Here is a 223,845-nt window from a genome sequence, read left to right as displayed (position 1 = left end):
CCATTGATGATGTCCAGCAGGTCATCATCGGTCAGGATGGGGGAATGGCGCAGCACCGGCCCGCAGACCGACAATTCCAGGTCACGGGCCAGTTGCTGGATGATATGGGCCGGGGCACCGGCCTGATCCTTCAGTGCTTCCGCCACAACGCGGCGGACGGCAACCGCCTGATCGCGCGCCAATGTCTCCACAATATCCAGGGTCATGCGCTCGATCTGCCCCACCCGGTCAGCAGTCAGGGTCGGGACCAGGGCCGCAATCTTGGCCGCCAGCCCGCTGCGCACCTGTTCATCCGGGTCGCGGGACAGGATCAGGTCGGCATGGCGCGGGGTGGCATTGTTGCGGGCAATTTCCCGCCGCACCTCGGCACTGGCATCATTGGCCAGGAAGAACAGGATTTCCGGCTGGGTGTCGGTGCGGCTGGCCACGGTCCGGCGGTCGCCCGGATCGGTACTGGCGGCCAGACGCTTTGCTTCCTCGTAATCCAATATCGTCGTCTGTCGGTTCGTCATGACCTTCCGGCCTTACCCTTCCACTCCTGGGCGGTCATCAAAAGCGGGCGCCAGGGCCCGATGGCCCTTGCCCATGCGCTTGGCGCCATACATGCCCTGATCGCCACGATCCACCAGCCCCTGGGCGATCTCTCCCGACCCGCCGCGATAGACAGCGACACCGATTGAGACGCCCAGCGGTTTGTCCGGGCCAGCCGACAGCGGGCGCAGCATTTCCGCCGCTTCCCGCAGCAGCCGGTCGGCCACGGCCATGGCCTGCTGCTCGTCCACCCGGTCGATCCAGAGCGCGAATTCATCCCCGCCCAGCCGGCCGGGCAGATCGGCAGGACGCGCCAGCCGCGCCAGCAAATCACCCACGGCGCGCAACACATCGTCGCCCGCACCATGTCCCAGCTTGTCATTCACGGCCTTGAAATTGTCGAGGTCGAAATAAAGCAGGGCCGACCCGCCGCCCCTCTGCTTCTCCAGCCGCTGTTCCAGCATCTCCATGAAGGTGCGGCGGTTGAACAGGCCGGTGAGGCCATCGCGCTCCGACAGGGTTTTCAGCCGTTCCTGGTAACGGGCCTGGGCCACCGCCACCCCCACCTGATCGGCGATGGCCTGCAGCATGGACCAATCATCCTCCACCCAGGGCTGGGCACGGTCACGCCAGGCCAGGACCACACCATTCACCTCATGCCGGAACAGGGTGCGGCGGGCCAGCAGGCAATAATCCGCCATCTCCGTCGTCAAGGGCCCGGCTGAACCGGCAGCCGCTTCCAGGAAGGCGGGAAGATGCGCGATGATATCCGGCGGCATTTTCCCTTGGCCCGCCGCTTCGGCAAAGGCATCGCCGGCACAGGCGAACAGGCGGGACCCCGCGGCACCAATGGCATTCACCGCTACACCGGCGGCAATCTCCAGCGTTTTGCCGGGATCAACATCATCGCGGGTGGAGGAGACGATATAGCCCAGATATTTTTCCCGCAGGCGAACCTGGGCCAGTTCCATGCCCTTGATCCGCGCTTCGGTGATATCCCGGCAGGCACCACGCGCGCCGATCCATTCCCCTTCTGGCCCCAGCAGCGGCACCGCGGAAGAGATCAGGCAGGCGCCCTGCCCGTCACGGGCCCGCAGCCACACTTCCGTGCGTTCAATCGGCACACCTGTATCGAAGGGCAGCGGCTGGTCGACAAAATCATCCAGCACAAATTCCGACGGGTGGCGGCCCACCAGTTCCTCGGCGCGATAACCGATGGCGCCGGCGGCGGAGACAAAGACGAAGCGCCCGTCCGGTCCCACTTCCCAGGCGAAGTCAGAGGAAATATCGACCAGATCTTTGTAACGCTGCCGCGATTCCGTCAATGCGTGGCGCAGGCGCCGTTCCAGCGTCACATCACGGCCCAGGCACAGGACCAGGGCACCTGGCAGCAAAGCGGCGGTAAATTCCACCACCCCAGGCCCATGGCCAGTTTCAACCGGTACCGACCGCGTTGCCTCCCCACTAGACCCGCCAGCCGCCACCCAACGGGTCAAATCCACCATCCAGCCATCATGCAGGCCGGCCAGTGTCTGGGCAGCCGCATTGGCAGCCAGCACCTGACCTTCAGCGGTCAGGCACAGGGCCGGACCGGGCCAGCCATCCAGCAACGACGGCAAAGAGCCAGTCGCAGCGGCAGGATCAGGCACCGTATCAAGGGAAACAGGCACGGTTAATGGGTTCTCCCAATGGGCTTCGCGCCCTAAAGTCGTAACGCAGTCCCGGCTTGCGGTCTACCGGGCTTGCGGTGCGGCACGTTCCATCACATCTTGGCAGCCATGACCAAGATTGATCCTTCCGCCGCCCCGGCCCCCCGTGCGCCCGCTGCCGTGTCCCCGACCCTGCCGGCGCCTGACCATTTTGCCCATATCGATACCTGGATCTTCGATCTGGACAACACGCTCTATCCGGCAAGCTGCAACCTGTTTGCCCAGGTGGATGTGCGCATCACCGATTTCATCGCCAATACGCTGGGGATGGATAAGGAGACAGCGCGCACCAAGCAGAAGGATTATTACCTGCGCTACGGCACCTCGCTGCGCGGGATGATGATCGACCATGGCATGGACCCGGCGGAATTCCTGGACTATGTCCATGATATCGACGTATCGCCGGTTCAGCCCAGCCAGGCGCTGGCCAACGCGATTGGCGCCCTGCCGGGACGCAAGCTGATTTATACCAACGGCTCCGTCCGCCACGCGGAAAATGTGATGACCCGGCTGGGCGTGGCCACGCATTTCCAGGGTATCTTCGATATTGTCGCCGCCGATTATGTGCCCAAACCCGACCCCCGCCCCTATACGGAGATGGTCGCCCGGTTTGGCGTGGACGCGCCCCGCGCGGTGTTTGTGGAAGATCTGCATCGCAATCTGGCCCCTGCCGCCGCCATGGGCATGACCACGGTCTGGATCCGGGGGGAAAGCGAATTTTCCCATCCTGAACATCTGGGCACGCCGCAGCCGGTGCCGCACAATCCCGGCCCCCATGTCCATCATGTGATCGACGATCTGGAGCGCTGGCTGGTGGACCTGTCCGGCCGGCTGTAACCGGTCGGGCCGGCCCCCCCACCCTCATCCGGCGAACCGGGACAGGAGCAGCCGCGCCTCCGGCGTCAGGGCATAGAAGGCGACCCCCATCCGGTCGCCCCGCCGCCAGGCGACAATGCCCTCGCCTTCCACCTTCAGCCCGTCCATCACCAGGGCAAAGCCGAACCGGTCCTGCGGCGCCAGCAGTCCCCGGTACCCGATAACGCACATACCCGTTGCGCCAATGTCCGCCAGGGCCATGGCCTGCCCATTCAGCATGACCGTCAGGCCGGTGGCGGATTGACGCGCCGCCCGTCGCCGGTCCCGGCCAAACAGCCGGGCCAGCCAGGAAGGCCGGGATGCGGGCGGCACCACATCAGGGGGTGGGGGATTGACCGTCATCACCATGACCGGGCTTGTCTCACTGTCTCACCTGCCAGACTCTCATATACCGGGGTCCTGGCAAACCGACACCGACGCCACATATCCATAAGGGGTAGTCGGCGACCGGGGCATGGCCATGCGGCGGCTTGCACGTTTGACTTAAGGGGCCCCCTTTGCCCACACTGGCACCTGCCCGATGGATAGTGTGAGCCCGGACCCCGCCATGCCTGATGCCCTGCCCCCAACCGATCTTGCCGACCGGCTGCGCCGGGGGGACCGCCGGGCGCTGGCGCAGGCCATCACTCTGGTGGAAAGCACGCGGCCCGACCATCGCGCCCAGGCCGCCGATTTGCTGGCAGCATTGCTGCCCCATACGGGGAGAGCCGTGCGGATCGGCATTTCCGGCGTGCCCGGCGTGGGTAAATCCACCTTCATTGAGGCGTTCGGCCTGCATGTGATCGGCCAGGGCCATAAGGTGGCCGTGCTGGCCATCGACCCGACCAGCCAGCGCACCGGCGGGTCCATCCTGGGCGACAAGACGCGGATGGAGCTGTTGTCGCGCAACCCGCTGGCCTTCATCCGGCCCTCACCGGCGGGTGGCACCCTGGGCGGCGTCGCCCGCCGCACGCGGGAAGCGATGCTGCTGGTGGAGGCCGCCGGTTTTGATGTGGTGATCGTTGAGACGGTGGGGGTGGGCCAGTCGGAAACGGCAGTAGCCGATATGGTGGACCTGTTCCTGCTGCTGCTGCCGCCCGCCGGCGGGGATGAACTGCAGGGCATCAAGAAGGGCATTGTGGAACTGGCCGACCTGATCGTGGTCAACAAGGCCGATGGCGATCTGGCCGCCGCCGCCCGCCATGCGGAGGCGGAATATCGCCATGCCCTGTCCATGCTGCGCCCCACCAACCCGTCCTGGCGTGTGCCGGTCCTGTCCTGTTCCGCCCTGTTGCAACAGGGCATCGACCGGATATGGCAGATGATCGGCACCTATCGCGACACGCTGGGGGCCAATGGCGACATCACCCGCCGCCGGGCCGATCAGGCCCGTGCCTGGATGTGGAGCGAGATCCAGGACAATCTGCTGGACGCTTTCCGCCGCGACCCCGCCGTGCGGGCGGAGTTGCCAGGGCTGGAAAAGGCCGCCGCAGCCGGCACCACCACACCGGGCGCCGCAGCCCGGCGCCTGCTGGACCTGTTCCGTCCGTGAACGGCCAAACGGTTTTCCAACCGCGGGCCATGGATGCGCCCAAGCCGCCTACGCAGCCGGTGCAATCCATGCTAAAGCCCGGTCATGAATGAAGATGATCTGCTTGCCCGCCTGCTCTATCGCGACGGGCTGATGTTGGTGCTGGACAAGCCGGCCGGCATTGCCGTGCATGCCGGGCCGGGCGATGGCGACAATCTGGAACGCCATTTCGATGCGCTGCGCTTCGGCTTTCCCAATCCGCCATCCCTGGCCCACCGGCTGGACCGGGACACGGCTGGCTGTCTGGTGCTGGGCCGCCACCCCAAGGCGCTGCGCAAACTGGGTATCCTGTTCCAGGAAGGGCGAGTGGCCAAGACCTACTGGGCCGTGGTTGCCGGCCAGCCCGCCGATAATAGCGGCAAGATCGACCTGCCCTTGACCAAGATCAGCGATGCCAAGCGCGGCTGGCGCATGGTGGGCGACCGGGAGGGGGGCCAAGCGTCGGTCACCATATGGCGGGTGCGCGGGCGGGGGGATTTGCCGGGCATCGGCCCCATTGCCTGGCTGGAACTGAACCCCAAGACCGGGCGCACCCATCAGATCCGGGTCCATTGCCAGTCACTGGGCTGCCCGGTGCTGGGCGACCCGATCTATGCCGGCCGGCGGGACGGAGAACCGCTGCACCTGCTGTCGCGCGCCATCACCGTGCCCATCCAGGCCACCAAGGACCCGGTGACGGTAACGGCCCCGGTGCCGCCCCATATGCGCGCCGCCCTGCTGGCCTGCGGCTGGGCGGGGGAAGATCCGGCAACGCTGAACCCGCCGCCGCCCCCGCCCCGGCAAGCAGCACCGGAAGGCGATATCAATCCCGCAGCAGCGGCACCGTCACCAGCCCCCGGCGCACGATCACCCCATCCGGCTGCGCCTTCTGCCAAGCCTGGAAAGCCAGGAAATGGGGCGAGGCGTGGTGCTGGGCGAAAGCCGCCGCGTCGGTGAATTCTTCCCATACATAGAAGATGGCGGGGCCGTCCGGCTGTTCCTCCGTCAGGGACCGGGCAAGGCCGAAAGCGAAATTGCCCGGTTCCTGCCGGCTGGCCAGGACATTGGCGCCCATCGCCTCCAGAAACCCATCCAGATGGGTGCGGACGATTTCCAGGCGGATCAGGCGGCCTTCACGTTCCATTTCTCAAAACCCTTTGCTTGATGAGTGCTCAATCCTGCACCGGCACACCATCTACGGCCAGCTTGCCGACGGCGATGGACCCGTCACCGGCAAAGCGCACCTCCACATCCAGTTTGGACAGGCCCTGGCGCAGCTTTTCTTCCAGGTCCGCGGCGCGGGATTGCGGCACATAGACACGCAGCGTCTGCCGTGGATTGGCCAACGGATAGGAGCATTGCCCGATATCGACCGGCTGGCAGGACGGTAGCGGTGCAAAACCCGGCCGGTCCGATGGCTCGGCGGACGGGGTGACGCAGACGCAATCCGGTACATCACCCAAGGCGGCCAGCGGTTCCGCAAGCCCGCCAATATCCAGCCGCACCTGCAGGTAATGACCGCGCAGCAGGTCGCGCGGGTCAAAGCCGACAACACCGATGCGCAAGGCCGGCTGTTCGGCCCGTTGCGTCCGGATGGACAGGGCCCAGCCGGCCAGCACCAGGGTGGGCACCAGCAGCAAGGCCAGCAGCAGCAGGGAGAAACGGTCGGGCTTGGTCATGGCTTCTCCTCCGCCGGGGCGGCCAGCCGATCCCCCCATTCCATCACCCGCCGCGCGCCCAGCGCCAGCCCCAGCAGCACCAGACCGCCGATGATCAGCCCGAAGCCGGTGGCCAGCAGCCCGCCCGTGGCATCCAGATAGACCACGAAAACCCGCAGCGCGATCAAGGCCACCGCCAGCTTGAACAGGCCGGGCCGATGCGCCACCAGCGCCATCTTGGCAATAGCGATCCAGTAGAGGCAGAACAGGATGCCGGTGATGATGGCCGCCGCCGTCCCTTCCAGCATGAAGGGCAGCACGGCCAGCCCTGGCGACAAAGCCAGCAGCAGGCCCACGCCCCGGCGCAGCCCCACCCGGTCCGCCGGGACCAGGGCATGGGCGGCGGCAATGGCAACAAAGCCGATCCCTGCCGCGATTGAGGCATCGGTCACCGCTTCCGGCGGGGGCGTTTCCTGCAAAAGCGGGCGCAGCACCAGAAGCACGAAGCTGGTTGTCGCCACCAGCGTGCCGGCAGATGCGCGACCGACATGGCGGGTCCAGCCCGGATCAACCGGCGGCGGCAATGCCCGCAAGGCATAAAGGGCGGCAAAGCACAGCATGATCGCCGATCCGGACAGCCGCCATTCATGCAGGCTCAGCCAATGGTCGGACAGGACCGAGCCCAGCCAGCAGCCCAGGCCCAGCAGCCAGAGCCAGCGATGCAGCGGTGCACGCACCACCAGAATGGTGAAGGGCGTGACCAGCAGCAGCCAGAAGCCCAGCAGGCCGGACAGGTCGCCCTGAAGCTGAAAGCTCTGCCCGATATGGGCGATCAACGCCAGGGTGGAGAGGGAAAGCAGCAGCAGCGCCCCTTCCAGCCGGAAGCGGGGCATGCCTTCCCCCTGCCCCCGATACCAGACCCAGGCAGCCACCCCCAAAGCCAGGTTCAATGCCACATGCAGGCCCAGACGCAGCGCGATGGGGATGGCATCCCAGTTGGCGGCGACAATGGCGATGATGCCCAGCGCCACCGCGAAAAAGCCCAGGATGGCCAGCGCCGCCGGCAGGCGCGGCCGGTGGCGCGCGGCTTCAAATGCGGCGATGCGGGACGCCGTATCCGCCCCGATCAGCCCTGCCGCCTGCCAGTCGGCCAGCCGCACCGCCAAGCCGGAAGGCAGCGATCCGGCATCGATCTCCCCGACCCCAGGGACATCCGGGGCTGTTGCCGCCGTCGGATCCATCGCCTTGCGCCATCGCATCAATTCAAGCCCCGTCCTCCGTTTCCCACCCCACCCTAGTGCCAGGGTAACGCGTGCCGCAAGGGGCCGGGCGGACGATGCCCTTTGCCATAGACTTACTGTATCGGATCGGGCAGGCGCGGCAGCAGCACCAGCAGCAGGCAGGCCAACACCTGACAGGCCAGTGCCCCCAGGGCCAGGGCCGGTAAGCCCAGTTCCAGGAAAGGCGCCAGGAAGGCTGTGGTACAGGCGGCAAACAGGGTGATGGCCAGGATCACCAGGGCCGACGCCCGGTCATCATCCCCCCGCCCTGCCGCCACGGCGCGCATGAAGCCCGGCGGCCCGCGCAGGCCCAGCCCGATATTCATCGGTGCCAGCGCCAGGATCAGAATCTTCGGATTTGCGCCACCCGCCAGCGCATAAGCCGTCAGCAGCAATGCCGCCAGCAGCGCCAGCCCGGTGCCAAAGCTGATCATCCGCTCCACCCCGAACCGGCCGCACAGCAGGCCGGAAAGATTGGCGCAGATCATGAACAGGCCCACGCCCACCATCTGCATCAGGATGAAATCGCCCAGCGTGCCACCCAGACTGTTCACGATCACCACCGGCGCACCGAAGATGAAAACCAGCAGCCCGCCAAGCACCAGCGCCTGGGTCAGCCCATAGCGCAGGAAAACCGGATCGGTCAGCAGCAGGCGGTAACTGCCCATCCCGCGCGGGGCCGACCCCGGCGGCAACAGGTTACGGCCCAGCGTCAGGCTGATGGCCGTGATCAGGGCCAGGGCGGCACTGGCCAGGAAAGGGGCCTGCCAGCCACCCCAGGCCAGCAGGGCAGCCCCCGCCAGCGGTGCCGCCCCCGGCCCAATCGCCTCGATACTGCCCAGGATGCCGATGGCGCGGATGGCGCCTTTCTCATCAAACATGCGCCGGATCATACCGGGCGCGAAGACGCCGGGCGCACAGCCGATCAATCCCTGTGCAAACCGCAGCGCGATCAGCACATCCATATTCTGGGTCCAGGTACAGGCCAGCGACAGCAGCATATAGGCAGCGATGGAGCCAATCAGCAGCAGGCGCCGCTCCACCATCGTTCCCAGCCAGCCGAACAGCAGCAGCCCCAGCGACACGCCGCCAATATAGGCGGCGATGATAAGCTGGGCCTTGGCCGTGCCGCCATCGGGCCAGGTAGCCATGGCCGGAAGGGCGGGCAGCACCAGATCAATCCCGGCGATCCCCAGTAAAGTGCCCATCACCAACAGGCCACACACGATGATACGAGACTGCATAATAACACCTGGACAGCAATATATCCGATAGCGGATGAATTTTGCTGCGGACCATGCCAGGGCGGGCACGGGCGGTCAAGTCTGGTACCCACCTCTCAACCGTTCAGTCGAACCGCCATTCCCCATTGCCCGACCGGCAGGCAATGCGGGTCCGGTTAATATCGCCGCTGACCAGTTCAGTCATATAGCAGCCATCCCGACCGGTGATCGGCCCCAGATTGGTGATAAAGCCGCTATGCCCGTCCTGCTCCCACGCCAGGGCCTGCATGGGCAGGCCGATGCTGCGGTTCAGCGCCGCTTCCAGACCAATGGTGGCAGCCGGGGCCGGTGCGGGTTCAACCGGTGCCGCGGCAGGGGGCGGGGTCGTGGGAAGGGGGGCCGGGACCGGTGTGGGCTGGCGCTTCAAACGGGTGATCAGCGCATCCACATCATCCGGCTTCTGCAGATCGGGCATGGCGATGCCTTGGCCTCGGGCAAAGCTGGCAACCGCGTCCCGCGTTTTTGGTCCCACCCGCCCGTCGGCCCCGCCTGTGTAAAGCTGCAGGCGCGACAGTTCCGTCTGAACGGCCCGTATCTGCGCCATGGTCGCGCGGGGCTCAGCCGCCGGCTTGGTGCTGGGAATGGGGGTATCCGCCACAGAAGGTGTGAAATTGCGGGCGAACTGGTCATGGCTATGGATGGCTGTGACCGGCAACAGCGCCAGCCCGGCAACCATTGTCAGCAGGGCCCACAGCCGGTTGGCCGGCAGCAGGGGACGGCCCCGCCGCCGCGCCCGGCGGCGTACGGCCACGCGCGCCAGAAGGAAGGCCAGCCCCCACAGGATGATGGCCGTGATCATTGCCGGCTGTGCCGTCCAGCCCGCCAGCAGACCATCCCGCAGCAGGAAAATGGCGGCCCCCGCCCCCACCCCCATCAAGGCACAGAAAAACAGCCCCAGCGTCCAGGCCCAGGATAAGGACAGGGGCTTGACGCCCGTGAAACCGGGGAAGCCCACCGGCGGTGGTGCCTGACGCTTGGGTTGCCGGGGTTGCCGGGGCGGCGGCGGCAGGTTGACCGGCATGGCCACCTGCGCCGGGGCGGGTGGCGGCGACGGGGGCGGCCCCAGCCTTTTTTCCAGCGCGCACTGCCCGCACTCATCCCCCAGCCGCCAATGGTCGCGGTTATGGCGGCAGGCGCGCTTCGTGCTCATCAACTCTTTCAGGACGTCCGACCATTCCCGCGCCGAGGGCAGCGCCCCGTAATCACCGGAGAAGGTCCGGTCAAACAGGTTGCGCAAACGGGGATCGAACCATTCATGCAGGCTGTTGGCGCGCGGCCGCACCCTTGGATTGGGCTTCACGCCATAGGCATAGACTTCCTTGTACCGGCGGGCCAGCAGCGGCAACTCGGTTGGGAAGTCCCGGAACCCATCTTCCGGCACGCCCTGCAAGGGGTGCATTTCGTTCAGGAACAGGAAGATCAGGATGCCCAGCGACCAGAGATCCTGTTCCCGGCCATGCGCATTCATCCAATCCAGATCAATGCCGCCATCGGCGCGCAATCCTTGGGGATGGGCGAATTCCGGCGTGGCCAGGGCGGCCGGATAGCGCTTGCCGCCCGCCCCTTCAATGCTGAACCCGTCGCAATCCAGCAGAGCCAGGAAGCCGGTGCGGGATTTCGGCGTCAGATAGGCCAGGATATTCTGCGGCTTCAGGTCGATGATATTGTGCCCCACGCTGTGGAGCGATTCCATCAGGATGGCCAGATTGGTCGCCGCCGTCAGCCGGAACAGCAGTGAATCCGGGATATTATGCTGGCGCCGCAGCTTAGGATTCAGCACGCGCGGCATGGCACGGGCCGCCTTCATGTCGATCACCGGCATGACGAAGCCGCGGAAAGTACCGCTGGCGTCGGTCACCACCTCCTTCGGCCAGGCCATCTGCACCGTCTTGCCATCCGGCGCCATCACCTTGTCCGGCGGGCGGGCCACCATGGCCTTCACCTTGTCCGCGTGATCGCGGGCATGGTCGCCATTGGTGTCGCGGCGATAGATCTTCACGCATAGATCGGGTTTGCCCGGCAGGGGATAAACAATGCCGGCGCCGCCCTCCCCCAGCGGCTTCTGCTGGCTAAGGTCGATCTGACGGGTGGAGGTACGGAATTTCATTATCGTCACAGGGCGGGCCGTCAGGCCAGCGCTGCCCAAAGAATGGTCTTGTCATCGGTGCTGATGCGCCGCGCGTCGGGGCTGTCCAGCGTGCCGGCCAGGGCTTCCGCCCCTTCTGCCACCGGATGGCTGGACAGGAACCCATCCACCGGCCGCATGAAGGCCGGCTCCAACCCCACACCCTTCTTAGCCGCGGCGAACGGCATCGGCCCATCCGTCATCAGGATGATGCGGGCAAAGGGGCCGAACGGGGTAAGGCGCAGCGTTTCCCGCCAGAAGGGCAAGGTGACGAAATAGGTGCTGTTCGCCTCTTCCCCATTTACCGGCACGCTATGGCCCACCGGCACCAGTGCGGCATCAGCCGCATGCGCCATGCCATCGCCGATATGGATGAACAGCCCGCCGGCCGGGCCCGCCACCACTGCCACCAGCGTGGCATGGAAATCGGCAATGTCGCCATTGTCGGACAGGGTGGCCAGGCCGGCGCGCAGATCCTCGATCACCCGTTCCACCGCCGGGCGCCAGGCCTCCACCCCATCTGCCGCCGGGTCCAGGGTCAGGGCGGACAGGCCCGCCACCATCCGGTCCGCCGTAATGCGGGAACCTTCCGCCGCGCGGGCGGCGGAACCGGCCCCATCGCTGACCACGGCAACCAGCCGGTCATCCCTGATGGAAAAGGCAAAGGCATCCTGGCAGGGCGTATCATCCAGCCGGTGGCTGGGCCCCTGGACCGCCGCCGCAACCAGATTCCAGCGCCCCTGGCTGATCCCATCCCAACGCAGCGTATCCATTGCCGTCACCCGGGTCAGGTGGCCACCGTCAGCCAGTTGGCGGGACTGGGCAGGGCCACCTGCTGGCCCGGCTGGCTGCGCGAGGTGGCGGCCAGCGACGCCGCCAGCCACAGGAACATTTCCTTGAATTTCAGGCTATCCGACGACAGGACCGGCCGGTCCGGACCACAGAAGGCACGCAGGGCATCCACCCGCGCATTGGCCCCCACGGCCACGGCAAACAGGACAAAACGCTTATCCTCCTGCGCCTGCCGGCAGCGGGCGGCAACATCGCGCCACACATCCTCGTCCGTCGGCGACCCGTCGGAAAAGACGAACAGCCAGGGCCGGGTATAGGGGATGCCGTTGCGCTTATAGACTTCCTTCTGCGCCTGGATTTCGCCCATCGCCATATCGATGGCCTTGCCCATGGGCGTGCTGCCATTGGCTTCCACATGGGGCGCGCGGAAATCAATGGCATCGGTCCAGTCGCCCAGTGCCGTCGCTTCGTCGTGCCCGCCCATGCGGATCATCTTCACCTGAACGCGGACGGAGGCTTCGTCATCCTCCTTCAACGCCCGCTCGAACGCCTGCAGCGCCTCATTCAGATGGAAGATGGCATTGCCCTCCTCCATCGACGTGGAACCGTCGACAACGATCACGCACGGCGTGCGCTGGGAAGAATTATCGCGATAGACCGCATCAATGATCTTCATGGCCGGGACGCTTGCTGGTTGATTTACCTCTTACTCATAGAACACGGATCGCCCATCGGAGGTATAGAAAAATCAACCCTGGAAAACGATGAACGCTGCCCCCGGATCGGCAGACCGAAGTAATCTATATAGTATCGACACGATATGATAAGAGAGAGGGGGTCGAAGGGGGGATTTACGAGCAGCGCTTTTCAAAGCGCCTGGCTCATCTCAAGAAGCAGGTCAATCTGCTGACTTAACGATTGAGAGTGGCGGACCCGAATGGATTCGAACCATCGGCCTCTGCCTTCGGAGGGCAGCGCTCTATCCAGCTGAGCTACGGGTCCATGCCGGCCATCGGCCCAGGCTTCCTGGGCGGGCGGCGCGGACCATAGCGCAACAATCCCGCCCTTGCAAACACCTTTGTTAGCCCAACATCACACGAAGCGCCTGACGGGACAGATCCTTCAATGCTTCGCGCATCCGCTGGATTTCGTCCGCCGCTGCCTCGTAATCCGCAATCAGGCCGCCGACCAGCGTCGCCGGGTCTTCGGCTTCCTCCGGATAGCGGTCACGGGCGCGGGCGGCGCGGCGGCGCAGCCGTTCGACAATATCTTCTTCAGCGTCCATTGCCGCCTGTTCCTTTCCTAGAAGGGCCATCACACCCCCTCAATGGGGCTTGATGCCGGTAGGCTGTTCCACACTGTTCAACGCATCCGCCAGCCGGTGGGTCGCACTGCCGCGCCGGGCCGGCTGCTGCTGGCGGCTGGGGTCGGGTGCCCAGCCGGCCAGGAAGATGATCTCGAACGTTGCCGGCACCGATCCATCGGCTTCCTGGAACAGCTCGATATAGCGCTCTGCCGCCCGCGCCATCAGGGCGCTGGAGGTTGGCCGGCGCAGGCGCGACAGGGCGGCGTTGGTCTCCCCCATCCCGCGCAGGTCAGCCAGCAGGCGGAACGGATTGGGGTAAGAGACGGTCAGCGTATCCATGTCCGCCACCGGCAGGGCAAAACCCGCCCGCTGCAGAAGGCCGGCGGCATCGCGCAGGCCCGCCATGGGGCTGATGCGCGGGCTGACGCCGCCCATCATCTCCATCTCCGCTTCCATCAGGGCGCGGCGCAGCTCAAACAGCGTGTCGCCGCCGAAGATCGCCGCCAGGAACAACCCATCAGGCCGCAGGGCCTGGCGGGCCTGGATCAAGGCGCCGGGCAGGTCATTCACCCAATGCAGCGACAGGTTGGACACGATCAGGTCGAAACTGCCGGGCGCGAAGGGCAAGGCCTCCTCATCCGCCGCCAAAGCCGGGTTGCCGGTGGTGCCGGCAGCCATGCGGGCCATGGCGGGCGACAGATCGGCATGGGTCAGATGGCGGATGCCGCTACGCCCGCCCAGCGCCGCCGCCATTTCCCCGCCATGGCTGCCCAGGTCCAGGACATGGGGAAAGTCCCGCCGGATCAGGTCCAGCCGTTCCGCCAGTCGGTCCGCCACTTCCCGGAACAGGAAATCATGGTCGGCGATGCGGGCACCGGCGCGGTCGCGATGGCGTCGCACCAGCCGGCGGTCGAAAAGGGTCATGATGTCGGCGTCGCTCATGCCCCTGCCATATCGCGCGGGGCAGCGGCTGGCAACAGCGGGCAGGCAAAAAGCCGGGGGAGATGGAAAAATATCATCACCATGCTACCTTGGCGCGATGGAAGCAGGTGATGATACAGCCACTTGGCAACGCGCAAGGCAGGTTGGCCGGGGCCTGCGGGCCTGGATGGCGGCCGCCCTGGATCTGGTGATGCCGCCGCGCTGCATGGCCTGCGGGGTGGAGGTGGACCGCACCGGCGCCCTGTGCGCCGCCTGCTGGCAACGGATCAGCTTCATCGCGGCACCCCATTGTGCCTGCTGCGGCCTGCCCTTTGATTATGATTCCGGCGGGAAGGATGCCCTGTGCGGGGCCTGCATCGCCAAACCGCCCCGGTTTGACCGCTGCCGCAGCGTCTTTGCCTATGATGAGGCGACGCGCCCCCTGATCCTGGGGTTCAAGCATGGCGACCGGACGGAGAATGCCCCCGGTCTGGCGCAATGGCTGGCCCGGGCCGGGGGGGAATTGCTGCGGGATGTTGATCTGATTGTGCCAGTGCCGCTGCATCGCTGGCGGCTGTTCCGCCGCCGCTTCAACCAATCGGCCCTGCTGGCGGCCCATCTGGGCCGGCTGAGTGGCCGGGTGGTGGCGCCCGACCTGCTGGTGCGCCGGCGGGCCACAGCGCGCCAAGGCGGCCTGACGCGCAAGGGCCGGGCCCGCAATGTGGCCGGCGCCTTCACACCCCACCCGGCCCATGCCGGACAGATCAAGGGCGCGCGCATCCTGCTGATCGACGATGTATTCACCACCGGGGCCACGGTGGGGGAATGCGCCCGGGTATTGCGCCGGGCCGGCGCCGTGCGGGTGGATGTGCTGACCCTGGCGCGGGTGGTGAAGCCGGTCGCCATGCAGGCGGTGGAAGCAGAAAGCGCCCCCTGACCGCGAAAAGGTGATCTGCGCACCGCCGGGCTTTGCCTTGGCCGCCGCGACCGTCATATTAAGATCATCTGCCAAGGACAGGGATACGCCCGATGCCGACGATCGAGATCTATACCAATCCCTGGTGCGGTTATTGCGCCCGCGCCAAGAAGCTGCTGGATGCCAAGGGCGTCCGCTATGAAGAGATCGATATCGAGGCCCAGCCCCGCCGCCGCCCCGAAATGGTGGACCGCGCCGGGGGCCGCACCTCTGTGCCGCAGCTTTTCATCGACGGGCAGCATATTGGCGGCTGTGACGATACCTATGCGCTGGAAAAGGCGGGCAAGCTGGACCCGCTGCTGGGCCTGGCCGGCTGATCATGGATAAGGCCACGCTGCGCGCCGCCCTGGTCCAGGTCAATGCCGGGCCGGAGATCCTTCCCAACCTGGAAACTGCCGGAAGGCTGGTCCGCGATGCGGTGGCCGATGGGGCCCAGCTTGTCTGCCTGCCGGAGAATGTCTCCCTGATGGCGCAGGGGCGGGACAAAATCCTGGCCCGCGTGAAGCCGGAGGAGAGCCATCCCGGCGTGCCCTTCTTCCGCGATCTGGCGCGCGACACCGGGGCCTGGATCATGACCGGCACGCTGGGATGCCTGCTGGAGGATGGCAGGGTGGCCAACCGCGCCTTCGTCATCGCCCCCACGGGCGATATCGTGGCGCGCTATGACAAGATCCACATGTTCGATGTGGATCTGGCCGGCGGCGAAAGCTATCGCGAGAGCGCCACTTACCGTCCGGGTGAACGCGCCGTCGTCGCGCCCACGCCCTGGGGCGGGCTGGGCCTGTCCATCTGCTATGATGTGCGCTTTGCCTATCTCTATCGCGCACTGGCCAAGGCCGGGGCCAGCCTGATCACCGTGCCTGCCGCCTTCACCGTGCCCACGGGCAAGGCGCATTGGCATGTGCTGCTGCGCGCCCGTGCCATTGAGACCGGCTGTTTCGTCCTGGCCCCGGCCCAGACCGGGCTGCATGATGGCAATCGTGGCACCTATGGTCACAGCCTGATCATCAGCCCGTGGGGCGAAGTGCTGGCCGATGCCGGCGAGGGTGTGGGCCATATCATCGCCGATCTGGACCTGTCCAAAGTGGCGGAGGCGCGGCGCATGGTGCCGTCGCTGGGCCATGACCGCACGTTTGATGGGCCCTGACCCCTTACCATGGCGCAACGCTGGAAAATCACCGTCGAGTTTGACGGCCGCCCGTTCTTTGGCTGGCAGCGGCAGGACCATGGCGCCTCCGTCCAGGGTTGTCTGGAAGAAGCGGTGCGCCGCTTCGCGCAGGAGAATGTCACCGTCCATGCCGCCGGCCGGACCGATAGCGGCGTGCATGCCCTGGCCATGGTTGCCAGCTTCGACCTGGAAAAACCAGCCACGGCGGAAAAAGTCCGCGAGGCGCTGAATTTCCACCTGAAGCCCAACCCCATCGCCGTGGTGAAGGCCGAAGCGATGGAGGGAGATTTCCACGCCCGCTTCTCCTGCATTGGCCGGTCCTATCTCTACCGGATCATCAACCGCCGGGCGCCGCTGGCGCTGGATGCCGGCCGGGCGTGGCTTGTGATGCATCCGCTGGATGCGGGCGCGATGCACGAGGCCGCGCAAAGGCTGATCGGCCAGCATGATTTCACCAGCTTCCGCGCCTCGCTCTGCCAAGCACAAAGCCCGGTAAAGACCTTGAGCGAACTATCCGTGACGCGGGTGGGGGAAGAGGTGCGGATCATTGCCCGCGCCCGGTCCTTCCTGCATCATCAGGTGCGCAACATGGTGGGCACGATCAAGATGGTGGGCGAAGGGCGCTGGACCGCCGATGACGTCACCGCCGCCCTGGAAGCCCGCAACCGCTCCGCTGCCGGCCAGACGGCCCCTGCCGACGGGCTTTACTTCACCCATGCCTTCTATCCGGGCGAGGAGTGGGTTTAGCGGGGCACCGCTTTATCTCACTCCCAGCAAGAACAACTCACCGCACCGCCCTATTACGTAATCGCGTCCAACTGGTCGTCGGAGAGATAGCCCGGCACGATGGTGACGGGGATGCGTAGGTCGCCCGCCATCTGACCGACCACATAAGAGATCAGTGGCCCCGGCCCGCCCCTTCCCGTGCCCGCCGCCAGCACCAGGATGGAGATGCTCGGCTCCTCACGGATCAGTTTCAGTAACTGGTCGCTGGGCTGGCCATGGCGGATATAGAGGGTGGGGACGGTGCCGGAAATATCCACCACCTCCTTCGCCAGCCGCTGGAGCAGTTGCTCCGCCTCTTCCCGCTGTTCCTGTTCCATCAGGCCCTGGATGGCACCCCATTGCTGCAGCTCTCCCGGCTCGATCACGTTCAGCAGGGCGACACGGCCACCGGAATTGCGGGCACGGCGGGCGGCATAATGCAGCGCCACCGTCATTTCCTCCGTCTCATCCACCACGACCAGGAAGATGCGCGTTTTATTCTCACTCATGGGAACCCCCGACGGGCCTGCGGCTTGGGTAGGATCAAAAATCAGGATTTACGGAAGATGATGCCGGCCAGCCAGCCTAAAGATACCGCCAGCAAAATGCCCAACACGGCATAGAAAACGGATTGGCGCTGCGCAAATTCCGCCACGCTGGCGGAAAAGCCGATCTTGGACACCAGCAGCGGCGTGGTCTGGGCGCTGACCACATCGCCATCGCGGATCAGGAAGACCGAGGCGGTATAAGTCCCGGTCGGCACATTGGCCGGGAAATAGATGCGGGTGCGGAACAGGCGCTGCCCCAGGAAGGACACCTCGCCCACTTCCGTCGTGTAAAGCCCCATGCGCTGCTTGTTGCGGATCAGGGCCGCCCGGTATTCAGCCAGCTTTTCCGCCTTGTCGATCTTTTTCACCGGTGCCAGACGGATATAATCCAGCCCGATCTCATGCCGTTGCAACACGGCAGGTGGCACCACCCCATCCAGCGTGTTGGACAGGGCGACGGTGTAAAAGGCGGGCACGCGGGCAAATTCGATCTCGTCCGTGTTGATCCAGATGCCGGCCACGCGGTCCTTGTGCCGCACCGTCACCTCACCTTCCGGCCCCTGGACGACGACCGCGACATCCCCTTCCCCATCCACGGCCCCGAACAGCACCACATCGGTGCCGGTAAAACCGGTGGTGATGGCGATCAGGTGGCTGGACAGGTCCGCCACCAGCGACTGGGCCCAGGCGTCCGGCCGCGTTGCCACCATCAGGATAAACCCGGCCAGCAACCCGGCCGGCAGGATCAGCAGACGCCTTACCCCCCTCATGATCCCCCCGGCAGGGTGATGGAGAAAAGATCCTCCGGCCGCAGGACCAGATCAACCGCCAGCTTGGCTGCCACGGCCAGCACCACCAGGGCCAGCAGGGCGCGGGCCTGTTCACCGCGCAATTTTGCCCCGATGCGGGTGCCGAACTGGGCGCCGATCACGCCGCCGACCAGCAGCAGCAGGGCCAGCATGATATCCACCGTCTGGTTGCCCACCGCCTGCAGGAAGGCGGCGATCCCGGTGGTGAAAACGATCTGGAACAGCGAGGTGCCGGCCACCAGGGCCGTGGGCATGCCCAGAATATAGATCATGGCCGGCACCAGCAGGAAACCGCCGCCAATCCCCATGATGGCCACCAGCAGGCCGCAGACAAAACCGATCAGCGCCGGCAGCAGGGCCGAGATGTAAAGCCGGGAGCGCGGGAAGCGCATCTTGAACGGCAGGCCATGCAGCCAGGTATGGTGATGCAGCTTGGACCGTGTGGCGACACTGCCCCGGCCGCGGATGATGGCGCCCACACTCTCCCACAGCATCAGGCTGCTGACCGTGCCCAGAAACAGGACATAGGAGAGGGAAATCACCAGATCAATATGGCCCAGCGCCTGCAGCAGGCCGAAAATCCACACGCCCAGCGCCGTGCCCACAGTACCGCCGCTGAGCATGACCAAGCCCAGCTTCACATCCACATTATTGCGGCGCCAATGGGCCAGAACGCCGGAAACGGAGGCACCCACAAGCTGGTTGGCCTGGGTGCCCACGGCCACGGCCGGCGGCACGCCAATGAAGATCAGCAGCGGCGTCATCAGAAAGCCGCCACCAACGCCGAACAGGCCGGAGAGAAAGCCGACACCACCGCCAAGAAGCAGGATCAGCAGGGCATTGACCGAGATTTCCGCAATCGGAAGGTAAATCTGCATGATCCCGTGGGGCCGGTTCCGGGCAGGTATTCAAGCCATAAGCTTACGCCCCCTGCCCCCGCAACCCAAGCCCTAAAGCAGGGCTAGGCCAATGGTCGGTGGGTCAAGCCATGGCAAGGCTGGTGGCGACGCGGGCCAGCAACAGGCGGGCCGCCTGTTCCAGCTTTTCCGGCCCCATGCCGGTGCGATGGCCTTGATCTTCGGGCTTCAACCCGTCGGGGAAAGGCGGCACATGGATGAAGCCGGCGGGCACATCCGGACGCCAGTGGCGCATGCCGAAGAACAGATGGTTGCAGATATAGCCGCCGGCATCGCGGCTGAATTTCACCGGCACGCCTTCTGCCATCAGATCATCGGCGATGGCGTCCAATGGCAGCGACGACCAGTATCCCATGGGGCCGGCCGGGTCGATGGGGCTGTTGCGGCGAACCATTCCATCATTATCCGGGGCCGTCGCATCATCCAGGTTCAGCGCCAGCCGTTCCGGCCGGATGGCGTCGGTATCATAGGCCAGCCCGAACATCACCACCGCATCGGGCTGGCTGGCCGCAACCGCCGCCTGCAGCGCCGGCACGGCACCGGTGAAGGTGACCGGCAGTTCCACCCCCCGGATACGGGCACCCCTGATCACCACCCCATCCAGCCGGCCCGCCAGCCAGGCGGTTGGGTTGACGGCATGGCCGAGGAACGGGGCGAAACCGGTGATCAGGATGGTGGGCATGGGCGTTGGCTCCAGACATACGGAATTACACGACGCTATCCTTCCCCTGTCTGGGTCGCAACGCTGTAGGCAGACATCACGCTGAATCAACATATATCAACATCAATTTAATGGGGTAAATTATTAAAGAAATACAATATAAATTTAATAGGAAGGGTAAGATGCGTTTCTCTTCACGCGCACTCTGTGCAGGAACCATACTGGGAATGACGAGTTGCACCAGCATGATTCCCCCACCAATCCCACCCAGCCGCGATGCCAGCGTTGGACAAGGGGGATCCCTATACAAGGCTTTGCTGCTGGTTAGAGAAGCAAAAAAAAATATTTATGAAGAACTGGAGAAGCGAAACACGATGGGGAATGAGGCAAGCGTCGTGACTTTTCTTGCAATGGCCGGGGCGGCGGGAGCGACAGCCTATGGAGCAAACACTGAATTGATCCTAGGATTGGCAGGAACAGGCGGGCTAGCTTATTCCGCAGGCAACCTGCTGACCCCATCGCAAGTAATGGCCGTGTACCGCAGCGGTTATAGCGCCCTGCAGTGTCTGGAACTTCCCACTGTGGGATATGCCACGGCATTGTCACAATTGGCGGAAAGCCGCCGGACTTTGAACAATTATCTTATAGACCATCAAAAGGCGATGGCTGCCCTAGAAAGCATCTCATTAGATAAAAGCTCACTCCATTGGGACACCAAGGCGGAGGCGCTGAGCAAAGGGTGGGCAGAGATTGTGCCGAGCCAACAGGCAATAACCCAGGCAGACGTGGCTGCCAGCAACGAAGCGATTCTGGCAGAAACCATCATCGCAACCGCAACGCAGATCGTTAATGATGTCAACAACATGGCTGCTGCTGCGACACCGACATTACAGATGGTAATGACGGCCGCCCAATCTACTTTCCCCGACCCTCAAGGCCCAAGATCACTGTATACCGAAAGCACCATTAATCCCAATGACCGTCAGAAAGAGGAGCCAAATCCCGATTTAAAAACAAAACTTGCTACCGTGCTTATAAGCACGGCCGATATCCAGGGTGCGCGGACTATGGTTGAGCAGAAATTGGTCGATCTGGCAAAAGTCGAGCTAAAAAAAATCGATGGCTGCAACGTAAGCTTGGCAGAAGTGAAGCCATTGTCGATTTTGCCAGACACAATACCACCGATCAGCAGCGGTACGCATGTACGTCTGCGAGTTTCAGGTGGTCAAGAGTCCTACTCCGCGAAATGGATTGGTACCGCTCCGGCCTCGGTATCGCTGGATGTTGTTGGCGCAGATATTCTTCTTCTTGGCAGAACCGGCATAGTAGCGGGTGAAGCTGTCCTGTTGATTGATGATACCTTGGCAGCCACCGAGCCCCTGAAACTGACAGTCACGATGAAATGACCCCCACGGCCCGAAAGAGCCGCAGGGGACAGGCAGTGCGATCAGAACCGCACCAGCCCCACGATATCCTTCACCTCATTCACCGTCTTCTCGGCAATCGCGCCGGCCCGCTCCGCACCCTTTTGCAGGATGCGGTCCAGTTCGGCGCGGTCGCCCAGCAGGCGGTTCATCTCGCCGGCGATGGGGGACAGTTTGGCGACGGCCAGATCGGCCAGGGCGCCTTTGAAGGCGCTGAACTGCTGGCCGCCATACTCGGCCAACACCTGCGCCTTGGTCTGGTCGGACAGGGCGCCATAGATGGTCACCAGATTGGCGGCCTCCGCCCGGCCCTCCAGCCCTTCCACCACCGACGGCAGCGGTTCCGGGTCGGTCTTGGCCTTGCGGATTTTGAGCGCGATGGTGTCGGCATCGTCGGTCAGGTTGATGCGGCTATATTCGCTCTCATCCGACTTGGACATTTTCTTGGTGCCGTCGCGCAGGCTCATCACGCGGGTGGCTTCACCCAGGATCTGCGGTTCCGGCAGGGGGAAATAATCCTCGCGCTTGTAATAGCGGTTGAAGGCCCCGGCAATGTCGCGCGCCAGTTCCAGATGCTGCTTCTGATCCTCGCCCACCGGCACATGCGTGGCCTTGTAGAGCAGGATGTCAGCGGCCATCAGCACCGGATAGGCATAGAGGCCCAGAACGGCATTGTCCTTCTGCTTGCCGGCCTTTTCCTTGAACTGGGTCATGCGGTTCAACCAGCCCAGCGGCGTATGGCAGGCCAGAATCCAGTTCAGCTCGGCATGGCCGGAAACGGCCGACTGGTTGAACAGGATGTTCTTTTCTGGATCGATGCCGGCCGCGATATAGGCCGCCGCCACTTCGCGGATGTTGGAACGCAGCACGTCGGGATCATGGTCGATCGTGATGGCGTGCAGGTCCACAACGCAGAAAATGGCCTCATAATCGTGCTGCAGGCGCACCCAATTGCGCAAAGCCCCCAGATAATTGCCGAGGTGCAGTTGGCGGGTGGGCTGCATGCCCGAGAAAATGCGGTTCATGGGTCTGGTTCCCGAAGGATGTTTCGCTGGTGGAGGGCGAGGGCGCCGGCCCCCCTATGGGGCCGGTCGGTGTCAGATATCGCGCGGCCGATGCCGGCCGGTCAAGCGGCCGACCCCTTCTTCCGCCGCAACAGACCCTTGATTTCGCCGGCCTTGGCCGCCCCCAGCAACAGGCACAGCACGCCATAGGAGATAATCGCCGTCAGGATCAGCACGCCCAGCGCCAGCGCCTGGACCAGATTGCCGCCCTGGTACAGCCAGGGGGTCAGTTCCCGGCAGAGCGCCCAGGTAATGCCGCCCATGGCAAAGGCCGCCAGTATTGTGCGCCACAGCCGGGACCAGAGCCGCGCATCCAGCCGCAGCAGCCCCCGCCGCCACAGGCCCAGCGCCAGCAACCCGACATTCAGCCACGCCGTCAAACCAGGGGCCAGCGCCAGCCCGACATGGCCCAGCGGGCCGATCAGGGCCAGCGACACGCCCACATTGCCCAGCAGCACGACGATGGCGATCTTGACCGGGCCCTTCGTGTCCTGGCGGGCGAAATAGGCGGTGGACAGGATTTTCGCGGCAATAAAGGCGGGAATGCCAATGGCATAGGCCTGCAGCGCCGCCGCCGTGGCCTCTGCTGCCGCCGTGCCGAAGGCGCCGCCGACAAACAGCACATGCACCAGGGCCTGGGGAATGGCGATCAAAGCCAGGGTCGCCGGCAGGCCCAGCAATGCTGCAAATTCGAGCCCGCGCGACAGGCTGGTGCGGGCGCCATCATGATCATCCGCCGCGATCTGGCGTGACAGCAGGGGCAGCAGGGCGGTGCCCACCGCCACCCCCACCACCGACATGGGCAACTGGTTCAACCGGTCGGCATATTGCAGATAAGAGACGGCACCCGTGGGCAGCCATGTCGCCAGATTGGTGCCGATCAGCAGGTTGAACTGATAGACGCCGGCCCCCAGGATGCCCGGTGCCAGCAGGGCGAACAGCTTTTTCACCCGGGGCGTCAGGCGAGGCCGGCGCAGCCGCAGCACCATGCCGGCCCGGCGACAGGCCAGCACCATCCAGAGCAGTTGTGCGATGCCGGCCACCGGCACGCCCCAGGCCAGCACCCAATGGACCGGCAAGCCCAGCGGCTGGGAGGCCAGCAAGCCCGTAATCTGCACAATGTTCAGCAGCACCGGTGCGGCGGCAAAGGGACCATAGCGGCCCAGCGCATTCAGGATCGACCCCAGCAGCGCGGTCAGGGAGATCAGCGCCAGATAGGGGAACATGACCCGCGACATGGCCACCGCCAGCATGAACTGGTCGGGATCATCCTTGAAGCCGGTGGCGAGGATGGAGACGACCAGCGGCATGGCCAGCCCCATCAGGATGCAGAAGCCCAGCAGCACCGTCACCATCATGGACAGTGCCTCTTCCGCCAGTCCCTTGGCACTGTCCTGCCCTTCCTTCTGCAGCGTGCCGCTGAACAGGGGCAGGAAGGCCGCCGTGAAGGCCCCTTCCGCAAACAGGGAACGGAACAGGTTGGGCAGTCGGAAAGCGACGAAGAAGGCATCGGCCGCCGGCCCCGCCCCCAGGAAGCGCGCCATCAGCATGTCGCGCACGAAACCCAGGATGCGGGAAACCATGGTGATGCCGCCAACCGTGGCGATGGCGCGGGCGAAGCTCATGATAGAGGGGAACCGGTACTGTCATCGGGCGGCACAGCAATAGCCTGCCCGGCGCAGCACTTCAGCAAAATCCCGCACCGGGGGGATGGTTTGCCGCAAGAACGATAGGACCGGCGCTATCTGCGCACCGGCACAACCCCACCCTTGGCCGGGGCTGGCGGCGCCACCGCAGGGCCAGATGGCGCTGGCTGGGCAATCGGCGGCGTTTGTGGTTGCGGCGTTACCGGCTGCGCCACAGCCGGGACGATGGCATCAGCCGCCAGTTCCGCCAGGCAGCGATAGCTGGCATCGGTCATGTGCAGCCCATCGGAAGACAGAAGGGCGGCATTGGTCATGGCGCCGGATTTCACCCAATGGGCCATGGCGTCATGGCGCAGCAGCACGGGCACCCGCTCATCCCGGCCGATGGCGCGCACCTCTTCCACATAACGGGCATAGAGGGAGCCGGGTGTGTCATGGGGCAGATATTGCGGCTCGATGAACATCACATCGGCACCGCTTTCCCGGATAAGGTCCAACCCCTGTTCGGTCAAAGCCTCGAACTGGTCCAGGTCAATCTTGCGTAAGGCATCATTGGTGCCGGTCTGCCAGATCACCAGATCGGGATCGGCCTGGATCACATCCTTGTCCAGCCGCACCATCATCTGGCGCACCGTATCGCCGCCGATCCCCCGGTTGATCACGCGCAACGGCACGCCGGGCAGCCTTTGCTGCAGGATCGCTTCCAACTGGGCCGGATAGGCATTTTCCCGCGTCGTGGCCCCCACGCCCTGGGTGCTGCTGGACCCGAACGCGACAATGGTCACCGGCCCCCCGCGGGACAGGGCGGCATGCAGGCGCCCCATATCGCCCTTGATCATGAAACTGCCCGGCATGGCACAGCGGGGGCTGGCAGCCTGGGCTGTTAAGGGCAATGACAGCAACAGGGCGGCGATGATCGGTCCAAAGAAGCGACGCATGTCGGCAGGGGCTCCCCTCGCAACGGCGGCAAACCACGGCCAGTTGGTGATGAAGCGCTGACGATAACAGGGGTTTATGAATGAATTCAGACCCCCGTCCCCATCCGGATGGGAAATCCCCCTTTTATGCCGCCTTGCGCCGGCCAGGCTTTGCCGTCTTTTCCGGTTCCCCCTCCGGGTCGGCCAGGGCCGTCAGCAGGGCGCTGCGGATATCGGCCAGCTTGCGTTCATGCGTGACCTTCAGGCCAAACACATCCTTCACATAGAACACGTCGATGGCGACATTGCCGTAGGTGGCGATCTTGGCCGAAGCGATCTGCAGGTTCGCCTGGGTCAGCGCACGGGTCAGGTGGAACAGCAGACCGGGCCGGTCCCGGCCATTCACCTCGATCACCGTATGGTTGCCGGTGATGGTATTGTCCACCAGCACGCGCGGCGCCACCTTGAAGGCGCGGGTCCGCGCCGTCTGCGGCGGGCGGCGCTTTGCCAACTCATCCACCAGCCGCAATTCACCGGCCAGCACCTTGTCCACCATCACCGACAGGCGGGCCAGCTTGTCGCCGCTGTCAAACGGGCCGCCGCCCGCCGCCTGAACGCTGAACACGTCCAGCGCCATGCCATTGGTCATGGTGAAGATGCGGGCATCGACAATATCAGCCCCCGCCAGCGCCAGCGCACCGGCAAGCCTGGAGAACAGGCCCGGATGGTCGGCGGTATAGACCGTCACTTCCGTCACTGCCCGTCCCCGGTCGATGCGGGTATCCAGGGTCAGCGGCGCGCGGGACCGTTCCGCCTCCCGGATCAGGCGGGCATGGTGGGCCAGCGTCTGCGCCGTGAAGCCCAGCCAATAGGCGGGATAGGCCCGGCCCAGATGGGCATCCACTTCCGCCGCCGGCCAGTCGATCAATTCCGCCCGCAACCCTTCCTGCGCCAGGGTCACACGGCTGTCCCGCCCATCCGGCAGCACGGTGCCGGACATCAGCTCTTCCGACCGGCGGTAAAGCTGGCGCAGCAGCGTGGCCTTCCAATTGTTCCAGCGGCCGGGACCAACGGCGCGGATATCCGCCACCGTCAGGCACAGCAGCAGCTTCAACCGTTCCGGGCTTTGCACCAGATCGACGAATTTACGGATCGTGCCTTCATCATCCAGGTCACGCTTCAGCGCCGTGGCCGACATGGCCAGATGCCAGCGCACCAGCCAGACGACGGTTTCGGTCTCTTCCTCCGTCATGCCCAGGCGGGGGCAGAGCTTTTCCGCCACCTTGGCCCCCAGGATGGAATGGTCGCCCCCTCTGCCCTTGGCGATATCATGCACCAGCATGGCGACATAAAGGGCGCGCCGGGAGTTGACGGTGTGGATCACCTCTGATGCCAGCGGCACCTCATCCTTCAACTGCCCGGTTTCGATCTGGTGCAGGATGCCGACAGCGAACAGCGTATGCTCATCCACCGTGAAGTGATGATACATGTCGAACTGCATCATCCCGATGATGCGGCCGAAATCCGGGACGAAACGGCCTAGGACGCCCGCCTCGCTCATCCGGCGCAGCGCCACTTCCGGGTCCTTTCGGGAAGACAGGATTTCCAGGAACAGGCGGTTGGCTTCCGCATCATCGCGCAACTTTGACCCGATGACCGACAGGGCACGGGTAATGGCCCGCAGCGCATTGGGATGGATATCCAGATCCTGCTGCTGCGCCACGCGGAACAGCCGGATCATGTCACGCGGATTGTCCCGGAAATGCCGGTCCACCTTCACATTCAGGCGGCCATTATCCAGGGTGAACCCGTCCACATCCTGCTTCGCGAAGGCCCGGCGCAGGAAGGCAAAGCGCGGGGCGCGGCGGTTTTCCTGTTCCAGATTGGCGCAAAAGATGCGGGTCAGGTCGCCCACATCCTTGGCGGTCAGGAAGTAATGCTTCATGAACCGTTCGACGACGCTGGTGCCGGCATGTTCGGTATAATCGAACCGCTTCGCCACCTCCGCCTGCATGTCGAAGGTCAGCCGGTCTTCCTGGCGGCCCACTAGGTAATGAAGCTGGCAGCGCGCCGCCCAGAGGAAACTTTCCGCCTTGGCAAAGCGCTGCGCCTCTTCCGCCGTCAGCACGCCTTTGTCGACCAGGGCCGACACCTCGTCCACCTGATAGGCATATTTGGCGATCCAGAACAGGGTCTGCAGGTCGCGCAGGCCGCCCTTGCCCTCCTTGATATTGGGTTCCAGCATATAGCGGCTGTTGCCCACCTTGCGGTGCCGTTCCTTCCGCTCGGCCATCTTGGCCTCGATGAAGGCGGTCACGCTGCCCGGCGCGTCCATCACCTCCCGCGTGAAACGCTGGCGCAGTTCCGCGAACAGGACATTTTCGCCCCACAGGAAGCGGGATTCCAGCAGGCTGGTGCGGATGGTCATGTCTTCCAGCGACAGGCGGATACATTCATCCACCGACCGCACGGCATGGCCCACCTTCCAGCCCAGATCCCACAGCAGGTAGAGCATATATTCCACCACCTGCTCCACGCGCGGCGTGCGCTTGTAGGGCAGCAGGAACAGCAGATCCACGTCGGAGAACGGTGCCATCTCGCCCCGGCCATAACCGCCAATGGCGACGATGGCCAAACGCTCGGCCTTGGTCAGTTCCGCCGTGGGGTAGATATGGTCCAGGGTGAAATCGGCCAGCGACTGCACGATGGCGTCCGTCAGCCGTGCCGTCTGATGCACGCATTCATCACCGCGATGGCGTGCTTCGAACCGGGAACGGATGGCGGCGCGCCCCTCCTCCAGCACCGTTTTCAGCAGCGCCAGGGCCGGCGCGCGCAAACGGTCGGTATTGCCTTCATGCCCCTCCACCAGGGCATTGAAGCGCCGCACGATGGCGGCCCGGGTCGGGATCGGCGGATGCTTGGCGCCATCGCCCCGCCGGGGCGACGCGGCCACCGGCACGGACGGAGCGGAAGAAGCGGCGGCGGTCGCCTGGGGGGGAATATTGTCGGTGCGGTCGATATCGGCGGGCATGCTGCTGGTTCCGGGTTTGGCCCTGCGGCCTATCATGCCACGAAACAGATCGCCAGGCTTCGACCTTCCACGCACCATCCTGTCTTTCCTCTGCTTCTATCCCGAATAACCGCTATGCCTCACGCGGATTTGCTGAAATGGCCGGGTATCTGCCGCAGCAGGCGCCGGGCATTGGCGTTTGTCGCCTTGTGATAGGGGGCCAGCCCCAGACCGGCTAGGCGTGTTGCCTCCAGCACCATCTGGGCACAGGCAATTTCCGCAATATTGAGGCTGGTTTCCGCCAGATCGCCGGTGGCACGCCCCACCCGCAGCGGGTCCGGTATCCCCCACAGGGCCAGGAGAAACTGTTCCGCTGCCACCATCTGATGGCTGGCCCATTCCAGCCAGGCATCGCCGATGGCACGCGTACCGCCAGCCACAGCCAGCCCGGCCTGGGTCGCCGCCGTCACCTTCTCCGATACCATGCGGACAAATTCCGGGTCGCGCAGCACTGCAGGGTCGAAGGTTGTGCCGGCCAGCCGGGCCAGTCGCAGGGCAATGGTCTGCTGCGCCGCCCACAGGGTTTCCCCCAGGACGATGGCGGTGGCCGCCATTTCGGCCGCCACCTCGACATTGCGGGAAAGTCCCGGGCGGGAAAGTGCCGGGTTGGTCTTCCGCTGTGCCATGGCCGCCCCCTTATCTGTGATGGATGACCGTCAGCCATCCTTATCCGCAGGGTAAGCCTGTTTTGTTGCAGTGCAAGATATCCTTCGCACTCGCAGCGCAAATATCAGGGATGCGTGGCCGGGGCGGCTGCTTCCGCCGGGGTCTGGGCCCGGACGGACAGGGCATGGACACGCTCGGCCAGTTCAGCGGCAAGCGCGTCATAGACCAGACGTTGACGTGCTACCCGGCCCAGACCCTGGAACCGGTCCGATACGATGGTGACATCAAAATGGGTCTCCCCGCCGGGATGGTCCGCCCCTGCATGGCCGGCATGCTGGTGAGAGACATCCTTGATGCTAAGCGCCTGCGGGGCTAGAGCCTGAGTCAGTTTGCTTTCGATACGGGTCGCATAGACCGTCATTACCGTTGTCCTTCACGCTGGCAGGCGGGCGCACCGCCCACCGTCTGGTGAGAAGAGGTAGAGGAACAGCATGCCGGATGAAAGGCCCCTCGGGTCGGATCAGCCCGCCACGGCGGGGCGTGCCCCTGTCTCCCGACCGGTGAATCCGGCCCTGGCCGCAATGCTGCTGGGTCTGGTCATTCTGCTCTGGGGCGTGAACTGGCCGGTGATGAAAATGGTGGTCGGGCAGATGCCGCCCATGACCTTCGTCGCCTCACGCCTGGGCCTGGGCGCCGTGACCCTGGTGGTGGCCGCTGCCCTGGCCGGCCAGTTGCGCGTGCCTGACCGGCATGACCTGCCGGTGATCCTGTCCATCGGCCTGTTGCAAATGACCGGTTTCATGACCCTGGTGACGCTGGCCTTGCAGCATGTCCCCGCTGGCCGCGCCGGCATCCTGGCCTATACGACACCGCTCTGGGTGGTGCCCCTGGCCCTGATCTTCCTGAAAGAGAAATTGTCGGGGCTGAAGATCGCGGGGCTGCTGCTGGGATTGGCCGGGGTTGGCGTGCTGTTCAACCCGGCCGGGTTTGACTGGTCCGATCCATCGGTGCGCTGGGGCAATGGCATGCTGATGGCCGGTGCCGCCCTCTGGGCCGTCAATATCGTGCAGGTGCGGGGCCATCGCTGGGCGGGCACCCCCCTGTCGCTGGCCCCCTGGCAGATGGGGATGGCGGCATTGCTGACCGGGCTTTATGCCGCCCTGACGGAAGATCAGGGGCAAATCCAATGGTCGGGCCAGCTTGTCACCCTCCTGATTTATAACGGCCCCCTGGCGACAGCCTTCTGCTTCTGGGCCGTGGTAACCGTGAACCGCGCTTTGCCCGCCATCACCATGTCGCTGGCAATATTGGGGGTGCCCGTCGTGGGGCTGGTATCGGCAGCGCTGTGGCTGCGGGAACCGCTGACCCCCACCAATGTCATCGGGCTTGGCCTGATTGCCACGGGCCTGCTGGCCGTGGCCCTGGCCGATCGGCGCTGAAACCGCCTGCCCGCGATATTTAATCATGTAAGTGACCGAATAAGTATTATAAAAAGCCCCCGCCGCACCGGCTGAGGAAGCGGCATCAGGGAAGAAATGTTCGGAAGGAACGCGACCGTGCCAGGCCCCGTCAACGCGCCCGCCCCCGCATCACAGCCGCAAGGCGGTGCTGGCGGCTCCTATCGCTCCGCCCTCACGCTGCTGGCCAGCCTCTTTTTCATGTGGGGCTTCATCACCGTCATCAACAACACGCTGCTGCCGCATCTGCGCAGCGTGTTTGATCTGAACTATACGGAAACAACGCTGATCGAATCCGTCTGGTTCATCGCCTATTTCTTCGCCTCCATCCCGTCGGCCAAGCTGATTGAACGGGTGGGCTATCAGCGGGCGATGGTGATTGGCCTGATCATCATGGCCGTTGGCGCCCTTGGCATGATCCCGGCTGCCCGCCTGCCCTCTTATACGGTGACGCTGGTGGCGCTGTTCATCATCGCCTCGGGCATCACCTTATTGCAGGTGGCCGCCAACCCCTATGTCGCCGTGATCGGTCCGCCGGAAAGCGCCTCTTCCCGCCTTAATCTGGTTCAGGCCTTCAATTCCGCCGGCACGACCCTGGCGCCCCTGTTCGGCGGCTATCTGATCCTGGGCCGCTCCACCGGCGGCACGGCGGAAGCCGGCGTGGTGTTGACCGAAGCCGAGCGTCTGGCCGATGCCCAGTCGGTGCAGTTGCCCTATCTGATCGTGGCCGCTGTGCTGATCCTGCTGGCCATCGTCATTGCCCGCTATCCGCTGCCGGCCATGGGCGGCGCCACCCGCCGCGCCGCCGCGCAGGAACGCGCCGGCATGTCGCTGTGGAAGCACCGCAATCTGGTGTTCGGCATCCCGGCCATCTTCATCTACCTGATCGCTGAGATCGGGGTGGCGAACCTGTTCATCAATTTCGTCTCCCAGCCCGATATCGGCAACCTGACCCACCAGCAGGCATCCAACTATCTGTTCCTGCTGTGGGGCGGGATGATGGTTGGTCGTTTCCTGGGCAGCTTCCTGATGCAGTCGATCCGGGCAGAAACGGTGCTGGCCGCCTTCTCCATCGGTGCCTTCATCGTCATGATCGTCACCGTCTTTGCCGAAGGGCAGACGGCCATGTGGGCGCTGATCCTGGTCGGGCTGTTCCATTCCATCATGTTCCCGACCATCTTCACCCTGGGCATCAAGGGCCTGGGCCCCTTGACCGAGGAAGGGTCGGGCCTGCTGATCATGGCCATCGCCGGCGGCTCGCTGGTGGTGGTGCATGGCTGGCTGGCCGATATCTATGGCCTGCAGACCTCCTTCCTGCTGACGGCGGCCTGTGAGCTTTACATCCTGTTCTACGCCCTGTGGGGCGCCAAGACCGGCCCGGAGGCCGTGACCGACAAGCGCTGATCTTCAGGTCAGGCACATGAAGGTTCAGGGCGCCGGCCGGGCAATGGCCGGCGCCCTTTTTCATCGAACGGGCTAGGGATCAAGCCCCCGATCCCTGCATATCCGGCAGGGCCGCCGCCTGATCCGGCCCGCATCGGCGTTCTTGTCATGCCGGGGCCGGGCACCCATACTCCCCCCTGCCATGCAGAAGAACCGGCCCAACCTCTCTTTCGATTTCCGGGAAAAGCCCCGCGCAGAGACGCGCGCGTGCGGGTATCCCGGCTGCACGGGTCATGGCGAATATCGCGCGCCCAAGGGGCGCGACAAATTGAATGAATATTGGTGGTTCTGCCTGGATCACGTCCGGGAATATAACAAGTCCTGGGATTTCTACGCCGGCATGACCGAGGCTCAGATCGAACGCCATCTGCGCCAGGATGCAACCTGGCAGCGCCCGACCTGGCCGATGGGGGATTGGCGCACGCGCGAACGCCGCGTCCGCGACAAGGTGTTCAATGGCGGCTTCGCCTTTGGCGCGGACTGGACCGGCGAAGAGGGGGCGGAGAAGTCCCAAACCCGCGCCCAGCGCCCCCGTACCCCGGAAGAAGAGGCGCTGACCGTGCTGGACCTGCCCTTTGATGCGGATTTTGCCACCATCAAAATCCGTTACCGCACCTTGGCCAAGACGCACCATCCCGATGCCAATGGCGGCAGCAAGGAGGCGGAAGAAAAGTTGAAAACGATCAATCAGGCCTACAACACATTGAAGGCCGCATTCGGCGGCGGCGTTTGACCCGGATGGCCCGATCCGGGCATGATCCGCAACCGCGCCAGAGACGACAGAGCAGAACCGGAAGAAATGGCACCCGACATGGCATCCACCACCCAGGCAACCCATCACGAGCTGCCCGATATCACCGTATCGGTGCGCGAAGTCTTTGGCATCGACAGCGACATGGTGGTGCCGGCCTTCTCCACGCCCAGCGAACATGTCCCGGAACGGGACGAGGCCTACCGGTTCGACCGTGAGACGACCATGGCCATCCTGGCGGGCTTTGCCTATAACCGCCGCGTCATGGTCCAGGGCTATCACGGCACGGGCAAATCCACCCATATCGAGCAGGTGGCCGCCCGGCTGAACTGGCCCTGCATCCGCGTCAATCTGGACAGCCATATCAGCCGTATCGACCTGATCGGCAAGGATGCCATCGTGCTGCGCGACGGCAAGCAGGTGACGGAATATCGGGAAGGCATCCTGCCCTGGGCCCTGCAGCACGCCTGTGCCGTGGTGTTTGACGAATATGATGCCGGTCGCCCGGACGTGATGTTCGTCATCCAGCGCGTGCTGGAAGTGGAAGGCAAGCTGACCCTGCTGGACCAGAACAAGGTGATCCGCCCGCACCCGGCCTTCCGCCTGTTTGCCACCGCCAATACGGTGGGCCTGGGCGACACGACCGGCCTCTATCACGGCACTCAGCAGATCAACCAGGGCCAGATGGACCGCTGGAACATCGTCACGACGCTGAATTATCTGCCGCACGCGCAGGAAACGGCAATCGTGCTGGCCAAGGTGCCGGATTACGACACGCCGGAAAAGCGCACCACGGTGGCCGCCATGGTGCGCCTGGCCGATCTCACCCGCTCCGGTTTCATCGCTGGTGACATCTCCACCGTCATGAGCCCGCGTACAGTCATCACCTGGGCGCAGAATGCCGCCATCTTCGGCGGCGATGTCGGCTTCGCCTTCCGCGTCACCTTCCTCAACAAATGCGACGAGGTGGAGCGCGCGACGGTGGCCGAATATTACCAGCGCTGTTTTGGCCAGGAACTGGCGACGGGAACCTTCACAGGCTCGCTGGTTTGAAAACGGAGCTGCAATTGCAGCCTTGCAATCTTTCCATTACGATCCGCCCCACGGGGCTAACGTAATGGGGGTTGTAAATGAAGAAGATGGTTTCATCCTTGGCGGTTGTGGCGTTCATGGTTGGGGCGACGGGGGCTGGGGCACAGACCCAGACCTCGGAAAATACGGGGGCATCACCTTCGGCACCTGCCATCGTAACGGAAACCACCGACCCGGACGCCAACAAGCAGATCTGCAAGTCCCAAAAGGTGACCGGTACCCGTCTGTCATCGAAAAAGGTCTGCAAGACCAAGGCTGAATGGGACGAATTCACCCGCAGCCAGCGGGAAAACGCCAACGAGATGCTGCGCGATCCGACATCGGGCGGCAAAATGCAGATGGAACTGCAATAATCCCTCCCTCCCCCAACCGCCCGCCTGACGGTGCGGTTGGGGATCAAGGGGTGGGCATCATATCGAGATCAGGATCATGGCCCAGGAATCCCCCCTTGAGAGTTTCAAGCGCGCCACCGCCGCCACCGTGCGGGCGATGGCCGACCGGCGGGACCTGACGGTTGGTTTCTCTGCCGAACCAGCAGGCGTCAGTGGTGCCCGCGTGCGGGTGCCCCTGCCACCGCGTGACCTGAACAGCCGGGAGGTGGCCACCGTGCGGGGTGCCGCCGATGCCGCCGCGTTGCGCCTGCGCCACCATGATGCCGCCATCCACGCCCATCGCCTGCCGCAGAGCGATCAGGCCCGCCAGTCCTATGAAGCGTTGGAACAGGCGCGGGTAGAGGCCATCGGCGCGCTGGAGATGCGCGGCGTCGCCGGCAATCTGGAAGCCTCGCTGGAAGAAAAATACCGCAAGGCCGGGTTTGACCGTATCCAGGACCGGGAACAGGTGCCCCTGGCCGACGCGCTGCGCCTGCTGGCGCGCGAGGCCATGACCGGCGCCACCCCGCCGGCATCCGCTGCCGGTGCCGTGCATCTGTGGCGCGACACGGTGGAACAGAAGCTGGGCACCGCCCTGAGCGATCTGGCAGGCCTGATCCATGATCAGGATGCCTATGCCAAAGCCGTGCGCCGGCTTCTCTCCGACATGGATATGGATGTCGGTGCCGACCCGACGGACGAGGATGAAGGGGCGGAAGACAAGGCATCGGACGAGGCCCCGCAGGATGGCGGGGAGGATGACAGCGAGAACCAGGGCGGGCAGCAGCAATCTGGCGAGGATGACAGCCAGCAGATGACGGAGCAGCAGCGCCGTCAGGTTCGCGAGGAAGAAGCGGCCAGCGCCGATGAAGGCGAGCAGGGCGAAGGGGAGATGGCGGAAGGCGAAGGCTCAGAAGAGCCGGGCAGCCCCAGCACCCAACCCCACCATGATCGCCGGAACGAGCCGGACCCCGCCGCCTACCGCGCCTATACGACCGCGTTCGACGAGGTGGTGGATGCCGCCGACCTGTGCGATGCGGACGAACTGGCCCGCCTGCGCCTGATGCTGGATCAGCAGTTGCAGCACCTGCAGGGCATGATCTCCAAGCTGGCCAACCGCCTGCAGCGCCGGCTTCTGGCCAAGCAGACCCGGTCCTGGGAGTTTGATCTGGAAGAAGGGATGCTGGATGCGGCGCGTCTGGCCCGCGTCGTCATCAATCCCATGACCCCGCTTTCCTTCAAGCGGGAGAATGAGACGGATTTCCGCGACACGGTGGTGACGCTGCTGATCGACAATTCCGGCTCCATGCGCGGGCGCCCCATCTCCATCGCTGCCATGAGCGCGGATATTCTGTCCCGCACGCTGGAACGCTGCGGCGTGAAAGTGGAAATCCTGGGCTTCACCACCCGCGCCTGGAAGGGGGGCCAATCCCGTGAACGCTGGATCGCCGATGGCAAGCCGGCCAATCCGGGCCGGCTGAACGACCTGCGTCATATCATCTACAAAGCAGCCGATGCCCCCTGGCGGCGCGTGCGCCGGAACCTGGGCCTGATGCTGCGCGAAGGCATCCTGAAGGAGAATATCGACGGGGAGGCCCTGCTCTGGGCCCATAACCGGCTGGTCATGCGGCCGGAACAGCGCCGCATCCTGATGGTGATCAGCGATGGCGCCCCGGTGGATGACAGCACCCTGTCCGTCAATCACGGCTCCTATCTGGAAAAACATCTGCGTCAGGCGATCGACTGGATCGAGACACGCAGCCCCGTGGAACTGGTGGCCATCGGCATCGGCCATGATGTCACGCGCTATTACCGCCGCGCCGTCACCATTGTGGATGCCGAACAACTGGGCGGCACAGTGATGGAAAAGCTGGCCGAATTGTTTGATGAGGAAGGGCCGAAGCGGCAGGCACCCTATGTGCCGCCGCCGGTACCTGTGGTCAGCGGCCCCGCCGGGACGCCCCGTAAACCGGGCTATGGGCTGCAGGCTCGGTAACGATCCCATCCCTACGGATATAGACATAAAGATATCTTTATGCTTGTCCGCAAACAGCAGCGCTGATACATCTCTGCCATCGTAGCGGCTTGCATGGGGCCTCCCATGCCTGCCGGCTGCTGTCCAGCATTCATAACCAGATCCCGCCAGCGCGCGTGAAGGAGCATCCATGTCCGCTTTTACCGACTATAAGGTCAAGGACATCTCCCTGGCCGATTGGGGCCGCAAGGAGATCACCATCGCCGAGACCGAAATGCCGGGCCTGATGGCTCTGCGCGCGGAGTTCGGTGCTTCCAAGCCGCTGGCCGGTGCCCGCATCGTCGGCTGCCTGCACATGACGATCCAGACCGCCGTGCTGATCGAGACGCTGACGGCCCTGGGCGCCACCGTCCGCTGGTCCTCCTGTAACATCTATTCCACCCAGGATCAGGCTGCTGCTGCTATCGCCGCTGCCGGCATCCCGGTCTTCGCCTGGAAGGGCGAGACGGAAGAAGAATTCTGGTGGTGCATCGAGCAGACGCTGCGCGGCCCGGATGGCTGGACCCCGAACATGATCCTGGACGATGGCGGCGACGTCACCCAGATCATGCACGACAAGTATCCGGAAATGCTGGCCGAGGTGAAGGGCCTGTCCGAAGAGACCACCACCGGCGTGCATCGCCTGTACGAGATGGTGAAGGCCGGCACCCTCAAGGTTCCCGCCATCAACGTCAATGACAGCGTCACCAAGTCCAAGTTCGACAACCTGTATGGTTGCCGTGAGAGCCTGGTGGACGGCATCAAGCGCGCCACCGACGTGATGGTGGCTGGCAAGGTCGCCGTTGTTGCCGGTTATGGTGACGTGGGCAAGGGTTCCGCCGCATCGCTCCGCACCCAGGGCGCCCGCGTTCTGATCACGGAAATCGATCCGATCAACGCCCTGCAGGCCGCCATGGAAGGCTATCAGGTCACGACGATGGAAGAAGCCGCCCCCCAGGGCGACATCTTCGTCACCGCCACCGGCAATGTGGACGTGATCACGCTGGACCATATGCGCGTCATGAAGGACCGCGCCATCGTCTGCAATATCGGCCATTTCGACAGCGAAATTCAGATCGACGCCCTGCGTAATCTGAAGTGGGAAGAAGTGAAGCCGCAGGTGGACGAGGTCGTGTTCCCCGACGGCAAGCGTCTGATCGTTCTGGCTCAGGGCCGTCTGGTCAATCTGGGCTGCGCCACCGGCCATCCCAGCTTCGTGATGTCCGCCAGCTTCACCAACCAGGTGCTGGCCCAGATCGAGCTGTGGCAGAACCACACCAACTATGAAAACAAGGTTTACGTTCTGCCCAAGCACCTGGACGAGAAGGTGGCCCGTCTGCACCTGGACAAGATCGGCGCCAAGCTGACCCAGTTGTCCCAGAAGCAGGCTGATTACATCGCCGTTCCGGTTCAGGGTCCGTTCAAGCCGGATCATTACCGGTACTAATCGACCGATGATTACCGTCGTTCCACCCTGGGGCGGCGGATAGAAGTGAAAGCGGGCGGGTCCAATCTGGGCCCGCCCGCTTGCTTTTCCCGATCCGCCTGCACACACTGCGTCCTTGTGAAGAATTCTGTCGGACCCTTCATCGCCATCGCCGCCGCCGCCCTGCTGGGCCTGACCGGGATAGGCTTGTTATTGCTGCCCCTGTGGGAGGCGGTGACCCCTGTCATTGGTCTGGTGGCCCTGTCGCTTCTGGTCACAATCCTGGCCATGCTGCTGCGGCTGCTGGCCTGGGGACGATCCCGCCAGATCGACCTGACAGAAGCCCGTGCAGAGCAGGCGCGCCTGACAGCCCTCATCGATTCCATGCCGGATGGCTGGTTCGCCCAATCCCTGACCCAGACGGGGGAAATGGGTGCTGCGGATGGGCTTGCCACATCGGCCACCTTGCCCCTGCTGCTGGGCCTGAACCGGATCGACCGGCTGGACGATATCGAACAGGCCCTGGCACCCAGCGACGCCGCGGCTTTGCACGGTTCCTTCCGCCATCTGACCGATAGCGGCCAGCCATTCCACATCACGGTGCGGCTGGCTGATGGGTCCCGTATCTTCCAGGTTTGTGGCCGGCGGGGTACCGGCACGGCGCCGGGTGGCGAGGGTACCGTCCTGCATGCGCTCTGGTTGCGCGACATTACCCAGCAAAGCCAGGAAGCCAGCCGCCGGGCAGACCAGTTGGCGACAAATCAGGCGGAGCAGGAAAGGCTGACCCGGCTTCTGGAAATGCTGCCCCTGCCCCTCTGGCGACGGGATCATGACCTGAACCTTGTCTGGTGCAACGCCGCCTATGCCCGGTTGATGGACAGCCGGCCGGCGCAGGTCATGGCCAAGGGGATGGAACTGCCGGGTGCAGCGCCCTTCAGCAGCCCCCGTGCCCTGGCGGAGCGGGCCCGGGACAGTGGTGGGATGCAGCAGGAAGATCGCTTCCTGGTCACCGAAGGCGACCGTCGCCTTTACAGCCTGGCGGAGATACCCTGCCCGGAGGGTGGACTGGTCGGCATGGCCATCGACCGCACGGTGGAACGGTCACTGCGCGATGAACTGGCCCGCCATATCGCCGTGCATGGCGAGGTACTGGACCAGTTGGGATCGGCCATCGCCATTTTCGGGCCGGATATGCGGCTCAAATTCCATAACCGGGCTTATGAGCAGCTTTGGGAACTGGACCCTGCCTGGCTGGTGGAGGAACCGACCTTCGGCGAGGTGCTGGAACAGTTGCGGGTCCAGCGCAAACTGTCGGAGGAGGTGGATTTCCAGCGCTGGAAGAAAGAGCAGCTCGGGCTGTTCACCTCCCTGATCGAACCCCTGGAAGGTCTGTCCCATCTGCCGGATGGACGAACCCTGCGCTCCCTGTCCGTCCCGCACCCGTTCGGCGGGTTGATGTTCGTGGCCGAGGATGTGACCCATACGCTGGCGCTGGAATCCTCCTACAACACCCTGATGGCCGTACAGCAGGAGACGCTGGACAATCTGGCTGAAGGGGTGGCCGTGTTCGGCAGCGACGGGCGGTTGAAACTGTGCAACCCTGCCTTCCTGCGTCTCTGGAACCTGCGACCGGAAATGGTGCGGGGCGAGCCGCATGTCCTGCAGGTGGTGGAAAGCGTGCGCCATCTGCTGGATCGTGGCCGCCCGGATGCCTGGATCCAGCAGCGGCGCGACCTGGTGGAACGGTTGCTGGACCGGTCCAGCGATGCCGGGCTGATCCGCCGGATGGATGATACCGTGCTGCGCTATGCCCTGGTGCCGCTGCCGGATGGGGCCGTCCTCTTCTCCTGCCTGGATGTGACCGACAGCGACCGGGTGGAGATGGCGCTGCGCGCTTCCAACGAGGCGCTGGAGGCGGCGGACCGGCTGAAGGCGGAATTCATTGCCAATGTCTCCTACCAGCTTCGCACGCCGTTGAACGCGATCATGGGTTTTGCCGAAATTCTGCATAACCAGTATTTCGGATCGCTGAATACACGCCAGCTTGAATATGCCAAGGGCGTGCTGGAAGCCGGTCGCCGCCTGCTTTCCTTGGTTAACGACATCCTGGATCTGGCCACGATCGAGGCCGGTTTCATGGTGCTGGACCGGGAACGGTTCGATATCGCCCAGCTACTGCATTCTGTCGGCGGATTGACCCGTGACTGGGCCCGTAAGCAGGCCCTGGAACTGAAGGTGGAAGCGCCAGAGGGGCTGGGCACCATGGAAGGGGACGAGAAGCGGCTGAAGCAGGCCCTGTTCAATCTGGTCAGCAATGCCATCAAATATACCCCGGCCGGTGGTCGCATCCTGCTGGGGGCACAGCGCGAAGCCGACCATATCGTGCTGTGCGTCAGTGATACCGGCATCGGCATCCCGGCGGATGATCAGGCCCGCGTGTTTGAGCGGTTTGAGCGGGGAACCGGCCTGAAGGGCAGCGGTGGGGCCGGGCTGGGCCTGTCCCTGGTCAAAAGTTTTATCGAACTGCATGGCGGGACAGTCAGTATCGACAGCGACAGCGAGCGGGGCAGCGTGATCCGCTGCCGCCTGCCCCTGTCACCACCGCCCTTGCCGGAAAGCACCGCCACCTGATCGCGCGCACCCTGCCCGCAGCCGGACCTTGCCGTTACAGCAAGGATTGGTGCGCACCGACGCCGGCCAGCATACCGGCCGCGACAGCCAAGGGCGCGCTATGCATCGGCGCAGCGGCATCCCCGGCGGCATAAACCCCCGGCACGCTGGTCTTTTTCCAGTTATCCACCTCGATATGCGGGCCGGTCATCCCGTCGCTCAGCCTGCAGCCCAGATGCAGGGCAAGCGGGCTGGCCATATGGGTGCGGGGCGCAACGAACAGGCCACCCAGCGCGATGACCCGGCCATCAGCCAGCCTTGCCGCTTCCAGCGCCGGTTCTGGCCCCAGCAGTTCCACGATGGGGCTTTCCTCAACTGTCACCCCGCGCGCCTTCAAGCGGGTGGCCATTTCCGGTTCCGGCTGGAAGGCGGCCTGGGTAAACAGGGTGGCAGGCCCCCAATCTGCAACCAGCAGCGCCTTCATGTCCGATCCCGGACCGGATGCCAGCACACCCAGAGGCCGGCCCGCCAACTCATACCCATGGCAATAGGGACAATGGACCACGGTTTGCCCCCAGCGCGGACGCAGGCCCGGGATGCTGGGCAATTCATCGGAAATGCCGGTCGCCAGGATCAACCGGCGTCCCCTTTCCTGCCGGCCATCGGCCAGGGTGATCCTGAAATCATCAATCTCGCCCTCCACCTTTTCCACCAGCCCTTCCCGCATACGGAAGGTGGGGTATGCCGCCAGTTCCTGCCGGCCCCTGGCCATGATCTCTGCCGGGGCCACCCCATCCTGGCCCAGGAACCCGTGGGAGGCCGTGGCGAAACGGTTGCGCGGCTGGGCCGCGTCCACAAGCAGAACCTTGCGCCGGGCCCGCGACAGCGGCATGGCCGCGGCAAGCCCGGCAAAACTACTGCCGATGATCAGGACATCATGGATCATGGGATTTTCCTTTCATGAATCTTCATAAGTTACATGATAGGAAGCAGCGCGCCGATTTGCAACGTTGCTTGTTACATGAAACAGGCTGCGTTATAGGAAGCCATGCGAAGTGACAGCCGCCTTTCCCGAATGCTGCATGCCCTGATCCATATGGATCGGTTGGCCGGGGCCGCGACATCCGAGGTCCTGGCCGATATGCTGAGCACCAACGCCGTTGTCGTGCGACGGACCATGGCCGGCCTGCGCGATCAGGGGCTGGTGCGGTCAGAAAAAGGCCATGGCGGGGGCTGGGCTCTGGCCCGTCCGCTGGATCAGATCAGCCTGCTGGATATCTATCAGGCATTGGGGGAACCCCAGCTTTTCGCCATCGGCCCCAGCACCGACAATCCGACCTGTCTGGTTGAACAGGCAGTGAATGCGGAACTGGGGGCGGCGCTGGCCACCGTCCGGGGCCAGTTGCTGGACCATTTTGCCAAGGTCAGTCTGGGCGATCTGGCCCGGCAGTTTGATGAGAAGCTGAAACAAGGCGGCCATTTACCGCCACACCTGCAGGGAATGCAGCGCCTGGATGGGCTCTAAACCAGGGCAAGAGGGGTTTTCAGGCCCGGTTGCCATCGGCACACGGGGCACCCATCTCCCTGTCAGCTTGTGCCGGCCATTGCCCCTGCGGGCCGTGGATGATAGGAGCAGCCTCAAGCAACCATTTCTCCGGCCAGGGTCTTTTCCGCCCGTGTTTCTTCCCCCTTCCCCTTTTTGGTCGGACCAGCAGCGGCTTTATCGCCGGATGGTGTCGCATGGCTGAACGGCGGGGTAAAAAACCATCGGCAGAGGAACTGGATCTCTGGCGCCTGGTGGTGCGGGATGCGGCGCCTCTGCGCCATTCCCGCCGCACGTCCCTGCCTGCTGTCACGCCGGCACCCGTCGCCACCCCCGATCCTGGCGTGACCAGCCCTGCCCCCCTTCTGTCGCGCAAAGCCCAGGCAGCGCCGCCGGTCGTTCCCGGCGAACGGCTGGCGGAGCTGCTGCGCGGTCTGCCGGTGAAGGAAAAGGGCTCGGTCACGGTTCAACTGGCGCCCAGCAGCCTGGGCACGCGGGCCGGGCTCGATAAACGGACGGATGAAAAAGTACGACGCGGCCGCCTGGGCATTGATGGCCGCATCGACCTGCATGGCATGACCCAGAGCGAGGCGCATGATGCGCTGGTCGGCTTTGTCCGGCGCAGCCATACCCAGGGCCGGCGCCTGTTGCTGGTGATTACCGGCAAAGGGGGGATGCCGCGCGGCGAAGGCGTTCTGCGCCAGTCAGTACCCCGATGGCTGAATGAAACGCTGACCCGCGATCTTGTGCTGGCTGTCCATCAGGCCCAGCCGCAGCATGGCGGGGGCGGTGCCTATTATGTTTATCTGAGGCGGCGGCGCGAAGCATAGGCCGCCAAAAGCCAACCCCGCATCAGGCGACGGCGGCCTGCCCTTCCGGAGAGGGGGCTTTCACAGGTGCCCCGCTAACAGGCGGCCGGTCACCACCGCGCACAGCCCGTTCCACGCCTGCAGCTACCGCCTGCCAGCAATGGTCGGCCAGGGCCTTACGGCTGCTGAAATCGGCCAATGTCACGGGCGGGTGGAACTCCACCGTCACATTAATCCGCGCGCCCAGGCACAAAAGCTGCCAAAGATGGGGCGGCAATTCCATGTCGCCATACCAGGCATAAAGCGCCCGCCAGGTGTGGCCCAGGGGCAGGCCATCCATATGGGTGGCGGTAACGCTGACCGGCTGCACCGTCAGGGGCTGATCGCCGATCCGGGTAGAGGCAACGGCAAACAATGCGGTTTTGAAGGGCAGCGTGCGGTTACCATCGCTGCTGGTCCCTTCCGGGAACAGGATCAGGCTATCCCCGGCCTGCAGGCGGCCAGAAATGGACTCCCGCTGCTCATCCGCCTTATGCCGTGCCTGGCGATCAACAAAGACCGTGCGCTGCAACCGCGCCAGCAGGCCAAAAATCGGCCAGCTTCCCACTTCCGACTTGGCGACAAAGCTGACGGCAAGCTGGGAAGAAAGGATCGGGATATCGAGATAGGATGAATGGTTGGCGATGAACAGGATGGGCCTGTCTTCTACCGCCTTTCCCTTCACCGTTACCGACAGGCCGAGAAGCCTCAGGCAGGAACGATGGTAGAAGCGGGGAAACCGGGCCTTGGCCCGGCCGCTGAGCCTTATCAGCACCATCTGAACCGGAATGCAGATTGCCGTCCACACACCATAGACAGCCAGCCGCAGGACACCGCGCAACGCCGAGCCGATTTCCATACTCAACCGCCCGTCGCCATATCGTTGCCCTTACAGGAGGGAGCTGCCGCGCCGCTCATAATGCCGAAGATACTTGTCGGTGATCAGGTCGGTCTTGACCACGATGGAAACGTCTGTGGTGTTGAACTGATGATCCACCACAGCCCCTTCGCCGACGAAGCCACCCAGACGGAGATATCCCTTGATCAGGGGGGGGACCTCGTTGATCCCGCGCCTTGGATCAATCTCATGTTCTTCCATCATCGCCATTTCGACATAGCGATGCGGCAAGGCCACGGGCCGAAGGGCCGGCGGTGCCAGATGATGGTAGTAGAGATATGAGAGCGGCAGGGCCAGCGCCTTGGGATTGGTCCCGGGCAGGCTGGCACAGCCGAACATCAGCTTGATGTCATAATGCGCGGCATAGGCAGCGATACCGCGCCACAGCAACTGCATCGTTCCCCGGCTGCGATAGGCGTGATCCACGCAGGAGCGGCCCAGTTCCAGCACTTCGCCCGGATATTCCTCAATCCGCGAGATGTCATATTCGTCGGAGGAATAAAACGAGCCCGCGCGGGCCGCTGCGGCCCGGCGGATCAGGCGATAGGTGCCAACCACACCATCAGCACCAGTGCCCACATTGTGGTCGATCACGAGAAGGTGATCGCACAACTCATCGAACATGTCGTAATCGCGCCGCTGCGCCGCCATTTCCGGCGTCGGACGGGCCTGCATCTCCTCATAGAAGACGCGGAACCGCAAAAGCTGCGCGGCATGAACCTCGGCCGCGGTTTCAGCCAGCCGAACTTCCAGATTACCGAAGCGAAGCTCGCCGGAAATCAGGGCATCTGTCGTGATGTCAGCCATGCTCTCACATCATCTGGATATCGGCCGCAGCCGAAGACCAATCCCGCGACATCACGAACCGGGCTTAGGCACCGGTTGCTGTCGGATATTGCCATATCACAAAGCGGCGGCACCCGGTCAACCGACTCTGTCGTCATGGAAGACCTGATCATCAAAACTTAACCGCAGCGACGCGCAAACATCAAACAGAGAAGCGCGAAATCATGGCTTAAAAAAGCCAAAGGGCCGACCCCCGGATTGGGCCGGCCCTTTTTTCTCACCTATCGGGGGAGGATTACTCGTCCTCGCCACCCCGGCGGGCGCGCGTACCCAGACCAATCTGCTTGGCCAGACGCGAACGCTGCTTGGCGTAATTCGGGGCGACCATCGGATAATCCGGCGGCAGGCTCCAGCGGTCGCGATATTCTTCCGGCGACATGTTGTAAGCGGTCTTCAGATGCCGCTTCAGCATCTTCAACTTCTTACCGTCTTCCAGGCAGATAATATATTCGGGCGTCACGGATTTCTTGATGGCGACGGCCGGCTGCGGCTTTTCACTCTGCACCACCGGCTCCGCGCCGATATTGGACAGGGTGCGATACACATGTTCGATCAGCGCCGGAAGATCATTGATGGCAACTGTATTGTTGGAAACATGCGCCGCGACTATCTCTGTGGTGAGAGACAAAAGTTCGGGCGAGGAGGAGGCGCTGGTCATCTATCATTGCTCCGGATAAGGAACTCACCCGTGATATAAGTCTTATCCAGGTGATGTGCAATAACGTTTTAAAGCCAAAGAAGAGGAACAATTTTTATGGAAAAGTCCGGTCATCACTTTCTGGACCTAACCGGGCTTGTTTGTCCCATGACATTCGTCAGGACAAAACTAGCCGTTGAAAGGTTACAGGCTGGTGAAGTGCTTGAAGTCAGAATGAATTTTGGTGAACCGCTTCAGAATGTACCGGCAAGCCTTCGTGAACACGGTTATCATGTGTCTGACGTTCAACCTGAAAATCCAGATATTCCGCAGGGCCCATATCGCCTGCTTGTGAATAAAATCTAATGAAATCTATTTGCCAGATATAGACCTTTCAACTGCTTATCTATTCGTGCAGAGGCCGCATCATAATGTCCGCGTCCACTGCAACCCCCCCGTGCCGGTAATAGCCGGGGCGCCGGCCCACACTGGTGAAACCAGCGGAAAGATACAGGCAAATGGCGGAGTTGTTGGAAACGGCAACTTCGAGGAAAATCTTATCCATCTTCAAATAATGTAGCAGTTCGATACCATCGCGTAGAAGTTCGCGGCCATGGCCCTTACCACGTGCCGCGGCATCGACACCCAGCGTCAGCAATTCCGCCTCATCCGCCGCGACACGCCACAGGGCAAGGCCCACGGGAACCTCCCCGGCAAGCAGAATGCGGGCATAAACCCCCGGCATGGCCATAAGCGCCGCCAGATTATCGGCATCCCAGGCCGGCCCACTGATGGCAGGATCGGCAAAGGCGCTGGCATGCAGCGCTGCCATCACCGGCACATGGACCGGTGAGGCCGCAACGATGCGCCTATCCTGTCCCGTCATGCCTGCGCCCCTTTCGCCAGCCTGTCCTTGGGCAGGCTGACATCGGGGGGACGGAGATAAAAAGGATCGGCGGGCCGCGAAGCGATCGCCGGCGCTGTCAGCCCGGCAACGATCCGGGCCACCGCCAGCGCCTCCGCCCTTCCCTGGGTTTCCACAACATGGAGAGGGGCTGACACACCCTCCAACGCCTTTGCGCCCCGGATGGCGGCATCACCAACCAGCGTCAATGGGCCATCATTGCCGAAGCGCGCAGCATAGGCGGGAAAATCCACCGGCAGAATATCCACGGCTTCGCCCAGTACCTCCCCCTGGGTGGAAAAGGGCTGGACGAAAAGATCCTCGCGCCGGCTTTCAATCACCGCCAGGATAATCCCTTCCGCCGGCAGCGGCTGCAGGCCGGCAACCGCCGCTTCCAGCGTGGTGACCCCCACCAGCGGGCAGCCCGCCGCCAGGGCAAAACCCCGTGCAGCGGCAAGCCCAATGCGCAATCCGGTAAAGGTGCCAGGCCCCACCGTGACCCCGATCCGATCGATGTCACCAAAGCCGATCCCCGCTTCAGCCAGAACCGCCTGTACCAGGGGCACCAACCGCTCAGCCTGCCCCCGTTCCATCTGTTCGGCCTGGGCCGCAAGCACCCGTCCTTGATCCGCCGACCAGAGGGCGCAGGCGCAGGCGCTGGTTGCCGTATCAAGGCCAAGGGTGATCATGATTGCTTTCCTGTTCCCAAAGGGGCAGATGGCCGATAGACAGGATCACCTGCCTTTTTCAAGGACCGGCATTCCATCCATGTATTTCACGACCATCGCGCCGCCCGTCTTCGATGTCGATCTGGATATCCGCTATGCCACGTCCGATAATCTGACGGGAAGACCGATCTATGCGCAGCCGCTTTGCCTGTTGCACCCGGCCGCAGCCGCAGCGCTGGCACGGGCGATTGATCTGGCCGCCGGGCTGGGGCTGCGCCTGCATCTGTTTGATGGCTATCGGCCACCGCCGGCCCAGTGGGCTTTATGGCATGCCCTGCCCGATCCCACCTTCATTGCCGATCCCCGGATCGGATCCAACCATGGGCGCGGCGTCGCCATTGATCTCACCCTGGTCAGTCGCGATGGCGTGATGCTGGATATGGGAACCGGCTTCGATGACATGCGGCCGCTGGCCTATCATGGCGCTGCCGACCTGCCGGCGGAAATTCAGCGCAACCGCGCACTGCTGGCCGGGCTGATGGCCCTTGCCGGCTGGGACCATTATGAGAGCGAATGGTGGCACTATCAGTTGCCGGATGCCGCCCGCTATCCGCTGGTCGAAGATGGCGCCTTGGGACCAAAAATCATGGGTGGCTGAAATTCCCGGTTGGCACCTGCCGGAAAACAGGTGCCAACCGCGTTCATCCTCAAAGGATATCGCACGCATCCGCGAAATCCAGGCGCGGACCCCTTGGATGCAGACCCGCCGGATCGCCATAACCCAGATTGCACAGCAGATTGACCCGGAACCGGCCATCCGGGAAAAAGGTCTTGTTGACCAGATCGGCGTCAAAGCCGGACATCGGCCCGCAATCCAGCCCCAGCGCCCGCGCGGCAAGGATGAAATATCCGGCCTGCAGCGACCCGTTCCGGAAGGCCGTCGCCTCGATCACCGCATCATTACCCACAAACCATGACCGTGCATCGGCATGGGGGAACAGCCGGGGAAGATTGTCATAGAACTGCATGTCATAGGCCAGGATGGCAGTGACAGGTGCCGCCATGGTCTTGGCCAGATTGCCCTGGGACAGGGCCGGGCGCAGCTTCTCCTTGGCAGCGGCCGAGGTGAGAAAGACAATGCGCTGCGGCTCACAATTGGCGCTGGTCGGTCCCCATTTCACCAGATCGTAAATCTGATGCAGCAGGGCCGGATCGACAGGCCGATCCTGCCAGGCATTATGCGTGCGGGCCTCGCGGAAAAGCAGGTCAAGCCCTGCAGCATCAAGCGTCTGGGTCATCTCATTTCCTCAAAAAGCTGAAAATTCAGCGTCGGAAAGATTTATGACCCGGCCCTATAGGTCCGGCAAGTTCAGGGATCAGGAAAAACCGTTGCCATTGGCAGAACAATCACCGCCGCATGGCAACAGTGATCGGCTCCACCTTCTTGGCCAGACGCAGCACCTCTTCCCCCATATCGTCCCGCAGCACCGCCTGGTCGAAATCGGAAAGGGCGTTCACGCGGATCAGGCTGCGGATGGTGCGGACATAATCCTGCCCCCGCTCCGAATAGCTGACCAGGGCGCTGGCCAGTTGCGCACCTTCCAGCACCTTGCCCTGGCCACGCAGGCCTGACCGCATCTGGCGGAACTGGGTATAGGCGCGATGGGTGTTCAGATTATGGATATAGCTTTCGATGCTGGCCTTGGGATCATCAAAGGCCCGGAACCGGTGGGTTTCACCCTGGCGGCGGTTACGGGGCACGATACCCTGATGCTCCGCATTCCAGGTGAGTTGCCCGTAAAGCGCATTGCCCTTCTGGGCAAACCGGGAGGTGCCCCAGCCGCTTTCTTCCGCCGCCTGGGCCAGCGCCAGGGAAGCGGGAACGATATCGACCCGTTGCAGCAGCGACTTGATATTGACCTCGCCATCGGCTTTCACGCCATAGCGTTCAGCGATGGAGGCCAGCCACATCCGGTCCGGGGCGGACAAAGCATGGCCGTTGGCCCGCACCACCTGCAGGCGCTGCAGGCGCTGGCGGTCCTTCTCGATCTTCTCATTGGTTAGCAGGATCATCGGCAAAAGCGTCTTCACGAAGACGGCTTTGCGGTCATCCGCACTGGACAGGGATTTCAGGCCGGTCGGCAGATCGCTCAACACCAGACGCGGCACCTGCAGCGCCCCAGAGCGCACCTGTTCGATATGATAATCCCGCTGATGAAACAGTTCCATCACCGAACGGGCATCGAGCGAGAACGCCTCTGCCACGATCTGGGCTTCGTCCCCCTTCGGCTGGTCTTTCCCATCGGGAACCGCCGCCTGGGCAACAGCCGGTCGCAAAACCGGTAAGAATAGCTCACGTGCCCCCCGATCCATCGCCAACCCGGATGCCCAGGTGAACATGATGGACGGGATAAGCCCCACAATCAGCAGGAAACCGGCACAAACAGCCGTATAGCGGGGGCCGGACCGGCCCTCGTTCGCGTCTGTCTGCATATTTGTAAAACCCCTGTATAGTCCAAGCCGAAGGGAACAAACGGCACCGCTTCCCGTTCCCGGGATAGCCCGCCTTTTATTCCCGTTGCCGGAGCAAACTCCGTAAACTGGCCATGGATGCCCAAAATAGGGCTGGCCAAAGCGGAAGCACTGGTAACCGGTCGACCTCCTTCGGGCCTCTCGTGACCGGGAAACCGGTGCCGGGTGGGGTTTGCAAATACCCCCGAGGAGCACGGCTCCCCGGCACTGCTTCTGCCCGCCAAATTAGCTAAAATTTTGGCGATTGGGTGACATTACCGGATTTGCTGAACTTCGACAACCTCCGGAATGTAGTACCTCAACATGTTCTCTATGCCCGACTTTAGGGTAGCCGTGCTGCTGGGGCAGCCGGCGCAGGCGCCTTTCATGGTCAGATAGACGATACCGCGTTCAAAACCATGGAACGTGATGTCGCCGCCATCCTGGGCCACAGCCGGGCGGACCTTGGTATCCAGCAGTTCCTTGATCTGGGCGACGATCTCGTCATCATCTTCGGAAATCGCGTTATCATCCGCCAGGGCAGAGAGCAGAACCGGCCGGTTGGCGGCGAAATGCTCCATGATGGCGCCCAGGATGCCCGGCTTCATCACGTACCAGTCCCGCTGGTCAGATTTGGTGACGGTGATGAAATCACCGGCCAGGAACACGCGGGTTACCCCTTCCACGGCGAACAGGGCTTCTGCCAGGGGCGAGCGCCCAGCCGCTTCAGTCGCTTGCGTGAAATCAGCCGTACCGCTGCCCAGCACATCCCGACCAGGGATGAATTTCAGCGTCGCCGGGTTGGGGGTTTCTTCGGTCTGGATGAACATGGAGTGGCGATCCCTATGCGTCGGCCTGATACGGCCTGCAGCGCCCATCATGGCGCCAGTCATTGCGCCGAAGGTGGGACGGAACGGCGGCGGAATCAAGCGTCTCAGCGCATGGCAGGGTCCACCACCAATGGATAGGGGCAGGCGGCAAGGCCGGAAGCGCATTGCCGCCTGCCAAAAGCGGCACGGATTCCCGGCGGTACGACACGCATCTGGCGGACCAGATGGGCCAGCCGTTCGACATCATCAGCCAGCGGGGCGAGCGCTCCCGCTTGATCAGCAATGATCAGATCCACCCCTGCAGAGGCGGCGCGTTCCTGCAGGTCCGGTGGTGTTGAAGTCACGGACAGGGCTACCACCTTACGGCCGGACAGCCGGCGCAGCATGATATCCAGGCCCGGCACTGCACCCCCCAGGCGCATGCCCTTGGGGCTGGCCTGGGAAAGCCAGATATTGTCTGCCTGCAGGCCCGTGGCCAGGGCAAGTTCACGGGCAAGCTGCCGCGCCTGCCAGGGGCCGGTCTCTGTCTCCTCCCGGCCCAGTGGCCAGGGTGTCAGCAGCAGCACCAGCGGAGCCGCGTCTTGGGCTTTATCCGCTGGCAGATGGGGCTGCAGGCGGCGCACCAGGGCGCGCAGAAGCATCGGGTCCGTGGGGTGGCAACAAAGCCTGCGGCTGGGCACGCTGCCCAAGCCGGCTGCCGATGCGGCCTGTTGCCAGGCCTGCAGGGCCGCGCCATTGCGCCAGGGCGTGAAGAACGGGTCCAGGGGCAGGATCACCATCTCCGTTGCCTGCCACGCGGCCACAGCCCCCGCCAGCGGGTCCAGGATGGTGCGGTGCAGGTGGGGCGCGGCGAAGACCTGCAGCGCCCCCTGATCCCACAATGCCTGTTCCAGCCCGAAGGCCAGTTCATCCAGCCCATAGGGCATTACCGGCGGCGGAGACGCGGCACCACCCGCCTGCAGGCGCCGCAGCCACCCGGCCAGCCCCGCTCCTGCCTGAGCCCGGCATATATCCGCCTGCCAGGCCTTGAAGGCCGGTTTTTCAGCCGGCCCCCCCGCCTGCAGCAGGATCAATGCAATGCGCAGCACGTTTGCCCTGATAATCAGCCACGGATCAGTTTGGCCAGCCGGTCCACATGATCCGGCGGCGTCTCCTTGATGATGCCATGGCCGAGATTGAAGATGAACGGCCCCTGCCCCAGCGTCTGCAGCAGATGGTTGGTTGCATCATCCAGCCCCTGACCGCCAGTCAGCAGCAATACGGGGTCCAGATTGCCCTGCACGGTCACCTTGGGCTGCAGGTGCTTGGCCGCCCATTCCGGGGGCACGCCGGGGTCCAGTGACACCGCATCCACACCGGTGGCGGCAACATAGGCTTCCAGGTTCAGCCCCGCCATGCGCGGGAAACCGATGATCGGCACATGGGGATAGCGCTGCTTCAGCGCCGCCACGATGCGCCGCGTCGGCTCGATGGAGAACCGCCGGAAATCGGCGGCGCTCAACACACCGGCCCAGCTATCGAAAAGCTGCAGGATTTCCGCGCCGGCTTCCACCTGGGCGGCCAGATAATCGGTGGTCGCGTCCACCAGCAAGTCGATCAGCCGGGCAAAGCCGACCGGATCGCCATAGGCGAAGCGCTTTACCTGCGCATATTCCTTCGATCCGCCCCCTTCCACCATGTAGCAGGCGACGGTCCAGGGCGAGCCGGCGAACCCAATCAGGGCGGTACGCGGGTCCAGGGCGGCCCGAATGCGTGACACCGTTTCATAAATCGGTGCGGCCCGCCGCTGCAGGCCTGCAGGGTCCAGCCTGGACAGGCCAGCCTGATCACGGATGGCGTCCAGAACGGGGCCTTCCCCTTCCGCAAACCGTAAACCCTGGCCAAGAGCCCATGGCACGATCAGGATGTCGGAAAACAGAATGGCGGCATCCATCCCATAGCGGCGCAAGGGCTGCAGGGTGACTTCGCACGCCAGTTCCGGGTTGAGGCAGAGATCCAGGAACCCGCCTGCCTGTGCGCGGACCTGGCGATATTCTGGCAGGTAACGGCCTGCCTGTCGCATCAGCCAGAAAGGCGGCCGCTCCAGCTTCTGCCCGGCAAGGGCTGCCAGCATCGGCTTGGTCGGGGCGTTTATCGATGCGGTCATTCTATCCATCGCTTGCATGAAACCGGTTTGGCGACCTTATCCCATGCCCTTCTATTCTATTGTACTTTTTTAGAAAGTTTATTGGAGATGAAGTAGGGCCTGTGGATAACGGGAATTCATGTTTGTCCGCATATTTGTCCACAGATCGGGGATGGGTCCACACATGTGGAAAACTTCTGTGGAAAAACATGCGTACATACAGTTTGTAAGCCGCAGTTTCTCTGGCTTTCGGGACAGGTTGGATTTTGGGGATAGAGTCAATGGGAAAAGTGATTCGTCCTTGATTCCAGCCCAAACCCGCACGGTTAATCCGCAAGCCGGCAAGTGGGCGGTAAAATGGCTGCTTGCCAGGGATCAAAAAGGCCGGTTACCCGTAAATGCCTGCTTCTTCCATATTGGTCCCCAAAGATGCCCACAACCCCTCCGCCCCCCTTTCCACCCCCCCCGCCCCGTCCCCCCCGGGCTGACCTGCAAGGCCAGGTGAAGGTTTTTCACCTGCATCTGGTCTCTGATGCGACGGGTGAGACGATCAATTCCGTGGCGCGCGCCTGTACCAGCCAGTTCGACCATGCCGAGCCGATCGAGCATTTCTGGAATCTGGTCCGGACCGAACGCCAGTTGGACATGGTGGTGGAGGGTATCCGGGAAAATCCCGGTCTGGTCATGTTCACCCTGGTGAATGAAAAGCTGCGCCACCGCCTGCAGGATACCTGCCGCGAACTGGCCATTCCCTGCATCTCCGTGCTGGACCCGCTGATCAACGCGCTGGCCGCCTTCCTCGGCCTGCAGAGCCAGAGCAAGCCCGGTCGCCAGCATGCGTTGACGGCGGAATATTTTGACCGCATCGACGCGATGGATTTCGCGCTCAACCATGATGACGGGCAAAGCGCCTGGGGTCTGCACGATGCCGATGTCATTCTGGTTGGCGTCAGCCGCACGTCGAAGACGCCGACCTGCATCTATCTGGCCAATCGCGGGGTGAAGGCGGCGAACATCCCCTATGTGCCCGGATGTCCCCTGCCGACGGAGCTGGACCAGTTGACCCGGCCGCTGATTGTCGGCCTGACCAAGGATGCTGAGCGGCTGGTCCAGATCCGTCGTAACCGCCTGCGCCTGTTGAACCAGGGTGACGACACCAACTACACCGATCCGGAAAAGGTCCGGGATGAGTTGATGGAGGCCCGCCGCCTCTATACCCGCAAGGGCTGGCCGGTTATTGACGTGACCCGTCGGTCGATTGAGGAGACAGCGGCGGAAGTGATGATGATCCTGGCCCGACGGCGTCCGCAGATGGCACAGATGGCCAAGGCCGCGGCCCAATCCCTGCCCCTTGCCTCGGACCAGACCCTTCCCCCCAAGACCGAAGAGCAAGAATGATGAGCGCCTTCCTGTCATCGGAGCCGGTGATCCTGGCGTCGGCCAGCCCGTCCCGCCGCCTTATGCTGGAAGCGGCCGGCATTGAGGTTCATGCCGAGCCGGCACGGGTGGATGAGGATGAGATGAAGCATGCCGGCCGTGCCGCCGGCATGCGCCCGTCTGAAGTGGCGGAAGCGCTGGCCGATCTGAAAGCCTCCAAGCTCGCCCGCAAATATACTGGCCCCTATATTATCGGCGCTGACCAGATGCTGGAATGTGACGGGCACTGGTTTGACAAGCCGGTGAACCGGGCGGATGCCGCTGACCATTTGCGCCGACTGTCGGGGCGGACCCACACGCTTTATTCCGCCGTCGTCGTTTTCCATAATGGCGCCCGCGTCTGGCACCATATCGGTCAGGCCAGCCTGACTATGCGGTCCTTATCCGATGCGTTTATTGATCGCTATCTGGACGCGGCGGGTGATGCGGTGCTGGGCTGTGCCGGCGCCTATATGGTGGAAGGGTTGGGCGCTCAGCTTTTCAACCGGATCCAGGGCGACCATTTCACCATTCAGGGTCTGCCCTTGTTACCGCTGCTGGATTTCCTGCGTGTGCGCCGGCTGCTGCCGGCCTGATTGATAAGCCTGTTGATAGGGGATTTGAGATGTTGACCGGCAAAGGTCTGCTGGCGGGGGTGATGGGCTGGCCGGTCGGCCATTCCCGCAGCCCGGTGCTGCACGGATTCTGGCTGAACCAGTATGGAATTGACGGGGCCTATGTGCCGCTGGCCGTGTCGCCCGATCGGATCGAGCAGGCAATCCGTGCCCTGCCCGCCCTGGGCTTCATGGGCTGCAATGTCACCGTGCCCCACAAGGAGGCCGCCTTCCAACTGGTGGATCATCTGCATCCCGTGGCTAAGCGTATCGGTGCGGTGAACACGATTATCGTCCATGCCGATGGCACGCTGGAAGGTCGCAATACCGATGCGTTCGGTTTCTGGGAAAACCTGATTGCCGGCGCGCCTGTCACCTGGTCCGCGCAGATGGCGCCGGCTGTGGTGCTGGGGGCCGGTGGCGCGGCGCGGGCCATCCTGATTGCCCTGCTGGACGAAGGGGCGCCGGTGATCCGCCTGTTGAACCGGACCCGGGCCCGGGCGGAGGAACTGGCCGCGGAGATTGGTGATCCGCGTCTGCAGGTCTTTGACTGGACGGAACGCGATGCCGCCCTGGAAGGGGCGGGCCTGCTGGTCAATACCACCACACAGGGCATGGACGGTCACCCACCGCTGGAGATTAACCTGTCCGCCCTGCCCGTCTCGGCCCTGGTGACGGATATCGTCTATACCCCGCTGACCACCCCCCTGCTGGCCGTCGCTGCCGCGCGCGGAAACCCGGTCGTGGATGGGTTGGGCATGTTGCTGCATCAGGCTCGGCCCGGCTTTCATGCCTGGTTCGGTGTGGACCCGGCGGTGACGGATGCGCTGCGCACCCATGTGCTGGGGTCGGCATGATTGTTCTGGGGCTGACCGGTTCCATCGGCATGGGTAAATCAACGGCGGCGTCCATGCTGCGGGGCCTGGGATGCCCCGTGCATGACGCCGATGCCGCCGTTCACGCCCTTTATCGCCAAGGGGGTGCGGCGGTGCCGGTCATCGCCAAGCTGTTTCCATCCGTCATTCGGGATGGGGCTGTGGATCGCGCGGCCTTGGGACGGGTAGTTCTGGGGGACACGGCGGCGATGCGCCGGCTGGAAGCGGCTGTGCATCCGCTGGTCCAGCAACAATCCCGTGCCTTTCTGGTTCAGCAGGCGCGGCGTGGCGTGCCGCTTGTGGTGATGGATGTGCCCCTGCTGTTTGAAGGGGGGGGCTGGAAACGGGTGGATTATATCGCTGTCGTTACCGCTCCCCCTTCCCTGCAGCGCGCCCGTGTCCTGGCCCGTCCGGGGATGACGGTGGAAAAGTTCAACCATATCCTGGCCCGGCAGATGCCGGATGTGATGAAACGGCAATTGGCTGATTTCGTTATTCCCACCGGCCTTGGCCGACACTTCACCTTGCAACATCTGCAGCGGATCGTCACTTTGCTGCGCCGTCAGCAGCAGGGCCGCATCTGGCCACCACGCCAGCGGCCCCGCTTCGATACGCCTTCTCTTGCCCGTCGCTGGAAACCGCCCCATGCGTGAGATCATTCTTGATACCGAAACCACCGGCCTGGATGCGCTGAACGGGGACAGGCTGGTGGAAATTGGCTGTGTGGAAACGATCAACCATGTCGCCACGGGCCGGCATTATCATGTCTATATCAACCCGGAACGCGATATGCCGGCAGAGGCGGAGGCGGTTCACGGCCTTTCCGCCACCTTCCTGGCTGATAAGCCGATCTTTGCCGCCGTGGTGGGCGACTTCCTGGATTTCATCGCGGACAGCCCGCTGGTGATCCACAATGCCACCTTCGATATGGGCTTTTTGAATGCGGAGCTGGCGCGGCTGGGTATGCCCAAGCTGACCAATCCGGTCACCGATACGGTCAAGATTGCCCGGCGCCGCTTTCCCGGTGCGGCGGCCAGCCTGGACGCGCTGTGCCGTCGGTTTGAGATCGACAATTCCAACCGCACCCTGCATGGCGCGCTGCTGGACGCCGAATTACTGGCCGAGGTTTATCTGGAACTGATGGGCGGGCGGCAGCCCGATCTGGTCCTGGGGGCCGGCCAGTCGATCCAGGTTGAGGTTCAGCAGACCGTGATCAGCCGCCCTGTCCGCCCTGCCCGACCCCATGCACCGACGGCGGAAGAACTGGCGGCGCATGAGGCTTTCATCAAGGGGATGAAAGCCCCGCTTTGGCTGGCAGAGTGATGTTCCACGTGAAACACGGGTGAGTTTGGGCCTCACACCACCAGAACGGTGGCACCTGTCGTCTGACGGCTTTCCAATGCGCGATGGGCTTCAGCGGCATCGCGCAGGGGGAAGCTCTGGTTCACATTAACCTTCACCTTGCCGCTTCCCACAACATCGAACAGGTCATCGGCCATGGCCAGCAACTCAGCCCTGGTACCGGCATAATGGCCGATGGAGGGGCGGGTGATGAACAGGCCCCCCTTCTTGTTCAGCAGGGAAATATCGAAGGGCGGCACCGGCCCGCTGCTATTGCCGAAGCTGACCATCAGCCCCCGCCGTTTCAGACAATCCAGGCTGCGGTCAAACATATCCTTGCCAACACTGTCATAAACCACGTCCACGCCCCTGCCATCGGTAATGGCGCGGACGCGGGCCACGACATCTTCATCCCGGTACAGGATCGTATGGTCACAGCCATGGGCGCGGGCTAAGGCCGCCTTCTCTTCACTTCCCACGGTGCCGATGACGGTGGCGCCCAGGGCATGCGCCCATTGGCAGACCAGCAGACCCACACCGCCGGCAGCAGCATGGATCAGGATCGTTTCGCCGGCTTTCACGGTATAGGTTTGCCGCAGCAGATATTGCGCGGTCAGTCCCTGCAGCAACAGGCCTGCAGCGGTAAGGTCATCCAGCCAGTCGGGCAGTTTGATCAGCCGATCAGCCGGGATCAGCCGTTTCTCCCCATAGGCGCCGAGCGGTGCGCTGCCATAGCCAACGCGGTCACCGGGGGCGAGATCGGCAACACCGGGGCCCACCGCTTCTACCACGCCCGCCCCTTCCATACCGGGGGTGAAAGGCAGGCTTGGGGGCTGATACAGGCCGGTGCGGAAATAGACATCAATGAAGTTCAGTCCGACCATCGTGTGACGGATCAGAGCCTCGCCGGGGCCGGGCTGGCCGATTTCCACCGGCTCCCAACGGAGCATTTCCGGACCCCCATGGGCATGGACGCGGATGGCATGGGTCATGTTCTGTCTCCCAGAAAAAAGGCCCGCCGGAGGGGCGGGCCTTTCGCGATATGATACCAATGGTCATAATTCATGACCGTTGGTACGGCGGCGACTGCCACCGCGCGGCTTGTGCCGCGTCAGCCAAGCCAGCGGATGCTGGCGCCGGCGATTGAGGGGACAGGAAAGATTGACCAGTGGTCAATCTTTCCTGTCGCGGACGTGATGCGATTGTGGGGCAGGATCAGGCCAGGTTCTTGGCGAAGAACGCGTCTGTCCGGGCATGGGCCCGCTTGGCATCCTCGTCATGATAATGGGCACCGCCGATGCGGGTGAAGGCATGGTCACGGCCTTGATAAGTGTGGATTTCCACCAGCGCGTTGTTGGCGAGTGTGTCCCTGATCTTCTGTTGCGCCTCCGCCGGCACGAAGCCGTCGGACCCGGCAATATGCATCAGCAACGGCTTCACGATGGCCGATGCTTCACCCAGATCCTTCTCAATACCCACGCCATAATAGCTGACGCTGGCATCGGCATCGGTACGGGTGGCCGTCAGATAGGCCAGCTTGCCACCCAGGCAGAAGCCCACCGTACCCACCTTGCCGGTCACACCGGGATATTGGCGGATAAAGGCCAGCGTCGCGGCCAGATCCTCAATGCCCTTCGTCTCGTTGAAGCCCTGGTAGAGTTCGAAAGCCTTCTTCCATTCCGCTTCGCTCTGATCGGTGATCTGTACGCCCGGCTCCTGCCGCCAGAACAGATCGGGGCAAATAGCGAAATAGCCTTTGGCGGCGAAGCCGTCGCACAAAGCACGCATATTGGCATTCACGCCAAAAATTTCCTGGATCACCACGATGGCCGCACCCTTCCCCCCGGCCGGGGTGGCCAGATAGGCACTGAAGCTGCCGCCATCACCGGCCTGGATCGTCACGTCGCTCATATCAGTCCCTCTGTTCGCAAAGGTTTTATCGAGAATGATAAACACCAACACAGGAAAAAGGTTGGCGTTACCATGTTGTTTTAAAAGACGCCTTCCACCTTGCCATCAACCGCGGAGCAAGGCGGCCAGTTCAGCCGGTTCGGTAACCGGGAGAGAACAATTCTGCTGCCTGCAGACATAAGCTGTCGCACGATCATTAACCATATTCTTCCCCGCCGCCGGATGAAGTGGCCCCAATGCCGCACCCGGCAACAGCCGGGTCAGCACCAGATTGGGCAGTGATGGCCGCAACGCCTCTGCCAGCAGGGCCTTTGTATCCTCCCGGTCGGGCGGGCCGATCAGCACAAGCTGGATCGCATTATGCCGTAGATCGATCCCGTTCAAATATGTTGCCAGGGGGAAGAAATTGCGCCGCACCTCGCCGGCAAAGGCGGTGATCAGATCATCGGCCTGCCGGCGGTATTCATCCTCCCCCGTCTGGTACCAAAGCCGGGCCAGCACACCGACCAGGGTGCCATTGCCTGCAGGCACCGCATTATCATGGGCATGACGGGGGCGCATGATCAGGGCGGTGGCATCATCCGCCGTGGTGAAATAGCCCCCATCCGTCCCATCATGGAAATGGCGCTGGCACAGCCCCACCCAACTGACGGCATGGTCCAGATAATCCCCCTCGCCCGTCACCTCGTAAAGGGCCAGGGCGGCGCGGGCCATATTGGCATGGTCTTCCAGCGTGCCATCATGCCGGGCCCGCCCTTCCCGATAGCTGTGATACAGCCTTCCATCGCTGCGCCGCATATGGGTGGTAACGAAGCGGAAGGCGGTGACAGCCGCCCCCAGCCAATCTCCGCGCCCGAACAGCAGGCCGGCGCGGGCCAGGGCGGCGATCATCAGCCCGTTCCAGTCTGCCAGAACCTTATCGTCCCAGCCGGGATGGATGCGCGTGTCCCGTGTCTGCTTCAGAATCTGCCTGCAGCGGTCCAGGCGGGCTTCCGTATCCACATCACCCAACCCGGTCTGGCCGATCCGGTGGGGTATATTATGCCCTTCCCAGTTTCCGTCCTTCTCAATGCCATAGGTCTGGCAGAACAGGTCAGCATCATCAGCGGCCAACAGGCCGCGGATTTCTGCCTCGCTCCAGACATAGAAACGGCCTTCTTCCCCTTCGCTGTCGGCATCCAGGGTGGCGGCGAAACCACCGCCCTCTGCCACCATCTCCCGCAGCACCCACTCTGCCGTCTCCGTGATGCGGGTGGCCAACAGGGGCGTGCGTGTTTCCTGCCAGACCAAGCACATCAGGTCCAGAAGCTGGGCATTGTCGTAGAGCATCTTCTCGAAATGCGGCACCAGCCACATGTCGTCGGTGGAATAGCGGGCAAAGCCACCGCCGATATGATCATAGATGCCGCCCTGCGCCATGGCCGTCAGCGTATGGGTCACAGCCTGGGCCAGCCGGGGCTGGCCATTCTGGCGATAGGCCCGCCAGATCAATTCGAAGATGGAGGGCTGGGGGAATTTTGGCGCGCTGCCGATGCCGCCAAATTTCGGGTCTACCTCATTCACCAACTGGTCGGCTACCTGCAGCAGCGTATCGGGGCCGATACCGCTGCCGGGCCGCCCTTCCGCCAGTCGCAGCATGGCATCGCGCAGGGCGGTGACGTTGCGTTGAACCTTGTCCGGCTCCTTCGCATAAGTATCGGCCACACCCCGCAGCACATCCGGGAAGCCGGGGCGACCCCAGCGTCCTTCCGGTGGGAAATAGGTGCCACCCCAGAAAGGCTGGCCATCGGGGGTCAGGAACATGGTCAGCGGCCAACCGCCCTGTTGCCCCAGCAGGGCCAGGGCCTGCTGATAGATCTGGTCGATCTCCGGCCGTTCCTCCCGGTCCACCTTGATATTGATGAACAGATCGTTCATCAGCCCGGCGATGGCGGGATTCTCAAAACTCTCATGCGCCATCACATGGCACCAATGGCAGGCGGCATAGCCGACCGACAGCAGGATGGGCTTATTCTCCCGTTGGGCTTGGGCCAGGGCATCGGGCCCCCAGGCCAGCCAATGGACAGGATTGTCCTTGTGCTGCTGCAGGTAGGGGCTTGTTTCCTCCCCCAGCCGGTTACCGGGGACCGGGGCATGCTCGGTCACGTTCATCTTTTTCCTCCTGCAGGCGCTGCCACGCCCGCTCTACGCGGTCATGATGACGTGCTTTCGCGTCAGGCGCATGACCAGCATGTAGTTTATCCTTGTATCAAAGTCAGGGTATGGGAAAAATCGCCCCAGCCAGTGAGGGGGAACCGCACCATGAAGGTCACCGTCGATATCGACTGCACACCAGAGGAAGCGCGGGCCTTCCTGGGCCTGCCGGATGTAAAGCCGATGCAGGATGCCCTGATGCGCCAGATGCAGGACCAGTTATCCGCCAATCTGGCTGCCATGGACCCCGAAACCATGTTCAAGACCTGGCTGCCCATGGGTATCCAGGGCTTTGAACAGTTCCAGAAAATGATGTGGTCGCAAATGTCGTCGGCCATGGGCACGACGCCGAAGGATACCAGGAAGTGACAGACGATCCCGCGCTCTATTACCGCGCCCATGTTTTCTGCTGCACGAATGAGCGGGAGCCGGGCCATCCGCGCGGCTGCTGCAAGGAACGCGGTGCCGATGAACTCCGCGATTATATGAAGAAGAAGGCCACCGGGCTGGGCCTGGGCAAACAGGTGCGCGTCAACAATGCCGGTTGCCTGGACCGGTGTGAGTTGGGCCCCTGCCTCGTCATCTACCCGGAAGGTGTCTGGTACAGCTTTACCGACAAGGCGGATATTGACGAAATCCTGCAGACCCATCTGATTGAGGGGAAGCGGGTGGAACGGCTGATGCTGCAGCCGACCGATAAATATCCCGCCGATCTCGCCGCCCGGCAGCCCGGCTAAGCGCAGCCGATGTTCCACGTGGAACACTGACCCATGTTATCCGATACGATATTCGCCCTCGCCTCTGCCGCTGGCCGTGCTGGCGTGCAGGTCATCCGCATTTCCGGCTCCCAGGCAGGGCCGGTGCTGCAGGCCCTGGCGGGTCACCTGCCCCTGCCCCGTCAGGCCCGACTGGCCGTGCTGACAGACCCGTCGACGGGGGAGGTTTTTGACAAGGCCCTGCTGCTCTGGTTCCCCGGCCCCGCCAGCTTCACCGGGGAGGATGTGGCGGAGTTGCATTTACATGGCGGTCGCGCGGTGTTGCAGGCGGCCACCGCTGCGCTTGTCGGGCTGGGCCTGCGCGTGGCGGAGCCAGGAGAATTCAGCCGCCGTGCCTTTGAGAATGGCAAGTTGGATCTGACTGAGGCAGAGGCCATTGCCGATCTGGTGGATGCCGAAACGGCGGCGCAGCGCCGTCAGGCCCTGCGCCAGATGGAAGGGGCTTTGGGCCAGCTTTATGATGGCTGGCGGCATCGGTTGACCCGGGCGCTGGCCCATCTGGAAGCCGATATCGACTTCCCGGAAGAGGATTTGCCCGGCGGCCTGTCCGATGCGGTGCGGCCTGTGGTGCTGAAGCTGGTGGATGAATTGCACCACCATCTGGCGGATCAGGGGCGGGGCGAGCGTCTGCGGGACGGTATTTCCATCGCCATTCTGGGTGCGCCCAATGCCGGCAAGTCCAGCCTGATGAATGCCATTGCCCGGCGTGATGTGGCCATCGTTTCCAACCAGGCCGGCACGACCCGCGACGTGATCGAGGTGCAGTTGGACCTTGGTGGTTATCCGGTATTGCTGGCGGATACGGCTGGCCTGCGGGAAGCCGCGGATCAGGTGGAAAGCGAAGGCATCCGCCGGGCCATGGACCGCGCCGGCAAGGCCGATCTGAAGCTGCTGGTCTTTGACGGCTTGTCTGATCCCGATGCCGCCACCCTGGCCCTGGCGGATGGCGACGCGCTGCTGGTCATGAACAAGGCGGATCAGCCGGGGGCCCGCCCGCCCCTTTCCGGCCCTTCCGTGCTGCAGGTTTCCGCCCGGACCGGCGATGGCATCCCGGACCTGCTGGCAGCGCTGCAGGCGGAAGTGGCCAAACGCTACGCCCCATCCGGCGCCCCGGCGCTGACCCGCGCGCGGCATCGCTCCGCGTTGGAGGATTGCCTGTCCCACCTGCAGCGGGCGCTGCAGGCCCCCCTGCCCGAACTGGCGGCGGAAGATGTCCGCCTCGCTGCCCGCGCCCTGGGGCGCATCACCGGTCGGGTGGATGTGGAGGAATTGCTGGACGTGATCTTTCGGGACTTCTGCATCGGGAAGTAAACAGGCCAGAGTTTGTATCTCTGGCCTGTTCTGTTGCACAAATTATTCACTTACGGTGCCGGTGGGATATCTGGAAATTTCTGTCCCGTCTTGATTTCAGCGATACGTCCAGGATTGACGTCGTAATCAGCCGCTATCCTGTTCAAGTACTCACCGTTTAAGATCCGACGTTTAATGATCGGAACGTCACTTGGAGTGATACGGTAACTTGGGATTCGCTTAACCATCTGGCTCTCCTATAGCAGGATAGGAAACCGCCTTGAAAGCCACATGCCTAGAGAGTACGCTTTAGAGTGCATCTGGTGGTACCTGCATGCAACTTAGCCCGCGGCGATTTCCAATCAATGCGGACTTACTTCTATCGAACGGCTCGGAGCTGCAACTCCGGGCCGTTTTCGTAGATGTATCGGATCGACTCATGACTCGAATCCTTTAGCGAGTCCAGACTCTTTTTCCACAACTTATACAACAAAATGGGCCAAAACTCTTATGTACCCCCTACATGTTGGGTCACAAAGAAATGTGGTCTTGCTTTGTTCCTTACGATTCAAAGGATTGCTTCTGAAACCTCATCATCGGTCATAAGTTGGCATTCCAGTGAGAACTCAAATAGGTTCAGTACTAGACTTGCTGCCCGCTTCCCCATACATTCCGCGCCATGCAGAACTATGATGTGATCGTGGTTGGCGGCGGCCATGCGGGATGCGAGGCGGCGGCCGCGGCGGCGCGTGCGGGGGCTCGCACGGCGCTGGTGACCCATAAGATCGAAACCATTGGCGAGATGTCGTGTAACCCGGCCATCGGTGGTTTGGGCAAGGGCCATCTTGTCCGGGAAATCGATGCGCTGGATGGGGTGATGGGCCGTGTCACCGACCAGGGTGGCATCCAGTTCCGCATCCTGAACCGATCCAAGGGGCCTGCCGTGCGCGGCCCCCGCGCCCAGGCGGATCGCAAACTGTATCGCAACGCGATGCAGGCGGCACTTGCGGCACAGGAGAACCTGACCATCATCGCAGGCGCGGTGGAAGATCTGGTGATCGACGCCGCTGGCCATTGCGCCGGCGTGGTGACGGGTGCGGGGGAAACCATCCGCGCCGGGGCCGTGGTGTTGACCACTGGAACCTTCCTGCGCGGGCTGATCCATATTGGCGAGGAGAAAATTCCCGCCGGTCGTGTGGGTGAAGCGCCAGCCCTCGGCCTGTCCGATATGCTGGAACGGGTGGGCTTCAATCTGGGCCGGCTGAAGACCGGTACGCCGCCCCGCCTAGATGGCAAGACCATTGATTGGGCCGGGTTGGAGGCACAGCCGGGCGACATGCCGCCGCCGCCCTTCTCCACCCTGACACGCGCCATCACCACTCCGCAGATCGATTGCGCCATCACCTATACGACCGAGGCAGTGCATCGCATCATCCGGGAGAATATCCACCGGGCGCCGATGTATTCCGGCCAGATTGAGGGGGTCGGCCCGCGCTATTGCCCCAGCGTGGAGGACAAGATCGTCCGCTTCGCTGACAAGGAACGGCACCAGATTTTCCTGGAGCCGGAGGGGCTGGACGACGATACCGTCTATCCCAACGGCATCTCCACCAGTCTGCCCCGCGATGTGCAGCTGGAGATTTTGAAGCATATTCCGGGCCTGGAACAGGTCCGCATGATCCGCCCCGGCTATGCCATCGAATATGATTATATCGATCCTCGCGAGCTGACCCGCACGCTGGAGACGCGCCGCCTGCCCCGCCTGTTCCTGGCCGGTCAGATCAATGGCACGACCGGGTATGAGGAAGCCGCCGCCCAAGGGCTGATCGCGGGTATCAATGCCGCGCGCGCCGTTTCAGGCTCCGAACCGTTCGTGCTGGACCGGGCGGAAGCCTATATCGGCGTGATGATCGATGACCTGATCACGCGCGGCACAACGGAACCCTACCGCATGTTCACCAGCCGGGCCGAATACCGGTTGCTGCTGCGCGCCGACAATGCCGACCAGCGCTTGACGGATCGGGGCTTGGCGATTGGCGTGATCGGCGCGGAACGGGCCGCCCATTGGGCGGAAAAGAAGCAGGCGCTGGCCGATGCCCGCACCCTGATCACCAGCTTGACCGCCACCCCGAACGAGCTGGAAAAGCACGGGCTGCATGTGAACAAGGATGGGGTGCGGCGCACGGCGCTGGACCTGTTGCGCTATCCGGAGATCGACTTTCCCCGGCTCTGCCAGGTCTGGCCGGCACTGACGGCACTGTCCCCGGATATTGCCGAACAGGTTGAAATTGATGGCAAATATGCGGGATATCTCGACCGGCAGGAGGCTGATATCCGCGCCTTCCGCAAGGATGAGGCATTGGAACTGCCGGCCGATCTGGACCCGGACAGTATTGCTTCCCTCTCGGCTGAAATCCGGCAGAAGCTACGCACGACGAAGCCGGCGACCCTGGGTGCCGCTGCCCGTATCCCCGGCATGACGCCTGCAGCCCTCACGGCCTTGTTGCGCCATGTGAAAAAGCGCGGGGCGGCGGCTTGATGGAGCGCAATGGCCTGCAGGTGATGTGTCGCCTGCAGGCCTGCCCTTTCGGGAGGCTTCCCGCAGTGCCCGTGACACTGCTATAAGCTCCCATCACGAAATTTCAGGTTTGAGCAATGACGCCGGCGCAGTTCCAGGAGCAGTTCCGTGTTTCACGTGAAACACTGGAGAAGCTGCAGGTCTATGAGGCCCAGCTTCGCAAATGGAACCCGGCGATCAACCTTGTTGCCAAAAGCACGCTGAATGATATCTGGGGCCGGCATCTGGCCGACAGTGCCCAGCTTTTTCAGCATGTGCCGGAGGGGACGACGCTGCAGGTCGATCTCGGCTCTGGCGCCGGTTTCCCTGGCTTGGTCATGGCGATCTTGGGCGTGCCGGCGGTGCATCTGGTCGAATCAGATGTGCGCAAGGCAGCCTTTTTGCGGGAAACGGCCCGGTTGACCGGGGCCCCGGTGACTGTGCATGCGGTGCGGATCGAGGTAGCGGATGTGCCGCCGGCTGATCTGGTCACGGCCCGCGCCCTGGCCGATCTGTCGCTTTTGCTGCCTTGGGCGCATGGATTGTTGAAACCGGGTGGATTTTGCCTGTTCCCCAAAGGGAAAACGGCTGCGGATGAATTGACCGCCGTGCGGGATTCCTGGAATATGCGGATTGAGCAGTTTCCCAGCCTGACCGACCCTGCAGGCACCCTGCTCCGCCTGTCAGACATTTCTCCGCGATGATCCCGTCACGCAATCGGCCGTAACAGAGAGGTTGAAGAGAGTGTCCGGCATGCCCGTCCCCGCTCCCCGCGCCCATGTCATCGCGCTCGCCAACCAGAAGGGTGGCGTGGGTAAGACGACGACGACGATCAACCTTGCCACGGCCCTGGCGGCGGTGGGTAAGCGCGTGCTGATCATCGATAATGATCCGCAGGGCAATGCCTCCACCGGCTTGGGTATTCCCCAGGCCGCGCGTGAATTCGGCATTTATGACCTGCTGTTCGCCGATCTGGCGGTGGAAGAGGTGGCGGTTGCCACCTCTGTTCCCGGCCTGTGGGTGGTGACGGCCAATGTCGATCTGTCCGGGGCCGAGGTGGAACTGGTCAATGTCGAGCGGCGGGAATATCGCCTGAAAGACAGCCTGGAGAAATCCAGCGGCGGCTTCGACTATATCCTGATTGATTGTCCCCCGGCATTGGGCCTGCTGACCCTGAACGCGCTGGCGGCGGCGGATGCCGTGCTGGTGCCGCTGCAATGTGAATTCTATGCCCTGGAAGGCCTGTCACACCTGATCCGCACCATCGAGCGGGTCAAGCGGGCCTTCAACCCCACGCTGGAAATCAATGGCGTGGTGCTCACGATGTTCGACCGTCGCAACAATCTCTCCGACATGGTGGCCGCCGATGTGCGCGGCTTCTTCGGGGAGAAGGTCTATGAGACGGTGATCCCCCGCAATGTGCGGGTGTCAGAGGCGCCCAGCCATGGCAAGCCGGTGCTGCTGTACGACCACAAGTCGGCCGGCGCGCAGGCCTATATCCATCTGGCGGGTGAGATGTTGAAGCGTGAGCGGAAGCGGCAGTTGGCTTATGGATGAACCGAGAAAGAACCCGCAGCGGACGGGGCTGGGACGCGGCCTGTCCGCCCTGTTTGGCGAAGCGACGGGGAATGAGGAGGAGCAACAGGTTGACCGGGTCCGCCTGACCCGGCTGTTGCCGATTGATCAGGTCCATCCCGGCAAATACCAGCCGCGCCGCAAGTTCGATGAGAATGATCTGTCGGCGCTGGTGGAAAGCGTGCGGGAGCGCGGTGTGCTCCAGCCCCTGCTGGTCCGCAAGGACCCGGCGGCCGCCCCCGGCCAGACCTCTTACGAGATCATTGCCGGTGAGCGGCGCTGGCGTGCTGCCCAGCTTGCGGGCCTGCATGAAATCCCGGTCCTGGTGCGCACGCTGACCGATCGTGAGGCGCTGGAAATTGCGCTGATCGAGAATATCCAGCGCGCCGACCTGACCCCGCTGGAAGAGGCGGAAGGCTTCAAGCGGTTGATGGATGAATTCCAGCATACGCAGGAAGATCTTGCCCGATCCGTCGGCAAAAGCCGATCCCATGTCGCCAATATGCTGCGGCTGCTGGGTCTGCCCGATGCGGTGAAGGCAATGGTGCAGGATGGCAGCCTGTCCATGGGCCATGCCCGCGCCCTGTTGACGGCGGCCGACCCGCTGGCCCTGGCGCAGGAAGTGGTGAAGCATGGGCTGAATGTCCGCCAGACCGAAGCGCTGGTGAAGCGTATGGCAGACGCCCCGGCCAGTGCCGAGCCGGCAGCACCGAAGGAAAAAGCCCCGGATACGGTGGCGCTGGAAAAAGAAGTGTCGCACGTTCTGGGGCTGAAAGTGACGCTTTCCTCCAATGGGCCGAAGGGCACTTTGCAGATCCATTATAAAAACCTGGACCAGTTGGACAGTGTGCTGAACCGCATCCTGCGCCGATAAAGGGGTCTTCCTTCAGTTAATCAGCATCGCGCAGCGGGAGAGCGTCATGGAGCCGGATAATCAGGTCGGGGCAGAGGTTGCGGCCTATTTCAACCGCTACAGCGCTGCTTTTTCGGCTTATGACACGCCCCTTCTGGTGTCGTTGTTCGACCAGCCCCTGACGGTTTTGACCGCGGCCCATCCCACCATCCATGGCGATGGTGCGGCGGTCACCCGCTATGTTGAGGGGATGTTCGCTGCCTATCATGGGATCGGGTTGGCCTGGCCGGTGCCGGCGGCGGTCTGGGCCTGGCCCTGTGGAGAGGGCTTGGCGCGGGCAGAGGTGCTGTGGCTGCTGCGCAGTGAACAGCGGGAGGAGATTATGCGCTTCTCCACCTCCTATGTGCTGCGTCGGGATGGGGCAGAGGGCTGGAAGGTGGCCGTCGTGATTGCCTATGAGGAACCGGGCAAGGTTCCCGGCACCCAGGAATAGGTGCTTGCAGGCTACTTCTGCAGGTATCCGTGGCGGCGGAACAGGATGACCAGCCCGCCGACCAGTGCCATCAACCCCAACAGCATCCAGTCGCCAAACCGGGCGTAGAGCGGCGGCTTGGCCGTTGCTTCCGGCAGCGCCGCATCAATATGCCCCTCCACCCCCAGGCCCAGCCGGGCCGTGACGCGGCCATAAGCATCGACCACACCGGAAATGCCGGTATTGGCGGCGCGGACGATGGGCACACCCTCCTCCACCGCACGGGCAGCGGTGATGGCGAAATGCTGATAGGGGCCGGTGCTGCGCCCATACCAGGCATCATTGGTCAGGTTCAGCATCCAGCGCGGGCGGCCCATCCCATCATCACCGGGCATCACGGCGGCGGGGAAAATTACCTCGTAACAGATCAGCGGGCTGAAGGCGGGAAGCCCCGCCAGATGCAGCCCGCGCGGACCGGGGCCGGGGGTAAAATCGGCGGCTGATGCCGCCACGGCGTTGATTCCATCCGGCAGCCAGTCCCGCAGCGGCAGATATTCCCCAAACGGCACCAGATGGAACTTGTCGAAACTGGCGGTGATCGTGCCATCGGCGGTGATGGCCATCAGGCTGTTATAATAGCGCTCCCGCCCTTCCCCATCCTGTCCCAGGCGCGGCACACCGGTGATCAGCGCGCCTTGCGGCGGGGCGATGCGGCCCACGCTCTGCGCCAGCACCTGGCTTTCACCCGCCCCGCCCACCTGCATGAAATAGGGGATGGCCGTTTCCGGCCAGATCACATGGGTGACATTCTCCCAGCCCTCGGCGGCTGAAAGAGCAATAGTTTTGCGCAGGTTTGCCAGCTTGGCACCGGCGGCCCATTTCAGGCTCTGGTCGATATTGGGCTGGACCAGCCGCAGCATCACGCCCGGCACAGTCCCCTGCCCGTCTGCTGCCAGCCGCCAGCCGCCCCACCCGGCCAGCAGGACCAGAACGCCCAACCCGGCCAGTGCCGGGCGGATTGTGTGGCCAAGCGGGCGCTTGGCATCGCCCAGCAGCACCGGCAGGGCGGCGACTGCCACTGTTACCAGTGACAGGCCATAGGTGCCGACCAGGGACAGGCTCTGCAGCACCGGCAGCACCGGCATCCAGACATAGCCGATCAGGTTCCAGGGAAAGCCGGTAAAGGCATGACCCCGTATCCATTCCATGGCCACCCAGCACAAGGCGAATAGCAGGGCCGATGACAGGGAACCCAGATCGAACCGCCGCACCAGCAGGTGATGGACCAGACATCCCAAACCGGCAAAAAGCGCCAGCACCGCCGGCAGCCCCAGTACGGCCGGCGGCAGCATGAACCAGAAACGCCCGATATCCACGAACAGGGCGACGGAAATCCAATAGAGCCCCGGCACATGATGGCCAAAGGCAAAGCACCAGCCGATCCAGAAGCTCTGCTTCGGCTTTTCCGCCCCGGCCATCAGCCAGAGCAGGACGGGAAAGGATAGCCAGAGCAGCGGGATCAGATGGAATGGCGGCAGGGCCAACGTCGCCACCGCCCCCGCCAGCATCGCGGCTGCATAGCGACGCCAACCGGTCAACATGCCAAGGCGACCTGCGAAACGGGGCCCGAAGGTCTGGGCATCAAGGGTGGTCATGATATCTCTGTGGCAAAGGGCCGGCGCACGGTTTCCAGCATTGTATACGAGGCGCGTCTGCTTGTTCTCAAACGGTATATGAGGCTCGTCTGCTTGCTCCCAGACGCCAAACCCCCTATAAATCGCCGAGATACTGATTTTGCCCGTTTTGATCATAGAAGCGCTGAATGGTGATTCCAACGATGCAAATCAGCCAATTTTGAGGCAGAGAAACAGTATGTAAATTTCCTCACAGCCAGACTGATGCGGCCTGTCATGGCGGGCCGCGTTAATAACTAACATTTTTATGTGATTGAACGTAATTTTTGATTACGTACTATTTTTAGTGGAGATAATTATGATGGATGTATTTAAAGTTGGTCTTGTTGTCCCGACTCTAAATGCTGGAAGTGACATAAACAATCTATTAGACAGTTTGAAAATTCAGACCAAAAAATTCGATAAAATTTTATTTATTGATTCATCATCATCGGATGATACACAGAATATTATTATGGGGAATAATATTCCTCTTAAAATCATAAATAAGGCAGATTTTGATCATGGTGGAACGCGGCAACTTGGTGCCGATTTTATGTCTGATATGGACATAATCGTCTTCATGACACAGGACGCTTATTTAGCCAGTCCGACTTCGATTGAAGAAATTCTTCGGCCATTCTCAGATAAAGAAGTCGGAATGGCATATGGCAGACAATTACCCCGCCCTGGCGCTGAACCAATTGAAGCCCATGCGAGATTATTCAATTACGCCGACACCGATAATGTCATTTCGTTGGAAAATGCTAGAAAATTTGGGATCAAGGCTACATTTTGTTCGAACTCATTTTCTGCTTACCGTGCAGAAGCTTTAAGATCTGTTGGTGGTTTCCCCTCCCAAACGATATTTGGTGAGGATGTCGTGACCGCAGGCCGCTTTCTCGTTGCAGGCTGGAAAAAAATATATGCTTCGAAGGCAGTCGTCTTCCATTCTCACAGCTACAATGTAATCCAGGACTTTAAGCGTTATTTTGACATTGGCGTATTACATACGCGGGAAGCCTGGATTTTGCAAAAATTCGGGGGTGCATCTGGTGAAGGTGTTAAGTTTGTAAAATCAGAATTGAAGTATCTTTATAAAAACTCCCCGGCGCTGATACCATCAGCTATCCTGAGGACTTTTCTGAAATATGGCGCCTATAAGCTCGGTCGTATGGAACATAAATTACCAAAGTCCTGGAAGGTTCACCTCTCGATGAACCACCGCTTCTGGCGCTGAAATATAGAGTTTGGCACCATATCTGACCAACAAGGGAGATCCGGTAGCGCATTCGGTCTTGGCGTGATTGCTTCATAAGCCAAACGAACACGCGCTACCGGCCCCTGTAGCAGGTTAACTTAACCCTTGATGGTCTTTAAGCCGACGCGCGGTGCAAGCCTTCCCCGTCCGATGCGCCCGGTACGGTCAGGTTATGCACACGCAGCAGCTTGATGCGGCGGTGATCGGCTTCCATGATCTCGAACTGCAGGCCGCTGGGATGGTCGAACCGTTCACCCGGTGAAGGGACGCGGCCGGCCATGGCAAAGACCAGCCCGCCGATCGTATCCACCTCTTCCAGCTCTTCCGGATCGAAATAGCGGCCAAGCTGCTCCTCAAACTCTTCTATCGGCAGGCGGGCATCCAGGGTCAGGGTGCCATCGGGGCGCGGGACCAGGCGCTGTTCGGCGGCCTCGTCATGCTCGTCCTCAATTTCGCCGACAATCTCCTCCACCAGATCCTCGATGGAGATCAGCCCGTCAATGCCGCCAAATTCATCCACCACCAGCGCCAGATGCTGGCGGGTCTGGCGCATTTTCAGCAGCAGGTCCAGCACCGGCATATAGGGGGCGACGATCATCATATCGCGGGTGATGGCGGCCATATCAAAGGGCTTGCCGGCGGCCACGCAGGTCAGCACGTCCTTGATATGGACCATGCCGATCACATCATCCAATTCCTCCCGATAGACCGGCATGCGGCTATGCGCCTCATCCGAGAATCGGCGGATCAGATCGGGAAGGGAAATGGTGTCCGGCACCGCCACGATATCGGCGCGCGGCACCATGGCGTCGATGACCTTGCGGCTGCGCAATTTCAGGATATTGGCCAGAAGGGCGCGTTCGCCTTCCGCCATTGAGGGTTTCTGGCCCTCATTCTCCTCGATCAATTCCTCGATCGTATCGCGGAGCGTATCGCCCCCGCGTACACCCAGGATCGACCGCAGCCAGCCGCGCAAATGCTGGCTGAAGGAGGTCTGTTCTTCGGCCCCGTCTTCGCGGGGCGAGCGACTGTCGCTAAGGTCGGCCATCTTCTTATCAAACGGGTTTCAGGGAACCGGGATCATCCCCGGCATCATCCGGGGCGCGATATCCCTGGGCAGGGTCGCGTCCGGCATAGGGATCGGCAATGCCAAGCCCGGACAGGATCTGGGTTTCCAGCCTTTCCATCACTTCGGCCTCGGCATCCTCGATATGGTCGTAACCCAGAAGGTGCAGCACCCCATGGGTAACCAGATGGGTCAGATGATCGGCGAAGGGCTTGGATTGTTCATCCGCCTCCCGCGCCACGGTTTCAAACGCCAGGATCACATCACCCAACAATACAGGAACCGCCGGCCCTGACGAGGGGAAATCATCGCCCTCCCCATCCGGGGCATCATCCTCTTCCGCGCTGTCGGGATCGTCTTCCTCGTCTTCTTCGTCCTGCCAATCATCGGGCGGGGCGAACTCATCCTCCTCCGTCCCCGTCTCCCCATCGGCATAAAGCGCGAAGGAGAGGACATTGGTCGGCTTGTCCTTGCCGCGATAGGTGCGGTTCAACTCATGGACCGTGGGATCATCGGCCAGCACCAGCGACAGTTCCGCTGGTCCCTGGGGCAGATAATCCGGGTCTTCGGCATGGGCGGCATCCAGGGCCGCACGGGCGGCGCGCTGGCACAGGGCCTCAATATCGCCAACCGCTTCTTCCCAGCGGTCATCCTCGATGCTGATCAGGATTTCGACCGGGTTGGCCTCAGCGCTCATCGCCGTTCTTCCGCATTGGCTGCCGTCTGGGCGCGCTGGGCGGCATCATAGGCGCGGACGATGCGCCCGACCAGCGGATGGCGCACAACATCCTGATCGCTGAATTCCACAAAGCCGACCCCTTCCACCCCGCGCAGGATGGAAAGTGCCTCCTTCAGCCCGGATTTGGTGCCCGATGGCAGGTCGATCTGGGTGACGTCGCCCGTCACCACCATGCGGCTGCCATCGCCCATGCGGGTCAGGAACATCTTCATCTGCATCGGCGTGGTGTTCTGCGCCTCGTCCAGGATGACGAAGGCATGGGCCAGCGTCCGGCCGCGCATGAAGGCAAGCGGCGCCACCTCGATCACGCCTGTTTCCATGCGCTTGGCCACCTGATCGGCCGGCATCATGTCGTGCAGCGCGTCGTAAAGCGGGCGTAAATAGGGGTCCACCTTGTCCTTCATGTCGCCGGGCAGGAAGCCCAGCCGTTCCCCCGCCTCCACGGCGGGGCGGGACAGGATGATACGGTCAACCTTGCCCTGCAGAAGCAGGCTGACCGCCTGGGCCACGGCCAGATAGGTCTTGCCTGTGCCGGCGGGACCCAGGCCGAACACCAGTTCATTCTCGTTCAGCGCTTCCAGATAGCGGGCCTGGGTGGCGCTGCGGGGCGCGATGACCTTGCGCTTGGTGCGGATTGCGCCATTGGGATCGGCAAACTGGGCCAGTCCCTGGCCGGCGGAAGGCAGATCGGCGCTGATCGCCATGCGCACGGCGGCATCCACTTCCGCCGGGCCGACAGACAGGCCGGCGCGCAGCCGTTCCCAGAGCGCACTGAACACGGCCTGCGCCGCATCCCTGCCCTGGCTGTTGCCGGCGATGGTCAGGATATTGCCGCGGGTCACCAGCTTGACGGCAAGCTGCTTTTCCACCCGCGCCAGATATTGTTCATGCTCACCAAACAGCAGCGGCAGCAGACGGTTATCGGCGAAGCTCAGCTCCACCCGACCATCCTCGTGACCGGTCTTGACCGGGGCGTTCATATCCCCGCTCACGCCACCGCCTCCGCCGGGGTCACCGGCAGGACAGGGGGCAGGCCGACCGCATCGCCGGACAGGCTGTTGGCATGCGCGCCATTAATGTGGACATCAACGATGCGGCCCATCAGGTGCGACGGAACCACGGCATGGACTGATTGCATGAAGGGGCTGCGGCCCAGCAACTGGCCTTCCAGCTTGCCCACCCGGTCAAACAGCACGCCGATGGTGTGGCCAATCAGGCCCTGGTTGAAGGCAACCTGTTGCGCGTTCAGCAATTGCTGGACGGCCTGCAGCCGCTCATCCTTCACGCTTTCCTCCACCTGCCGGTCGCCCATGGACGCGGCGGGGGTGCCGGGGCGGGCGGAATATTTGAAGCTGTAGGCCTGGGCATAGCCGACATCGCTGATCAGACGCAGCGTATCGGCAAAATCCTGATCCGTCTCACCGGGGAAGCCGGTGATGAAATCCGACGACAGGGCCAGATCAGGCTGGCGGGCGCGCAGCCGGTCGATCAGGCGGCGGTAATCATCGGATGTGTGCTTGCGGTTCATTGCCGCCAGGATGCGGTCGCTGCCCGACTGTACCGGCAGATGCAGGAAGGGCATCAGTTGCGGCACGCTGCCATGGGCGTCGATCAGATCATCATCCATGTCGCGCGGGTGGCTGGTGGTGTAGCGGATGCGCTGCAACCCATCAATTTCCGCCAGCGCCCGGATCAACCGTCCCAGGCCCCACGCTTTGCCGTCCGGCCCTTCGCCATGGAAGGCGTTGACGTTCTGGCCCAGCAGGGTGATTTCCACCGTGCCGCCAGCCACCATGCGCCGTGCCTCCGCCAGCACCTGGGCGACCGGGCGGCTATATTCCGACCCGCGTGTATAGGGCACGACGCAGAAGGTACAGAACTTGTCACAGCCTTCCTGGACAGACAGGAAGGCGGCGGGCCCGTGATGGCGGGTCCCTTCCTCCGGCAGCAGGTCGAATTTGCTCTCGGTCGGGAAATCGGTATTCAGCACACCGCCGGCGCCGCGCACGGCGCGCGTCACCATTTCCGGCAACTGGTGATAGGTCTGGGGGCCGAACACCATGTCCACATGCGGGGCGCGCATCATGATTTCCGCCCCCTCGGCCTGGGCGACACAGCCGGCCACGGCCAGCACCATGCGCCCGCCTTCGGCGGCCTTGTCATTCTGCATCACGCGCAGGCGGCCCAGCTCGGAATAAACCTTTTCCGATGCCTTTTCCCGGATATGGCAGGTGTTGAGGATGACCATATCCGCGCCTTCCGGCGTGTTGGTCGGCTCATACCCCAAGGGCGCCAGGACATCGACCATGCGGTCGCTGTCATAGACATTCATCTGGCAGCCATAGGTCTTGATGAACAGCTTCTTCTTCAACAACGCCCCCCGCCCCTGCGGGCGGACCTTCCGGCAAAAGGAAAAGGATAATGGTGGATACAATACCCACCCCCTAAACCGCCCAAAATAGGCAAGCCTGGGGCTTAGTCAATATCGCCGCCCTTGTGCGGAAGGGGTGGGTGGGATGCGCCATGGCATCCGTGGCCGCTCACCGCCCTTCCGCGACACCGCAGGCGGCGTTGATCGCCTGATAGGCGGCGGTGGCACCGGACAGGCTGAACGTGTCAGTGGTGTTGGTGCCGCGCATGCTGGTGCCGCGCACAATCATGATCGTGCCCTGGCGCATGGCCTGGGCGATGGCGCGGTCAGTTTCAGCGTCGCGGGCCCAGGCTTCCTCGGCACTGGCGAATAGTTTGTAGCTTTTCTTGCCGATCTGGACCGTCACGTCGCTGCGCTCCTCAATCGGGTAGCCAGCGATGAAATTGACGACATCCAGGGCTTTTTCCGCCGGGCGGTGGGTGACCAGGATGAACACATCGCCCCGGCGGGCGAAATCGCCCTCCTGCTTTTTCGGGCGGCTGACCATCCAGCAGGCGGGGCCGGACGGTTCCTCCAGCACGAAGGCGTTCCAGTCGCGGAAGCTGCCCAGCAGCCTCGGCTCGGCGGCATGGGCCGGCCGGCTGCTGGGAAGCAGCACCGACACGGCCAGGAGAAAGGCGGTTATCTTTGTGCGCATAGGCATGTTGTAACGGAACCGCCGGCGCAAACGAAGGCGGAAAATCCCGCTACACCAAAGGAGTTTAACCCTTTCTTTCAGATTGCCCGTCTTTCAGCTTGCGTGACCGGCCAGCGAGGCGGCCAGCACATCGCGCACATCGTCCAGCCGCACATCGGCGCAGCGGAAGGACTGACCGATGCCGCGCGCCAGGATGAAGGTGACGCGCCCATCCTTCACCTTCTTGTCCTTGGCCATATGGGCGGCCAGTGTCTCTGCGGTCCAGGTGCCGCCGCCCAGATGGCGGGCATCCACAGGCAGGCCGACGGCGGCCAGATGGGCACGGGCGCGGGCGGCATCGGCCGCCGGGCACAGGCCCATGCGCACGGACAGGTCGAACGCCATCACCATGCCGATGGATACCGCTTCGCCATGCAGCAATTCCCCGCCATAGCCGGCTTCGGCCTCCAGCGCATGGCCGAACGTGTGGCCCAGATTCAGCAGTTCCCGCAGGCCGCCTTCCTTTTCATCCTGGGCGACGATGCCGGCCTTGGCCAGACAGGAGACGCGGATCGCTTCTGCGCGCAGGGCGGGATCACCATCCACCACGCCCTGGCCATTGGCCTCCAGCCAGGTGAAAAAGCCGGGATTGTCGATCAGCCCGTATTTCACCACCTCGGCATAGCCGGCCAGCACTTCGCGCCGGGGCAGCGTGTCCAGGCTGACCGTGTCGGCCAGCACCAGCCGGGGCTGGTGGAAGGCGCCGATCAGGTTTTTGCCATGGCGGCTGTTGATGCCGGTCTTGCCGCCGACGGAACTGTCCACCTGGGACAAAAGCGTCGTCGGCACCTGGATGAAATCCAGCCCCCGCAGGGCGATGGCGGCGGCAAAGCCACCCAGATCGCCCACCACACCGCCGCCAAGCGCCACCAGCACCGTCTTGCGCTCAATCCCGCGCGCCAGCAGCGCGTCCATCACTTCGCCCAGCCGCTCCATATCCTTGGAGGCTTCGCCCGCCGGCACGATGATCGGCTCCAGCACCTTGGCGCCACTGGCGGCAAGGGATGCCATCAGCGGGGCCAGATGCCGGTCGGCAACATTGCTGTCGGTCAGCACCACCAGCGGCCTGCCCGGCACGACGGCCTGGATCAGCGGCCCGGCGCCAGCGATCAGCCCGGCGCCGATATGGATGTCATAGGCGCGGTCGCCCAGGGCGACGGGAACGATGCTGCGGGCGGCGGGGCTGGTGCTGGCGGCAACGGACATGTCGGGTTCCGGTCGGTCGGGTGGCTTCAGGAAAGGCGGATCAGGGGTGGGCGGCGGGGACGGCCAGATGCTGGCGCAGCGTCTCCAATACCCGTTCCGTGGTCACTTCCGGCGGGCTGTCATCGCTGTCCACCACCAGATCGGCCTCGGCATAGACCGGGTAGCGGGCATCCATCAGGCGCTGCAGCACCTCACGCGGGTCACCCTGGCGCAGCAGGGGGCGATGGTCACGCCGCGCCGTGCGGTGGACCAGCAGGTCCAGATCGGCACGCAGCCAGAGGGACAGGCCACGCTCCCGGATCAGGCCGCGCGTCTCCGCATCCATGAAGGCGCCGCCGCCGGTGGACAGGACATGGACCGGCTGTTCCAGCAGGCGGGCGATCACGCGCCGCTCACCATCGCGGAAACCCGCCTCGCCAAACCGGTCGAAAATTTCCTGGATGGTGCAGCCGGCGGCGCGCTCAATCTCGTTATCGGCATCCACGAAGGGCAGGCCCAGCCGGGCGGCAAGCCTTTTGCCGATGGATGTCTTGCCAGCCCCCATCAGCCCGATCAACACCAGGGTTTTGGTCAAGGGCAGGCCGGCGCATCTGGCGGACATGGGGCAAAAATCCAGGCGTTAAGGCATAGGGCAAATCGGACCGGCTGGCAGCGTTGCCAGTCCCCTGTCCGGGCGGTATGGTGGCTGCAAGCCTTTGGCACCGGCGGTCTGCATAGCATGGCAGGCCCGCGCCCTGCACCCCCGATGCGTGGGGGGCTGTCCCCCGCTGACGGGGGATGAACGGGGTCGCCTTCGCCGCCGGGGTCGCCCTGCCTGCCCGCCTTCGCGCCGGGGCAGGTGCGGGTATTGTTTCGGGCGCGCCTGGAAACCGGTTGTTCATGAGCAAGCTGTTCAAGTTCCTGCTGTTGCTGATCCTTGTTGTTGGCGTGGGCGGCTTCGCCTTCCTGGCGACCTGGGATATGCCGGCACCCTCGCAGCCGGTGGAACGGGTGATCCCGAATGACCGTTTCGGCTGATCCCTGCCGGCGCGGCGCGCGCGGCGCGTTGCGGCTGGCCGGGCTGGGGCTGGTGGGGCTGCTGTCGGCCCCCGTCCTGGCACAATCGGGCGCGCCGGTGCCCCTGTTCCCGCAGACCCCGCCGGCAACGATGGAGCCGGCACCCCAGGACGCCCCGGCTGCCGATCCCGCCAATCCCGGTGCCGACCTTGCCCCGGATGCAACGGACGTGGCGCCCGGTGCCGTCACCGCCCCCCCTGCCCGCAGCCCGTCCGGCGTGATGGTGGAGGAGTTGCGCGCGCCCGATCCGGAAATGGCCGGCACGCTGGATGCGGAGAATGGTGGCCTGCCGGCCGATCTCTGGGCTGGCTTGCCCCGGCCGGAACTGGAAGCGCTGCTGGCCGGAATTCCCGCCGGTCTCACCTCCCCCGCCATGCGGGATATCGCGCACCGGCTGTTGCTGACGGTGGCGGACCCGCCGCCGGGTGATGGGGCGGCGCGCAGCCTGGTGGCGTTGCGGCTGGAAGCGCTGGCCCGGATCGGCGATCTGGCCGGCGCTGATGCGCTGCTGGACCGCACGTCGCGCCCGCTGGAGGATGAGGCGGCGGCCCAGGCCTGGGTGGAACTGCAATATCTGGCCGGCACGCCGGAAACGGCCTGCCACCGCATGCCCGACCTGCTGGGCCGCTTCAACCATCCCGTCTGGCAGAAATGGCAGATGGTCTGCCAGATCGGCGCCGGCAATCCCGATCTGGCCCTGCTGGGCATCGACCTGCTGCGGGAGCAGGGGGAGAAGGATGATATCTTCTTCCGGCTGGCGGAAGCTGCCTCCAGCGGCCAGACGGCCCCGGTCAAGGGTGTGGCCGCCCCCACCCCCATCCAGCTTGCCATGATCCTGGCATCCGGCCGGGTGCCACAGGCGGATGTAAAGGTGGAAGGCCCCGGCCCCCTGGCCGCGCTGAGCCGGGTGGAGGCACTGCCCCTGCCGCTACGACTGGCAGCAGGTGAACGGGCGGCGGCGCTGGGCGGGCTGAACCCCACCGGCCTGGACCGGCTGTATGAGGCGGTGACGGCGCCAGACCCCAAGGGCCTGACCCTGGCCGCCGCGCGCAAGGCAAGCCCGCTGCTGCGGGCCCAGTTCCTGCGCGCCTTGAAGGCGGAACCGTCGCCCGCGGGCCGGGCGGGCCTGTTCAAAGGCGCGATGCTGGCCACCAGCACCGGCCAGCAGGGGGGGGCCTATGGCAAGCTGCTGCTGGACCAGATTGCTGATTTCCGCCTGACGGTGGGGTTTGCGTCGGTCGCCCCGCTGGTTGCCCGCCTGCATATTCTGCAGGGGCAGGAAGATTCCGCCCGCGCCTGGCTGGGGCTGGCGCAGGAGGATTTCAACGCTGCCAAGGATGAAGGGGCCTTTGCCCGGCTCTGGCCCGTGGCGGCGGCTGCCGGTCTGGTGAAGGAGGCCTCGTTCGATCAGGGCCGCTGGGTGCGGGAACTGGGCGGCGACAATGCCCGCGATCTGGCGGATCAGGTCCTGATCATCCTGTCGGCCGTTGATGGTGTGGTGGAGCCATTGCCCCCCCATGCCGATGGCAGCCCGGCAACCAAGCCCAAGGGCGCGGTGCTGCTGGACGCCCTGGCCCTGCTGGGGCCGGAAGGGCCGGCGGGGGCCACGGCCATGGACATCGCCGCCATCGTCACCGATCTGCGCCGCGCCGGGCTGGACCCGGCGGCACGCCGGCTGGCCGTGGAAATGGTGGCCCATCTGCTGCGGCCGGTCTGATGGCGGGGCCGGCTTCCCCTTCCTCCAGCAGCCCCGCCAAGGCCCGGCCGGGCCGGCCCCGCAAGGCGCCGGCCCCGCTGCCGCCGGAGGTCGATGGTTTCCTGGATATGATCGTGGCGGAGCGGGCGGCCTCGGCCAATACCCGCGACGCCTATCGCCGTGACCTGGAGGATGTGGCCAGTTTCCTGAAGCAGCAGGGCCGCCCCACCCTGGACAATGCGGCCAGCGACGATCTGCGGGCCTATCTGGACCATCTAGCCGCCGACCGGATCAAGGAGAAATCCGCCGTGCGCACCGTGGCGCGGCGGCTGTCGGCCCTGCGGCAATATTATAAGTTCCTGGTGTCGGAGGGAAAGCGGGCGGAAGATCCGGCCTCGGTGCTGGACACGCCCCGCCAGGGCCGCGCCCTGCCCAAGATATTGACGGAAGAAGACGTGCATTCCCTGCTTGCGGCTGCCGCCAACCGGGGCGGGCCGGATGGGCGGCGCCTGACTGCGCTGCTGGAAATCCTCTATGCCACGGGCCTGCGCGTGTCGGAACTGGTGGGCCTGCCCATGGCGGCGCTGGCCCGCGATGCCCGCGCCCTGATCGTGCGCGGCAAAGGCGGCAAGGAACGGCTGGTGCCCCTGTCCGGCCCGGCGCGGGACGCGCTGGCGGCTTATCTGCCCGACCGCCCCTGGTTCATGACCCCAGGGCGGGAGGCCAAGCAGCAGGCCTTCCTGTTTCCGTCCCGTGCCACTGCCGGGGTTTTGACGCGCCAGCGCATGGGGCAGCTTTTGAAGCAACTGGCACTGGATGCCCGGCTGGACCCGGCCAAGGTCAGCCCCCATGTGCTGCGCCATTGCTTCGCCACCCATCTGCTGGACCATGGCGCCGATCTGCGGTCGGTGCAGAAGATGCTGGGCCATGCCGATATCGGCACCACCCAGATCTATACCCATGTGGTCGGGGAGCGGCTGCGCCGGACGGTGGAAAACCACCATCCCCTGGCCGGTGGCGCTGGGCGCAGGCGGAAGTAACGCACGGCGCTGAGGGAATAATACAAATCCGCCGAAAGGTTGACCTTTCGGCGGATTGGGGCCGGCGACCGCCGGCCCGCCGCTTGGTAGCGGCGTAAGCCAAGCTGCCGGAGGTAGCGCCCGGCGTATGAGGGAGCGCAAAACCTCCCTTGATCGGTCAGGATCAAGGGAGGTTGGTCTCAGTAATCAACCCAGCGTGCGCACGTCGGTCAGCTTACCAGTCAGTGCTGCTGCGGCAGCCATGGCCGGGCTGACCAGATGGGTGCGGCCGCCGGGGCCCTGGCGGCTTTCAAAATTGCGGTTGGACGTGCTTGCGCAGCGTTCACCGGGCTTCAGCTTGTCGTCATTCATCGCCAGGCACATGGAACAGCCGGGTTCACGCCAGTCAAAGCCGGCTTCGATGAAGACCTTGTCCAGCCCTTCCTTTTCCGCCTGTTCCTTCACCAGACCGGAGCCGGGGACGACCATGGCATAGACGCCATCGGCCACCTTGCGACCCTTCGCCAGACCGGCGCTCGCCACTTCGGCGGCGGCGCGCAAATCTTCGATGCGGCTGTTGGTGCAGGAACCGATGAACACCTTCTGCACCGGCACTTCGGTCAGCGGCGTGCCCGGCGTCAGGCCCATATAGGCCAGCGCGCGTTCCACGGCCTTCTGCTTGTGCGGGTCCTTGAAGTCCGCCGGGTTCGGCACCGAGGCGGTGATGGCCGACACGTCTTCGGGGCTGGTGCCCCAGGTCACCTGCGGCACGATGTCGGCGGCGTTCAGTTCCACCACCTTGTCGTACACGGCACCCTCGTCGCTGGGCAGTGTTTGCCAGTACGCCACGGCGCGGTCGAAATCGGCACCCTGCGGCGCGCGGGGGCGGCCGCGCAGATACTCAAACGTCTTTTCATCCGGGGCGATCAGGCCGGCGCGGGCACCGGCTTCAATGGCCATGTTGCAGACGGTCATGCGCCCTTCCATCGACAGGTCGCGGAAGGCCTGACCAGCATATTCAATCACATAGCCGGTACCGCCGGCGGTACCCAGCTTGCCGATGATGGCCAGCGTCAGATCCTTGGCGGTGACGCCCAGCGGCAGGGCACCATCCACCTTCACCAGCATGTTCTTGGACTTCTTGATCAGCAGCGTCTGGGTGGCCAGCACATGCTCCACATCCGACGTGCCGATGCCAAAGGCCAGCGCGCCGAAGGCACCATGGGTGGCGGTGTGACTGTCGCCGCACACGATGGTCATGCCCGGCTGGGTCACGCCCTGTTCGGGGCCGACCACATGCACAATGCCCTGGCGGATATCGGCCATATCGAAATATTCGATGCCGAATTCCTTGGCATTGATGCCCAGTTGCGCCACCTGGATGCGGCCCTGTTCATTCTTGATCCCCTGCAGGCGATCCTTGCTGGTCGGCACATTATGGTCGGCCACGGCCAGGGTCTTGCCCGGCTGGCGCACCTTGCGACCGGCCACGCGCAGCCCTTCAAAAGCCTGCGGGCTGGTCACCTCGTGTACCAGATGCAGGTCGATATAAAGCACGCTGGTGCCGTCTTCCTGGCGGTGGACGGTGTGGCTTTCGAAAATCTTGTCGTAGAGCGTGCGTGCCATATCAATCACCTGGGGGTCGAACCGGGGGTAAAGATCGAACCGGAAAGGTACGGCGTACCTTCCTGTCACTTTGTTACATGGTTGCGGAGCATAGCGACAGGAGGCGAACCCGACAAGCATGGCCGGGGCATCTGGCCGGGGGCTGGCTGCAAGGCAGATTCATAGGCCGCGCATGAGGGGTAGTGGTAGTACCTGTTTAACCGTCCCGCCATCCCGCTTACCCCCGCGCCATCTTGCCTTCCGGGCTGGGCGGGTCCAGGTCGTCATAGAGCGTCTGCGCCTCCGGGGCGGGGCCGCGCCGGGCGGCCAGGGCTTTCACCTTGATCACCCGGACGTAAGGCCCCAGCGGGAAAGTCAGCACATCGCCCACCTTCACCATATGGCTGGCCTTGGCCACGGGCGCGCCGGCCAGCCGCACCGCGCCCGATGCTGCCAGCTTGGCCGCCTGGCTGCGGGTTTTCAGAAAGCGCGCGTACCAGAGCCATTTATCCAGCCGCAGCCGGCCACGGGCGATATCGGCGGCATCGCCGGGATCATGGGCGGTGATGTCCTCCCCGCTCATGATCCCGGTCCGGTCAGGGCGCGGACCAGATAGGGCAGGCTGTCATCCATCCGGTAATCGACGGAGGAATGATCGTCGGGGAATTCTTCGTACCGGTGGGCGATGCCTAATTGCTCCAGCCGCCGGTGCAGCCTTCGCGCGCCATAAACGAGGTTATACTGGTCGCGGTCGCCGCAATCGATATAGAGCGCTTTCAGGCTGCGCAGCGCATCAGCCTGTTTTTCCAGCATATTCACCGGGTCCCAGGCCAGCCAGTTGGCCCAGCGGTCGGGGATGATCTCGCATGTATCGTCTGTCACCGGCAGGCGGATGCCCAGATATTGGCTGGGATCGGGGTCATAGGTTGCCGCCATGCACAGGATCATCAGCACATGGGTATCCTTGCCATCGGTCTTGCGGGCGGTCTCAAACGCATTCATGAACCGCTCGACGCTGCCGCCATGGCGGGCCAGTGACCGCAGCACGCCCGGCATGTCGGGCAGATAGCACAGTTCAAACCCGACATCGCCGGAATGGCTGGCGGCGGCGGACCAGATATCGGGGCGCAACAGGGCATGGGCCAGCGCGCCATAGCCGCCGCTGCTTTTGCCGAAAATGCCCCGCCGCCCCGGCCCGCCGCAGTGGAAATGCCCCTCCACGAAGGGCACCGCTTCATCGCAGAGGAAATCCATCCAGGGGCCGAGCGCGGCGGAATTGATATATTGGTTGCCGCCCAGGCGGGTGAAACAATCGGGGAAGGCGACCACGACCGGCGGCAGCGCGCCACTATCAATCAGCCGGTCCAGCCGTTCGGGTACATTCTCCCCGAAATTCTTCCAGTTGGTATGGGCGGGGCCGCCCGCCGTGTAGCCGACAATATCGAACAGCAGCGGCAGGTCCGCGCCATCATGGCCGGCGGGCACATAGACATGGATCTCCCGCTCTGTCGGGTCGCCCTGACGGTTGCCACGCAGAAGCTGGCTGTCGAGGACCAGACGGTGGACGGTGCCGCGGGCGGCGGCGGGGGATTTACGCATCTTTGGCCTTTCCTGGCGTGCAAGGGCGGGTGCCGATTCTTGCCAGGGCAGCGGTCTGGTTACAAGCCTTCAACCGGGGGCGGTGGATTGGTGGCAGGCGCGCCCAGCATCTGGCCGATCCGGTCACGATGCTGATGCAATGACCAGCTGACGGAGGGAAAGGCCAGATCGTCCCAGGGAATATCCTCCCACGCGAACATCGCGACTTCCAGGCTTTCCGGTCCGGCGGCTATGAAGGGGGTGGCCAGACGGGCGCGATAGATCAGCTGCACCTGGGAAATGCGCGGGATGTTGTAAATGGCCAGCAGGCCCTCGATGGCAATCTCGGCGCAGGCTTCCTCCCGCGCCTCTCGGGCGGCACCCTGTTCCGTCGTCTCGCTTAATTCCATATAGCCGGCCGGCAGGGTCCAGTAGCCTTTGCGTGGCTCTATCGCCCGGCGGCACAGCAGAATACGGCCCGCATCGTCCGTGACGATGGAGCCGACGACGATCTTGGGATTTTCATAAGCGATATAGTGGCATTCCGGGCAGACCAGCCGCTCCCGATCCTCGCCGGGGGGAATGGTCCGCAGCCTTGGGCCGGCTGTGGCGGGAGAGGGGATATCGTCGCTCATACGCGATACCATGCCCCTGATGGGCTGCCCCCGCAATATGGGATGCGTAAACCTTGGTCAGCGGAATGGACGGCGGGGCCAGGGTGGTCGCAAAGGGCCCCGCCGTCCCGCCGGATCAGTTCTTGGCGTCCTGAGCGGTTTCCTCAATCGCCTTGCCGCCGGACTTGATGTCCTTGCCGGCACCTTCAACCGTGTTGCAGGCGGTCAGGGAGGAAAGGGCCAGCAGCAGGGCGCCGGCGGTCAGCACAGCCTTGGTGGAACGGTGAGCCATGATCGTTTCCTATCATTCGTTCGGGCCCAGCCGCATGTGGCTGGGGACGCATCAGAAACGATGAAGGCGATCTTCTGGTTCCAACCCCTCTCTCGTGGTAACCCCTTCGCGCAGATGCGGCCAACGCGCGCGATAGCTCTCCACCTTCAGCCGGTACTGGACCGGATCGGGTGCGCGCGGGTTGGGGTGCAGGATGCCGGCGGCCAGATCATCCAGCCCGTAAGGGCGTAAAGTGCCCCCGCTGCTGACAGGCCGACACAGGTACAGGCCACCAGAAATCCGTCGATCCCAGCTTGCGCGCTGGGGATGGGAGCGATGGTGCGGCCAAAGCGCTGTGGATACCAGAGATGGACGCGTGCCTGATTGCGCAGTTCCACCATCACGCCCAGATCGGCGAACAGCGCATCGGCCCGGCGGATGGCGATATCCTCCGCCTCCCAACTGGTGTCGGGATCGTAATAGAAAATATCGTAATCCTTCACGCCCCATCCTGCGGCCTGTCCTGCCCGGGCATTCCAGACCGCCTGATAGAGGCACCCGGCCACCAGCCAGCAATCCCCCAGCCCCAGGGAAGGCAGCCTTTCCATCAAGGCCGCGTTCACAGGGTTGGTGAGGGCGAGGTGGCGGAACTGATCGGGTGTCACCGCTCCCTCAGCTTGGGATCGTCTCGTCGATAAGGGTGAAGGTGGCACCGGGTTCTCCGGTTACCTCCACGGCACATTGGCCGAAGCTGGCGGGGATGGTCCAGGTGGTGCCGATGGTAGCGGCGGTGATAAGCGTCTGATGGGTACAGCGTATAGCGATCTGATCCAGGTGTCCGACCGGGTTCGCCAGGGAGATTGTGCGATTAGTCGGGACATATTCCCAGCCGGGCTTCGCCGGATCACAGATCATCAAGGTGCATTCCGCAGGCACCCTGCCCTGGATTTCCAGCGGTTGACCAGAGGCACCAAATTGGCGTTGTTGATCCAGGGTCGCAAGGAGTGCCGTGGTCTCTGGATCAGGCTTGGCGTCGGCCAGTTTTCTGCCTGTTGCCCCTGCACTGGCCAACAGTCCCAGCTTCAGTTCAAGGCTCAGCCGCATGCGCAACACGCGGATCCTCTCCTCATCCACCGCGGCGAAGGGAACGCTGTGGAGATATCGTAGGGCAATGTCGTCCCGACCCCGTTTGGTCATGAGGAGCGCGCGCCTAATTATGATATTGTACATTTCACTGAAAGAATTTGCTGCCTGCTCAGCCTCATCCAATGTTGCCGCAGCCTCATCCAGCTTTCCCTGTATCAAGAGCTGCTCGCTGGCGGCCAGCTTCTCTTTCACACCAACGCCGGGTTTGGCGGGAGCCTCGATATAGCTGAAGCGTGTATAGATATTGCGGACAGCGATGGGCTTACCATTCTCCTTCTTGGGTTGGCTGAAGCGGCATTTGGACAAGGCGCGCATGATATCGGCGTGGAAACTTTCTCTGCCGACTTGGCCGACGGTTTCAACATCCGCTAAACGGCCATTCGGCAGGACGGTAAAGCGTATATCTATCCAACTGAACCTGGCGCCCTCTGGTGTTTTTGTAAACCGGATGTCCCCACAGTCGATTTTACCAAGAGGTATTTGATCGTAACTGAAAATAGGGGTGGTTTGTGCATTGGCTGTTTCATATGAAAACGGCAAAATAAGTGTTGTTATCAAAAACGAAAGCGGTAAAATTTTCATTTTAGATTATCCTTATATATATTCATCAATTAGTTCAAATTTTGTTCCTGGTTCACCTTTTACATCAATTGAACAGCTTCCCCAGCTTTCTGGAATTGTCCATGTTATATCTGGGTCAGCCTTAAATTTTGCTGTTTTGTTTTCACAGCGGAAAAATATATTGGTCAACTTCCCTTGGATATTCGCAAGAGAGACTGTGCGGTTATAGGGAAGGTAAGACCATTCCGGTTCCTTGAGGTCACAGAAGGCGGGATGACAGTTCGCGGGAAGCTCGCCCGCGACGCTGACCGGCGCGCCCGCAGTCATCACCCCTTTCAACAGAGCGACTTGGGCAAGTAATTTTTCATCGCCATCCATAGGCTTTTCCGCCATTTCAGATGCCGTTTTTTCAGCCTGGACATAATGACCCTCCATTAACTCAATTGCCAATCGCATACGCAGCAATTGCCTGAATTCTTTTTCTTGAATGTATTGTTTATGCTTGCTGATACCACGCAAATAAATTAGGGATAAATTTTTATGTCCACGCGCCGTTTCCAGAACAGCTCTTTGGATTATAATATGAATATATTCATATAATTTACGGCTAACTGCTTCGGCTTCGTTCAATATTTTTTCGCTCTCTTCGATGTTTCCAATATTAAGTAAATTTTTTGAAACTCTTATTTTTTTATAAACTTCTTCGGAGCTTCCTTTATCGGTTCGCTCGCTTTTTCCATCTACAAGCTTAAAAAAATATGGAGTTCTGAGGTTGCGTACTTCGGTTCCCTGCGGGGAGATCAAATCCGGTCGCGTGTAACGGCAACTTTCCATAGCTTTTTGTGCAGCTTCTGCGAAATAATTTTCCCCGAAGAAAGAAACAACTTCGATATCAGTGAACCTGCCATCTGGCTTCATGGTGAAACGCAATTCCACCCATCCCTCCCGTGATTCAGAGATCATTTCGCGGGAGTAATGGGCTGCTTGATCGCAAACGACCTTATTCAAGTCCATTGGGTTTGTCTCCTCCGCTGAGGCTGAAGAGGAGAGAGCGAAAAAGCCGGACAGGAAAACCAGGGATAAGCTCAGATAGCGTCGCATCATGTGAATTCCAAAAGAACGAGGCTGGAAAAAACGCGCTATCCTGGCGGGCCTCCTAAAAAATGCAACGTATATTGTAGATGGAAACCGGAGATATCGCCGGCGATCCGTTTTGGAAATGAAAAACCCCGATGCCTTTCGACATCGGGGTTTTCCTGAAAGCGATGGACCCAAGGGGCCGATGCTTATTCCAGCCCCTCGAACAGGGCGGTGGAGAGGTAGCGTTCGGCGAAGCTGGGCAGGATCACGACGATCAGCTTGTCCTTCATCTCCGCCCGCGCGCCGATCTCAAACGCCGCAGCCAGGGCCGCGCCGGAGGAGATGCCGACGGCGATGCCTTCGGTACGGGCGGCATCGCGGGCCAGTTCGAACGCACGGACGTTGGAGATGCGCAGCACCTCGTCGATCTGGTCCTTGGCCAGGATGTCGGGCACGAAGCCGGCGCCGATGCCCTGGATCTTGTGCGGTCCGGGCAAGCCGCCGGACAGGACGGGGCTATCCTCCGGCTCCACGGCCACGACCTTGAAGCCGGGCTTGCGGGCCTTCAGCACCTGGGCCACGCCGGTCAGCGTGCCGCCGGTGCCGACACCGGAAATCAGCACATCGGCCTTGCCCTGGGTGTCGTTCCAGATTTCCTCGGCCGTGGTGGCGCGATGGACGGCCGGATTGGCCCCGTTCTTGAACTGCTGGAGGATATAGGCGCCGGGGGTGCTGGCCAGCAGTTCCTCGGCCTTGGCGATGGCGCCCTTCATCCCCTGCGGGGCAGGGGTCAGCACCAGTTCGGCACCCAGCAGCTTCAGCATCTTGCGCCGCTCGATCGACATGCTCTCCGGCATGGTCAGGATCAGGCGATAGCCCTTGGCGGCGGCCACGAAGGCCAGCGCAATACCCGTATTGCCCGAGGTCGGCTCGATCAGCACAGTGCGGTCGGGGGAGATCTTGCCCTCCGCTTCCGCCGTCTCGATCATCGCCTTGCCGATCCGGTCCTTCACGCTGGACAGCGGATTGAAGAATTCCAGCTTGGCCACCACGTCGGCGACGACGCCATGCTTGGCGGCCAGACGGTTCAACCGGACCAGCGGCGTGGCGCCCACCGTGTCCAGGATGCTGTCATAGATGCGGCCGCGGAATTCGCCGGACGCCTGTACGTTCTCTCCCGACATTTTACATCTCCGTTCTGGTATTTATTGGAAAATACCGATCATGTATCGGTATATAAGCCTGTCAGATGCTGAAATCCAGCTTGGAGGCGGCTTCGCTGGCCACACCGGCCTGATGCGCCCGCACGCACAGATCCTCGATGCTGGTCTGCTCCAGCCTTGCCATCACCTCGTCCTGCAATTCCGCCCAGAGCGGGCGGACGACCTGACGGCCCAACTCGGCCCCGACTTCTTCTTCAATCGGGTCGCTGCCCTGTTCCAGGGAACGGACGACGCGGACAATCTCGGCCACGCTGATGCGGCGGCGTTCCTTAGCCAGCCGATAGCCACCCTTTGGCCCCCGCACGCCGGCCAGCACGCCAGCCCGGACCAGGGCCTGGAGTACCTGTTCCAGATAACGCTTGGGGATGCCCTGGCGCTGCGTGATCTCCGCCGACTGTACCGGGGCGGAGCCGGCATTGTAGGCAATGTCCAGCACCGTCTCGATGGCGAACATCAGCTTTTTGGAAATGCGCAGCATGGCCTGGTCCTTATCCCTTGGTGCCGGTGGAGCCGAAGCCGCCGGCACCGCGCGCGGTTTCATCCAGATCATCCACTTCCTGCCACTGCGCCTGGGCATAGCGGGCGATCACCATCTGGGCGATGCGCATGCCGCGCTCCACGGTGAAGGGCTGGTCGGACAGGTTGGCCAGGATCACGCCCACTTCGCCGCGATAATCGGCATCAATGGTGCCGGGGCTGTTCAACAGGGTGATGCCGTTCTTCAGCGCCAGGCCGGACCGGGGGCGCACCTGCGCCTCATAGCCCTCCGGCAGGGCGATGGCGATGCCGGTCGGGACCAGCTTGCGCGCGCCGGGTGCCAGCACCACCGGTTCCGTCACGGCGGCCAGCAGGTCCATGCCGGCGGAATGGGCGGTTGCATAGGCCGGTAGGGCCAGGTCTGCGCCATGGGGCAGGCGGCGAACGGCGATGGAGATGCTGGACATGTTATTTCTTTCCATTTTCAAATTCAAAATGACTGGCGATCTCTGCCGCCAGCCGGGTCGCGACTTCCATCTTGGGCAGGTCGGGCCATGTCTCGGGCGACTGGCCCTGGCGGATCAGGTGGATAAGGTTGCGGTCGCCGCCAAAGGTGCCGGTGGCGGGTGACACATCATTGGCCAGGATCCAGTCACAGCCCTTGCGGGCCAGTTTGGCCTGGGCATAGGCCAGAACGTCGTTGGTTTCGGCAGCGAAGCCCACCACCAGGGCGGGCCGCTCCGGTCCCGGCTTTGACAGGGTGGCCAGGATGTCCGGGTTTTCCGCCAGGGTCAGGCTGGGCAGCGCGCCACCATCTTTCTTCAGCTTCTGCCCGGCCGCATCGGCCACCCGCCAGTCGGCAACGGCGGCGGCGGCGACAACGATGTCTGCCGGCAAGGCGCCCTCGCACGCGGCCAGCATTTCCCGCGCCGACTCGACATGCAGAACGGTTGCGCCCGCCGGGTCGGGCAAAGCCACCGGGCCGCTGACCAGGGTCACCCGCGCGCCCAGAGCGACCAGGGCGGCGGCGATGGCATGGCCCTGTTTGCCGCTGGACCGGTTGGCGATATAGCGCACGGGGTCAATCGGTTCATGGGTCGGGCCGCTGGTCACCAGCGCATGGCGTCCGGCCAGGGGCTTCGGTCCGGCCTGCCCGGTGAACCAGTCGGCGAGATGGGCGGCGATGGAAAGCGGCTCGCTCATCCGGCCGGGGCCGAACTCTCCACAGGCCATGGCGCCATCATCCGGGCCGATGATGGTGACGCCCCGCGCCGCCAGCAGGGCGAGATTGGCCTGGGTGGCCGGATGCTCATACATGCGTACATTCATCGCCGGGGCCACGATCACCGGCTTATCGGTCGCCAGCAGCACGGTGGTGGCCAGATCATCGGCCAGCCCATGCGCCATGCGGGCCAGGATATTGGCTGTGGCTGGCGCCACCAGAATGACATCAGCGGACCGGGATAACTGGATATGGCCCATTTCCGATTCGTCGGTCAGGGACCAGAGGTCGCGGTAAACCTTATCCTCCGAGACGGCCTGCAGGGTCAGCGGTGTGACGAACTGCGCACCGCCATCAGTCAGGACCACCCGTACCGATGCCCCCCGCTCCCGCAGGCGGCGGACCAGATCGGGGGTCTTGAAGGCGGCGATGCCGCCGGCCACCACCAGAAGGATCCGTTTTCCCATCAGGGGTGCGGAGATATGGGGAACGGGCCCGCTCATCATCGCCTGCTATTGCCAGATGCGCCGGTGCCGGGTTTGACGTGCAATCCATGCCGGAAAGACGGTCAAAGAACGGCGACGCGGATGTAAAATCCTAGATATGCCCATTATGGGTGCGATGCAAGCCGGCGAACGCCCATCGGGTCCGTCTCTTCTGCATTCGGGGCACACCGGGGGGCGGGTGCCATGTGTTTGCCGCAATCCTATAATCCGCAAGGGTGCGCGCGACAGATTGTCCGGAACCGAAAGCTTCCCAACCGTTGGCGGGCCATGTATATCGAACATCCGCGACCGGGGGTACTCCGGCCGCTCCGTTCGTCTTTGCCTGTTCCCTATGTCCGGTGGCGCCTCTGTGGGCTTTGCCCGCCCGGCGTCAGATGGGGATGGCAGACCGGTCGGACAAGTCAATTCCATCTGCCCCCGTTCCCGGGGGTAGACCCCAGGTTAGCAGTTCAAGGCGCAAGCCCGGCGGGGCAGGCGTCTTTTCGCCGAGGAGACGACAAGGTATGGCGGACACCATGCATGCGGGCGACGGCCAGACCCGCCGCGACTTCATTTATCTGGCTGGCGCCGCTATGGGTGGCGTTGGTGCAGCCGCCGCCCTGTGGCCTTTCATCCACAGCCTGAATCCGGCTGCCGATACGCTGGCGCTCGCCACGATCGAAGTCGATCTGGCGCCGATCCAGCCGGGTCAGGCGATCAAGGCCATGTGGCGCGGCAAGCCGGTTTTCATCCGCAACCGCACACCGGAAGAAATCGACACCGCCCGCAAGGTTCCGGTGGCCGATCTGATCGACCCCCAGACCGATCAGGAACGTGTGAAGGAAGGCAAGGATAACTGGCTGGTGCTGGTTGGCGTTTGCACCCATTTGGGCTGCATTCCGCTGGGCACCTCCCCCGGTGAAGCCAAGGGCGATTTTGGTGGGTGGTTCTGCCCCTGCCACGGTTCGCACTACGATACGTCGGGACGTATCCGCAAGGGCCCCGCGCCGCTGAACCTGCACGTGCCGGAATACGCTTTCATCAGCGATACCCGCGTCAAGATCGGCTAAAAACAGATCCAGGTAGAGGGAGTGCCAGATGGCCCACGCCCCCCAGTCTAATTTCAGTAATCCGGTGGTGAACTGGATCGACCAGCGCCTGCCGGTCATCACGATGATGAACAAGGAGTACGGGTCTTTCCCGACTCCGCGGAATTTCAACTATTTCTGGAATTTCGGCGCGCTTGCCATGTTCGTGCTGGTGACGATGATCGTCTCCGGTATCGTTCTGGCCATGCATTACACGAACAATACGCTGCTGGCGTTCGACAGTGTCGAGCGCATCATGCGCGACGTGAACTGGGGCTGGATGATCCGTTACATCCATGCCAACGGCGCGTCGATGTTCTTCATCGTCGTCTATATCCACATCTTCCGCGGCATCTATTACGGTTCCTACAAGGCCCCGCGCGAACTGATCTGGATCTTCGGCGTCGTCATCCTGCTGTTGATGATGGGCACCGCCTTCATGGGCTATGTGCTGCCCTGGGGCCAGATGTCCTTCTGGGGCGCCACGGTGATCACCAACCTGTTCTCGGCCATCCCGGTGGTGGGTGAGAGCATCGTGACCCTGCTGTGGGGTGGCTTCTCGGTCGATAACCCGACCCTGAACCGCTTCTTCGCGCTGCATTTCCTGCTGCCGTTCGTGCTGCTGGCCGTCGTGTTCCTGCACGTCGCCGCCTTGCACATCACCGGCTCCAACAACCCGCTCGGCATTGAGCCGAAGGGCCCGCAGGATACGCTGCCGTTCCACCCCTACTACACCACGAAGGACATTTTCGGCCTGACGGTCTTCCTGATCTTCTTTGCCGCCTTCGTGTTCTTCGCGCCGAACTATCTGGGCCATCCGGATAACTATATTCCGGCCGATCCGCTGGTGACGCCGGCGCATATCGTGCCCGAATGGTACTTCCTGCCCTTCTACGCCATCCTGCGTTCCATCACCTTCTCGATCGGCCTGCCCTTCACGGATGTGGTGCTGATCCCGGCGAAGCTGGGCGGCGTGCTGGCCATGTTTGGTTCCATCGCGATCCTGTTCGTTCTGCCCTGGCTGGATACGTCTCCGGTCCGGTCCTCCCGCTTCCGCCCGATCTTCAAGTGGTGGGTGCTGCTCTGCCTGGTCCCGGCTTTCTTCATGCTGGGCTATGCGGGCGGCAAGCCGGCTGAACAGCCCTATGTGCTGATCGGCCAGCTCGGTACCGTCATGTATTTCGCGTTCTTCCTGCTCCTGCCGATCATCGGCCGGATCGAGAAGCCGCTGCCGTTGCCCGCTTCCATCGCCAAGCCCGTTCTGGGTGGTGGTTCGGTTGCCACCGGCGCTACTGCTCAAGTGATGGAGAAGGCCTGATGCGTCGTCTTCGTACCCTTATCGCCGCAGGCGTTCTCTCCATTGCCGGCCTGACCGCCGGTGCCCAGGCGGCCGGCGACGTGCCGGTTCCGCCGGCTGAAAAATGGGCCCATGGCGGGGTCAACAGCTTCCTGTCCTTCTTCAAGGGCTATGACTATGCGGCCGTCCAGCGCGGCTTCCAGGTCTATAAGGAAGTTTGCTCGGCCTGCCATTCCATGCATCTGTTGCACTACCGCAACCTGCATGACATCGGGTTCACCGAGGAAGAGGTGAAGGCCATTGCGGCGTCGGTGGAAATCACCGACGGCCCGAATGACCAGGGCGAGATGTTCACCCGTCCGGGCATTCCGTCCGACCGGTTCCACAACCCGTTCCCCAACAAGCAGGCCGCCGCTGCCGCCAATGGCGGCAAGGCTCCGCCGGATCTGTCCTTGATCGTGAAGGCCCGCGCCCATCACGAGGATTATATCCACGGGCTGCTGGTTGGGTATGCGGAAGCCCCGGCTGGTTTCGACATGCCGCCCGGCGGCAACTACAACAAGTATTTCCCGGGCCACGCCATCGCCATGGCGCAGCCGCTGTACGAGAACGGCATCACCTACACCGATGGGACTGCCGCCACCCTCGACCAGCAGGCCCGTGACGTGACGCAGTTCCTGGCCTGGGCCGCTGAGCCCAAGCTGGAAGAACGCCGCCGCGTCGGTATCATGGTCATCGGCTTCCTGGTCGTGTTTGCCGGCATCATGTATGCCGCCAAGCGCCGCCTGTGGGCCGACGTGCATTGATCGGCAAGAGCGGATCGCGGAAAAGCGGGAATCGCTTTGGCGCGTGAATCCGCTCGCTGAACAAAGGCTTGGAGCCGGGTGCGTTTAAGGTTGAAGGCGCCCGGCTCCAGCGGGTCTTTGAGTAAAGAAAAAGGGCGCTTCCTGATAAGGGGGCGCCCTTTTTCTTTGTGCTTGTCCGGCCTGAAATGCCGTGCCTATAAAAAGGGGCATATCGCGGGACGATTGCCGTAAGCGTTCAACGTCAACCAACGCACCAACAGCCCCTGAGCGGGAGCTGACGGTGCATTATGCCGTTGACCCTGCTTCGGGGCCCTTTTCAAGGTGCCCTTCATGTCTGATTTCAATACCCGTTTCACATCCCCCGGCCGCCGGGCCGGACGTGTCCTGTTTCGCAAACTCCCCCCGTCTGCAGCCGCTTTCGTCATGCCGCTGATCTTGTCGATCTTGATGACGTGCGTCGTCTCGGCTGTCTCCACCTTGCGCAATATCGGTCTTGTTGAGGGGGTGGCCGGGCACTGGTTGCAGGCCTGGGGCCTGTCCTGGCTGATCGCTTTTCCCACCCTGCTGCTGGTCCTGCCGCTGGTACGGCGCATTGTCGGGCTTCTTGTCCAAGTCCCAGCGCGGTGATTGGATGCTAAAAAACAAAGGGCGCTCTCCGGCTGGAGGGCGCCCTTTTCGGTCTTTCACGCACGCAGCGGCGTGGAAAGTTTATGCGCTGGTCTTCACATGGCCGGCTTCACCGCCCTTGGCCACCCCGACAATGGCTTCGCGCAGCAGGCGGCCATGGATGGTGTAGCCGGGCTGGAGAACCTGAACCACGGTGCCCGGTGCCTTGCCGGTATTCTCGATCTCCATCATGATCTGATGGAAATTGGGGTCGGCCGGCTGGCCCATGGCTTCCATGCGGGCGATGCCGGCGCGCTCGAACGAAGCGGTGAGCTGGCGTTCGGTCGCTTCCACCCCGGTCAGCAGGCTGCTGACGGCGGCATTCTCCTCGCGGGTTTCCGGGGTCACCGCTTCCACAGCGCGGCGCAGATTATCGGCCACGGCCAGCAGGTCCTTGGCGAATTTGGCGACGGCATATTTGGCCGTATCCTCGCGCTCCCGCTCGGCGCGGCGGCGGATATTCTCCGCCTCCGCCAGGGCGCGCAGCACCTGATCCTTCAGTTGCGCGACCTCGGCTTCCAACGCGGCAACGCGGCCGGCATCGGCGGCGGGGGCGGCAGAGCCTGCCGTCGCCTGGGCCGCGTTGTCGGCGGTGTCCGCTGCGGTTTCGGTCTCGTTGATGTTGGTCGTGTCACTCATCGCGGTTCAAGCCTCGGGCTTTCTTATGCCGTTTGGGAAATGCGTGCCGGCACCAGGGCCGGTTGCAAAGGTTTAGGCGGGAAAACCCCGCCTGTCGAGATGATAGGCAGCCCACAGATGGGGCCGCATGGGGGCGGATTGCAAGAGGTGTCACCCCATCAGCCGGCCAATCACCTTGGCCGTGTAATCGACCATGGGGATGATGCGGGCATAATTGATGCGGGTCGGGCCGATCACCCCGATGGCGCCGACAATCTGGTCCTTGGTGTTGGCATAGGGGCTGACGATCATGGAACAGCCGGCATGGGAGAACAGGTTATTCTCCGCCCCGATGAAGATCTGCACCCCGTCCGCCTTGCCGGTGGCATCCAGCATCCGCATCATCTGTTCACGCGTTTCCAGCGCTTCGAACAGGTTGCGGATACGCTCCAGGTCCGACAGGGCCGTCACATCCTCCAGCAGCCGGGCCTGACCGCGAACGATCAGATAGCCCTGGCTGCCACGCGCACCGGCCCAGGTGGCCAGCCCCGTTTCCACCACCTTGGCGGTCAGGGCATCAAGCTGGCTTTTCTGCTCCTCAATCTCCCGCTGGATGAAGGCGCGGGCCTCCGCCAGGGTGCGGCCGACAACGCGGGCGTTCAGGTAATTGCTGGCCATCTGCAGCACGGCGGGCGGCAGGCCTTCCGCCACCTCCACCACCCGGTTCTCCACCAGCCCGTCTTCCGTCACCAGCACCACCAGCACGCGGGCAGGGGCGAGGTTGATGAATTCGATATGTTTCAGCGGTCGGTCGGTCTTGGGCGCCAGCACCAGCCCGGCGCACGATGACAGGCCGGACAGAAGGTTCGTCGCCTCCTCCAGCACTTCGGGCAGCGACCGGCCGCTGGCACTGCATCGCACCTCGATATCCGCGCGCTCCTTCTCCGTCAGGTCGCCCACTTCCAGCAGGCCATTGACGAACAGGCGCAGGCCGGCATCGGTGGGTACACGGCCCGCAGAGGTGTGCGGCGCCATCAGTAGGCCCAGCTCTTCCAGGTCGGCCATGACATTGCGGATGGTGGCGGGTGACAGATTGGATGTCAGCCGGCGCGACAGGGTGCGCGAGCCGACAGGCTCCCCCGTCTGCACGTAGGTTTCGACAATCTGGCGGAATATTTCCCGCGACCGCTGGTTCAGTTCACTGATCATGCCCGTCGCATGCCATCCATCCTCGTCGGATAAGAGAGTAGTAGCCGCCGCCGCGCAAATCAACGGAGCCGCCATGCCGCAATGGTGCCAGGGCATCATGGACGGGCGGGGATGCGGTTGCTATTGAAGGGACCATCATAGAGATCAACCGATGGATGCCATCATGACCCGCCCCTCCGGCCGCCTGGCCGACCAGCTCCGCACTGTCAGCCTGGAGACCCATTTCTCCCGCCATGCCGAAGGGTCGTGCTTTGTGAAGTTCGGCGACACGCATGTGCTGTGTACCGCCAGCGTGGAAGAAAAGGTGCCGCCCTTCCTGCGCGGCAAGGGCGAAGGCTGGGTGACGGCGGAATATGGCATGCTGCCCCGCTCCACCCATACCCGTTCCGACCGTGAAGCCGCCAAGGGCAAGCAGTCCGGTCGCACCCAGGAAATCCAGCGCCTGATCGGCCGCAGCCTGCGGGCCGTCACCGATGTGAAGGCGATGGGCGAGATCCAGGTGAAGGTGGATTGCGATGTGATCCAGGCCGATGGCGGCACCCGCACCGCCTCCATCACCGGTGCCTATGTCGCCCTGCATCTGGCTTTCCAACACCTGCAGCGCATCGGCGTGCTGAAGGAAATCCCGCTGACCGACCAGGTGGCCGCCATTTCCTGCGGCATCTATAATGGCGTGCCGGTGCTGGACCTGGATTACCCGGAAGACAGCAATGCCGGGGCGGACGCCAATTTCGTGCTGACCGGTCGCGGCGGCATCGTGGAAATCCAGGGCACGGCAGAGGATAAGCCGTTCCAGGAAGCCGAATTCCTGACCCTGCTGTCACTCGCCCGCAAGGGGATTGCCGAGCTGACGGCGATGCAGCGGGCCGTGTTGGGGCTGTAAGGGCGGGACGGGGGTGGTGCCGGCCAACGCTACCCCTTGACCTGCATCCAGGAATCTCCACCATGGTGAGAAGATTGAAGGAGCGGGTGACAATGATCAAGTCCAACCCTGCCGGGCCTAAGCGGCATGCTAATCTTGCTATTTCCGCTGATCTGTTGGCGCAGGCGGAGATGCTCTCGATTGATCTTGCCTCTGCTGCTGAAAAAGGCATCCAGGAGGCTATCCGGCAGCAGACCGATCTAGATTGGTTCGATCGTAACCGTGAGGCGATTCAAAGCGCCAATGAATATGTAGAACGCCATGGCGTGCCATTGGCCCGGTTCCGGCAGTTCTGATGGCGCGGTTTGACGTCTTTCCCCATGGCGAGGCTGGTTATCTGCTGGATGTTCAGGCCAATATCCTGCGGGACCTGAATACGCGGATGGTTGTGCCGCTACTTCCTCTTTCTCAGGCCCCCAGGCCTATCAGCCGTCTCAACCCCATTCTTTCCGTTGCCGGGGTGGAATTGATCATGATGACCCAGTGGATGGCAGCCGTGCCAACCACTGAACTGACCCAGTCTGTTACCCGGTTGCGAGATCAGGATTTCATCATCACGGGGGCGCTGGATTTTCTTCTGTCCGGTATCTGAGATTTGATCCATTGCAAACGCGGGCATCAGGCAATAGCTCTGTGCCGTTCGTTTCAAGTTGGAGCCGTCTTTATGTCCGCCCCCCGTCAGTTCACCGGCGATACGCTGGTTATCGCCACCCATAACAAGGGCAAGGTGCCGGAGATTGCCGCCCTGTTGAAAGAGTATGTGGCGAAATTCCCCAGTGCGAGGGAATTGGGTTTGGCGGAGCCGGAAGAGACAGAGACCACTTATATCGGCAATGCGGCGCTGAAGGCGCGGGCGGCGGCCCTTGCGTCCGGTCTGCCGGCGCTGGCGGATGATAGTGGTGTGTCGGTGGCGGGGCTGGATGGGGCGCCCGGCATCTATTCCGCCCGCTGGGCCGGGCCGACCAAGGATTTCACCCTGGCCATGGACCGGGTTCGCCAGGAACTGGAAGCCGCGCTTGACCGCAAGGGCGACCGCGCCGCCTTCATCTGCGCCCTGGCATTGGCCTGGCCCGATGGGCATGTGGAGGCGGTGGAAGGCCGCCTGGAAGGGACGCTGACCTTCCCGCCGCGCGGGGATCGCGGGTTTGGCTATGATCCCATCTTCATCCCCGATGGCTATGCCATCACCTGTGGGGAAATGGACCCGGCGGAAAAGCAGGCCATCAGCCATCGGGCCGACGCTTTCAAAAAGTTGAAGGCGCGCTGCTTCGGCGCAAAATGACTCGTCCCCTGGTTGATGTTCTGCTAATGTTCTCTTTGCCCGATCCGGGTACTCAAAGGGGGGAACAACATGATCGGTTATGTCACACTGGGCACGAATGACCTTGCCCGTGGTGCGCCATTCTACGACGCCATCGCCGCTGAACTGGGGGTGGGCCGGATGTTTGAAACCAGCAGCGGCATTGCCTGGGGCAAGCCCGATGCCGGGGCCGGCATCGCCTTGATGAAGCCGTATGACGGCAAGCCCGCAACGGTGGGCAATGGCGTCATGGCCGCGTTCGAGGCCAAGGATACAGAGCAGGTTGACCGGCTTTACAAGATCGCGATGGATATGGGCGGCACCTGCGAAGGCCCGCCGGGTCCACGCGGTGATAATTTCTATGCCGCCTATTTCCGTGACCTGGATGGCAATAAGCTGAATGCCTTCGTCATGACCGGGCCGTTCTGACCGGTCTGTTTGTGCCGGCACACCGGGCAGCCATGAAAGGTCGGGCGCTTGCCAGGGCCGGCTGGCTGGCCCCATATCCAGCCCCATGCAACAGGGGCTGGATATGGGCGGCGTTGGGTTTGAACAGGCGGCAGCGGTGACGGGGGATGTGACGGCGGATGGCGTCCCCGATCCCGGTTTTGCGCTTTATGTGCATTGGCCCTTCTGTGCCAGCAAATGCCCTTACTGTGATTTCAACTCCCATGTCCGGGAGAAGGTGGACCATGCACGCTGGGCGGAAGCCCTGTTGCGGGAACTGGATCATTTCGCCGATCTGACACCGGGTCGTCGCCTCACCTCCGTCTTTTTTGGCGGTGGCACACCGTCGCTGATGCAGCCAGAGACGGTGGAAGCCATCCTGCGCCGGGCGGATGAACGCTGGGGCCTGCCGTCGGGCACGGAAGTGACGCTGGAGGCCAACCCGACCAGCGTGGAGGCGGACAAGTTCCGCGCTTTCCGCGCCGCTGGCGTCAACCGTGTCAGCCTGGGTATCCAGGCCTTGAACGAAGCCGACTTGAAGGCGCTGGGCCGACGCCATTCAGCGGAAGAGGCCCTGGCCGCCATCACGCTGGCCCGTGACCTGTTCCCCCGCTACAGCTTCGACCTGATTTATGCCCGCCCCGGCCAGACGGTGCCGGCCTGGCGGGAGGAGTTGCTGCGGGCCCTGGATCACGCAGTCGGCCATCTCTCGCTCTACCAGCTCACCATCGAGGAAGGGACGCAGTTCCACACCCTGCATGCGCGGGGCGATCTGGTGCTGCCGGCAGAGGAGGTACAGGGCGACCTTTATGCCATGACCCAGGAGGTGCTGGGTGCCGCCGGCCTGCCGGCCTATGAAGTATCCAACCATGCAAGGCCGGGGGAGGAGAGCCGGCACAACCTGACCTATTGGCGCTATGGTGATTATGTCGGCATCGGGCCGGGTGCCCATGGCAGGCTGACCTTGGCCGGTCAGGGCAAGGTGGCCACCCGCACCCACCGCGCGCCGGAAATCTGGCTGGAGCGTGCGCTGGAAAGCGGCACCGGTGCCAAACCCTTTGAACCCGTGGTGGCAGCCGACCGGCTGACCGAGATGCTGATGATGGGTCTGCGTCTTTCGGAAGGGGTGCCGCTGGCCCGCGTGGCCGCGGAAACGGGCCAGCCCCTGACGGACTGGCTGGCTGCCGATCGGTTGGCCCATCTGACGCGGATCGGCATGCTGGAACAAGCCGGACAGGGTGAGGCTGCTGTTCTGCGCGCCACCATAGACGGGCGTGAGCGGCTGAACGCGGTACTGGCCAGCCTGTTGGGGTAGGCCTGCCCCTTTCGGGGAACCGGCGTCACTGTCTGGCCGTTTCTCAGCCACCGGGGTTCCGGAACAAGGGGAGGCCAAGAAATGACAGGCAGTGCCACGCCACAAAAGCAGGAACCGCAATTGCTGCGCCGGGTGACCCTGCCGCAACTGGCCCTGTATGGGCTGGGCAGCATGCTGGGCGCCGGTATTTATGGCTTGATCGGCAAGGCCGCCGGCATCATGGGCAATGCGGTCTGGCTGGCCTTCCTTGTCTCCATGGTCGCCGCATTGCTGACGGGCCTGTCTTATGCCTCCCTGGGGTCGCGCTATCCGCGGGCCGGTGGGGCGGCCTATGTCACCCATCGCGCCTATGGCATGCCGCTGCTGACCTATCTGGTCGGGCTGACGGTGATGGCTTCGGGCCTTACCTCCGTCGCGACGCAAAGCCGCGTGGTGGCCGAAACCCTGCAGCGCCTGCCGATGTTCGGCGATGTGCCGGTGCTGGCGTTGGCGCTGGGCTTTCTGCTGCTGGTGGCCGGCATCGTCTATCGCGGCATCAAGGAAAGCATGTGGGCCAATATCCTCTGCACCCTGCTGGAAGCGGGCGGTTTGCTGGTGATCATCGCCGTCGGCATCCCCTATTGGGGCAGCGTGGACCTGCTGGAAGTGCCGGTGGAAAGCGGCGGGATTGATGCTGCCCTGCTGTTGCAGGGCGCGGTGCTGACCTTCTTCAGCTTCATCGGTTTTGAGGACACGTTCAACGTGGCCGAGGAGGTGAAGGACCCCAAGCGCGCTTTGCCCTGGGGCATCGTCATTGCCATGGTGGCGGCGACGTTGATCTATCTGGCCGTGGCCGTCACGGCGGTATCGGTCGTGCCCTGGCAGGAATTGGCCGAAGCGTCCGGCCCGCTGGTGGAGGTGGCGCACCGGGCAGCACCCTGGATACCGGGCCTTGTCTTCATCATCATCACCGTGTTCGCCGTCGCCAACACGGCCTTGCTGAATTACATCATGGCCTCGCGTCTGGCTTATGGCATGGCGCGGCTGGGCATGTTGCCGCGCCTGCTGGGCCGGGTGCATGCCGGGCGTCACACGCCCCATATGGCCATCCTGGTGCTGCTGGTGATCGTGGTGGGCCTGATGCTGGCGGGGGACATTGCCCAGCTTGCGTCGGCCACGGTGCTGCTGCTGCTGGCCGTGTTCACCATCGTCAATCTGGCTTTGCTGATCCTGCAGCGCCGCCCCAGTGAGGCCAGGGGCGGGTTCGAGGTGCCCTCCTTCGTGCCGCTGGGCGGGGCGCTGGTCTGCGCGCTGCTGTTCTTCAACCGGCTGTTCACGGGGGATTGGCGCGCACCGGCCCTGGCCGTGGGCATGCTGGCCTTCATCATCCTGCTGTATCTGGTGATGCGGCCCAAGGCGGTGGACCAGATCGACAATGTGGAGACGTAAAGCCGACCTATAGATAGGTGCCGGCCAGGGTCACCAGTTCCCCGCCCAGACCCAGCTTAAACTGGGCCACCCCGCGCATGCCGTCGCTGTTCAGCCCGCCCGTGTCCAGCCAGCGCACGCCGTCCGCGGCCAGCCTTGCCATCCCCTCCCGCAGCAGCAGATGCTGGGCGCAGGCGGCGCGGCCTTCCGGGCTGGTGGCGCCCAGATAATATGTCGCGGCCCCGCCATGGCGGATGAACAGGCTGCCGGCCAGGACGCTGGACCCGCTTTTGGCGACCAGCGCCAGCACATCGCGCGGTCGTGACTGTGCCGCCACCAGGGATGCCGCCTGCCGGGCGGGTGGGGCCATCAGGCGGCGCTGGCGGCGATGGTCGTCATGATGACGGATGATCCAGTCCAGATCGGCCCCGCCATGGCTGGCGGCGAGGGTCAGCTTTTCCCCGCGCGCCTTCTTCAACGCCTTGCGGAAGCCGCCGCCCATGCCACCTTCCAGGTCCGGGCGGGTCAGGTCAACCCAACTGGTGGCATAGCCAGTGATGATGCGGGCAAGGCCGGCCTGCTGGCATAGGGCGTTGGCATCATCCCCCGCCGGCAGTTCCGGTGTGACCAGCAGCAGGCGACGGTCACGCCGGCGGAAATGCTGGCGCAGCAGGCCCATGGCTGAGGGTAGCAGATCAGGGCTGGTGCCCGGCAGCAGCAGTGGCCCGCGCAGCAGATGGCAAAGCCGTACCGGCCCCAGCCCTTGTTCCACCACCTGTGCCACGGCCAGCGCCTTGCCATTCTGCTCAAAACAGAACCGGTGCGGCTGGCGGCTGAATGCGGCCATGGACTGGCCGAACGCCCAGCTTTGTTCCAGCGGCAGCCGGTCCAGCTTTGCCAGCAGGGCGGTCCATTCCCGCTCCGCCGTCACCGGTCGCATTGTCAGATCAGCCAGTGGGTGCGGGGCGGACATGGGAAGGGGGAACCTGCCGATTGCCGGAACGGGAAGATAGGCTTTATCCTGCCCGCCCATGGCAGACAAGCATCCCCCCGACCGCGTCCCCTCCATCCCGCGCCGCCGGTTGACGGCGCGGGGCTGGGCCTATCTGCTGCTGTTCGTGGCCCTGCCCTTCCTGGCGCTCTGCGTCGGGCTGGATTACCTGCTCTACCGCGCACATCTGGCCGGGCTGGGTCCGTGCCTGTCCCTGTTCTGCGTGCTGTAGAGGGCGCTCCCCTCACCCCACCAGCGACAGATGGCGGATCAGGGCCAGCCCTTCCGGGCTGGGCTGGCGTTCCACCCGTCGATAATCGCGGCAATCCAGGGTGCGGGTCATCAGCCCCTGTTCCACCAGTTCCCGCCGCAACAGGGCCGGATCACCGAAATGATGTTCGGCGCGCAACAGATCGCTGATCTGCCGTTCTGTAAAGCTCTGCCGGGGTGGGATGCGTGACCACAGCACCCACAAAACCACCTGCTGCTCGCTGAATTTCGGCGGCCAGCGGACCATTTTGCCCGTGGCATCGAAATGGCGGGCGATGCGCCGCACCTTGGAATAATCCACCAGGGGCGATGGGGCCGGGCGCTGCGGCGGCTTTTCCAGCGTGTCATGGGCGGCCCATTGCGCCCGCAGATGCTGGAAATTGCGATAGCCGGCGCCGCGCGCCAGCATGTTCAACAGGCTGACATGGCCGACTGGTTCGGTCTGTGCGGCCAGTTGGTGTTTCAGCGAGCGGGCCAGCGCGCTGATATCATCCACATGATAAGGCAGGTCACTCTTCGACATGACGTCACTTCCCTTCGGGGAGCGTGCCGCAAGGGCCGGGCGGTGTTAAACGCCTTGGTCCGTCGGGGGTCGCCATCTTGCCGAACACGGGCACGCTGAAGGATCAGAGTGGTCGGTCGAATTAAAATCGGAATGGACAGCCGATGGCAGGTTTAGCGCCCCTGTTGCCAGGGTTGGCGACGCCTGGGTGAACTGCCGACCGGCAGGGAAGCTATCAGGTGGGGCGCGTTTCTACAAGGGTGGCTGCGAAAAAGGGGGGCTGGATGTCGCGCATGGAGCGGTTCCGGCCCCTCTCCCTCTTCAGGTGAACAGCACCAGCACCCCGGTATAGCCGTAAAGCTGGGCGTTGGAGATTTCGCCGCCGGCGAAATAGCCGGTCAGGGGGAAATCACCCAGCTTTTCCCGGATGGCGCGAATCTCCGCCCCATCATCGGCAAATTGCCGGGCGCCCCGCGCCACGCAGGTGATGTAGATACCGGCCTGGGGTGGGCCGGACAGGCGGCGCTGAAGCTGCGACAGCATCCGGTCCATGTCCTGCAGGGCGGATTCCTGGTCGCGGCGGCAGAACAGCAGCTTCTGGCCGGCCTGCACATTCTCGGCAATGGCGATCCAGCCGCGCGTCAGGTCGATGGCCGTCAGGTTGCGGACCAGATAATCGCCCCTATCATCGCCCTGGATCGGCAGGCCGGCGAAGATCAGCCCGTCAATGCGCCGCAATTCCGACGACAAAGCGGGGCCGATCGCCTCCTTGAACACATCCAGCGCCGGACGACCGTCGATGGCCATGATCACATGGTTTTCCGCCGCCGTGATGGTGTGGGCCGGGCCCAGCGGCGTGCAGCCCTGGGTCAGTCCCGTTGCCACCGGCAGATCAGCGTCGAACAGCACGCCGGACAGACCTTCCGCCACCACCTGATCGCCGGCGGCAATCGCCTGCTCCCCGCGCGATGCCGTCAACCCACCGACGATGAAGCTGCCGGTGCGCCCGGCCAGATCGGTCAGCAGGGCGGGCGTGCGGGCCTGTTTGGGATCGCCATGGGCCAGGGCCAGCAGCGGGGCACGGTCGCGCAGCCACGGTTCCAGCGCCGTCAGCGGTGCCAGCCCGTCGGTCTGCGGTGGCAGGATGGCGAAACTGTCGGCATCAAACCGCCCGACCAGCACGGACACGGCCGCCTGGTCATAGATGGCCCCGTCCCCGCCGCACACACCCAGCCCCACGGTTCCCACCCAGTCGCGCACGCCGGTAATGCCGCGCAGCAGCGTGGTGATGCTGGCCAACTGGTCAGCCAGTTGATCGGTAACGTAGATGAAGCCGAGATTGGCGCCCTCTGGCGTGGAGAGCGTATCCAGGCAGGCCTTTGCCGCCGTCTGCCAATCCTCACCCTGCCCCAGCGATGCCGCGAAACGGGCGGTGCCCGTCGTTCCTGATGTCATGATCGGTGTCAGCCCGCTTTCAGCCGGTCAAGGGCCGCCGTCACGGTCGGCAGGATACGGTTCACGATCACCGCCACCCCTTCGGCGGTCGGATGCATGCCATCCTCCTGGTTCAATTTCGGGTCCATGGCTACCCCATCCAGGAAGAAGGGGTAGAGCGGAATATCATGCTTCTTTGCAAGCTCGGGGTAAATTGCGTCGAACTGCTTGCCATAGGCGCTGCCCAGATTGCGCGGCGCCATCATGCCGGCCAGCACGGCGGGCACGCCGCGTTCTTTCAGCTTGACCAGGATCTTGTCCAGATTGTCGCGCGTGCTGGCGGGGTCGATGCCGCGCAACCCGTCATTGGCCCCCAGCTCCACCAGCACCAGATCGGGCTTGTCAGCTAAAATCCAGTCCAGCCGCGCCAGCCCGCCGGCTGTTGTTTCCCCCGACACACCTGTATTGGGGACGGATACCTGATAGCCCTTTTCCTGCAGCGCCTTTTCCAACTGGCTGGTGAAGGCGGCCTCGCGCGGCAGCTTGTAGCCGGCGGACAGGCTGTCCCCCAGCACCACGATGGTCATGGACTGGCTCTGTTGTGCGGATGCCGGAAAGGATAGCGTGCAGAGCAGCAGAAAAGCCCCGGCCAGCGCGGCCATTCGGTTGAATAAGCGCATCGCGGGGCCATATCGCTTCGGGTTGAACATCATTTGGGATCTCATCATGGCGCAGCCTGTTCCTCCGGCCGATTCCGTCGTCGCATTGACCCGGGTCCACCTTAAGCTGGAGAGCGAGGCGGGCAGCGTCAACATCCTGAAAGGAATCGATCTCGCGATCGGGCGGGGGGAGAAGGTGGGTGTGGTCGGCCCCAGCGGGTCGGGCAAATCCTCCATGATGATGATTTTGGGCGGGCTGCAGCCGCCCAGCAGCGGCTCTGTCCGGGTGAATGGGCATGAATTGACCCGCATGGACGAGGATGCGCTGGCCCGCTTTCGCCGGGACGAGGTGGGCATCGTCTTCCAGAGCTTCCATCTGATCCCGACCATGACGGCGCTGGAGAATGTGGCCATTCCGCTGGAATTTGCCGGATTGCCCGATGCCTTTGACCGCGCCCGGCGCGGGCTGGAGGCGGTGGGGCTGGCCCATCGGTTGAGCCATTATCCCGGCCAACTGTCCGGTGGTGAACAGCAGCGTGTGGCGCTGGCCCGCGCCTTTGCGCCGGAGCCGGCCTTGCTGCTGGCGGATGAGCCGACGGGCAATCTGGATGGCGATACGGGCCGCAAGGTGATTGACCTGATGTTCGGCATGGCCGACCGGTTGGGCACCACCATCGTGCTGATCACCCATGACCCGTCACTGGCCGACCAGTGCGACCGGGTAATCCGGCTGGTGGATGGGCTGATCGTGTCCGACAGTACAGCCGACCGTCTCGCGGCGGTGACGCCATGAGTGTGACGACCCTGCCCGGCAGCACCACCCGCCCCGCCACCGACCGGGGCTTCCTGCCGCAACTGGCCATGGCGTTCCGCATCGCACGGCGGGAATTGCGCGGTGGCCTGTCCGGCTTCCGTATCTTCATCGCCTGTCTGGCCATCGGCGTCGGGGCTATTGCCACGGTGCAGTCGATCTCCGCCGGGATCACGGACAGTTTGCGCAGTGACGGGCGGGCCATCCTGGGCGGCGATGTCGCCGCGCGCATCCTGTACCGGGAAGCAACACCCGAACAGATGCAATGGCTGGCCGCGCGTGGCCAGGTGCTGACCACATCGGAAATGCGGGCCATGGCGCGCGACCCGGCGGATGCCGGGCACAGCGCGCTGGTGGAGCTGAAATCGGTCGGCACCGCCTATCCGCTTTATGGTGATTTCCAGATCCAGGGCCCGGACGGCCAGCCCCAGACTGTGGATATCCAGCAGGTGCTGGCGGAGAAGGAGGGCCGGTTCGGCGCGGTGATCGAGGATACGCTGGCCACCCGGCTGGACCTGAAGCCCGGTGATGATGTCGGGATCGGGGAATTGACCGTGCAGGTGCGCGGCATCATCGCGTCCGAACCGGACAAGGCCGGGTCCGGCAGCTTCACGCTCGGCCCCCGCATGATGGTGTCGGAAGCGGCCCTGAAGCGGACGGACCTGATCCAGCAGGGCAGCCTGATCACCTGGTCTTATCAGGTGAAGCTGCATGATGGCGTCAGCGTGGACCAGTTCCGCGATCAGGCTAAGGCGGAGATGGCAGACGCTAACTGGCGCCTGCGCGATTACACCAATGCCTCCCCCCAGCTTTCCCGCTTCATTGACCGGCTGGCCTTGTTCCTGACCCTGGTCGGGTTGACGGCTTTGCTGGTCGGTGGCGTCGGCGTCGGTAATGCGGTGCGGGCCTATCTGGATACCAAATCTGCCACCATCGCCACGCTGAAATGCCTGGGCGCGCCGGGGGCTTTGATCTTCCAAGTCTATCTGATCCAGATCCTGGCGCTGGCCGGCGTGGGCATCGCCATCGGCCTTGTCATCGGGGCGTTGGCCCCGCTGCTGACGGGCCAAGCCCTGGCAGGCTTGCTGCCGATTACGGCGCGGATCGGGGTCTATCCCGGTGCGCTGGCCATGGCGGCCTGTTTCGGCCTGCTGACGGCATTGGCCTTCTCGCTCTGGCCTTTGGGCCGGGCGCGGCAGGTGCCGGCCATCGCCCTGTTCCGCGATCTGGTGCAGAAGGTTGGCGGCCGGCCCGGCCCGGCCTATCTGGTCGCCATCGCCCTGTCCGGGCTGGGGCTGGCGGCGCTGGCCATTGTCACGGCGCGGGAGCAGGGCTTTGCCGCCGCCTTCGTCCTTGGCTCGGCGGCGACGCTGGGCCTGTTCTGGGCCTCGGGCTGGGTGATCACCCGGCTGGCCCGCGCCATGGGGCGGCCGCGTAACCCCGTGCTGCGGCTGGCCGTGACCAATATCCACCGGCCGGGCAACCCGACCAGTGCCGTGGTCCTGTCGCTGGGGCTGGGGTTGACCGTGCTGGTCGCCATTGCCTTGATTGAAGGTAATTTCCGGCGCGAGGTGCAGGACAAGCTGCCGGTCGATGCCCCCTCCTTCTTCTTCGTTGATATCCAGGGCGATCAGGCGGATGCCTTCCGCCGCACCGTGCTGGCCGTGCCGGGTACCGAAGACCTGAACATGGTGCCCAACCTGCGCGGTCGCGTCGTCGCCGTGAATGGCGTCAATGCCGAGGATGCGGTCAAGGACAAGCAGCATGCCTGGGTGCTGAACGGCGATCGCGGCGTCACCTATCAGGCCGAAGCGCCGGCGGATGACACTGTGCTGGCCGGGCAATGGTGGCCGGCGGATTATCAGGGTCCGCCCAAGCTGGCGATCTATAAGGATATCGCGAACGCTTTCGGCATCGGCCCCGGTGACCGGATGACGCTGAACATCCTGGGCCGCGATATCGAGGGTGAAGTCGCGGTGGTGCGGGAAATTGATTGGGAAAGCGTCACCATCAATTTCACGCTGATCTTCTCCCCCGGTGTGCTGGAGGGGGCCCCCCAGACCTACCTTGCCACTGTTCGCGCCCCGGAAGAGGCAGAAATGCAGGTCCAGCGCGATGTCGCCCGCCAGTTCACGAATATCAGCGCGGTGCGGGTGAAGGATGCGCTGGAAACCATTTCCGGCATCTTGGGCAATGTCGGCATCGCCGTGCGGCTGACGGCGGCGGTGACGCTGGTGGCCGGCACGCTGGTGCTGGCCGGGGCCATTGCCGCCGGGCATAAGCGCCGCGTCTATGATGCCGTGGTGCTGAAAGTGCTGGGGGCCACACGCGGCACGGTGCTGCGCGCCTTCCTGTTGGAATATGGCCTGCTGGGCCTGATGACGGCGGCCTTTGCCGGGGTGCTGGGCACCCTCGTGGCCTGGGGTGTGCTGACCCGGGTGATGGAATTCGATTTCGTCTTCCTGCCCGAATCGGTGCTGCTCACCACGCTGCTCTGTACCGGGATCACCCTCACCCTCGGCTTTATCGGCACCTGGCGGGCGCTGGGCCAGCCGGCGGCCCCGTTGCTGCGTAACGATTGAACGGGCGGGGCGATTTCGCCCCCACCATATGTTCCAAGAAACCGGCGCCCTATCCACAAGATAGGGGCGCCGGTTTTGTTTTTGGCGGTGCAGATGCTATCTGGTTTCCCAGGACTCTCGCTTTTGACTTCATTTTAAATGTCGTTGCTGAATACTAGAGCCAAAGCAGGGGGAGACACCGCTGTGGTTCAGAATATGGTGGGGATGGAAAGGGGCGTGGATGCCGGGCTGAATGCACGGCTGATCGCCTGTTGGCAGGGCGCCCTGCACACGGATGATCCGGAGGAAAGCCGCCGCTGGATGGATATGGCGCAATGGTTGGCCCATCGCGACGATCCGCCGGACGCTGCCCCACCCTACCCCCGCCCGCCCTTTGTGTCGGTTCCCCTGAAGGGGCCAGCTCTGTTGATGCTGGATGATATGCAGGTGATCCGGGGGGAGGCGCACAGCCTGTCGCGTACCAGCGCGGCTTTCTGCTGTGCCGGCCCGGATGATCTTTATCGCGGACAGGAAGGATATCTGACCGTCCGAGGCTGGGCGACGGACCGGCCTGTGCGCATCCTGGATCTGGAACCGGGCCTGATCCGGCTTGTTTTTGTGCCCAAGCCGGTGTGAGCGGTCGGAAATGAAACAGGCGCCGGAACGGGTCCGGCGCCTGCTTTGTACTTTTTGGAAAATGCCGCGAAGCGATCAGGCGTTGCCCTGGGTGTCCATGCCCTGGCCCAGCACCTGACGGCGATACAGCTCCACGAAATCCAGCGGCTGCAGCAGCAGCGGCGGGAAACCGCCCTGCGCCGTCACATCGGCGATGATCTGGCGGGCAAACGGGAACAGCAGCCGCGGCCCTTCGATCAGCAGCACGGCGCGCTGCTGGTCCTGCGGCAGCGGCGGCAGGGTGAAGACGCCGCAATAAACCAGCTCGGCGATGAAGGCGGTGGCGTCGCCGACCGTCGCTTCGGCGCGCAGGCGCAACTGCACCTCGGCCACATTCTCACCCAGGGACTGGCCCTGCAGGTCGACCGACAGGTCGATCTTCGGGGCTTCGTTGCCGGCCATCAGGGAGCGCGGGGCGTTCGGGTTCTCAAAAGAGAGATCCTTGACGTACTGCACATTGACGACGAGCGGCATGGGCGGGGTGCTGGACGTATCGGCGGTTTCGTCGGTGCCGTTGGCAATGGTCTCGTCAGTCATGACTGAAAAGTGCTCCGGTTGCAGGGATCGCAAAGATGGCCAGCATGGCTATTCTGGCCGGGACTAGCACGGAAACCCCCTTTTCGGCAATGATGGCATCACCGGGGGCGGGCTTGACAAGCATCGGCCGGGCGCGCTTAAAACAACCGTACCGTGGTGATTTGGTGACCGGATTGCAGACCACGTAAAAGAAACTGCTAAAAGGTCGAAGCCATTGATCCCCCCGCCCACGGCAGTCGGACAAGCGGCCTCGATCCGGACCGGTCGGGATGTCCTGGGTCGCACGCCTGCGACCACCGGGATTTTGGGAAAAGAGATGGCTATGGATCAGCCCGACGACCTTCACCCCGCCACGCTTCTCGTCCATGGCGGCACCCGCCGCAGCCAGTTCGAGGAGACGAGCGAGGCGATCTTCCTCACCTCCGGTTTCGTCTATGACAGCGCCGATGCCGCCGAGGCGGCGTTCGCCAATGACGGTTCCCGTTTCGTCTATAGCCGGTTCCGCAATCCGACCGTGGCCATGTTCGAGGATCGGCTGGCCCAGTATGAAGGCTATCCGCGCTGCTTTGCCACCGCGTCGGGCATGGCAGCCGTCCATGCCGCCGTTATCGGGCTGCTGAAGGCGGGTGATCGGCTGGTGGCCAGCCGCGCGCTGTTCGGCTCGTGCCTTTACATCGTCAGCGATCTGGCCCGGCGCTTCGGCATCGAAAGCGTGATCATCGACGGCACCAAGCCGGAGGAATGGGAAAAGGCCCTGTCGGTGCCGACCAATCTGGTCTTCCTGGAAACCCCGTCCAATCCCTGCCTGGAAGTGGTGGATCTGGACCATGTGGTGCCGCTGGCGCACAAGGCCGGTGCGCGCGTCGTGGTGGATAATGTGTTCGCCACGCCGGTTTTGCAGAAGCCGCGCCGCTATGGCGTCGATGTCGTCGTCTATTCCGCCACCAAGCATATTGATGGCCAGGGCCGCTGCCTGGGTGGCGCCATCCTGTGCGATGACGAGGTGGCGGGTCTGCTGGCCCCCTATCTGCGCCATACCGGCCCGGCGATGAGCCCGTTCAACGCCTGGACCCTGCTGAAGGGGCTGGAGACGCTGGAACTGCGGGTGAAGGCGCAAAGCGCGTCTGCGCTGAAGGTCGCCACCTTCCTGGAAAGCCACCCGGCGGTGGAACGGGTGCTCTATGCCGGGCTGGACAGCCACCCGCAGCGCGCCCTGCTGAAGCGCCAGATGTCCAGCGGCAGCAACCTGATCTGCTTCCACTTGAAGCCGCATCAGGGCGATGCCAAGGCTGCCGCCTTTGCCACGCTGAACGCGCTGCGCGTCATCAAGATTTCCAACAATCTGGGTGACAGCAAAAGCCTGGCGACCCATCCCGCCACCACGACGCATCAGCGCCTGACGGTGGAGGAAAAGGCCACCCTTGGCATCGGCCCCGGCACCATCCGCCTGTCCGTCGGGCTGGAAGATGCTGACGACCTGATCGCTGACCTGAAGCGCGGCCTGGATACGTTGGTCTGATCCCGTTCCCGGCCCTGGTGATCGCATCAGGGCCGGGGAACGTTACCCCTCAATCAACCGTCAGCAGGCCGCGCACATGGTGCAGGTCGGTGGCGACATGGTGGCACAGGGCGCTGATCTCGTCCGTCGCGGGCAGCATGTCGGGCACCATCACCGCCATCATGCCGGCGGCATGGGCGGCGCGGATGCCGTTATGGCTATCCTCCAGCGCCACACAGGCGGCGGGGTCCACCCCCAGCCGGGCGGCGGCGGTCAGATAGGGTTCCGGATGGGGTTTGCCGCGGCTGACATCATCGCGTGTCACGATGGTGCGGAACCGGTGATGGATGCCGACATGGCGCAGATGTTCATCGGCCTTGGCCCGCCCGGTAGAGGTGGCGACGGCCAGCGGCATGCCGATCCCGTCCAGATGGTCCAGCAGTTCCACCACCCCCTTCATCAATTCCACCTCTGCCAGTAGTTTTTCCATCAGCGGCTGGAAGGCCTGGGTGAAAACGGCGCGCCGTTCCTCCCCACCGAAGAAATCGGACAGCATGGCATAGGTTTCCGGCCAGGGCGTGCCGATGATGCCGGCATAGAAACTTTCGGGCATCGGCTGGCCAATGGCTTCGGCCGCTGCCAGCGTCGCCACCTTCACATGGCGTTCCGTATCGATCAGCAGGCCATCCATGTCAAAGATCACGGCCTGGATGGGCTGGGGAAAGGCGGGGCAGCGCAGAAGCGGCGATGGGGAAAGCGTCATGATGTGATGGCCGGGTAGTGACAGGACAGGGCGGCAAAGGCCGTCCTATCACGCCATCTGTTCGCCGGCCAGTTCCACCCGGTTGCGGCCGGACTGCTTGGCGCAATAAAGCGCGCGGTCGGCCCTGTCCAGCAGGGCGACCAGATTTTCGCTCTCCCCCTGCCATTCGGCGGCACCGATGCTGATGGTCAGCGGGATGGCGTGGCCTTCATGCAGGATCGGGGTGCTGTCGATGACGGCGCGCACCCTTTCGGCCACCCGGCCCGCCGCTTCCAGCCCGGTTTCCGGCAGCAGCACCACCAGTTCCTCCCCGCCATAGCGGGCCAGACTGTCGGCGGTGCGCAGCGTCTCGGCGATCCGGTCCACGGCGTGGCAGATCACCCGGTCGCCGGCATGATGGCCGTAATTGTCGTTGATCAGCTTGAACCGGTCCAGGTCGATCAGCAGCAGGGACAGGGGCCGGCGATGGCGGCAGGCCCGCTCCCGCTCCACCTCCGCCACTTCCATGAAGCGGCGGCGGTTCATGACGCCGGTCAGGCTGTCGATGCTGGCCAGCTTCAGCAGCTTGGCATTCGCCTCGATCAGTTCGCGCGTGCGTTCCGCCACCCGGCTTTCCAGCGTCTGGGTAATGCCGCGCAGGTCGGCATTGGCGCGGCGCAGCCGTTCATACAGCACGATATTGGCCATGCCGGTGGCCAGCTTGGCGGCCAGCACGCCCAATATATCGGCATCCGGCCCCTCCAGCCGGCGGTCGCACTCCAGCAGGGTCAGGAACAGGGTTCCATCCGCGCCGGGCAGGTGCAGGCAGGCCCGGCGCCCCTCCACCCATGTCTGGCCGCCAGCTTCCATCATTGCCAGCGTGTCCAGCAGGGGGGTGCCGGGCAGGGGCAGCGCCGTGCCGGCATAGGCGCCACTGGCAGCCAGCAGGCGATAGCGCGGCGCGTCCAGCGACCCGTCCGCGTCCGGCACCACGGCACAGACCAGCCCATCCACCTGGGTGCCCAGGATCGATCCCGTCTGTTCCAGCATGGTCTGGGCATAGGCTTCCAGGCCCATATCCGGGCGCAGCCGGTCATCCAGCGCGATCATCCGGCGCAGGGCGCGGCGGTTGGCCTCAATCGCCATGATATCATCATAGGCGCGCAGGGCCGCGATGACGGTGGTGTACAGCTTCTGGGCCGTCAGCTCCGTCTTGGCCTTATAATCATTCACGTCGTAATCGACGATCACCCGTTCTTCCGGTGCCTGTCCCGGCTGTCCGGTGCGCAGGATGATGCGAACGGCATTATTGCCCAGTTCGTCGCGGATGGCATGGACCAGCCGCAGCCCGGCATCATCCGTCTCCATCACCACATCCAGCAGGACCAGGGCAATATCGGCTTCGCGTGCCAGCACGTCACGGGCCTCTGCTGCGCTGAACGCATAAAGCAGTTCCAGCCCCCGGTCGCGGAAGCGGACCTTGCGCAGCGCATAGCGCGTGACGGAATGGACTTCCGGGTCATCATCCACGACCAGCAGACGCCAGGGCGCTGTCAGGGGTGATGGGTTTTCCAGTGCTGGCGACGGCTCACCCTTCAGGGAACCATCCGCCGCGAACAGGAAATCATCTTCCATCCCACCCACCTGAACGCTCCCCATGGGGTCATGGATATTGTGCGGGAAAAGACCGGATTCCCCCCTGGTCTGCCCGGCGAACGGGCACGACTATATCGCGACTGCACAAGGAATGCTTGCACTTATTCAATGATTACTGGATCGGTGAAGATGCTGGCGGGGCGGATGCGGCCCCCTTATCCTGGCATCCTGCCGGCCATCCGGCATCTATCCCGTATCAGGAAACAAGGGAGAGGCGGGGACATGTCATCCAGTCATCAGGGGCGTCGGCGTGGCAAGCCCGGCATCCTGCTTCTTTTCGTCGCCATCGTCGCGGCGCTGACCGGCGCCTATGTCTTCGTCTCCCGCAACCAGCCCGGCCCCAAAATGCCCGATAATCCCCAGACATCCACCGGCGAAACCGCCGCCCTGCCCCCGTTGAAGCAGGGCAACTTCCCTGCGGCGCCTGTGGCCAAACAGGTGCCGGTGGAGCATGTGCGCCATGGCGACACCTATATCGACCCCTATGACTGGCTGCGCGACCGCTCCTATCCCCAGGTCGATGATGCCGAGGTGCTGGATTACCTGAAGGCGGAGAATGCCTATACCGAGCAGGTGATGGGCAAGGAGGAGGAAGGGGCCCGCGCCAAGCTGTTCGCTGAACTGAAGGCACGGGTGAAGGAAGATGATAGCGGCGTGCCCTACCAGCGCGGCGGCTTCATCTATCAGGTCCGCTTTTCCGCCGGCCAGGACCACCCGGTCTATCTGCGCCGGCCGCTGGATGCGCCGGAAGGGTCTGAAACTGCCATCCTGGACGTGAATGCGCTGGCCGAGGGCAAGGATTTCTTCGATGTGGAAGCGGCGGAGCCCAGCCCCGATGGCCGCTATCTCGCCTATAGCTACGATGATAATGGCTCGGAGAGCTTCAATGTCATCGTCAAGGATCTGCAAAGCGGCGCGTTGATCGGGGAACCGATCCCCGATACCTCCGGCCCCATCGTCTGGGCCGCAGATAACAAGACCCTGTTCTATGTGCTGCGGGATGAGAGCCAGCGCCCCAAGCGCGTGATGCGCCACACGCTGGGCACGGCCAATGACACGGATGTGGAGGTTTATGAGGAAAAAGACCCGTCCTGGTGGGTGGGCATTTCCGAAAGCCAGTCCGGCCGCTTTATTGAGATCGGCAGCGGCACGCTGGTCGCCAGCGAGACGATGCTGATCCCCAGCGATGATCCCACGGCCGCGCCCAAGGTGGTGATCCCGCGCCGGGACGAGCATCTCTATAGCGTGGCCGACCAGGGCGACAGCCTGTGGATCCTTTCCAACGACAAGCACCTGAATTTCCGGCTGGTGAAGGCCCCCTTGTCCGACTGGTCGGAGAAGAACTGGGAAGAGGTGATGCCGGCCTCGGACCGTCAATACCTGACCGGCCTGCTGGCGCTGAAGGATTGGCTGGTCGTGTTTGGCCGCCAGGACGGCAACCAGCAGGTCTGGGTGCGCGATGCCAAGGGCGACACCCATACGATCGCCTTCCCCGACGCCGCCTTCGCCGTCGGCCCGATGAATAATGCGGTCTATGACACGGGCACCCTGCGCCTGCGCTATAATTCCCTGGTCACGCCGCCGACCACCTATGATTACGATCTGGCCGCCCGCACCCTGACCACCCGCAAGGTGCAGGAAATCCCCAGCGGCTATGATCCTTCGCTCTATACGTCGGAAAGCCTGATGGCGCCGGCGCGCGATGGCACGCTGATCCCCGTCTCCATCGTCTATCGCAAAGACTTCAAGAAGGACGGCAAGGCGCCGCTGCATCTCTATGGCTATGGTTCCTATTCCATCGCCATTGATCCCAGCTTCTCCACCAGCCGCATCGGCCTGCTGGATCGCGGGTTTGCCTATGCAATCGCCCATATCCGCGGGGGCGAGGAGATGGGCCGCCCCTGGCACGATGCTGGGCGGGTGCTGAACAAGCCCAACACCTTCACCGACTTTATCGATGTGGCCCAGTTCCTGGTGAACCAGGGCTATAGCAGCCCCGGCCATATCTCCATCGAGGGCGGGTCGGCTGGCGGCACCCTGATGGGGGCGGTGCTGAACATGGCGTCTGACGGGCTGTTCGCGGGTGCCGTGGCGCATGTGCCCTTTGTCGATGTGCTGAACACCTTGTTCGACGACACGCTGCCGCTGACCGCCAGCGATTATCCGGAATGGGGCAATCCCAACGATCCGGCGGTCTATAATGTCATGAAGACCTACAGCCCCTATGACAATGTGGCCAAGCGCCCCTACCCGCCCCTGCTGATTACGGCGGGCCTCAATGATTATCGCGTCACCTATTGGGAGCCGGCCAAATGGGCGGCACGGCTGCGCACCCTGAAGACGGACGATAATGTCCTGTTGCTGAAGACGGAGATGAGTGCCGGCCATGGCGGCTCCACCGGCCGTTTTGACAAGCTGAAGGAAGTGGCCTTGTCCCAGGCCTTCATCTTGCGCGCCCATGGCATCACGCCGTGAGTGTGGAGGGCCATTATCCGCCCGATGCGCTGAAGGCGGATTGGCTGCGGGCGGGGGCGGGTCTGGCGGTGGCGCTGGGCCCGTTCCTGTTCGTCTGGCCGCATCCGCTGGTGGCCGTGCCGCTGCTGGCGATGGCGGCCCTGTTCTTGATCTTCGCCCTGCGCACGGCGGAACGGCAATGGCTGCGGGTGCGGGCGGATGATGCGGGGTTGCATCTGACAAGCTTGCGCCCGCGCCATATCCCCTGGTCGTGCCTGCAATCGGTCAGGCTGACCTATTATTCCACCAAGCGGGACCGGTCCGGGGGCTGGATGCGGCTGAAAGTGACGGGCGGGGGCCGCAGCATTGCCCTGGAAAGTCAGCTTGCCGGTTTTGATGCGATTGCCGGCAAGGTGGCGGAGGCGGTGATTGAACGCGGGCTGATCCTGGATACGGCCAGCCAGGAAAATTTCCACCATCTGGGCCATTATGTCTGACAGGCCGTTGCCTTGTGTGGATGAGACGAAGGCCCCTGCCCTTTTGGACCGGGTGGCTGACTTGGCGGCGGGATGCGGATGCCCCATCTCTCCCCAAGGGGCATTTCAATTCGGAGATGGGCGATGAAGTTCCTGTCCATGGCCGCCGGTATGGCGGCCCTGCTGGCCCTGCCCCTGTTGGGCGGATGCACCAGCCGCCATGCCGATCTGGTGGCCAGCGCGCCGTCGCGGATGGTGGGCCTGTCGGAAACGGCGCTGCTGTCCTGTGCCGGGGTGCCGCTGCGCCAGGGTACCGGGCCGGATGGCACCCGCTATTTCAGCTACATCATGGATAATGCTGCCGATGATGGCAGCCGTGTCGGCATCGGCCTGGGTGGCGGCGGGGGCCGCGTGGGCGGGGGTATCGGGTTCAGCCTGCCCCTGACCAGTAATGATGAACCGACCTGCGAGGCGCGTTTCGCCCTGCGCGATGGAATTGTTACGTCGCTGCAGTTCCTGCCGCAACGTTATGACACCGACGCCTGTTACGCCATTGTCGAGAATTGCCTTGGCTCCCTTCCTGCCGGACAATAATCAGCGGGGGCGGGACCGACAGGGATCGGTCTGGAGAAGCATACCTGGAGATGATTATTATCAAGGGGTTAGGTTGATGGGCGTTGGGGACGAGGCGGGGGATCGGCCGGACAAGGGGGAACCATCCGATGAGGATAGTAGGCAGCGACGTCAGGCAGTAACCACCCTGCCCCCTGATTTGCCGCGTTTGCAGGCAGATCGTGTCCGGGAAATGGAACGATTGATGCGCGGTGCGGCCGCCTTTGCCCGTGGCGAATCGTCGCAGTAAGGGCTTGCTGATAGAAGCTGTCACATTGAAGGGCGCAGCGCTTGCTGCACCCTTCAATCCATGCCTTCAGCTCACCGCCGGCGTCACGCCACGGGGCAGCAGCAGCCAGTAACGGCCATTGCTCTTCATCAGGCCGGCGCGGTTTTCCGCGTCCTTGCCGTGACCCCAGAACAGGTCACCCCGCACGGGCCCCCGGATGGCGCCGCCCGTATCCTGGGCTACCAGCAGGCGGCGGATGGGGCTGGGTGCGCCCAGCGGATCATCCGCTTCCAGCCAGACCGGCACGCCATAGGCAATGAAGTTCCGGTCCACGGCCAGTGACCGGCCCGGCGTCAGCGCTACGCCCTGGGCGCCCACCGGCCCGTCGCCATCCAGCTTGCGGAAAAAGACATAGGACGGGTTGGCCTGCATCAGCCCCAGCGCCTCACCCGGATGGGCATCCAGCCAGGCCCGGATGGACTGCATCGACACTTCTTCGCGCGTCAGCGCGCCGCGTGCCACCAGTTCCCGGCCAATGGCGACATAGGGATGGCCATTCTGCCCATCATAACCGACGCGGATTTCCTTGCCATCGGGCAGGGTCACCCGGCCCGATCCCTGGATGGCCAGGAAAAAGGCATCAACCGCATCATCGACATAGAGCAGTTCCAGCCCCTTACCGGCCAGGGCGCCGGCATCAATGGCCTTGCGGTCGGCATAGGGGCGCAGGCGCCCCTCCTCTACCCGACCGGCGATCCGCTCCCCCTTAAACTGGGGACGGAATTCCCCTAGATCGACCATGACCAGATCGGCCGGGCGCTTATACAGCGGATGCTGATAACGGCCCTGCTTGGTCAGGCTGCCGCGCAGCGCGCTTTCATAATAGCCGGTGAACAGGCCCTTCTCATCGCTGTTATTGGCGGCAACCCAGGGCTGGAACCAGCGTTCCACATAGGCGCGGGCGGCGGCGTCATTGCCGCGCGGCACGGCGGCCAGCGCTTCGCAGGGGGCCTTCCAGTCCTGGATACGGCCCATGGCGCCATCCGGCCCCAGGGCACGGTCGGCGGGCTGGCGCATCAACCGCTCGCAGCTTTTTGCCAGCGCGGGCAGGGCTTCGGCCTGCCGGTCGGCGGTCCAGCCCGGCAGATCGGTGAAGGTTGCCGCGCGCAGGGTCAGCTTCGGTACCGGCGCCACCGGCCCTGCCGTACCCGGTTTCGCGGGTTCTGCCGGCGGGCGCACCTGGGTGCAGGCGGTGAAAAGGCCCAGCGACAGGACAAGGGCCAGACCGGTCAGCAGGCGCGACGGATAACGCATCGGTAACCTTCAAACGACGGGGAATGGTGGGTAAGGGCGGGGCGGAGGGTGCGCGGCGGCGCGGGCACCAAGACAGCAAAAAGGGGTGGCGTCGGGCCACCCCTTGGCAATGCGGTCCAGCCTTATTCGGGCGTGCGGGTTTCGCTCAGCAGCCAGTTCGGGTCGCTGGCGCGCGTATTACGGCTGAAGGTCCAGATATCCACCACTTCTTCCGGACGATCAGGATCGCCATCGATGATGTCGCCGGCGGCGTTGCGGGTGACATGGGTCTGATGGCTGGTGAAGGTGACGGTGCAGTGGGCGTGGCGCCCTTCCAGGCGCGCGGCGCTCAAATCCACCATCTCAATGCTGTGGATGCGGCTTTCCAGCGTTTCCCCAGCCTGCTGGCGCTGCCGGATGGCGGCGGCGAACCGGTCATAGACATCATCGGCCAGCAGCGGGCGCAGCGTGGCGGTATCACCAGCCGCGAAGGCACCGACGATCATCTCGAACGCGCCACGGGCGCCGGCGATGAACCCTTTTTCGGAGAAATTCGGATCGGCGGCCTGGATCAGGCGCACGCCATCCAGGACCGAGACGGGGCCATCGACCGGCGGCAGGTCCGGCATATCCCGCCGGCCCGGCAGGTTGATGACATTGTCGCCATCATTGGTGGGGCCCTGCGGCGCATCGGCGCGCGCGTCACCCTGGCGCTGGGCCAGGGGGTTGGGCCGTTCGCGTTCTTCGCCATGGCGGCGCCCCAGCACATTGCGGAGCCGGTAGATGAAGAAAGCCGCAACCATGGCAAAGATCACGATTTCCAGCAAAGCGGAGCCTCCACCCATGCGACGCCCATCCAATCCAATTGCCAAGCCAACGACGTTTCGCGCCCGGTTCTGATGCCGGCCCTTCAACTGACGAGTGTGCGGCATTATATCTGGAAGGAACGGCGCTGGCGCCAAAAGGTGCCCGCTATTTCTTCCATCTGTCCTTTTGGTGCGCGATCAGCGCCCCAAAGGCATATAATGCCGCGCAATCTGGTATCAGGGGCGGCATCGCCACCCGCGTCCTGTTGTTTTAGATAGGCCCTGAACCCGGAAAGAGCAAGGAGCCCATGCGTTTCCTGTTACCCCTATTGCTTCTGCCCCTGGTGGAGATCGCTGGATTTGCCTGGGTAGGCAGTGAGATCGGCGTGCTGAACACCCTGATGCTGGTGCTGCTGTCGGCCATTCTAGGCGTGCTGATCCTGCAGCGTCAGGGTCTGGAGGCACTGCGCAAGGCCCAGGGGCGCATGCAGGCCGGGGAAGCGCCGCTGCGCGATGCGTTCGACGGGCTGTGCTTCGCCCTGGCGGGCATATTGCTGCTGATCCCCGGTTTCGTCACCGACCTGATGGCGCTGGCCCTGTTCCTGCCGCCGCTGCGCACCATGCTGTACCGCCGTCTGTCGGTGCTGGTGGCCAATGGCACGGTGCATATGTCCGCAAGCTATGACCCCGGCACCGGGCAACCGCGCTCCCGTACCAGCACCGTGATTGATGCCGATTATGTGGAGGTCAACCGACCCGGTCCGCCGCCGGATCAGGAAGAACTGCCGCCGCCGGACAGCCGCTGGCGCCCGCCATCCCCCTGATCCAGCACGCCAAGGCCGCGCAGGCTGGCGGTGACGGCAGCATCCCAATCGGTATGCGGCTCTGCCCCCAGCAGGGCGCGGAGCCTGCTATTGCCCATCCGCACCGGCTGCTGCCACAGATACCGCATCTCCAGCAGTTCCCGGAACAGGGGCACAAAGGGGGATAGCAGGCGCATCATCCACCAGGGCATGGCGCGGACGGGCAGGTCTGGCCGTCCGATGGCCCGACGGATTGCCTGTACCATCTGCGTGCCATCGCCATCCCAATGCCCTTCCATGTTGAAGGCTGCGAAGGCGGGAAGCGTGTCGCCCCGTTCCATCAGCAGGGCCATGGTCTCGGCCACATCGGGCAGATAGGCCCATTGATGGCCGATGCCGGGTTTGCCCGGATAGGTGATGGCCCGCATGGAACGGCCCGGTTTCACCATCGCCTGCGAGAACCAGTTATTCCCCGGTTGCGGGCCAAAGAAATCGCCCGCGCGCACCACAAGGCAGGCGACGCCCGTATCAGCGGCCCGCCGTAACCGGGCTTCCATCTCCACACGGATACGGCCTTTGGCTGTTTGCGGGTTCTGGGGTGCGTCCTCGTCCGGGTCGGGAAAGGCATCGGGGCCAAAGACATAGACATTGCCCGGCAGCAGCAGGCGGGCCCCGTGCCGGCGGGCGGCAAGGATGGAATGATCCAGCATCGGCAGCACCAGCCGGTCCCAATCACGATATCCGGGCGGGTTGACGGCATGGACAATCCAGTCCACGCCCGTGGCCGCGGCGACCACATCCGCCGCCACCATCGCGTCGCCCGGTACCCACTCGATCCCCGTGCCGCTTTGCCGCCCCTGCGGCTGGCGATGCATGGCGCGCACGGCCCAGCCGCCAGCCAGCAGACGGCGCGCCAATGTGCCGCCAATCCCGCCCGTGGTGCCCAGGATCAATGCAGTCTTGGCCTTGGTCATGATCGTCTTCTTCCCTGTCTCCAGCCAGATGCCGTGGTGACAGGATCACCTGGGTAGGCGATAAAGGAAATTAGATGAAATTATAGCGATGCTATAGAAAAACCGATGAACATAGCGGACCCGGGCTGGGACCTTTATCGCAGCTTTCTCGCCGTCATGCGGGAGGGTTCCCTTTCGGCTGCGGCGCGTACGCTGGGCCTGACCCAGCCGACCCTGGCCCGCCATATTGACCTGCTGGAACAGGCGCTGGGATGCGGCCTGTTCACCCGGTCTCAACGGGGGCTGGCGCCCACCGATGCCGCCCATGCCCTGTTGCCGGATGCGGAAAGCCTGGCCGCGACAGTCGCGGCAATGCGGCGGACCGCCAGCGGCCATGGCCGGGAAGGCGTCATCACCGGTCATGTGCGCATCAGCGCCAGTGAAGTGGTGGGGGCGGAATTGCTGCCGCCGATCCTGGCGGACCTCAACCAGCGGCATCCGGGCCTTGTTGTCGAACTGGTCCTGAGCAATCAGGTCGATGATCTGCTGCTGCGGCAGGCGGATATTGCGGTCCGGATGGTGGCGCCGGCCCAGGACAGTCTGCTGGCCCGGCATGTCGGCGTTGTGCGCCTGGGCCTTTATGCCCATCGCCGATATCTGGACCGGCGCGGTGTACCGGAAAGCTGGGCCGACCTCGCCAGCCATAGCGTGATCGGTTACGACCGGGAAACGCCAGCCATCCGCGCCATGCGGGAACGGGCAGGCATTGTCATGCCGCCCTTTTCCCTGCGCGCGGATAGTGATCTTGCGCAACTGGCGGCCATCCGGGCGGGTTTTGGCATCGGCATTTGCCAAAGCCTGCTGGCGCAGCGTGATCCGGCACTGGTGCGGCTGCTGGCCGACCAGTTCCAGATGAACCTGGATACATGGATCGCCATGCACGAGGATCTGCGCCAGGAGCCGCGCTGCCGGGCGGCCTTCGATGCGCTGGCCGAGGGGCTGGTTTCCCTGCTGCGGTCGCAGGAAGGTCAGCCGTAGCGGCGCCTGGCTTCCAGCGTCAGCCCATAGCCGACGGCGCCGAACTTGTCGCCTTCCACAATGCGGGCCTGGGGCAGGGCGCCGGTAATGGCGGCCCGCACGGCGGGCAGCAGGGTGGAACCGCCGGTCAGGAACACAGCGTCAATCCGGTCAGTCGTGATGCCCGCCTGTGTCAGGCAGTCCGCCGTCATGGCCCCCAGCCGTGCCACGGGGTCGGCCACGGCGCGGGCAAGGCCTGCACGGCTGGCGGGGGCCTTAAGCCCGTCTTCCACCAGCGACAGGTCCACCGCCACCTCATCGGCATCCGACAAGGCGATCTTGGTTTCTTCCACCTTCATGGCCAGGGCGTGGCCCAGATGCTGTTCCAGTACGGTGGCCAGACGTTCCAGCAATTCCGGCTGCTGGACTTCGCGGGTCAGGCGGCGCACATCGGCCAGTACGCCCGGCGCATACAGGAAGTTGATCTTGGCCCAACTGGCCAGATCGACAAACAGATGGTTGGGGGTCAGCAGGCCGGCCCGGTTCAGCGGCGCGCGATAGCCCAGATGCGGCATCACCGCTTCCAGGCTCAGCAGCCGGTCGAAATCCGTACCGCCGATGCGCAGGCCGTCATTGGCCAGGATATCATCCACCCGGTCGGGCTTGCCGGCCCGGTCCGGCCCGATGCGGACAATGGAAAAGTCCGAGGTGCCGCCGCCAATATCGGCGATCAGGGCAATCTCTTCCCGCGTGATCTGCGCCTCATAGGCCAGGGCCGCGGCGATCGGTTCATACTGAAAGCTGACATCCTGGAAGCCGCAGGACCGGGCGATTTCCGCCAGTGCGGTTTCCGCCCGTGCATCGCCCGCCGCATCCCCATCCACAAAATGGACCGGGCGGCCATGGACGACATGGGTCAGTTCCCGCCCCGCGGCCTGTTCCCCCACTTCCTTGATATGGCGGATCACCAGCCCGATCACATCGCGAAAGCCGATGCGCCGGCGGCCCAGCAGCGTTTCTTCATCAATCAGGCTGGTGCCCAGCACTGATTTGATCGACCGCATCAGCCGCCCCTCACCGCCCGCGACATAGGACCGGATGGCCGCCCGGCCAAAAGCCGGCCGATGCGTCTCGAAATCAAAGAAGATGGCGCTGGGCAGGGTGGTGTGATCCCCCTCCAGCGCCACCAGGGCCGACTGGTTGTGCCCGGCAATGCCCAGGGTGGAATTGGAGGTGCCGAAATCAAGGCCGCAAGCCGTCATCATCAACATCTTTCGACCGGCGCACCCTGGCGGGCATACCGGTTCAACGGGGGGATGCAAGCGGCGCTGCGGCCGGGTCGCCAAAAGGGGCAGTGTTGCTAAAGGATGGACAGCCTGCCGTCAAGAGAGGGGATGCGCCAGCCCGGTTGCCAGCCGCGCCAGGGGGCGTTATGTCCTGGATATCGACCTTTATCCTTCTTCACCTCGTCTTTCCCCTTAAAGCCGGTGCCTTGATGACGCCGTTTGGTGACCGTGTCCGCCGCCTGCGGGAACGCAAGGGCGTTTCCCTGAAACAGATGGCCACGGAACTGGAAATCAGCTCCGCCTATCTTTCTGCCCTGGAACATGGCCGCAAGGGGCTGCCCTCGCCCATGCTGCTGCGCCAGATCTGCACCTATTTCGGTCTGATCTGGGACGAGGCGGAGGAGATGGAGCGGCTGGCCGCCTATAGCGATCCCCGCGCCATTGTGGATACGGCCGGGCTGACGCCGGACCATACGCTGCTGGCCAATATGCTGGCCCGGCGGGTCAATCTTTTGTCAGCGTCGGATCTCGCGGCGATCCTGGCCGTGCTGCGCCGGCATGACCGTGGTTCCCCCTGATTGGCGCCATAAAGGATATCCGGTCGCCAGGGGCTGCAAATTTTTGCCGCCTCTCCCTTCCCTTTGATGTAAGTTGGCGTCCATATGCTGGGCCAATAATTCGCCGCTGACCATTTTCCGGAGCCGACCGACATGCCTTCCCGCCTTGAACAGCTTTGCGTCCAAAAGGGCTTGAAGATGACCGAGCAGCGCCGCGTCATCAGCCGCGTCCTGTCGGACAGCCAGGACCACCCGGATGTGGAGCAGGTATACCGGCGGGCCATCGAGATCGATCCGCATATCTCCATCGCCACGGTCTATCGCACCATGCGTCTGTTTGAAGAGGCGAATGTGATCGAGCGTCTGGATTTCGGTGACGGTCGCGCCCGCTACGAGGAAGCGCGCGACGAACATCACCACCACCTGATCGATGTGCAGACCGGCGCCGTGGTGGAATTTTCCAGCGAGGAGCTGGAGCTGATCAAGGAAAAGATCGCCGACGAGCTGGGCTATAAGCTGATCGGTCACCGGCTGGAACTTTACGGCGTGCGCAAGGATCGCGTCAGCTCCCTGCCCACGGCCAATATCACCAGTTTCCCCAAGGTTTGATCCATCATGTGCCATGACCGGGCAGGGGATGGTGGCGGCGGTCGCGATTGCTGCCGCCTGGCGGTGACACGGGCCTACCGGGAAATGCAGGCCAGTGGCGCGCCCGACAGCCACTGCCTGGACGCGGCCTTGACAGTCTATCGCTGGCACCATCCCGAAGCGTCGCCCCCCAAGGCGGAGGATATCGTTTCCGCCTGGATAGGGCAGGTCACCCTGCATTGATGCGGGGACGCGGGGTTATTACGATAAAACTATAATGCGGCGGGATGGCCCGCTGCTGAACGCCGGCCATCCCGTCCTGTAAGCGGATCAGCAGGAGCCGACAGCCTTGCGGCTGCGCAGGTCGCCGAAATGGCTGTTGACCGGGGCCGAGGCGGCGCGGGCCGCATCTTCAGCCGCCAGGGCCGCCAGGGCCAGAAACTCGGCCAGATCACCCATATGGGACCGTTTGGCGTCCTGAACCAGACTTTCCAGGCAGCGCTTGATGGCAATGGCCACCTCCCGCTCTCCGCCAGCCGTCTGCATCAGGCCATCGTCTATTTCAGCATTCTTGCTTGAATAGGTCATGGTACTTCGCCCCCGCGTTGACCCTAACCTTTCGGTTAGCCCTTGTGGCGGCAATAATACACATTATTCCGGCCATTTGGGAGACATAAACGCATTAATATTTCGTGTCTCATAATAGATCAATCATTGATTACTGAAAGATGGGCGGCAAACGCTGGTTGTGCTCTGACATACAGATCGAATGCAGCAAGGTCATTACTTATATCCAAATGGTTATGTTGATAAATGCAACCGACGACGTCGCAGCATACCTGCGTATTATGTTGACGCTGAAACCGGGATGGTTCCGCCGGTCACAAAAAGGATGCGGGGGTTTGCCAGTTGCAGCCAGGGCCGGAGGTGCCTATATCTGGTCTGCGTTGGGGGCAGAGGTTTCTGCCCTTGGGGCCGGCAGCAGGCCGGCTATATATGGATCAGCAAAACCCATGGGGATCGCCCCTGCGGTGCCAAGCATATTGGGCTGCGGGTGATCTGCCGGAAACGAGAGGTCGTCATGAGCAAGGTTATCGGGATTGATCTGGGCACCACCAATTCGTGCGTGGCCGTTATGGAAGGCACGCAGGCCAAGGTCATCGAAAATGCCGAGGGCGCGCGCACCACGCCGTCCATGGTCGCCTTTACGCAGGGCGGTGAGCGTCTGGTGGGACAGCCGGCCAAGCGCCAGGCCGTCACCAACCCCGACAATACGCTGTTCGCGATCAAGCGCCTGATCGGCCGTCGCTATGACGACCCGGTGACCAAGAAGGACGCCGCCCTCGTTCCCTACAAGATCGTCTCCGGCGGCAATGGTGACGCCTGGGTCGAATCTCATGGTGAAAAGTACAGCCCCAGCCAGGTCAGCGCCTTCATCCTGCAGAAGATGAAGGAAACCGCTGAGGCTTATCTGGGTGAGAAGGTGACGCAGGCCGTCATCACCGTTCCGGCCTATTTCAATGACAGCCAGCGTCAGGCCACCAAGGATGCCGGCAAGATCGCCGGCCTGGAAGTGCTGCGCATCATCAACGAGCCGACGGCTGCCGCCCTTGCCTATGGCATGGAGCGCAAGGGCGCCGGCACCATCGCCGTGTACGATCTGGGCGGCGGCACCTTCGACGTGTCGATCCTGGAGATCGGCGACGGCGTGTTCGAGGTGAAGTCCACCAACGGCGACACCTTCCTGGGCGGTGAAGATTTCGACGGCAAGATCATCGATTATCTGGCCGAGGAATTCCAGAAGGAGCAGGGCATCGACCTGCGCAAGGATCGTCTGGCCCTGCAGCGCCTGAAGGAAGCCGCTGAAAAGGCCAAGATCGAGCTGTCCAGCTCCGTCCAGACGGAAGTGAACCTGCCCTTCATCACCGCTGATGCATCCGGTCCGAAGCACCTGAACATCAAGCTGACCCGCGCCAAGCTGGAAGCCCTGGTGGATGATCTGGTGCGCCGCACTGTCGGCCCCTGCCAGGCCGCGCTGAAGGATGCCGGCCTGAAGGCGTCTGAGGTTGATGAAGTGATCCTGGTCGGCGGCATGACCCGCATGCCCAAGATCATCGAGACCGTGAAGCAGATCTTCGGCAAGGAGCCGAACCGTGGCGTGAACCCCGACGAGGTGGTGGCCATCGGTGCGGCGATCCAGGGCGGCGTGCTGAAGGGCGACGTCAAGGACGTGCTGCTGCTGGACGTCACCCCGCTGTCGCTGGGCATTGAGACGCTGGGTGGCGTGTTCACCCGCCTGATCGACCGCAACACGACGATCCCGACCAAGAAGTCCCAGGTCTTCTCCACAGCGGAAGATAACCAGTCGGCCGTGACCATCCGCGTGTTCCAGGGTGAACGCGAAATGGCCGCCGATAACAAGATGCTGGGCCAGTTCGACCTGATGGGCATCCCGTCCGCCCCACGCGGCGTGCCGCAGATCGAAGTGACCTTCGACATCGACGCCAACGGTATCGTCAATGTGTCCGCCAAGGACAAGGCGACGAACAAGGAGCAGACCATCCGCATCCAGGCGTCCGGCGGTCTGTCGGATGCCGACATTGACAAGATGGTGAAGGACGCGGAGGCGCATGCCGCCGATGACAAGAAGCGCAAGGAGCTGGTGGAAGCCCGCAACCACGCTGACGGTCTGATCCATTCCACCGAGCGCACCCTGTCGGAGAATGGCGACAAGGTGGACGCCGCGGATAAGACCGCGGTTGAAGCCGCCATCGCCGACCTGAAGGGCGTGATGGGCAGCGAGGATGCGGCTGAGATCAAGGCCAAGACCGATGCCCTGGCCCAGGCTTCCATGAAGCTGGGTGAGGCCCTTTACAAGGCCGGCCAGGAAGGCCCGGCTGCCGGTGCTGCCGGCGCTGGTGCTGCTGCTTCCGACGAGGAAGCCACGGGCGGCGAAAAGGTGGTCGACGCCGACTTCGAGGAAGTGGACGACGACCGTAAGAAGGGCTGATCCCAGCCCTTCCCCCTGTTTGGGGGCGGGACCGCCGGTTGCTGATTGATGCGCGGGCCCGTCCGGAAAGGTTTCCGGGCGGGCCTGTTGCATGATGGGGCCGGCCATGCCAGATGTTGTGGATTATTTTGCGGAAACCGGCAGCCGTGCCTCTGGAGGGCGGCCGGACCGGATGCGAAGGGGCTAGAAGCCGCCATGTCCAAGCGTGATTATTACGACGTTCTCGGCGTCACCAAATCCGCCAGCGCGGACGATCTGAAAAAAGCCTATCGCAAGCTGGCCATGCAGTACCACCCTGACCGCAATCAGGGTGACAAGGCTGCGGAACAGAAATTCAAGGAAGTCAGCGAAGCCTATGACTGCCTGAAGGACGAACAGAAGCGCGCCGCTTATGACCGTTTCGGCCATGCTGCCTTTGAAAATGGCGGTGGTCGTCCGGGGGCTGGCGCTGGCGGGTTCGATTTCGGCGGCGGTTTCGCGGATATTTTCGACGAGATGTTCGGCGAGTTCATGGGCCGTGGTCGTGGGGGGCAGGCGAATAATCGCGGTGCCGACCTGCGCTACAACCTGGAAATCTCGCTGGAAGATGCCTTCAAGGGCAGCACCACCCAGGTGCGCGTGCCCACCAGCGTGATGTGCGATCCCTGCGGTGGGTCCGGCGCGGAGAATGGCAGCAGCCCGACCACCTGCACCACCTGTAGCGGCAGCGGCAAGGTACGCGCCCAGCAGGGCTTTTTCACCATCGAGCGTGCCTGCCCCACCTGTGGCGGCGCTGGCCGGGTGATCAAGGATCCCTGCCGCCATTGTGGCGGCCAGGGCCGGGTGCGCAAGGAAAAGACCCTGCAGGTCAATATCCCGGCGGGCGTGGAAGATGGCACCCGCATCCGTCTGGCCGGTGAGGGCGAGGCGGGTCTGCGGGGTGGCAGCCCCGGCGATCTTTATATTTTCCTGTCGATCGCCCCCCACCGCTTCTTCCAGCGCGACGGGGCCAACCTGCATTGCCGGGTGCCGATCCCGATGACCACGGCAGCCTTGGGCGGCACGATCGAGGTGCCGACGGTGGAAGGCACGCGCGCCAAGATCAACGTTCCCGCCGGCACCCAGACGGGCCACCAGTTCCGCCTGAAAAGCAAGGGGATGAGCGTTTTGCGCAGCCCGGCGCGGGGCGACATGTATATCCAGGTCGTAGTGGAAACGCCGGTGAACCTGACCAAGCGTCAGCAGGAATTGCTGCGTGAATTCAACAAGGAAGCGGATGCCGGCACGGGCCAGAACCCGGAATCGGAAGGCTTCTTCGCCAAGGTCAAGGAACTCTGGGCCGACCTGAAGGACTGACAGTCGGGCAGGGGGCCGGGGCATAGCACCTTGGCCCCCCTTGCGCGTTGACAGGCAGGCGCCCGGCACCCATTGTCCGGGCGCTATTTTTTTGTCCCCATCAGCCGGATTTTTGGAATCATGAGCCACGCCGATCTTTCCCGCACCATCGACACCGCCTGGGACAACCGCGACGGTCTGGGCTTCAGCACCAAGGGTGACGTCCGCGACGCGGTGGAGACGGCCCTGTCCCTGCTGGACAAGGGCGAGGCCCGCGTGGCGGAAAAGATCGACGGCACCTGGGTGGTGAACCAGTGGCTGAAAAAGGCGGTGCTGCTGTCCTTCCGCCTGAATGACAATAGCGTCATCGAAGGCGGCCCCGGCGGGGCCACCTGGTGGGACAAGGTGCCGTCCAAGTTTGTCGGCTGGGATGAGGCGACCTGGCGTCAGGCCGGCTTCCGCGCCGTGCCGGGCAGCGTCGTGCGCCGCAGCGCCTATGTGGCACCGGGCGTGGTGCTGATGCCCAGCTTCGTCAATGTCGGCGCCTTCGTGGACAAGGGCACGATGGTGGATACCTGGGCCACCGTTGGTTCTTGCGCCCAGATTGGCAAGAATGTGCATCTGTCCGGCGGCGTGGGCATTGGTGGCGTGCTGGAGCCCCTGCAGGCCGGCCCGGTGATCATCGAGGATGATTGCTTCATCGGCGCCCGGTCGGAAGTGGTGGAAGGCGTGATCGTCGAACAGGGCGCTGTCCTGTCCATGGGCGTCTTTATCTCCGCCACCACCAAGATCATCGACCGCACCACGGGTGAAGTGTTTGTGGGCCGCGTGCCGGCCTATTCCGTCGTTGTGCCCGGCAGCCTGGCCGGCAAGCCGCTGCCCGATGGCACGCCCGGCCCCAGCCTGTCCTGCGCCGTGATCGTGAAGCGCGTGGATGCCCAAACCCGTTCCAAGACCAGCATCAACGACCTGCTGCGCGATTGAGCGATGTGACGAAGGGCAGGGCGGTGACGCTGGGCCCTTCGGCTGCGTTCATGAAAGCGGGGATGGCTTGCCAATAATCGTCTGGAATTGCTTTCCGGCGTTTGCGGGCGCTACTCCTCCACAACCGTCACCCCGGCGAAGGCCGGGGTCCAGTTTCGTAGAGCAATGTGCCTGTCAATCTGGACCCCGGCCTTCGCCGGGGTGACGGTAGAGAAACGTTGACGGACGCAAGCTTAAGCTTATCGACCCCTTGTTCAGTTTCCCAACCCCCGAGCCGTCCCTATGCCTATCGATCCCATCGCCCTTACCCAGGACCTGATCCGTTGCCCCAGCGTCACCCCGGCGGATGCAGGGGCGCTGGGTGTGCTGGAACGGGAATTGACCGCTATGGGATTTACCTGCACCCGGCTGCGGTTTGAGGAGGCGGGCACCGATCCGGTGGATAATCTCTATGCCCGTCTGGGCACGGCCAGCCCCCATTTCTGCTTCGCCGGCCATACCGACGTGGTGCCGACGGGGGACCGCGCCGGCTGGAGCGTTGATCCTTTCGGTGCCGAAATTATCGACGGTAAACTTTACGGTCGCGGCACGTCCGACATGAAGGGGGCCATTGCCTGCTTCGTTGCCGCCGTCAGGTCATTCCTGGATCGCAACGGTATGCCCGATGGCTCCATTTCCCTGTTGATCACGGGGGATGAGGAAGGCCCGTCCATCAATGGCACCCGCAAGGTATTGGACTGGATGCGCCAGCAGGGAGAGGTGATGGATGCCTGTGTGGTGGGGGAGCCGACCAATCCCCGCGCCATGGGCGATATGATCAAGATCGGCCGTCGCGGCTCCGTCACCGCCACCCTGACCGCCTATGGCGCCCAGGGTCATGTGGCCTATCCGCATCTGGCCGACAACCCGCTGCCCCGTCTGACAGAGGCGCTGACCCTCTTGACCCAAAGCCCGCTGGATGAGGGCACGGCCCATTTTCAGCCCAGCACCCTGGCCCTGACCACCATTGATGTCGGCAACCCGGCCAGCAATGTGATCCCGGCCAAGGGCACGGCCAAATTCAACATCCGCTTCAACGATCTGCATACGCCGGACAGTCTGGAAGCCCATATCCGTGATGTGCTGGAAGAGGTGGGCGGCACCTGGGACCTGAAGATGCAGGTCAGCGGCGTTGCCTTTCTCACCCCGCCCGGCCCGCTGGTGAAAACCGTGGCCGGTGCCATACAGGCCGTGACGGGGCGGGAGCCGGAATTGTCCACCAGCGGCGGCACGTCCGATGCCCGGTTCATCAAGGACCATTGCCCGGTGGTGGAGTTTGGTCTGGTCGGCGCCACCATGCATAAGGTGGATGAAAATGTCGCCCTGTCCGATATCCTGTCACTGACGGCGATCTATGATCGCATCCTGTCAGACTTTTTCGGCAAGCCGGCGGCATGAGCGACCATCCTGAGACCCCGCAACCCGGTCCGTCAGGGGCCAGTCTGACGGCGCGCGGCCTGCGCGGCGCGTGGCGCCTGTTTCGCCTGGATCGGGGTGGGGTGGAGGAGTTCCGGGACGAGAGTGATGTCGCCCTCTGGCACAGTTTCAACGCCTATTTCTTCATCATCCCGGCGGGATTGATCTTGTCCCTGCTGATGGGGGACAAGGGTCTTGAACAGGTGGACCTGCCTTTATTCATCCTGCAGGATGCCGTGCGTACGGTTTTGACTGTGGCTGCCAGCTTGCTGGCAGCTTGCCGTCTGGCCCAGGCATTTGGTTATGGCAACAGGATTGGTCGCTTTGTCATGGCGTCCAACTGGTCGGGCGTCATCTCCGCCATTTTCTATGGCACCGCCCTGCTTCTGGCCCGCGCCTTGGGCGCGGAGGGGGAGGCCATGCCCCCGGCGGCGGGCTTACTGCTGTTCTGCGCGATGATCTGGACCGTGTTTTATGGCTGGTTCGTTGTGCGCCAGGCGCTGGCATGCGGCGGGCTGCTGGCCAGCGCGATGGTGCTGCTGGATCTGACGATCAGCCTTGCCGTCTTTTCCATGTCCAAGACGCTGGCCGACCTGGCCGGGGGCTGATCCCCGGCCACAATCCGCGCTAGCCGTCAGCTATAACGCTGCTCGGTCCAGGGGTCGCCTTCATTATGGTAGCCGCGCTCTTCCCAGAAACCGGGGCGGTCAGCATCGACAAACTCGATGCGCTTGATCCATTTGGCTGATTTCCAGAAATAGAATTTCGGGATGATCACCCGGACCGGGCCGCCATGTTCCACTGTGATCGGCTTGCCTTCCCAGCTATGGGCCAGCAGCACATCGGCATCATCAAAGACCGACAGGGCGACATTGGTGGTGTAGCCATCATAGGAATGGAAGATGATGTGCTGCGCCTGGGGCAGCGGCTTTACCAGATCCAGGATGTGCCGCGCCGACACCCCTTCCCAATGATTGTCGTAGCGTGACCAGGCGGTGACGCAATGGATATCCGACATGTCGGTAAAGGGCGGCTGGGTGCGGAAATCGGTCCAGCCCCAGGTCAAGGGGTTGGCCACCAGACCATCAATAGTCAGTTCCCACTGATCGACGGGGATTTCCGGCTGGATGCCCAGATCCAGCACGGGCCAGTTCTTCACCTCGCGTTGGCCGGGGGGCAGGCGCTGGGCGCGCGGGGCGGCGGCACCGGTCATCAGCCGGCCCTCCTCGGCCCATTTCTCCTTACGATCGACCAGCTTGGCATTGGGTGGGGGGATCAGGCCATCATCCTGCGACATGGTGGGTCCGTTGGGTTTGGAATGCTGATGCGGGACAAGATAGCGTTCCCGCTGCCGTCCGGCGAGGGATTGCCGGATAATGCAGGCCCACCATGCGCATGCCTGTCAGGCACCGGGGAACAGGACCCCACCCCCGTGGGTTGGCTTTACCGGGTAGGGCCGCTATCGTGGCCTGACGCCCTTTCCCGTCCGATGCCGGAGAAACGCCGCGCCATGAACCGCTTCGCCTGCCCGCCCCTTATCAGGGCGCTGCCCGGCCTGCTGGCCCTGCTGTTGATCGCCGCTACCTTCTTCTTCGCTTCTCCCGTTCGCGCCCAGATGGTGCCGGCATCGGCCGCCGCCGCGAAAGAGGATGCGGGCGTGGATCGCGAGCAGGTGGAAAATCTGGTCCGCACGCTGGAAGATCCGGCCAAACGCGACGCGCTGTTGGCCCAGTTGAAGGCGCTGACGGTGGTGGAGCAGCAACGGGAGGAGACGCCCGTCGGTAGTGTCGGCAGCCGGTTCCTGGCGACCCTGTCCGACCGGATTGAGCGGTTGAGCCAGCAGATCGCCGGCGCCAGCCAAGCCATTATCGACACGCCGCGCGCCTTGCGCTGGGCTGAGCAGCAGATATCCGACCCGGCGCGCCGCAATAACTGGCTGCGTCTGGCCGTGCATCTGGTGGCCATTATCGCGGCGGGCTTCCTGGCCCATTGGGTGACCAGCCGGCTGCTGGCGCAGCCGCGCCAGTCCCTGGGCCGGCGCAATGGCCATTACTGGTGGACCAAGATCCCGCTGCTGACCCTGCGGCTGCTGATCGACCTGTTGCCCATGGCCGCCTTCGCCATTGCCGGTTATGGCGTCCTGTCCCTGAGTGAAGCACCGCGGTCGGTGCGTCTGGCGTCTCTCACCATCCTGAATGCCAGCCTGATCGTACAGGGGGTGCTGGCCGTGTCGCGGTTCCTGCTGTCACCTTCCACCGCCAATCTGCGGCTGGTGCAGGTATCGGATGAAACGGCGAACTATCTGGTGATCTGGGTCCGGCGCATCGTCATGGTCGCCATCTATGGCTATTTCATCGCCCAGGCGGCGCTGGTGCTGGGGCTGCCGCAGCAGCCTTATGCCGCGCTTCTGAAACTGCTGGGGCTGGTGGTGACGGTCATGGTGGTGGTGCTGATCCTGCAGAACCGCACCATGGTGGCGGAATGGATCCGTGGTGACCGGCCTGCCGATCCGCAGCCCCCTGTCGATCCGGTGGATGATGCCCTGCGCGCCGTGGTGGCGGGGGAAAGCGATGGCAGTGATCTGGACAATCCCGTCATCGCACCTGCTGGTGCTGGGACCGTCCATGCGCATGCGCAGCGCCGTGTTGCCGTTCGGGCCGTGCGGCGGCGGCTGGCCGATATCTGGCATATCCTGGCCATTCTCTATGTGTCCGCCATCTATTTCATCTGGGTGCTGGAAATCGCCGACGGCTTTAATTTTGTGATGCGGGCTACCCTGGTCACCGGCGCCATCCTGGTCGGTTCCCGCCTGATCGGGGAGGGGATCGACAGCAGCCTGCGGCGTGGCTTTGCCATTTCTCCGGATCTGCTGATCCAGTTCCCCGGTCTGGAGCAGCGGGCCAACCGCTATCTGCCCATTCTGCGGCGTCTGCTGCTGACGATATTGTGGATATTCACCATTCTGCTGCTGCTCCAGGCCTGGGGCGCCAATGCCCTGGGCTGGTTCGATACGGATTTCGGGCAGCGGCTGACGGCATCCACCATCACCATCCTGATCGTGCTGGCGGTGTCGCTGATTGTGTGGGAAATGGCCAGTGGTGCCATCTTCCGCTATCTGAACGCCAAGGATGAAAGCGGCACCGCCATCCAGCGCAGTGCCCGCATGCGCACATTGCTGCCGCTGGCCCGCAACGCCCTGATGATCCTGATGATCACCATGGTCGGGCTGATCGTGCTGTCCGAAATGGGCATTAACATTGCGCCGCTGCTGGCGGGCGCGGGCGTGGTTGGTCTGGCCATCGGTTTTGGGGCCCAGACCCTGGTGAAGGATGTGATCACCGGCCTGTTCATGTTGATCGAGGATACGCTGTCGGTCGGCGATGTGGTGAATGTCGCCGAGAAGGGCGGGGTGGTGGAAGCGATCACCATCCGCACCATCCGGCTGCGCGACTATGATGGGTCTGTCCACACGATCCCGTTCAGTTCCATCACCACAGCCACCAATCTGACCAAGGATTTCAGCTTCTATGTCTTCAACGTGAATATCGACTTCAAGGAGGATACGGACCGCGTCGTCGCCATCCTGCGTGAAATCTGTACCGAGATGATGTCGGAGCCCAATTTCGCCGCGGTGATCCTGGATCCGATCGATATTGCGGGCGTTGATGCCATCCGCGAAAATGCGGTGACGATCCGGGCGCGTATCAAGACACGCCCCATCCAGCAATGGGGCGTGGGGCGTGAGTTCAACCGCCGCATGCGTCGCCGGTTCGAGCAGGAGGGGATCTCCATCCCCTATCCTCAGCGCACGCTGCATATGGCCAGTGGCACTACGGTGCCTCCGGTCCCCCTGCCGGGCAATGCGGGCGGGGACGCCTGACGGGATCAAATCCGGCGGGCGACCTCAATCCTCCAGGCAGTCCGTATCGGCTTCGTCGGGGGTGATCCCGTCGGGATCATCCCCCGTCCGGTCGGCATCAATCACCCGGCGCGCGGTGGCCAGGTCAAACCCGGCCCGTGCCATGGCGGCGATATCCTTGTCGCGGCGCTGGCGCCTCGCCTCGCCCGTGCCATCCCGGTCGGGGCGGAAACCACCCAGCCGGCGGCGCCGGGCATAGGCGATGGCGGCGTTCAGGTCGGCTTCGCCTTCCGCCGCCCCTTCCAGCCCGCCAATGGCCTTTTCCACCTCCGTCTCGTCCAGCCCCTTGGCCCGCAGCTTCTGCCGGATGGCGCGGGTGGAGCCGCCACGCCGTTGCAGACCGCCAGCCTTCATCTCCGCATAAAGCGCATCATTCAGCAGACCGGAGCGCAGATAGCGCGCGATCAGGGCTTCCACCCATTCCGCGCCCTGTGCCGGATCGGTGTCGTGGGCCTGCGCGGAGGCCAGCACGCGCCGCATCAGCACCCGGCGCAGATTGGCGCTGGAAGTCGCGAACCGCTCCAGATAATGCAGGGCGGCCCGGTCCAGATAATCCGGCGTCACCCGCCTTATCTTGCGCCCCGGTTGTGGGGCCTTGCGTTCTTCCATCGCTCTTTCCCTCCCTTTGGCCGGTTTCATGGCCCCGGTGTGATGGCCGTAATTGCCCCGATCTGTTGTGGGGCGTAGTGTTGCGGCCAATCAAAGGCTGGCGACCCCGCCGCCTCTGTCGCTTCCCTTCGCCCAAAAGGCAATTCCGCGCCATGACGCAGCCGAGCTTTCCCATGCCCCGCCATGTGGGTGCCGTCAACTGGATCGGGCTTTCCACCCTGATCGCAAAGGAAATCCGCCGTTTCCTGAAAGTTTGGGTCCAGACCATCGCCGCACCGGTGGTGACGACGTTGCTTTTCTATTCCGTCTTCGCCCTGGCGCTGGGCGGCGTGGTGCGGATGGTGGGGGATGTGCCTTTCCTCACCTTCCTGGCGCCGGGCCTGATCATGATGGCGATCGCGCAGAACGCCTTTGCCAATTCCTCCTCCTCCGTCCTGGTGTCCAAGGTCCAGGGCAATATCGTGGACGTGCTGATGCCGCCCATTTCCGCCCTGGAACTGACGGCGGCCTATGTGGTGGGCGGGGTGGTGCGTGGGGCGCTGGTCGGGCTGGTGACGGCGCTGACCATTTCGCTGTTCGTGCCGGTCACGGTGGCGCACCCGTTCTATATCCTGTTCCACGGCATCGCGGCGGCCATGCTGCTGTCGCTGCTGGGGCTGATCGGCGGTATCTGGGCTGACAAGTTCGACCATATGGCGGCGGTAACCAATTTCATCGTCACCCCGCTCTCCTTCCTGTCCGGCACCTTCTATTCCGTGGACAGCCTGCCGCCGACCTTCCATTTCATCGCCCATCTCAACCCGTTCTTCTATTTCATCGACGGGTTCCGTTATGGCTTCATCGGCCGCACGGATGGCACGCTGGGCACCGGCATTCTGGTGATGCTGGGCATCAATCTTGTGTTGGGTTTTGTCGCCTGGTCCATGATCAAGCGCGGCTACAAGCTGAAGGCCTGATGGCCGGGACAGGGGGAAAAGCGATGTCCGCTCCGGATGCCAATACCCTGCCGGCAGGCGCCTTCCGGCCGCATATGCGCCGTCAGGTGCCGGCCTTTTTCTGGCAGGCTTTCAAGACCCTGCTGGTGAAGGAGATGAAGCGGGTATGGAAGATGGCGGCGATGATCATCATCGCGCCTGCGCTCATGGCCGTGATTTATTTCGTCTGCTTCCTGTTCGGGCTGGGGCCGCAGCGCGGCACGCCGGAAGGCGATGCGGTGCTGACCTTCCTGGTGCCGGGTCTGGTGATGCTGTCCATCCTGCTGCGCGCGGCGGAGAATACGGGGTTTTCCCTGCTCTATGCCAAGATCGAAGGCCATGTGCTGGACCAGTTGATGGCGCCCATCGGCGCGCGGGAGGTGGTGCTGGTCTATGCCGTGACCGGCACCGTGGCCGGTTTCATCTCCGGCCTGTTTGTCTGGCTGGGGTCGCTTCTGCTCTGGCCGCAGCCGGTGGCCCATCCGCTGGTGGCGCTGGGCTTTGCCGTGCTGGCAGGCTTGCTCATGTCGATGTGCGGGCTGCTGACCGGTCTGGCCTCCACCAAGTGGGACCATATGGCAGCCTATTTCACCTTCCTGTTCACGCCCCTGTCGTTCCTGTCCGGCGTTTTTGCGCCGGTGGCGGGTATGCCCCCCCTGTTCGCGGCTATTGTGCAGGCGAATCCCATCTTTTATGCCATGGATGGTTTCCGGTACGGCATGGTAGGGCAAGGTCACGCGGATCCGGCTGTGGCGGCGTTGATCGTGCTGGCAGCCTGCGCGCTGCTGTACGCCCTGTCTGCCCGGCTTTATTCCATCGGCTGGCACATGAAAAGTTAAGCGCCCTGTAACAGGGTGGACCGGTCCGTAACGGCCGGCGGTGAAATTGTAACGCTCCTGAAAATGCGGCGGACAGGGGCGCGGAAGGGCCGCATAGTCAAGGAACCGACGTTAAGATGACGCGCAGGATACGTGCCATGGATGCCCATCCTTCCGGTTCCGCCCCTTCCCCCTTGTCGCATCGCCCGCGCCTGACCCCTGGCGTGCCGGCCGGTGGCGTGGCTGCCGTGCTGGTTGCGCTGGGCGTCATTGTCTGGGGCTCCATCGCCGGCGATCCGGTGGGCGACACGGTCAGCTTCAAGGTTGATACGGACTTCTCCATCCCTGCGCCCCCTGCCCCTCCCGCCCCGCCGGAAGCCCCGTCCATCAATGTGGATGTGGAAGGCATCCGCCGCTCTGTGGCAGAGGCAATGCGTCAGGCGGAGATGAATAACGATCCGGACAAGCTGCGCATGGCGGAAGAAAAGCTGGCCATGGCGCAGCAAAAGCTGGCGGCCATGGAAGGGATGATCCCCAAGGCAGCCCAGGAGGCGCTGGCGGCGGCCAAGGCCCAGGTGCAGGCCGAACGCGCCCGCATCGTTTCGAACTCGGTTGCCGGGGTAGCCACCCAAGAATCTGAAATTGTCGGGGATAGCTATCGCCAGAGCTTTACGGCCCCCGGTGGCGTGCGCCTTGCCAATATCCAGGGCGACGTGATGATCGAGGTCTCCTCCCGCGCGGAGAAAGTGCAGGTAAATGTGGATGGCGGCGGCGGGCTGCGCACCAGCCTGACCAATGGGGTTTTGACCATCAGCGGGCGGGGCGATGATGGGGCCGATGTGCGCCTGGTTGTGCCGGAAAGCGCCCGCATGAATATTGCCGGCCATGCTGGCGATGTCACCATCGCCGGCCGTTCCGAAGCGCCCCTTGATGTACAGATGCGGCGGGGCACCCTGCGGGCTGACCGCACGAGCGGTGCCACGGTTAATATCGCCGAGTCGGGGTCGGTTTATATTGAGCGGGTCGATGGCCCGTTCAGGGCCAGGATCGGCGGTTCAGCGGATATCCGGGTGGATCGGACCGAAACGGCAGACCTGGAAGTGATGGGCCGCGCCGACATTTCCATCGGTCGCATCAATGATGCCACCAACATTGCCGTACCGGGGTATGCCGATATCAATATTGACCGCGTCAATGGCCCGGTCCGGGTGAAGTTTGGCGGGGCCGGCAATATTTCAATCAAGGACGGGCGGGCGGAACCGCTTCAGGCCACGTTGAACGGTGCGGGCTCGCTGGATTTTGGCGGTGTGGCGGTCAATCCGCAGGTTACGGCCGCCGGCTCCGGCTCTGTCTCCATCGCGAAGCATGAGGGTACCCCCAGCCTGAACAGCAGCGGCAGCGGCGGCATCCATCTGGGCGAGTGATGGCCGTGGCGCCCCCGCCGGCCAAGCCGGGACCGAAGCCGGTTCCCAAGACCACCCCGCTGGATGATCGTATCCAGCAGGCTGAACTGGACCGGCTGCGGCGTCATGCGTCGGAGACGGGCTTGCGCGACAATCTGCAAAAGGCAGCCGGTGCCGGCGGCAAAGACCCTTACGCTGTGCTGGCAGAAGCGATCCGCCGGATGCTGCGGGAAGGGTGACAGCAACCCGCCTTCCTTGCCCGCAACAAGACCGCCGCGTTCATTCCGGATCGAAGATCGCCTCAATCGGCAGGGCGAACAGCCGCGCAATGGTGAAGGCGAGCGGCAGGGACGGGTCATAGCGGCCATTTTCCAGCGCATTCACCGTTTGGCGGGACACGGCCAGCTTTTCCGCCAGATCACCCTGTGACCAGCCGCGCTCGGCGCGCAGGTCTTTCAATCGGTTCTTCATGCCGCCCCCCCTCAGCGATAGCGGCGGCAGGCAAGGACATATCCTGTGACCCAGAAGAACGACATTACTGGCCAGACGACATGCATGGAGAGGCGGGGCAGTCCCTTATTCTCCAGAAAGCCGTAGGAGAAGGTGAGCAGCGCCGTCATGGCGAAGCCAAAGGCCAGCCCCTCGAACTGCATCCGGCGCTGTAACTCGTCCAGGCGCCGGATGTGACGCATGATTACCCATACCACCAGCAGGCAGGGCAGCATCGGCAGCAGCGCTACCGGGATCTGCATGCCGTCGGGCACCCAACCCCATTGCATGGCCTTGTTCACACCTACCAGCATCAGCGCGTAAGCCAGGATGGTGGATGAGAGTTCAATCACATAGCGTCGTGCATTACCCATGATGGCCCCCATATGTAAAGTGTGCTTTACATATGGGGTGCGGATTGCTGATGTGTCAAGCGAGCTTTACATGGAAAGTAAACTTTCCATCAGGTGGCTGGTTTCAGGGTCAGGATCCAGCGGGCGGGGCCGGGTAGGAAGGGGCTGGGTCGCCCCCGCACCCAGTCCTGGTGCCCGGCCAGATAATAGGGAGAGAGTGGATTGCCGCTCTGGCTGCCCGGCATGTGGAAATACCCATCCTTCTCCCGCCCTGGCGATACGGCAAACCGCTCGCTGGCGCCAAAACCCGGGGCCTGGGCGCGGGGCTGCAGCGCGTCGCCGGGCACGGGTACATCTTCCGGGTCGGTCAGGGCTGACAAGGGCGGCAGCAGGCGTGCCAGCGGATGTTTCACCCCGGCATTGTTGCGGGCCCCCCAGGTGAAGGCGTCGATCCCGCCGGCCTTTTCCACCGCCTGGGCCACATCAGCCAGGGTGGCATCGATCAGGGCGTCCCAATCCTTGTAGGGGGCGGGGACCAGGGCGGGGGGCCGTTCGGTCAGCAGGCGGCGCAGCGGTGCTTCCATCTGCCGGGCGATTTCGCGGCGGGACAGGTCGCCATCGGCGGCCAGATAGGCGCCATAAAGCCGCTGGGAAAGACGGGAGCGGAACTCCCGCACCAGCCGGTAACCGATGCTTTCCGGTATGGCGCGCCCACCCCAGCTTTTCACCGGGTCAACCATGGCCGCCAGACCGGGGCGTGTGGTGCGGGTCTGCAGCGCGGCCAGCATCTCCCCTTGCCAGAAATCCAGCACCAGGCCGCGATCATCAAGCTGGATGGCCAGCATGTCGGCGGGTGTCAGGCGGGTTTTGGCAAAGAGCTCGTCGCGGATCTGGCCCTGGCGGGCGCCCATATCGTACCCGCCATCGCCCAGCAGCGCATAAGCCTCACCGCCCACGATGCGGGCATTGGCGGTCCAGATGCGCTGATGCTCTGGGTTCAGCACCACCGGCACTTTTTCCGGCGGCAGCATGCCGTGCCAACCCCGGCTGCCATCGGCCCAGCTTGTCGGCAGCGTGCCATCATGGCCATAGCGGGCCGGAACCACGCCGATGATCGTCCAGGCGACGGCGCCCGCGGCATCGCCGACCACGAAATTCTGCTGCGGCTGGCGGGCCTCATGGGCGATGGTGATCGCCTCTTCCACGCTGCGCGCCCGCTCCATCCGGGCCATCGGGCCCAGGCGGACGGCGTCTGGTTCGTGCGCGGTCCAGCGCAGGGCGATGCGGCGGCCCTGGCCATCCTTATCGACCACCGGCCCCCAGATGGTCTCCTCCACCACCAGATCGGTGCAGCCGGTCCATGCGGGACAGATTTTCTCCGTCACCTGGGTGATGGGTTTCGGGCCTTCCGGGGTCTGGTACTGGTCGGGCTGGCCCGGCACCGGGTCCAGCAGGATGCGATCGGCGGTGTCGATATAGGAATTGGTGTAACCCCAGGCGATATGGCCATTGGCGCCAACGATGATCATGGGCGTGCCGGGCAGGGTCACGCCGGTAATATCCATGCCCCCTTCACCGCCCGTCTGCACCAGCCGTGCCCGGTACCAGGTGCCGGGCACCGAAATACCCAGATGCATGTCGTTGGCGACCAGTGCAGCCCCGCTATCGGTCAGCCCGCCGCCCACGGCCCAGGCATTGCTGCCCGGTGTGGGGGGCGGCAGCGGCGGCAGGTCCAGGGCGGCCTTGGCCGGTGCCGGGGGCAGGGCGGCGGGCAAGGGCGGGGCCGGCAGGATGGTGCCATCAATGGCGCTGTCCAGGGCGGTGCCGCCTGGATAGAGGAAGGCCGTCAGGTCCGGCCCCAGCTTCTCCAGCACAGTGGCGCGGCTCTGCTCCATCACGGCCCTGTCGTCCTGCAGGTCCAGATACATGGAATATCCTGCCAGGATACTATCCGCCGGCTGCCAGGGCCGGGGGGATGAAAGCAGCAGCGCATATTCAAAAGGCCGGGCGCCCAGGCTGGACAAGCCCTCATTTACCCCCTCGGCATAGGCGCTCAGCAGGGCCTTTTCTTCTGGGCTGGCATTGGCCACGGCCTGTTCGGCCCGGTGGCGGAAGCGGTGCAGCCGGCGCTGGCGGTCGATATTCATCACCGCCTCGATCGGGCCCAGCAGGCCGGATAATTCCCCCGCCGAGGCGCGGCGGATCAGGTCCATCTGGAAAAACCGTTCCTGCCCATGCAGGAAGCCCAGGGCGCGGGCCAGATCGGCACGGGTGGCCCCCTGGATCGTGGGCACCCCTTGATTGTCGCGGGTGATGGTGACGGGGGCGGAAAGGCCGGTTACGGCCATCGCCCCGTCCAGCATCGGTTTGGACGCGATCAGCGTATAGGTGACACCACCCGCCGCCAGCAGCACTAGACCGGCAATACCGGCCACGCCATAGGCCAATCCCCGTCCCAGACGGCTGGCCACGCTGCTTTTGCCCAAAATATCCCCCATCACCAGATGCGATGGGACAGTTTCCCCAAAGGCACCGTGCGGGGCAAGCGTTACCGCCCCATCATCCCGGCGATGGAGGCCATATCGGCGCCATTTACCAGCATGCGGCCATCGGGCATCAACCGCACCTCATAGCGGTGTGTGCCGCCATCGGCCGGTTGCCCCAGCCCTTGCAGGGCATAAAGCGCAATCGCCGTGCCCGTGGCCTTGGCCCCGCCGGTGGCATTGACGGCGGCTATCAGCCGGTCGATGCCGCGCATGGTGATATCGGCCTGCCCCGTCACCCCGCGTGGTGATTGCGACCCGAAGCGGAAATCGCCGGTGCCGCTGGCAGCGCTGGTGGCGTTCTGCATATCCATCCGGGTGATGGAAATTTGTGACCCGGCACGGGCCATGGCGTCGGAGAGGCGGTTCCAGGCCGCTTTGCGCGCCGCTTCATCCTCGCTTGCCGCATAAAGGGTGATCATGGTCAGCAAAGGCTGGCCGGGCATCCGCTCACCCGCCAGGGAGAGATCGGCACTGGCCGGGGTCAGGGCCGGGTTGGCATCGGGGCCGCGCCGGTCCAGCCCACTATGGCGCCAATCCAGCCGGAGGCCGGCCCGGTCACCTTCAAGATTGGTCAGGGACAGTTTGCCGGTGGCGTTATCCAGCTTGGTCGCCCGGCCATCATCGCGTACCTCCCGGAAGCCGGTCAGATTTACATCCAGCTTCAAGGCATTGGCCATCCTCTCCGCCTGATTGGCGGCCGGCACCGTGCCGCCGCGCCAGGCACGGGCAACATGGGCAAAGCGGGTCAGGTCCAGGCTGGTAGCATCGCCCTTTACGGACAAATTACCCACGGCCAGACGCTGCACCCCGGCGGGATCACGCCAGGACAGGTTGGCGAGGGTGAGATTGAACAGGCCGGTCCAGCTCTCCCCGCTGATGCTTTTCGGCTCCAGCTTCAGGCTGAAGGAACCCAGCGAGAACGCACCGCCACCGACCATGGGGGTGAAGGCAACCTTGCCCAGCGACAGATCCGCTGCCGTCAGCAGATAGCCATCTGCCGACCAGCGGGCGCGTAATTTCTGCTGCCCCAGGGTCAGATCCCCGGCGCGGAAGCCCCGTTCGCTGAAGACGGATAGGGGCTGCGGGATTTCCGCCTCCACCTGCCAGCCGCCGCCCGCTTCGGGGATCACCTCCACCTCCACCAGCGGGGCTTCCAGCAGCCAGCCATCGGCTGTCAGCACCCGCAGCTTGGGGATGGTCACGGCATAACGGTCGCCCTGGGCCGTCACCTCCACCTCGGGCACCCGTTCCAGGCGGAACTGGTCGGGTTCGGTGCGGGTGGCCGCGGTCAGCCGTTCCTGGATCATGGCCTGCAAACCGGCGGCCCCGGCGGGGCTGGCCGTCTGGGCCATCGCGGTGGTGCCGGCCCCGGCCAGCAAAGCCAGGGCCAGGGCGGGGCGGGCGATAAGGCGGATGATCTGTCGCATGGAACATGATCTGGCGCTTCGCCATGGCGATTCTATGGCCGTGGCGGGGCGTTCACGCGGCCCCGTGGTTCGCCTGACCGTCCGGCCCTTGCAATCGGGCAGCTTCCCGCCCATGGATAAGGCCATGTCTTCCGCACCTGCCTCCCTCGCCACACCCGGCGGCCGCATCGTCGCCGTTCTCGGCCCGACCAATACCGGCAAGACCTATCTGGCCATGGAGCGGATGGGCGCCCACCGCACCGGCATGATCGGCTTTCCCCTGCGCCTGCTGGCGCGGGAAAATTACGAAAAGCTGGTGAAGCTGAAGGGCGAGGCCCAGGTGGCCCTGGTGACGGGGGAGGAAAAGATCATCCCCCCCGCGCCGCGCTATTGGGTCTGCACGGTGGAGAGCATGCCGCTGGACCGGCAGGTCCAATTCCTCTGCGTCGATGAAATCCAGCTTTGTGCCGATGATGAACGCGGGCACATCTTCACTGACCGGCTGCTGCATGCGCGCGGCGGTGAGGAGACGATGTTTCTGGGATCGGACATGATCCGGCCGCTGATCCAGAAGCTGATCCCCCGGGTGGAGATCATTTCCCGGCCCCGCTTCTCCAGCCTGACCTATGCCGGGCACAAGAAGCTGACCAAGCTGCCGCCGCGCAGCGCCATCACCGCCTTTTCGGTGACGGAGGTCTATCAGTTGGCGGAGATGGTGCGCCGGTCACGCGGCGGCACGGCGGTGGTGATGGGCGCGCTCAGCCCCCGCACCCGCAACGCCCAGGTGGCAATGTATCAGGCGGGTGATGTGGATTATCTGGTGGCCACCGATGCCATCGGCATGGGCCTGAACATGGATGTGGACCATGTCTGGTTCGCCCGCCTGTCCAAGTTTGACGGCCAGCGCCCGCGCCGGCTGACCGCGCCGGAGGTGGCGCAGATTGGCGGGCGCGCCGGGCGCCATTTGACCGATGGCACCTTCGGCACCACCTGGGACTGTTCGCCCCTGGATGAACAGACGGTGCAGGCGGTGGAAAACCACACATTCCAGCCGCTCACCAGCCTGACCTGGCGCAATGCCGATCTGGATTTGCGCTCTGTTGACGGCTTGCTGCGCACGCTGGAGGCGCGGCCCCCCTCGCCACTGCTGATCCGCGCCCGTCCGGCGGATGACCAGTTGGCTTTGCAGGCGCTGGCGCAGGATAGCGATGTCATGGCGCTGACAAGGCGGCCCAACGGGGTTAAGCAGCTTTGGGAGGTCTGCCAGATCCCCGATTTCCGCAAGACGATGACGGATGCCCATACCAAGCTGCTGGCCCAGATTTATCAGCATTTGATGGCGCCGGGTGGGCGGCTGCCCACCGATTTCATCGCCGCCCAGGTGCAGCGGCTGGACAAGATGGAAGGTGATATCGACGCGCTGGTCGCCCGTATCGCCCATGTCCGCACCTGGACCTATGTCGCCCACCGGCCCGACTGGCTGAAGGATGCGCGCCATTGGCAGGGCGTGACGCGGGCGGTGGAAGATAGGCTGTCCGATGCCCTGCATGAAAGGCTGACCCAGCGCTTTGTCGATAAGCGTTCCGCCGGGCTGGTCAAGGTGCTGCGCGATGGGCGCGACCTGCTGGGCCATATCGACGAGGCCGGGATCGTCCGGGTGGAGAGTCACCCGGTGGGCGCGCTCTCCGGCCTGTCCTTCGCCATGGAAGCCGATGTGGGCGAGGATGACCGGCCCACGCTGATGAGTGCCGCCCGCCGCGTGCTGCGCGACGAGGTGGCCCGCCGGGTGGCCGCCCTGGAAGCGGCAGGGGACGAGGCGTTTACGCTGGGCGCCGATGGCAATCTGCTATGGCAGGATGTGGCGCTGGCCCGGCTGGTGCCGGGGACCGGCCTGCTGGTGCCAGCGGTGCGGGTGACGGGCGATGACCTGCTGGAGGGTACCCAGCGCGACCGGGTGCGCCAGCGGCTAACCGCTTTTGTCCAGGCCCGCATCGCCGCGGACCTTTCACCGCTGCTGCGTCTGCGTGATGCCGATCTGTCGGGTCCCGCCCGCGGCATCGCCTTCCAACTGGCTGATGCCACCGGCAACCTGCCGCGCGCCACCCTGGACCCGCTGATCCAGACATTGGACAGGGACGGGCGAAAGGCCCTGGCCCGGCTGGGTGTGCGGCTGGGCTTCAGCCGCGTGTTCCTGCCGGCACTGGCCAAGCCGCGGTGCATGGCGATGCTGGGTCTGCTCTGGTCGGTGCGGGAAGGGGGGGACCTGCCGGTTGCCCTGCCACCGCCGGGCCGTATCTCCGTCCCGCGGGGGCATTTGCCCGATGGTTTGCTGGCGGCGGTCGGCTTCCTGCCGCTGGGGCCGCGCGCCGTGCGGGTGGATATGGCCGACCGGCTAGAGGCCGTTCTGGCAGAACGGGCCCCGAAGGGAGAATTATCTGACCTGTCAGGGCTGGCCCCGCTGGCCGCCTGCACGGCAGCGGAAGTGCCGGGCATCCTGGCGGCGCTGGGCTGGCGGGAAAAGCGCCAGCCCCCCCCGGCGGAAGGGGAGGCGGCAAAACCCCCGGTCTGGACCCGCCGCCGCCCCACCCGCGCCAAGGCGGAAAAGGCGGCGCGTCCGGTGCCCCTGGATACCGATCACCCGTTCGCCGCCCTGGCCAAGCTCCGGTAGGGCGGGGGGCTTACCCTTCCAGCCCGTCCAGACGGCGCTGCAATTCCGGGCGTTCGGCGGCGTCGGCGGGCATTGTTTCCAGCAATTTGCGCCAATGGCGGCGGGCTGTGTCCTTATCGCCCTGGTTCGCAGCCTGTTGGCCCAGATAATAAAGCGCCTGGGGATTGTCCGGGCGCAGGGCCAGCACCTGCTCCATCACCCTGATGAACTCATCCCCCGCCTGGGCGGTCCGGTCATCGGGGGCCAGCAGGCGGCCCCGTTCCAGCCAGGCATCCAGGCGTTGCGGGTCGGCCTTGGTGGCGTTGCGCAGCGCTTCGCGCGCTTCATCCACCCGCCCCTGCACTTCCCGCGCACGGGCCAGACGCATCCAGCCTTCGGCATCGTCGGGATTATCCTTCAGCCGGGCTGCCAGCCCTTCCACCATGCCACCAATGGCGGCCTGGCGTTCTTCCGGCGACAGGGCGGCCATGGCCTGCATCTGTTCCGGGGACAAGGCCGGGGCACCGGCGGCAGGCGGGGTGCCCGGCGCTGCCGGCGCGCCTTCCGGGGCCGGGCTGCCGCCGGCGGGAGGCTTGGGCTGGGGCGTATAGGTCATGGGGTCCAGGCCTACGGTCACGGCGGCCTGATGGATCTGCTGGCGCAGCATGGGCAGCCAGGGCGCATCGGCGGGGCTGTCCGCCACCAGGGAAGACCAGCGCTCCAGCGCGCCCTTCACATCGCCGGCCTGCTGCCGGGCCACACCTAAGAAGAAGCGGGCGCGCGCATTCATCGGGTCGGCTTCGGCTGCGGCGGTGAACAGGCGTTGTGCCTCCTCCCCGACAATGCCATCGGTGGCGCCGGTCAGCGCTTCGGCCAGCGCGCTCATCAATTCCGGGTCGCCCTGTGACAGGCCCAGCGCATGGCGATAGGCCGTGGCGGCATCATCCGGCCGGCCCATGGCGCTGTAGGTCTGGGCCAGCAGGGTCCAGCCGCCCAGATCGTTCGGGTTTTCCTGCAGCGCCTTTTCCAGATTGGCTACCGCCGTCAGCACCTGGGGCGGCACTTCCCGCCGGTCGGTGCGTTCGGCAAAGCGCTGGGCCGGCAGGTTGGGATTGCCGAACGGCAGATAGAGGGCGAGCGCCAGCACCGGCAGGGCCAGCGTGACCAGCAAAGCCAGCTTGGTGCTGGGTTTGGTCGCCGTGCCATCGGCAGCCCGCTCCGCCTCTGCCGCGGCGTTCAGCAGCCGGCGGCCAATTTCCGCACGCGCCGCCTTGGCTTGATCGGGGGACAGGATGCCGCGCGCCAGATCGCGCTCCACCTCTGCCACCTGTTGGGCATAGACGCCCCGGGCAAATTCCGCCGCGTTGCCCGCTTCCGCACGCGGGCGCAGCAGCACCCGCACCAGCGGCAGCACGACCAGGGCCGTCATGATGGCGGCCGCCAACCAGAACCCAATCATGCTGACGGCCCCCGCTGTCCCTTGTCAGTGCCCAGATCATCCAGCAGGGCCTGCAGCCGTGTTTCTTCTTCCGCCGTCAATTCCGGCAGGGTGGTGGTTTCCACCTCGTGGCGGCGGCGGCGCAGATAAAACGCGGTGCCCAGACCGGCCAGCAGCAGCACGACAAAGGGGCCGGCCCACAGCGCGATCGTGTAGCTTTTCACTGGCGGGCGCAGCAGCACGAAATCACCATACCGGTCGGTGACATAGGCCAGAACCTGCTGGTCACTGTCGCCGGCCACCAGCCGTTCGCGCACCAGCACCCGCAGGTCGCGCGCCAGATCGGCATTGCTGTCATCGATGGACTGGTTCTGGCAGACCAGACAGCGCAGTTCCTTGGAGATGTCGCGCGCGCGCGCCTCCATCACCGGGTCGGACAGTTTTTCGTCCGGCATCACCGCGAAGGCGGGGGCGGACAGCAGGGAGGCCAGGGCAAGCGTGGTCAAACCAATCGCGGAACGGCGCTTGAGGGAACAGAAAAACCTCTTCATTTCGCCAGTTCCCGCAGCATCGGCAGGATCACTTCGTCCATGTCATAGGCCATCAGCGGCCCGACATGGCGATAGCGGATGCGGCCTTCCTTATCGATGACATAGGTTTCCGGCACGCCATAAACGCCGAAATTGATGCCGACCCGGCCATCCCGGTCGCTGCCCACGCTGGTATAGGGGTTGCCCAGACTGTCCAGAAATGCCTGCGAATCGACCGGCTTGTCCTTATAGGCGATGCCGTGGATGGTGATCCCTTCTTCCCGCGCCAGCCGCACCAGCAGCGGATGTTCCACCCGGCAGGGCGCACACCAGCTTGCGAAGATATTGACCAGCCGCACCTGCCCCTTCAGGTCGGTGCTGGCCAGACCCGGCCCGCCATCCAGCCCCGGCAGGGCGAATTCCGGCACCGGCTTGTTGATCATGTTGGAGGGCAGCTTGGACGGATCGCCCGTCAACCCGATGGCGAAATAGGCGGCCAGCACCAGAAAGATGGTGAAGGGCAGCAGCAGCAGCAGGCGGTGCTTGGTATGGGGCGACATGCGGGTCCGGCCCTTATTCGGCGGGTTGGATGGCGGTGGGCAGGGATGCTGTGCGACGCTGCGGCACGCCCACCCGTAAGCGCCGGTCAGACAGGCTGAGCAGCCCGCCTGCCACCATCACCAGGGAGCCGATCCAGATCCAGGGCACCAGCGGATGATGGTAAAGCCGCACCACCCAGCCACGCCCGTCGGCGCTGGGCTCCCCCAGCACGGCATAAAGATCGGCGAAGAAGGTGGTGTGGATGGCGGCCTCCGTGGTTGGCATCCGGGCCACGGGATACCAGCGCCGTTCCGGCGTCAGGGTGCCCACCATGTCACCATTCAGGGTGCGTACGGTGAAATAACCCATCTCGGTCGTGAAATTGGGGCCACGCCCCTGTTCCACCTTCTCCAGGGTCAGTTCATAGCCGGCGATGGTGGCCTTGGCCCCCGGCGCCATCACGCGCACATCTTCTGTCAGCCAGAAGCTGGTGCCGATCATGCCGGCAATGGCGATGCCCATGCCGGCATGGGCCAGGGCCGTGCCCCAGGCCCCGCGTGGCAGGCCACCGGCCCGTGTCAGGCTTTCCCCCAGCGGGATACGGAACAGGCGCACCCGGTCCGCCACTTCCCAGAAGGCACCGATAAAGGCCCAGGCGGCCAGCCCGATGCCGACCAGTGCCATCACCGGGCGTACGCCCTGCAGCCACAGGGCGACCATCACCGCCGCCAGGGTGAAAAGCGCCACCACCCAGAGCCGGCCCAGCACACCGGCCAGATCGGCCCGCTTCCAGGGCAGGAAGGGGCCGAGCGCCATGGCCAGCACCAGCGGGATGGCCAGGAACGGGGTGATGAAATTGAAATAGGGCGCGCCGACGGAAATCTTGTGCCCGAACGCATCCAGCACCAGCGGCATCAGCGTGCCGATCAGCACCACGGCGGTAGAAACCGACAGCAGCAGATTGTTCAGCACCAGCGCCCCTTCACGGCTGACCGGGGCGAACAGGCCGCCCACCTTCAGCACATGCGCCCGCATGGCGAACAGCAGCAGCCCGCCCCCGGTTGCCAGCCCCAGCAGCGCCAGGATGGCGACACCGCGCTTGGGATCGACGGCGAAAGCATGGACGGAGGTCAGCACGCCCGACCGCACCAGGAAGGTGCCCATCAGGGAGAGGGAGAAGGTGAGGATGGCCAGCAGGATGGTCCAGGTTTTCAGCGCGTCGCGCTTTTCCACCACGATGGCGGAATGCAGCAAGGCGGTCCCGGCCAGCCACGGCATCAGGGAGGCATTTTCCACCGGATCCCAGTACCACCAGCCGCCCCAGCCCAATTCGTAATAGGCCCACCAGGACCCCATGGCGATGCCCAGGGTCAGTGATGCCCAGGCCACCAGCGTCCAGGGCCGCACCCAGCGGCCCCAGGCGGGATCAACCCGCCCTTCGATCAGGGCGCCCACCGCGAAGCTGAAGGCGACGGAGAAACCGACATAGCCCAGATAGAGGAAGGGCGGATGGAAGGCGAGGCCGGGGTCCTGGAGCAGCGGGTTCAGGTCATTGCCATCCGGCGGGGCCGGCAGCACGCGGATGAAGGGGTTGCTGGTCGCCAGGATGAACAGCAGGAAACCGACCCCGATCAACCCCTGCACCCCCAGCACGCGGGCCTTCAGCGTTGGCGGGATGTTGCGGCCAAAGCCGGCCACGGCGGCGCCGAACAGGCCCAGCATCATGACCCAGAGCAGCATCGAGCCTTCATGATTGCCCCAGACGCCGGCCACCTTATACAGCATCGGCTTCTGGCTATGGCTGTTCTGGACCACATTCAGGACGCTGAAATCGGAAACGACATAGGCCCACATCAGGGCGAAGAAGGCGATGAAGACCAGGGCCAACTGGCCGAAAGCGGCCACGCGCCCGGCTTCCATCCAGGCGGTATTGCGCCGGGCGGCGCCGGCCAGCGGCAATGTCCCCTGGATGATGGCCAGCAGCAGCGCCAGCACCAGCGCGTAATGACCAATCTCGGGGATCATCTCGTCTCTTCCCTCAAAAAACATCCGGAGCCGGCTGGGGGCGAACCTGGTCACCCCCAGCCGTTCCTACCATCATTCAGCGTCGATGCCCGTGCGCCACAGGGCCGCGCCACCGGACCCGCAGATCAGGAACCGGCCCCGCCATAGACGGGCTTGCCCGGCGGCTCGGGACGGAACTCGCCAGCCTTCTTCAAGGCATCGACCACTTCCTTGGGCATGTAATTTTCATCATGCTTGGCCAGGATCTCAGCGGCCTGGAACACGCCATCCGGGCGCATCCGCCCTTCCGCCAGCACGCCCTGTCCTTCCCGGAACAGGTCAGGCAGGGCGCCGGAGAAGGTGACGGCAACGCTTTGCGCGCCATCGGTGATGGTGAAATTGGTCGTCACATCATCCGGCCGGGTCACGCTGCCATCCTGCACCAGACCGCCGACGCGGATGCGCTTATCCCCCGGCGGTTTGGCCGCCAGATCGGAGGGGGAGAAGAAATAGGCGACATTCTCCTCAAACGCGGAAAGCGTCAGGGCCGTGGCGGTGCCCAGGCCCAGCATCGCCAGACCCAGCATGTAAAGCCGGCGCTTCTTGCGCGTCATCATCGCTCGCCTCCACCATTGCCGGCTGGTCCCTGCACGGTGGTCGCCCCACCGGTCATGGCCAGCAGGCCAGTATCATCCTGGCCGGCCACTTGCGCCGTCTCCTTGCGCCGGCGACGGCGGGGCAGGCCCGCCTCCAGCGTGCGCAGGGTCGCTTCCGTCCGGCGCAGCGACAGCAGGCTGACCACCAGCAGCACCAGCAGCACCAGAAAGGCCAGCCCGTAGCTGCCCCAGACATAGGGCGCGTAGCCGCCCATGGCAAAAAACTCGCTCATCACCGCCCCGTCAGGCACTGCCGGATGCCGCGCGGGCCATGCGCAGCGTCTGGATTTTGCGGTCGGCCAGTTCTGCCCGCATACGCAGGATGACCACGGCCATGAAATAGGTCTGGAAGGCCAGCGCCATGATCAGCAGCGGCCACAGCATGTCACCATGGATGGTTGGCCCGCCCATGCGCAGCACACTGGCCGGCTGGTGCAGCGTATTCCACCAATCGACCGAGAATTTGATGATCGGCACATTCACCGCACCTGCCAGCAGCAGGATGCAGCCGGCCCGGTTGCCGCGCACCGGATCATCAAAGGCATTGGCCAGCGCCATATAGCCCAGATACAGGAAGAACAGGATCAGCACGCTGGTCAGCCGCGCATCCCACACCCACCAGGTGCCCCACATCGGCTCTCCCCACAGGCTGCCGGTCACCAGGCAGAGCAGGGTGAAGCCAGCCCCGATGGGGGCGGCGGCACGGGCATATACCTCCGCCAGCGGATGGCGCCAGACCAGGGCGCAGGCGGCGGCCACGGCCATGCTGCTATAGGTGAACATGCTCATCCAGGCGGCGGGCACATGCACATACATGATGCGCACCGTGTCGCCCTGCTGATAGTCGGGCGGGCTGGCGAACAGGGCCAGATACAGGCCGACACCGAAAAGGATGAGCGCGGCACCCGTGGTCCAGGGCAGGATCACGGCGGCCAGTCGCAGGAAGCGGGCAGGGTTGGCGAAGCGATGCATGATGGCCCTATGTAGCATGCGCGACCCGGTTTTCACACCGGGGGACACGCCGCCTGCGTTGATTTGATCCAGGACAATTATGCAGGCACCGCATCATTCAGGTGCGGGCGCCTTCCCCGCAACCCGCAGCGGGCGGGTCATGCGGTCCGCAGGTCCAGCATCGGCGGCGGCGCTGCGGCTTCCCCGCCCTGGATTGCCACCAGACCAGCCATTTCCCGCACCATCGCCGTTGCGGCGTCGGGCGTCAGGGGGCGGGCATAATGATAGCCCTGGGCGCGTTCGCAGCCCATCTGGCGCAGCAGATCGGCTTGGCTGACCGTTTCCACCCCTTCGGCGACCACGCCATATTCCATGATGCCGGCAATATGCAGGATGGCTGTGATCAGGGCCTTGCCCTTCTCGCTCTCCATCATCCGCTCCACGAAGCTGCGGTCGATCTTGATCGTATCGACGGGCAGTTCCTGCAAATAGGCCAGGGAGGAATAGCCGGTACCGAAATCATCGATCGCCAGCCCCACGCCCAACTGACGCAGCCCGCGCAGCAGTTCCGGCGCCACCCCGCCCTGGCCGATCAGCCCGCTTTCGGTGATTTCAAGCTGCAGCCATTCCGGCCGGCACCCGGTCATGTCCAGCACGCCCGACACCCAGCGCACCAGATCCAGCCGTGACGGGTCGAACTGGTAGGGCGACAGGTTGACGGAAATATAAAGCGGCTTGCCAACCCGGCCCTGGTTCCAGCGCACCACCTGCCGGCAGGCCTGCACCAGGATATGGTTTCCCAGTGCCATGATCAGGCCCGTCTCTTCCGCTACAGGAACGAAGATGGAGGGGGGAACATTGCCCCGCTCCCCATCCGTCCAGCGGGCCAGCGCCTCAAAACCGGCCAGATGGCCATCGGACAGGCGGATGATGGGCTGATAGGCGGCATAAACGCCTTCATCCATATAGATCGCTTGCCGCAGCCGGTCATAAATCTCATGCCGCTCGGTCAGGCGCGTGCGCATGGCGTCGTCGAACACGCGCCGGCCCCCGCCGGCCGCTTCAGCCTCCGCGCTGGCGATTTCCGCGTCGCGCAGCATGCCGGCGGCATCGGAACCCGTCACCACCACGCCCACACTGGCGCTGACGAAAATGTCACGCCCATCCAGGCTGATCGGCGCGCGCAGCGCATCGCGGACCCTGGCCGTCAGCCGGTCAATCCGTTGCGGCCCCTCTTCCAGCAGAAGCACGGCCAGTTCACCGGTATCAATCCGGGCAACCAGATCGCCCCCGTCCAGATGCTCACGCAGACGCTGGCCGACGGCGGCCAGCAGCCGGTCGGCTGCCTCCTCGCCAAAGGCTGCCTTCAGCACACGGAACCGGTCCAGCCCCAGCACGGTGACCGCGACATCGGCCTCCACCTCCAGCGCCTGTTCCAGCGCGCGCAGCAGATGCGCGCGGTTGGGCAGGCCGGTGGCCCGGTCGAAATTGGTCAGGCGGTGCAATTGCCGCTCGGCATTGCGGCGGTATAGTTCGGCCCGCCGTTCGGCCAGCAGATGATGCAATTCGTGGGCGGCTTCCAGTTCCGCCGTTGACCAGGGCTGCTGGCCCCGGCGCAAGATCAGGATATGGCCGCCCTGCAGGTCGATATCCAGGATATCGGTCAGCCCGCTCTCTTCCCGGGAAAGCCCGTTTAAATCGCGGCTGCCCCAGCGCAACCCCTCATGCCGGGGGCTGTCCTGCCGGTCCAGTTGTTCCAGCCAATGGCTGGCCGGCAGGGTATCGGGGGATTGCCAGCTTTTGCCTTCAATGGTGATGGCCAGCGCATCATGGGGAAGAATTTCCTCCAGCACCGGGTGCAACCGCGCCAGGGCCTGGACGATATCCATCTCGCCCTGCATAAGCCGGCCCAGCCGGGTCAGTGCGCGGGTGGCGCGGGTGCGGGCATGCCCGGCATCGCGTTCTTCCATCGCTGCGATCTGGGCGGCGGCAATTTCCCCCAACCCCTCAAAGACGGAGCGGACCGGCACGTTGACATGGCGGGGGCGCCGGTTTTCACACCAGATATATCCCCAAAGCCGCCCGGCGCAGAGAAGCGACACGATCAGCACGGATCGCACCCCGCGCGCGCTGGCAAACTCGGCAAACCCATGGGTGGCCGGGCGCAGCACCGCGCGCGGCAGGGCAATGGGGGCGCCGCTTGCCGGATCATGGCCGGGAAGCACGGGAACAGGTGGAACGGGAATGTCGGCCAGCAGGCGCACCCGGTTCAATTCCAGCAGATATTGCAGGGCCGGTGACAGGGGCTCGAACGCGGGCGCGGGAAGCGGCGGCACCTCCGTCGCGGCATCGCTGGCGATCATCACCGGCTGGCCCTTATCCCCGATCCGCAGCATCATCGCGTGATCAAAGCCGGTCAGCAGCCGGGCGTCACGGGTGACGGCCCTGGCCAGGGCTTCGATATCCTGCAGGTGGCGGTAACGGCGGATGGCGGCACCGAAGGAAGCGGCGACCAGGCTGCTGTCCCCCTGGAAAACCGGTTCCAGTTCCAAAACCAGGCCATAGGTCTCCAGATGGCCCTGCATGACGGCGCGCACCCGGCCTTTACCGGTCACCACGGTTACGGTCAGGGGACCGACGCCGCCATCGCCATCATGCCGGCGCGCCCGGCTCAACGCCTGTGCGGCAACGCGCCCGATGACCTGCCGCACCGGACGACCCAGAATCATTTCCAAAGGCTGATGGGCCAGGAGAGCCAGATTTGCGCTGGCATGGCGGATGATGTCATCCCGATCCAGGATCATCAGCCAGCCATGGGCCTGGATGTGATCCATCAATCCCGGCCAGGGCTGCTGGCCCGGTGCGAGCGTGGTGGTTGCAGGGAGGGAGGATGCAGTCGGCTGGACCATCGAAACGCTAGACCATCATCTTTCAGGCTGCGGACCCGACCGCCAGAGTAGGTTTAGGTTGTTAATATTTGGTTTGCATCACGGTTCCAAATTAGAACCGATCAGGTGTTTCTTCTCTATCGACGAGCATGTGGCTCTTGCCCGTCCGGTGCAACAGGCTTCTCGAAAAAAATAATCCTTTCGTATAGTGGCTGCTGCGGAAGCCACGAAATTGCATCACAACCGGATGACGTGATAACGATAATGGCAAAAGGATGGTCAGGCCGGAGTGCGCCCCTTGTGATGCGGATGGATGGAAAGGTTCCGGTTTCAGGTTTGGCGGGGTGGGCCGCTTGCCGGGACCGGGAACGGTGCGCGGCTGTTCGTAATGGCCCGTCCGCCTGGACGGGACGGAGGGAAGCGGGATGCTGGGCACTTTGCTGCGCCGGTTGAGCGGTCGCCGGCCTGAGTCGGCGGCCCCTGTACGTTCATTGACATTGTCCCCCGGGACGCCGGAAGGGGAGCCGGATGGCGCCCCGACAGCGGATGAGGGGGACGAGTCCATTTCCATCCCTGTGCCGACTGGAAACACGGATGCGGGAAATGGCGGGAGCAATGGGCCTGTCTTTTCCTCCCGCGCGGTACGCGATGCCACTGTGGTCACCGCCACGCTGGACACGCTGGGACGGTTTGTCGCCGGCCAGGATGTGGTGGATGAACTGGCCCGCCGCCTGGAGGCATTGACGGCGGAACAGACCAATTTCCTTCAGCTTTCCGCCGAACCGGGCCTGATCGGCCGGGCACAGCGCCGGGTGGAACCGATGAAGGGCACCCGGATCGCCTCATTGCGCAAGCTGTTGGATGATCTGGCTGGCGGCCCCTTTCCGGATAAGGGCCGGCTCAACCCGCTGGTCGCGCCGAAGATGCCGGTGGTGCCGCCGCTGGCGCCTGTGGCCCGGCCCTCGCCGCCGCCGCCGCCAATACCCCCCCCTGTCATGCCGCCCCCGGCTACCCCGGCCCCCGGCGTGATGGCCCCCCGGCCCACCCAGCCGCCGGCGCCCGTGCCGCCCCCCCCGGCTGCCAAGCCTGCGCCTGTGCCGCCGCCCCTGGCCCGCCCCCGGCTGGGACCGGCCAGCCCGCCGCGTCCCCAGCCGGTGGACCCGCCGCGCCCGTCGGCACCGTTATTCGACCCTCTCCCCCCCGTTCCCCCGGCCCCGCCGGTGGAAACGGTCCCCCTTGCGGTGACGATCACTGAGCCGCCGGCCCCCATGCCGCCGCCGCCGCCGGCCCCCCGGCCCGCCGCGACGGTGCCGGGTGTCCCCCGGTTGACACGCACCGATGCCGAAGACCGCCGGGCCCGGCTGATGGCCGCCCTGTCCGACCACCTTTCTTCCAGCGAGGCCGCCCCATGAGCCTGCCGTCCAGCGACCTCCCCGACGGGCAGAAGAGCGCCGCCGCCGACCCGGCGACGAGCATGACCCCGCCCTTGACAGGTGAGCTGCAGGAAGCGGTCGATCCGTTCGATTATGCCGAGACGATCGTCCGCGATCTGGCCCTGCATGTCGGCACGCGCCTGCGCGATTTCCGTTCCGATCTGGCGGCGATGCACACAGCGGTGGTGCAACTGCCGGAGACGATGAAGATCAACGCCCTGGGCCAGTCCATCCAGGAATTGCGGGAACGGCTGGCCCATCTGACCGGCGTGGTCAGCCAGCAGGTCACCCGTTATCCGGAAGAACTGGACCGGGTGGCCAAACTGTCCTCCGACCTGCTGAACCGGGTGGCGGGCCTGGAATCCTGGATCGCAGCCGCCCGTCAGACCCTGGCGCAGGGCGATGCCCCGTCGCTGCCGTCGCCGACGGGGGGCTTTGTCGGCCAGGACCAGTTGAACGCCGTGATCGGGCAGGTGCATGAAAGCCTGATGCGGGTTGTCGGCGCTGTGCGCGACCTGCAGCTTGACCTGCGGGATTTGCGCAGCGATGTCCGCGCCGGCGGCAATGGCGCCCCCTCTCCCGCACTGCCCCCCGATCTGGACCAGCGGCTGCGGCTGCTGGAAGACAAGGTTGCCGCTTTTGCCAAGGCTCCCGCGCCTGTGCCGGCTCCGACGCCCGCACCCGTGGCAGGCCCTTCAGCCACTGCCCTTGCCGCCCTGGTGATGGGCGCCTGGAACCGGCTGGCCCAGCCAGCGGGGGCGGAAGCCTTGCGCCACGCGGTGGGCACCACGGTGGCTGCGGTGCGCACACGGCTGGATAGTGTCGTGGTGCCACCGCAGACGGCGCGCGGCTCCGGCATCGTTGCCATTGGCACCGGCCGGCGCGACGGCAAATCCCTGGTCGTTCTGGTGGCGACGGAGGATTTGTGCGGCCGGACCTGGACGCTGGGGGCTGGCGGCACGGAAATGTCGTCGGCTGAAACGGCGGATCGGCCGGCCTCTGTCCGCACCGCCTGCTGGCGCGCCCTGCTGGGGGCGGCCAGCCTGGTGGAGCAGACGGAACCGGGTGTGGTTGTGCTGCCGGTGCTGGTCTATGGCCATGGCCACCTGAATATCCTGCCGGACCGGGAGGATATCCTGACCTATGCCCGCAGCACGGGCACGCTGGCTTCTGCACAGCGGCTGCTGTCGGTCGCGGCGGCGGATGTCTCCCTGCCCGGCCTGGGCCGGCCGGAGGATGTCGCGTCCGTTCTGATCACGCTGGGCTTCTGATCTGCAGCACCCGCGACTTTGGTCGGGGGTCGTGGCCGGGGAACGGCCCGGCCCCCAGCCATTTCAGCGAAATCCCGCCCCTTGCCGCCTGTATCCGACGCCCGCACCCGACGGAGGATGACCTTCGGCACGGTTGCGCGGGTGTGGGGTGGATGCTTAAGTTGCCGCATCATGTCCATGACCATCGACGCCATCCATTATTATCCGGTGAAGGGCCTGACGGCCCAGCGGCTGGACCATGTCCAGTTGATGCCGGGTGAATGCCTGCCGCAGGACCGGCGCTTCGCCATCCTGCATAGGGCGACCCATTTCGACCTCGCCAACCCGGTCTGGAAGCCCAAGACCAACTTCCTGGCCCTGGTCCGGGATGAGAAGCTGGCGACGCTGGATGCCGTCTATGATGCGGAAAGCGCCATGCTGGTGCTGCATCGTAATGGCAAGGCGGTGGCGCGCGGCCGGATTGACACGGCCACCGGCCGGCTGCTGATCGACCAGTTCCTGTCCGCCTATATGGACGGCACGGCAGCGCCCGGCCCTTACAAGCTGGTGGAAAGCCCCGGTCATAATTTCACGGACATCCCGGACAAGGCGGTGTCGCTGATCAACCTTGCCAGCGTGCAGGACATTGAACGGGTGACCAAGGCCCCGGTCGATCCGCTGCGCATGCGGGGCAACCTGCATCTGGCCGGCCTGCCGGCCTGGGCGGAGATGCAGTGGGTTGGCAAGCGCATCGCCGTGGGCGGGGTGGAGCTTGAGGTTTTCAAGACCACGACCCGTTGTGCCGCGGTGGAGGTCAACCCCCATTCCGGTGAACGGGACATGGCCTTGCTGAAAGCGCTGAAGACCGGCTTCGGCCATGCGGTCTGCGGTGTCTATGCCCGCGTGGTGGCGGGGGGCGAGATCCGCCAGGGCGATGCAGTGCGGGTGCTGGACTAAGGGCCAGACAGGGCGGTCAGCGGCATCGCCTCATCTGCCGCTGACCCTCGATCCTTACCCCAGCAGCGCGCTGCTGACCTGATAGGCCAGGAACGACATCACATAGGCCAGCACGAACAGGTAGGCGAAGGTCGCCCACATGAAGCGGGTGCTGTTCGTCTCTCGCCGGATGACCGCCAGCGTGCTGATGCATTGCGGCGCGAAGATGTACCAGACCAGGAAGGAAATGGCCGCCGGCAAGGCCCAGCTTGATTGCAGGGTGGCGGCCAGACCGCTGGCCAGGCCTTCCTCATTATCGGCGCTGATGGAATAGACGGTGCCCAGCACGGCCACTGCCACTTCGCGGGCCGCCATGCCGGGGATCAGCGCGATCACCATCTGCCAGGTGAAGCCGATGGGGGCAAACAACGGGGCCAGCGTGATGCCGATGATGCCGGCGAAACTCTGGTTGATATTGTCCGTCACGCCCTGGGGGCCGAAGGTGGACAGAACCCAGATGATGACCATGACGACGAAGATGATGCCGCCGGCCCGGCGCAGGAAAATCTTGGCGCGCTCGATCAGCCCAAACAGCAGGTTATGGGGCGACGGCATCTTATAGGTGGGCAGTTCCATGACGAAACTATCCACCTGCTCGGTATAGACAAAGCGCTTCAGCACGAAGGCGACCAGCAGGCCGGATGACAGCGCCGCCATATAGAGGCCGAACATCACCAGCCCCTGCAGGCTGAAACCGCCAGCCACATCGCGGTTGGGCACAAAAGCGGCGATCAGCAGCGTATAGACCGGCAGCCGGGCCGAACAGGTCATCAGCGGCGCCAGCAGGATGGTGGTCAGCCGGTCGGGCTTATGCTCAATCGTGCGGGCCGCCATCACGCCGGGAATGGCGCAGGCGAAGGAGGAGAGCAGGGGAATGAAGCTTTTGCCATGCAGCCCCACCCCGCCCATCAACCGGTCCAGCAAAAAGGCGGCGCGGGCCATATAGCCGCTATCTTCCAGTATCAGGATGAAGAAATAGAGAACCAGGATTTGCGGCAGGAAGATGATGACGGAGCCGATGCCCGCCACCAGCCCATCGACCAGGAAGCTGCGCAACAGCCCATCTGGCAAAAGATCCCCCAGCCAGGTGCCCAGGGCCGAGAAGCCGGTATCAATCTGGTCCATCGGCCAGGCCGACCATGTGAAGACCGACTGGAACACGAAGAACATCAGCCCCATCAGGATCAGCAGGCCGAATACCGGGTGCAGCAGCACCCGGTCGATCGCATAGGTCGTGACCGGCGGTACGCCATAGGCGATGCCGGACTGATCCAGCAACGTCATGGCCTTGCGATTCATCCCCCGCAATTCCGCCGTTGTCGGTTCCTGCCAGTCAGCCGGTGGAGAGGTTTCCACCGGGTTCGCCAGATACTGGTCAATCACCGCCAGCAATGCATCCAGCTTTCCGCCGCGCACGGCGACGGTGGAGACAACCGGCACGCCCAGCAGGTGTGACAGGGCGGCGGGATCAATGGTGAATTTCCGCCGCTCGGCAATGTCGAACATGTTCAGCGCCAGCACCATGGGCACGCCCAGGGCCTTGGCTTCCAGGGTGAAGCGCAGATGCAGCTTCAGATTGGTGGCATCGGCCACACAGATCAGGAAATCCGGCCGGCCAATATCCGGCAGCCGGCCCAGCAGCGCATCGCGCGTTACGGCCTCGTCCGGGCTGCGGGCGCGCAGCGAATAGGCGCCCGGCAGGTCCAGCAGGCGGCATTGCCGACCGGCGGGTGTGGTGAAGCTGCCTTCCTTGCGCTCCACCGTCACACCCGCATAGTTCGCCACCTTCTGGCGGCTGCCGGTCAGCCGGTTGAACAGGGCCGATTTGCCGGAATTGGGCATGCCGGCAATGGCGATCAGCGGTTGGGTGGCCATGATGCTCAGGATAAATGTTCGAGATGGATGGCCTCGGCATCGCGGCGGCGCAGGGCGATCACCCTGTCTCCGGCGATGCGGATGGCAATCGGGCAGCGGCCGACCGGGCCCTCGTGCAGCAAGGTCACATCCATGCCTTCCTCCAGCCCCATCTCCAGCAATTTGCGGGTCAGGGCGTCGGATGCCTCAATGTGACGGATGCGGGCATGGTCGCCCCGGCGCATGGTCGATAATTTCATGCGGGCCTCCAATCAGGATAAGAGGCGGGCTTATGCCTGCGCGAACACGAATGCAAGTCACTCTTATCTCTGCATGGACATGCCGACTGTAAGCGGAGAGGTCGGCGACGGTAAGAAACTTATATACATATCAATATATTAAATGAACTTTCGTGACTTCTCTCGGCCCTGTGCGGCCGGCTGCCGCAGGGGAGTGCGGGAGGCTCTCCTTTGCCCAGCCAGCGCCGGACGACTCTGGTGGGTGATATTTTTGAAAAGGGCGCACGCATAAATATTACCTATCGGCCCCGCCCTGTTGCCGAAATGTTACGTCGGGGCAAATGCGTCACGGCGGCACGGTGAGGGGGCTGGCGGCCCCCGGCAATTCGCGTATTGTCCGTTCTGCCTAGTGGCGAGCGATCGACGCCACAACAGGATGGAACCCCGGGCGTGTCTCGCCGATCCGGGGATGATCATCTGGAAGCCGGCGTGCATGGCACAGCCGGCTTTTTCTTTGGCTTCTTTCACGCCGTTGAAGCCATCTTCTCTTCCGGCTGTGTTAAGCTGTCATCATGTACAGCGATGTTCTCGACCTTGCCGATTTTTACAAGGGCAGCACCGGACAGATGGTGCGGCGCCTGATCCGCCGTCGCATCCGCGCGCTGTGGCCCGACCTGGCGGGGATGCGCGTGCTGGGCATTGGCTATGCCACCCCTTATCTGGGCCTGTTCAAGGAAGCGGAACGGGTAATGGCGGTGATGCCGGCCGGCCAGGGCGTGATTGCCTGGCCCCGCAGCGGCCCCGGCCTTGTCGCCCTGGCGGAAGAGGCGGAATTGCCCTTCCCGGATATGAGTGTGGACCGGGTGCTGCTGATCCACGGGCTGGAATGTACCGAGGAATTGCGGCCGCTGATGCGGGAAATCTGGCGGGTCATGGGCGGTGGCGGTCGCTTGATCACGGTGGCGCCCAACCGGCGCGGCATCTGGGCCCGTTCCGACCGCACCCCCTTTGGCATGGGCAGCCCCTTCTCCCCCTCCCAGTTGAAACGCACCCTGCGCGCCAACATGTTTGTGCCGGAGCGGGAGGATTACGCCCTGTTCCTGCCGCCCACCGAATCCCGCTTCCTGCTGGCCAGTGCTGGTCCGGTGGAGGAGTTGGGCCGGCGCTGGTTCCGGGCCATTGCTGGCGTGCATATGATTGAGGCGTCAAAGCAGATTTACGCCAATGCCGGCCGGGTCAAGCAGAAGGAGCGGCACCGTCTGCTGTCCCCCGCCGCCCAGCCCGTCTTCGGTCGCATCGCGGCGGAACGTCGCCAGGGCGATCCGGAGACGAAGGAAGATTGACACGCAGCCGGCCGGCAAGGACCCGTGAGCCTCCGCCTGCCGGATGGTTCAGTCCCCTGGCGCTGGCGCCGACAGCGGGACAGACTTATCGTGGCGAGCCAGTCACATAAGGGGAATGCGATGCGGGTTGGTTTTCTTGCCCTGGTTCTGGGGGCGTCTCTTCTGCCCGCTGCGGCCCAGGCCGCCCCGAAATATGTCGCCATGGGCAGTTCCTTTGCCGCCGGCCCCGGTATCACGCCCTATGTGGCCGATGCCCCACAACGCTGTGGCCGCTCCACCCGCAATTATGCCCAGCAACTGGCGGAACGGCGTGGGCTGGATCTGGTGGATGTGAGCTGCAGCGGCGCCACCACCGCCGCCATTCTGGAACCGTGGAACGAGTTGCCGGCCCAGATCGACGCGGTGGATGGCGACACCACGCTGGTGACGGTGACGATCGGCGGTAATGATGTGTTTTACATCGGTAATATAATGTCGATCTCCTGCCAGGAACTGGCAGGGCAGGGGAAGATGCCGGCCGATAAATGCCGCCCGCCCCAGACTGCAACAGAAGCCGATTATGCCCGGCTGGAAGAAGGTCTGCGCCGCATCGCTGCCGGGGTGAAACAACGGGCGCCCAACGCGACCCTGATGTTCCTGGATTACCCCGCCGTGCTGCCGCCCCAGGGCACCTGTAGCGCCACCCCGTTGCCTGATAAAGCCGCCGATGCCGCGCGCGCCGCCACAGCCCGTGTGGAGGCGCTGACCGCCCAGGTGGCGCAGGAAACCGGCGCCAAGCTGGTCAAGGTCTCCACATTGTCCCAGGGGCATGACGCCTGTGCCGCGACACCTTGGACGACGGGCTTCCCGGCGGCGGGCGGCGTCCCCTACCACCCCAACCTAGCCGGCATGACGGCACAGGCAGAGGCGCTGGAGAAGGTGCTGAATAGATGAGATTTACTGATCATATATAAGAGACTCCCAAATGGTCACATCCGCACTATGGCTTTCTTTTTGCGTCGTCGGTCGAGATCTGCCGCTTTTTTTTATCAATCCATCGTTCTTTGCCTTTGACATTATAGGGCCCAGTACTCTTGCTTCACTGGGTTTTTTAAGACCTGTCGCCCAAACATCGTCGACTGTAAATTCCTTCATGCTAAGGGCAATTTCTTTGATTGTCTGGTATGCTTTGATTTTCCAAGTTTCATCCATTTTATATCCTCCATAGATTGCAGATTTCATATCTACTGCCCTGCTTTTCCCGTTTCAAGGCATGGCAGGAAAAATTGTAGTTCTCATAGGGAGTTCAGCCTACGAACCTTTGTGTTCTTCATCCCCCTGTTCCCGTTTTGTTGATGCATCTGCCGCCGGCTTGCCTATAATCCAGCCGCATGGATGATCGCATCGTTCCCTTTCCCGGTACGGGCCGGCGAGACGCCGCGCCTGTGCGCACAGCACCGCCGCGCCTGCTGCTGCCCGATGCGCCGGCCATTGTGGTGGGGGCGCGCGGTGTCACCTGGGTGACGCCGGATGGCGAGGTGGAACTGATCCCCCATGATGAGGCGGCGTATCGGCTGAAACATAACAGCGTCATCCTGGCCCATGGCCGCGCCGTGGCGCGGCGGTTGAAGACCGACCGGATGGCCGATGCCTTCGACCTGCTGGAACTGTTCGCCTTTGTCCGCCCGGCCCGGTTCTGCCTGCCCACACCAAAGGGCTTGGCGGAAGCCACGGGCCAGCCGGTGCCGCAGGACGCAGAGGCTGAGGCCCTGTCGCTGATCGACTCTGCCCGCATCCTGCTGGGCGAGCTGGCGGAAAATAACCGACCGGAACCGGATGGCGAAAAGCGCAAGCAATTGCGGGAGAAATCAGATGCCGCCGGCATCGGCTGGTTCATGGGGCAGGCCGGCTGGACCTGGGCGCCATCGGTGATGGCAGCCCTGGGCCTGCCGCACGGGCCGGGGAATGACCGGGCGCGGCGTGGTCTGATGGTGTGGAACGGGTTGAAGGAATGGCAGGCCGAAGCGCCGGAGCCGCCACCGGGCCATATCCCGGTGGAACCGAACGAGGCGCGGCGGCGGCTGGCCGAACTGGTGGCCAGCGGTGCCGCCTCCGAACCGCGCCCGCAGCAGGCCGATTATGCCAGCGCCGTTTCGTCTGCCTTCACCCCGCGCGATGAACAGGGCGTGCCCAATCTGGTGCTGGCAGAGGCCGGCACGGGCGTGGGCAAGACTTTGGGCTATCTGGCCCCCGCCACCCTGTGGGCAGAGAAAAACAGCGGGCCGGTGTGGATTTCAACCTATACCCGCCAGCTTCAGCACCAAATCGACAAGGAACTGGACCGGCTGCACCCGGACCCGGTGATCAAGGCGCGCAAGGTGGTGGTGCGCAAGGGGCGGGAAAATTACCTCTGCCTGCTGAATCTGGAGGAGGCGACCAACATTGCCCACACCCAGCCCGCCTATGCGACATCCATGGGGCTGATGGCGCGCTGGGCGGCGGCGACGCGCGATGGTGATATGGCGGGCGGGGATTTCCCCGGCTGGCTGGTGGATTTGTTGGGCAAGGGCCGCACCATGGGGCTGGCCGACCGGCGCGGTGAGTGCGTCTATAATGCGTGTGCCCATTATACCCGCTGTTTCATTGAAAAAAGCGTGCGCCGTGCCCGCAAGGCCGACATCGTGGTGGCCAATCATGCGCTGGTGATGGTGCAGGCGGCGCTGGGCGGTGGGGATGATGCCTATGTGCCAACCCGCTATGTGTTTGATGAGGGGCATCATGTGTTTGATGCCGCCGACAATGCCTTTGCCGGCCATCTGACGGCGACGGAAACCTCGGAACTGCGGCGCTGGCTGCTGGGGGCGGAGGTATCGGGCCGCAGCCGGGCAAGGGGCCTGCGCCGCCGGGTGGAAGATCTGGTCGGCGGCGACCAGACATCGCTGGAATTGTTGGCCGAAATCCAGCAGGCGGCCCAGGTGCTGCCGGGCGATGCCTGGCCGCAGCGCATCCATGGCGGGGAACCCAAGGGCGTGCTGGAACAGTTCCTGTCCCAGGTACGGGGCCAAGTGCTGGCCCGCGCACAAGGCGTGGATAATCCCTACAGCCTGGAAACTGAATGCCGGCCGGTGGTGGATACGCTGCTGGAAACGGCCCTGGAACTGGATGTGGCCCTGGCCAAGCTGGCCATGCCGCTGGAAAAGCTGTCTGATCGGCTGCGGGAAATGCTGGAGGAGGAATCCGATGAGCTGGACAGCGAAACCCGCCGCCGTATGGACAGCATCTCCCGCGCCTTGAAGCGCCGCGCCCAGAATGAGGTGAATGGCTGGCGGTTGATGCTGCAAAGCCTGAAGGAGGAGGCCCCGCGCAAATATGTCGACTGGTTCGGCATTGAGCGGGTGGAGGGGCGGGATTTCGATACCGGTATGTATCGCCACTGGGTGGACCCGACCATTCCCTTTGCCGATACGGTGGGGGCGGTGGCCCATGGGCTGGTGCTGACCAGCGCCACCCTGACCGACGGCACCGGCAATGTGGAACAGGATTGGCAGGCGGCATCGGTGCGCACCGGGGCCAACCATATGGGCGCCCTGCCCTTGCGCGCCGCCGTGCCCAGCCCGTTTGATTATGCCGGCCAGACACGGGTTCTGGTGGTGAATGACGTGCGCAAGGATGATCTGGGCCAGGTGGCCGCCGCCTACCGGGAACTGTTTCTGGCGGCGGGCGGTGGCGGGTTGGGCCTGTTCACCGCCATCCAGCGGCTGCGCGGCGTGCATGAACGTATCGCCGAACCGCTGGAGGAAGCGGGCATTCCCCTGCTGGCCCAGCATCTGGATGGCATGGATGTGCCCACCCTGGTGGATATTTTCCGGGGCGAGGAAGATGCCTGCCTGCTGGGCACCGATGCGGTGCGCGACGGGGTGGATGTGCCGGGCCGTTCCCTGCGCCTGATCGTGTTCGACCGGGTGCCCTGGCCCCGGCCCGACATTCTGCACAAGGCGCGGCGCAACTATTTCGACAAGGTGCAGGGACGGCGCGGCTTTGATGACATGATCACCCGTCTGCGCCTGCGTCAGGCCTTTGGCCGGCTGGTGCGACGGGCCAATGATGTCGGCGTTTTCGTGCTGCTGGACCCTATGATGCCGACACGGTTGGCCGGCGCCTTTCCGGAAGGGGTGGAGATTCAGCGGGTGGGTCTGGCCGAGGCTGTCCGCCAGACCCGCGCTTTCCTGCATCACGATCAGGCCCGGCGCACGGCTGTCACCGGCACCGGCCCGGTCGCTTAGCAGGCTGCTGAAATAGTCTTCGGCTGGGATTTGATCGTGATTCGCTGCGGTCCTGTACCGGGGCGTGAAGCCGCCTTGGCCTTGATCGACGGTCTGAAACCCAGGGGCCGCATCACCCGCCACCCCGGCTATGCCGTGTCCTTGCGCATTCGCAAGCGGATTGAGGAGGTGTTCGGCTGGATCAAGGCTGCTACGGGCCTGCGCAAAACCCGTCACAAGGGCACAGACCGCGTCGACTGGACCTTTACCCCGAACGCCGCCGCCTACAACCTCATCAGGATGTCAAAGCTCATACAGGCTGCCTGATAACACCCGGACTCCGTCCCAGATCAGCGGAAAATGGCAAAAATGGCCACAAACGCGGCCCGTAACCCCGCATCAGCGCCGCAAAACAAAGCTGATCAACGGGGAAAGGAGGCCATTCACGGATTCTTCCGCACCCGGCTCTAAGCCCTTGTTCAGCGAGCAGATTCACGCTCCAAAGCGATTCCGCTTTTCCGCGATCTGCTCTAGGCAGCACCAAGAAAAAAGGGTCCGGCTGATCAGCCGGACCCAGAGCGTGTCCATAACACGGGCCATGGAAAGGCAGTCTAATCGCAGAGAATGCTAAACAGGGTATCGAGTGAAGAGCGCAGCCGACTGTCGCAAAACGCCGGCCACACCCAACGGAGACGAAAGCAGAGAGGATCAGAAGCGGACGCGGGCACCGGTCATGAAGGCGATCGCGTCGTGATAATCCGTCGTGCTGGTGCTGTACTCGTGATTGCGCACGCCGGCATACAGGTCGGTCGACAGGGCGTCGATCACCTGTACCACGTAGGCGCCATATGCATCGCCCTTGGCGGTGCGGACGCCGAAATCGTCCTGGGTGAAGTAGTCGATGGAGAAGGCAGTAGTACCCAGGCTGTTAAGCTTGGTCAGATATCCCAGCTTCCCATAATAGAACTGGGTATCAAAACCGGCCTTCTGGTCGCGCGTGCCGGCAGCAAAGGTGGCGTTGAAGCCATTTTCCAACCGGACGGAGACGGAGCCGTTAACCTGATCGTTGAAGTCGAAGCCGGCCAGATCCCGGCTGTCGGAATTGGCATAGGCGATGGCACCGGCCACGGTGGCGGTTCCGATCTTGCCGTTATAGCGCAGGACGGCATCGGTGGCGCCGCCTTCGGTGACGCTGGTGGAGGCGACGAAGCCGCCCCCGAAGGTCGGTGTGTCGTACCGGACGCGATCCTCGCGATGGAGGCCGTCCAGATTGCTGAACAGGGCATTGATGGTGCCGCCGGCAGCCCCGGTGGCCTTGTTGCGCATGGCGATACCGCCGAAGGTGGCGCCAATGTCGGAATAGCCGCCCAGATTGGCCGTGCCCGACAGATCGATTTCAGAGGTGATGTTGGAAGCGGTATCGCCCTGGCCCACGGTCAGGCGACCCAGGCGCTTGCTTTCAATATAAAATTCGATCTTGCGTTCATTGAAGCTGAAAGCACCGCTATCGGTGTTCAGACCGCTGGATCGGCTATTGGCGGAAATCGCCTCCAGCTCGATGTCCGTCCCAGCGCTCCATTCATCATCCAGCTTGGCCGCACCAAACAGGCGGAAGCGGCTTGAGGCGCCATTATTGTCGGTGAACATGAAGTCGTCAGCCACGCCATCATCGGCATAGACAACCATGCGGTTGACCCAGCCGGTCAGGGTCAGCTTGTATTTGCTGTTCCCGCTTTGCACGATCTGGGGAGCCTTGAAGGCATCAGCCGCCACCAGCGGCACATCCGTTCGGGCCGGCGCACCAGCCGCCGCACCGGAAGCCACAGCCGGCGGCGGAGCCTTTTCCAGACGCTCAATCCGCGCCATCAGTTCCTTGACCTGATTGCGCAACGCCTCCACCTCAGCCGTCTGCTGCGCAGCCGCAGGGGACGAAAAGGCGAGCGAACAGAAGGCCACACCCGCCAAGAGGGTGCATGCCGCACGCGACCTCAACTTCATTGCGCTTTCCTCCCGGTGATTGCCCTCAAATGGGGCAATTCATTTCTTACATTAAGATGACATTATTGTGAAATACTGCCAAGGCCGCCTGTCATTTGCTTACTAGCTTCTGTTGCCCATGTGGCGAAGCAGCAACAGTTCTTTTGGATAGTTCACAAATCAAAGCAATCGCACAGACATGAATATGCGATTACTAGCGCCCTACAGGGGCGGGTGTGAATTTTTGATTAAGGAAAGTGTTATCCCCTTCCAGCCAGCAGGAAACCCCGACTTTGGGCGGGGGCTGGGGCGGGGTCTGGATTGGCAGACAGGCCGGCATGGCGCACCACCCCCACCACCCTTCATGCTTCTGCAATGAGATCAGAAGAAGGGTGGAAGGGGATGGAAAACCAGGAAGGGGCGGGAAGGAAAGGCTATCAGAGCGCCAGCGCCGCCTCCTTGGCGGCAATCTGCGCGGCATATTCCGCCGCCAGAATTTTATGCTGTTCCAACTGGGCAGAACGTTGGGATGCCGTCGCCCGCTGGCTTTCGCTCTTCAACTGACCGCAGGCGGCCAGGATATCGTCGCCTCTCGGGCGACGGATCGGGCTGGCATAGCCGGCCTCGTTCAGATAATCGCTGAACTTCTCGATCTGATCCCAATCGCTGCGCTCAAACGGCGAACCGGGCCAGGGATTGAAGGGGATCAGGTTGATCTTGGACGGGATGCCGCGGATCAGGCGCACCAGCTCGCGGGCATCCGCCATGCTGTCATTGACGCCTTTCAGCATCACATATTCCCAGGTGCAGCGCCGGGCATTGTTCAGGCCCGGATATGTCCGCACCGCCTCCATCAATTCCTTGATGGGATATTTGCGATTGATGGGCACGATGCGGTCGCGCAGATCATCATTCACCGCATGCAGTGACACGGCGAGATTGACGCCCAGTTCCTCGCCACAGCGCTTCATCAGCGGCACAACGCCCGAGGTGGAAAGCGTGATCCGGCGCTTGGAAATGGAGATACCTTCCCCATCCATGATGATCTTCAGCGCCTTGGCGACATTGTCGTAATTATAAAGCGGCTCCCCCATCCCCATCATGACGATGTTGGACAGCATGCGCCCGTCCGGCGGGCTGGGCCATTCTTCCAGATGGTCACGCGCCAGCATCACCTGGCCAACAATTTCATCCGCTGTCAGATTGCGCACCAGGCGCTGGGTGCCGGTATGGCAGAAGCGGCAGGTCAGCGTGCAGCCGACCTGGGAGGAAACGCAGAGCGTGCCGCGATCCTCCTCCGGGATGTGGACGGCCTCCACCTCCTGCCCGTCATGGAAACGGCAGAGCCATTTGCGGGTGCCATCCTCCGACAGCAGGGCCTTCACGGCCGTCGGGCGGTCCACCACAAAGCCTTCGGCCAGCTTCTCGCGGGCGGGCTTGGCCAGCGTCGACATCTGCGCAAAGTCGGTGACGCCGCGATGATAGATCCAGTGCCAGACCTGCCGCGCGCGGAACTTCTCGAAACCGGCAGCGACCAGCGTCGCCTCCAGCTCTTCGCGGGAAAGCCCAACAAGATTGGTCAGCCCGTCCGCGCGGGGAGCGGCGGCGAACTTGTCGCTATGATTTTCGATGCCCATGGCCGGTTAAATGGGGCAGAAACGCCCTTCTGTCAAAGGCGCAGCCGGTCAGGGTGCCTTGCATCCCTTGCGGGGCGTGAGACCAGGTCCCACTTGGGTCCTCGGTAAATGCCCCTGCCGGTGGCCGGCAGGGGCTGCACCTGATACTTAAAGGCCCTTGGACTTCACCAGTGCTGCCAGATCGGCCTCGGCGCGGGCGCCGAAATGGCTGATGATCTCGCCAGCGCAGATGGCGCCCAGCCGGGCGCTATCCGCCGGGCTGCGGCCATTGGTGTAGCCATAGAGGAAGCCGGCGGCGAACAGGTCGCCCGCACCGGTCGTATCCACCACCGCCGACACTTTCTCTGCCGACACATGATAGGCCTGACCGCCGGTATAGACATGGGCACCCTGCTCACTGCGGGTCAGCACCACGGTTTCCACATCCTTTTGCGCGGCAGCAGCCGCACTGTCGAAATCGCCGCCGTAAAGGGCCGTGATCTCGCTCTCATTGGCGAACAGGATGTCGATATGGTCGCGCACCAGTTCCAGGAAGCTGTCATGGTGGCGATGGACACAGAAAGCGTCCGACAAAGACAGGGCCACCTTGCGACCAGCCTCATGCGCCAGCTTGGCCGCCTTCAGGAAGGCCGCCTTGGCTTCCGGCGGATCCCACAGATAGCCTTCCAGATAGGTGACCTGGGCCGACTGGATCAGGGCGGGGTCGATATCGTCAGGGGTCAGAAGCTGGCAGGCACCCAGGAACGTATTCATGGTCCGGTGCGCATCCGGCGTCACCAGGATCAGGCAGGTGCCGGTGGGCGTGCCATCGGTCAGGTCTGGCGTGTCGAACTGCACACCCACGGCGCGGATGTCATGGCGATAGACCTTGCCCAACTGGTCATGGGCGACCTTGCCGATGAACGCGCCCTTGCCCCCCAGCCCGGCGATGCCGGCCATGGTATTGCCGGCCGATCCGCCGGACATTTCCAGGCCCGGCCCCATCTTGCCGTACAACTCTTCCGACTGGGCGGCATCGATCAGCCGCATCCCGCTTTTCACCATGCCGTTGGCGGTCAAGAAGTCTTCATCGGCCTTGGCGATCACGTCCACGATCGCATTACCGATACCTACAACATCCAGTAAAGCCTCAGCCGCCACGAATGGTCTCCAGTTTGTAAGGGGAATTGGCGCGGAGTATAGTGGATGGCCGTCTTGCGGCAAGTGCATGTGCATCCCCATATGCAGATGCACCACGCATGGGTGGTGACAGAGCAGGAACCCGTTGCCCGATGATTCGACCGCTGATGCGCGCCGTGGGGCAATTGCCGGACCCCACCTTCACCCGCGTTCTCATCACCGCCATCCTGTCCAGCATCACCCTGTTCGCCCTGCTGCTGGGCGGCTTCGGCTGGGTGCTGGCCAATACGACCTTGTTCGAGACGGGGTGGCTGGATACATCGGTCAGCCTGCTGGGTGGCGTTGCCGCCCTGGCCCTGTCCTGGCTGATGTTTCCCGCCGTCATGGTCGCCGTCTCCTCCTTGATGCTGGAAAGCATCGTGGTGGCGGTGGAACGGCGCCATTATCCCCATCTGGGGCCGGCGCATGAAATCCCGCTCTGGCGCTCCATCCTGGAAAGTCTGCGTTTCCTGGGGCTGGTGCTGGTTCTCAACCTTGCCGCCCTGCCGCTTTATTTCGTGCCCGTGGTCAATCTGATCGTCTATTTCCTGGTCAATGGCTATCTGATCGGCCGGGAATATTATGAACTGGTGGCCGTGCGGCGGCTGAATGCGGCGGGGGTTCGTTACCTGCGCGCGCAGGCCAAGGTGAGACTTTTTGCGGCCGGCATCATTATCGCCTTTATTTCGACCCTCCCAATCGTGAATCTTGTCGTGCCGGTGCTGGCTGCCGCCTTCATGGTGCACATTTTCGAGGATATTCGCCGCGACCTGCCGCCCGAGGCGGCTGCGTGACGGGCCTGGATGTGCTACCAATCGGGGTGTCCGGCCACGAAGGCGATACTGCCTTTTTGCGATTGCGAGATTGGGGACGATATCACCATGTTCCGACGCCAGAGACCGCCTACCCTGCCCGCCAAGCCACCCGAACCGCCACAGCAGGAACCGGCCGCGGTCCAGGGTGGCGGCCAGACGGAAAACGGCTTTGGTTTCCGCCCGTCGGAGCCGGCGTCTGCGCCGAACATTGCTGATACCGCCCTATCGTCGGCCCCGGCCGACACCACCATCGGGTCGGCGATCGCCGACCGGGGTTCCGACACCAGCACGAGGACGACGATGAACACGCCTTTTTCGACCAATCCTTCTACCGGTATCTCCCCGTCCAACCCGCTGAAGTCGGACATTCCCCGCCGCGTCGTGGAAATCCCCGGCACCCCGCCCAAGCGCGTGGCCCCGACCGGCACCGAAGGCACCACGCCGGCCGCCAGCAGCGCGGAAATGCGCAAGCTGATCGTCGGCCGCGACATCAGCCTGTCCGGTGAGATCGCCGCCTGCGACGTGCTGGTGGTCGAAGGCACGGTGGAAGCCAAGCTGCGCGATGGCCGCACCATCGAGATCGCCGATACCGGCCTGTTCAAGGGCTCGGTCGAAATAGACGATGCCGATATTGGTGGCCGGTTTGAAGGCGACATCACCGTCCGCGGCACCCTGAAGGTGCGCGCCACCGGCAAGATCCAGGGCAATGTGCGCTATGGCACGCTGGAAGTGGAAAATGGCGGCCAGCTTTCCGGCTCCATCGAAGTGCTGACCGGCGGTCTGGCCAAGCCCGCCGTCACTTTCGCCCCCGCGCCGGCCCCCACCCCGGTGGCCGACCTGTCGGATAGCGGCATCGGCGAATAAGCCACCGCCGTTTCATGAAAAACCCGGCCGGAGCGATCCGGCCGGGTTTTTTATTGGGATCATAGCCATCCGCGGAGGGTTCGCCCCTTGGCGGATATGATGCTGGCGCCCATCCGCCTGACGCATGTGGGAACGCCCCCCTGGATCAGGCCCGATCCAGGGGGGGGAATTGCGATCAGTGCAGGACGGGCCGGTCCTGGCCCCAGGCCGACTCCGATGGCGGGGGCACGGCGCCATGCACCGCCTCCCCGTTCAGCGTCAGCCCATCGGCCACCGCATCCACGGCGACCGTGCCACCATCGCCGATCACGCCTTCCAGCAGCTTGGTCGCCAGCGGGTTCTGCAATTCCCGCTGGATCACCCGTTTCAAGGGGCGCGCGCCATAGACGGGATCATAGCCCTTGTCGGCCAGCCATTGCAGGGCAGCCGGCGTCAGGTCCAGCGCGATATCGCGGTCGGCCAGCATCTTTTTCAGTCGCGCCAGTTGGATATCCACGATGCCGGTCATGTTGTGCCGCGACAGGCGGTGGAACATCAGCACCTCATCCAGCCGGTTCAGGAATTCCGGCCGGAAGGAGGCGCGCACCACCTCCATCACCTGGGCACGGGCCTGGTTGCTATCCTCCCCATCGGGCAGGTTGGCCAGGAACTCCGAGCCCAAGTTGGAGGTCATGATGATCAGCGTGTTGCGGAAATCCACGGTGCGGCCCTGGCCGTCGGTCAGGCGGCCATCATCCAGCACCTGGAGCAGCACGTTGAACACATCCGGGTGGGCCTTCTCCACCTCATCGAACAAAACCACCTGATAGGGCCGGCGGCGCACCGCCTCCGTCAACGCCCCGCCTTCATCATAACCGACATAGCCCGGCGGGGCACCGATCATGCGGGAAACGGCGTGTTTTTCCATATATTCGGACATGTCGAGCCGGACCATCGCCGTCTCGTCATCGAACAGGAATTCAGCCAGAGCCTTGGTCAGTTCCGTCTTGCCCACGCCGGTGGGGCCGAGGAAGAGGAAGCTGCCAATGGGACGGTTGGGGTCCTGAAGGCCGGCGCGGGCGCGGCGGACAGCGTTGGAAACGGCCACCACCGCCTCTTCCTGCCCGATGACGCGGCTGCGCAGCTTTTCCTCCATCTTCAACAGCTTTTCCCGTTCCCCCGTCAGCATCTTGTCAACGGGGATGCCGGTCCAGCGGCTGACAACGGCGGCAATATCCTGGTCGCGCACGGCCTCATTCAGCATCCGGTGCTGGCTGGCCTCCTGCGCGGTGGCCAGTTTCTTTTCCAGTTCCGGGATGACGCCATAGGTGATCTGCCCGGCCTTGGCCCAGTCGCCGGCGCGCTGCGCCTGTTCCAACTCAGCCCGCGCGCGGTCCAGATCCTCCTTCAGCTTCTGGGCGGAGGTGAGCGTTTCCTTCTCCGCCTGCCACTGCGCCGTCAACTCACCGGAGCGCTGCTCCAGATCGGCCAGTTCCACCTCCAGCTTTTCCAGCCGGTCCTTGGAAGCCTGATCGGTTTCGCGTTTCAACGCCTCGCGCTCGATCTTCAACTGGATGATGCGGCGGTCCAGTTCATCGATCGCTTCCGGCTTGCTGTCCACGATCATGCGCAGGCGCGAGGCCGCCTCATCGATCAGGTCGATAGCCTTGTCGGGCAGGAACCGGTCGGTGATATAGCGGTTGGACAGCGTGGCAGCCGACACGATGGCGCTGTCGGTGATGCGCACGCCATGGTGAAGCTCATACTTTTCCTTCAGCCCGCGCAGGATGGAGATCGTGTCCTCCACCGTCGGTTCCGGCACGAAAACGGGCTGGAAGCGGCGGGCCAACGCCGCATCCTTCTCGATATATTTGCGGTATTCATCCAGCGTGGTGGCACCGACGCAATGCAACTCACCCCGCGCCAGGGCGGGCTTCAGCATGTTGGAGGCATCCATCGCGCCATCGGCCTTACCTGCGCCGACCAGGGTATGCAACTCGTCAATGAAGACGATGATTTCCCCCGCAGCCGCCTGGATTTCCGACAGCACCGCCTTCAGCCGCTCCTCGAACTCACCGCGGAATTTGGCGCCCGCCACCAGGCTGCCCAGGTCGAGCGACAGCAACTGCTTGGACTTCAAGCCTTCCGGCACATCGCCATTGACGATGCGGAGCGCCAGCCCTTCGACAATGGCGGTCTTGCCCACGCCGGGCTCACCGATCAGCACGGGGTTATTCTTGGTGCGGCGGGCCAGCACCTGGATGGTGCGGCGGATTTCCTCATCCCGACCGATCACCGGGTCCAGCTTGCCGTCACGGGCGGCCTGGGTCAGGTCGCGGGCATATTTCTTCAGCGCGTCATAGCCCTGTTCGGCAGACGCACTATCCGCCGTGCGGCCCTTGCGCAGCGCGTTGATCGCCTCGTTCAGCTTCTGCGGCGGGGCGCCGGCATCGGCCAGGATGGTGGCGGACGGCGTGCCCGTGGTCAGCGCCAGGGCCAGCAGCATGCGTTCAGCGGTGACGAAACTGTCGCCAGCCTTCTTGGCCACGTCATTGGCGGTCTCAAACACGCGCGCCAGTTCACGGGTCAGATAGACCTGCCCGGCACCGGCCCCTTCCACCTTGGGCCGCTTCTTCAACTCGCCATCCACCGCCGTCAGCGCCTTGGCGGGGTCGCCGCCGGCGCTGCGGATCAGGTTGGCGGCCAGACCTTCATTATCGTCCAGCAACACCTTCAGCAGATGTTCGGGTGTCAGTTGCTGATGGCCGTCGCGCAGGGCCATGTTCTGCGCCGCCTGGACAAAGCCCTGGGCGCGTTCGGTGTAATTCTTGAAGTCCATGGTGAACAAAGCTCCCCATTGCTGCCCTATCGTCCCCGCTGGGCCCGACAGATGCGATGATCCACGTCAATGTGCGATCCGGGAGGGATCAATTCCAATGTGGGCAAGCACCCGGTTTCCCGCAAGAGGGGTATAGGGACGGGAAGAAGGAACTTTAGCAAGCTGTTGAGGATCGTTGATCAGAGCCGGTGGCAGCCGGTCAGACGCTGAGATCCAGTTTGCCGCCGCGCTGGCGGTCCGGTGTGCCGTGGGGGCCATTGGTCTGGGCCTGCACGGCGGCGGCTTCATTGTCAAAAGCGTGGCCGACAAAGCCGGCATCGGTGCCGCCCCGCCCGGCATCGGCCCGGGCTACCGCCCCCGGGGCCCGTTTCGTCTGCGTCTGGGTGGGCTGCGCCACCTTCTGCGCAGCGGCACTGGCCGAAGCCAGCGCCGCATTCTGCTGCGGCGTGGTCGGCGTCACCGTGTTCGCCACCATGGGCGGCTGGGCGGGCGGGATGATCATGATAGAGATATTCCGCCCCCCATCAGGCCGGGGAGTCAAGCCCAAACCGGCCTTTTGCTCTCCGGTCAATCCTGGATTTCCGCCGCTATCAGCATCGTATCCAGGGTGAAGGTACCATCCGGTTCCACGGCGAAATGGGCCTTCACCTCTGCCGCCGCCTTGGCCTGGAGCGAGAGAAGGGCCGGGCGATGCAGATCGGGCGTGCCGATCCGGTCCACCCAGCTTTGAAACTCCAGCCGCAGCCGCCAGCAATGCGGCGCCTGGGGGCGGAAGCCGGCTTCTTCCAGCATGGATTGCCATTCCGCTAGATCGTAATTGCGGACATGGCTGGGGTCGCGCAGCATTTCCAGCGTCTGCAAATGGCTGTCCAGCAGGGGATGGGACGGCGCGAAAACATCCATCACCACAGCCCGCCCGCCCGGCTTCAACACCCGGCGCATCTCCGCCAGGGCCAGCGGCACATCGCGCCAGTGATGGGCGCTGTAGCGGGTGACGACATGGTCGAAACTGGCATCGGGGAAGGGCAGGGCCTCCGCCGGGCCCTGCTGCGTCGTGATGTTGGCAAAATCCCGCTCCCTGGCCGTGCGCGCCACCACCGCCAGCATGTCGGGCGACAGATCATAGGCGGTGACGCTGCCAGCCAGCGGGGCGGCGGTGAAGCTGACATGCCCGCCGCCGCAGCCCAGGTCCAGCAGGCTTTCCGGCGGGGTGGCGCGCAACAGGTCCGCCAATGCCACCAGATCGGGGCCGGCGGCATGCACGGCACTGCTGACATAGGCATCGGCACGGGCACCGAAACGCCGGGCCACGAGCGTATGCTGCCCCTCATCCGGGCTGGTTGCTTCTGCGGGGGTGCTGTTGGACATTGCCTGGAACCTTCTGCTTGGGTGGATATCCGGCAGGGTAGACCTGTTTTATCCGGGTACAAGATTGGCGTTTATCCTGGTATAAAACCTGACATGAGCCAGTCACCTCCCGATATGCAACGCCGCCTGCTGGGCGATTTCCTGCGCGACCGCCGCCAGCGGCTGGACCCGGTGCAACTGGGCCTGCCGCTGGGGAGCCGCCGCCGCACGCGCGGCCTGCGGCGGGAGGAGGTGGCGATGCTGTCCGGCATCAGCGCCACCTGGTACACCTGGATGGAGCAGGGGCGTGAGATTGCCGTCTCCCCCCATGCGCTGGCGCGGCTGGCGACGGCCCTGTCCTTGTCGCGGGCGGAGCGGGCCTATCTGTTCCAGCTTGCCGGGCGGCATGATCCCGATGCCGGGGCTGCCGCCCCCGATCCGGCGGCGGAACGCATCGCCCTGCTGCGCCGCACCGTGGCGGCCATCACGGCACCCGCCTATGCCATGGACCATCGCTATCGCATGCTGGCCTGGAACGGCGCGGCGGAAGGGCTGTTCACCGGCTGGCTGGACCGCCCGGCTGACCCGCCGCCCAATATGCTGCGCTTTTTATTCCTGGACCCGGCGGCGCGCATGCTGGTGGTGGATTGGCAGCAGCGGTGCCAGCGGGTGCTGGCGGAATTGCGCGCCGATTACAGCCTGCATCTGGCAGATGCCGAACTGGCCGACCTGCTGGCCGCTTTGCAAGCCGGTAGCCGGGATTTCGCCACGGGCTGGAAGCAGGCCGCCGTGCAGGGCCGGGAAGGCGGCGAACGCGCCTTCAACCACCCCACACAGGGCCTGCTGCGCTTCCAGCAACTGACCTTCGCCCTGGAAACCCAGCCCGGTCACCGGCTGGTGGTACTGCACCCGGTTTGAGGGGTTATCAGGGTTAGGTTGGACCAACCAACACCGTCACCCCGGCGCAGGCCGGGGTCCAGGGTCACAAGCACTTTGCTCTACGAAACTGGACCCCGGCCTGCGCCGGGGTGACGTGAGTGAGAACCATCCCGACCCAGCCTAAACCTGGCAGACTCTATCCCCGCCCTTCCCGATACCAAGCCGCGAAGATCAGGCCCAAGGCCAGCATCAGCACCACCAAGGCCGGTACCAGCGGCACCTGATTGACGCCGGTGACGATATGGTCGCCATTGGCGCGCAGGCCCAGCCAGTCGCGCCCATGCTGGTCGCGGTCAGGCTGGGTGCGGCGGATGCTGGGGATATCCCCCGTCCCGCCCGATGCTGCCAGCCAGAAGATGCCGCCGCCGGTCTGCTTGGCGGCGGGGGCCAGTTTTTCGTCCGTGGTGCGGACATCGGCCAGTTCCGGCGGGTTGATGGTGCCGACTACGGCCAGCGCCGTGCGGGTGCCATCGGTCACGCGCCAGATGCCCGGTTCCGTCGCGGTCAGGGAGGCGCTGGCCTGTCCGTCGCCGCCATCCTGCATCGCCAGTTCCCGTTCCACATCCGAAGGGGAGGTGACGCGCACCGGGCTGGTATCCGGCTCCAGCGAGCGGCGGGTGATGGTGATGCGGTTGCCATCGACAGCGGTGCGGAGGTCATTTTCCTCCAGCTCCGGCTCCTTCATCAGCCAGTGGGCCAGCCGGCGCAGCAGTTCCGCCTGCGGGCCGCCGCCCTCATAACCGCGCGACCAGAGCCAGATATGGTCGGATGCCAGTTGCGCCACGCGCCCCTCGCCCACCCGGTCCAGGATCAGCAGCGGCTTGCCATCGGCACCGGCCATTACCGTGCTGCCCCGGTCGGCCACCACATCCACCTGCCGGAACCAGCGGCCCCATTGCCCCACCCCATCAGCGGCATCGGTCAGGCCTGCCGTCACCGGATGGCGCTTGCCCAACTCGGTCACGCTGGGCGTGAAGGGCTTTTCCGTCACTTCGCCCGTCGGTTCCCCCGGCAGGACCAGCCCCAGGGGGGAACGGTACAGTGACAAAGGCGTGGCGAAGGTCGGGCCGCTGGCTTCCAGGAAGGCGCCGCCCTTTTCCACATAATCGGCGATATTCGCCAGATACATATTGTTGATGACGCCGCGCTTCTTGTAGCGGTCGAAGATGATCAGGTCGAATTCCGACAGCTTCATCTCGAACAATTCCCGGATCGGGAAGGCGATCAGCGACAATTCCCGGATCGGCGTGCCGTCATTCTTCTCCGGCGGGCGCAGGATGGTGAAATGCACCAGATCGACCGACGGGTCGGCCTTCAGCAGGTTGCGCCAGGTGCGCTCCCCGGCATGGGGTTCGCCCGATACCAGCAGCACACGCAGCCGGTCGCGCACGCCATTGACGACGATGGCGGCCTTGTTATTGGCCAGGGTCAGTTCCTGCGGTCCTGATTCCACCGACAGTTCAAACACATTCAGCCCGCCATGACCGATGGGAAAGCTGAGCGGCACCTCTTCCCCCACCGGCACGGCGAAGGCGGTGGCCTCCCGCCCATCCTGGCGCAACCGCACCATGGCGGGGCCGGCGGGGCCCGTGCCGGGCAGGTCATCCACCCGGATGGAAACGCTGATCTCCTTGCCGACAATGCCAAAGCTGGGGGCCTGGACGATGGACAGCCGGCGGTCACCCTCGTCCTGCTCCCCCGTCAGCAGCGTGTGGACGGGGCCGAAGCCGGCAAGACCGGGCAGGGCGGTGGTGACATCATGCACCTGCCCGTCCGTGATCAGGATGGCGCCAGCGATGCGGCGGCGGGGCACATCGGCCACCGCCTGGGTCATTGCCTCCATCAGCCGGGTTTCATCCACCGCGGCCCCTTCCGGCCCTTCGGCGGACTGGCTGCGCACCACGCGCACATCCAGATCCTGTTCCCGTTCCAGCCGGGCCTGCAGGTCGGCCAGGGCTTTTTCCCCCCGCGCCTTGCGCTCGCCGATCTGCTGGCTGGGCGACTGGTCCAGAACGATCACGGCCACATCCTTGATCGGCTCCCGCTTTTCCTCCACCCAGGACGGGTTCAGCAGGGCCAGCACCAGCACGGCCAGCGCGGCAAAGCGCAGCCAGCCGCCGCGCGCGCGCCGCCACAGCCCATAGGCGGCCAGCGCCAGGGCGATGCCGGCCAGCGGCAGCAGCCAGACCAGCGGGATCAGGGGGGAAAGGGCAATGCCGGCACCGTTCATTGTCCCAGCCTTTCCAGGATGGCCGGCACATGGACCTGATCGGCCTTGTAATTGCCCGTCATGGCATACATCACGATATTGATCCCGGTGCGCAGGGCCATTTCACGCTGGCGTTCCGGCCCCGGCACCACGGCATTCAGCGGCCGGCCATTCTCATCCACCGCCCAGGCCCCGGCCCAGTCGCTGGACCCGATGATGATGCTGGATACACCGTCATTCATCTGGTCTTCCTGCGCTTCTGCCCAGACCTCCCCGCCATTATAGCGGCCAGGAAAATCATTCAGCAGATAGAAGGCGCGGGTCAGCACATGGTCCGGCCCCACCGGGGCCAAAGGCGGGATATCCAGGCCTGCCAGCATGGTCTCCAGCTCCGGCCCGCCGGGGCCGGTGGCCCCGCCGCCGGGCATGCGCGTATCCACCAGCAGCATGCCGCCCTGGCGCATATATTCATTCAACCGTTCCCGCGCCCGGTCCGATAAAGGCTGTTGCCCCGGTGTCAGGGGCCAATAGATCAGGGTGAAAAAGGCCAGTTCATCCTGTTCCAGGTCCACCGGCATGGCACCCGCCACCTCAATCGCCGTGCGGTCATCCAGGGCGCGGGCCAGCCCCTGCAGGCCGCTGCGGCTATTATTATCCACCAGCGTGTCACCCGTGCTGACATAGGCCAGCCAGTTGCTGGTGGTGGCCATCACCGCCCGCTCATCCGGGTTGGTCGGCACAGTGACCGGCTGGGCCTGGGCCGATGGCGGCGGGGCCAGCGCCAGCCCGGCCAGCAGCAGCAGGGCACCCAGCGCCGACGGGCGCCGGCGGGGCAATGCGGGCAGCGGCAGCAGCCCGCGCAGGCGCAGCGCCACCAGCAGGTCGATCAGGGCCAGGATCAGGGCGATGGTCAGCAAAGCCGGCTTCAAATCAATCTCTCCGCCCCCGGCATAGGACCGGTGGGGCAGGCCCGCCGCCAGCGGGTCGATGGGGGCCAGGGTGGCCACGGCGGGCGACAGGTTCAACACACGCCGCGCCTCCGCCGTGCCATAGAAGCCCGGCGGATGGGCCGGCCCCGGCAGGCCGCCGGCAGGGGCGGCAGACAGGGATTTGGCGGCGACGGGGAAGGCGGTGGCCGGCGGCGGCACCAGCCTGCCCTGGCCATCCAGCACCTGCTGCGGCGGCAGGGTGCCGGTATCCTCCCCCCCGCTGACCCCGGCGGACAGGGCCACGGTCCGGCGCAGCATCTCCACATACAGGCCGGACAAGGCCAGGTTGGACCAGTCCGGCCCCGCCGTGGTGTGGACCAGCACCAGGGCACCACGCCCGCGCCGTTCCGCCGTGACCAGCGGCGTGCCATCGCCCAGCCGGGCCCAGGTGCGATCGGCCAGATCGACGGAGGGTTCGGCCAGCACCTGCCGCTTCACCGTCACATCGGGCGGCACCGTCAGCCCGGCATAGGGGCTGTTTTCCGGGAATGGGGCCAGCCGGGCCGGCTCCTCCCACGAAAGCGCCCCGCCCAGCGCCCGGTCGCCCGCACGCAGGAAGACAGGCACCAGACCATCGGCATGCTGTGCCAGACGGGGGCCGGCAAAGCGCAGCAGCACGCCGCCCTGGTCGATCCAGCTTTCCAGCCGGGCGGTTTCCGTCTCCGACAAGGTGCCGACATCGGCCAGGATCAGCACGGCCAGTTGCCGTTCCAGCAATTCCGTCACCGATCCGCGCCGCACCTCGGCAAAGGGCGACAAAGCCCGGTCCAGATAATAAAGGTCCGACAGCAGCGTCTGCTCACCCGCCGCATTGCCCGATACCAGCCCCACGGGCCGGCGACGCCAGCGTTCATCCATCAGCAGTACGGCACCCGCCGTGTCCTGACCTTCCAGGCGCAGGCTGGAGACCTCGTTGCGCAGTTCCACCGGCAGATCCAGTGCCACGTTCAGACGGGATTGTCCCGCCTCGAACCGGATATCGGCACTGCCCAGCAGCCTGCCATCATCCCCCAGCGCCCGCAGCAGGGCCGGCTGCGGCAGGTCGGCATGGGAGCGTTCCACCGGCACGGTGAAGCTGCCATTGTCCACCTGCGGCGCGCGGATCAGCAGCGCCGGGCGTTCAGCCCCGTCGCTGACCAGTTCCAGCGGGCCGGCGCGGCGCAGGGCCGTCAGCAGGCCCGTGGTGGCCGCATCCTCCCCCGCCGCTGCCGTGCCATCGGTCAGATAAGCGATATAGGGCGTGCCTTCGGGCCGGAATTCCGCCAGCGCCCTGGTCGCGGCGGCCCGGTCGGTGGGCCAGGGGCTGGGGCGCATGGCCTGCAACAGCGGCAGCATTGTGCCCGCCGGCATCGGCCCGCGCACATGCGGGGCATCGCCATTGGCGGCGGGTGCGGTGGTCAGCATGGCCACGGGGCGGCCCTGGCGATCGGCCTGTTCCACCAGATCCTGCATTGCCCGCTGGCGGGCCAGCCAGTCGCGCCCTGCCGCCCAGCCATCATCCACCACCAGCAGCACCGGGCCGCCGCCGGGCAGGCTGGCGGCGGGGTTCAGCAAGGGTCGAGCCAGGGCCAGGATCACCAGACCGGCCAGGACAAGGCGCAGGATCAGCAGCCAGGGCGGGGTGCGGGCGGGTGTTTCCTCCCGCTGGGTCAGGTCGCGCAACAGGCGCAGCGCCGGAAAGGTGATGGCACGCGGATTGGGCGGGGTAACCCGCAGCAGCCAATACAGCACTGGCAGCACCCCCAGCAGGGGCAGCAGCCAAGGGGCGGCGAAGGCCAGTGATCCGAAACTCAGCATCGGCCTATCCCAAAGCCTGCGACAGCGAGGACCAGAGCGACAGCAGCGCCGTCTGCGGCGGCTTGTCCGTCCGGTGCAAGGTCAGCGTCCAGCCGGCGGCGCGGGCCAGATTGGCCAGCCCCTCGCGCTGGGCGGCCAGCCGTTCGCGATAGGCGGCACGCACCGACTCGACCCTGGGCACCAGCAATTTGCCTTCCCCTTCCAGCCCGCGAAATTCCACCCGCCCGTCGAAGGGCAAATTCTCTTCCGCCGGGTCCAGCACCTGCACCAGATGGCCACGCACGCCGCGCCCGGTCAGATGTTTCAGCGCGGCGTGGATTTCATCCAGCGGGGCCAGCAAGTCACCGATCACCACGGCCTGGGCATGGCGGGGCAAGGGTTCCGGCGGTGGCAGGCCGCTGCCGCCATGCTCCCCCTCCTGCCCCGTCAGCCACAGGGCCAGCCGGGGCATGATCGACCGGGCCGCCGATGCCGGCACCGGCGCACCGGCCAGGGCCACCCGTTCCCCGCCCCGCACCAGCAGGACCGAAAGCGCCAAAGCCAGCAGGTCGGCCCGCTGCCGCTTGGTGGGAAGGGCGCGGGCGGAATGCCAGTTCATGGATGGGCTGTCATCGCGCCAGACCCAGACGGTCTGCGCGGCTTCCCATTCATTTTCCCGCACAAAGACATGGGCGGTCTTGGCCGATTGCCGCCAGTCGATCCGGTTGTTGCCATCACCGGGCTGATAGCGGCGAAACTGCCAGAACGCCTCCCCCGTGCCGACACGGCGGCGGCCATGCACGCCCTGGGCAACGCTGGCGGCCACCCGTTCCGCCGCCACCAAAAGCGGCGGCAGGCGGAGCGCCAGATCCTCGGCCCGATGCTGCGCGTGAAGGGCAGCCTGGATACGGTCCATGCCAGCCTTCAGCGCAAGGGGATGCAAAGCTGGTCGATAATATCGTCCAGCGTGACGCCATCGGCACGGGCCGAGAAATTCAGCGCCATACGGTGGCGCAGCACCGGCTTGGCCAAGGCCAGCACATCATCCAGCGACGGCGTCAGCCGCCCTTCCAGCAGGGCACGGGCGCGGGCGGCCAGCATCAGCGACTGGCTGGCGCGCGGCCCCGGCCCCCAGGCGACATGCTGGCGCACGGCGGGCAGCGGCGATTCCCCCGGACGGGCATTGCGCACCAGATCCAGGATACCATCCACCACGCTGTCACCCACGGGGATGCGGCGCACCAGCGCCTGGGCTGCCATCAGTTCCACCGGCGTCAGCACGGCAAGGGCGGTGGCGGCATCGGCCCCGGTGGTGGCGATCATCATCCGCCGTTCGGCATCCCGGTCGGGATAATCCATATCCACCTGAATCAAGAACCGGTCCAACTGCGCTTCAGGCAGCGGATATGTGCCTTCCTGTTCCAGCGGATTCTGGGTTGCCAGCACATGGAAGGGGCGGGGCAGCGGGTGGTAATGGCCGGCGACCGATACCCGGCCTTCCTGCATCGCCTGCAACAGCGCTGACTGGGTGCGCGGGCTGGCGCGGTTGATCTCATCCGCCATCAGAAGCTGGGAGAAGACGGGACCGGGGATGAAGCGGAAGGCGCGGCGGCCATCCTCCCCTTCTTCCAGCACTTCCGAGCCCAGAATGTCGGCGGGCATCAGGTCGGGCGTGCATTGGATGCGGCGGTCATCCAGCCCCATCACCGTGCCCAGCGTTTCCACCAGCCGGGTCTTGGCCAGGCCGGGCACGCCGATCAGCAGCAGATGGCCGCCGGCCAGCAGGGTGACCAGCGACAGGTCAATCGCCTCATGCTGGCCATAGATGACCCGGCCAATGGCGTCGCGCGCGGTTGCCAGCTTGGCGCCCAGCGCCTCCACCTCGCGGATCAGGGCCTGCGTATCGGTCGAACGGCTGAGATCCAGGGCATTCACCATCGTCAATCCTTGGGAGATGCGGTGCGGCAGCGGGTCGGGCCCAAGCGCCTATGCTGCATGTAGGGCCAACGGGTACCAGAACCAAGACACCGCGACTATGTTATCAATAGGGCACCTATCAACAAATGCCGACAGGCCCTGGCATTTTGGACAGGGGATGGTCTGTTCCACCATGACGGAAAGCAAGCAGAATGACGCGGCACCCGCCGCCAGTGCGGCTGAAACCGATGGTGCCGCCGCTGACGCCGCCACCCGTGCCCTGGCCGGTGCCCGGCCGCCGCACGATCCGTCGCGGGTGCCCACGGCGGCGGATGAAGCCTATGATATCCGCATCGCCCGCGACGGCACCTGGTATTATCACGGCAGCCCCATTGGCCGGCCAGCGATGGTCAGGCTGTTCGCCACGGTGCTGAGGCGGGATGCCGCAGGCGATTTCTGGCTGATCACCCCGGCCGAGCGCGGGCGTATCATTGTGGAGGATGCACCCTTCACCGCCGTGGCGGTGGAGATGGAAGGGGAAGGGCCGGATCAGACCCTGACTTTCCGCACCAATCTGGATGAGATGGTCACCGCCGGACCCGACCACCCCATCCGGGTGAGGACGGACCCCGAGACAGGGGCGCCCAACCCCTATATCCTGGTCCGTGGCGGTGCCGATGCACCGCTTGAGGCCCGGATCAACCGGGCGGTGTTTTATGAACTGGTGGACCGGGCGGAGCCGACGGTAACCGACCGGGGAACAGAGATCGGGCTATGGAGCAAGGGAATGTACTTTCCGCTGGGCCTGCTACCCCCGGCGTGAGCGCGGATATTCCGACGGAGAACGCGATCCGCGAACTGTTCATGCGTCGCCGGACCCCGCCCAGCCGTATGACCAATGTGCGGGGTGATCAGGATGGCAATCCCGGTTTTTCGCTGCCGGCGGAACTGCGCGACGCCGCCGTTCTGGTGCCGCTGGTCGATAGGCCGGATGGCTTTACCGTGCTGCTGACCCAGCGCACGGCGCATCTGGCCGCCCATGCCGGCCAGATCAGCTTTCCCGGCGGGCGGGTGGAGCCGGAGGATAAAGACCCCCACGACACCGCCCTGCGGGAGACGGAGGAGGAGATCGGCCTGCCCCGCCACCGGATTGAGCTGCTGGGCCACATGGATACGTATATCACCCGCACCGGCTTCCGCGTCGTGCCGGTGGTGGGCTTTGTACGCCCGCCCTTCATCCTCAATCCCGACCCGCATGAGGTGGCCGAGATCTTCGAGGTGCCGCTCTCCTTCATCCTGGACCCGGCCAGCCGCCGGCGGGAGACGCGGGAATTCAAAGGCGCGATGCGCCATTTCTGGGCCTTCCCCTATGGCGAGCGCTATATCTGGGGCGCCACGGCGGGGATGTTGATCAATCTCTGCGACCTGCTGGACGGCCTGCGGGACTAGCGGGGGGGCATGGCCCCCGCCATCCCACCCGTCCTCACATGCGCGGCTGGTCGCCTGTGCTGGCGAAGACGCTGTGCAGGAACCAGCCGATGCAGGTTGTCAGCAGCATGAAGCCACCCCATTGGCGGCTGACGCTCATCACGCCCAGGGCGGCGGCAAAGGCGAGGCCGTAGATCACCAGAGACTTTTTCATTTCGCGTTCCATTTTCCAGTATGCGCGCAGGAAGCGCGCAGGCGCAGCCCTTCAGGGGCGCGCATGATCGTTCAAGGTTGGATCAGGTCAGGAAAAATGGAACGGCGGTCCGGTGGGCTGGCGGGGTCCCTGATGCACAGGTCGTGCAGGGGGCGGCATCTCCCAGCCGGCCAGGACAAGTACCCGTGGCGGCAGCGGCGGGACCACCGGGTCGACGGCAAGGGCGATGCGGGCCGGATGCCCGTCCCCGCCATGGCTGCTGTCCGGTCGCGCCCCTTCATCGGCGGTCACGACCGGGGCCAGGGACAGGCTGGCGACGCCGGAAGGGACACGCCCGATACTGCTGGCATTGCTGCCGGTCTGGCGGTCGCTCTCCGTGCCCGTCGGCACCGGCAGGGCAGCCGCCCCCACCAGGGCCAGGGCGACCAGCAGCAAGGCCGCCTTCACCCTGTCCGACCCATGGCGCAGCCACCGGCCCATCGGGCCGGCAATCAACTGTGCAAGGGTGGGGGCGGGTGGCATCGGGTCGGGGGGCACGTCAAATCAAAATAGGCAGGCGATAGAGATGGCCCTGTCTTCAGCCGCGCGCAAGGGCAATTCCGTTCTGCAGCGCCTGGGCCATTTTATCGGCCTTGGCTTTGAAGGCCGCCGCGATCTCCGGCACGAACAGCCGTTCCGCTTCCATCCCGAACAGGATCAGCCAGCGGGCGAAATGCGCGGGTTTCAACCCGTCGATCATGGCATGGGTCTGCATCGGCCTGCCATCATAGCGCGCGGTGGCCAGCATGACGGACGACCAGAAATCATGCACCTTGCGCAGATGGATGGCCCATTCCGCCTCCCCTTCTCCCACCATGCGGGAGAAAACGGGGCCCAGCACGGGGTCGCGCCGCGCTTCGCCATAAAAGGCGACGATCAGGGCGGCGATGCTTTCATCGTCGATACGGTCATAGGCATTCATGGGACGCACGGGGCTTTGCGGATTAAGGACGGGCGCATGATAGCAGCGGGGAGGTTTTGACACCCGCCCGCCGCAGGACGGTTTGCGTTGCGCCGCGCGCTTGCCTACAATCCCATCCAAAGAACAGCGGGATCGGACCCATGCCGCGCGGCGACCTTTTTTTCCCCCTTGAGCCCTTCCAGACCGGCCGTTTGAAGGTCGATGATATCCATACCCTGTACTGGGAGCAGTCGGGCAATCCAGACGGCGTCCCGGTGCTGTTCCTGCATGGCGGGCCGGGGGCGGGGGCATCGCCCACCCATCGCCGCTTCTTCGATCCCAGCCATTACCGCATCATCATCCTGGACCAGCGCGGGGCCGGCCGGTCCAGCCCGCTGGGCGAATTGCGGGATAATGACATCCCGCATCTGGTGGCTGATCTGGAAGCGCTGCGCACACTGCTGGGGATTGAGCGCTGGATGGTGTTCGGCGGGTCCTGGGGCTCCACCCTCTCCATCGCCTATGCCCAGGCCCATCCCGGCCGTGTGATCGGACTGGTACTGCGCGGCATCTTCCTGATGCAGCAGCACGAGATCGACTGGTTCCTCTACGGGATGCGCAACATCTTCCCCGAAGCCTGGAACCAGTTCGCCGCCTATATCCCGGAGGCGGAGCGCGGCGACCTGCTGGACGCTTATTGGCGCCGCCTGACCCATGAGAATCCCAGCGTGCGGATGCAGGCGGCACGGGTCTGGAGCATGTATGAAGGGGCCTGCTCCACCCTGCTGCCCAGCCCGGAGCTGGTGGCTGCTTCCGGCGAGGACGTGCATGCGCTGGGCTTGGCCCGGATTGAGGCGCATTATTTCCGCAACAACATGCTGAACCCGGAAGACAAGCTGCTGCGCGACGTGGAGAAGATCCGCCACATCCCGGCTGTGATCATCCAGGGCCGGTACGATATCGTCTGCCCCATCGCCACGGCTGATGCGCTGCACCGGGCCTGGCCGGAAGCGGATTATATCGTCGTGTCCGATGCCGGGCACAGCGCCATGGAACCCGGCATCCGCACGGGTCTGGTCCAGGCCATGGAACGGTTCAAGACGCTGCGCTAAAAGATACTTCGGGGAAACCTAGACCATTTTCTCTTTTTGACCTGTAAGCGCTCGGAAAAATTGACGTTTCCGTCTTTTTTCACGCATGTACTAGCCTTAAGCATATATCATGCACACACAGGCATTCAGCCACCCATATCCAATTGATATAAACTGATTTTCTTTCAAATCTCCTATGTTTCCATCAACGCGCACTTAACCAATTTTTATGATTCTCAATTAATAATCAAAGTCACCAGAACAAACTCTGGCAAGACAAATCAACCAATCAATGACTTCTTACCTGGAAACAGGGATATGGCGCAGAGTTAATACTCCCGCGTCCTGCACCCCTATTTCCTTGATCATCGTCATATCAAATCGAACCGGGAAATGGGGCAATGAAGATGAAAAAGATGTTCAGGGATCTTCGTATCGGCCGCAAATTTCTGATGGTGTTTGGCGCGCTGATCATAACCACTGTTGCGGTCGGTGCAATCAATCGCACGCAGCTGGTTTTTATCCGCAGCAGCAATGACATGACGGTGCACACCTATGAGGTGATGCGCACAATCCGCAAGCTGGTAACCGCGAAGGCAGATCAGGAAACCGGCGTGCGCGGCTTCCTGCTGACACAGAACCCGGAATTCCTGGAACCTTACAATATGGGAATGAAGGTGTTCGCGGAATCCATGGAACGCGCCCGCGTACTCGTGGGGGACAATCCCGCCCAACTCCGGCGATTGGACATCATCCAGCAGGCCTCTGATGAATGGCTGGAAAAGGTGGCGCGTCCCCAGATCGCGGGCATTCAGAACGCGGAAACCCGGGAAGCCACGCTCGCCAGTGTTGGCAACGGCACCGGAAAAGGGCTGACCGACAAGCTTCGCGCCATGTCTGAAGAGGCCCAGAATGAAGAGCGCCGGTTGCTGGAACAGCGTTCCAGTGCGTTGGCCAGGGCTTTTTCCATGGCCGATATCGCCACCATCGGCGGCGGTCTTCTGTCACTTCTGATTGCGATCATGGCTGGTTTCGGCCTGACATCCGCCATCGCCAGACCAATCGGGGCCATGACAGCGCAGATGCGCAAACTGGCCGATGGCGATAAGGAGATCGTGGTTGGCGGGCTGGATCGTCGTGACGAGATCGGCGACATGGCGCAGGCGCTGGAAGTATTTCGCCAGAACGCCATTGAGGCTGAGCGGCTGGCCGCGGCGCAGACTGCCGAACAGGAAGCGAAGATCGCTCGAGCCATCGCGATTGATGCCCTGATCGCTGGTTTTGATCACAAGGTGGCGGCGATGCTCGGTACCGTGTCCGGGGCGACCAGCCAGCTCGACGCGACCGCCCAGGGCATGAACGGGATTGCCTTGCAAACCCGCAGCCAGGCAACAGCCTCCGCCAGTGCGGCGGAGCAGACGGCAGCCAATGTGCAGACGGTGGCATCAGCCGCAGAGGAGATGGCTGCCTCCATCCAGGAAATCGCCCGTCAGGTCAACCGTTCCACCGAGGTGGCCGGATTGGCAACAGCAGAAGCCGAGCGGACCGACGCCACCATGCAGGCCCTGGCCGAGGCGGCAAATAAGATCGGCAATGTCTTACAACTGATCTCTGACATTGCTCACCAGACCAACCTGCTGGCCCTGAACGCCACCATCGAGGCAGCACGGGCTGGTGAAGCGGGCAAGGGCTTCGCGGTCGTCGCTGCCGAGGTCAAGGGCCTGGCGCTCCAGACCGCCAGGGCGACGGACGAGATCAGCCAGCAGGTGCAGGCGATGCAGTCGGTTTCCGGCGCGGCTGTCGGTGCCATCCGCACGATTAATGGCACCATTGCCCAGATCAATGATGCCATGGCCGCCATCTCTGCCGCGGTGGAAGAACAGAACGCCACAACCCTGGAAATCAGCCGCAACGTGCAGCAGGCGGCTGTCGGTACCCGCGAGGTCTCGCAGAACATTGCTAATGTGAATGTCGCCGCCAGCGAAACCGGCACCTCTGCCAGTCAGGTTCTGGGTGCAGCCCGCGACCTGGGTCGTCAAGCCCAGGAGATGAAGGGCGAGGTGGAGAGCTTCCTGGCCGGTATCCGGGCCGCCTGATCTGCACCGAATATCATGTTGGAAAGAGGCGTCCTGCACGGGGCGCCTCTTTTCCATATCCCTATATGGTAGCGGGGTCAGTGGGCCTGACGCGCCACCGCCCGATCCCCGACATAGGGATTATTCTGCCGTTCCCGGCCAAAGGTGGACAGGCCGCCATGGCCGGGCAGGAAGGTGATGTCGTCGCCCAGCGGGAACAGCTTGTCTCGGATGGAGCGGATCAGATCATCTGCATTGCCGCCGGGGAAATCGGTCCGCCCGACGGAGCCTTCGAAGATCACATCGCCGACGATGGCGAAGCGTGACGGGGCATGGAAGAAGACAACATGGCCCGGCGTATGGCCCGGGCACTGGATCACGGACAGGGTCTGGTCGCCCACTGTCACCGTATCCCCTTCCACCAGCCAGCGGTCAGGGGTGAAGGAGCGTGCATAGGGAATGCCGTAGGAGGCGCCCTGTTCCTTCAGGCCCATCAGCCAGTAATTATCCTCAATCGCCGGGCCTTCCACCGGTACCTTCAACGCTTCCTTCAGGTCGGCGACGCCGGCGGCATGGTCGATATGGCCATGGGTCACCAGGATGCGTTCCACCGTCAGCCCGTTTTTGGCGATGACGGCCTGCACCGCATCCACCGTACCACCGGGGTCGATCACGGCGGCGCGGTTGGTGGCGGTACACCAGATGATGGAGCAGTTCTGCTGGAATGGCGTGACCGGGATGATCACGGCTTTCAGGGGCGGGGTCTGGCTCATCATCGGGTCTTTCACGGCGGTGCGGGAGGAGGTTCACATTCCCCGTGGGTGACATTGCCAGCCGACCCTGTCAACCATCGGCCCGCGCCGGTCGGGGCGTGGGCCCACCCTCTTCGGCCAGGGGGAAGCCTTCATCCTCCCCTTCCTCCAGCCCAATGGCGCGTAGCTCCCGCCGGGCCCGGTTGGCGATGACGATGGCAACCAGCACCGTGGCCGCCAGACCGATGCCGATCATCACCCATTCCCAGAAGCCGCGCTCTGCCCCTGGCCGCCCGGCCATGCCGATATAGACGAACAGCAGCGACCCCGGCAGGGAGCCCAGCACCGTGGCCAGCAGAAACCAGCCGAAGGAAAGCCGCGTCACGCCCAGCAGGTAATTCTGCATGTTGAACGGGATCAGGGGACTGAGGCGCAGCAGGGTGATGACGGTCCAGCCTTTTGCTGCCACGGCGCGGGCCACCGCCTTCAACTTCGGCCTTTGTTCGATCATCCGGTCGATGCGTTCATGCGCCAGATAGCGGGCGGAAAGAAAGGCCAGGGCCGAGCCGACCGTGGCCGATGCCACAACCAGCGGCAGCCCCCACAGGCCGAAGACAAGACCCGCCACCATGGTCATGGGCGCCCCCGGCACCATGGCCAGGGTGGAGATGATATAGGCCACGGCGAAGGCGAGCGGCGCCCACCAGCCGAAGCCATTGATCCATTCCCGGAAAGCGCCCATCCATTCGCCCACCGGCAGCAGCGCCCAGGCGAGCGCGATGGCGATAATGACCAGGATGCCGGCGCCGACACGCAGAACCAGCCGCCGGGCACTGCCCGGCGCCCGTGCGGCCTGGACCGTGCGGGCCGCGGCCTGTGCCGTGCCTACCGTATCCCGCACTCCCGTGCTGATCCATGTGCCGATCATGCGCAACCCGCCTGACTGTTCCTTGCACCCGATAGGGGAACGGTTTTGGCATCGGCTTGTTGCATCGCGCCCGGCCTGGGCGTGCACAGGGCTCAGACGCGGGCGCGCAGGTCTTCCAGCCCGCGATCATGGATCCCCAGTTCGCGCAGATGGGCGATCAGGCTGTCCAGGTAATCGATATTGCGGCCGGACTGGCCCTCCCCCTGCCGGATCAGCGCGGCTGTACCGTCGGGGCCAAGACGCCCACAATATTGGGCGTGGGACCGGTCTGCGGTGAAGGCAAGCGCCGTGATGCGCCCACCTTCAGCCTCCAGCCCCACCCGGCGGGGAACATAGACGCGATAGGCCATTTCCCGCTGCCACAGATAAGCCAGCACAGCGGGCACATCCGCCGCCGCCACCTGATAGGCGATGCCCCTGCAGGAACCGCCGCGATCCAGCCCCAGCACAGCCCCCGGCTTTTCTGGGGTTCCGCGATGCTGGTGGCTGTAGATGCAGAAGCAGCGGTGCCAGCCGCGCAACAGGGCCTGTACCCGCGCCACGGAGGGGAAGGCCGGGTTCCACATCAAGGAGCCATAGGCGAAGACCCAGAGATCCTCCCCCGGCGGATGGTCGAAATCGACGATGGGGACGGGAGCGGATGGGGAGGCTTGAACGTTCATCTTATCCTGGCACTTTCGCACCTGCGAAGCTTAGCGCAAGGTGCCTGCGCAGGGAACCCGCCCTTGACGGCCCGCCCGTTCCGTGGCGCCCTGCCGCCGACCACTCTTTCTGCCTGTGCTGGACCCCGCCTGATGCGATTGCGCCCGATCTCCCTTGCCGTTGCCCTGCTGCTGCTGTTGTTCCTGGCCTATACGGGATGGTGGGTGGCGGCATCGGCGCAATTACGCCGTGCCGTCAACGATGTCGTGGCAGCACAGCAGGCACAGGGCAACAGCATCAACCCGACCGAGCCCGCCATCGGCGGCTTTCCCCTGCGCCTGTCGCTGCGGCTGGATCAGGCCCGCTGGCAACGATCCGATGGCATGCTGGTGGAGGTCGGAAGCCTGGAGGCCTGGGCCCGCCCCTGGGACCCGCTGCGCATCACCCTGCATCTGGATGGTGGCGCGCGGGTTGTCGGACCGCCGCGCGGGACGGAAGGAACCCTGGCCCTGACGGCCCCCGCCGGCGAAGGGGAATTGCGGCTTGCCAGACAGGGCGGCATTCAGCAGTGGAAAATCCATCTGGACCAGCCCCGTCTTGAAAGCGGTGGCTTGATGGGCCCGCTGGCCGCATCCAGCCTGGATCTGTCCTGGACGGTGCCCGCATTGACGGCGGCAACACCCACACCCGTGATCGGCAGTTTCAATCTGCTGGCCCGCGCCATCACGCTGCCCGGCCCCGTGCCGCCGCCGCTGGACGCAGAGATGCAGGAAATCGCCCTGGAAGCGCAATTACACGGCATCCTGCCGCCCAACCCCGATCCGGCCGCGTTGCGTGGATGGAGCGAGGCCGGCGGCACAGTGGAAGTGACGGGTTTCCGCCTGCTCTGGAGCGGAATGGATCTGCGCGGCAACGCCACCCTGGCGCTGGACGAGATGCTGCAGCCCCAAATGGCCGGCAGTGCGGAACTGTCCGGGGCCGATGCCCTGGCCGACATGATGGTTGCCCGCGGCACGCTGAGCCGGGACCAGGGCAAGGCGATGAAGACGGCGCTGGGCTTTCTTTCCCAGCAACAGCCGGATGGTCGCCGGGTCGTGCGGGTGCCGCTGACCATCCAGGATCAGCAATTTTCCATCGGGCCGATCCGCGTGGGGCAAATGCCTTTTATCGAATGGGAGTGAACAGGCGACACCCTATCACACCGTTACACGCGGAAGGGTAAGACGTCCCGGTTTCATACGTCCTACCGGACTATGCGATAGGGTAGGATTACTGTGTTAACATTGGATAAAATTCGTTATAGATTGAATGCGTCCGTCTTTGCCGTTGCCGCTCTTTTTTCTGCAGGGCTGGTATCAGTGGCGACGGCGAGGGTCGGCTGCCTCGATTAAGCAAAAGCCGGGATGTCAGCAGGATCAGGCACAGGCGGTTTCATGAATCGGCAGCCCAATGCACCCAAGCGCGACTGGGTCCGGGTCAAACCCGGCGAACGGTCAGCGACTGCGATGGCCGAGCGCCCGGAGCATGACGACCAGAAACTTTTGACCCTGCTGCAATCAGCCAAGCGGGAAGTGCAGGGGCTGCGCCTTATCCACCTTCACATGTCACTGTTGAAGGATAAGAGCCAGCTCGACAACATCTCCATCAAGCGGGCGATGCAGGAAACCGCCGACCAGTCCGCCTATCTGCAGATATTCAGCCTGTCCAATGATGATGTCATCATCCTGTACAAGGGCATCAAGTTTTCCCTGATTTCGGAAGTCTGTTCCAAAATCGAAAAATTGATGTTGGCGCGCACCGTGATGATGAAGCGCAATCCCTATGGGGAGGACAGCCTTTATTCGATCATGGAGTTGTCGCTCAATTTTGTGAATGTCATCCGCTTCATCGAGGGGCTGGCACGGGAAAGCAGCGCCGATTCGGTGAAAGCGGAGACCAAGCCGCCGATCACGCTGGAGGAATTGGGCAAGATTGAGCGCGCGGTGCAGATGTTCGATCTGTCACCTTTTATGCTCAACCAGCCTGTCGTCAATATCCAGACCGGCGACGCCACTCATTACGAATATTTTGAGCTCTATATCGCCATCAAGGCGCTGGAAGAGCGGCTATCCCCCAGTTACGACATCACAGCCAATAAATGGCTGTTCAGCTATTTCACGGCCAATCTCGATAATTCAGTGCTCAAGGCGCTGAATTACGGCGTGGATTTCCTGCGGGGCCGGCGGATCGGGTTGAACCTGAACCTGTCCACCGTTATGTCCTCTGCTTTCGTGAAGTTCGATGAAAGGCTGACCGCCGATCTGCGCGGCAATGTGATTCTTGAAATCAACAAGGCCGATCTTGTGGAGAATATCGACACCTACAAGGAGGTGGTCGATTTCGCCTCGTCCAAAGGCTACAAAATCTGTATCGACGGGCTGAATGACTTCTGGGTCACCCATATGGACCTGGAATATATGGCCTGTGATTATGCCAAGATATTCTGGACCGACGAAATGGACCAGATGTCGGACTATGAATACAAATCCTTCGCAGACAAAATCCAGGGGCAGAGCAACTGCCGTTTCATCCTGGCCCGCTGCGGCAGTGTATCGGGCTTGATGTTCGCAGAGAAGGCTGGGATTGACCTGGTCCAGGGCCGGATTGTGGATAACATCCTGCGCAAGGGCGTGCTGATCCGGGATGCGATCAAAAGCGCCAAGATGATGCATGAGTGACATAGGACTTTGCGCAGTCGGGAATGCTGCGCCATTGTGCCCTATCCTTGCGATATGAACCTTAATTGGGCGATCCTGGACGCAATCTGCTAGGATGTCTTTCATTCGCGATGAATAGGGACGGGGGAAACCCCCGATAGCGTCTGTGCCTGAAAGAGCAACCACCGCACCCGCGCCGGATTCATCCACCGGGGAAGAAAATAGTACCAGCACGCATTTCCTTTTCAGCAGCAAGGTTTTCGCCTTGCCGGGCGGCTATTTCTGTCTGTCCCGCGACAATAATGACCCCGTCTTCAACGTCCATCTGGGGGATGTCTGGGGCAAGATCAATTTCCGCACCTTGCGGGATAGCTTCGCCATCGACGAGAAGAGCGAAGATGCACGCCTTCTGACCGTAGTGGAAAAAGGCCTGAAATATGTGAAGGAAATCCGGCCCGGTGACAGTATCCCCCGGGAATTGCTGGATGGGTCGGCATCATGGCGTGTGGATGAGCATCACCTGATGGTGGCCCGGGGCCGTTTGACGCTGCAGCTTGTCTCCTGGATCACCGGCCGGGAGGAGATGATCACTGACCGGTATAAGCTGGAACAGTTGATCGAAGACCCCAACATCAAACAGCGGGCACAGGAAGCCTTCGCGAAGTTGGCCAAACAGTTCGGCCTGCCCGAGGAACGCAAGCAGGAGATGGTCGACAAGGTCGATCACCTGGCGCGGGAACTGTCCTATATCGAAGCACTGCGTGAGCGGTATGCCGAGGTACAGAAAATCATGGTCCGCCTGGGTCAGGCCAAGCGGGTCTTCCGCAGTGACCAGCAATTATCATCTGAAGTGAGCCGGATGATCGCCCTGGCTAAAGCGCCAGTTTCCACTTTCGACGATATATTCGACCAAATCGATGGGCAAACTTCGGAAGTGATGGCCATGCTGCGCTCTTTCGATGCGCAGATCACCTTTATCCGCGGCATGCGCGACGAATTGCACACCATGTTGATGGTATGGGACGAGATGATCGAGATGTGGCATGGCCACGAAATTGATCGTGATCCAGAAACGGAAGGGCGGCTGAAACGCACCTACCAGTTCCTGGCCAAGAATTTTTTGATCAGCAAAGTCTGGCAACGTAACGGCTGATCTCCAGCGTTTTTCAGCATTTTTGAGACTGTTTGTCATCCCGGATGTTCGGGCACTTCTTGCGTTTCAAAAATAACAAAAAATATGTGTTTATTTTTTTAATTGACACCAATTTCTATATCATGGAATTTCCATCTCATGAGTAGGGATTAACCAGCTCATCGCGGCAATTTGATCAGGGCAGCTTGCGCCGCGCACCAAACGCTAAAGCGCCACGAAAAACCTTCGTGGGCCCGCCACCATCCGCGTACCATTGTCGGACGCGGCCAGTCGAAGGAGACATCCAATGAAGTGGTTCAAACGCGTTGCTTTTACAACGGCGGCCCTCATGACCCTGGCGGTAACGCCGGTGTGGGGTAACGGCCAGATCCTCAACGTCTCCTACGACCCGACCCGCGAGCTTTACAAGGAATTTAACGAGGCCTTCGCCAAGCATTGGAAGGAACAGACCGGTGAGGCGGTGCAGATCCGCGCCTCGCATGGCGGTTCCGGCAAGCAGGCCCGGTCCGTCATCGACGGGCTGGACGCGGATGTCGTCACCCTGGCGCTGGCCTACGATATCGATGCGCTGGTCGAGAATGGCAACCTGCTGGACAAGGAATGGCAGGCCAAGCTGCCCTATAATTCCTCGCCCTACACCTCCACCATCGTCTTCCTGGTTCGCAAGGGCAACCCCAAGGGCATCAAGGATTGGGATGATCTGCTGAAGCCCGGTACCCAGGTCATCACCCCCAACCCGAAAACCTCGGGCGGGGCGCGCTGGAACTATCTGGCTGCCTGGGGCTATGCCGTGAACAAGGCCGGCGGGGATGAGGCGGCGGGCCGCGATTTCGTGACCAAGCTGTTCAAGAATGTGCCGGTGCTGGATACCGGCGCCCGCGGCGCCACCACCACCTTCGTTCAGCGCGGCATTGGTGATGTGCTGCTGGCCTGGGAGAATGAAGCCTTCCTCGCCATCAATGAGCTGGGGCCGGACAAGCTGGAAATCGTTGTTCCTTCCGTTTCCATCCTGGCGGAACCGCCGGTGGCTGTGGTGGACAAGAATGTCGATCGCAAGGGCACCCGCAAGGTGGCTGAAGCCTATCTGACATATCTCTACACGCCGGAAGGCCAGGAACTGGCGGCCAAGCATTATTACCGCCCGCGCCTGCCGCAGCTTGCCCAGAAATATGCCGACCGTTTCCCCAAGCTGGAACTGTTCGACATCACCAAGTTCGGTGACTGGCAGAACGCCCAGAAGACCCATTTTGCCGATGGTGGCGTCTTCGACCAGATTTACAAGCCGGGCCAGTAAGCTCATCCTGGATTGAAGGGTAAATAGGGATATCTCGCGTCATGACCGAACAGGTGCATTCGTGACGAGGCTTTCTCTCGTCCCCGCGTTCCTGCGGCGGGAAAGGTCGATCATCCCCGGTTTCGGTCTGACGCTGGGTATCACGCTCTTCTACCTCACCATTATCGTTCTGATCCCGCTGGCGGCCCTGGTGCTGCGCCCCTGGGAAATGGGGCTGGCGGGCTTCTGGGAGGCCATTACGCAACCGCGCGTGCTGGCCGCCCTGCGCCTCAGCTTCACCACCGCCTTCTTTGCCGCCGCCATCAATGCCGTTTTCGGCCTGGGCGTCGCCTGGATGCTGGTGCGGTATGAATTTCCGGGCAAACGCATCGTGGATGCGATGGTCGATCTGCCCTTTGCCCTGCCCACCGCCGTGGCTGGCATCGCGCTGACCTCGCTCTATGCCCCCAATGGCTGGGTCGGCCAGTTCCTGGACCCGCTGGGGATCAAGGTGGCCTTCACCCCGCTGGGCATTGTGGTGGCGCTCACCTTCATCGGCCTGCCCTTCGTGGTCCGCACCGTCCAGCCCGTGCTGGAGGAGTTGGATGCGGAACTGGAGGAGGCGGCCGCCTGCCTGGGCGCCACGCGCTGGGAAACCTTCACCCGCGTGATCTTCCCCCTGATCCTGCCGGCCCTGATGACGGGCTTTGCACTCGCCCTGGCGCGCGCGGTGGGGGAATATGGCTCGGTCATCTTCATCGCCGGCAACATGCCGCTGGTGTCGGAAATCGCCCCGCTGCTGATCGTGATCAAGCTGGAACAGTTTGATTATGCCGGTGCCGCCGCCATTGGCGTCGCCATGCTGATCCTTTCCTTCGCGATGCTGCTGGTGATCAATCTTTTGCAGCGGTGGAACCGCCGCTGGGCGGGGGCGTGACATGGCCGCTTTCAGGAACGCAACACCCGCCCGCCCTGTGGTCAGTGAAAGCCCCTGGGTGAAGGCCGGAATCATCACCCTTTCCCTGGCCTTCCTCGCTTTCTTCATTCTGCTGCCCCTGGCTGCTGTCTTCACAGAGGCATTGCGCCGCGGGCTGGACACCTATTGGGAAGCGCTGGTGGAACCGGATGCGCTGGCCGCCATCCGGCTGACGCTGCTGGTTGCCGCCATCGCCGTGCCGGCCAATCTCGTCTTCGGCATCTGTGCCGCCTGGGCCATCGCCAAGCATAAATTCCCCGGCAAATCGCTGCTGCTGACACTGATCGACCTGCCCTTCTCCGTCAGCCCGGTCATTTCCGGTCTGGTCTATGTGCTGCTGTTCGGCACGCACAGCCTGATCGGCCCGTTTCTGCGGGATAATGGCATACAGATCGTCTTTGCCGTGCCGGGGCTGGTGCTGGCCACCATCTTCGTCACCTTCCCCTTTGTCGCTCGCGAACTGATCCCCCTGATGCAGGCCCAGGGCAGCGACGACGAAGAGGCGGCCATCACCCTTGGCGCGTCCGGCTGGCAGACCTTCCGCCGCGTGACCCTGCCCAATATCCGCTGGGGTTTGCTTTATGGCGTGTTGCTCTGCAATGCCCGCGCGATGGGGGAATTTGGTGCCGTGTCCGTCGTCTCCGGCCATATCAGGGGGGAGACGAACACGATGCCGCTGCATGTCGAAATCCTTTATAATGAATATAATTTCGTCGCCGCTTTTGCCGTCGCCTCTGTGCTGGCCATCCTGGCCCTGGTGACGCTGATCGCCAAATCGCTGCTGGAATGGCGGTATGGGGCCGAATTGGCCGCCACCGCCCGCCGCCACTGACCCTTTCGCGCCGGAACCCGTTCGATGAGCATTTCCATCCAAGCCCTGACCAAGCGTTTCGGCGGCTTCGCCGCCGTGGACGGCATTGATCTGGACATTGAAAGCGGGGAACTGATGGCCCTGCTCGGGCCCAGCGGTTCAGGCAAGACCACCTTGCTGCGCATGATCGGCGGGTTAGATTTCGCCGATGAAGGCAGGCTGCTGATTGAGGGGGAGGAGGCGACCGTCACGGCCCCCCATGCCCGCCGCGTCGGCTTCGTCTTCCAGCATTACGCCCTGTTCCGACATATGAGCGTGTTTGAGAATGTGGCCTTCGGGCTGCGCGTCTCCCGCCGCAAGCCGAAATTGTCGGAAAGCACCATCAAGACCAAGGTGATGGACCTGCTGGATCTGGTGCAGTTGGCACCGCTGGCCGGACGCTATCCCAACCAGCTTTCCGGCGGCCAGCGCCAGCGCGTGGCCCTGGCGCGCGCCCTGGCAACAGAACCGCGCGTGCTGCTGCTGGACGAGCCGTTCGGCGCGCTGGACGCCAAGGTGCGCAAGGAACTGCGCCGCTGGCTGCGCGACATCCATAAGGGCATGGGCGTGACCACCGTCTTCGTCACCCATGACCAGGAAGAAGCGCTGGAACTGGCGGATCGGGTCACCATCCTGCATCGCGGCCGGATCGAGCAGATCGGCACGCCGGCGGAAGTCTATGACCGGCCGGCCTCGGCCTTTGTCTGCGACTTTCTGGGCGGCGGCACCCGGCTTGATTGTCAGGTGCAGGATGGGGCGGCATTGATCGGCGGCGTATCGGTGCCGATCCTCAATAATGTGCCGGTCAGCGGCCCCGCCGTCGCCTATATCCGCGCCCATGATATCGAACTGACCAGCCCCGGTCCCGGTACGCTGCCGGCGCGGGTGCGTCTGGTACAGCCGGTCGGCCCCCAGCTTCGCCTGGATCTGGACCTGGATGGCCATACGGTGGAAGCCGTGCTGGACCGGGAAGCCACCCTGCAGGTGCCCACCCCCGGCCAGCAGGTTTCGCTGCGCCTGCGACAGGCGAATGTTTATCAGGGCTAGTGGGCTTCTTAAAAAGTCTTCTGGCCGGGATTTGATCGTGATTCGCTGCGGTCCTGTACCGGATTGGAGATCGAGATGCGCGGCAGTGACGTTCGCAGTGTCTCTGTCTGCGCTGGTGGCGCAGGCCCGGGCTCGCAAAATGCTGTCGGACGAGCATTTCTCGGTCGATGGCACGTTGCTGGAAGCCTGGGCGTCGATGAAGAGCTTTCGGCCCAAAGAGGGAGGCGACGACGAGCCACCGGGGCCGGGGCGCAATGCTGATCGCGATTTCCGGGCAAGACACGGTCGAACCAGACCCACAGTTGCATTTTTCCGCATCCTGTCAGGTCTTGGCAAGCAGCCGTCCACAAAAGACGCCCGCACCCCCAGGGTCCCACAGGACATAAGCGGTTGACGCGGACGGCAGGCATGCTATCTCCGCCCCATAAGCGATGCGCGGATGGGATGAAGATGGACAATGTCATGGGGGGGATCGGCGGCTGGCCGGTGGCGCTGGCCATCCACGTCGCCCTGGCGCTGCTCTGCCTGTGGCCGGCGATCCGGCTGTTGCGCCGCGCCGGGTTGCCCACGGTCTGGGTGGCGTGGCTTATAGTGCCCGTTCTGGGCTGGCCGGTCTTTGCCAGCCTTCTGGCGTTCCGCACCTGGCCCAACATGCCGCCCCGTCCGGAAAAGCTGCACCCGCGTGAGAAATTGCGCCGCGAGCGTGCGGCTGCCGACGCCAGAAAGGGCTGATCCGATGCCACGCTATGGCGATATGACCGAACTGATGCTGTCCCTGCCGGGATGGCTTTCCATGCTGATCATGGTCCTTGCCGTCACCTGGACCGTTTGCATGCTGGGCATCGCGCTGGGCAAGACGGGCCGCAACCCGCTCTGGGCGCTGGTGATCTTTGTTTTCCCCCCGCTGCTGGCGGCTGGTCTGTGGTTTGTGGCCGTAAGCCGCTGGCCCCGGCCGGAAAAGGACCCCCAGGCAAAGTGAAAGGCAGGCCGGCATGCATCCCTATCTGACCCATGCCGGCCCCATCGCCTTTGCCCATCGCGGCGGTGGGCTGGAAGCGCCAGAAAACAGCCTTGCCGCTTTCGCCAATGCCGTATCCCTTGGCTACCGCTATATCGAAACCGATGTCCAGCGGACGGCGGATGGAAGGCTCATCATTTTCCATGATGATGTGCTGGACCATTTGACGGATGGACAGGGGCGGGTGAGTGACCTGCCCTGGGCCATCGTCTCACAGGCCCGTATCGCCGGCCGGGAGCCCATCCCCCTGCTGGACGAGGTGCTGGAACGCTGGCCCGGCCTGCATTTCAATATTGATCCCAAAAGCGACGCGGCGGCACTTGCCCTGGCCGATGCGCTGGAAAAACATGGTGCGCTGGGACGGGTTTGTGTCGGCTCCTTCTCCGGTCAGCGCCTTAACCGGCTCCGTCGCCGGCTGGGCCCCAACCTGTGCAGTTCTGCCGGTCCGATGGAGGTGGCCCGTATCTGGTCAGCCGCCAATGGCCTGCCATTGGGCCGACCCAAGGCCGATTGCCTGCAGGTGCCGGTTCACCACCATGGTATCCCCATCATCACCCCCCGCTTCATCGCCAGCGCCCATCGGCGGGGCCTTCCCGTCCATGTCTGGACGGTGGATGAGGCGACGGAGATGGAACGGCTGCTGGATCTGGGGGTGGACGGGCTGATCACGGATCGCCCGACGCTGCTGCGCGATATCCTGCGCCGTCGCGGGCTGTGGCCCGCATACTCATAAGCCGCTGCGCCGTATGTGCAGCGCGCCCAAGACAACGGACGTTGGCGCCGGGGATTGAGGTTGGTGATCGGTTACGATCACAGGGGTGGGCTATTAGAGCAGATCGCGGAAAAGCGGAATCGCTTTGGAGCGTGAATCTGCTCGCTGAACAAGGGCTTAGAGCCGTGTGCGTTTCCGATTAAACGCACACGGCTCTAGTCCGGTGCAAAGAGCAGCCGGGCATGGGTGCCGCCATCGGCCATCATCTCGAATCGGGCGCCGATCTGCTGGGCCAGCAGCCGGACAAGCCGGAGGCCAAGGCTTTCTGTCTTCTCCAGGTCGAAACCCGATGGCAGGCCACGCCCATCATCGCGGACGGCAATGGCGATATGGCCCGGTGTTTCGGTCTGGACCGTGATGGCGATTTCCCCCGCCGGCCGGTCGATGAAGGCATGTTCCAGGGAATTGCTGATCAGCTCGGCGACAATCAGGGCGACAGGCACCATCAGGTGCGGCGGCAGCGACAGGGCAACCGCCTCCACCTTGCTGGCCACATTCTCCATCCCCGCCGTGGTCAGCAGATCATCAGACAGATCCCGCAGAAACTGGCCGAAATCCACGTTTTCGCTTCCCGGATTATACAGCCGGCGATGGATGCTGCCGATCAGAGCCAGGCGGTTGGCCGCATCGGCCAATGCCGCCCGCGCCTTTTCATCTGACACGCCGGCGCGCTGCAGGCTTAAAAGGGCGGATACGATCTGAAGATTGTTGGAGACGCGGTGCTGAAGCTCGGCAAACAGCACATCGCGATGGCGCGCATGGTCCAATGCCTTGCTTTCCGCCATTTGCGCCCGCCCCCGTTCCTGACGGAGCTGCTGCAAAGAGCTTTTCAGCAAATGGATGATGGCAATATCGACCCCGATCACCAGCGCATAAAATGCCAGTGCCAGCGCGGTCGGCCCGCTGATGTCGAAGCTGTTCAGCGTGGGGATGAAAAAGTACCAGGCCGTAAGTCCTGATAAAACCCCAGCCAAAATACCCGGCCACAGACCTGCCCAAAGGGCGGTCAGGATAACGGCGGGAAAAAAGGTAAGGAAAGGAAAACCCTGCGGCAGAATAGGGTCCGCCACATGCCGCGTCGCCCAGGCGATGACTGTCGCTGCGACGGCCAAGCCGTAGCGGAACATAAGGCTGCGCGGCTCATCGACCAGCTTTTCAAGAGCTTGACTGAGAAATGCCATGAGAGGAGACCCGATCGCCTTTCTTTGACAGACTGCGGGTTACCCCGAACGTTATATTCCAATAGCAGCCGTTTTACAGGCCCGGCTGTGATAACTGGCGCTCTTCTCAATCATCTTCGGGTGGCTCGCCCAGGGTACGGCTATTTTCCTCATGTACGGCCTGATCATGGCCACTGCGGTTGGAGAAGAAGACCAGCGCCATCAGCCCACCCCCCACAGCCAGGGAACCAACAGCGCCAAGTCCCAGGGCGATGAAACCGTGGAGGGAGATGTTTAAAGGAGCATCCATCGCGTTCCAGGCGATAACAGCCAGGGTGATGGCCAGGGCCAGCAGCCCCACGAGGCAGGCAATTATCAGCAAGGCACCACGGCTCATTTATATGACTCCGGCAGGCTCAGGGGGCAATGTGACCTCATGGTTAGCATGGGCATGGGGACTTTTGTAATTGCTGGGTTGTCCCGCCATTCCGGCGTTGGTCTGGACAGGGGCGGGGCCTGTCGCTAACGTCGCAGCCCGGTTCCACATGTAACCGTGACGGATATTTCCCATGAAGAGCGGCGTGAAGAAAGTCGTGCTTGCCTATTCCGGCGGCCTCGACACCTCGGTGATCCTGAAATGGCTGCAGGAAACCTATAAATGCGAGGTGGTGACCTTCACCGCCGATCTCGGCCAGGGCGAAGAGCTGGAGCCGGCGCGCAAGAAGGCCGAACTGCTGGGCGTGAAGCAGGAAAACATCTTCATCGACGATCTGCGCGAGGAATTCGTGCGGGATTTCGTGTTCCCCATGTTCCGGGCCAACACGCTGTATGAAGGCACCTATCTGCTGGGCACCTCCATCGCCCGCCCGCTGATCGCCAAGCGCCAGATCGAGATTGCCAATCTGGTCGGTGCCGATGCCGTGTCTCACGGCGCCACCGGCAAGGGCAATGATCAGGTCCGGTTCGAGCTGGGCTATTACGCCCTGAAGCCCGATGTGACCGTGATCGCGCCGTGGCGCGAATGGGACCTGAACAGCCGCACCCAGTTGCTGGACTTCGCGGAGCGCCACCAGATCCCCATCGCCAAGGACAAGCGCGGCGAGGCGCCCTATTCCACCGATGCCAACATGCTGCACATCTCCTACGAGGGGAAGGCGCTGGAAGATCCGTGGGTGGAGCCCGATGAGGACATGTTCACCCGCACCGTGGCGCCGGAAAAGGCCCCGGACGAGGCCGAATATGTCGAGATCGAATATGTGAAGGGCGATCCGGTCGCCGTGAACGGCGTCAAGCTGTCGCCGGCCAACCTGCTGATCGAGTTGAACCGTCTGGCCGGCAAGCACGGCATCGGCCGCCTGGATCTGGTGGAAAACCGCTTTGTCGGCATGAAGAGCCGTGGCGTGTATGAGACGCCGGGCGGCACCCTGCTGTCGGTTGCCCATCGTGGTATCGAGAGCATCACCCTTGACCGTGAGGCGATGCACCTCAAGGACGAGCTGATGCCGCGCTATGCCAAGCTGATCTATAACGGCTTCTGGTTCTCCGCCGAGCGTGAGGCCCTGCAGGCCCTGATCGACAAGACGCAGGAGCGCGTCAACGGCATGGTCCGGTTGAAGCTGTTCAAGGGTTCGGCCCGCGTTGTCGGTCGCAAGAGCCCGAACAGCCTGTATCGGCTGGATTATGTGACGTTTGAGGCGGACAGCGTCTATAACCAGAAGGACGCCGAAGGCTTTATCAAGCTGAACGCCCTGCGCCTGCGCCTGAACAATATCGCCAAGGATCTGTAATCCAAATTCTGGCGATTTGATATGGTTACGCGAACGCCGCCCGGTGGATAACCGGGCGGCGTTTTGCGTTTAAGATATGGTGTTACTTGGCAAAGGCGGCCTTCAGGGCGGCAGCGCCCTGGGCGATGGCACCCTTGGCGGCGGGCGTGTCGGCCAGACCGTTCAGCATCACGAAATCATGGATCGTGCCATTATACCGGGTGGAGGTGACCGTCACCCCGGCGGCGGCCAGCTTGCGGGCATAGGCTTCGCCCTCGTCCCGCAGCAGGTCATTCTCCGCCACGATCACGGTGGCGCTCGGCAGGCCGGTCAACTGGTCCTGGCTGGCCTTCAGGGGGAAAGTGTTGGCGTCGTTGCGCACGGAAGCCGGGAAGGTGGCATCCAGGAAGTAATGCATCGCCTTCGTCGTCAGCCAGGGGCCTTCGCCGAATTGGGTGTAGGAGCCGTTCTGCGACACATCATCGGTCACCGGGTAGAACAGCAACTGGTGAACCAGCTTGGCCCCGCCGCGCTGCTTGGTCAGCAGCGTGATGCCAGCGGCCATGTTGCCGCCCGCACTGTCACCGGCCACGGCGATCCGGCTGGCATCCAGGCCCAGGGACCGGGCATGCTTGGCAACATATTGGATGGCCGCATAGCCTTCCTCATTCTGGCTGGGATAGACGGCTTCGGGGGCGCGGGCATAATCAACAAAGACCACGGCGGCACCGGCAGCGGCAGACAATTCCCGGATCAGATGGTCATGGGTATTGCGGTCCCCCATCACCCAGCCGCCGCCATGGAAATACATCACCACCGGCAGCACGCCCTTGGCCCCTTCCGGCCGGACGATGCGGACATTCACCTTGCCATGGGGGCCGGTGGGGAAGCTGGTATCCTGCACCGTGGTCGCAGCGCTGGGCAGGGTCTGTGCCTGGGCACCGGCCAGCACGGCACGCGCCTCTTCAGCGGTCAGGGTATAGATCGGCTTGCCACCGGCGGCGGCAACAGCATCGACAAAAGCCTGGGTCTTGGGCTCCAGCACCACATCGGCAGCGGCTGGGCCAGTGACAGACAACAGGGCAGCAGCGGAAAGGGCGACGGCGGCGACGGTGTTACGCAGGCTGTTCATTTTGGGCTCTCCAGTGAGGGGCGCCAGGAGCGGCGCTCGGCATGGACAAATTGGTACATCACGATTTAATCGTGTACGATATAATTAAATGAATGGGAGCCATGCGATGTGCGCGCCTGCGATTAGATCGCTTGCGATATAATATGCACGGTCACGCTGTCGCCATCCTGCCGGGTGCGGGGATGGAGGGTGATTTGAAAGGGTGGTCCGCGATGGATACGAAACTGCGTCTGGGAGATTTCATCTGCTTCTCCCTTTATTCCGCCAGCCACGCTTTTACGCGGATTTATAAGCCGCTGTTGGAGCGGCTGGGCCTGACCTACCCGCAATATCTGGTGATGGTGGTCCTGTGGGAACAGGATGGCCAGACCGTGGGCGGGATCGGGGAAAAGCTGTTTTTGGAAAGCAGCACCCTGACCCCGTTGCTGAAGCGGCTGGAGACGGCAGGCCTGGTAAAGCGGGAGCGCAACCCCGCCGATGAGCGTCAGGTACTGATCCGGCTGACCCCGGAAGGCCGCGACATGCAGCAGCAGACTGCTGATTTCCTCCAGCAGCTGGTGGAAGCCACCGGCATGAGCGTGGAGGAGATCGGGGAATTGCGGCGCAATATCGTGACGCTGCGCGACAATCTGAACCGTATGGCGGGGGTATGAAAAAAGGGGCTGCAAATACAGCCCCTTATTCTATCCCCTGGACAAGCCCCCTTCCCGGCGGAATGGGAGCGGCTTGTCCTGTGACGCTTACTGCACCTTAGTCCAACGGTGCTTACTGCACCCTGGTCCAATAGTGCTTACTGCACCTTGGTCCAACGGTGCTTACTGCACCTTGCCGGTGGCCAGCGTACCGGTGACGCTGCCGCCATCGGCAATGGCGATGCGGCCATAGCGGATGGTGCCATCCACCTGCCCGGTCTCACCCACCGACAGGGTGCCCGTCACTTCAATCGTGCCAGTGGCGCGGCCATTGACGCGCATCTGCTCCACCTTGGCCGTGCCTTCGAAATGACCACCTTCGGCCACTTCCAGGATCTTGATGTCGGCCAGGGTCACATCCGCCAGCCGTCCCGCAACATGCAGGGTATGGCAGTGGGAAATCTTCGCGCCCTCAATCCGCGCCTCGGCGGAAATGGTCGTGATGCCGCCCGTCGTCGTCCCGCTATCGGCCACTGCTTCCGCAGCGCCGTTGAAGCCGGGGCGCTGGAAGCTGCGCGGGTCCAGGATATCGTTCGGCATCGCCTCAACATTCTCCGCCAATAGGCCGGCCTTACAGAAACCGGCAGCCTGTCGTTTCTGGTTTATTCATAAGCTGAAAGGGTTAAATCCGCAACGCTTCTTGCCCGTATCACAAGAGGGATGCGCGGGGCTCCGTTGACGTGCGCGCACGGACACAGGATAGTCGCGCGTTCCGGCGGTCCCTTATCGGCTTCTTGGCCGCCGTGCTTTGTGAAATCAGGAGCAAGTGCCGTGATTCCAGCAGTGATGCCCACCTATTCCCGGATCGACACCGTGTTCGAACGGGGTGAAGGCGCCTACATCTGGGACACACATGGCCGACGATTCCTGGATTTCACCGCCGGTATCGCGGTGAACGCCCTTGGTCACGCGCACCCCTATCTGGTGGAAAAGCTGACCGAGCAGGCGGGCAAGCTCTGGCATACGTCCAACCTGTTCCGGGTTGCGGGCCAGGAAAAGCTGGCCGCGCGGCTGAAGGAACTGACCTTCGCCGACACCATGTTCTTCACCAATTCCGGCGTGGAAGCGTGGGAGTGTGCCGTCAAGACGGTACGCAAATACCATCATGACAGCGGGCATCCGGAAAAGACCCGCTTCGTCGTGGTCGGCGGTGCCTTCCATGGCCGTTCCACCACCGCCATTGCCGCCGCCAAGTCCGACAAGATGGTCGGCGGTTTCGGCCCGCTGCTGGATGCGTTCGATCAGGTGTCTTATGACAATCTGAACGAACTGCGCGCCGCCATCACGCCGGAGACGGCCGGCATCATCGTAGAACCGATCCTGGGCGAAGGCGGCATCCGCCCGGCCAGCATCGACTATCTGAAGGCCCTGCGCGCCGCGGCTGACGAGTTCGGCCTGCTGCTGGTGTTTGATGAAATCCAGACCGGCGTGGGCCGCACCGGCAAGCTGTTCGCCCATGAATGGGCGGATATCGCGCCGGACGTGATGTGCATCGCCAAGGGCATTGGCGGCGGCTTCCCTGTCGGTGCCTGCCTGGCATCGGAAAAGGCGGCGCTGGGCATGGTGCCCGGCACCCATGGCAGCACCTTTGGCGGCAATCCGCTGGCTATGGCGGTTGCCAATGCCGTGCTGGATGTGGTGACGGCACCGGGCTTCATGGACCATGTCAGCCAGATCGGCGACCTGCTGAAGGGCAAGCTGGGGGAACTGGTCGCCCGCTATCCGTCCGTTCTGGCGGATGCGCGCGGCAAGGGCCTGATGCTGGGCCTGAAATGCGTGGTGAATAACGGGGAGATGGTGACCCGCCTGCGCGAGAATGGCCTGCTGGTCGTGGGCGCGGCGGATAATGTGGTGCGCATTCTGCCGCCGCTGACCATCGGCGAAAAGGAAGTGACCGAAGCCATGGAAATCCTTGAGAAGACCTGCCGGGAGTTCGCGCAATGACTTCTGAAAGCAAGGTCCGCCATTTTCTGGATATCCACCAGCATGATCTGCCCAGCCTGCGCCGCATGCTGGACAGCGCCGCCATGATGAAGCGCGGGGCGGGGGCGGAAAAGCCGCTGCTGGGCAAGACCCTGGCACTGATCTTCGAAAAGCCCAGCACCCGCACCCGCGTGTCGTTTGAAGTGGGGATGCGCCAGTTGGGCGGTGAGGTGATCTGCCTGACCGGCAAGGAAATCCAGCTCGGCCACGGCGAGACGATCGCCGATACGGCGCGCGTTCTGTCCCGCTATGTCGATATCATCATGCTGCGCACCGACCATGAGGCGAAGCTGCATGAAATGGCCGCTGCCGCCACCGTGCCGGTGATCAACGGCCTGACCGACAGTTCCCACCCGGTCCAGATCATGGCCGATATCCTGACCTATGAGGAACGCAAAGGGTCGATCAAGGATGCGGTGGTGTGCTGGGCCGGCGATGCCAATAATGTGTGCGAAAGCTGGATCCATGCCGCGGTGCTGTTCGATTTCGAACTGCGCATCGCCTGTCCGGAGGAATTGTCCCCGCCGGCAGCGACCCTGGACTGGGTGCGTCAGCATCAGGGCCGCGTCAGCGTCACCCGTGATATTGAGGTGGCTGCAAGGGATGCCGATGCCGTGGTCACTGACACCTGGGTGTCGATGCATAATAAGGACGGCCAGCGCCGTCACAATCTGCTGAAGCCATATCAGGTCAACGCCCATGTCATGGGTCTGGCGAAAAAAGACGCCATATTCATGCATTGTCTCCCGGCCCACCGGGAGGAGGAGGTGACCTCCGCCATCATCGACGGCCTGCAATCGGCGGTCTGGGACGAGGCGGAGAACCGCATGCACGCCCAGAAGGGCATTTTGACCTGGTGTCTTGACCGATGACTTCGCGTGACCCCGTGGCGGGCAGCCCCCGCCACGATACCGATCTTGTTTCGTCCGAGTTCGATATCGTCCAGCCCTTCCAACTCGACAGCGCCTCCTTCCGGGGGCGCCTTGTCCGGCTGGGTCCGGGGCTGGATGAGATCGTGACCCGGCATGCCTATCCCGCCCAGGTGCAGCCGCTGCTGGCGGAAACCATCCTGCTGGCGGCGACCCTGGCATCGGCGGTGAAGTACGAAGGTATCTTCACGTTGCAGACCAAGGGCGACGGGCCGGTCGCCTATACCGTCTCCGACGTGACCTCCGTCGGCGATATGCGCGGCTATGCCCGGTTTGATGCCGACCGTCTGGCCGAGCAGATGAGCCATAAGGGCTTCAAGGCCGATCTCGGTTCCCTGCTGGGGTCGGGCTATGTCGCCTTCACGGTGGATCAGGGCGAACATACTGAACGCTATCAGGGCATTGTGGAACTGCGCGGCGATACGATGGCGGAAGCCACCCGCCATTATTTCCGCCAGTCCGAACAGATGGCGACCAGCATCAAATCCTTTGTCGGCCAGGATAAGGACGGCAAATGGGTGGGCGGCGCCATCATGCTTCAGGCCCTGCCGCCGGAAACGGCCGGCATCGCCGCCGACCATATCCAGGGCAGCCGTGAAGAAGACTGGAACCGCGCCAATGCCCTGCTGGATACGGTGACAGCGGCGGAATTGCTGGATGACGATCTGCCGGCCAACGATCTGCTGTACCGCCTGTTCCACGAGGAAAATCCGCGCATCTATGACCGTACGGCCCTGCGCCCTGGCTGCCGCTGCTCGCGTGAGCGGGTGGAAACGGTGCTGGCCAGCCTGAACCGGGCGGAACTGGACGATCTGCGGGTTGATGGGGCGGTGCAGGTGACGTGCGAGTTCTGCAACACCACCTACAGCTTCAATGATGCCGACCTGGATAAGGTCTATGGCGGCGGGTTTTAAGGCTTGTCGGGTTTAGAGTGTGTCCGGTTTAGTTGGAATCGGACATGGTTCTCACTACCGTCACCCATGCTGCGGCCGGGGTCCAGTTTCGTAGAGCAAGGCGCTTGTGATCCTGGGCCCCGGCCTGCGCCGGGGTGACGGTCGAGGTTGATCCAACCTAAACCTGACAAATTCTAGGCTGCCCCCCTTTGCTTCAGCTTACGCCTGACAACCCCAAACCCTCACAAACTCTCCCCAGGTAATCCCCGGATAAGCAGGGACCGATGAGCCTTTCCATCCCCCGCCTGATCGGCCATCGCGGTGCTGCCCGCCACGCGCCGGAAAACACCCTTGCCGGCATGCGCGCCGCCGCGTTGCAGGGGGCGTTGTGGGTGGAACTGGATGTGAAGATCACGGCCGATGGTGTGCCGGTCCTGTTCCATGATGATGATCTGGACCGCACCACCAATTGCCATGGCCCGGTGGCGCAGATGGATTTCACCAGCTTGCGGCGGCTGGATGCCGGTTCCTGGTTCGGTGCCAGTTTCCGGGGGGAACGGGTGCCGACGCTGGCGGAAGCGCTGCAGGCTGCCATCCTGTTGGATATCGGCCTGAACCTGGAGATCAAGCCCTGCCCCGGGCGGGATGAACAGACAGCCGGCATTGCCCTGTCCATGGCCCTGTCGCTCTGGCCCGCCGACCGGCCACCACCGCTGGTCAGCAGCTTTTCCGTCACGGCGCTGGAGATGGCGCAGCAGGTGGCGCCGCACTGGCCGCGCGGTTATCTGATGGATGAGCCCCCGGACGATTGGGCCGCCATTGCCGACCGGCTGGACGTCCGCACCATCAACATCAACGCCGCCCGTCAGACGGCGGAGAGCATCGCTGCCTATCGCGCCACGGGCCGCCCCGTTCTGGCCTATACGGTGAACGAGGCGGAGCAGGCCCGCCGCCTGTTCGCCTGGGGTGTCACCGGAATTTTCACTGATACGCCGCAGGGGCTTTTCCAGGCGCTGACCGGCAAAGGGCCGAAGGGCTGAAGAAACGGCCGCTTCAGTTGGTCCTGAAAGGCCCGTCGCCTTCACGCCATCTTGCCGGATGGGCCGTGCTGCGCCAAAGTCCTGTGCCGCGAGACAGCAAGGGATATCGGCGATGGTCCAGCACAATGCCCCGCAGCGATTGGTGCATGGCCCCCTTACCCGGCGGGGTTTGCTGGCCGGATGTGGCGCCCTTGCCGCCGGGATGATGCTGGGCCGCGGCATCGCGCAGGCGCAGACCATGGCGACCGGCCCGGATGCGGCACTGGACCGGTTTTTTGCCGAACAATTTGACGCCGACGCCGCCCGATCACCGGAAATGCGGACATGGCTGGGCCTGGGCGGGCCGCAGGATGGCTGGGATGACCGGTCGGAAGCAGCCCTGGCCGAGAATGACCGGGTGCTGGCCGCCGCCCTGGATCGGCTGCATCGCGATTTCCCCGATGGCGGGCTGACCCCCGCCGGACGGCTGAACAAGAAATTATGGGAATATCAGGCCGGGGAAAAGTTGGCCGCTGCCCGCTGGCGGGGCAATTCCTATCCCGCTGACCATTTCAATGGTCGGCATGGGGAAATCGTCGATCTGCTGTCGACATACCATCCGGTGCGGGATGGGCAAGGCGCGCGCGCCTGGATCGCGCGTGTCCGCAGCGTCGGCCAGCCGGTGGGACACTTGATCCAGGCGCTGGAGGAACGGGCCGCCAATGGCGTGATCCCGCCCCGCTTTTCTGTGGAAAAGACCCTGGGGGCCGTGCGCAACGTCCTGACAGGTCGGCCTTTCCAGCCGGATGCGGCAGCGGACAGTGCTCTGCTGGCGGGTTTTGCCCGCAAGGTCGCCGACCTGCCCTTGCCGGAGGCGGAGAAGCAGGATTTGACCCGCCAGGCAAGCGGCGCGCTGCAAGATGCTTTCGCCCCCGCCTGGCAGCGGCTGGCCACGAGCCTGGAAGGGCTGGCGGCACGGGCGGATGATCGCGACGGGGTGTGGAAACTGCCCGATGGTGAGGATTATTACCGCTGGTGCCTGCGCAGCCACACGACCCTGGAACTGGAGCCGGAAACCGTTCACGCCCTGGGCCTGCAGGAAGTACGGCGTATCCAGGACGAAATGGCCGCCATCAAGCATAAGGTCGGCTTCACCGGCGATATGGCGGCCTTCAACCGCTTCCTGCGCGAAGAAGGGCGCTTTTACTTCCCCGATACCGATGAAGGCCATGCCGCCTATATCAACGGTGCCACACACATCCTGGAAAAGGTGAAGGCCGCCCTGGACGGGCAGTTCAACCTGAAGCCCAAGGCCCCCCTGGTGGTGCAGCGGTTTGAACGGTATCGGGAGGCGAGCGAGACCATTGCCCGCTATTCCCCCCCCGCCAGCGACGGGTCGCGCCCCGGCATTTATTACGTCAACCTGTCCAACATGAAGGAAATGCCGATCTGGCAGATGGAGGTTCTGGCCTTCCACGAGGGCATTCCCGGCCATCACATGCAGATCGCCCTGGCACAGGAAGCCACCAACCTGCCCGCCTTCCGCCGGCATGACATGCACACGGCCTATGTGGAGGGCTGGGGGCTTTATTCGGAACGGCTGCCCAAGGAACTGGGCTTCTATGAAGATCCCTATTCCGATTTCGGCCGCCTGACCTTTGAGTTATGGCGCGCCATCCGGCTGGTGCTGGATACCGGCATCCATGTGAAAAAATGGTCACGCCAGCAGGCGATAGACTATTTCACCCGCAATACCGCCTTCACGCGCGAAGTGGCGGAACGGGAGGTCGATCGCTACATCGTCTATCCAGGACAGGCCTGCGCCTATTATATCGGGCTGCGCAAGGTGCTGGAATTGCGGGAAAAAGCGAAGAAGGAACTGGGGCCTTCCTTTGATATGAAGGGGTTCCACGATGCCATCCTGGCCAATGGGTCGGTGCCCTTGTCGGTGCTGGAACAGGTGGTGGATGGCTGGATCAATGGCCGCAAAGCGTAAAGCGCGGCCTATAACAAACTGTCAGCGAGGCAATCCATGTCTGAGTCGTTTTCCCGCCGTACCCTGCTGGGGGCTGCGGCCACGCTTGCCTTGGTGGCCGGTGGCTTGCCCGCCGCCCTGGCCCAGTCGGGCCTTGGCCCGCTTACCCTGTCGCCTGCAGCCACGCCCAAGACCAAGGATGATGTGACGGCCCTGAACGCCTTCCTGGAAGAAGTGTTCGAGGCCGGGGTGTCGCTCTCCCCGGAGATGCAGACCTATCTGGGCCGCAAGACCAATTATGACCGCTGGGACGATGACAGCGACGCCTTCGCCGCGCTGGCGGTGGAGCGCACGCGCACGGCGCTGAAGCTGCTGCGCCAGGGTTGGGACCCGGCCCGGCTGCCGCCGGCGGCCAAACTGAATTACCGGTTGTTTGAGAACCGGTGCGAGCTGGAAATCGCCGCCCTGCAATGGCGGCCCTATGGCTATCCGCTGAACCATCTGGGCGGGCGCCATACCGGCATCCCCAGCTTCCTGGCCAATGCCCATGATATCGCGGATATCGGTGATGCGCGGGCCTATCTGGCCCGGCTGGAAGGCATCCCCCGCGTGATCCAGCAGACCATCGACCGGGGCTATGACAGCGCGGCCAAGGGCATCATCCCGCCCAAATTCTCCCTGACCAAGATGCGCCCGGATATCCGGTCCGTCATTACCGGCGCACCGTTCGATGGCGGCGCGGACAGCGCCCTTTATGCCGATTTCAAGGGCAAGGTCACAGCCCTGGACATTCCCCAGGCCGAGAAGGACAAGCTGGTGGCCGAAGCCGCCCGCATCCTGGTGGAGAAGGTGAAGCCCGCCTATGAGGCGCTGGATGTGGCCGCCGGGAAGCTGGAAGCCCAAGCCACCCAGGAAGATGGCGTCTGGAAGTTGCCGGACGGGGCAACCTATTATCGCTTCGTGGTGAAGCAGGACACCACCACCGACCTGACACCCAACCAGATCCATGAACTGGGCCTGAAGCATGTGGCCGAACTGCAAAAGGAAATGCAGACCATCATGCGCAAGGTGGAATTCAAAGGCACGCTGCCGGAATTTTTCCATCATCTGCGCACCGACCCGAAATTCTACTTCAGCAATGATGATGCCGGGCGTGCGGCCTATCTGGCCCATTGCGAGAAGATCCTGGCTGAATTCACCGCCCGGCTGGATGAATGGTTCATCACCAAGCCCAAGGCGCCGCTGGTGGTGAAGCGGGTGGAAGCCTATCGGGAAAAATCGGCCCCGCCGGCCTTCTATAACCAGCCCTCCCCGGATGGCTCGCGGCCCGGCATCTTCTACGCCAATCTGGCCGATATGCGGGAAATGGCGAAATGGCAGTCCGACGCCATCATCTATCATGAGGGCATTCCCGGCCATCACATGCAGATCGCCATCGCGCAGGAACTGGGGGACGATGTGCCCAGCTTCCGCCGCTTCGGCTTCTATGGCGCTTATACCGAGGGCTGGGGCCTCTATTCGGAGATGCTGCCCAAGGAGCAGGGTTTCTACCAGGACCCCTATGCCGATTTCGGCCGGTTGACGACCCAGATCTGGCGCGCCGTGCGGCTGGTGGTGGATAGCGGCATCCATGCCAAGAAATGGACCCGCGAACAGGCGGTGGATTATTTCGTCGCCAACACGCCGCTGAACCGGGATCAGGTGATCCGGGAAGTGGATCGCTACATCGTCAATCCCGGTCAGGCCACCAGCTATTATGTCGGCATGCTCCGCATCATGGAACTGCGCGACAAGGCCCGCCGGGAATTGGGTGCCAAATTCGACCTGAAAGGCTTCCATGAGGTGGTGCTGCGCACCGGTGCGGTACCCCTGGATATCCTGGGCGAACAGGTGGATGCCTGGATCGCTTCGGTGAAGTGATATAGGCATCCGACACCGCCTTCCCCGACACCTACTTTCCCCAAGGACCGACGCATGCTGAAACTGCCCGCCGCCCTTGCCCTGTGCCTTGCCCTGCTGGTGCCGGGCGCTGCTGTCCAGGCCCAGTCGGTTGACAAGACACCGCGCATCGCCGTGATGTCGGCCTTCGATCCGGAGATGGAAGCGCTGCTGGCAGCGACGGCGGACAGGCAAACCCACAGCCAGCATGGCATCAGCTTCACCACCGGCACGCTGGGCGGCAAGCCGGTGGTGCTGGTGCAAAGCGGGATCAGCATGGTCAATGCGGCCATGACGACGCAGATGCTGTTCGACCGGTTTGCCGTGAAAAGCCTGGTTTTCAGCGGCGTTGCCGGCGGGGTTGATCCCGGCCTGCATATTGGTGATGTCAGCGTGCCGCAGCGCTGGGGCCAGTATCTGGAAAGCCATATCGTGCGCCAGACGGCGGATGGAAAGCTGGCACCTGTGGGCTGGGCCAGCCTGCCCTATCCGCCCATGGGGGTGATCCAGCCCTCCAACGCCTATATCCGCCGGCCCGGCAAGGCGGAGCCGGAGCGTAAATTCTGGTTCGAGGCGTCGGCTGACCTGCTGGCCCTGGCCGGGAAGGTGGTGCCGGGCATCACGCTGGAACGCTGTGCCACCAAGACGGATTGCCTGGATCGCCAGCCGGTGGCGACGGTGGGCGGCAATGCCGTCTCCGGCCCGGCCTTCATGGATAATGCGGCCTGGCGGGAATATCTGTTCGCCACCATGCAGGCGCGGGTGGTGGATATGGAATCCTCCGCCGTTGCCCTGGTGGCGGAACAGAACGGCGTCCCCTTCATCATCTTCCGGTCCGTGTCCGATCTGGCCGGCGCCGATCCGGATGAAAACCGGTTCAGGATTTTCTTAAACCTGGCCGCTGCCAACGCGGCCAAGGTGGTGACCGGCTTCGTCAAGGCGATGCCGGCCCCGTAAAAGGCGGAAAGCCCCTTATTTCGTGCCGAACAGCCGGTCACCCGCATCGCCCAGGCCGGGCACGATGTAGGAATCATCGTTCAGGTGGCTGTCCAGGGCGGCGGTGAAGACCGGCACATCGGGATGGTGCTGGTGGAACACCTTGACCCCTTCGGGGGCGGAAACCAGGGCCATGAAGCGGATCTGGCTGTCCGCCACGCCATGGCGGTTCAGCACATCCACGGCGTGGACGGCGGAATAGCCGGTGGCCAGCATCGGATCGACCAGGATGAAGATGCGGCCCACCGGGTCCGGCAGCTTGACCAGATATTCTACCGGCCGCTTGGTTTCATGGTCGCGGTAAAGGCCGATATGGCCTTCGCGGGCTGCCGGCACCAGTTCCAGCAGCCCTTCCGCCATCACCAGGCCGGCGCGCAGGATAGGCACCACGGCCAGTTTGCGCCCCTCGATCACGGGCGCATCCATCGGGCAGAGCGGTGTTTCAATCCGCTCCGTCGTCATGGGCAGGTCGCGCGTGATCTCATACCCCATCAGCAGGGCGATCTCCCGCAGCAACTGGCGGAAACCCATGGTGGAGCGGTTCTTATCGCGCATATGCGACAGCTTGTGCTGGATCAGCGGGTGGGTCAGCACATGCAGGTTGGGCAGGTCGGTCGTCATGGCCACCGGGCTCAAGCTCTTTGAAGGATAAGCCCAGCATAGCGAGTGATGCCGCCAGCGTCAGCGTCCAGATGCGCGGCATATCCATCCCTTCAGGCGCCGGGCGGGCGCATCCGTGCCCGTGGCCGACCCCTGCGCCCGGCGGGCGGCAGCCGCGCAGCCACCATGGGCTGTGCCGGCGGCGGGTTATGGCCCATATTCTTTGGCCTCACCCCCGCCCGTCCCGGTTCCCCGGAAAGTCCCCATGCGCCGTCACGACCGCCCCAGCGGCACCCAGAATGCCGATCGCGGCAATCGTACCCGTCTGACCGATGGTCAGGTGCTGAAACGCCTGCTGCCCTATCTGTGGCCGGTAGGGCAGACGGGCATGAAGGTGCGGGTGGTGGTGGCGCTGCTGTTCCTGGCTGCGGCCAAGGGGGCCAACGTCACGGTGCCCATCTGGTACAAGGGTGCGGTTGATACCCTGTCGCCGGAAGGGGTGGCCCAGGCCGCCGCAGCCAACCCGGCTGTGGCCATCCCGCTGGGCTTTATCCTGGCCTATGGGCTGGCGCGGGTTTTGAGCCTGGCGTTCGGGGAATTGCGCGACGCCGTGTTTGAGCGGGTCAGCCAGCGCGCCATGCGGGTGGCGGCGCTGAATGTCTTCCGCCATCTGCACGCCCTGTCGCTGCGCTTCCACCTGGAACGCCAGACCGGCGGCCTGTCCCGCATTGTGGAGCGGGGGACGAAATCCATCGACAGCCTGCTCAGCACGTCCCTGTTCAATGTGCTGCCGACCCTGCTGGAAATCCTGCTGGTCACGGGCATCTTGTGGAAATTGTTCGATTTCCGTTTCGCCGCCGTCACCTTCGGCACGGTCGCGCTTTACATCACCTACACGATCACGGTCACCAACTGGCGTACCCGCATCCGCCGGCAGATGCTGGATGCCGATACCAGCGCCAATGCCAAGGCCATCGACACGCTGCTGAATTACGAGACGGTGAAATATTTCGGCAACGAGGCGTTCGAGGCCAACCGTTATGACAAGGCGCTGCGGGTCTATGAGGATGCGGCCGTCCGCACCCAATCCTCCCTCTCCCTGCTGAATGTGGGCCAGGGCATCATCATCGCGGTCGGCGTGGTGGCGGTGATGTGGATGGCGGCGGCGGGGATTGTGGCCGGCCAGCTTACCATTGGCGATTTCGTGCTGGTGAACACCTATCTTTTGCAGCTTTACCAGCCGCTGAATATTTTCGGTTTCGTCTATCGCGGCATCCGCGAGTCGCTGAACGATATGGAGCGGATGTTCGAACTGCTGACCGTGGATCGGGAGGTGGAGGATAAGCCGGGCGCGCCTGCCCTGGCCCCCCAGGGTGGTGCCATCCGGTTCCGCGATGTGCATTTCGCCTATGATGCCCGCCGCCCGATCCTGAAAGGGATCGATCTGGCCGTGCCTGCCGGTCGCACCGTGGCCGTGGTCGGACCGACCGGGGCCGGCAAATCCACCCTGTCCCGCCTGCTCTACCGGTTTTATGACGTGACCGATGGCGCCGTGCTGATCGACGGGCAGGATGTGCGCGACGTGACGCAGACCTCGCTGCGGGCTGCCATCGGCATCGTCCCGCAGGACACGGTGCTGTTCAACGACACGATCCGTTACAACATCGCCTATGGCCGTACCGGTGCCAGTCAGGCCGATCTGGACCGGGTGGCCGCCTCAGCGCAGATCCTGGACTTCATCAAGGCCTTGCCGGATGGCTGGGACACGATGGTGGGCGAACGGGGGCTGAAACTGTCCGGCGGGGAAAAGCAGCGGGTGGCGATTGCCCGCACCCTGCTGAAGGACCCGCCGATCCTGATCCTGGATGAAGCGACCAGCGCGCTGGATACCCATACGGAGCGGGAAATCCAGGCTGCCCTGACCGATGCCGCCCGCGGCCGCACCACCCTAGTCATCGCCCACCGCCTGTCCACCGTGGTGGATGCGGATGAGATTATCGTGCTGGATGCCGGTCGCATCGTGGAACGCGGCAGCCATGCCGACCTGCTGGCCGAGGGCGGTGCCTATGCCGCCCTGTGGGCCCGCCAGCAGGAAAGCGGGGCGAAGGGGGAGATGGTGGCGGTGTGAGGCACGCCGCCCCTGCCTTTATCATTCCGTATTCGCAATGAAAAACCCCAGCGGCCTGATCTGCCACTGGGGTTTATTTTGTAATCGTAATGATGCCTATTCCGGCTTGGGATTCTAAGGTCCGTCAGGTGTAGGTTGATCCCACCTAAACCTGACAGACCCCAAGGGATGGGGCTTTTGGCGGCCCCGTCCCCTGTCAAACCCCTTACAGGATGAACTTGGACAGGTCGGTATTCTGCGCCAGCCCGTCCAACTGCTGGCGGACATAGTCGGCATCAATCGTGATGGTCTGGCCGCCCTTTTCGGTGGCGGAGAAGCTGATTTCCTCCAGCAGCCGTTCCAGCACCGTATGCAGGCGGCGGGCGCCGATATTTTCTACCGTGCGGTTGATCTCGGCTGCCAGCCGGGCCAGTTCGTCGATGGCGGTATCCTCGAAGACCAGTTCCACCTCTTCGGTCTTCATCAAGGCCACATATTGCTTGATCAGGCTGGCTTCCGGCTCCGTCAGGATGCGGCGGAAATCACCCTGGGTCAGCGGGGTCAGGTTGACGCGGATGGGCAGGCGGCCCTGCAATTCCGGCAGCAGGTCGCTGGGCTTGGCGATGTGGAAGGCGCCGGACGCGATGAACAGGATATGGTCGGTCTTCACCGGCCCATGCTTGGTGGCCACTGTCGTGCCCTCGATCAGCGGCAGCAGGTCGCGCTGCACGCCCTCGCGGGAGACATCGCCGCCGCGCGCCTCGCTGCGGGCGCAGATCTTGTCCACCTCGTCCAGGAAGACGATGCCGTTCTGTTCCACCGCATGGATGGCATCAGCCGTCACCTTCTCGGCATCCAGCAGCTTGTCGCTCTCTTCCGCCATCAGCACTTCGTAGCTTTCCGACACGCTCATCTTGCGGGTCTTGGTGCGACCGCCGCCGAACGCCTTGCCGAAAATATCGCCCAGATTGACCATGCCCATCTGGGCACCCGGCATGCCGGGAATATCCAGGGTCGGCATGCCGGGCACGGCATTGTCGGCCACCTGGATCTCGATCTCCTTGTCGTTCAGGCTGCCTTCACGCAGCATCTTGCGGAACTTGGCGCGGGTATCGGGGGAGGCGCCATTGCCGACCAGCGCATCCAGCACCCGTTCTTCCGCCGCCAGTTCGGCCTTGGCTTCCACTTCCTTGCGCAGGCGGGTGCGCGACAGGCCGATGGCAACCTCCACCAGATCGCGGACGATCTGTTCCACATCGCGGCCGACATAACCGACCTCAGTGAATTTGGTGGCTTCCACCTTCAGGAAGGGGGCATTGGCCAGCTTGGCCAGACGGCGGGCGATTTCGGTTTTGCCGACACCGGTGGGGCCGATCATCAGGATGTTCTTGGGCAGAACCTCATCCTTCAATCCGGCATCCAACTGCTGGCGGCGCCAGCGGTTGCGCAGCGCAATGGCAACGGCGCGCTTGGCCTCATTCTGGCCGACAATATAGCGGTCCAGTTCGGATACGATCTCACGCGGGGAGAAGGCGGTCGTCGTGCTCATGGCGGTCACATCTTCTCCAGCGTGACGGAATGGTTGGTATAGACGCAGATATCGCCGGCCACCTTCATGGCCCGCCGTGCGATGGTTTCCGCGTCCAGCCCTTCAATATCAATCAGGGCGCGGGCGGCGGCCAGCGCGTATGAGCCGCCGGAACCGATGCCGATAATGCCGTCCTCCGGCTCCAGCACATCGCCATTGCCGGTGATGACCAGGGAGACATCCTTGTCCGCCACGGCCATCAGGGCTTCCAGCCGGCGCAGGTAACGGTCGGTGCGCCAATCCTTGGCCATTTCCACCGCCGCACGGGTCAACTGGCCGGGATGCTGTTCCAGCTTGGCTTCCAGCCGCTCGAACAAGGCAAAGGCATCGGCGGTGGCACCGGCGAAACCGGCCATCACCGATCCGCCGGCCAGGCGGCGCACCTTGCGGGCGTTGGATTTCATCACGGTCTGGCCCATGGAAACCTGGCCATCGCCGGCAATGACCACCTGTCCGCCCTTGCGGACGGAAATGATGGTGGTGCCATGCCACTGGATCGGATCATGGGGGTTGGATTGGCTCATGTCGGGTTCGCTGCCTGACGGATCGGAAAAGGGTCCCTGCTATGTGGGCAGGCGCACGCCCGCGTCAAGCCGCAGCACTATGGCAGATGCAGTGGATGGGCCTGGGACAGTTCCAGCCGCCGCTCCGCCCGGCAGGTGCCGCTTTCGATCTGCTGCGCGATGCTCATCCGCATGGCGCGCAATGTCGCGGCCCGGTCGCCGATGCGCAGCACGCCATCCCGGCTGAAGCGGAAGCCGGATTTCGTTGCTTCTGACCGGAATAGCGTACCGATATCGGTCCCTTCGCAATCGATAAAGGCCAGGGTGGGCGCATCGGTGCCCTGGCGCACCAGGGCCAGCGGCAGATAGGCGTAACGCTGGGCCTCCCCATCGGTGCGCATGGCATCGGGCAAACGGACCCGTCTGTCCAGCCGGCGCAACCCGTCACCGGTCAGGCGGGCCTGCACCAGATAAACCGCCCGCGCCTCTCCCCCCGGAACGGACAGGGATTGCAGGGGCAGACCAGGCAATTCCTGGAAGGCCAGGCTGCCAATCAGCCCCCCGGCACCGGAGACGATATAGCGCGTCCCGTTGCGCCCCCCTTCTGCCCGCACGCTCAACGTATCGCCCAGCCCAGTGGGGATATCGCGGGACAGCAGGCCCGGCGGCAGCGCCTCCCCCGTGGGCAGCAACACGCTGTCGCTCTGCGTCAGCAGGCAGCCCCCTAGCCCCAGCATCAAGAACAGGCCCGCCGCCAGCCGCACCAGCAGGGAAAGGGGGCGTCTGCTCATCGTGTTTTCCAGGTGCGGTTGGGGCCGGTATCAATATGGGTGTGGCCGGTGGAGGGATAATAGGCAGCCCCGCCGCGCTGCATGGTCTTGGCAATCTCGCCCAAGGCGGCGCCGGGCAGCAGCGGCACCTTGAAATCCATGGCGCGGCCGGAAAGATGGTAGCT

Annotated in this window: 217 protein-coding genes, 1 tRNA gene, 3 pseudogenes and 1 riboswitch (2 of these 222 running past the window's edge); of the genes and pseudogenes, 108 read left to right on the top strand and 113 right to left on the bottom strand. The window is 63.8% G+C overall.

The genetic code is table 11. The annotated features are described in order from the left end of the window. Positions 1-512, bottom strand: the start of a protein-coding gene (locus G473_RS0107240; protein ID WP_029012555.1) for a DUF2336 domain-containing protein. Its footprint begins 772 nt before the window's first position; only the first 512 of its 1,284 coding nucleotides appear in the window; its start codon is at positions 510-512; the stop codon falls past the left edge of the window. A gap of 12 nt (positions 513-524) precedes the next feature. Then, positions 525-2,201 (bottom strand): sensor domain-containing diguanylate cyclase, encoded by a 1,677-nt coding sequence (locus G473_RS0107235; protein WP_029012554.1) that lies wholly within the window; start codon positions 2,199-2,201, stop codon positions 525-527. Positions 2,202-2,309: 108 nt separating this feature from the next. On the opposite strand from G473_RS0107235, the gene G473_RS0107230 reads away from it, so the two are divergent. After that, on the top strand, positions 2,310-3,077 hold the full coding sequence (locus tag G473_RS0107230) for a pyrimidine 5'-nucleotidase (RefSeq protein ID WP_035705541.1): 768 nt from the start codon (positions 2,310-2,312) through the stop codon (positions 3,075-3,077). Between the two features lie 24 nt (positions 3,078-3,101). Here G473_RS0107230 and G473_RS0107225 read toward each other — a convergent pair whose 3' ends face one another. Then, a complete protein-coding gene (locus tag G473_RS0107225) occupies positions 3,102-3,458 on the bottom strand; it encodes a PilZ domain-containing protein (RefSeq protein WP_154667289.1) in 357 nt (118 codons plus the stop codon). Between the two features lie 205 nt (positions 3,459-3,663). Between G473_RS0107225 and meaB the strand changes: the two genes are divergently transcribed. Together meaB and G473_RS25575 are read left to right on the top strand one after the other, a co-directional pair. After that, a complete protein-coding gene (gene meaB / locus G473_RS0107220) occupies positions 3,664-4,647 on the top strand; it encodes a methylmalonyl Co-A mutase-associated GTPase MeaB (RefSeq protein WP_029012551.1) in 984 nt (327 codons plus the stop codon). Between the two features lie 84 nt (positions 4,648-4,731). Continuing rightward, positions 4,732-5,235: pseudogene (locus G473_RS25575) on the top strand (RluA family pseudouridine synthase); the annotation flags it as partial. 253 nt (positions 5,236-5,488) lie between these two features. Here G473_RS25575 and G473_RS30980 read toward each other — a convergent pair. The 10 genes from G473_RS30980 to G473_RS0107165 form a co-directional block, all read right to left on the bottom strand. Then, complete coding sequence (locus G473_RS30980; RefSeq protein ID WP_084437688.1) at positions 5,489-5,809, bottom strand: putative quinol monooxygenase; 321 nt, start codon at positions 5,807-5,809, stop codon at positions 5,489-5,491. 28 nt (positions 5,810-5,837) lie between these two features. Further along, entirely contained in the window at positions 5,838-6,344 is a 507-nt protein-coding gene (locus G473_RS0107205) for a GDYXXLXY domain-containing protein (RefSeq protein ID WP_029012549.1), read from the bottom strand. Next, positions 6,341-7,582, bottom strand: coding sequence for a DUF2157 domain-containing protein (locus G473_RS0107200; protein WP_029012548.1), 1,242 nt, complete (start codon positions 7,580-7,582; stop codon positions 6,341-6,343). The genes G473_RS0107205 and G473_RS0107200 overlap by 4 nt, the downstream gene beginning before the upstream one ends. Before the next feature lie 95 nt (positions 7,583-7,677). Beyond that, positions 7,678-8,847 (bottom strand): MFS transporter, encoded by a 1,170-nt coding sequence (locus G473_RS0107195; RefSeq protein ID WP_029012547.1) that lies wholly within the window; start codon positions 8,845-8,847, stop codon positions 7,678-7,680. 103 nt (positions 8,848-8,950) lie between these two features. After that, positions 8,951-10,993, bottom strand: a complete 2,043-nt coding sequence (locus G473_RS0107190; protein WP_154667288.1) for a peptidoglycan-binding protein — start codon at positions 10,991-10,993, stop codon at positions 8,951-8,953. Between the two features lie 20 nt (positions 10,994-11,013). After that, complete coding sequence (locus tag G473_RS29075; protein ID WP_051329959.1) at positions 11,014-11,784, bottom strand: PP2C family serine/threonine-protein phosphatase; 771 nt, start codon at positions 11,782-11,784, stop codon at positions 11,014-11,016. Positions 11,785-11,798: 14 nt separating this feature from the next. Continuing rightward, positions 11,799-12,479, bottom strand: a complete 681-nt coding sequence (locus G473_RS0107180) for a vWA domain-containing protein (RefSeq protein WP_029012545.1) — start codon at positions 12,477-12,479, stop codon at positions 11,799-11,801. A 249-nt stretch (positions 12,480-12,728) separates the two neighbouring features. Beyond that, positions 12,729-12,805: transfer RNA gene (locus tag G473_RS0107175), tRNA-Arg, on the bottom strand. A 79-nt stretch (positions 12,806-12,884) separates the two neighbouring features. After that, positions 12,885-13,088: a hypothetical protein gene (locus G473_RS0107170; protein WP_029012544.1), complete on the bottom strand. Its 204-nt coding sequence runs from the start codon at positions 13,086-13,088 to the stop codon at positions 12,885-12,887. A 39-nt stretch (positions 13,089-13,127) separates the two neighbouring features. Further along, positions 13,128-14,051 (bottom strand): methyltransferase domain-containing protein, encoded by a 924-nt coding sequence (locus G473_RS0107165; protein WP_029012543.1) that lies wholly within the window; start codon positions 14,049-14,051, stop codon positions 13,128-13,130. Positions 14,052-14,217: 166 nt separating this feature from the next. On the opposite strand from G473_RS0107165, the gene G473_RS0107160 reads away from it, so the two are divergent. The 4 genes from G473_RS0107160 to truA all read left to right on the top strand — a co-directional run bounded on the left by G473_RS0107160 (position 14,218) and on the right by truA (position 16,921). Then, positions 14,218-14,967, top strand: a complete 750-nt coding sequence (locus G473_RS0107160; RefSeq protein ID WP_154667287.1) for a ComF family protein — start codon at positions 14,218-14,220, stop codon at positions 14,965-14,967. A gap of 92 nt (positions 14,968-15,059) precedes the next feature. Continuing rightward, positions 15,060-15,323: a glutaredoxin 3 gene (gene grxC, locus G473_RS0107155; protein ID WP_029012541.1), complete on the top strand. Its 264-nt coding sequence runs from the start codon at positions 15,060-15,062 to the stop codon at positions 15,321-15,323. Positions 15,324-15,325: 2 nt separating this feature from the next. Further along, positions 15,326-16,153: a carbon-nitrogen hydrolase family protein gene (locus G473_RS0107150; protein ID WP_029012540.1), complete on the top strand. Its 828-nt coding sequence runs from the start codon at positions 15,326-15,328 to the stop codon at positions 16,151-16,153. Positions 16,154-16,162: 9 nt separating this feature from the next. Further along, entirely contained in the window at positions 16,163-16,921 is a 759-nt protein-coding gene (gene truA, locus G473_RS0107145) for a tRNA pseudouridine(38-40) synthase TruA (protein WP_029012539.1), read from the top strand. A 53-nt stretch (positions 16,922-16,974) separates the two neighbouring features. Here the strand turns inward: truA and G473_RS0107140 are convergent, their stop codons facing one another. The 4 genes from G473_RS0107140 to G473_RS25565 form a co-directional block, all read right to left on the bottom strand. Further along, positions 16,975-17,448 carry a universal stress protein gene (locus G473_RS0107140; RefSeq protein ID WP_029012538.1) on the bottom strand — a complete coding sequence of 158 codons (474 nt, stop codon included), beginning with the start codon at positions 17,446-17,448 and terminating at the stop codon, positions 16,975-16,977. 41 nt (positions 17,449-17,489) lie between these two features. Next, a complete protein-coding gene (locus G473_RS0107135) occupies positions 17,490-18,257 on the bottom strand; it encodes a TIGR02186 family protein (protein ID WP_035705535.1) in 768 nt (255 codons plus the stop codon). Continuing rightward, on the bottom strand, positions 18,254-19,174 hold the full coding sequence (locus G473_RS0107130) for a sulfite exporter TauE/SafE family protein (RefSeq protein ID WP_029012536.1): 921 nt from the start codon (positions 19,172-19,174) through the stop codon (positions 18,254-18,256). The genes G473_RS0107135 and G473_RS0107130 overlap by 4 nt, the downstream gene beginning before the upstream one ends. 103 nt (positions 19,175-19,277) lie before the next feature. After that, positions 19,278-19,895 (bottom strand): pyroglutamyl-peptidase I, encoded by a 618-nt coding sequence (locus G473_RS25565; protein WP_035705531.1) that lies wholly within the window; start codon positions 19,893-19,895, stop codon positions 19,278-19,280. A 206-nt stretch (positions 19,896-20,101) separates the two neighbouring features. Here G473_RS25565 and G473_RS0107120 point away from each other — a divergent pair, with 206 nt between their 5' ends. Next, positions 20,102-21,280 (top strand): hypothetical protein, encoded by a 1,179-nt coding sequence (locus tag G473_RS0107120; RefSeq protein ID WP_154667286.1) that lies wholly within the window; start codon positions 20,102-20,104, stop codon positions 21,278-21,280. A gap of 41 nt (positions 21,281-21,321) precedes the next feature. Here G473_RS0107120 and trpS read toward each other — a convergent pair whose 3' ends face one another. The 6 genes from trpS to G473_RS0107090 form a co-directional block, all read right to left on the bottom strand. Beyond that, positions 21,322-22,323 carry a tryptophan--tRNA ligase gene (gene trpS, locus G473_RS0107115; protein ID WP_029012534.1) on the bottom strand — a complete coding sequence of 334 codons (1,002 nt, stop codon included), beginning with the start codon at positions 22,321-22,323 and terminating at the stop codon, positions 21,322-21,324. A 101-nt stretch (positions 22,324-22,424) separates the two neighbouring features. After that, entirely contained in the window at positions 22,425-23,987 is a 1,563-nt protein-coding gene (murJ, locus tag G473_RS0107110) for a murein biosynthesis integral membrane protein MurJ (RefSeq protein ID WP_029012533.1), read from the bottom strand. Positions 23,988-24,103: 116 nt separating this feature from the next. After that, positions 24,104-24,946 carry an SGNH/GDSL hydrolase family protein gene (locus G473_RS25560; RefSeq protein WP_051329958.1) on the bottom strand — a complete coding sequence of 281 codons (843 nt, stop codon included), beginning with the start codon at positions 24,944-24,946 and terminating at the stop codon, positions 24,104-24,106. Positions 24,947-25,070: 124 nt separating this feature from the next. Continuing rightward, positions 25,071-27,956 carry a [protein-PII] uridylyltransferase gene (locus G473_RS25555; protein ID WP_084437732.1) on the bottom strand — a complete coding sequence of 962 codons (2,886 nt, stop codon included), beginning with the start codon at positions 27,954-27,956 and terminating at the stop codon, positions 25,071-25,073. Positions 27,957-28,075: 119 nt separating this feature from the next. Further along, positions 28,076-28,621, bottom strand: coding sequence for a hypothetical protein (locus G473_RS0107095; protein ID WP_029012532.1), 546 nt, complete (start codon positions 28,619-28,621; stop codon positions 28,076-28,078). A gap of 104 nt (positions 28,622-28,725) precedes the next feature. Beyond that, positions 28,726-29,022, bottom strand: a complete 297-nt coding sequence (locus G473_RS0107090) for a BolA family protein (RefSeq protein WP_029012531.1) — start codon at positions 29,020-29,022, stop codon at positions 28,726-28,728. 70 nt (positions 29,023-29,092) lie between these two features. Between G473_RS0107090 and G473_RS0107085 the strand changes: the two genes are divergently transcribed. The 8 genes from G473_RS0107085 (at position 29,093) to G473_RS0107050 (ending at position 39,786) form a co-directional block, all read left to right on the top strand. Next, complete coding sequence (locus G473_RS0107085) at positions 29,093-30,040, top strand: DMT family transporter (RefSeq protein WP_169728471.1); 948 nt, start codon at positions 29,093-29,095, stop codon at positions 30,038-30,040. Between the two features lie 117 nt (positions 30,041-30,157). Then, complete coding sequence (locus G473_RS0107080; protein WP_029012529.1) at positions 30,158-31,462, top strand: sugar MFS transporter; 1,305 nt, start codon at positions 30,158-30,160, stop codon at positions 31,460-31,462. A 181-nt stretch (positions 31,463-31,643) separates the two neighbouring features. Continuing rightward, complete coding sequence (locus tag G473_RS0107075) at positions 31,644-32,234, top strand: J domain-containing protein (RefSeq protein ID WP_029012528.1); 591 nt, start codon at positions 31,644-31,646, stop codon at positions 32,232-32,234. Positions 32,235-32,312: 78 nt separating this feature from the next. Then, on the top strand, positions 32,313-33,305 hold the full coding sequence (gene cobS / locus G473_RS0107070; protein WP_035705911.1) for a cobaltochelatase subunit CobS: 993 nt from the start codon (positions 32,313-32,315) through the stop codon (positions 33,303-33,305). A gap of 77 nt (positions 33,306-33,382) precedes the next feature. Further along, positions 33,383-33,697, top strand: a complete 315-nt coding sequence (locus tag G473_RS25550; protein WP_154667285.1) for an invasion associated locus B family protein — start codon at positions 33,383-33,385, stop codon at positions 33,695-33,697. A 76-nt stretch (positions 33,698-33,773) separates the two neighbouring features. After that, on the top strand, positions 33,774-35,711 hold the full coding sequence (cobT, locus tag G473_RS25545) for a cobaltochelatase subunit CobT (RefSeq protein WP_084437684.1): 1,938 nt from the start codon (positions 33,774-33,776) through the stop codon (positions 35,709-35,711). A 169-nt stretch (positions 35,712-35,880) separates the two neighbouring features. Then, on the top strand, positions 35,881-37,176 hold the full coding sequence (ahcY, locus tag G473_RS0107055; RefSeq protein WP_029012526.1) for an adenosylhomocysteinase: 1,296 nt from the start codon (positions 35,881-35,883) through the stop codon (positions 37,174-37,176). Between the two features lie 117 nt (positions 37,177-37,293). Further along, positions 37,294-39,786 carry a PAS domain-containing sensor histidine kinase gene (locus G473_RS0107050; RefSeq protein ID WP_029012525.1) on the top strand — a complete coding sequence of 831 codons (2,493 nt, stop codon included), beginning with the start codon at positions 37,294-37,296 and terminating at the stop codon, positions 39,784-39,786. Positions 39,787-39,820: 34 nt separating this feature from the next. On the opposite strand, the gene G473_RS0107045 is transcribed toward G473_RS0107050, so the two are convergent. Further along, entirely contained in the window at positions 39,821-40,711 is an 891-nt protein-coding gene (locus G473_RS0107045; protein ID WP_029012524.1) for an NAD(P)/FAD-dependent oxidoreductase, read from the bottom strand. 102 nt (positions 40,712-40,813) lie between these two features. Between G473_RS0107045 and G473_RS0107040 the strand changes: the two genes are divergently transcribed. Together G473_RS0107040 and G473_RS0107035 are read left to right on the top strand one after the other, a co-directional pair. Next, positions 40,814-41,290, top strand: coding sequence for an RrF2 family transcriptional regulator (locus G473_RS0107040; RefSeq protein ID WP_029012523.1), 477 nt, complete (start codon positions 40,814-40,816; stop codon positions 41,288-41,290). A 215-nt stretch (positions 41,291-41,505) separates the two neighbouring features. Then, positions 41,506-42,138 carry a Smr/MutS family protein gene (locus tag G473_RS0107035; RefSeq protein WP_029012522.1) on the top strand — a complete coding sequence of 211 codons (633 nt, stop codon included), beginning with the start codon at positions 41,506-41,508 and terminating at the stop codon, positions 42,136-42,138. Positions 42,139-42,160: 22 nt separating this feature from the next. Here G473_RS0107035 and G473_RS25540 read toward each other — a convergent pair whose 3' ends face one another. The 3 genes from G473_RS25540 to G473_RS0107020 all read right to left on the bottom strand — a co-directional run bounded on the left by G473_RS25540 (position 42,161) and on the right by G473_RS0107020 (position 44,558). After that, complete coding sequence (locus tag G473_RS25540) at positions 42,161-43,015, bottom strand: lysophospholipid acyltransferase family protein (RefSeq protein WP_035705522.1); 855 nt, start codon at positions 43,013-43,015, stop codon at positions 42,161-42,163. 30 nt (positions 43,016-43,045) lie between these two features. Next, the gene (locus G473_RS0107025; protein ID WP_029012521.1) at positions 43,046-43,861 is read right to left on the bottom strand and encodes a GNAT family N-acetyltransferase; all 816 of its coding nucleotides are present in this window, start codon (positions 43,859-43,861) and stop codon (positions 43,046-43,048) included. Between the two features lie 274 nt (positions 43,862-44,135). Next, complete coding sequence (locus G473_RS0107020) at positions 44,136-44,558, bottom strand: Ros/MucR family transcriptional regulator (protein ID WP_029012520.1); 423 nt, start codon at positions 44,556-44,558, stop codon at positions 44,136-44,138. A 96-nt stretch (positions 44,559-44,654) separates the two neighbouring features. On the opposite strand from G473_RS0107020, the gene G473_RS29840 reads away from it, so the two are divergent. Next, positions 44,655-44,903, top strand: coding sequence for a sulfurtransferase TusA family protein (locus tag G473_RS29840; protein ID WP_084437682.1), 249 nt, complete (start codon positions 44,655-44,657; stop codon positions 44,901-44,903). A 40-nt stretch (positions 44,904-44,943) separates the two neighbouring features. On the opposite strand, the gene G473_RS0107010 is transcribed toward G473_RS29840, so the two are convergent. Both G473_RS0107010 and tsaB read right to left on the bottom strand, forming a co-directional pair. Further along, positions 44,944-45,423 (bottom strand): GNAT family N-acetyltransferase, encoded by a 480-nt coding sequence (locus G473_RS0107010; RefSeq protein WP_029012519.1) that lies wholly within the window; start codon positions 45,421-45,423, stop codon positions 44,944-44,946. Beyond that, positions 45,420-46,130, bottom strand: coding sequence for a tRNA (adenosine(37)-N6)-threonylcarbamoyltransferase complex dimerization subunit type 1 TsaB (gene tsaB / locus G473_RS0107005; protein ID WP_029012518.1), 711 nt, complete (start codon positions 46,128-46,130; stop codon positions 45,420-45,422). The genes G473_RS0107010 and tsaB overlap by 4 nt, the downstream gene beginning before the upstream one ends. Positions 46,131-46,209: 79 nt before the next feature. Between tsaB and ddpX the strand changes: the two genes are divergently transcribed. After that, the gene (gene ddpX, locus G473_RS0107000; RefSeq protein WP_029012517.1) at positions 46,210-46,767 is read left to right on the top strand and encodes a D-alanyl-D-alanine dipeptidase; all 558 of its coding nucleotides are present in this window, start codon (positions 46,210-46,212) and stop codon (positions 46,765-46,767) included. A 49-nt stretch (positions 46,768-46,816) separates the two neighbouring features. Here ddpX and G473_RS0106995 read toward each other — a convergent pair whose 3' ends face one another. The 5 genes from G473_RS0106995 to hemE form a co-directional block, all read right to left on the bottom strand. Then, positions 46,817-47,407 (bottom strand): malonic semialdehyde reductase, encoded by a 591-nt coding sequence (locus tag G473_RS0106995; protein WP_029012516.1) that lies wholly within the window; start codon positions 47,405-47,407, stop codon positions 46,817-46,819. Positions 47,408-47,516: 109 nt separating this feature from the next. Continuing rightward, positions 47,517-48,602, bottom strand: coding sequence for a glucosaminidase domain-containing protein (locus G473_RS25535; RefSeq protein ID WP_051329956.1), 1,086 nt, complete (start codon positions 48,600-48,602; stop codon positions 47,517-47,519). A gap of 293 nt (positions 48,603-48,895) precedes the next feature. Then, complete coding sequence (locus tag G473_RS0106985; RefSeq protein WP_029012515.1) at positions 48,896-49,450, bottom strand: NifU family protein; 555 nt, start codon at positions 49,448-49,450, stop codon at positions 48,896-48,898. Positions 49,451-49,554: 104 nt separating this feature from the next. After that, the gene (locus tag G473_RS0106980; protein ID WP_029012514.1) at positions 49,555-50,538 is read right to left on the bottom strand and encodes a hypothetical protein; all 984 of its coding nucleotides are present in this window, start codon (positions 50,536-50,538) and stop codon (positions 49,555-49,557) included. Between the two features lie 14 nt (positions 50,539-50,552). Continuing rightward, on the bottom strand, positions 50,553-51,596 hold the full coding sequence (gene hemE / locus G473_RS0106975) for a uroporphyrinogen decarboxylase (protein ID WP_029012513.1): 1,044 nt from the start codon (positions 51,594-51,596) through the stop codon (positions 50,553-50,555). A gap of 480 nt (positions 51,597-52,076) precedes the next feature. On the opposite strand from hemE, the gene G473_RS25530 reads away from it, so the two are divergent. From G473_RS25530 to dnaQ, 5 genes are read left to right on the top strand one after another with little or no spacing between them, the layout of a single operon-like run. Then, a complete protein-coding gene (locus G473_RS25530) occupies positions 52,077-52,973 on the top strand; it encodes a pyruvate, water dikinase regulatory protein (protein WP_084437680.1) in 897 nt (298 codons plus the stop codon). Then, entirely contained in the window at positions 52,970-53,587 is a 618-nt protein-coding gene (locus G473_RS0106965; protein WP_342665650.1) for a Maf family protein, read from the top strand. Before G473_RS25530 ends, G473_RS0106965 begins: the two co-directional genes overlap by 4 nt. Positions 53,588-53,616: 29 nt before the next feature. After that, positions 53,617-54,462 carry a shikimate dehydrogenase gene (locus G473_RS0106960; protein WP_035705518.1) on the top strand — a complete coding sequence of 282 codons (846 nt, stop codon included), beginning with the start codon at positions 53,617-53,619 and terminating at the stop codon, positions 54,460-54,462. Beyond that, on the top strand, positions 54,459-55,133 hold the full coding sequence (gene coaE / locus G473_RS0106955; RefSeq protein ID WP_029012510.1) for a dephospho-CoA kinase: 675 nt from the start codon (positions 54,459-54,461) through the stop codon (positions 55,131-55,133). The genes G473_RS0106960 and coaE overlap by 4 nt, the downstream gene beginning before the upstream one ends. Beyond that, the gene (gene dnaQ / locus G473_RS0106950; RefSeq protein WP_029012509.1) at positions 55,126-55,803 is read left to right on the top strand and encodes a DNA polymerase III subunit epsilon; all 678 of its coding nucleotides are present in this window, start codon (positions 55,126-55,128) and stop codon (positions 55,801-55,803) included. Before coaE ends, dnaQ begins: the two co-directional genes overlap by 8 nt. A 32-nt stretch (positions 55,804-55,835) precedes the next feature. On the opposite strand, the gene G473_RS0106945 is transcribed toward dnaQ, so the two are convergent. The 3 genes from G473_RS0106945 to G473_RS0106935 form a co-directional block, all read right to left on the bottom strand. Next, entirely contained in the window at positions 55,836-56,813 is a 978-nt protein-coding gene (locus tag G473_RS0106945; RefSeq protein ID WP_029012508.1) for a quinone oxidoreductase family protein, read from the bottom strand. A 223-nt stretch (positions 56,814-57,036) separates the two neighbouring features. Next, positions 57,037-57,732, bottom strand: coding sequence for a dienelactone hydrolase family protein (locus tag G473_RS0106940; RefSeq protein WP_029012507.1), 696 nt, complete (start codon positions 57,730-57,732; stop codon positions 57,037-57,039). A 105-nt stretch (positions 57,733-57,837) separates the two neighbouring features. Beyond that, positions 57,838-59,883 (bottom strand): thioredoxin domain-containing protein, encoded by a 2,046-nt coding sequence (locus G473_RS0106935; protein ID WP_029012506.1) that lies wholly within the window; start codon positions 59,881-59,883, stop codon positions 57,838-57,840. 150 nt (positions 59,884-60,033) lie between these two features. Here G473_RS0106935 and G473_RS0106930 point away from each other — a divergent pair, with 150 nt between their 5' ends. From G473_RS0106930 to G473_RS0106895, 8 genes are all read left to right on the top strand, one after another. Next, entirely contained in the window at positions 60,034-60,294 is a 261-nt protein-coding gene (locus G473_RS0106930; protein WP_029012505.1) for a DUF6489 family protein, read from the top strand. Beyond that, a complete protein-coding gene (locus tag G473_RS0106925; protein ID WP_029012504.1) occupies positions 60,291-60,662 on the top strand; it encodes a (2Fe-2S) ferredoxin domain-containing protein in 372 nt (123 codons plus the stop codon). The genes G473_RS0106930 and G473_RS0106925 overlap by 4 nt, the downstream gene beginning before the upstream one ends. A 33-nt stretch (positions 60,663-60,695) precedes the next feature. Beyond that, on the top strand, positions 60,696-62,012 hold the full coding sequence (gene mnmE / locus G473_RS0106920) for a tRNA uridine-5-carboxymethylaminomethyl(34) synthesis GTPase MnmE (RefSeq protein ID WP_029012503.1): 1,317 nt from the start codon (positions 60,696-60,698) through the stop codon (positions 62,010-62,012). Positions 62,013-62,670: 658 nt separating this feature from the next. Beyond that, positions 62,671-64,530, top strand: a complete 1,860-nt coding sequence (mnmG, locus tag G473_RS0106915) for a tRNA uridine-5-carboxymethylaminomethyl(34) synthesis enzyme MnmG (protein WP_029012502.1) — start codon at positions 62,671-62,673, stop codon at positions 64,528-64,530. A gap of 116 nt (positions 64,531-64,646) precedes the next feature. Beyond that, positions 64,647-65,252 (top strand): 16S rRNA (guanine(527)-N(7))-methyltransferase RsmG, encoded by a 606-nt coding sequence (rsmG, locus tag G473_RS0106910; protein ID WP_029012501.1) that lies wholly within the window; start codon positions 64,647-64,649, stop codon positions 65,250-65,252. 49 nt (positions 65,253-65,301) lie between these two features. Further along, positions 65,302-66,105 carry a ParA family protein gene (locus tag G473_RS0106905; RefSeq protein WP_029012500.1) on the top strand — a complete coding sequence of 268 codons (804 nt, stop codon included), beginning with the start codon at positions 65,302-65,304 and terminating at the stop codon, positions 66,103-66,105. Beyond that, a complete protein-coding gene (locus G473_RS0106900) occupies positions 66,098-66,997 on the top strand; it encodes a ParB/RepB/Spo0J family partition protein (protein ID WP_029012499.1) in 900 nt (299 codons plus the stop codon). The genes G473_RS0106905 and G473_RS0106900 overlap by 8 nt, the downstream gene beginning before the upstream one ends. Before the next feature lie 46 nt (positions 66,998-67,043). Beyond that, complete coding sequence (locus tag G473_RS0106895) at positions 67,044-67,469, top strand: Cif family virulence factor (RefSeq protein WP_029012498.1); 426 nt, start codon at positions 67,044-67,046, stop codon at positions 67,467-67,469. Between the two features lie 11 nt (positions 67,470-67,480). On the opposite strand, the gene lnt is transcribed toward G473_RS0106895, so the two are convergent. Continuing rightward, positions 67,481-69,103, bottom strand: a complete 1,623-nt coding sequence (gene lnt / locus G473_RS25525) for an apolipoprotein N-acyltransferase (protein ID WP_035705514.1) — start codon at positions 69,101-69,103, stop codon at positions 67,481-67,483. A 337-nt stretch (positions 69,104-69,440) separates the two neighbouring features. On the opposite strand from lnt, the gene G473_RS29835 reads away from it, so the two are divergent. Then, complete coding sequence (locus G473_RS29835) at positions 69,441-70,361, top strand: glycosyltransferase family 2 protein (protein WP_084437678.1); 921 nt, start codon at positions 69,441-69,443, stop codon at positions 70,359-70,361. Positions 70,362-70,497: 136 nt separating this feature from the next. Here G473_RS29835 and G473_RS25520 read toward each other — a convergent pair whose 3' ends face one another. The 7 genes from G473_RS25520 to G473_RS0106855 form a co-directional block, all read right to left on the bottom strand. Then, the gene (locus G473_RS25520) at positions 70,498-71,430 is read right to left on the bottom strand and encodes a hemolysin family protein (RefSeq protein WP_051329955.1); all 933 of its coding nucleotides are present in this window, start codon (positions 71,428-71,430) and stop codon (positions 70,498-70,500) included. A gap of 7 nt (positions 71,431-71,437) precedes the next feature. Then, on the bottom strand, positions 71,438-72,145 hold the full coding sequence (gene ybeY / locus G473_RS25515) for an rRNA maturation RNase YbeY (protein WP_035705511.1): 708 nt from the start codon (positions 72,143-72,145) through the stop codon (positions 71,438-71,440). Then, a complete protein-coding gene (locus G473_RS25510) occupies positions 72,142-73,179 on the bottom strand; it encodes a PhoH family protein (protein ID WP_425411560.1) in 1,038 nt (345 codons plus the stop codon). The genes ybeY and G473_RS25510 overlap by 4 nt, the downstream gene beginning before the upstream one ends. After that, positions 73,176-74,558 carry a tRNA (N6-isopentenyl adenosine(37)-C2)-methylthiotransferase MiaB gene (miaB, locus tag G473_RS0106870; protein ID WP_029012497.1) on the bottom strand — a complete coding sequence of 461 codons (1,383 nt, stop codon included), beginning with the start codon at positions 74,556-74,558 and terminating at the stop codon, positions 73,176-73,178. The genes G473_RS25510 and miaB overlap by 4 nt, the downstream gene beginning before the upstream one ends. Before the next feature lie 169 nt (positions 74,559-74,727). Further along, positions 74,728-75,261, bottom strand: a complete 534-nt coding sequence (locus G473_RS0106865; protein ID WP_051329983.1) for an invasion associated locus B family protein — start codon at positions 75,259-75,261, stop codon at positions 74,728-74,730. 87 nt (positions 75,262-75,348) lie between these two features. Then, positions 75,349-76,500, bottom strand: coding sequence for a 3-dehydroquinate synthase (gene aroB / locus G473_RS0106860; protein WP_029012495.1), 1,152 nt, complete (start codon positions 76,498-76,500; stop codon positions 75,349-75,351). 40 nt (positions 76,501-76,540) lie between these two features. Next, on the bottom strand, positions 76,541-77,101 hold the full coding sequence (locus tag G473_RS0106855; protein ID WP_029012494.1) for a shikimate kinase: 561 nt from the start codon (positions 77,099-77,101) through the stop codon (positions 76,541-76,543). Positions 77,102-77,379: 278 nt separating this feature from the next. Between G473_RS0106855 and G473_RS30755 the strand changes: the two genes are divergently transcribed. Genes G473_RS30755 through G473_RS0106840 form a run of 3 tightly spaced genes read left to right on the top strand, consistent with a single transcriptional unit; the run spans position 77,380 to position 80,292 of the window. Beyond that, positions 77,380-77,517, top strand: coding sequence for a hypothetical protein (locus G473_RS30755; RefSeq protein WP_169728470.1), 138 nt, complete (start codon positions 77,380-77,382; stop codon positions 77,515-77,517). After that, positions 77,501-79,273 carry a hypothetical protein gene (locus G473_RS0106845; protein WP_029012493.1) on the top strand — a complete coding sequence of 591 codons (1,773 nt, stop codon included), beginning with the start codon at positions 77,501-77,503 and terminating at the stop codon, positions 79,271-79,273. Before G473_RS30755 ends, G473_RS0106845 begins: the two co-directional genes overlap by 17 nt. Beyond that, positions 79,273-80,292, top strand: a complete 1,020-nt coding sequence (locus tag G473_RS0106840) for a site-specific tyrosine recombinase XerD (RefSeq protein ID WP_029012492.1) — start codon at positions 79,273-79,275, stop codon at positions 80,290-80,292. Before G473_RS0106845 ends, G473_RS0106840 begins: the two co-directional genes overlap by 1 nt. Positions 80,293-80,478: 186 nt before the next feature. Here the strand turns inward: G473_RS0106840 and leuC are convergent, their stop codons facing one another. From leuC to coaBC, 12 genes are all read right to left on the bottom strand, one after another. Beyond that, a complete protein-coding gene (gene leuC, locus G473_RS0106835) occupies positions 80,479-81,897 on the bottom strand; it encodes a 3-isopropylmalate dehydratase large subunit (protein WP_035705508.1) in 1,419 nt (472 codons plus the stop codon). Between the two features lie 217 nt (positions 81,898-82,114). Then, a complete protein-coding gene (locus G473_RS25505; protein ID WP_084437676.1) occupies positions 82,115-82,459 on the bottom strand; it encodes an RNA-binding S4 domain-containing protein in 345 nt (114 codons plus the stop codon). Beyond that, a complete protein-coding gene (locus tag G473_RS0106825; RefSeq protein WP_029012489.1) occupies positions 82,456-83,475 on the bottom strand; it encodes an alpha/beta hydrolase in 1,020 nt (339 codons plus the stop codon). Before G473_RS0106825 ends, G473_RS25505 begins: the two co-directional genes overlap by 4 nt. A 59-nt stretch (positions 83,476-83,534) precedes the next feature. Beyond that, positions 83,535-84,089, bottom strand: a complete 555-nt coding sequence (locus G473_RS0106820) for an NUDIX hydrolase (protein WP_029012488.1) — start codon at positions 84,087-84,089, stop codon at positions 83,535-83,537. 115 nt (positions 84,090-84,204) lie between these two features. Next, positions 84,205-84,360, bottom strand: coding sequence for an entericidin A/B family lipoprotein (locus tag G473_RS25500; RefSeq protein ID WP_035705504.1), 156 nt, complete (start codon positions 84,358-84,360; stop codon positions 84,205-84,207). 146 nt (positions 84,361-84,506) lie between these two features. Next, entirely contained in the window at positions 84,507-85,004 is a 498-nt protein-coding gene (locus G473_RS25495; protein ID WP_210163231.1) for a nucleotidyltransferase family protein, read from the bottom strand. 7 nt (positions 85,005-85,011) lie between these two features. Then, positions 85,012-86,067 (bottom strand): energy transducer TonB, encoded by a 1,056-nt coding sequence (locus G473_RS0106805; protein ID WP_029012487.1) that lies wholly within the window; start codon positions 86,065-86,067, stop codon positions 85,012-85,014. A gap of 12 nt (positions 86,068-86,079) precedes the next feature. Next, complete coding sequence (locus G473_RS29830; protein ID WP_084437674.1) at positions 86,080-87,150, bottom strand: energy transducer TonB; 1,071 nt, start codon at positions 87,148-87,150, stop codon at positions 86,080-86,082. Between the two features lie 182 nt (positions 87,151-87,332). Continuing rightward, a complete protein-coding gene (gene cysK / locus G473_RS0106800; RefSeq protein WP_029012486.1) occupies positions 87,333-88,310 on the bottom strand; it encodes a cysteine synthase A in 978 nt (325 codons plus the stop codon). 61 nt (positions 88,311-88,371) lie between these two features. Further along, positions 88,372-88,827: an RrF2 family transcriptional regulator gene (locus G473_RS0106795; RefSeq protein ID WP_029012485.1), complete on the bottom strand. Its 456-nt coding sequence runs from the start codon at positions 88,825-88,827 to the stop codon at positions 88,372-88,374. 10 nt (positions 88,828-88,837) lie between these two features. Then, a complete protein-coding gene (dut, locus tag G473_RS0106790) occupies positions 88,838-89,293 on the bottom strand; it encodes a dUTP diphosphatase (protein WP_029012484.1) in 456 nt (151 codons plus the stop codon). Position 89,294: 1 nt separating this feature from the next. Further along, the gene (gene coaBC, locus G473_RS0106785) at positions 89,295-90,515 is read right to left on the bottom strand and encodes a bifunctional phosphopantothenoylcysteine decarboxylase/phosphopantothenate--cysteine ligase CoaBC (protein ID WP_035705501.1); all 1,221 of its coding nucleotides are present in this window, start codon (positions 90,513-90,515) and stop codon (positions 89,295-89,297) included. A 542-nt stretch (positions 90,516-91,057) separates the two neighbouring features. Between coaBC and petA the strand changes: the two genes are divergently transcribed. From petA to G473_RS0106765, 4 genes are all read left to right on the top strand, one after another. Next, positions 91,058-91,603, top strand: coding sequence for a ubiquinol-cytochrome c reductase iron-sulfur subunit (gene petA / locus G473_RS0106780; protein ID WP_029012482.1), 546 nt, complete (start codon positions 91,058-91,060; stop codon positions 91,601-91,603). Between the two features lie 28 nt (positions 91,604-91,631). Then, positions 91,632-92,939, top strand: coding sequence for a cytochrome b (locus G473_RS0106775; protein WP_029012481.1), 1,308 nt, complete (start codon positions 91,632-91,634; stop codon positions 92,937-92,939). Continuing rightward, positions 92,939-93,724, top strand: coding sequence for a cytochrome c1 (locus tag G473_RS0106770; protein ID WP_210163230.1), 786 nt, complete (start codon positions 92,939-92,941; stop codon positions 93,722-93,724). The genes G473_RS0106775 and G473_RS0106770 overlap by 1 nt, the downstream gene beginning before the upstream one ends. Positions 93,725-94,054: 330 nt before the next feature. Further along, positions 94,055-94,351, top strand: coding sequence for a DUF2798 domain-containing protein (locus tag G473_RS0106765; RefSeq protein WP_051329953.1), 297 nt, complete (start codon positions 94,055-94,057; stop codon positions 94,349-94,351). 81 nt (positions 94,352-94,432) lie between these two features. Here G473_RS0106765 and grpE read toward each other — a convergent pair whose 3' ends face one another. Both grpE and hrcA read right to left on the bottom strand, forming a co-directional pair. Continuing rightward, complete coding sequence (gene grpE / locus G473_RS0106760; RefSeq protein ID WP_029012478.1) at positions 94,433-95,029, bottom strand: nucleotide exchange factor GrpE; 597 nt, start codon at positions 95,027-95,029, stop codon at positions 94,433-94,435. A 150-nt stretch (positions 95,030-95,179) separates the two neighbouring features. Continuing rightward, on the bottom strand, positions 95,180-96,217 hold the full coding sequence (hrcA, locus tag G473_RS0106755; protein ID WP_029012477.1) for a heat-inducible transcriptional repressor HrcA: 1,038 nt from the start codon (positions 96,215-96,217) through the stop codon (positions 95,180-95,182). 163 nt (positions 96,218-96,380) lie between these two features. On the opposite strand from hrcA, the gene rph reads away from it, so the two are divergent. The 7 genes from rph to G473_RS25490 all read left to right on the top strand — a co-directional run bounded on the left by rph (position 96,381) and on the right by G473_RS25490 (position 101,629). Then, entirely contained in the window at positions 96,381-97,100 is a 720-nt protein-coding gene (gene rph, locus G473_RS0106750) for a ribonuclease PH (RefSeq protein ID WP_029012476.1), read from the top strand. 92 nt (positions 97,101-97,192) lie between these two features. Next, positions 97,193-97,435, top strand: coding sequence for a type II toxin-antitoxin system CcdA family antitoxin (locus G473_RS0106745; RefSeq protein WP_029012475.1), 243 nt, complete (start codon positions 97,193-97,195; stop codon positions 97,433-97,435). Then, a complete protein-coding gene (locus tag G473_RS0106740; protein WP_029012474.1) occupies positions 97,435-97,731 on the top strand; it encodes a CcdB family protein in 297 nt (98 codons plus the stop codon). The genes G473_RS0106745 and G473_RS0106740 overlap by 1 nt, the downstream gene beginning before the upstream one ends. Before the next feature lie 72 nt (positions 97,732-97,803). Further along, entirely contained in the window at positions 97,804-98,421 is a 618-nt protein-coding gene (rdgB, locus tag G473_RS0106735; protein WP_029012473.1) for an RdgB/HAM1 family non-canonical purine NTP pyrophosphatase, read from the top strand. A 69-nt stretch (positions 98,422-98,490) separates the two neighbouring features. Beyond that, positions 98,491-98,868: a VOC family protein gene (locus G473_RS0106730; RefSeq protein WP_029012472.1), complete on the top strand. Its 378-nt coding sequence runs from the start codon at positions 98,491-98,493 to the stop codon at positions 98,866-98,868. Positions 98,869-98,971: 103 nt separating this feature from the next. Further along, complete coding sequence (hemW, locus tag G473_RS0106725; protein WP_051329981.1) at positions 98,972-100,201, top strand: radical SAM family heme chaperone HemW; 1,230 nt, start codon at positions 98,972-98,974, stop codon at positions 100,199-100,201. An 81-nt stretch (positions 100,202-100,282) separates the two neighbouring features. Continuing rightward, positions 100,283-101,629 (top strand): APC family permease, encoded by a 1,347-nt coding sequence (locus tag G473_RS25490; protein ID WP_035705497.1) that lies wholly within the window; start codon positions 100,283-100,285, stop codon positions 101,627-101,629. A 7-nt stretch (positions 101,630-101,636) separates the two neighbouring features. On the opposite strand, the gene G473_RS0106715 is transcribed toward G473_RS25490, so the two are convergent. Continuing rightward, positions 101,637-102,581: a GNAT family N-acetyltransferase gene (locus G473_RS0106715; RefSeq protein ID WP_161630952.1), complete on the bottom strand. Its 945-nt coding sequence runs from the start codon at positions 102,579-102,581 to the stop codon at positions 101,637-101,639. A 58-nt stretch (positions 102,582-102,639) separates the two neighbouring features. Between G473_RS0106715 and G473_RS30240 the strand changes: the two genes are divergently transcribed. After that, positions 102,640-102,831, top strand: a complete 192-nt coding sequence (locus G473_RS30240) for a hypothetical protein (protein WP_035705494.1) — start codon at positions 102,640-102,642, stop codon at positions 102,829-102,831. A gap of 12 nt (positions 102,832-102,843) precedes the next feature. Here G473_RS30240 and G473_RS0106705 read toward each other — a convergent pair whose 3' ends face one another. The 3 genes from G473_RS0106705 to G473_RS0106695 all read right to left on the bottom strand — a co-directional run bounded on the left by G473_RS0106705 (position 102,844) and on the right by G473_RS0106695 (position 105,533). Further along, positions 102,844-103,392, bottom strand: a complete 549-nt coding sequence (locus tag G473_RS0106705; protein ID WP_029012469.1) for a DUF2087 domain-containing protein — start codon at positions 103,390-103,392, stop codon at positions 102,844-102,846. A gap of 300 nt (positions 103,393-103,692) precedes the next feature. Beyond that, complete coding sequence (locus G473_RS0106700) at positions 103,693-104,826, bottom strand: FIST signal transduction protein (RefSeq protein WP_029012468.1); 1,134 nt, start codon at positions 104,824-104,826, stop codon at positions 103,693-103,695. Between the two features lie 8 nt (positions 104,827-104,834). Beyond that, positions 104,835-105,533: an arylesterase gene (locus G473_RS0106695; protein ID WP_245580003.1), complete on the bottom strand. Its 699-nt coding sequence runs from the start codon at positions 105,531-105,533 to the stop codon at positions 104,835-104,837. On the opposite strand from G473_RS0106695, the gene G473_RS0106690 reads away from it, so the two are divergent. The 3 genes from G473_RS0106690 (at position 105,532) to G473_RS0106680 (ending at position 109,472) form a co-directional block, all read left to right on the top strand. Beyond that, entirely contained in the window at positions 105,532-106,257 is a 726-nt protein-coding gene (locus tag G473_RS0106690) for an ABC transporter ATP-binding protein (protein ID WP_029012466.1), read from the top strand. The two genes, G473_RS0106695 and G473_RS0106690, sit on opposite strands and share 2 nt — an antisense overlap. Then, on the top strand, positions 106,254-108,857 hold the full coding sequence (locus tag G473_RS0106685; RefSeq protein WP_169728469.1) for an ABC transporter permease: 2,604 nt from the start codon (positions 106,254-106,256) through the stop codon (positions 108,855-108,857). The genes G473_RS0106690 and G473_RS0106685 overlap by 4 nt, the downstream gene beginning before the upstream one ends. 183 nt (positions 108,858-109,040) lie before the next feature. Then, positions 109,041-109,472, top strand: a complete 432-nt coding sequence (locus G473_RS0106680; protein ID WP_154667284.1) for a hypothetical protein — start codon at positions 109,041-109,043, stop codon at positions 109,470-109,472. Between the two features lie 75 nt (positions 109,473-109,547). Here the strand turns inward: G473_RS0106680 and secB are convergent, their stop codons facing one another. Next, on the bottom strand, positions 109,548-110,048 hold the full coding sequence (secB, locus tag G473_RS0106675; protein ID WP_029012463.1) for a protein-export chaperone SecB: 501 nt from the start codon (positions 110,046-110,048) through the stop codon (positions 109,548-109,550). Between the two features lie 143 nt (positions 110,049-110,191). After that, positions 110,192-110,269: riboswitch (SAM riboswitch) on the top strand. 95 nt (positions 110,270-110,364) lie between these two features. On the opposite strand from secB, the gene metZ reads away from it, so the two are divergent. After that, positions 110,365-111,567 carry an O-succinylhomoserine sulfhydrylase gene (gene metZ / locus G473_RS0106665; protein ID WP_029012462.1) on the top strand — a complete coding sequence of 401 codons (1,203 nt, stop codon included), beginning with the start codon at positions 110,365-110,367 and terminating at the stop codon, positions 111,565-111,567. Positions 111,568-111,616: 49 nt separating this feature from the next. Here metZ and G473_RS0106660 read toward each other — a convergent pair whose 3' ends face one another. Then, a complete protein-coding gene (locus tag G473_RS0106660; RefSeq protein WP_051329952.1) occupies positions 111,617-112,309 on the bottom strand; it encodes an HAD family hydrolase in 693 nt (230 codons plus the stop codon). 48 nt (positions 112,310-112,357) lie between these two features. Next, the gene (locus tag G473_RS0106655; RefSeq protein ID WP_029012460.1) at positions 112,358-113,923 is read right to left on the bottom strand and encodes a diguanylate cyclase; all 1,566 of its coding nucleotides are present in this window, start codon (positions 113,921-113,923) and stop codon (positions 112,358-112,360) included. A 243-nt stretch (positions 113,924-114,166) separates the two neighbouring features. On the opposite strand from G473_RS0106655, the gene G473_RS0106650 reads away from it, so the two are divergent. The 4 genes from G473_RS0106650 (at position 114,167) to G473_RS30235 (ending at position 117,736) form a co-directional block, all read left to right on the top strand. Next, positions 114,167-116,419 carry a S9 family peptidase gene (locus G473_RS0106650; RefSeq protein WP_245580002.1) on the top strand — a complete coding sequence of 751 codons (2,253 nt, stop codon included), beginning with the start codon at positions 114,167-114,169 and terminating at the stop codon, positions 116,417-116,419. Then, complete coding sequence (locus G473_RS25480) at positions 116,416-116,895, top strand: hypothetical protein (protein WP_154667283.1); 480 nt, start codon at positions 116,416-116,418, stop codon at positions 116,893-116,895. Before G473_RS0106650 ends, G473_RS25480 begins: the two co-directional genes overlap by 4 nt. Before the next feature lie 123 nt (positions 116,896-117,018). Beyond that, positions 117,019-117,468: a hypothetical protein gene (locus tag G473_RS25475; RefSeq protein ID WP_051329950.1), complete on the top strand. Its 450-nt coding sequence runs from the start codon at positions 117,019-117,021 to the stop codon at positions 117,466-117,468. A gap of 76 nt (positions 117,469-117,544) precedes the next feature. Further along, the gene (locus G473_RS30235) at positions 117,545-117,736 is read left to right on the top strand and encodes a hypothetical protein (RefSeq protein WP_154667282.1); all 192 of its coding nucleotides are present in this window, start codon (positions 117,545-117,547) and stop codon (positions 117,734-117,736) included. Positions 117,737-117,802: 66 nt separating this feature from the next. Here G473_RS30235 and mltA read toward each other — a convergent pair whose 3' ends face one another. Continuing rightward, complete coding sequence (gene mltA, locus G473_RS0106635; protein ID WP_029012458.1) at positions 117,803-119,029, bottom strand: murein transglycosylase A; 1,227 nt, start codon at positions 119,027-119,029, stop codon at positions 117,803-117,805. A gap of 122 nt (positions 119,030-119,151) precedes the next feature. Then, positions 119,152-119,853, bottom strand: a complete 702-nt coding sequence (locus G473_RS0106630) for a Tim44/TimA family putative adaptor protein (RefSeq protein WP_029012457.1) — start codon at positions 119,851-119,853, stop codon at positions 119,152-119,154. Positions 119,854-120,122: 269 nt separating this feature from the next. Between G473_RS0106630 and G473_RS0106625 the strand changes: the two genes are divergently transcribed. Then, positions 120,123-120,638, top strand: a complete 516-nt coding sequence (locus G473_RS0106625) for an FxsA family protein (protein ID WP_029012456.1) — start codon at positions 120,123-120,125, stop codon at positions 120,636-120,638. On the opposite strand, the gene G473_RS25470 is transcribed toward G473_RS0106625, so the two are convergent. Next, on the bottom strand, positions 120,587-121,591 hold the full coding sequence (locus tag G473_RS25470; RefSeq protein WP_051329949.1) for an NAD-dependent epimerase/dehydratase family protein: 1,005 nt from the start codon (positions 121,589-121,591) through the stop codon (positions 120,587-120,589). The two genes, G473_RS0106625 and G473_RS25470, sit on opposite strands and share 52 nt — an antisense overlap. Before the next feature lie 105 nt (positions 121,592-121,696). Between G473_RS25470 and G473_RS0106615 the strand changes: the two genes are divergently transcribed. Further along, positions 121,697-122,608 (top strand): LysR family transcriptional regulator, encoded by a 912-nt coding sequence (locus G473_RS0106615; RefSeq protein WP_029012455.1) that lies wholly within the window; start codon positions 121,697-121,699, stop codon positions 122,606-122,608. On the opposite strand, the gene G473_RS0106610 is transcribed toward G473_RS0106615, so the two are convergent. Beyond that, positions 122,599-123,852, bottom strand: coding sequence for an Hsp70 family protein (locus G473_RS0106610; RefSeq protein WP_245580001.1), 1,254 nt, complete (start codon positions 123,850-123,852; stop codon positions 122,599-122,601). The genes G473_RS0106615 and G473_RS0106610 overlap by 10 nt on opposite strands. Before the next feature lie 230 nt (positions 123,853-124,082). Between G473_RS0106610 and G473_RS0106605 the strand changes: the two genes are divergently transcribed. From G473_RS0106605 to G473_RS0106595, 3 genes are all read left to right on the top strand, one after another. Further along, the gene (locus tag G473_RS0106605) at positions 124,083-124,451 is read left to right on the top strand and encodes a helix-turn-helix domain-containing protein (RefSeq protein WP_029012453.1); all 369 of its coding nucleotides are present in this window, start codon (positions 124,083-124,085) and stop codon (positions 124,449-124,451) included. Positions 124,452-124,583: 132 nt separating this feature from the next. Next, positions 124,584-125,039 (top strand): Fur family transcriptional regulator, encoded by a 456-nt coding sequence (locus G473_RS25465; RefSeq protein ID WP_051329948.1) that lies wholly within the window; start codon positions 124,584-124,586, stop codon positions 125,037-125,039. A gap of 6 nt (positions 125,040-125,045) precedes the next feature. After that, positions 125,046-125,261: a hypothetical protein gene (locus G473_RS0106595; RefSeq protein WP_029012452.1), complete on the top strand. Its 216-nt coding sequence runs from the start codon at positions 125,046-125,048 to the stop codon at positions 125,259-125,261. A gap of 87 nt (positions 125,262-125,348) precedes the next feature. Here the strand turns inward: G473_RS0106595 and G473_RS25460 are convergent, their stop codons facing one another. After that, a complete protein-coding gene (locus G473_RS25460; protein WP_035705488.1) occupies positions 125,349-125,606 on the bottom strand; it encodes a hypothetical protein in 258 nt (85 codons plus the stop codon). 493 nt (positions 125,607-126,099) lie between these two features. On the opposite strand from G473_RS25460, the gene dnaK reads away from it, so the two are divergent. The 5 genes from dnaK to G473_RS0106565 all read left to right on the top strand — a co-directional run bounded on the left by dnaK (position 126,100) and on the right by G473_RS0106565 (position 132,389). After that, complete coding sequence (dnaK, locus tag G473_RS0106585; RefSeq protein WP_029012451.1) at positions 126,100-128,028, top strand: molecular chaperone DnaK; 1,929 nt, start codon at positions 126,100-126,102, stop codon at positions 128,026-128,028. Between the two features lie 195 nt (positions 128,029-128,223). Continuing rightward, the gene (dnaJ, locus tag G473_RS0106580; protein WP_029012450.1) at positions 128,224-129,363 is read left to right on the top strand and encodes a molecular chaperone DnaJ; all 1,140 of its coding nucleotides are present in this window, start codon (positions 128,224-128,226) and stop codon (positions 129,361-129,363) included. A 120-nt stretch (positions 129,364-129,483) separates the two neighbouring features. Then, positions 129,484-130,326, top strand: coding sequence for a 2,3,4,5-tetrahydropyridine-2,6-dicarboxylate N-succinyltransferase (gene dapD / locus G473_RS0106575; protein ID WP_029012449.1), 843 nt, complete (start codon positions 129,484-129,486; stop codon positions 130,324-130,326). 282 nt (positions 130,327-130,608) lie between these two features. Then, positions 130,609-131,763, top strand: coding sequence for a succinyl-diaminopimelate desuccinylase (gene dapE, locus G473_RS0106570; RefSeq protein ID WP_029012448.1), 1,155 nt, complete (start codon positions 130,609-130,611; stop codon positions 131,761-131,763). Further along, a complete protein-coding gene (locus G473_RS0106565; protein ID WP_029012447.1) occupies positions 131,760-132,389 on the top strand; it encodes a hypothetical protein in 630 nt (209 codons plus the stop codon). The genes dapE and G473_RS0106565 overlap by 4 nt, the downstream gene beginning before the upstream one ends. A gap of 26 nt (positions 132,390-132,415) precedes the next feature. Here the strand turns inward: G473_RS0106565 and G473_RS0106560 are convergent, their stop codons facing one another. Then, a complete protein-coding gene (locus tag G473_RS0106560) occupies positions 132,416-133,078 on the bottom strand; it encodes a sulfite oxidase-like oxidoreductase (protein ID WP_029012446.1) in 663 nt (220 codons plus the stop codon). A gap of 213 nt (positions 133,079-133,291) precedes the next feature. On the opposite strand from G473_RS0106560, the gene G473_RS25455 reads away from it, so the two are divergent. Next, positions 133,292-135,661, top strand: a complete 2,370-nt coding sequence (locus G473_RS25455; protein ID WP_245580000.1) for a mechanosensitive ion channel domain-containing protein — start codon at positions 133,292-133,294, stop codon at positions 135,659-135,661. Positions 135,662-135,685: 24 nt separating this feature from the next. Here G473_RS25455 and G473_RS25450 read toward each other — a convergent pair whose 3' ends face one another. Further along, positions 135,686-136,309: a regulatory protein RecX gene (locus G473_RS25450; RefSeq protein ID WP_051329947.1), complete on the bottom strand. Its 624-nt coding sequence runs from the start codon at positions 136,307-136,309 to the stop codon at positions 135,686-135,688. A gap of 152 nt (positions 136,310-136,461) precedes the next feature. Between G473_RS25450 and G473_RS0106545 the strand changes: the two genes are divergently transcribed. From G473_RS0106545 to G473_RS0106530, 4 genes are all read left to right on the top strand, one after another. Next, complete coding sequence (locus G473_RS0106545) at positions 136,462-137,265, top strand: ABC transporter permease (protein WP_029012445.1); 804 nt, start codon at positions 136,462-136,464, stop codon at positions 137,263-137,265. A gap of 23 nt (positions 137,266-137,288) precedes the next feature. Further along, positions 137,289-138,122 carry an ABC transporter permease gene (locus G473_RS0106540; protein ID WP_029012444.1) on the top strand — a complete coding sequence of 278 codons (834 nt, stop codon included), beginning with the start codon at positions 137,289-137,291 and terminating at the stop codon, positions 138,120-138,122. A 137-nt stretch (positions 138,123-138,259) separates the two neighbouring features. After that, positions 138,260-139,525 carry a hypothetical protein gene (locus G473_RS29070; RefSeq protein WP_029012443.1) on the top strand — a complete coding sequence of 422 codons (1,266 nt, stop codon included), beginning with the start codon at positions 138,260-138,262 and terminating at the stop codon, positions 139,523-139,525. Further along, positions 139,525-139,743, top strand: a complete 219-nt coding sequence (locus G473_RS0106530; RefSeq protein ID WP_029012442.1) for a hypothetical protein — start codon at positions 139,525-139,527, stop codon at positions 139,741-139,743. Before G473_RS29070 ends, G473_RS0106530 begins: the two co-directional genes overlap by 1 nt. A gap of 40 nt (positions 139,744-139,783) precedes the next feature. Here G473_RS0106530 and G473_RS0106525 read toward each other — a convergent pair whose 3' ends face one another. The 4 genes from G473_RS0106525 to G473_RS0106510 all read right to left on the bottom strand — a co-directional run bounded on the left by G473_RS0106525 (position 139,784) and on the right by G473_RS0106510 (position 144,319). Next, positions 139,784-139,975 carry a helix-turn-helix transcriptional regulator gene (locus G473_RS0106525; protein ID WP_029012441.1) on the bottom strand — a complete coding sequence of 64 codons (192 nt, stop codon included), beginning with the start codon at positions 139,973-139,975 and terminating at the stop codon, positions 139,784-139,786. Positions 139,976-139,986: 11 nt separating this feature from the next. Further along, the gene (locus G473_RS0106520; protein WP_029012440.1) at positions 139,987-140,367 is read right to left on the bottom strand and encodes a hypothetical protein; all 381 of its coding nucleotides are present in this window, start codon (positions 140,365-140,367) and stop codon (positions 139,987-139,989) included. A gap of 89 nt (positions 140,368-140,456) precedes the next feature. Then, positions 140,457-142,832 (bottom strand): penicillin acylase family protein, encoded by a 2,376-nt coding sequence (locus tag G473_RS0106515; protein WP_161630951.1) that lies wholly within the window; start codon positions 142,830-142,832, stop codon positions 140,457-140,459. 62 nt (positions 142,833-142,894) lie between these two features. After that, a complete protein-coding gene (locus G473_RS0106510; RefSeq protein WP_029012438.1) occupies positions 142,895-144,319 on the bottom strand; it encodes a hypothetical protein in 1,425 nt (474 codons plus the stop codon). Between G473_RS0106510 and G473_RS25440 the strand changes: the two genes are divergently transcribed. Then, a complete protein-coding gene (locus G473_RS25440; protein WP_245579999.1) occupies positions 144,318-146,966 on the top strand; it encodes a helicase-related protein in 2,649 nt (882 codons plus the stop codon). The two genes, G473_RS0106510 and G473_RS25440, sit on opposite strands and share 2 nt — an antisense overlap. Before the next feature lie 10 nt (positions 146,967-146,976). Here the strand turns inward: G473_RS25440 and ccmI are convergent, their stop codons facing one another. From ccmI to G473_RS29065, 8 genes are all read right to left on the bottom strand, one after another. Then, complete coding sequence (ccmI, locus tag G473_RS0106500; RefSeq protein ID WP_051329944.1) at positions 146,977-148,404, bottom strand: c-type cytochrome biogenesis protein CcmI; 1,428 nt, start codon at positions 148,402-148,404, stop codon at positions 146,977-146,979. Further along, positions 148,401-148,934 (bottom strand): cytochrome c-type biogenesis protein, encoded by a 534-nt coding sequence (locus tag G473_RS0106495; protein ID WP_051329943.1) that lies wholly within the window; start codon positions 148,932-148,934, stop codon positions 148,401-148,403. The genes ccmI and G473_RS0106495 overlap by 4 nt, the downstream gene beginning before the upstream one ends. Then, positions 148,931-149,473, bottom strand: a complete 543-nt coding sequence (locus G473_RS0106490) for a DsbE family thiol:disulfide interchange protein (RefSeq protein WP_029012435.1) — start codon at positions 149,471-149,473, stop codon at positions 148,931-148,933. The genes G473_RS0106495 and G473_RS0106490 overlap by 4 nt, the downstream gene beginning before the upstream one ends. Positions 149,474-149,486: 13 nt before the next feature. Beyond that, complete coding sequence (locus G473_RS0106485) at positions 149,487-151,478, bottom strand: heme lyase CcmF/NrfE family subunit (protein WP_029012434.1); 1,992 nt, start codon at positions 151,476-151,478, stop codon at positions 149,487-149,489. Between the two features lie 125 nt (positions 151,479-151,603). Further along, positions 151,604-152,071 (bottom strand): cytochrome c maturation protein CcmE, encoded by a 468-nt coding sequence (ccmE, locus tag G473_RS25435; protein ID WP_035705853.1) that lies wholly within the window; start codon positions 152,069-152,071, stop codon positions 151,604-151,606. Next, on the bottom strand, positions 152,071-152,346 hold the full coding sequence (ccmD, locus tag G473_RS29825; protein WP_084437667.1) for a heme exporter protein CcmD: 276 nt from the start codon (positions 152,344-152,346) through the stop codon (positions 152,071-152,073). Before ccmD ends, ccmE begins: the two co-directional genes overlap by 1 nt. 10 nt (positions 152,347-152,356) lie before the next feature. Continuing rightward, the gene (locus tag G473_RS0106470; protein WP_029012433.1) at positions 152,357-153,085 is read right to left on the bottom strand and encodes a heme ABC transporter permease; all 729 of its coding nucleotides are present in this window, start codon (positions 153,083-153,085) and stop codon (positions 152,357-152,359) included. 137 nt (positions 153,086-153,222) lie between these two features. After that, entirely contained in the window at positions 153,223-155,898 is a 2,676-nt protein-coding gene (locus tag G473_RS29065) for an EAL domain-containing protein (RefSeq protein WP_051329942.1), read from the bottom strand. A 479-nt stretch (positions 155,899-156,377) separates the two neighbouring features. Here G473_RS29065 and G473_RS29060 point away from each other — a divergent pair, with 479 nt between their 5' ends. The 3 genes from G473_RS29060 (at position 156,378) to G473_RS0106450 (ending at position 159,592) form a co-directional block, all read left to right on the top strand. Further along, positions 156,378-157,364: a hypothetical protein gene (locus tag G473_RS29060; RefSeq protein ID WP_051329941.1), complete on the top strand. Its 987-nt coding sequence runs from the start codon at positions 156,378-156,380 to the stop codon at positions 157,362-157,364. Next, a complete protein-coding gene (locus G473_RS0106455; protein WP_029012432.1) occupies positions 157,361-158,656 on the top strand; it encodes a hypothetical protein in 1,296 nt (431 codons plus the stop codon). The genes G473_RS29060 and G473_RS0106455 overlap by 4 nt, the downstream gene beginning before the upstream one ends. A gap of 171 nt (positions 158,657-158,827) precedes the next feature. Next, on the top strand, positions 158,828-159,592 hold the full coding sequence (locus G473_RS0106450; RefSeq protein ID WP_029012431.1) for an MOSC domain-containing protein: 765 nt from the start codon (positions 158,828-158,830) through the stop codon (positions 159,590-159,592). 54 nt (positions 159,593-159,646) lie between these two features. Here G473_RS0106450 and feoB read toward each other — a convergent pair whose 3' ends face one another. Further along, a complete protein-coding gene (feoB, locus tag G473_RS0106445) occupies positions 159,647-161,506 on the bottom strand; it encodes a ferrous iron transport protein B (protein ID WP_035705485.1) in 1,860 nt (619 codons plus the stop codon). A gap of 5 nt (positions 161,507-161,511) precedes the next feature. Further along, a complete protein-coding gene (locus G473_RS25415) occupies positions 161,512-161,745 on the bottom strand; it encodes a FeoA family protein (protein WP_084437665.1) in 234 nt (77 codons plus the stop codon). 551 nt (positions 161,746-162,296) lie between these two features. Here G473_RS25415 and G473_RS0106435 point away from each other — a divergent pair. Both G473_RS0106435 and G473_RS25410 read left to right on the top strand, forming a co-directional pair. Continuing rightward, positions 162,297-163,067, top strand: a complete 771-nt coding sequence (locus tag G473_RS0106435; protein WP_029012429.1) for a methyltransferase domain-containing protein — start codon at positions 162,297-162,299, stop codon at positions 163,065-163,067. A gap of 120 nt (positions 163,068-163,187) precedes the next feature. Further along, entirely contained in the window at positions 163,188-164,000 is an 813-nt protein-coding gene (locus tag G473_RS25410) for an SGNH/GDSL hydrolase family protein (protein ID WP_035705479.1), read from the top strand. A 3-nt stretch (positions 164,001-164,003) separates the two neighbouring features. Here G473_RS25410 and G473_RS30230 read toward each other — a convergent pair whose 3' ends face one another. Beyond that, positions 164,004-164,288 carry a hypothetical protein gene (locus G473_RS30230; RefSeq protein ID WP_154667281.1) on the bottom strand — a complete coding sequence of 95 codons (285 nt, stop codon included), beginning with the start codon at positions 164,286-164,288 and terminating at the stop codon, positions 164,004-164,006. A 149-nt stretch (positions 164,289-164,437) separates the two neighbouring features. Here G473_RS30230 and G473_RS25405 point away from each other — a divergent pair, with 149 nt between their 5' ends. Both G473_RS25405 and G473_RS0106420 read left to right on the top strand, forming a co-directional pair. Further along, on the top strand, positions 164,438-167,329 hold the full coding sequence (locus G473_RS25405) for an ATP-dependent DNA helicase (RefSeq protein WP_084437664.1): 2,892 nt from the start codon (positions 164,438-164,440) through the stop codon (positions 167,327-167,329). A gap of 105 nt (positions 167,330-167,434) precedes the next feature. After that, positions 167,435-167,635: pseudogene (locus G473_RS0106420) on the top strand (transposase); the annotation flags it as partial. A gap of 381 nt (positions 167,636-168,016) precedes the next feature. Here G473_RS0106420 and G473_RS0106415 read toward each other — a convergent pair. From G473_RS0106415 to G473_RS0106405, 3 genes are all read right to left on the bottom strand, one after another. After that, positions 168,017-169,306 carry a hypothetical protein gene (locus tag G473_RS0106415; protein WP_029012427.1) on the bottom strand — a complete coding sequence of 430 codons (1,290 nt, stop codon included), beginning with the start codon at positions 169,304-169,306 and terminating at the stop codon, positions 168,017-168,019. Positions 169,307-169,722: 416 nt separating this feature from the next. Continuing rightward, on the bottom strand, positions 169,723-170,922 hold the full coding sequence (gene rlmN / locus G473_RS0106410) for a dual-specificity RNA methyltransferase RlmN (RefSeq protein ID WP_029012426.1): 1,200 nt from the start codon (positions 170,920-170,922) through the stop codon (positions 169,723-169,725). 147 nt (positions 170,923-171,069) lie between these two features. After that, complete coding sequence (locus tag G473_RS0106405) at positions 171,070-172,062, bottom strand: adenosine kinase (protein ID WP_029012425.1); 993 nt, start codon at positions 172,060-172,062, stop codon at positions 171,070-171,072. A 131-nt stretch (positions 172,063-172,193) separates the two neighbouring features. Between G473_RS0106405 and G473_RS0106400 the strand changes: the two genes are divergently transcribed. Both G473_RS0106400 and G473_RS0106395 read left to right on the top strand, forming a co-directional pair. Beyond that, positions 172,194-172,874 carry an EI24 domain-containing protein gene (locus G473_RS0106400; protein ID WP_029012424.1) on the top strand — a complete coding sequence of 227 codons (681 nt, stop codon included), beginning with the start codon at positions 172,194-172,196 and terminating at the stop codon, positions 172,872-172,874. An 87-nt stretch (positions 172,875-172,961) separates the two neighbouring features. Further along, on the top strand, positions 172,962-173,759 hold the full coding sequence (locus G473_RS0106395; protein ID WP_035705476.1) for a bactofilin family protein: 798 nt from the start codon (positions 172,962-172,964) through the stop codon (positions 173,757-173,759). A 175-nt stretch (positions 173,760-173,934) separates the two neighbouring features. On the opposite strand, the gene clpB is transcribed toward G473_RS0106395, so the two are convergent. The 3 genes from clpB to G473_RS0106380 form a co-directional block, all read right to left on the bottom strand. Next, a complete protein-coding gene (gene clpB, locus G473_RS0106390) occupies positions 173,935-176,577 on the bottom strand; it encodes an ATP-dependent chaperone ClpB (protein WP_029012422.1) in 2,643 nt (880 codons plus the stop codon). Between the two features lie 199 nt (positions 176,578-176,776). Beyond that, positions 176,777-177,079: a hypothetical protein gene (locus tag G473_RS0106385; protein ID WP_029012421.1), complete on the bottom strand. Its 303-nt coding sequence runs from the start codon at positions 177,077-177,079 to the stop codon at positions 176,777-176,779. A 65-nt stretch (positions 177,080-177,144) separates the two neighbouring features. Beyond that, entirely contained in the window at positions 177,145-177,945 is an 801-nt protein-coding gene (locus G473_RS0106380; RefSeq protein WP_051329940.1) for a class I SAM-dependent methyltransferase, read from the bottom strand. 93 nt (positions 177,946-178,038) lie between these two features. On the opposite strand from G473_RS0106380, the gene G473_RS0106375 reads away from it, so the two are divergent. Further along, positions 178,039-178,842: a helix-turn-helix transcriptional regulator gene (locus tag G473_RS0106375; RefSeq protein WP_029012419.1), complete on the top strand. Its 804-nt coding sequence runs from the start codon at positions 178,039-178,041 to the stop codon at positions 178,840-178,842. Between the two features lie 157 nt (positions 178,843-178,999). On the opposite strand, the gene G473_RS0106370 is transcribed toward G473_RS0106375, so the two are convergent. The 4 genes from G473_RS0106370 to G473_RS0106355 are packed head-to-tail and all read right to left on the bottom strand — an operon-like array spanning position 179,000 to position 185,775. After that, complete coding sequence (locus G473_RS0106370) at positions 179,000-181,093, bottom strand: membrane protein (protein WP_029012418.1); 2,094 nt, start codon at positions 181,091-181,093, stop codon at positions 179,000-179,002. Next, positions 181,090-183,858 (bottom strand): DUF4159 domain-containing protein, encoded by a 2,769-nt coding sequence (locus G473_RS0106365; protein ID WP_029012417.1) that lies wholly within the window; start codon positions 183,856-183,858, stop codon positions 181,090-181,092. The genes G473_RS0106370 and G473_RS0106365 overlap by 4 nt, the downstream gene beginning before the upstream one ends. A 4-nt stretch (positions 183,859-183,862) precedes the next feature. Next, complete coding sequence (locus tag G473_RS0106360; protein ID WP_029012416.1) at positions 183,863-184,753, bottom strand: DUF58 domain-containing protein; 891 nt, start codon at positions 184,751-184,753, stop codon at positions 183,863-183,865. A gap of 8 nt (positions 184,754-184,761) precedes the next feature. After that, positions 184,762-185,775, bottom strand: a complete 1,014-nt coding sequence (locus G473_RS0106355) for an AAA family ATPase (RefSeq protein WP_029012415.1) — start codon at positions 185,773-185,775, stop codon at positions 184,762-184,764. Between the two features lie 172 nt (positions 185,776-185,947). Here G473_RS0106355 and G473_RS0106350 point away from each other — a divergent pair, with 172 nt between their 5' ends. After that, entirely contained in the window at positions 185,948-186,577 is a 630-nt protein-coding gene (locus tag G473_RS0106350; RefSeq protein WP_084437663.1) for a DUF1285 domain-containing protein, read from the top strand. Further along, positions 186,529-187,203, top strand: a complete 675-nt coding sequence (locus tag G473_RS0106345; RefSeq protein ID WP_029012413.1) for a CoA pyrophosphatase — start codon at positions 186,529-186,531, stop codon at positions 187,201-187,203. Before G473_RS0106350 ends, G473_RS0106345 begins: the two co-directional genes overlap by 49 nt. Before the next feature lie 34 nt (positions 187,204-187,237). Here the strand turns inward: G473_RS0106345 and G473_RS30225 are convergent, their stop codons facing one another. The 3 genes from G473_RS30225 to G473_RS0106330 form a co-directional block, all read right to left on the bottom strand. Then, complete coding sequence (locus G473_RS30225; RefSeq protein ID WP_154667280.1) at positions 187,238-187,396, bottom strand: hypothetical protein; 159 nt, start codon at positions 187,394-187,396, stop codon at positions 187,238-187,240. 87 nt (positions 187,397-187,483) lie between these two features. Beyond that, positions 187,484-187,933 carry a hypothetical protein gene (locus tag G473_RS0106335; protein ID WP_154667279.1) on the bottom strand — a complete coding sequence of 150 codons (450 nt, stop codon included), beginning with the start codon at positions 187,931-187,933 and terminating at the stop codon, positions 187,484-187,486. 40 nt (positions 187,934-187,973) lie between these two features. After that, positions 187,974-188,366, bottom strand: coding sequence for a group III truncated hemoglobin (locus G473_RS0106330; protein WP_425411558.1), 393 nt, complete (start codon positions 188,364-188,366; stop codon positions 187,974-187,976). Positions 188,367-188,497: 131 nt separating this feature from the next. On the opposite strand from G473_RS0106330, the gene pip reads away from it, so the two are divergent. Further along, positions 188,498-189,448: a prolyl aminopeptidase gene (gene pip, locus G473_RS0106325; protein ID WP_029012410.1), complete on the top strand. Its 951-nt coding sequence runs from the start codon at positions 188,498-188,500 to the stop codon at positions 189,446-189,448. Between the two features lie 395 nt (positions 189,449-189,843). Continuing rightward, entirely contained in the window at positions 189,844-191,523 is a 1,680-nt protein-coding gene (locus G473_RS0106320; protein WP_161630950.1) for a methyl-accepting chemotaxis protein, read from the top strand. A 77-nt stretch (positions 191,524-191,600) separates the two neighbouring features. On the opposite strand, the gene G473_RS0106315 is transcribed toward G473_RS0106320, so the two are convergent. From G473_RS0106315 to G473_RS30220, 3 genes are all read right to left on the bottom strand, one after another. After that, positions 191,601-192,278, bottom strand: coding sequence for an MBL fold metallo-hydrolase (locus G473_RS0106315; RefSeq protein WP_425411557.1), 678 nt, complete (start codon positions 192,276-192,278; stop codon positions 191,601-191,603). A gap of 67 nt (positions 192,279-192,345) precedes the next feature. Next, positions 192,346-193,182, bottom strand: a complete 837-nt coding sequence (locus tag G473_RS25400) for a TVP38/TMEM64 family protein (protein WP_051329939.1) — start codon at positions 193,180-193,182, stop codon at positions 192,346-192,348. Between the two features lie 92 nt (positions 193,183-193,274). After that, positions 193,275-193,844, bottom strand: a complete 570-nt coding sequence (locus tag G473_RS30220; RefSeq protein WP_154667278.1) for a gamma-glutamylcyclotransferase — start codon at positions 193,842-193,844, stop codon at positions 193,275-193,277. Between the two features lie 63 nt (positions 193,845-193,907). Here G473_RS30220 and G473_RS29820 point away from each other — a divergent pair, with 63 nt between their 5' ends. The 11 genes and pseudogenes from G473_RS29820 to G473_RS0106250 all read left to right on the top strand — a co-directional run bounded on the left by G473_RS29820 (position 193,908) and on the right by G473_RS0106250 (position 203,570). Beyond that, positions 193,908-195,005 (top strand): DUF2125 domain-containing protein, encoded by a 1,098-nt coding sequence (locus tag G473_RS29820; protein ID WP_029012406.1) that lies wholly within the window; start codon positions 193,908-193,910, stop codon positions 195,003-195,005. A 252-nt stretch (positions 195,006-195,257) separates the two neighbouring features. Continuing rightward, positions 195,258-196,541 (top strand): EAL domain-containing protein, encoded by a 1,284-nt coding sequence (locus G473_RS0106295; RefSeq protein WP_029012405.1) that lies wholly within the window; start codon positions 195,258-195,260, stop codon positions 196,539-196,541. Positions 196,542-196,785: 244 nt separating this feature from the next. After that, positions 196,786-197,673, top strand: a complete 888-nt coding sequence (locus tag G473_RS25395; protein ID WP_154667276.1) for a hypothetical protein — start codon at positions 196,786-196,788, stop codon at positions 197,671-197,673. A 328-nt stretch (positions 197,674-198,001) separates the two neighbouring features. Next, on the top strand, positions 198,002-198,967 hold the full coding sequence (locus tag G473_RS0106280) for a sulfate ABC transporter substrate-binding protein (protein WP_051329976.1): 966 nt from the start codon (positions 198,002-198,004) through the stop codon (positions 198,965-198,967). A 61-nt stretch (positions 198,968-199,028) separates the two neighbouring features. Then, positions 199,029-199,883 (top strand): sulfate ABC transporter permease subunit CysT, encoded by an 855-nt coding sequence (gene cysT, locus G473_RS0106275; protein WP_029012403.1) that lies wholly within the window; start codon positions 199,029-199,031, stop codon positions 199,881-199,883. Position 199,884: 1 nt separating this feature from the next. Beyond that, complete coding sequence (cysW, locus tag G473_RS0106270) at positions 199,885-200,754, top strand: sulfate ABC transporter permease subunit CysW (protein ID WP_029012402.1); 870 nt, start codon at positions 199,885-199,887, stop codon at positions 200,752-200,754. 24 nt (positions 200,755-200,778) lie between these two features. Then, entirely contained in the window at positions 200,779-201,819 is a 1,041-nt protein-coding gene (locus G473_RS0106265) for a sulfate/molybdate ABC transporter ATP-binding protein (RefSeq protein ID WP_029012401.1), read from the top strand. 103 nt (positions 201,820-201,922) lie between these two features. Beyond that, positions 201,923-202,122, top strand: a pseudogene (locus G473_RS30975) (IS5/IS1182 family transposase); the annotation flags it as partial. Positions 202,123-202,263: 141 nt separating this feature from the next. Continuing rightward, on the top strand, positions 202,264-202,551 hold the full coding sequence (locus tag G473_RS0106260; RefSeq protein WP_029012400.1) for a hypothetical protein: 288 nt from the start codon (positions 202,264-202,266) through the stop codon (positions 202,549-202,551). A gap of 4 nt (positions 202,552-202,555) precedes the next feature. Next, positions 202,556-202,798 carry a hypothetical protein gene (locus G473_RS0106255; protein WP_029012399.1) on the top strand — a complete coding sequence of 81 codons (243 nt, stop codon included), beginning with the start codon at positions 202,556-202,558 and terminating at the stop codon, positions 202,796-202,798. Between the two features lie 13 nt (positions 202,799-202,811). Beyond that, positions 202,812-203,570, top strand: coding sequence for a glycerophosphodiester phosphodiesterase family protein (locus tag G473_RS0106250; protein ID WP_029012398.1), 759 nt, complete (start codon positions 202,812-202,814; stop codon positions 203,568-203,570). Between the two features lie 194 nt (positions 203,571-203,764). Here G473_RS0106250 and G473_RS0106245 read toward each other — a convergent pair whose 3' ends face one another. Next, positions 203,765-204,790, bottom strand: coding sequence for a sensor histidine kinase (locus G473_RS0106245; protein ID WP_029012397.1), 1,026 nt, complete (start codon positions 204,788-204,790; stop codon positions 203,765-203,767). Positions 204,791-204,896: 106 nt separating this feature from the next. Then, a complete protein-coding gene (locus G473_RS25390) occupies positions 204,897-205,166 on the bottom strand; it encodes a hypothetical protein (RefSeq protein WP_035705466.1) in 270 nt (89 codons plus the stop codon). 172 nt (positions 205,167-205,338) lie between these two features. Between G473_RS25390 and G473_RS0106235 the strand changes: the two genes are divergently transcribed. After that, positions 205,339-206,556: an argininosuccinate synthase gene (locus G473_RS0106235; protein WP_029012396.1), complete on the top strand. Its 1,218-nt coding sequence runs from the start codon at positions 205,339-205,341 to the stop codon at positions 206,554-206,556. 82 nt (positions 206,557-206,638) lie between these two features. Here the strand turns inward: G473_RS0106235 and G473_RS0106230 are convergent, their stop codons facing one another. Next, positions 206,639-207,667: an alpha/beta hydrolase gene (locus tag G473_RS0106230; protein ID WP_029012395.1), complete on the bottom strand. Its 1,029-nt coding sequence runs from the start codon at positions 207,665-207,667 to the stop codon at positions 206,639-206,641. Between the two features lie 212 nt (positions 207,668-207,879). Between G473_RS0106230 and G473_RS0106225 the strand changes: the two genes are divergently transcribed. Continuing rightward, entirely contained in the window at positions 207,880-208,320 is a 441-nt protein-coding gene (locus G473_RS0106225) for a MarR family winged helix-turn-helix transcriptional regulator (protein ID WP_029012394.1), read from the top strand. Positions 208,321-208,482: 162 nt separating this feature from the next. On the opposite strand, the gene G473_RS0106220 is transcribed toward G473_RS0106225, so the two are convergent. Beyond that, on the bottom strand, positions 208,483-208,899 hold the full coding sequence (locus G473_RS0106220; RefSeq protein ID WP_029012393.1) for a bactofilin family protein: 417 nt from the start codon (positions 208,897-208,899) through the stop codon (positions 208,483-208,485). 246 nt (positions 208,900-209,145) lie between these two features. Here G473_RS0106220 and G473_RS0106215 point away from each other — a divergent pair, with 246 nt between their 5' ends. The 7 genes from G473_RS0106215 to G473_RS25380 all read left to right on the top strand — a co-directional run bounded on the left by G473_RS0106215 (position 209,146) and on the right by G473_RS25380 (position 218,053). Beyond that, a complete protein-coding gene (locus G473_RS0106215) occupies positions 209,146-210,303 on the top strand; it encodes an aspartate aminotransferase family protein (RefSeq protein WP_210163229.1) in 1,158 nt (385 codons plus the stop codon). Further along, positions 210,300-211,214 carry an ornithine carbamoyltransferase gene (gene argF, locus G473_RS0106210; protein ID WP_029012391.1) on the top strand — a complete coding sequence of 305 codons (915 nt, stop codon included), beginning with the start codon at positions 210,300-210,302 and terminating at the stop codon, positions 211,212-211,214. Before G473_RS0106215 ends, argF begins: the two co-directional genes overlap by 4 nt. Beyond that, positions 211,211-212,185: an Hsp33 family molecular chaperone HslO gene (gene hslO, locus G473_RS25385; protein ID WP_084437661.1), complete on the top strand. Its 975-nt coding sequence runs from the start codon at positions 211,211-211,213 to the stop codon at positions 212,183-212,185. Before argF ends, hslO begins: the two co-directional genes overlap by 4 nt. A gap of 263 nt (positions 212,186-212,448) precedes the next feature. Next, positions 212,449-213,204: a glycerophosphodiester phosphodiesterase gene (ugpQ, locus tag G473_RS0106200; RefSeq protein ID WP_029012390.1), complete on the top strand. Its 756-nt coding sequence runs from the start codon at positions 212,449-212,451 to the stop codon at positions 213,202-213,204. A 112-nt stretch (positions 213,205-213,316) separates the two neighbouring features. Further along, the gene (locus tag G473_RS0106195; RefSeq protein WP_051329937.1) at positions 213,317-215,179 is read left to right on the top strand and encodes a DUF885 domain-containing protein; all 1,863 of its coding nucleotides are present in this window, start codon (positions 213,317-213,319) and stop codon (positions 215,177-215,179) included. A 36-nt stretch (positions 215,180-215,215) separates the two neighbouring features. Next, entirely contained in the window at positions 215,216-217,078 is a 1,863-nt protein-coding gene (locus G473_RS0106190) for a DUF885 domain-containing protein (RefSeq protein WP_035705464.1), read from the top strand. Between the two features lie 54 nt (positions 217,079-217,132). Continuing rightward, the gene (locus G473_RS25380; protein WP_035705462.1) at positions 217,133-218,053 is read left to right on the top strand and encodes a 5'-methylthioadenosine/S-adenosylhomocysteine nucleosidase; all 921 of its coding nucleotides are present in this window, start codon (positions 217,133-217,135) and stop codon (positions 218,051-218,053) included. Positions 218,054-218,068: 15 nt separating this feature from the next. Here G473_RS25380 and upp read toward each other — a convergent pair whose 3' ends face one another. Next, the gene (gene upp / locus G473_RS0106180) at positions 218,069-218,713 is read right to left on the bottom strand and encodes a uracil phosphoribosyltransferase (RefSeq protein ID WP_029012387.1); all 645 of its coding nucleotides are present in this window, start codon (positions 218,711-218,713) and stop codon (positions 218,069-218,071) included. Between the two features lie 244 nt (positions 218,714-218,957). On the opposite strand from upp, the gene G473_RS0106175 reads away from it, so the two are divergent. After that, the gene (locus G473_RS0106175) at positions 218,958-220,820 is read left to right on the top strand and encodes an ABCB family ABC transporter ATP-binding protein/permease (RefSeq protein ID WP_084437659.1); all 1,863 of its coding nucleotides are present in this window, start codon (positions 218,958-218,960) and stop codon (positions 220,818-220,820) included. Between the two features lie 205 nt (positions 220,821-221,025). Here the strand turns inward: G473_RS0106175 and hslU are convergent, their stop codons facing one another. From hslU to G473_RS25375, 4 genes are all read right to left on the bottom strand, one after another. Beyond that, positions 221,026-222,348, bottom strand: coding sequence for an ATP-dependent protease ATPase subunit HslU (hslU, locus tag G473_RS0106170; RefSeq protein ID WP_029012385.1), 1,323 nt, complete (start codon positions 222,346-222,348; stop codon positions 221,026-221,028). A 5-nt stretch (positions 222,349-222,353) separates the two neighbouring features. Continuing rightward, positions 222,354-222,911: an ATP-dependent protease subunit HslV gene (hslV, locus tag G473_RS0106165; protein ID WP_029012384.1), complete on the bottom strand. Its 558-nt coding sequence runs from the start codon at positions 222,909-222,911 to the stop codon at positions 222,354-222,356. A 77-nt stretch (positions 222,912-222,988) separates the two neighbouring features. Further along, on the bottom strand, positions 222,989-223,681 hold the full coding sequence (locus tag G473_RS0106160; RefSeq protein WP_029012383.1) for a hypothetical protein: 693 nt from the start codon (positions 223,679-223,681) through the stop codon (positions 222,989-222,991). After that, positions 223,678-223,845, bottom strand: partial view of a YcbK family protein gene (locus G473_RS25375; RefSeq protein WP_051329936.1) — the 3' portion only. The gene runs 417 nt beyond the window's last position; the window shows 168 of its 585 coding nt (coding positions 418-585); its start codon lies beyond the right edge, outside the window; its stop codon occupies positions 223,678-223,680. Before G473_RS25375 ends, G473_RS0106160 begins: the two co-directional genes overlap by 4 nt.

Source organism: Niveispirillum irakense DSM 11586, assembly GCF_000429645.1.
GTDB lineage: Bacteria > Pseudomonadota > Alphaproteobacteria > Azospirillales > Azospirillaceae > Niveispirillum > Niveispirillum irakense.
The sequence above is the reverse complement of the archived record's forward strand: the minus strand, read 5'-3'. Positions and strand labels throughout refer to the sequence as shown.

What these genes read in the sequence shown, in the direction of transcription:
- G473_RS25535 (WP_051329956.1), bottom strand. Translation starts at nt 48,602, where the DNA reads ATGCAGACAGACGCGAACGAGGGCCGGTCCGGCCCCCGCTATACGGCT.
- G473_RS0106960 (WP_035705518.1), top strand. Translation starts at nt 53,617, where the DNA reads ATGTTGACCGGCAAAGGTCTGCTGGCGGGGGTGATGGGCTGGCCGGTC.
- G473_RS0106320 (WP_161630950.1), top strand. Translation starts at nt 189,844, where the DNA reads ATGTTCAGGGATCTTCGTATCGGCCGCAAATTTCTGATGGTGTTTGGC.
- G473_RS0106255 (WP_029012399.1), top strand. Translation starts at nt 202,556, where the DNA reads ATGCCACGCTATGGCGATATGACCGAACTGATGCTGTCCCTGCCGGGA.
- G473_RS0106840 (WP_029012492.1), top strand. Translation starts at nt 79,273, where the DNA reads ATGGCGGGGCCGGCTTCCCCTTCCTCCAGCAGCCCCGCCAAGGCCCGG.
- cysK (WP_029012486.1), bottom strand. Translation starts at nt 88,310, where the DNA reads ATGTCGGGAGAGAACGTACAGGCGTCCGGCGAATTCCGCGGCCGCATC.
- G473_RS0106605 (WP_029012453.1), top strand. Translation starts at nt 124,083, where the DNA reads ATGACGCCGTTTGGTGACCGTGTCCGCCGCCTGCGGGAACGCAAGGGC.
- G473_RS0106775 (WP_029012481.1), top strand. Translation starts at nt 91,632, where the DNA reads ATGGCCCACGCCCCCCAGTCTAATTTCAGTAATCCGGTGGTGAACTGG.
- ccmI (WP_051329944.1), bottom strand. Translation starts at nt 148,404, where the DNA reads ATGATTGGGTTCTGGTTGGCGGCCGCCATCATGACGGCCCTGGTCGTG.
- rsmG (WP_029012501.1), top strand. Translation starts at nt 64,647, where the DNA reads ATGACGCCGGCGCAGTTCCAGGAGCAGTTCCGTGTTTCACGTGAAACA.
- G473_RS25465 (WP_051329948.1), top strand. Translation starts at nt 124,584, where the DNA reads ATGCCTTCCCGCCTTGAACAGCTTTGCGTCCAAAAGGGCTTGAAGATG.
- G473_RS0107090 (WP_029012531.1), bottom strand. Translation starts at nt 29,022, where the DNA reads ATGACGGTCTATGCGACCCGTATCGAAAGCAAACTGACTCAGGCTCTA.
- ahcY (WP_029012526.1), top strand. Translation starts at nt 35,881, where the DNA reads ATGTCCGCTTTTACCGACTATAAGGTCAAGGACATCTCCCTGGCCGAT.
- G473_RS0106650 (WP_245580002.1), top strand. Translation starts at nt 114,167, where the DNA reads ATGTCATCCAGTCATCAGGGGCGTCGGCGTGGCAAGCCCGGCATCCTG.
- G473_RS30980 (WP_084437688.1), bottom strand. Translation starts at nt 5,809, where the DNA reads ATGGAACGTGAAGGCCGCCTGATCCGCCTGGAAATCGTCCGCACCCAT.
- G473_RS0106220 (WP_029012393.1), bottom strand. Translation starts at nt 208,899, where the DNA reads ATGCCGAACGATATCCTGGACCCGCGCAGCTTCCAGCGCCCCGGCTTC.
- G473_RS0106495 (WP_051329943.1), bottom strand. Translation starts at nt 148,934, where the DNA reads ATGAAGAGGTTTTTCTGTTCCCTCAAGCGCCGTTCCGCGATTGGTTTG.
- secB (WP_029012463.1), bottom strand. Translation starts at nt 110,048, where the DNA reads ATGACTGACGAGACCATTGCCAACGGCACCGACGAAACCGCCGATACG.
- G473_RS25415 (WP_084437665.1), bottom strand. Translation starts at nt 161,745, where the DNA reads ATGAAATTATCGACCATGCGCCGGGGCGACCATGCCCGCATCCGTCAC.
- G473_RS0106995 (WP_029012516.1), bottom strand. Translation starts at nt 47,407, where the DNA reads ATGACCCAGACGCTTGATGCTGCAGGGCTTGACCTGCTTTTCCGCGAG.
- coaBC (WP_035705501.1), bottom strand. Translation starts at nt 90,515, where the DNA reads ATGGGAAAACGGATCCTTCTGGTGGTGGCCGGCGGCATCGCCGCCTTC.
- G473_RS30240 (WP_035705494.1), top strand. Translation starts at nt 102,640, where the DNA reads ATGGCAGACAAGCATCCCCCCGACCGCGTCCCCTCCATCCCGCGCCGC.
- G473_RS0106435 (WP_029012429.1), top strand. Translation starts at nt 162,297, where the DNA reads ATGTACAGCGATGTTCTCGACCTTGCCGATTTTTACAAGGGCAGCACC.
- ccmE (WP_035705853.1), bottom strand. Translation starts at nt 152,071, where the DNA reads ATGACGCGCAAGAAGCGCCGGCTTTACATGCTGGGTCTGGCGATGCTG.
- G473_RS0106930 (WP_029012505.1), top strand. Translation starts at nt 60,034, where the DNA reads ATGAAGGTCACCGTCGATATCGACTGCACACCAGAGGAAGCGCGGGCC.
- hslV (WP_029012384.1), bottom strand. Translation starts at nt 222,911, where the DNA reads ATGAGCCAATCCAACCCCCATGATCCGATCCAGTGGCATGGCACCACC.
- G473_RS0106825 (WP_029012489.1), bottom strand. Translation starts at nt 83,475, where the DNA reads ATGCGTAAATCCCCCGCCGCCGCCCGCGGCACCGTCCACCGTCTGGTC.
- hslU (WP_029012385.1), bottom strand. Translation starts at nt 222,348, where the DNA reads ATGAGCACGACGACCGCCTTCTCCCCGCGTGAGATCGTATCCGAACTG.
- hemW (WP_051329981.1), top strand. Translation starts at nt 98,972, where the DNA reads ATGGGCGGCGTTGGGTTTGAACAGGCGGCAGCGGTGACGGGGGATGTG.
- G473_RS0106690 (WP_029012466.1), top strand. Translation starts at nt 105,532, where the DNA reads ATGGCGCAGCCTGTTCCTCCGGCCGATTCCGTCGTCGCATTGACCCGG.
- G473_RS0106540 (WP_029012444.1), top strand. Translation starts at nt 137,289, where the DNA reads ATGTCCGCTCCGGATGCCAATACCCTGCCGGCAGGCGCCTTCCGGCCG.
- G473_RS0107160 (WP_154667287.1), top strand. Translation starts at nt 14,218, where the DNA reads ATGGCGGCCGCCCTGGATCTGGTGATGCCGCCGCGCTGCATGGCCTGC.
- G473_RS0106615 (WP_029012455.1), top strand. Translation starts at nt 121,697, where the DNA reads ATGAACATAGCGGACCCGGGCTGGGACCTTTATCGCAGCTTTCTCGCC.
- G473_RS0106175 (WP_084437659.1), top strand. Translation starts at nt 218,958, where the DNA reads ATGCGCCGTCACGACCGCCCCAGCGGCACCCAGAATGCCGATCGCGGC.
- G473_RS0106520 (WP_029012440.1), bottom strand. Translation starts at nt 140,367, where the DNA reads ATGGGTAATGCACGACGCTATGTGATTGAACTCTCATCCACCATCCTG.
- cobS (WP_035705911.1), top strand. Translation starts at nt 32,313, where the DNA reads ATGGCATCCACCACCCAGGCAACCCATCACGAGCTGCCCGATATCACC.
- petA (WP_029012482.1), top strand. Translation starts at nt 91,058, where the DNA reads ATGGCGGACACCATGCATGCGGGCGACGGCCAGACCCGCCGCGACTTC.
- leuC (WP_035705508.1), bottom strand. Translation starts at nt 81,897, where the DNA reads ATGGCACGCACGCTCTACGACAAGATTTTCGAAAGCCACACCGTCCAC.
- G473_RS29840 (WP_084437682.1), top strand. Translation starts at nt 44,655, where the DNA reads ATGGAAAAGTCCGGTCATCACTTTCTGGACCTAACCGGGCTTGTTTGT.
- G473_RS0107120 (WP_154667286.1), top strand. Translation starts at nt 20,102, where the DNA reads ATGACGAGTTGCACCAGCATGATTCCCCCACCAATCCCACCCAGCCGC.
- coaE (WP_029012510.1), top strand. Translation starts at nt 54,459, where the DNA reads ATGATTGTTCTGGGGCTGACCGGTTCCATCGGCATGGGTAAATCAACG.
- G473_RS30230 (WP_154667281.1), bottom strand. Translation starts at nt 164,288, where the DNA reads ATGAAATCTGCAATCTATGGAGGATATAAAATGGATGAAACTTGGAAA.
- G473_RS0107140 (WP_029012538.1), bottom strand. Translation starts at nt 17,448, where the DNA reads ATGAGTGAGAATAAAACGCGCATCTTCCTGGTCGTGGTGGATGAGACG.
- dapE (WP_029012448.1), top strand. Translation starts at nt 130,609, where the DNA reads ATGCCTATCGATCCCATCGCCCTTACCCAGGACCTGATCCGTTGCCCC.
- rlmN (WP_029012426.1), bottom strand. Translation starts at nt 170,922, where the DNA reads ATGGGCATCGAAAATCATAGCGACAAGTTCGCCGCCGCTCCCCGCGCG.
- G473_RS0106545 (WP_029012445.1), top strand. Translation starts at nt 136,462, where the DNA reads ATGACGCAGCCGAGCTTTCCCATGCCCCGCCATGTGGGTGCCGTCAAC.
- G473_RS0106265 (WP_029012401.1), top strand. Translation starts at nt 200,779, where the DNA reads ATGAGCATTTCCATCCAAGCCCTGACCAAGCGTTTCGGCGGCTTCGCC.
- dapD (WP_029012449.1), top strand. Translation starts at nt 129,484, where the DNA reads ATGAGCCACGCCGATCTTTCCCGCACCATCGACACCGCCTGGGACAAC.
- G473_RS25550 (WP_154667285.1), top strand. Translation starts at nt 33,383, where the DNA reads ATGAAGAAGATGGTTTCATCCTTGGCGGTTGTGGCGTTCATGGTTGGG.
- G473_RS30220 (WP_154667278.1), bottom strand. Translation starts at nt 193,844, where the DNA reads ATGAACGTTCAAGCCTCCCCATCCGCTCCCGTCCCCATCGTCGATTTC.
- G473_RS0107075 (WP_029012528.1), top strand. Translation starts at nt 31,644, where the DNA reads ATGCAGAAGAACCGGCCCAACCTCTCTTTCGATTTCCGGGAAAAGCCC.
- mltA (WP_029012458.1), bottom strand. Translation starts at nt 119,029, where the DNA reads ATGCGTTATCCGTCGCGCCTGCTGACCGGTCTGGCCCTTGTCCTGTCG.
- G473_RS0106415 (WP_029012427.1), bottom strand. Translation starts at nt 169,306, where the DNA reads ATGAAGTTGAGGTCGCGTGCGGCATGCACCCTCTTGGCGGGTGTGGCC.
- cysW (WP_029012402.1), top strand. Translation starts at nt 199,885, where the DNA reads ATGGCCGCTTTCAGGAACGCAACACCCGCCCGCCCTGTGGTCAGTGAA.
- G473_RS29070 (WP_029012443.1), top strand. Translation starts at nt 138,260, where the DNA reads ATGGATGCCCATCCTTCCGGTTCCGCCCCTTCCCCCTTGTCGCATCGC.
- G473_RS25475 (WP_051329950.1), top strand. Translation starts at nt 117,019, where the DNA reads ATGAAGTTCCTGTCCATGGCCGCCGGTATGGCGGCCCTGCTGGCCCTG.
- G473_RS25520 (WP_051329955.1), bottom strand. Translation starts at nt 71,430, where the DNA reads ATGGCCGACCTTAGCGACAGTCGCTCGCCCCGCGAAGACGGGGCCGAA.
- G473_RS0106190 (WP_035705464.1), top strand. Translation starts at nt 215,216, where the DNA reads ATGTCTGAGTCGTTTTCCCGCCGTACCCTGCTGGGGGCTGCGGCCACG.
- G473_RS0106900 (WP_029012499.1), top strand. Translation starts at nt 66,098, where the DNA reads ATGGATGAACCGAGAAAGAACCCGCAGCGGACGGGGCTGGGACGCGGC.
- G473_RS0106945 (WP_029012508.1), bottom strand. Translation starts at nt 56,813, where the DNA reads ATGACCCATGCCATCCGCGTCCATGCCCATGGGGGTCCGGAAATGCTC.
- G473_RS0107200 (WP_029012548.1), bottom strand. Translation starts at nt 7,582, where the DNA reads ATGCGATGGCGCAAGGCGATGGATCCGACGGCGGCAACAGCCCCGGAT.
- dnaK (WP_029012451.1), top strand. Translation starts at nt 126,100, where the DNA reads ATGAGCAAGGTTATCGGGATTGATCTGGGCACCACCAATTCGTGCGTG.
- pip (WP_029012410.1), top strand. Translation starts at nt 188,498, where the DNA reads ATGCCGCGCGGCGACCTTTTTTTCCCCCTTGAGCCCTTCCAGACCGGC.
- G473_RS0106360 (WP_029012416.1), bottom strand. Translation starts at nt 184,753, where the DNA reads ATGGACCGTATCCAGGCTGCCCTTCACGCGCAGCATCGGGCCGAGGAT.
- G473_RS0106380 (WP_051329940.1), bottom strand. Translation starts at nt 177,945, where the DNA reads ATGTCCAACAGCACCCCCGCAGAAGCAACCAGCCCGGATGAGGGGCAG.
- G473_RS0106525 (WP_029012441.1), bottom strand. Translation starts at nt 139,975, where the DNA reads ATGAAGAACCGATTGAAAGACCTGCGCGCCGAGCGCGGCTGGTCACAG.
- G473_RS29835 (WP_084437678.1), top strand. Translation starts at nt 69,441, where the DNA reads ATGATGGATGTATTTAAAGTTGGTCTTGTTGTCCCGACTCTAAATGCT.
- G473_RS25560 (WP_051329958.1), bottom strand. Translation starts at nt 24,946, where the DNA reads ATGCGTCGCTTCTTTGGACCGATCATCGCCGCCCTGTTGCTGTCATTG.
- cobT (WP_084437684.1), top strand. Translation starts at nt 33,774, where the DNA reads ATGGCCCAGGAATCCCCCCTTGAGAGTTTCAAGCGCGCCACCGCCGCC.
- G473_RS0107225 (WP_154667289.1), bottom strand. Translation starts at nt 3,458, where the DNA reads ATGACGGTCAATCCCCCACCCCCTGATGTGGTGCCGCCCGCATCCCGG.
- ddpX (WP_029012517.1), top strand. Translation starts at nt 46,210, where the DNA reads ATGTATTTCACGACCATCGCGCCGCCCGTCTTCGATGTCGATCTGGAT.
- G473_RS0107150 (WP_029012540.1), top strand. Translation starts at nt 15,326, where the DNA reads ATGGATAAGGCCACGCTGCGCGCCGCCCTGGTCCAGGTCAATGCCGGG.
- G473_RS0107035 (WP_029012522.1), top strand. Translation starts at nt 41,506, where the DNA reads ATGGCTGAACGGCGGGGTAAAAAACCATCGGCAGAGGAACTGGATCTC.
- G473_RS25400 (WP_051329939.1), bottom strand. Translation starts at nt 193,182, where the DNA reads ATGATCGGCACATGGATCAGCACGGGAGTGCGGGATACGGTAGGCACG.
- ugpQ (WP_029012390.1), top strand. Translation starts at nt 212,449, where the DNA reads ATGAGCCTTTCCATCCCCCGCCTGATCGGCCATCGCGGTGCTGCCCGC.
- G473_RS25440 (WP_245579999.1), top strand. Translation starts at nt 144,318, where the DNA reads ATGGAACATGATCTGGCGCTTCGCCATGGCGATTCTATGGCCGTGGCG.
- grpE (WP_029012478.1), bottom strand. Translation starts at nt 95,029, where the DNA reads ATGAGTGACACGACCAACATCAACGAGACCGAAACCGCAGCGGACACC.
- G473_RS0106745 (WP_029012475.1), top strand. Translation starts at nt 97,193, where the DNA reads ATGATCAAGTCCAACCCTGCCGGGCCTAAGCGGCATGCTAATCTTGCT.
- trpS (WP_029012534.1), bottom strand. Translation starts at nt 22,323, where the DNA reads ATGAACCGCATTTTCTCGGGCATGCAGCCCACCCGCCAACTGCACCTC.
- G473_RS0107085 (WP_169728471.1), top strand. Translation starts at nt 29,093, where the DNA reads ATGCCGGATGAAAGGCCCCTCGGGTCGGATCAGCCCGCCACGGCGGGG.
- meaB (WP_029012551.1), top strand. Translation starts at nt 3,664, where the DNA reads ATGCCTGATGCCCTGCCCCCAACCGATCTTGCCGACCGGCTGCGCCGG.
- aroB (WP_029012495.1), bottom strand. Translation starts at nt 76,500, where the DNA reads ATGTCCGTTGCCGCCAGCACCAGCCCCGCCGCCCGCAGCATCGTTCCC.
- G473_RS0106595 (WP_029012452.1), top strand. Translation starts at nt 125,046, where the DNA reads ATGTGCCATGACCGGGCAGGGGATGGTGGCGGCGGTCGCGATTGCTGC.
- G473_RS0107010 (WP_029012519.1), bottom strand. Translation starts at nt 45,423, where the DNA reads ATGACGGGACAGGATAGGCGCATCGTTGCGGCCTCACCGGTCCATGTG.
- ybeY (WP_035705511.1), bottom strand. Translation starts at nt 72,145, where the DNA reads ATGAGCGCTGAGGCCAACCCGGTCGAAATCCTGATCAGCATCGAGGAT.
- G473_RS0107040 (WP_029012523.1), top strand. Translation starts at nt 40,814, where the DNA reads ATGCGAAGTGACAGCCGCCTTTCCCGAATGCTGCATGCCCTGATCCAT.
- mnmG (WP_029012502.1), top strand. Translation starts at nt 62,671, where the DNA reads ATGCAGAACTATGATGTGATCGTGGTTGGCGGCGGCCATGCGGGATGC.
- G473_RS0106245 (WP_029012397.1), bottom strand. Translation starts at nt 204,790, where the DNA reads ATGGCATTTCTCAGTCAAGCTCTTGAAAAGCTGGTCGATGAGCCGCGC.
- G473_RS0106660 (WP_051329952.1), bottom strand. Translation starts at nt 112,309, where the DNA reads ATGACGCTTTCCCCATCGCCGCTTCTGCGCTGCCCCGCCTTTCCCCAG.
- ccmD (WP_084437667.1), bottom strand. Translation starts at nt 152,346, where the DNA reads ATGAGCGAGTTTTTTGCCATGGGCGGCTACGCGCCCTATGTCTGGGGC.
- G473_RS0107095 (WP_029012532.1), bottom strand. Translation starts at nt 28,621, where the DNA reads ATGGCACAGCGGAAGACCAACCCGGCACTTTCCCGCCCGGGACTTTCC.
- lnt (WP_035705514.1), bottom strand. Translation starts at nt 69,103, where the DNA reads ATGACCACCCTTGATGCCCAGACCTTCGGGCCCCGTTTCGCAGGTCGC.
- G473_RS0106295 (WP_029012405.1), top strand. Translation starts at nt 195,258, where the DNA reads ATGAATCGGCAGCCCAATGCACCCAAGCGCGACTGGGTCCGGGTCAAA.
- G473_RS0106365 (WP_029012417.1), bottom strand. Translation starts at nt 183,858, where the DNA reads ATGCTGAGTTTCGGATCACTGGCCTTCGCCGCCCCTTGGCTGCTGCCC.
- G473_RS0106965 (WP_342665650.1), top strand. Translation starts at nt 52,970, where the DNA reads ATGATGAGCGCCTTCCTGTCATCGGAGCCGGTGATCCTGGCGTCGGCC.
- G473_RS25470 (WP_051329949.1), bottom strand. Translation starts at nt 121,591, where the DNA reads ATGACCAAGGCCAAGACTGCATTGATCCTGGGCACCACGGGCGGGATT.
- G473_RS0106230 (WP_029012395.1), bottom strand. Translation starts at nt 207,667, where the DNA reads ATGAACAGCCTGCGTAACACCGTCGCCGCCGTCGCCCTTTCCGCTGCT.
- G473_RS0106855 (WP_029012494.1), bottom strand. Translation starts at nt 77,101, where the DNA reads ATGTCCGCCAGATGCGCCGGCCTGCCCTTGACCAAAACCCTGGTGTTG.
- G473_RS0106485 (WP_029012434.1), bottom strand. Translation starts at nt 151,478, where the DNA reads ATGATCCCCGAGATTGGTCATTACGCGCTGGTGCTGGCGCTGCTGCTG.
- G473_RS0106765 (WP_051329953.1), top strand. Translation starts at nt 94,055, where the DNA reads ATGTCTGATTTCAATACCCGTTTCACATCCCCCGGCCGCCGGGCCGGA.
- G473_RS0106250 (WP_029012398.1), top strand. Translation starts at nt 202,812, where the DNA reads ATGCATCCCTATCTGACCCATGCCGGCCCCATCGCCTTTGCCCATCGC.
- truA (WP_029012539.1), top strand. Translation starts at nt 16,163, where the DNA reads ATGGCGCAACGCTGGAAAATCACCGTCGAGTTTGACGGCCGCCCGTTC.
- clpB (WP_029012422.1), bottom strand. Translation starts at nt 176,577, where the DNA reads ATGGACTTCAAGAATTACACCGAACGCGCCCAGGGCTTTGTCCAGGCG.
- G473_RS0106395 (WP_035705476.1), top strand. Translation starts at nt 172,962, where the DNA reads ATGTTCCGACGCCAGAGACCGCCTACCCTGCCCGCCAAGCCACCCGAA.
- mnmE (WP_029012503.1), top strand. Translation starts at nt 60,696, where the DNA reads ATGTTATCCGATACGATATTCGCCCTCGCCTCTGCCGCTGGCCGTGCT.
- dnaQ (WP_029012509.1), top strand. Translation starts at nt 55,126, where the DNA reads ATGCGTGAGATCATTCTTGATACCGAAACCACCGGCCTGGATGCGCTG.
- G473_RS0107230 (WP_035705541.1), top strand. Translation starts at nt 2,310, where the DNA reads ATGACCAAGATTGATCCTTCCGCCGCCCCGGCCCCCCGTGCGCCCGCT.
- G473_RS0107205 (WP_029012549.1), bottom strand. Translation starts at nt 6,344, where the DNA reads ATGACCAAGCCCGACCGTTTCTCCCTGCTGCTGCTGGCCTTGCTGCTG.
- G473_RS0106385 (WP_029012421.1), bottom strand. Translation starts at nt 177,079, where the DNA reads ATGATCATCCCGCCCGCCCAGCCGCCCATGGTGGCGAACACGGTGACG.
- hslO (WP_084437661.1), top strand. Translation starts at nt 211,211, where the DNA reads ATGACTTCGCGTGACCCCGTGGCGGGCAGCCCCCGCCACGATACCGAT.
- G473_RS0106985 (WP_029012515.1), bottom strand. Translation starts at nt 49,450, where the DNA reads ATGTTCATCCAGACCGAAGAAACCCCCAACCCGGCGACGCTGAAATTC.
- murJ (WP_029012533.1), bottom strand. Translation starts at nt 23,987, where the DNA reads ATGAGCTTCGCCCGCGCCATCGCCACGGTTGGCGGCATCACCATGGTT.
- G473_RS0106905 (WP_029012500.1), top strand. Translation starts at nt 65,302, where the DNA reads ATGCCCGTCCCCGCTCCCCGCGCCCATGTCATCGCGCTCGCCAACCAG.
- G473_RS0106235 (WP_029012396.1), top strand. Translation starts at nt 205,339, where the DNA reads ATGAAGAGCGGCGTGAAGAAAGTCGTGCTTGCCTATTCCGGCGGCCTC.
- G473_RS0106845 (WP_029012493.1), top strand. Translation starts at nt 77,501, where the DNA reads ATGACCGTTTCGGCTGATCCCTGCCGGCGCGGCGCGCGCGGCGCGTTG.
- G473_RS25505 (WP_084437676.1), bottom strand. Translation starts at nt 82,459, where the DNA reads ATGAGCGGGGAGGACATCACCGCCCATGATCCCGGCGATGCCGCCGAT.
- G473_RS0107180 (WP_029012545.1), bottom strand. Translation starts at nt 12,479, where the DNA reads ATGAAGATCATTGATGCGGTCTATCGCGATAATTCTTCCCAGCGCACG.
- G473_RS30235 (WP_154667282.1), top strand. Translation starts at nt 117,545, where the DNA reads ATGGGCGTTGGGGACGAGGCGGGGGATCGGCCGGACAAGGGGGAACCA.
- rph (WP_029012476.1), top strand. Translation starts at nt 96,381, where the DNA reads ATGACCCGCCCCTCCGGCCGCCTGGCCGACCAGCTCCGCACTGTCAGC.
- G473_RS0107020 (WP_029012520.1), bottom strand. Translation starts at nt 44,558, where the DNA reads ATGACCAGCGCCTCCTCCTCGCCCGAACTTTTGTCTCTCACCACAGAG.
- G473_RS25540 (WP_035705522.1), bottom strand. Translation starts at nt 43,015, where the DNA reads ATGGAAATCGGCTCGGCGTTGCGCGGTGTCCTGCGGCTGGCTGTCTAT.
- G473_RS0106350 (WP_084437663.1), top strand. Translation starts at nt 185,948, where the DNA reads ATGACGGAAAGCAAGCAGAATGACGCGGCACCCGCCGCCAGTGCGGCT.
- G473_RS25405 (WP_084437664.1), top strand. Translation starts at nt 164,438, where the DNA reads ATGGATGATCGCATCGTTCCCTTTCCCGGTACGGGCCGGCGAGACGCC.
- G473_RS29065 (WP_051329942.1), bottom strand. Translation starts at nt 155,898, where the DNA reads ATGGATCACATCCAGGCCCATGGCTGGCTGATGATCCTGGATCGGGAT.
- G473_RS0106630 (WP_029012457.1), bottom strand. Translation starts at nt 119,853, where the DNA reads ATGGGTGGAGGCTCCGCTTTGCTGGAAATCGTGATCTTTGCCATGGTT.
- G473_RS0106895 (WP_029012498.1), top strand. Translation starts at nt 67,044, where the DNA reads ATGGAGCCGGATAATCAGGTCGGGGCAGAGGTTGCGGCCTATTTCAAC.
- G473_RS25380 (WP_035705462.1), top strand. Translation starts at nt 217,133, where the DNA reads ATGCTGAAACTGCCCGCCGCCCTTGCCCTGTGCCTTGCCCTGCTGGTG.
- hemE (WP_029012513.1), bottom strand. Translation starts at nt 51,596, where the DNA reads ATGACCGCATCGATAAACGCCCCGACCAAGCCGATGCTGGCAGCCCTT.
- G473_RS0106700 (WP_029012468.1), bottom strand. Translation starts at nt 104,826, where the DNA reads ATGACATCAGGAACGACGGGCACCGCCCGTTTCGCGGCATCGCTGGGG.
- G473_RS0106625 (WP_029012456.1), top strand. Translation starts at nt 120,123, where the DNA reads ATGCGTTTCCTGTTACCCCTATTGCTTCTGCCCCTGGTGGAGATCGCT.
- G473_RS29060 (WP_051329941.1), top strand. Translation starts at nt 156,378, where the DNA reads ATGCTGGGCACTTTGCTGCGCCGGTTGAGCGGTCGCCGGCCTGAGTCG.
- G473_RS0106375 (WP_029012419.1), top strand. Translation starts at nt 178,039, where the DNA reads ATGAGCCAGTCACCTCCCGATATGCAACGCCGCCTGCTGGGCGATTTC.
- G473_RS0107025 (WP_029012521.1), bottom strand. Translation starts at nt 43,861, where the DNA reads ATGGCTGACATCACGACAGATGCCCTGATTTCCGGCGAGCTTCGCTTC.
- rdgB (WP_029012473.1), top strand. Translation starts at nt 97,804, where the DNA reads ATGTCCGCCCCCCGTCAGTTCACCGGCGATACGCTGGTTATCGCCACC.
- G473_RS0107045 (WP_029012524.1), bottom strand. Translation starts at nt 40,711, where the DNA reads ATGATCCATGATGTCCTGATCATCGGCAGTAGTTTTGCCGGGCTTGCC.
- G473_RS30755 (WP_169728470.1), top strand. Translation starts at nt 77,380, where the DNA reads ATGAGCAAGCTGTTCAAGTTCCTGCTGTTGCTGATCCTTGTTGTTGGC.
- G473_RS0106655 (WP_029012460.1), bottom strand. Translation starts at nt 113,923, where the DNA reads ATGGAAGATGATTTCCTGTTCGCGGCGGATGGTTCCCTGAAGGGTGAG.
- G473_RS0106315 (WP_425411557.1), bottom strand. Translation starts at nt 192,278, where the DNA reads ATGATGAGCCAGACCCCGCCCCTGAAAGCCGTGATCATCCCGGTCACG.
- G473_RS0106695 (WP_245580003.1), bottom strand. Translation starts at nt 105,533, where the DNA reads ATGATGAGATCCCAAATGATGTTCAACCCGAAGCGATATGGCCCCGCG.
- G473_RS0106705 (WP_029012469.1), bottom strand. Translation starts at nt 103,392, where the DNA reads ATGTCGAAGAGTGACCTGCCTTATCATGTGGATGATATCAGCGCGCTG.
- G473_RS0107165 (WP_029012543.1), bottom strand. Translation starts at nt 14,051, where the DNA reads ATGAGCGACGCCGACATCATGACCCTTTTCGACCGCCGGCTGGTGCGA.
- G473_RS0106490 (WP_029012435.1), bottom strand. Translation starts at nt 149,473, where the DNA reads ATGTCGCCCCATACCAAGCACCGCCTGCTGCTGCTGCTGCCCTTCACC.
- G473_RS0106940 (WP_029012507.1), bottom strand. Translation starts at nt 57,732, where the DNA reads ATGAGCGACGTGACGATCCAGGCCGGTGATGGCGGCAGCTTCAGTGCC.
- G473_RS0106935 (WP_029012506.1), bottom strand. Translation starts at nt 59,883, where the DNA reads ATGAACGTGACCGAGCATGCCCCGGTCCCCGGTAACCGGCTGGGGGAG.
- G473_RS0106280 (WP_051329976.1), top strand. Translation starts at nt 198,002, where the DNA reads ATGACCCTGGCGGTAACGCCGGTGTGGGGTAACGGCCAGATCCTCAAC.
- G473_RS0107195 (WP_029012547.1), bottom strand. Translation starts at nt 8,847, where the DNA reads ATGCAGTCTCGTATCATCGTGTGTGGCCTGTTGGTGATGGGCACTTTA.
- G473_RS0106820 (WP_029012488.1), bottom strand. Translation starts at nt 84,089, where the DNA reads ATGAGCGACGATATCCCCTCTCCCGCCACAGCCGGCCCAAGGCTGCGG.
- G473_RS0107130 (WP_029012536.1), bottom strand. Translation starts at nt 19,174, where the DNA reads ATGCAGATTTACCTTCCGATTGCGGAAATCTCGGTCAATGCCCTGCTG.
- G473_RS0106740 (WP_029012474.1), top strand. Translation starts at nt 97,435, where the DNA reads ATGGCGCGGTTTGACGTCTTTCCCCATGGCGAGGCTGGTTATCTGCTG.
- G473_RS0106160 (WP_029012383.1), bottom strand. Translation starts at nt 223,681, where the DNA reads ATGAGCAGACGCCCCCTTTCCCTGCTGGTGCGGCTGGCGGCGGGCCTG.
- G473_RS25565 (WP_035705531.1), bottom strand. Translation starts at nt 19,895, where the DNA reads ATGCCCACCATCCTGATCACCGGTTTCGCCCCGTTCCTCGGCCATGCC.
- G473_RS25460 (WP_035705488.1), bottom strand. Translation starts at nt 125,606, where the DNA reads ATGACCTATTCAAGCAAGAATGCTGAAATAGACGATGGCCTGATGCAG.
- G473_RS25450 (WP_051329947.1), bottom strand. Translation starts at nt 136,309, where the DNA reads ATGGAAGAACGCAAGGCCCCACAACCGGGGCGCAAGATAAGGCGGGTG.
- tsaB (WP_029012518.1), bottom strand. Translation starts at nt 46,130, where the DNA reads ATGATCACCCTTGGCCTTGATACGGCAACCAGCGCCTGCGCCTGCGCC.
- G473_RS29075 (WP_051329959.1), bottom strand. Translation starts at nt 11,784, where the DNA reads ATGGATACGCTGCGTTGGGATGGGATCAGCCAGGGGCGCTGGAATCTG.
- G473_RS25410 (WP_035705479.1), top strand. Translation starts at nt 163,188, where the DNA reads ATGCGGGTTGGTTTTCTTGCCCTGGTTCTGGGGGCGTCTCTTCTGCCC.
- G473_RS0106795 (WP_029012485.1), bottom strand. Translation starts at nt 88,827, where the DNA reads ATGCTGCGCATTTCCAAAAAGCTGATGTTCGCCATCGAGACGGTGCTG.
- G473_RS0107190 (WP_154667288.1), bottom strand. Translation starts at nt 10,993, where the DNA reads ATGAAATTCCGTACCTCCACCCGTCAGATCGACCTTAGCCAGCAGAAG.
- G473_RS0106455 (WP_029012432.1), top strand. Translation starts at nt 157,361, where the DNA reads ATGAGCCTGCCGTCCAGCGACCTCCCCGACGGGCAGAAGAGCGCCGCC.
- G473_RS0106560 (WP_029012446.1), bottom strand. Translation starts at nt 133,078, where the DNA reads ATGTCGCAGGATGATGGCCTGATCCCCCCACCCAATGCCAAGCTGGTC.
- hrcA (WP_029012477.1), bottom strand. Translation starts at nt 96,217, where the DNA reads ATGATCAGTGAACTGAACCAGCGGTCGCGGGAAATATTCCGCCAGATT.
- G473_RS0106805 (WP_029012487.1), bottom strand. Translation starts at nt 86,067, where the DNA reads ATGAAAATTTTACCGCTTTCGTTTTTGATAACAACACTTATTTTGCCG.
- G473_RS0106225 (WP_029012394.1), top strand. Translation starts at nt 207,880, where the DNA reads ATGGATACGAAACTGCGTCTGGGAGATTTCATCTGCTTCTCCCTTTAT.
- G473_RS29830 (WP_084437674.1), bottom strand. Translation starts at nt 87,150, where the DNA reads ATGATGCGACGCTATCTGAGCTTATCCCTGGTTTTCCTGTCCGGCTTT.
- G473_RS30225 (WP_154667280.1), bottom strand. Translation starts at nt 187,396, where the DNA reads ATGAAAAAGTCTCTGGTGATCTACGGCCTCGCCTTTGCCGCCGCCCTG.
- G473_RS0106260 (WP_029012400.1), top strand. Translation starts at nt 202,264, where the DNA reads ATGAAGATGGACAATGTCATGGGGGGGATCGGCGGCTGGCCGGTGGCG.
- G473_RS0106610 (WP_245580001.1), bottom strand. Translation starts at nt 123,852, where the DNA reads ATGATGACGGCTTGCGGCCTTGATTTCGGCACCTCCAATTCCACCCTG.
- metZ (WP_029012462.1), top strand. Translation starts at nt 110,365, where the DNA reads ATGGCTATGGATCAGCCCGACGACCTTCACCCCGCCACGCTTCTCGTC.
- G473_RS0107135 (WP_035705535.1), bottom strand. Translation starts at nt 18,257, where the DNA reads ATGAGGGGGGTAAGGCGTCTGCTGATCCTGCCGGCCGGGTTGCTGGCC.
- G473_RS0106530 (WP_029012442.1), top strand. Translation starts at nt 139,525, where the DNA reads ATGGCCGTGGCGCCCCCGCCGGCCAAGCCGGGACCGAAGCCGGTTCCC.
- dut (WP_029012484.1), bottom strand. Translation starts at nt 89,293, where the DNA reads ATGTCCAGCATCTCCATCGCCGTTCGCCGCCTGCCCCATGGCGCAGAC.
- G473_RS0106685 (WP_169728469.1), top strand. Translation starts at nt 106,254, where the DNA reads ATGAGTGTGACGACCCTGCCCGGCAGCACCACCCGCCCCGCCACCGAC.
- G473_RS0106345 (WP_029012413.1), top strand. Translation starts at nt 186,529, where the DNA reads ATGGAGCAAGGGAATGTACTTTCCGCTGGGCCTGCTACCCCCGGCGTG.
- G473_RS0106770 (WP_210163230.1), top strand. Translation starts at nt 92,939, where the DNA reads ATGCGTCGTCTTCGTACCCTTATCGCCGCAGGCGTTCTCTCCATTGCC.
- G473_RS0106730 (WP_029012472.1), top strand. Translation starts at nt 98,491, where the DNA reads ATGATCGGTTATGTCACACTGGGCACGAATGACCTTGCCCGTGGTGCG.
- feoB (WP_035705485.1), bottom strand. Translation starts at nt 161,506, where the DNA reads ATGGCCACCCAACCGCTGATCGCCATTGCCGGCATGCCCAATTCCGGC.
- argF (WP_029012391.1), top strand. Translation starts at nt 210,300, where the DNA reads ATGACTTCTGAAAGCAAGGTCCGCCATTTTCTGGATATCCACCAGCAT.
- upp (WP_029012387.1), bottom strand. Translation starts at nt 218,713, where the DNA reads ATGACGACCGACCTGCCCAACCTGCATGTGCTGACCCACCCGCTGATC.
- G473_RS0106355 (WP_029012415.1), bottom strand. Translation starts at nt 185,775, where the DNA reads ATGGTGAATGCCCTGGATCTCAGCCGTTCGACCGATACGCAGGCCCTG.
- G473_RS0107170 (WP_029012544.1), bottom strand. Translation starts at nt 13,088, where the DNA reads ATGGACGCTGAAGAAGATATTGTCGAACGGCTGCGCCGCCGCGCCGCC.
- G473_RS25555 (WP_084437732.1), bottom strand. Translation starts at nt 27,956, where the DNA reads ATGCCCGCCGATATCGACCGCACCGACAATATTCCCCCCCAGGCGACC.
- G473_RS0106865 (WP_051329983.1), bottom strand. Translation starts at nt 75,261, where the DNA reads ATGCCTATGCGCACAAAGATAACCGCCTTTCTCCTGGCCGTGTCGGTG.
- dnaJ (WP_029012450.1), top strand. Translation starts at nt 128,224, where the DNA reads ATGTCCAAGCGTGATTATTACGACGTTCTCGGCGTCACCAAATCCGCC.
- G473_RS0106470 (WP_029012433.1), bottom strand. Translation starts at nt 153,085, where the DNA reads ATGCATCGCTTCGCCAACCCTGCCCGCTTCCTGCGACTGGCCGCCGTG.
- G473_RS0106195 (WP_051329937.1), top strand. Translation starts at nt 213,317, where the DNA reads ATGGTCCAGCACAATGCCCCGCAGCGATTGGTGCATGGCCCCCTTACC.
- G473_RS25455 (WP_245580000.1), top strand. Translation starts at nt 133,292, where the DNA reads ATGAACCGCTTCGCCTGCCCGCCCCTTATCAGGGCGCTGCCCGGCCTG.
- grxC (WP_029012541.1), top strand. Translation starts at nt 15,060, where the DNA reads ATGCCGACGATCGAGATCTATACCAATCCCTGGTGCGGTTATTGCGCC.
- G473_RS25500 (WP_035705504.1), bottom strand. Translation starts at nt 84,360, where the DNA reads ATGGCTCACCGTTCCACCAAGGCTGTGCTGACCGCCGGCGCCCTGCTG.
- G473_RS0106565 (WP_029012447.1), top strand. Translation starts at nt 131,760, where the DNA reads ATGAGCGACCATCCTGAGACCCCGCAACCCGGTCCGTCAGGGGCCAGT.
- G473_RS0106510 (WP_029012438.1), bottom strand. Translation starts at nt 144,319, where the DNA reads ATGCGACAGATCATCCGCCTTATCGCCCGCCCCGCCCTGGCCCTGGCT.
- G473_RS0106215 (WP_210163229.1), top strand. Translation starts at nt 209,146, where the DNA reads ATGCCCACCTATTCCCGGATCGACACCGTGTTCGAACGGGGTGAAGGC.
- G473_RS0106370 (WP_029012418.1), bottom strand. Translation starts at nt 181,093, where the DNA reads ATGAACGGTGCCGGCATTGCCCTTTCCCCCCTGATCCCGCTGGTCTGG.
- G473_RS25390 (WP_035705466.1), bottom strand. Translation starts at nt 205,166, where the DNA reads ATGAGCCGTGGTGCCTTGCTGATAATTGCCTGCCTCGTGGGGCTGCTG.
- G473_RS0106400 (WP_029012424.1), top strand. Translation starts at nt 172,194, where the DNA reads ATGATTCGACCGCTGATGCGCGCCGTGGGGCAATTGCCGGACCCCACC.
- G473_RS0106450 (WP_029012431.1), top strand. Translation starts at nt 158,828, where the DNA reads ATGTCCATGACCATCGACGCCATCCATTATTATCCGGTGAAGGGCCTG.
- G473_RS0106715 (WP_161630952.1), bottom strand. Translation starts at nt 102,581, where the DNA reads ATGTCCGCCCCGCACCCACTGGCTGATCTGACAATGCGACCGGTGACG.
- G473_RS25490 (WP_035705497.1), top strand. Translation starts at nt 100,283, where the DNA reads ATGACAGGCAGTGCCACGCCACAAAAGCAGGAACCGCAATTGCTGCGC.